This window comes from Terrabacter sp. R4-6, from assembly GCF_057529065.1.
In genome coordinates this window covers 3,111,460-3,339,339 of sequence record NZ_CP197224.1, presented here as the reverse complement: position 1 = coordinate 3,339,339, position 227,880 = coordinate 3,111,460, and the positions used below count along the sequence as shown (strand labels likewise).

The following is a 227,880-nucleotide window of genomic DNA, read 5'->3' as shown; positions in this document are numbered from 1 at the left end:
TGCGGGGGCAGCGGCCTCGGACGTCGGCGCACCCGAGACGCTGTCGGGAGCCACCTCGGGGGCGGTGATCACGGCGCGCAGCCAGCGCAGGTAGACGGCGACCCCGATCACGGCGTTGACCGCGGCGACGACCGCGAGCCAGACCCAGCCCTCGGCGACGACCGGTCGCAGGGCCGTGATCTTGCCGACGAGGCCGATGACGCCGGGCGGGAGCCCCGCGAGCGACGTCAGCGCCAGGGCCAGCGCGCCGGCGCGCCACGGGCTGCGCTGCCACAGTCCCTCGTAGGCGGCGATGGAGCGGCCCGCGCCGGGTCGGTCGCGCACGGTGACCGCGACGACGGCGAAGGCCACGAGGGTCGCGACGACGTAGGTGAGCAGGTAGGTCGCGCTGGCGCCGACCCCGAGGGCCGAGATGCTGACGAGCGGCAGCACGACCCACCCCGCCTGCGCGACCGTCGACCACGCGAGCAGGCGCACGACGTCGTCCTGGCGCAGGGCCATGACGTTGCCGAGCGTCATGCTGAGCGAGGCGAGCAGCGCGATGGACAGCAGGGCAGGCGTCCCGAGCGCGGCGACCGCCCGGAGCACGACGAGCAGCGCCGCGAGCGCCGCGATCTTGGAGACCGTCGCGAGGAAGGTCGCCACGGGCACCGACGAGCCGGCGTATGCCGTGGGCGTCCACGCGTGGAAGGGCACGAGCGAGAGCTTGAAGCCGACGCCGGCGACGACGAGGACCGTGGCCAGCGCGACGACCCCGCCCGAGACCGACGGGAAGACGACGGCCGTCGCTGCACCCGAACCGGCCGAGAAGGCACCTCCCGACGCGAGCGCGGCGTCCGGGGTCAGGAACGGGCTCCCGGTCGCGGCGAACCACAGCGCGACGCCGAGCACGAGCAGCGCGAAGGACACGAGGGACGTCACGAGCAGCTGCGTGGCGCCCGCCACGGCCGACCGACGGCCGGAGAGGGCGACGAGCGCGATGACGGGGAGGGTCGCGAGCTCGAGCGCGATGAGCCACGTGCCGACGTCGCGGCTGGCCGCCACGACGACGGTGCCGGCCAGGGCGGCGAGCAGGAGCACGGCCTCGACCGGCTCCCGGGTGCTGTCGGCCGGACGCCGTCGCCGCGTGCGGGGCCAGGCCAGAGCGATGCAGACGACCGCCGAGACGGCGGCCGCGAGCTGGAGGGTGCTGCCGAGCGCGTCGGCCTGCCACAGGCAGACCTGCGGCAGCCCGTCGACCGTGGGCGCCGCCGCGCTCGCGGCGGTCCGCCCGGTCAGGCAGAACGTCTCGCGGGTCGACCCGCCGCCGAGCGCGAGCCCCGGCACGGTGGCCACGGCGGACCCGATCGCGGCGAGACCGGCGATGGCGTAGGGCACCCGGCGCAGGCGCGGCGCGACGAGGTCGGCGACGAGCACGAGCACGAGGCCGGCGACCGGCACGATCGTCGGCAGGAGCACGGCGTAGTCGATGGCGAGGCCCTTCACGGCGACACCCCCAGGCCGGAGAGCAGGCCCGACGTCGCGGCGTCCGAGAGGCCGAGCAGCAGGTGCGGGAGCACCCCGAGCGTGACGATGACGACGACAAGGGTCACGGCGACGGCCCAGCGGGCGCCACGGGCGTCCGCCACCGGCTCGGCAGCCGGCCCCTGCGCCGCGTCGCTGCCCTCGCCCGCCCACACGATCCGGGCGACCCGGAGCGCGTAGGCCGCCGCGAGCGCGAGGCCCACGGCACCGAGCACGACGCAGACGCGCAGGAGCGCGACGGGCCGGTCGGGAGCGGGCGACCACGCGGCATACAGCGCGAGGAACTCACCCCAGAAGCTGACGAGGCCGGGCAGCCCGAGCGCGGCCGCCAGGCCGACGACGAGTGCCAGGCCGAAGCGAGGCGCCTTGTCGCGCAGGGCGGCCCGGGCGACGTGCAGGTCGGACGATCCCCACTGCTCCTTGAGGTCGCCGACGACGAAGAAGAGCAGGGCCGCGACGACTCCGTGCGCGATGTTGCCGAAGAGCGCCGCCTGCAGGCCGGTCTCGCTGCCCGACGCGATGGCGAGGGCGACGAAGCCCATGTGCGCGACGGAGCTGTAGGCGATGAGGCGCTTGAGGTCGCGCTCGACGAGGCAGGCCAGGCCTCCCCAGAGGATCCCGACGACGCCGAGGACCGCGAGGACCGGGCTCAGCTGGGCGACTCCCTCGGGCACGGTGCCGACGGCGAGCCGGACGATGCCGTAGGTCCCCATCTTGAGCAGCACCGCGGCGAGGAGCACCGACCCGGCGGTGGGGGCGATGGTGTGCGCCGACGGCAGCCACGTGTGCAGCGGCCACAGCGGCACCTTGATGCCGAGCCCGAGCAGCAGGATCGCGGCGATCGCGACCTGGAGCGGACGGGAGAGGCCCGCGCCGTGACGGTCGGCGAGAACGGTGAGGTCGCTCGTCCCCTGGTGGTGGACGAGGAAGAGGATGCCGACGAGCATCAGCGTCGAGCCGAGCACCGTGAAGAGGACGAAACGGCCCGCGGCGTCGGCGCGCGTCTCGTCGGGCACGTGGTCGTCACCGAAGCGCCGCACGAGCACCCACATCGGGACGAGCACGACCTCGAAGGCGATGAAGAAGAGGATCGCGTCGCGCGCCATGAAGGTCGCGAGCGCACCGGCCTCGACGAGCAGGATGCAGCCGAGGAAGGTCGAGCCGGTGCCCCCCTTGGGGATCGGCCCGGACAACGCGTGCGCGACGACGGCGACGGTGAGCAGGGCCGTGAGGAGCACGAGCGCCGCCGAGATGCCGTCGACGCCGAAGTGCCAGCGCACACCGAGCGAACGGATCCACGGCACGTCGACCTCGTGGCGGCCCCAGACGACGATGACGGCGAGCACCGCCGTCACGACGGTGGACCCGAGCGCGATGCCGCGCTCGACCGTCGACTCGCCCGGAGTCGCGATGAGGGCGATCGCCGCGAGCAGCGGCAGCAGGAGCATGAGGGTCAGCGCCACGCGGCCACCCCCAGGACGGCGACGACCACGACGCCGACGAGCAGGCTGAGCAGCGAGAGCGAGGGCACCGCGCGGTGGCCGCGCTCCCCCGCCCGGCCGGCGGCGCGGGCGACCACGGCCGTCGCGCGCGGGTAGGCGTCGACGACGTCGCGGTCGAGCGCCACGACGAGCCGCGCGACCGCGGTGACCGCTCGGCCGACGCCGACGTATGCCGTGTCGACGCCGAAGCCACGCACCGCGGGCTCGCGGACGCGGCCGGGGACACGGTCGGCGACGTCGAGCCGGCCGCGGTCGCTGAGGGACCACACGGCATACGCGGCGCCGGCGACGAGCAGCACGGACAGGAGCGCACTGAGGAGCCCGACGTGCACGCCGCCGCGGAGGCTGACGAGGAAGAGGGTGCCGACGACGGTGAGGGCGGCGAGCCCGGACACGACGAGCGCGGCCGGGAGCGTGATCGGTGCGTGGCCGTGGGCGTGGACCCGCTCGACCTCGGCATCGTCGGCGCTGTCGGTGGTGGTCACGACGGCGACGTCCTCCTCGGCGACGACGGCGGGGCCTGGGTCGGGCAGGCCCCTCGTCGCGGCGACCGGGGTGTCGAGCAGCAGCCAGGCCCGGGTGCAGTAGGCGGCCGTGAGCACGACGGTGACGAAGAGGGCCACGACGACGAGCCACGCGCGGAAGCCGCCACCGCCCGCCACGCCCTCGAGCGCCGCGTCGATGACGGTGTCCTTGGTGAAGAAGCCGATGAGCGGCGGCACCCCGGCCAGGGCGGCGAGGCCGATCCCCATCGACCAGCGCAGCGCACCGGTCGGGCGCAGTCGGCCGCGCAGGGCGGCGACGGCCGTGGCGCCGGCGAGCACCGAGAGCCAACCGGCCCCGAGGAAGAGCAGCGACTTGAAGAACGCGTGGCCGACGAGGTGCGCGATGCCGGCGCCGGGCCCGAGCTCGGCCGGTGCCGCGGCGAGGGCCGAGAGCATGATCGCGATCTGGCTCAGGGTCGAGTAGGCGAGCATCCGCTTGAGGTCGGTCTGCACGAGCGCGAGCAGCGCGGCGTAGACCATGGTCACCGCGGCCAGGACGGCGAGCAGCGTGCGCGCACCGTCGTGCCCGGCGTAGAGGCTGAAGAGGCGCGCGATGACGTAGGTGCCGGCCGCGACCATCGTCGCCGCGTGGATGAGGGCCGACGCCGGGGTCGGGCCCTCCATCGCGTCGGGGAGCCAGTCGTGGAACGGGACGAGGCCAGACTTGCCGGCGACGCCGATGACGACGCCGACGAGCCCGATCGTGAGCAACGTGCCGTCACCGGTGGCTGTGAGCACCGCCATGAGGTCGGTGGACCGGGCCCGCACCGAGAGCGCGACGATGCCGACGACCATGGCGATGTCGGCGACCCGGGTGACGATGAAGGCCTTGTAGGCCGCTCGCCTCGCCGCCGCGCGCTCGCTGTCGTGGCCGATGAGCAGCCACGAGCACCAGCCCATGACCTCCCAGCCGACGAGCATCAGGACGAGGTCGCCCGACTGGACGAGGAGCAGCATGCCGGCCGCGAAGAGCGAGACGGTCGCGGCGAACTGGCCGTAGCGGGGGTCGTCGCGGAGGTACCACCCGGTGAAGACCTGGATGCCGAGCACGACGAGGGCGACGACGAACGCCACGAGGCCGGAGACGCGGTCGGAGAGCAGGTGCAGCGGCACCGAGAGGTCGCCGAGCGGCAGGCTGCCGATGGAGTCGATGTCGGCGGTGCGCGACGGCGTGATCCACTGGATGAGTCCGAGCAGCGCGACGTAGGCCGACACCGCGACGGCGACGGCTGCTGCGAGGCCGCGCTGGCGCCGGGCGAGCAGCCCGACGAGGGCCGCCAGCGCCGGGAGCACGACGATCATCCGCACGATCCAGCTCATGCTGCGCCCTCCCCCGCTGCCGTCGCCGGCTCACGTCGGGTCTCCGCGTCCCGGGCGTCGTCCCGGCTGTCCCGGCTGCCCCGGTCTCTGTGCCGGCCGTCCCGGTCGTCGGCCAGCTCGTCGGGCTCGTCCGGCTCGTCGGGCCCGTCGTCGCTGAGGTCGGGGACCGCCGTGAGGTCGATGTGCCCCGTGCGGCGGAACATCACGAGGATGATCGCGAGCGCCACGGTGATCTCGGCCGCGGCGATCGTGATGACGAAGAGGGTGAGGACGGGACCGGCCGAGAGGGGTGCGCCGGGGCGCGACCCGGCCGTGACGAGCAGCAGGTTGGCGGCGTTGAGGATCAGCTCGACCCCGATGAGCACGAGGACGGCGTTGCGGCGCGCGAGGACGCCGTAGACACCGATGCCGGCCAGCAGCGCCGCGAGGGCGGCGGGCAGCGAGAGGTGGATCATCCGCGGCCGCCCTCCTGCGCGCCCGTCGTGACGGGGCTCTGCCGCCGGACGCCGTCGCCACGGACGCCGTCGCCACGGTCGCCGGCGTCGCGGTGCAGGACGAGACGCGACACGGCGAAGGCGCCGATGAGCGCGACGAGGAGCAGCACCGAGAGCAGCTCGAAGGGCCAGACCCACGTGCCGAAGACGGCCTGCGCCACCTGGGGCGTGGTCGTCGTCGGGGTGTCGAGGTCGACGCTCGCTCCGGAGAAGAGCGGGAGCAGCAACGATGCGAGCAGCGCCGTCGTCGCGGCGCCGAGGAGGGCGCCGGCCAGGCGCTGCCACCACGGGGTGTCGATCTCGGCGTGGGGGCCGATCGGCGCGCGGGTCAGCATGAGCGCGAAGAGGACGAGCACGACGATGGCGCCGACGTAGACGAGCAGCTGGACGAGTCCGACGAGCTCCTGCCCGAGCACGAGGTAGGCGCCGGCCAGCGAACCGAGGGAGACGAGGAGCCACAGCGCCGCGTGCACGACCTGCTTCGTCGTGACCGACAGCAGCGCTGACAGAGCCGTCACGGCGCCGACCGCGGTGAAGACGATGTCGCGGGTCGTCACTCGCTCCCCTCCTCGTCGGTCGACACCGTCGGCATGACCTGCGTCGAGTCCCCTTGTGCGGCAGCACGGTCCGCAGCCTGCTCGGCCTCGGCGCCGTCGGCGGGCGGGAGGACGGAGGTCTCCTCCGCGGCGGGCAGGCTCGCGGTGCGCTCGGCCGCCGGCAGCGGGGCCGTGCGCTCGGCCGAGGGCTGGGCGGCCGGCTCGACCGCGGGCATCACCCGCGTCTGCTCGGCCGAGAGCTGGGCGGCCGGCTCGACCGCGGGCATGACCCGCGTCTGCTCGACCGCGGGCTGGGCGGGCGCGGGCTGGGCGGGCGCGGGCTGGGCGGGCGCGGCGGACGGCGGCGTCGTGGTCTCGCGGCGCACCCGCGTCGGGCGGGCGGCGGCCCCGGCCCCACGCGTACCACCAGCGGCGCCTCCCGCGGACCCGCGGGCCGGCTTCGCCGCGGCCGTGACCTCGGCGGGGTCGGCGCTGCCGGGGTCGAGGGCCGGCGGCGCCGGGACGGTGGCCATCCACGCGCCGAGGCGGTCCTTCTCGTGGAGCAGGTCGCGGATGTCGGTCTCGGCGTACTCGAACTCCGGGCTCCAGTGCAGCGCGTCGAACGGGCAGACCTCGATGCAGATGCCGCAGTACATGCACAGCGAGAAGTCGATGGCGAAGCGGTCGAGCACGTTGCGCTGGCGGGCGCGGCCGCCCGGCGTCGTCGGGGGCAGCTCCTCCTTGTGCGAGTCGATGTAGATGCACCAGTCGGGGCACTCGCGCGCGCAGAGCATGCACGAGGTGCAGTTCTCCTCGGTGAGCGCGATGACCCCGCGTGACCGGGGTGGGAGCGCGGGCGAGACGTCGGGGTACTCGGCCGTGTGCGTGTGCCGGGTCAGCGACTTCGCCGTCGTCGCGAGCCCCTTGACGAGCCCCGGGATGATGCCGTCAGCCATGTCCGCTCACCTCCTCTTCCACCGTCGAAAGGCCACAATCTGTGCTCCACCGTCCCCGTGCTTGCACCGTCGAAAGGCCACAAACCGGGGCGACGGCGCCCTCCGGGGCGCTCGTGGGCCCCGGTTTGTGGCCTTTCGACGGTTGAGGGTGTGGTCGGTCATGAGGTCAGCACCACCCCGACGGCGGTGAGGGCCAGCTGGAAGAGGGCCATCGGCACGAGCCACACCCAGGCGAGGCGCTGGAGCTGGTCCTCGCGCATGCGCGGCCACGACACGCGCAGCCAGATGACGACGACCGCGACGAGGAAGCCCTTGACCACGGTCCAGAGCCAGCCGAGCCACTGCTCGAAGGGCCCGGACCAGCCGCCGAGGTAGAGCACGGCGAAGAGCAGCGACATGACGACGATGCCGGCGTACTCGGCGAGCAGGAAGAAGGCGAAGCGCAGACCGGTGTACTCGGTGAAGGCGCCGAAGACGATCTCGGAGTCGGCGAGCGGCATGTCGAAGGGCGGGCGCTGCAGCTCGGCGAGGGCCGCGACGAGGAAGACGACCGCACCGGGGAGCTGCCACAGCAGCCACCACGGGTTCCACGCCTCGGCGATGGAGACGAGCGAGAGGCTGCCCGCGGCGAGCGCGACCGAGGCGACCGCGAGCACCATCGGCAGCTCGTAGGACACGAGCTGCGCGGCGGCGCGCATCGCGCCGAGCAGGGAGTACTTGTTGGCCGAGGCCCACCCGGCCATGAGGGTGCCGATGATGCCGACCCCGATGACGGCGAGGACGAGCACGACGCTCGCGTCGACGTCGGCCCCGACGACCCGGGGCGACAGCGGGATGACCGCGAGCGCCACGAGGTAGGGGATGAGCGCGACGAACGGGGCGAGGCGGAAGACCCACCGGTCGGCCCGCGCCGGGGTGATGTCCTCCTTCTGGACGAACTTCACCCCGTCGGCGACGAGCTGCGCCCACCCGTGGAAGCCGCCGGCGTACATCGGCCCGAGCCGGCCCTGCATGTGGGCCATGACCTTGTGCTCGGTCTGGCCGACGAGCAGCGGCAGCACGAGGAAGGCCGCGAGCACCGCGACAGCGCGCAGCACGACCTCGAGCCACGGAGCGAGGTCGCTCATCGCGGCCCCCACTCCGGGCCGGGGACGCCGGGCGCCTGGACACGCCGACGGCCGGGCGCGCGGGCGGAGTCGTGGCCCTCGCCGGGCTCCTTGGCGCCGGGCCAGGCCTTGCTGGCGCGGGCCGCGAGGACGAAGGACTTGCGCAGCGGCGTGCCCTCGAAGCCGTCGGGCAGCAGGAGCGGGCGCAGGCCGAGGCCGCTGCCGTCGTCGAAGCCGTCGAAGTCGATGCCGAACATCTCGTGGGTCTCGCGCTCGTGCCACGCCGCGCCGCGGAAGATCCCCGTCAGCGACGGGACGGGCAGCCCCTCGGGGACTCGGGTGCGCAGCAGGACCGACGTCAGCGCGCCGGGCTCGCGCGTGTCGAGCAGGTGGCAGACGACGTCGAAGCCCGCGTCGTCGCCCTCGCGGTCGGTCTCGTCGACGGCCGTCAGCCAGTCGAAGTACGCGTAGCCCTCCTCACGGAGCGAGAGCACCGTGCTCGACCACTCCCCGAAGGGCACGTCGCGCACGTCGGTGACCCTCACCGGCCGTCCTCCCCCGGCTTCGCACCACGGCGCAGGAGGGGACGGCGGAGGTCACCGGCGCTGCCGACGCGCGTGCCGGCATACCTCCCCTTGAGCTTCTGCGTCGACAGTCGCTCGGTCGCGATCTGCTCCTGCAGGCGGATGATGCCGTGCAGCAGCGCCTCGGGGCGCGGCGGGCAGCCGGGGACGTAGACGTCGACGGGGACGATCTGGTCGACGCCCTTCGTCACGGAGTACGAGTCCCAGTAGGGACCACCGGAGTTGGAGCAGGCGCCGAAGGAGATGACGTACTTCGGCTCGGGCATCTGGTCGTAGAGGCGGCGGATCGCCGGGGCCATCTTGTCGGTGACGGTGCCCGAGACGACCATGAGGTCGGCCTGGCGCGGACCCGGGGCGAAGGGGATGACGCCGAGCCGGATGAAGTCGTGGCGGCCCATCGACGCGGCGATGAACTCGATGGCGCAGCAGGCGAGCCCGAAGTTGAAGACCCACAGCGAGTAGCGCCGGCCCCAGTTGAGCACGACCTTGATCGGCTTGGGAGCGTGGGCGCCGAGGACGCCCATCGACGCCGGCCCGATGGTCGGCATCGGCAGGCTGACGGGCCGGCTGGTGGGCTGGCTGGTGGGCTGGCTGGTGGGCTCCTCCATCACACCCACCTCAGCAGGCCGCGGCGGCCCGCGTGGGCCAGGCCGAGCACGATGACGCCGATGAAGATGCCCATCTCGACGAGGCTCGCGCGACCGAGGTCGGCGTCCCGGATGACGGTCGCCCACGGGAAGAGGTAGATCGCGTCGACGGCGAAGATGACGTAGAGGAAGGAGAAGACGAAGTAGCGGACCTTCGTCTGGGCCCAGCCCTCGCCGACCGGGTCGACGCCCGACTCGTACGTCGTCAGCTTGGCTGCGTGCGGGGCGCGCGGGGCGAGGAGCCGTCGCACGACCATCGCCGCCGTGACGAGCAGGACGCCCGCCCCCAGCACCGCTGCGACGGCCACGTACCCGGACATGACGGCCAGCCTATCCATGCCGGTACGCGAGTGGCGCGGTCCCCGTGACCGGCTTCCCGTGGCTAGGCTCGGGCCCCATGTCGGTCAGGGGTGATGTGACGGGGGCGGCGCGTGTCCGCCTGCCGCTGCGGGTGCTTCCCGTGTGGGCTGCCGGGGTGCTCGCGCTCCTCGCCGGCACCGCGTGGCCGTGGCTCGCCCTGACCGCGTGGGTCCAGCGGGGCGGCCCGTGGTTCTGGTGCTTCGCGCTCGGCTGCCTCGCCCCCGTCGCCGCGACCTACCTGCGCTTCGGCGACGAGCGGGCGGTGCGCGCGGTACGCGGCATCCACGTCCCCACCGAGGAGCGCGAGCAGGTGCTGCAGGCCGCGCTGGCCCGCGAGGGGCTCGGCGACGTCCTCGTCTGGGAGGGCGCCCTCGACGACGACGCGCCCATCGGCCTGGCCGGCTACGGCCGCCGCCACGTCGTCGTCCCCGTGGGCGTCGACGTCGAGCCGTCGCAGCTCGCCCGGGCCGCACGGGACGACTACGCCACCGGACGCCCGTGGGTGCGGCCGGTGGCCACCTTCTGGCGGTCGACGCTGCACGGGCCGGTCGACCTCGCCGTGGGTGTGGCCCGCCGGGCGCTGCGCCTGCGCCTCCGGGACGAGCCGCGCGCCGACGACGGCACGGGGCCGGTGCTCGACGGCAGCCGCGCCGTGGCGCCGCTCGAGTCGATCCGCGCCTTCGTCGCCGCCCCGCTCACCGGGTGCGTCGTCGCCATGGCGACGGCCGCAGCCGTCGGCGCCGACCGCTTCGGGGTCGACCCCGACGGCCCCTGGCTCACGGTGGCCGCCTACGCCATCCTCTCCGGCCTCGTCTGGCTCGCCCTGCTCGTCCAGCCCCGCACCTGGCGCGAGTTCGACGTGCCCGGCGCGGTCCCGACGCCGGACGCACCGCGGTGGAAGGGCACCGAGGACGCACGCGTGCTGCGTCGCAACCACGCGGTCGTCGCCGGGCGCCGGAGCCTCGTCGACCTCTTCGGCCCGTTCACGTCGTGGTTCGTCGCGAGCCTCTGGATCCTCTCCGTGCCGCTCGGGCTCGCCGAGCGCTTCGGCTAGGTCCGGGAAGCGACCAGGCCCTACCAGGTGACCTACGTCGTGCTCGCCGTGCCCGCGATCGCGCTCGGCATCACCGCGTTCCGGTCGGCGTGGGGCCTGCGCCGGGGCAGCCCCCATGCCGTCCTCGCCTCCGGCGCGGTCTACGTGCTGGTCACCGGCCTGACCCCGCTGCTCATGTGGATCGTCGCCCGCGCCGGCATCCTTGACGAGTCCTCCCCGGTGGCCCTCGTCGTCTGGGCCGCCGCCCTGACGACCCTGCTGGCGGTCGGCCTCGGTGGGCTCGCCCGGCACCTGCTCGGCCGGCTCGCGCGACGCACCTGACGGCACACGCCCTCGGTCGGAGGCCGTGCGGGCCCGACGGCTGGGTCCGCGTCCTGACCGCCACGCCTGTCCACGTGATGGCAACCTGCGCAAATGTGCTCGGAGGGCGACATAGCATGGAAGTTGCCCGCCGCACAGGGCCCCGGGCAGTGAATCGTATGGAAGTTCGAGGACGTCGCAGAGCATGAGCGCCAAACTGGTCCAGAAGCTCGATCGCGTGGTCATCCGATTCGCCGGGGACTCCGGTGACGGCATGCAGCTCACCGGCGACAGGTTCACGTCGCAGACGGCGCTGCTCGGCAACGACCTGTCGACGCTGCCGAACTTCCCCGCCGAGATCCGGGCGCCCCAGGGCACGCTGCCCGGGGTCTCGAGCTTCCAGCTGCACTTCGCCGACCACAACGTGCTGACACCGGGTGACGCCCCCGACGTCCTCGTCGCGATGAACCCCGCCGCCCTCAAGGCCAACCTACGCGACCTGCCGCGCGGCGCCGCGATCATCGTCAACACCGACGAGTTCACCAAGCGCAACCTCTCCAAGGTCGGCTACGTCGAGAGCCCCCTCGAGGACGGCTCCCTGGAGAGCTACGACGTGCACCCCGTCGCGCTGACGTCGATCGCCGTCGAGGCCCTGGCGTCGTTCACCGACCTGACCCGCAAGGAGAAGGAGCGCGCGAAGAACATGTTCGCGCTCGGCCTCCTCTCCTGGCTCTACACGCGTCCGATGGACGGCACCGAGGCGTTCCTCAAGAGCAAGTTCGCCGACAAGCCCGAGATCCTCGAGGCCAACCTCGCCGCCCTGCGCGCGGGCTTCAACTACGGCGAGACGACCGAGGACTTCGCCGTCGCCTACGAGGTCGCCCCGGCCACGATGCCCGCCGGCACCTACCGCAACGTCACCGGCAACGTGGCGCTGTCGCTCGGCCTCGTCGCCGCCGCGCACCGCGCGCACCTGCCGCTCTTCCTCGGCAGCTACCCCATCACTCCCGCGTCCGACATCCTCCACACCCTCGCCGGCCTCAAGCGCTACGGCGTCGCGACGATGCAGGCCGAGGACGAGATCGCCGGCGTCGGCGCCGCCCTCGGCGCGTCCTTCGGTGGGGCGCTCGGGGTCACGACGACGTCGGGTCCCGGCCTCGCGCTCAAGGCCGAGACGATCGGCCTGGCCGTGTCGCTCGAGCTGCCGCTCATCGTCTGCGACATCCAGCGCGGCGGTCCGTCGACCGGCCTGCCGACCAAGACCGAGCAGGCCGACCTCCTCCAGGCCCTCTTCGGCCGCAACGGCGAGTCGCCCGTGGCCGTCGTGGCGCCCGCGACGCCGGCCGACTGCTTCGACATCGCCGTCGAGGCCGTGCGCATCGCGACGACCTACCGGACCCCGGTCATCGTCCTGTCCGACGGCTACCTCGCCAACGGCTCCGAGCCGTGGCGGCTCCCGCGCACGGCCGAGCTGCCCGACATCGCCGTGGAGTTCGCGACCGAGCCGAACGCGGTGGACGACAAGGGCCAGCCGACCTTCCACCCGTACCTCCGCGACCCCGAGACCCTCGCGCGGCCGTGGGCGATCCCGGGCACGCCCGGCCTCGAGCACCGCGTCGGCGGCATCGAGAAGGCCGACGTCACGGGCAACATCTCCTACGACCCCGACAACCACGACCACATGACGCGCCTGCGCCAGGCCAAGATCGACGGGATCGCCGACACCATCGGCGCGCTCGAGGTCGACGACCCGTCCGGCGACGCCGACGTGCTCGTCCTCGGCTGGGGCTCGACGTTCGGCCCCGTCGCGGCGGCCGTACGCCTCGCGCGGGCCACCGGGGCCCGCGTCGCCCAGGCGCACCTGCGCCACCTCAACCCGTTCCCCGCCAACACCGGCGACGTGCTCCGCTCCTACCAGCGCGTCATCGTGCCCGAGATGAACCTCGGCCAGCTCGCGATGCTGCTGCGGGCGAAGTACCTCGTCGACATCGAGTCGCACACCTCGGTGCGCGGCCTGCCGTTCCAGGCGGGCGAGCTCGCCGACGTCATCGCCACCGCCGTGGCGTCCGTCTCGGACGTGCCCCTGAAGGAGGCCGCCAAGTGACCATCGAACTGGGTATGCCGTCCAGCGGGCCAGGCGCCCCCGGCGCCCTCGGCACCACCGGTGTCCCGCGCCTCACCGACGGCACCGCGCTGACGAAGAAGGACTTCACGTCCGACCAGGAGGTGCGCTGGTGCCCCGGGTGCGGTGACTACGCGATCCTCGCCGCCGTGCAGGGCTTCCTGCCCGAGCTCGGGCTCAAGCGCGAGAACATCGTCTTCGTCTCGGGCATCGGGTGCAGCTCGCGCTTCCCGTACTACCTCGACACCTACGGCATGCACTCGATCCACGGACGAGCGCCCGCGATCGCGACGGGGCTCGCCGCCACGCGCGAGGACCTCTCGGTGTGGGTCGTCACCGGTGACGGCGACGCGCTCTCGATCGGCGGCAACCACCTCATCCACGCGCTGCGCCGCAACGTCAACCTCAAGATCCTGCTCTTCAACAACGAGATCTACGGCCTGACCAAGGGGCAGTACTCCCCCACCTCCCACGTCGGCCAGGTGACGAAGTCGACGCCGCTCGGCTCGCTCGACACGCCCTTCAACCCGGTGTCGCTCGCGCTCGGCGCCGAGGCGAGCTTCGTGGCCCGCACCATGGACTCCGACCGTCAGCACCTGACCGGGGTGCTGCGCGCCGCGGCCGAGCACCGCGGTTCGGCGCTCGTCGAGATCTACCAGAACTGCCCGATCTTCAACGACGGCGTATTCGACGTCCTCAAGGACCGCACCGAGGCGGCCGCCCGCATCCTGCACCTCGCCGACGGTGAGGAGGTCGGGACGGCTGAGACGGTCGTCGTGCGCGACGACCGCGGTTCGCTGGCCGTCGTGCCGCGGGCCGAGGCAGACCCGGCCCGCATCGTGCGCCACGACGTCTCGGCGGCCGACCCGTCCGCGGCGTTCGCGCTCTCGCGGCTCGACAGCCCCGAGCTCGGGCACGTCCCGATGGGTGTCTTCCGCAACGTGCAGCGTCCGACCTACGACGACTCCCTGCGCGAGCAGATCGCCTCCGCCCGCACGGGTGAGGTCACCGACGCCGACATCGACGCCCTGCTCGCCGGTCGGGACACCTGGACCGTGGGGGCGTGACCGCCCGCGAGACCGCTCCGTCCGTCGCGCCCAGCGAGTCCGTCCCGCTCGGGTCGGGGTCGACGGTGCCCCACGGCGAGGTCGGGCGGGGCACCCTGCTCGGCTTCGCGGCCTACGGCCTCTGGGGGCTCTTCCCGCTCTACTTCGACGCGCTCAAGCCCGCCGGGCCGTGGGAGATCCTCGCCCACCGCATCCTCTGGACGCTGCTCTTCTGCGTCGTCGTGCTGCTCGTCGTGCGCGACCTCGGCTGGATCCGCCCGCTCCTGCGACGGCCCCGGCTGCTCGCCGGCACGGCGGTCGCGGCAGTGCTCATCGCGGTCAACTGGGTCGTCTACGTCGCGGCCGTCACCTCGGGCAACACGTCCGAGGCCGCGCTCGGCTACTTCCTCAACCCCCTCGTCACGGTGGCGCTCGGCGTCGTCGTGCTCGGTGAGCGCCTACGCGTCCTGCAGTGGGTGGCCGTCGGCATCGGCGTCGTCGCCGGCGTCTACCTCGGGGTGTCCGGCGGACGCGTGCCGTGGGTGGCGCTGACGCTCGCCGTGTCCTTCGCGCTCTACGGGCTGACGAAGAAGAAGGTCGGGGTCAGCCTCGACGCCATCCACGGGCTCACCGTCGAGACGGTCGTGCTCGCGCCGGTCGCGGTCGTGCTGCTGCTCGTCGTCGGTGCGCAGGGCGGCCTCGAGTTCGGCCTGCACGGTGGGGTGCACACCTCGCTGCTCGTCCTGTCGGGCCTCGTCACCGCCGTGCCGCTGCTGTGCTTCGCCGCCGCCGCCCGGCGCATCCCGCTCGTGTCGATCGGGCTCATCCAGTTCATCACCCCGGTCATGCAGCTGCTCTGCGCCGTCGTGCTGCTCGACGAGCACATGCCGCGCGAGCGGTGGATCGGCTTCGGCATCGTCTGGCTCGCGCTCATCGTCCTCACGGTCGACTCGCTCGTCAGCCTGCGCGGTGCGCGCGCCGCGAGACGCGACCTGCCCGTCGACGACTGCCCGCGCTGAAGCCCCGGTCGCCGCGCCTGCGGTGACAGACTGCCGGTGTGAGCGACGTCGTCCTGGCCTCCCGCACCGGCCGTTTCGTCATCGCGGCCGCCGTGCTCGGCTCGGGCATGGCCCTGCTCGACGGGACCGTGGTCAACGTCGCCCTCGTCCGGATCGGCGAGGAGCTCGGCGCGAGCCTCGCGGAGCTGCAGTGGATCACCAACGGCTACCTGCTCGCGCTCGCCTCGCTCATCCTGCTCGGCGGCTCGCTCGGTGACCGCTTCGGACGACGCCGGGTCTTCGTCATCGGGGTCGTGTGGTTCACCATCGCCTCCGCCGCGTGCGGACTCGCCCAGACACCGGTCCAGCTCATCGTCGCCCGGGTGCTCCAGGGCGTCGGTGGCGCACTGCTGACGCCGGGCAGCCTCTCGATGATCCAGGCGTCCTTCCGTCCCGACGACCGGGGCAAGGCCATCGGCACGTGGTCCGGGCTCGGTGGCATCGCGGCGGCCCTCGGCCCCTTCGTCGGCGGGTGGCTCGTGCAGTACGCCAGCTGGCGGTGGGCCTTCCTCGTCAACCTGCCGCTCGGTGCCGCGACCGTCTGGATCGCACAGCTGCACGTCCCCGAGACGCGGGACGAGCGGGCCGACCACCGGTTCGACGTGACCGGCGCGGTGCTGGCGACGCTCGCCCTCGGGACGACGACCTTCGCCCTCATCCAGCACGAGACGCTCGGACCTGCGGCGGCGGTGGGCTTGGGTCTCGTGGGCCTCGCCATCGGTGCGGTCTTCGTCGTCGTCGAGCGCCGCACCTCGCACCCGATGGTCCCGCCGGCCCTCTTCGCGTCACGCCAGTTCAGCGCGGCCAACGCGATGACCCTGCTCGTCTATGCCGCCCTGGGGGCCGTCTTCTTCTTCCTCACCCTCCAGCTCCAGACCGTGCTCGGCTACGGCCCGCTGCTCGCCGGCATGGCCTCGCTCCCGGTGACCGTGCTCATGCTCCTCTTCGCCGCACGGGGCGGGGAGCTCGCCTCGCGCATCGGGCCGCGCCTGCCGATGACCGTGGGCCCGGTCGTGTGCGGGGTCGGCGCCCTGCTGCTGTCGGGCGTGGGCACGGGCTCGACCTACTGGACCGGCGTCCTGCCCGGCATCTCCGTCTTCGGCCTCGGGCTCACCCTGCTCGTCGCGCCGCTGACGGCGACGGTCCTCGCCGCGGCGCCCGACCGCTACGCCGGTGTGGCCAGCGGCGTCAACAACGCCGTCGCCCGTGCGGGCAGTCTCCTCGCCGTCGCGGCGCTGCCGGCCGTCGTGGGGCTCAGTGGCTCGGACTACGCCGTCCCGGAAGCGTTCTCGTCGGCCTACCGGACGGCGATGCTCATCTGCGCCGGGCTGCTCGGGGCCGGCGGTGTCGTGTCGTGGCTGCTCATCCGCAACCCGACGCGTGCGCCGTCCGGCCCGGGCGCGACGGGCGCCGAGCGGGACGGCGAGGCGGTCACGGTGGGCACGGTGGGCACGACACGGCATACGCCGGCGGTGCCGGCCGGGTGGTCGTGCGCCGGCTCCGAGGGGTGTCCGGGAACGGCGCACCACCACGACGAGCCGTCCACCGCTCGCACGACCCCCTGACCCACCCCCGCCGGTTCCCGCGCCGCGGCCCCCGAACCGTCACCATCCGAGCCCTACCCCACCGGTTCCCGCGCCGCGGCCCCCGAACCGTCGCGCTGCCGCGCGGGCGGGGCTGGCGCATGATGGGGGCATGAGCGACGTGGCAGGGCAGGGCTTCCGGACCGAGCACGACTCGATGGGCGACGTGCAGGTGCCCGCCGACGCGTTGTGGGGCGCGCAGACCGCGCGGGCCGTCGAGAACTTCCCGATCAGCGGGCAGCCGGTGCCGCCGGGCGTCGTCCACGCCCTCGCCCGGCTCAAGGCCGCCGCCGCAGACGTCAACGCCGAGCTCGGCGTCCTCGACGCCGACCGGGCCCGGGCCATCTCGACCGCAGCCGGCGAGGTCGCGGACGGCGCCCACGACGACGAGTTCCCGATCGACGTCTTCCAGACCGGCTCCGGCACGTCGACCAACATGAACGTCAACGAGGTCGTGGCACGGATCGCACATCTCGCGAGCGACCTCGACGTCCACCCCAACGACCACGTCAACGCGGGCCAGTCGAGCAACGACACCTTCCCGAGCGCCCTGCGGATCGCGGCGACGACGGCCAGCGTCCTCGACCTCGTGCCGGCCCTCGAGCACCTGGCGCTCGCACTCGGTCGCAAGGAGGCCGAGTTCGCCGATGTCGTCAAGGCCGGACGCACCCATCTCATGGACGCCGTGCCCGTGACGCTCGGCCAGGAGTTCGGTGGCTACCGGCGGCAGATCGAGCTCGGGGCTAGCCGGGTGCGCACCGCCGCCGAGGCGACGAGCGAGCTGCCCCTCGGTGGCACGGCCGCGGGCACCGGCCTCAACGCGGCACCGGGCTTTGCCCGCAGGGTGATCGAGCGCGTGTCGGGCGTCACCGGCATCCCGTTCCGCGAGGCGGCGAACCACTTCGAGGCGCAGTCGGCGCAGGACGCCGTCGTCGAGCTGTCCGGGGCGCTCAAGGTCGTGGCCGTGAGCCTGACGAAGATCTGCAACGACCTGCGTTGGATGAGCTCCGGGCCCCGCACCGGCCTCGGCGAGATCCACCTGCCCGACCTGCAGCCAGGGTCGAGCATCATGCCCGGCAAGGTCAACCCGGTCGTGCCCGAGGCGACCCTCATGGCGTGCGCGCAGGTCATCGGCAACGACGTCACCATCACCACGGCCGGGGCCGCGGGCAACTTCGAGCTCAACGTCATGCTGCCGGTCATGGCCAAGAACGTCCTCGAGTCGATCGGGCTGCTCGCCTCGACGAGCCGGCTCCTCGCCGACCGGTGCATCGACGGCATCACCGCCGAGGTCGAGCACGCGCGGGCCCTCGCCGAGGGCTCACCCTCGATCGTCACCCCGCTCAACCGGTACCTCGGCTACGAGGCGGCGGCAGGCGTGGTCAAGCAGGCCGTCAAGGAGCGCCGCACGATCCGCGACGTCGTCATCGCGCAGGGTCACGTGTCCGACGGGAAGCTCACCGAGGAGCAGCTCGACGAGGCCCTCGACGTCCTCTCGATGACCCGGCCGGACACCGGAGCCTGAGGGCACCCCAGCAACCGGCGCCGAGGACGTATGCCGTCGGGCCGGGTCGCGCCGCGGGTCAACCGAGGAACTGGCTGACCGTGAAGACGGCGCCCTGCGGGTCGCGGACGACGGCGGTGCGGGTCCAGTCGCTGTCGCCGGTGCGGACCACGGACCCGCCGAGCCGCTCGACGCGCTCGGCCGCGGCGTCACGCTCGGCGACGGTGAAGGTCACGTGCCACCCGGGCTCGGCACCCGGCGCGACGGGCACGACCCAGCCGATCGCGTCGGCGAAGCCGGGCGGGACCTGGGCTCCCGCCTGACGCTCGTGGTTGCCCGGGTCGACGGTCGACGCGAGGTGGTCGCCGTAGCCGGGCACCCGGATCATCGTCGCGAAGCCGACGTCGACGAAGTCCCAGCCGAAGGCCTGTCCGTAGAACCGCTGCGCCGAGGCCGGGTCGTCGGTGTGCAGGTCGCTGAAGTTCCAGGCACCCGGGACGTTGGTCACCTGCGAGCCGAGACGGCGCCTGGCCTCCCAGAGGCGGACCTCGAGTCCCTGCGGGTCGCGCACGACGGCCGACCGGCCCCCCTCGCCCGCCGCCGTCGGCAGGTGGACGACCACTCCCCCGGCCTGCTCGATGCGCCGGACCGCCGCGTCGCCGTCGTCGACCGCGATGTAGGTGTGCCACCGCGCCGCGCCCTCAGGACCGCCGTCGCCCGTCGGTGTCTGTGGGCCACCCAGACCTCCCACGTCGCGGCCGTCGAGCTGGGCGACGAGATAGCGGAACGGGACCCCCGGCGGGGTGGCCTCGCTGAAAGTCCACCCGAACAGCCCGCTGTAGAAGTCGGCCGCGGCGTCGACGTCGTCCTGCTCGGTGTCGACCCACGACGTCACGCCCTCGGGATAGGTCCTCTGCCCGGCGTGCTCGGTCATCGCAACTCCTCGCGGTCGGTTCCGTCCTGACCCACCGTAGGCAGGTCCGCCGACAGCCGACACCGATCCCCTCGGCGCGAAGCCCTGCGTCCGCGGCCTCGCGGTCTACCGTCGCAGGATGACCCTGGACGACGTCGACGCCTACCTCCGCACGCTCGACGGGGTCCGCGCCACGCGCACCGGCGGACACCGTGCGTGGTACGTCGACGGGCTCCTCGTGGCCCGCGCCGACGCCGCCGGCACCCTGCTCGTCCGGCTCGGTGGCCGCGACCGTGAGGAGCTCGTCACCGCCCACCCCGACACCTTCGGGGTGCCGCCACGGTGGGAGGCGCACACCAAGGTGCAGGCCGACCTCGCGGGCGACGACGACGCCATCCGGCGCTCGCTGCGCCTCGCCTGGGAGCGGCAGCGCTCGGCGCGCGCCGAGCGCTGAGCGGCCACACGGCATACGCCATCGCGCCGGCGCCGCGGCGCTCAGGCGCCGAGGACCCGCTCGAGGTAGGGGTTGGCGAACCGGCGCTGCGGGTCGACGCGGTCGCGCACCGCGAGGAAGTCGTCGAACCGCGGGTAGACGCTCCGGAGGTAGTCGGCGCCGCGCGTGTGGATCTTGCCCCAGTGCGGGCGGCCGCCGTGGTTGACGGCGATGGCCTCGAAGGCGTCGAAGTAGGCGCCCCGCCCCTGACGGTGGTACCTGTGGATCGCGATGTAGCAGCTCTGGCGCTCGTAGGCCGTCGAGAGCCAGACGTCGTCCGCGGCGGCCACGCGGCACTCGACGGGGAAGGAGATCCGCTCGTCATGGGTGTCGACCCACTCGCGCAGCTCGAGCAGCACCTCGGAGAGGCTTGCCCGCGGGAAGGCCCACTCCGACTCCATGAAACGCACCTCGCGCGCCGTGACGAAGACCTTGTGCGAGCTGTCGGTGAACTGGCGCTCGCTCAGGGCGCGTGACGCGATGGCGTTGATGCTCCTCGTCGACCGCGGCACGCGGGTGGCGACGCGGTTGGTCAGCTCGAAGAAGCGGTTGCTCAGCAGGTCGTCGTCGAGCTTCTCGCGCCAGGCGGGCAGCGGCCGACGCGCCGTGCCCTCGGGCACACGGTTGTTGCGCTTGGTCAGGGCCCGGTCGGTGTGCGGGAACCAGTAGAACTCGAAGTGGTCGTTGGCCTCGGCCGAGACGTCGGCGTGGGCCAGCACGTCCGTCAGCGACTCGGGCCGCTCGACGGCATGGAGCAGGAAGGCGGGCACGACGGCGACGGTGATCTCGGTGACGATGCCGAGCGCGCCGAGCCCGAGACGGGCGGCCTGGAAGAGCTCGGGCTCGCGCGTCGGTGAGCAGTCGACGAGCGACCCGTCGGCGAGGACGATGCGCAGCGCCCGGATGCCGGCGGACAGGCCCGTGAGGCGCAGCCCCGTGCCGTGCGTCCCGGTGCCGGTGGCGCCCGCGAGGCTCTGCCGGTCGATGTCGCCGAGGTTGGGTAGGGCGTAGCCGAACGCCTCGAGCTCCTCGTTGAGGACGTGCAGCGGGGTGCCGGCGCGCACCGTGGCCTCACCGCGCGTCGAGTCGATCGAGGTGACCCCGCTCAGGGCGCCGAGGCGCAGCTGCACCCCGTCCGTCACGGCCACGCCGGTGAACGAGTGGCCGGCGCCGATCGCCTTGACCCGCAGCCCGCGGTCCGCAGCCCGCACGACCTCCTCGACGACCTCTGCCTCGCTGCGCGGAGTCGCCACGCGCGCGAGCTTCGAGGACTCGGTGCCGGCCCAGTTGGACCAGTCGATGCTGCGTACGACGCGGCGCTTCACGCCACCCACGCTGTCAGCCAAAACACTGCCCTTCCCCACGATAGGTCGCGGCCCGTCCGACGACCCGGTCGCCTCCGTCGCTGCTGACGAGCGCGAACTCCGTGAAGCGCTCGGCCAGCTCCCCCGCCTTGGCGTGCCGGAACCATATCCGATCCCCCAGTGAGAGACGGTCGGCGCCTGCTCCCTCGAGGGGCGTCTGGACCTCGCCGGCTCCCTCGCGCCGGATCAGCGCGACGTCGTGCTCGGGCAGGGGGCTCGGCACGCGGGACCATCCGGGTGGCCCGGACGCGACGTAGCCACCGCCGTATGCCGTCACCATCCCCGCGCCGGGCCGGCGCACGACCGGGGCGGCGAAGTAGGCAGCGGGCCGGAGCGAGAGCGCGTCGTAGCCGTCGAAGAGGGTCGGTGCGAAGAGGCCCGACCCCGCGGCGAGCTCGGTGAGGGACGGGTCGAGGTGCGTGACGTGCAGGCTGCCGGTGCCACCGCCGTTGACGAGCTCGAGGTCGGCGAGGGCCCGTGCGGCCGCCACGACCTCGGCCCGTCGGGTGCGCAGCTCGGCGTCGGAGACCTTCTTCATCCGGCGCACGACGGGCGAGGAGTCGGGCAGCCCGGCGATCTGGGCGTCGTAGAACATGAGGCCGGCCACGACGAGGCCGTGCTCCTGGGCGCGACGGATGACCGTCTCGACGTCGGCCGGGGTGCGGGTCGGCGACCGGCGCACCCCCATGTGGGCCGGGCCGACCCGGAGCGACGCGTCGACGTCGATGGCCACGCGCAGCCCCTCGTGGCCGGGCACCTCGCGGGCGATGAAGTCGACGTGCTCGACGCTGTCGACCATGACGATGACGGCCCGGGTCAGGGCCGGGTCGGCGGCGAGCTCGACGAGGGCCGGCACGTCGACGCTCGGGTAGGCGACGAGGAGGTTGTCGTGGCCGTCACGCGCCCACCACAGGGCCTCGCGCACGGCGTAGCACATGAGGCCCTCGAAGCCGTCGCGCCCGAGGGCCCGCTCGATGAGGGGCCGGCTGCGCAGCGACTTCGTCGCGATGCGGATCGGCACGCCGGCCGCGAGCTCCACGAGAGTCGCGGCGTTGGCGTCGAAGGCGTCGAGGTCGACGACGGCGAGGGGACCCGGCAGGTCGGCGGTCGCCGCCGAGAGGCGCGCCGCGACGGGCGGCGACAGGCGGCGATGCATGGTCTGCACCCTACCCAGCGTCACCCCGCCCCGGGACCCCCCGATCTCACTCGAGTGGTCACTCCCGCACGCGCCGCACCCGAACCGAAACGACCACTCGACGGGTGGATCGACCTGGGGGTGTGGGTGGTCGCGAGGGGAAGGTCAGCCGACGCGGTCGACGACGGACAGGGCGAGGGCCTGCAGGGCCGCTTTCGCGTCACTGTCGGGCAGCGGGTCGAGCAGGGCCTGCGCCTCGCGGGCGACGGCATACGTCTCGTCGCGCGCCAGCGCGAGGGCCGGGTGGGCCCGGAGCAGCCCGAGGGCCTCGGCCAGCGCGGCGTCGTCGGTGAGGTCTCCGTCGAGGAGCTCGAGCAGGCGCGCGTCCGAGGAATCGGCGGGGTCGGCCATGGCCCGGAAGCGCAGCACGGCCAGCGTGTCGACGCCCTCACGAAGGTCGGTGCCCGGGATCTTGCCGCTGTCGTCGGCGTCCGACGCGATGTCGATGAGGTCGTCGGCGAGCTGGAAGGCGATGCCGACCTTCTCGCCGTAGGACCGCATGATCTCGACCGTCTCGTCGGAGCCCCCGCTGAACATGACGCCGTAGCGGCCCGCCGTCGCGATGAGCACGCCCGTCTTGTCGGCGAGCACGCCGAGGTAGTAGTCGACGGGGTCGACGCCCTCGGGGCAAGCGCGGTCGTCGCGGATCTGGCCGGAGCACAGCCGGACGAACGTCTGCGCCTGGATGAGCACGGCCTCGGCCCCGAGACCCGCGACGAGCTCGGACGCCTTGCCGAAGAGGAGGTCGCCGACGAGGATCGCCGTCGAGTTGTCGTAGGCCGCGTTGACCGACGCGACGCCGCGACGCACGCTCGCCTCGTCCATGACGTCGTCGTGGTAGAGCGAGGCCAGGTGGGTCAGCTCGACGCCCGCGGCGGCACTGACGACGTCGTCGTTGATGCCGTCGCCGAGCTCGGCCGCGAGGAGGGTCAGCATCGGCCGGAACCGCTTGCCGCCTGCCTCGACGAGGTGCCCCGACGCGCCCGCGATGAACGGGTCGTCGTGGTCGACGACCCGCGTGAGCAGCGCGTCGACCCGGCCGAGCCCGTCACGCAGGCGTGCCGACAAGTCTGCGGTGGCCCCGGGGATCCCGAGGACCGGCGGGGTGGCGTGCGTCGTCATCGAACCCCGTGACCTGACGGACGAGCCTGGTGCCGAGCGCACGCCGTCATCGGACGAACTGGGAGGCGCGGTCGGCCAGGTCGAGCAGCGCCGACGGCAGGACACCGAGGGCGAGCGTGATCAGGGTGCCGATGGCGATCGAGAAGGTCGTCGACACCGACGGCGTCACGACCTCGACGGCGTCGTCCGGGGCGTCGCTGAAGAACATCAGGACGATGACCCGGGCGTAGACGAAGACGGTGATCGCGCTGCACACGACACCGACGACCGCGAGGACCGTGCCCGTCGCGCCACCCGTGCCGACGGCCGCCGAGAAGACGCCGAACTTCGAGACGAAGCCCGAGGTCAGCGGGATGCCGGCGAAGGCGAGCATGAGGAAGGCGAACGCACCGGCCACGACCGGGTAGCGCTTGCCGAGCCCGGCCCACTGCGACAGGTGCGTGGCCTCGGCGCCGTTCTGGCGCACGAGCGAGACGATGGCGAAGGCCGCGATCGTCGAGAAGCCGTAGGCGACGAGGTAGAAGAGCACCGCGCCGACGGCCTTGCGGTCGAAGGCGAGGACGCCGACGAGGATGAACCCGGCGTGCGCGATCGAGGAGTAGGCGAGCAGGCGCTTCATGTCGGTCTGCGTCACCGACAGCACCGAACCGACGACCATCGTCAGCAGCGCGACGAGGACGAGCGCGTTGGTCCACTCCCACCGGCCGGTGTCGAGGCCGACGTAGGCGAGGCGCAGGATCGCGCCGAACGCGGCGGCCTTGGTGCACGCCGCCATGAAGCCGGTGACCGGCGTCGGGGCGCCCTGGTAGACGTCGGGCGTCCACGCGTGGAACGGCACCGCACCGACCTTGAAGAGCAGGCCGACGAAGACGAGGAACGCGCCGGGCAGGAGCAGGCCGTTCATCGCGAGCGGTCCGGCGGCGATCGCCTTGGACAGGTCGCCGAAGTAGACCGAGCCGGCGTAGCCGTACAGCAGGGCCGTGCCGAAGAGGAAGAAGGCCGAGCTGAACGCACCGAGGAGGAAGTACTTCAGCGACGCCTCCTGCGAGAGCAGGCGACGGCGACGGGCCAGGCCCGAGAGGATGTAGAGCGGCAGCGAGAGCACCTCGAGGGCGACGAACATGCCGATGAGGTCGTTCGTCGTCGGGAAGAGCATCATGCCGAAGATCGCGAACATCGTCAGCGGGAAGACCTCGGACGTCAGCGCGCCCGCGCGGGCGGCTGCCGTCTCGGTGGCCGAGCCCGGCGTCGACGCACCGCTCGGGGTGAACGCATCGGGGCCGACGCCGCCGAAGCGCTCGGCCATCGTCAGGACGCCGAGAACACCCATGAGCAGGATCGTGGCCTGCATGAACAGGGCCGGGCCGTCGATGGCGAGGGCGAAGAGCTGCCGGTTGGTCGAGCCGTCCGTCAGGCCCATCGTCAGGCCCTGGTGCTTGGCCGCGAGGATGATCGACGCCGCGGCGGCGAGCAGGCCCACGACCGCGAGGGTCACCTGGATGGCGTGGCGACGCTCACGCGAGGCGAACGCCTCGACGAGGACGCCGATGAGCGCCGTGCCGAAGACGATGAGCAACGGCAGGATCGCGAGGTAGTCGACGTTCGACTGCTGGAACGCTGCGGGAAGCGTGGGCAGCGCCAGCGGAGCGACGGCGGTCACTTCGAGCTCCCTTCGGCCACGGTGCCGGCCGGGTTGAGGTTCGGAATGGCTTGCTGGACGTGCGACAGGGTCTTGTCGACGGCCGGGTTGATCACGTTGAGCGCGAGGTTCGGCAGGAAGCCGAGCACGAGGAACGCGGCGATCAGCGGCGCGGCGACGAGCTTCTCGCGCGTCGTCAGGTCACGCACGGCGGTGAGTCCGCGACGGCCTGGCTCGTCGAGCCGGTCGTGCTCGCGCTCGCCCACGAGGCCCTCGGGCTTCGGGCCGGTCATGACCTTCTTGTACATGAGCAGGATGTAGAGCGCGGCGAGGATGATGCCGGCCGTCGCGATGACGGCGGCCACCGGCTGCGTCGGGAAGCTGCCCACGAGGACGAGGAACTCCGACACGAAGCTCGACAGACCCGGCAGGGCCAGGCCCGAGAGGCCCGCGACGAGGAAGATGCCCGCGAGGGCCGGCGTGATGCGCTGCCAGCCACCGAAGTCGGGGATGCGCTTGCTCCCCCGACGGCGCACGAGCATGGCCGCGAAGAGGAAGAGCGCCGCCGTCGAGAAGCCGTGGTTGACCATGTAGAGCGTGGAGCCCGCGTGGCCGACGTTGGTGAAGGCGAAGATGCCCAGCACGATGAAGCCGAAGTGGCTCACCGAGGTGTAGGACACGAGGCGCATCATGTCGGTCTGCCCGATCGCGAGGAGCGCGCCGTAGATGACGGAGAGCACCGCGAGGGCCACGACGACGGGCGTCGCCCACGTGCTCGCCTCCGGGAAGAGCTGGAGGCAGAAGCGGATCATCCCGAACGTGCCGACCTTGTCGAGCACGCCGACGAGCAGCGTGGCCGTCGCCGGCGAGGACTCGGTGGCGGCGTCGGGCAGCCACGTGTGGAACGGCACCATCGGCGCCTTCACCGCGAAGGCGAAGAAGAAGCCGACGAAGAGCAGCCGTTCGGTGGTCGGGTCGAGCGAGAGACCGGTGAGGCGCTCGATGAGGAAGCCGTCGGTGCCGCCGGGGCCCTGGAGGTAGAGGGCGATGACGGCGACGAGCATGATGAGCCCGCCGGCCAGCGAGAAGAGGAGGAACTTCATCGCGGCGTACTGCCGGCGCGGACCGCCGAAGCGGCCGATGAGGAAGTAGACCGGGATGAGCATGGCCTCGAAGAAGACGTAGAAGAGGAACACGTCGGTGGCGGCGAACACCCCGACCATGAACGTCTCGAGCACGAGGATGAGCGCGAAGTACGTCTTGACGCGCTGGCCGCCGCGCGGGCCGGCCTCCTCGGGCACGTCGTGCCAGGCGGCGAGCAGGCAGATCGGCGTGAGCACGAGCGCCATGAGGATGAGCACGAGCGCGATGCCGTCGACGCCGAGCGCGTAGCTGACGCCGAACTGCGGGATCCACGAGTGCTGCTCACCGAGCTGGAACTGCGCGCTCGAGGCACGGTCGAACTGCGTCGCGGCGACGATGCCGACGACGAGCGTGACGAGCGAGAACCCGATCGCCATCCGCTTGGCGTTCTCGGCGCTCCCCGGCACGAAGGCGACGACGAGCGCGCCCACGAGAGGGATGAGGCCGAGGATCGTCAGCCAGGGGACGGTGGACATTGCGGTCATCAGGACATCACCCAAAGAGCACCGAGGATGGCGACGACACCAGCGAGCATCGTCAGGGCATAGGAGCGCGCGAAGCCGTTCTGCAGCTTGCGCAGGCGGGAGCTCGTCCCGCCGACGAGGGCGGCGAGGCCACCGGCCGCACCGTCCACGCCCTTGCTGTCCGCGAAGACGAGCGAGCGCGTGAGGTGGATGCCGGGTCGCATGAGGAGGGCCTCGTTGACCTGGTCCTGGTAGAGGTCCTTGCGCGCGGCCTGCGTGAGCAGCGAGCCCGCCGGGGCCTTGGTCGGCACCTCGTCACGCCAGTAGCGCAGCCACGCCAGCGCCGCACCGGCGGCGACGAGGACGAGCGTCAGGGCCATGAGGACCGGCACCGGGATGACCGGGTGCGCGCCCTCGGGCTCGGCGCCGGTGACCGGCTCGAGCCACGTGGTGAACATCCCCGTCGGGCCGATGATGAGGCCGAGGAAGGCCGAGCCGGCCGCGAGGACGATCATCGGGACGGTCATCAGCTTCGGCGACTCGTGCGGGTGCACGTCGTCGGTCCAGCGCTTCTTGCCGTGGAAGGTCATGAAGAACAGGCGCGACATGTAGAAGGCCGTGATGCCGGCACCGATGAGAGCGGTCATGCCGAAGACCCACGGACGCCAGCCCTCGCCGATGAAGGCGGCCTCGATGATCTTGTCCTTGGACCAGAAGCCGGAGAACGGGGGCACGCCGAGGATCGCGAGCCAGCCGAGCGCGAACGTCGCCCACGTGATCTTCATGGCGCCGGACAGCCCGCCGAAGCGGCGCATGTCGACCTGGTCGTTCATGCCGTGCATGACCGAGCCGGCCCCGAGGAACATCCCGGCCTTGAAGAAGCCGTGCGTCAGCAGGTGGAAGATCGCGAAGGCGTAGCCGACCGGGCCGAGGCCGGCGGCGAGCATCATGTAGCCGATCTGGCTCATCGTCGAGGCCGCGAGGGCCTTCTTGATGTCGTCCTTGGCGCAGCCGACGATCGCCCCGAAGAGCAGCGTGATCGCGCCGACGATGACGACGACGAGCTGGGCCGTGGGCGCCGCCTCGAAGATCGGCGCCGAGCGCACGACGAGGTAGACACCCGCGGTCACCATGGTCGCGGCGTGGATGAGCGCCGAGACCGGCGTCGGGCCGGCCATGGCGTCACCGAGCCAGCTCTGGAGCGGGAACTGCGCCGACTTGCCGCAGGCACCGAGCAGGAGCATGAGGCCGATCGCCGTCATGAAGCCCTGGTTGGCGTTGGTGCCGGCCTCGCCGAGCACCGTCGCGAAGTCGACGGCCCCGAAGTGGAAGAACATCACCATGATCGCGATGGACAGACCGAAGTCGCCGACGCGGTTGGCGACGAACGCCTTGTTGGCCGCGGTCGCGTAGGCCGGGTTGTAGTTCCAGAAGCCGATGAGCAGGTAGCTCGCGAGGCCCACGCCCTCCCAGCCGACGTAGAGCAGCAGGTAGGAGTTGGCGAGGACGAGCAGGAGCATCGCCGCGACGAAGAGGTTGAGGTAGGCGAAGAAGCGCCGCTTGTCGGGGTCGTGCTCCATGTACCCGATCGAGTACACGTGGATGAGCGAGCCGACGAAGGTGATGAGCAGCACGAAGACCATGGACAGCTGGTCGACGAGCAGCCCCGCGCTCACCTTGAACGAGCCGGCGGCGACCCAGTCGAAGAGGTCGATGCCGACCGCGCGGTCCTCGGCGCCACGGCCGAGCATGGCGAGGAAGACGAGCGCGCCGACGACGAACGCACCCCAGGAGAGGGCGGTCGCGAGCACGGGCCCGAACTTGTCGGTGCGGCGGCCGCCGAGGAGGAGCACGGCAGCACCGAGCAGCGGCAGCGCGACGAGCAGCCACGCGTATGCCGTCACCCCGGTGGCGGCGTGCGCCTCACCTTCGTGCGTGGCGAGGCCCGCGGCATACGTGCTCAGCGTGCTCGACGAGCTCGCGAGCGTCTGGACGAGAGTTCCCATTCTGGCCGGCGCTCCTTACAGCTTCAGTAGGTTGGCGTCGTCGACCGAGGCCGAGCGGCGGGCGCGGAAGATCGCCATGATGATGGCGAGTCCCACGACGACCTCCGCGGCTGCGACGACCATGACGAACAGGGCCATGACCTGCCCGTCGAGGGCGCCGTGCATCCGGGAGAAGGTGACGAGGGCGAGGTTCGTCGCGTTGAGCATGAGCTCGACGCCCATGAAGACGATGATCGCGTTGCGTCGCACCAGCACGGCTGCCGCGCCGATGGCGAAGAGCAGCACCGAGAGGTAGACGTAGTGCATCGGGCTCACTTGGACCGACCTTCCTCGATCTCGCGCTCCATGTGGCGCTCGACGTCCTTGAAGCCGTCGGTGGTCGCGACCTGGTCACGCGCCACGAGGACACGCGAGACGGACAGGTCGCTCGGCGTGCCGTCGGGCAGCAGCGCCGGGGTGTCGACCGCGTTGTGGCGGGCGTAGACACCGGGCGCCGGCAGGCCCGCGACGTTCTTGTTGTCGCGGACGCGCTTGGCGGCCCACTCGGCCTGCGTGATGCGCGGCGTCAGGCGCTCGCGGTGCGCGAGCACCATGGCGCCGAGGGCGGCCGTGATGAGCAGCGCGGACGTGACCTCGAAGATCCAGACGTACTGGCCGAAGATCAGCTCGGCGATCCCGGTCACGTTGCCGGTCTCGGCGTTCGTCGAGACGAGCTTGTCCATGCCGGTCTGCACGGTCTGCTCGTCCATGACCACACGGCCCAGCGAGAAGACGAGGATGCCGGCGAGCCCGACGACGAGGAGCAGGGACGCCCAGCGCTGGCCCTTGATCGTCTCGACGATCGAGTCGGAGGAGTCGACGCCGACGAGCATGAGGACGAAGAGGAAGAGCATCATCACGGCGCCGGTGTAGACGAACACCTGCACGATCCCGAGGAAGTCGGCCTTCTGCATGATGTAGAAGATCCCGAGGATCACCATGACGAGCGCCATGCCGAGGGCGGCGTGGACGGCCTTCTTGGCGAAGAGCAGCCCCAGCGCGGCGATGACCGCGATCGGGGCGAGCAGCCAGAAGCCGACGGCTTCGGCGGTGGAGGTCACGGGTTGGCCCCTTCCCTGGTCTGGGGTGCGGTCGGGTGCGTCACGTGAACGACGTCGTGCTCACCGGGCACCGCGGCCCCGACGTTGCCGGGCCCGCCGGCATACGCGTCGTCGTCGTCCGCGTCGCGGGCGTCGCGGGCCTCGACGTAAGCGCGCTGCGCGGCGGTCGGCTCGCTGACCTTGCCCTGGTAGTAGTCGCGCTCCTCGAGCCCGTCGGCCATCGGGTGGGGCGGCGGCAGCATGCCGCTCTGCAGCGGCGCCAGCAGCTGGTCCTTGGTGAAGATCAGCTTGCCGCGGTCGTTGTCGGCGAGCTCGTAGAAGTTCGTCATCGTCAGCGCGCGGGTCGGGCACGCCTCGATGCACAGGCCGCAGAAGATGCAGCGCAGGTAGTTGATCTGGTAGACGCGGCCGTAGCGCTCACCGGGGCTGAAGCGACCCTTGCCACCCTGGTCGAGCGGGGTGTCGTCGTTGTCGGCACCCTCGACGAGGATCGCGTCGGCCGGGCAGGCCCAGGCGCACAGCTCGCAGCCGATGCACTTCTCGAGGCCGTCCGGGTAGCGGTTGAGCTGGTGGCGGCCGTGGAAGCGCGGCGCCGTGGGGCGCGGCTTCTCGGGGTACTCCTCGGTCGCGACCTTGCGGAACATCGTGGAGAACGACACCCCGAAACCGGCCACGGGCGCGAAGAGCTCGGACAGGAAGCCCTTCTCGCGCTCGTCCTTGCCGGATCGCTGGTCGCGTGGCGCGCCGACCTCCGAGCCCGTGGTGCTTCCGGGGCTCTGGGGCGACACGTCCTTGCCGACGGTGTCGTCAGCCATGGTCCTCCTCCTTGACGGCGGTCGAGGTGCTCGAGGTGCCGGCGGTCGTGAGCACGGGCTCGCGCGACGCGGCCAGCCGGTGGCTCGCCCCGGTCGGCTCGTTGAGTCGCTGACCCGGCAGCGGCGGGACGGGGTAGCCGTCCTCGAAGGGGTCGATCTCCTCGGGCGGGGTCACGTCCTCGGCAGCGGCCTTGGCGGCCCGCTTGTCGTCCCAGATCCACGCCGCGGCGAGGGCGATGACGGCGACGATGCTGACGATGACGACGGTCGCGACGGACAGCTCACGGCCGGCGAAGGTCAGCTTGCTGTCACCGAGGAAGCCGAGCTGCGCGCCGCGGATGAAAGCGACGGCCACGACCCAGGCCAGGGTGATCGGGATGAGGAACTTCCAGCCGAAGCGCATGAACTGGTCGTAGCGGACGCGCGGGAGCGAGCCACGCAGCCAGACGAAGACGAACATGAACATCCACAGCTTGACGGTGAACCACAGCAGGCCCCACCAGCCGCCGCCGAACATGTTGTCGTTGATCGCCGAGATGAGCGGCGGGGCCTGCCAGCCACCGAGGAAGAGCGTGGTGGCCAGGGCCGCGACGGTGAACATGTTGACGTACTCGCCGAGGAAGAACATCGCGAAGCGCATCGAGGAGTACTCGGTGTGGAAGCCACCGGTCAGCTCGCCCTCGCCCTCGGCGAGGTCGAAGGGCAGACGGTTGGTCTCCCCGACCATGGTGATGACGTAGACGGCGAAGCTGAAGAACGCCGGGAGGATGTACCAGAGCGAGCTCTGGGCCGAGACGATCGCCGAGGTCGACATCGACCCGCTGTAGAGGAAGATCGCGACGAGCGAGAGGCCCATGGCGATCTCATAGCTGATGACCTGGGCGGTCGAGCGCAGGCCACCGAGCAGCGGGTAGGTCGAGCCGGAGCTCCACCCGGCGAGGATGATGCCGTAGACGCCGACCGACGCGACGGCGAGCACGAGCAGCACGGCGACGGGGACGTCGGTCACCTGCAGCGGCGTCTCGTGGCCGAACATCCAGACGGTGCCGCCGACCGGGATGATGGCGAACGACACGAACGCCATCGTCGCGGCGATGAGCGGCGCGAGCGTGTAGATGAGCTTCTCGGCGTTGGCCGGCGTGATGTCTTCCTTGAGCATCGACTTCATGCCGTCGGCGAGGGTCTGGAGCAGACCGAAGGGACCGTTGCGGTTCGGGCCCGGGCGCTGCTGCATGCGGCCGATGACGCGACGCTCGAACCAGATGACGAGCAGCGTCGAGATGAGCAGGTAGACGAAGATGCCGACGGCCTTGATCAGGGCCACCCACCACGGGGTGTCGCTGAAGTCGGCCGTGGGGTTCTCGGACATGGGCAGCGTTGCTGCCACCCCGTATGCGGTCAGGCCGAGGCTCATGCCGCACCACCCTTCGTGACGTGGACGCGGCCACCGGCGTCGGTGCCGAGGCCCGAACGGATCGAGCAGTCCTGGTTGGCCGAGGTGCTGGTCGAGCGCGAGTTGGTCGGGACCCAGACGACGCCGTCGACCATGCCCTCGGTGACGACCGCGGGCAGCGTGACGCTGCCGGCCGGGCCGGAGACCGTGACGTGGTCGCCCTCGGCGAGCCCGAGCCCGGCGGCCGAGGCCTCGGACAGGCGGGCCACGGCGAGCGGCGCAGTGCCGGCGAGGAACGGCTCTCCGTCCTGCATCCTGCCGGCGTCGAGGAGCGTGGCCCAGCTCGACAGGACGAAGTCGCCGCCGCCGTCGGGGGCCGTCGCGACGCGCTGGCCGTCGGGGGCGCTCGTGGCACGGGCGCCGCCCCACGGCCCGAGGGCCTCGAACTGCGCGTGGATCTCGCGCTGGGTGCGGGTCTCGAGGAAGACGCCCATCTCGCTCGCGAGCATGTCGAGGGCGCGGTGGTCGCTGACCGCGTTGGTCTCGAGGGCCTCCTCGAAGGCGCGGACGCGACCCTCCCAGTTGACGTAGGTGCCGGTCTTCTCGGACTGCGAGGCGACGGGCAGGACGACGTCGGCGACGGCCGTGACGGGCGACTCGCGCAGCTCGAGCGAGACGACGAACGCCTTCTCGAGCGCCGCGGCGGCGGCCGGGTCACCGAGGTCGGACGGGTCGACGCCACCGACGACGAGGGCACCGATGTCGCCGGCGGCAGCGGCCGCGACGATGCCGGCCGTGTCGCGGGCCGGGGTGGCCGGGACCTGGTCGACGTCCCAGACGCGGGCGACCTCGGCGCGGGCCGCGGCGTCGGCGACCGGACGTCCACCGGGCAGGAGCGCACCGAGCGCACCCGCCTCGAGGGCACCGCGCTCCCCCGCCCGGCGCGGCACCCACGCGAGGCGGGCACCGGTGGCGGCAGCGAGGTCGGCCGCGGCGCGCAGCGCACCGGGCGAGGTGGCGAGGCGCTCACCGACGAGCACGACGCCGCCGGCTCCGAGAGCCTCGCGGGCCTTCGCGCCGAGCTCGGTCGAGCCGAGGTCGGCCAGCGCCGAGGCCTCGTGGCCCGGGACGGTCGGCAGCAGCGTGCCGCCCACCTTGGTCAGGCCGCGCGTCGGGTGGGACGCGACGGCATACACCTGCGTCTGGTGCTTGCGGAACGCCTTGCGCAGGCGCAGGAAGACGATCGGGCTCTCGTCCTCGGGCTCGAAGCCCACGAGCAGGACGGCCTTGGCGGCCTCGAGGTCGGCATACGTGACGGCGCCGCCATCGGGTCCCGTGGCGGCGACGTGCTCGGCGAGGAAGGCGACCTCCTCGGCCGAGTGCGGTCGCGCACGGAAGTCGACGTCGTTGGTGCCGAGCACCACACGGGCGAACTTGCCGTAGGCGTACGCGTCCTCGGCGGACACGCGGCCACCGACGAGCACGCCGGCCTTCGTGCCGGCGAGGCCGGCCGCCGCTGCGGCGAGGGCCTCGGGCCAGCCGACGACCTGCAGCTCGCCGTCGGCGTCGCGCACCATCGGCAGCTCGACGCGGTCGGGCAGCGTGGCGTAGGTGAACGCCCAGCGGCCCTTGTCGCAGTTCCACTCCTCGTTGACGGCCTGGTCCTCGGCCGCCATCCGACGCAGCACGACGCCGCGTCGGTGGTCGGTGCGGATCGCGCAGCCGCTCGCGCAGTGCTCGCAGACCGACGGCGTCGACACGAGGTCGAACGGACGGCTGCGGAAGCGGTAGGCGGCACCGGTCAGCGCGCCGACCGGGCAGATCTGGACGGTGTTGCCCGAGAAGTAGCTCTCGAACGGCTTGTCCTCGTAGATGCCGATCTGCTGGAGCGCGCCGCGCTCGACGAGGGCGATGAACGGGTCACCGGCGACCTGGTCGGAGAAGCGGGTGCAGCGGGCACAGAGCACGCAGCGCTCGCGGTCGAGCAGGACCTGCGAGGAGATGTTGACCGGCTTGGGGTAGGTGCGCTTGACGTCCTCGAAGCGCGACACCGGACGGCCGGCGCTCATCGCCTGGTTCTGCAGGGGGCACTCGCCGCCCTTGTCGCAGACCGGGCAGTCGAGCGGGTGGTTGATGAGGAGCAGCTCCATGACGCCCTGCTGCGCCTTGTCGGCGACCTTGGACGTGGCCTGCGTGTTGACGACCATGCCCTCGGACACCGTCATCGTGCACGACGCCTGCGGCTTCGGCATGGGGCGGACGTTGCCCTCGCGGTCGGGCATCGCGACGTCGACGAGGCACTGCCGGCACGCCCCGACGGGGTCGAGCAGCGGGTGGTCGCAGAAGCGCGGGATCTCGACGCCGATCGTCTCGGCGGCGCGGATGACGAGCGTGCCCTTGGGCACGCTGACGGGCACGCCGTCGATCGTCAGGCTGACGTGGTCGGGCGCCGCGGGCGCCTTCGTCTCCGTCGTGGCGGTCATGCGGACACCATCCCGCTGGACTCCTTGGTCTGGACCTGTGGCTGGACGTCGAAGAGGACCGACTTCTCGGGCGGGAAGAGCTCGTGGGCCGGCGTGTGCATGCCGGCCTCGAACTCCTCGCGGAAGTACTGCACGGCCGAGGTGATCGGGCTCGTGGCCGCGTCACCGAGGGCGCAGAAGCTGCGGCCGAGGATGTTGTCGCAGATGTCGACGAGCTTGTCGATGTCGTCCTGCGTGCCCTGGCCCGCCTCGATGCGGTTCATGATCTGGCGCAGCCACCACGTGCCCTCGCGGCACGGCGTGCACTTGCCGCAGGACTCGTGGGCGTAGAAGTCGGTCCAGCGCGCGACGGCGCGCACGACCGAGACGGTCTCGTCGAAGACCTGCAGGGCGCGCGTGCCGAGCATCGAGCCGGCCGCGGCGACCGAGTCGAAGTCGAGCGGCACGTCGAGGTGCTCGTCGGTGAAGATCGGCGTCGAGCTGCCTCCGGGGGTCCAGAACTTCAGCTTCTTGCCGCCGCGCATGCCGCCGGCGAGGTCGATGAGCTCGCGCATCGTGATGCCGAGCGGGGCCTCGAACTGGCCCGGGTTGGCGACGTGGCCCGAGAGGCTGAAGATGCCGAAGCCCGTGGACTTCTCGGTGCCCATGCCCTTGAACCAGTCGGAGCCCTCGAGGATGATCCCGGGCACCGAGGCGATGGACTCGACGTTGTTGACCGACGTCGGGCGGGCGTAGAGTCCCGCGGCGCCGGGGAACGGCGGCTTGAGGCGCGGCTGGCCGCGACGGCCCTCGAGCGAGTCGAGCAGCGCGGTCTCCTCGCCACAGATGTAGGCGCCGGCGCCGGCGTGCACGGTGATCTCGACCTTGACGCCCTTGCCGCCGACGTTGTCGCCGAGGTAGCCCGCGGCACGGGCCTCCTCGACGGCGCGCAGGAGGCGGCGGTAGACGTGGACGACCTCACCACGGAGGTAGATGAACGCGTGCTCGCAGCCGATGGCGTACGAGGAGATGGCCACCCCCTCGATGAGCGCGTGCGGGTTGGCCATCATGAGCGGCACGTCCTTGCACGTGCCCGGCTCGGACTCGTCGGCGTTGACGACGAGGTAGCGCGGGCCTCCGTCGGGCGGCGCCATGAACGACCACTTCATGCCGGTCGGGAAGCCGGCGCCACCACGGCCACGGATGCTGGAGTCCTTGACGGCGTCGATGATCGCCTGCGGCTCCATGTCGAGCGCCTTGGTGAGGGCCTTGTAGCCGTCGTGGCGCTCGTAGGTCGCGAGGGTCCAGGACTGCGGGTCGTCCCAGAACTTCGTGAGGATCGGGGTCAGGGTGTCGGTCACTTCGATCCGTCCTTCCCGTCGGCCTGCGACGAGTGCGAGCCGTTGCTGCTGTTGGCACCAGGGGCGACCCAGCCGCGGTCGTTGGCGATCTTGAGACCGAGCAGGGACGCCGGTCCGGCGCCCACGCCCTCGTCGGCGCGGCCGTCCTCGAACCCCGCGAGGACCCGCGAGACCTCCTTGAACGTGCAGACCTTGGCGGCGCCGCGCGTCGGGGCGACGTCCTTGCCGGCGCGGAGGTCCTCGACGAGTCCGATCGTGCTCTCGGGCGTCTGGTTGTCGAAGAACTCCCAGTTGGCCATGACGACGGGTGCGTAGTCGCACGCGGCGTTGCACTCGACGCGCTCGAGGGTGATCTTGCCGTCCTCGGTCGTCTCGTCGTGACCGACGCCGAGGTGCTCGGAGAGCCGGTCGAAGATCAGGTCCCCGCCCATCACGGCGCACAGCGTGTTGGTGCAGACGCCGACGGTGTAGTCACCGTTGGGGTGGCGCTTGTACTGCGTGTAGAAGGTGGCGACACCGCTCACCTCGGCCTCGGTGAGGTCGAGCACCTCCGCGCAGAAGGTCACGCCGCGGCCGGTGACGTAGCCGTCGACCGACTGCACGAGGTGCAGCAGCGGCAGCAGCGCCGAGCGCTTCTGCGGGTAGCGCGAGATGACCTCGGCGGCGTCGACGTGCAGCCGCTCGAGCACGTCGGCGGCATACGGCGCCTTGGACTCGGGGCTGACGTGCAGGTGGCCTGAAGCGTCGTGACCGCTCAACGGTCCACACCTCCCATGACGGGGTCGATCGAGGCCACGGCGACGATGACGTCGGCGATCTGGCTGCCTTCGCACATCGCGGCCACGGCCTGCAGGTTGTTGAAGCTCGGGTCGCGGAAGTGCGCGCGGTAGGGGCGCGTGCCGCCGTCGGAGACGATGTGGCAGCCGAGCTCGCCCTTCGGCGACTCGACGGCGACGTACGCCTGGCCGGCCGGGACGCGGAAGCCCTCGGTGACGAGCTTGAAGTGGTGGATCAGCGACTCCATCGAGGTGCCCATGATCTCGCGGATGTGGTCGAGGCTGTTGCCGAGACCGTCGCTGCCCAGCGCGAGCTGCGCCGGCCAGGCGATCTTCTTGTCAGCCACCATGACCGGGCCCTCGTTCGCCTGGAGGCGGTCGGTGGCCTGCTCGATGATCTTGAGCGACTCGTACATCTCGTCGATGCGGATGCGCAGGCGGCCGTAGGCGTCCTGGCTCGTGCGGGTCTTGACCTCGAAGTCGTAGGTCTCGTAGCCGCAGTACGGGTCGAGCTTGCGCAGGTCGTGCGGCAGGCCGGTCGAGCGGAGCACCGGGCCGGTGATGCCGAGCGCCATGCAGCCGGCCAGGTTGAGCACGCCGACGTCGACCGTTCGGCCCTTGAGGATGGGGTTCTCGTTGAGCAGCGCCTCGAGCTCGCCGAGACCGCGACGCACCTCGGGAACCATCTCGCGCAGCGCGTCGATGGCGCCGGGCGGCAGGTCCTGCGCGACACCGCCGGGGCGGACGTAGGCGTTGTTCATGCGCAGGCCGGTGATCATCTCGATGACGCGGAGCAGGCGCTCGCGCTCACGGAAGGCGACGGTCATGACCGTCGTCGCGCCCATCTCCATGCCACCGGTGCCGAGGCAGATGAGGTGGCTGCTGATGCGCGTCATCTCCATCATGAGGACGCGGATGACGTTGGCGCGCTCGGGGATGTCGTCGGTGATGCCGAGCAGCTTCTCGATGGCGAGGCAGTAGGCCGCCTCCTGGAACATGGGCGTGAGGTAGTCCATGCGCGTGCAGAACGTGACGCCCTGCACCCAGGTGCGGTACTCCATGTTCTTCTCGATGCCGGTGTGGAGGTAGCCGATGCCCGCGCGGGCCTCGGTCACCGTCTCGCCGTCGATCTCGAGGATGAGGCGGAGCACGCCGTGCGTCGACGGGTGCTGCGGCCCCATGTTGACGACGATGCGCTCCTCGCCGAGCGAGGTGGCCTCGTCGACGAGGTCGTTCCAGTCGCCGCCGGCGGCGTTGAAGACGTGAGCGCCCTCGCTGGCCTGCTCGTCGGCCACGGACGTGGCGTAGACGTCGTTGGCGCCGGGCTCCGGCACCTCGGTCTGGGTGAACTCGGTGTGCGTGCTCATCAGTTGTACGACCTCCGCTGGTCCGGCGGCGGGATGGTGGCGCCCTTGTACTCGACGGGGATGCCGCCGAGGGGGTAGTCCTTCCGCTGAGGGTGGCCCGGCCAGTCGTCGGGCATGAGGATTCGGGTGAGGGCCGGGTGGCCGTCGAACTCGATGCCGAACATGTCCCACGTCTCGCGCTCGTGCCAGTCGTTGGCCGGGTAGACGGAGACGATCGACGGGATGTGGCGGTCGTCATCGGGGCACGAGACCTCGACGCGGACCCGCCGGCCGCCGTGGGTGATCGACAGGAAGTGGTAGACCGCGTGCAGCTCCTCACCGGTGCGGTTCGGGTAGTGCACGCCCGAGACGCCGGTGACGATCTCGAAGCGCAGCGACGCGTCGTCGCGCAGCACGCGGGCCACGGCCAGCAGGTGCTCGCGGCGGACGTGGATCGTCATCTCGCCCCGGTCGACGACGACGCGGTCGACGGCCTCCGCGTAGGAGGCGGTGCCCCCGACGAGGCCGCGCTCGAGGTTGTCGGCGATCTCGTCGAAGTAGCTGCCGTAGGGCCGCGCGGAGGCGCCGGCGACGAGGATCGGGCGGACGAGGCCGGAGTAGCCGGTCGTGTCGGCGCCCTGGGTCGCCCCGAACATGCCGTGGCGGACGCCGACGACCTCGGGCTCCGACGCGCCGCCCGTCTGGGCCAGCTCGATCTCACGCGGCGTCAGGCCCGAGGCCTGGTCCTTGGTCGTGTCGGCGTTCACGGCGTTCGTGTCGTCCTTCTTCTCGCCGTCGCTCATGCGAGGAGACCCTTCATCTGGTGCGTCGGCGTGGCGGAGAGGGCAGCGGCCTCGGCGGCCTTGGCCGCCTCCTCGCGGTTGACGCCGAGCGGCGAGGTCTCGATCTGGTGGTGCAGCTCGATGATCGCGTTGAGCAGCATCTGCGGGCGGGGCGGGCAGCCGGGCAGGTAGATGTCGACCGGGATGATGTGGTCGACGCCCTGGACGATCGCGTAGTTGTTGAACATGCCGCCCGAGCTGGCGCAGACACCCATCGAGATGACCCACTTGGGGTTGGGCATCTGGTCGTAGACCTGGCGCACGACGGGAGCCATCTTCTGGCTGACGCGTCCGGCCACGATCATGAGGTCGGCCTGGCGCGGGGTCGCCGAGAAGCGCTCCATGCCGAACCGGGCGATGTCGTAGTCGGGCGTGCCCACGGCCATCATCTCGATGGCGCAGCACGCGAGGCCGAAGGTGGCCGGCCAGATCGAGGCCTTGCGCATGTAGCCGGCGAGACCCTCGACGGTCGAGAGCAGGAACCCGGCTGGGAGCTTCTCTTCGAGACCCATTGCTTACTCCTTAACCTTTCCTGACGAACCCGGTGGACGCGTACCCGCTGCTGCGGGTGCTCACGTGGTCACCTGGTGTCAGTCCCACTCGAGGCCGCCGCGACGCCAGACGTAGGCGTACGCGACGAACACCGTGAGGATGAACAGGACCATCTCGACCAGCGCGAAGAGGCCGAGCTTGTTGAAGGCCACCGCGAACGGGTAGAGGAAGACGGACTCGATGTCGAAGATGATGAAGAGCATCGCCGTCAGGTAGTACTTGATCGGCACGCGGCCACCGCCGGCCGCCTGCGGCGTCGGCTGGATGCCGCACTCGTACGCCTCGAGCTTGGCGCGGTTGTAGCGCTTGGGCCCGACGACGAGCGAGGTGAAGACCGACAGCGCGGCGAACGCGAAGCCGAGCCCCAGCATGAACAGGATCGGGACGTAGGAGTTCATCCGAGGTCACGTGCCTTTCGGTCGTGCTTGACGTGCAAAGCATGGGCTGCAGGGGCGCAGGTGCGCGGCGCACCCATCCTAGGGGCGTCGGCATCGATTGTGCTCGGCGTCACAATGGCGCCGACAGGCGGGTGGCTCATGCGCTCGGAGCCAGTCGCGAGAGGGTGGTGATGAGGCGGTCGCTCGCGCCCTTGCTCGTGGGGTCGGCGAGGTTGGCCATGATCTTGAGCAGCAGCGGCATGAGCTTGGTGCGGGGCAGGCCGTACTTCGTCGCGAGCCGCATCACCTCGGGGTTGCCGATGGCGTGGGCGAACCAGCGACCGAGCGTGAAGTAGCCGCCCAGCTCGTCCTTCATGACCTTGGGGTATGCCGCCAGCACCCTCTCGCGCGCCGCGTCGCTCGGGCGCGCCATGGCCTGGGCGACGAGCTCGGCACCGAGGCGCGCGGCCTCGAGGGCGTAGTCGATGCCCTCGCCGTTGAAGGGGTTGACCATGCCGCCGGAGTCGCCGACGAGGAGCAGGCCGTCGGCGTAGAGCGGCGTGCGGTTGAAGCCCATCGGCAGCGCGGCGCCGCGGATCGGCCCGGCCGACTCGTCGTGCTCGAGCTGCCACTCGGGATTGATGTCCTCGACCCACCGACGCATGACGTCCTTGTAGTCGGTCTTCTGGAAGGCCGAGGTCGTGTCGAGGGTGCCGAGGCCGACGTTGGTGCGGCCGTCCTCGAGCGGGAAGAGCCAGCCGTAGCCGGGCATGAGAATGCGGTTGCCCGCGTCGTCACGGCTCCACAGCTCGAGGTGGCTCTCGAGGTAGTCGTCGCGCTTCGGTGTCGTGTAGTAGGCGCGGACGGCGACGCCCATGACGCGGTCCTCGCGCTTGGGCCGGCCGACGGCGGTGGCGAGGCGGCTCGAGACGCCGTCGCTGGCGACGACGACGGGGGCACGGTAGGTGACGGTCTCACCCGTGGCCCTGCCGCTGTCGTCGAGGCGCTTGGCCGTGACGCCGCTGACGCGGCCCGCGGAGTCGCGCACGGGGGCGGAGACGCTCGTGCGCTCGTGCAGGAGCGCTCCGCGGCTCTCGGCGTGCCGGGCCAGGGCCTCGTCGAGCTGGGCGCGCGTGCGGACCATGCCGTAGCCCGGGAAGGCGTCGGACTCGGGCCAGTCGAGCTGCAGCGTGTGACCGCCGCCCTTGATGCGCAGGCCCTTGGTGCGCTGCCAGCCCGTCGTGTCGACGCCGAGGGAGATGAGCTCCTTCGTCGCCCGCGGGGTCAGGCCGTCGCCGCAGATCTTGTCGCGGGGGAAGGCCGACTTCTCCAGGAGGACGACGTCGAGACCGTGGTCGGCGAGGTAGGCCGCCGTCGCGCTGCCACCCGGACCGGCGCCGACGACGATGACGTCGGCCCGCTCGACGGGTGCAGCACCAGACCCCGAGGGGCTGGGCGCGACGCTCGAACTGGTCATGTCTCCCTGCACGCTTCCGAACCGCTTGTGAAGATCTTCACGAACTAACTTCGGGAGTCTATTCCCGCGATTTCGCGCTTGTCAGATAAGGCATGCCTAACTCTCGACAACCCCACCGTCAGGAGAGCGTCAGCGCTTCGTCCCGTGGTGGAGCGCGACGACGCCGCCGGTGAGGTTGGTCCAGCCGACCTGCTGCCAGCCGGCCGCCTCGACGACGCGGGCGAGCTCGCCCTGCGGCGGCCAGGCCCGGATCGACTCGGCGAGGTAGACGTAGGAGTCGGGGTTGCTCGACGTGCGCCGGGCGACGGGCGGCAGCGCACGCATGAGGTAGTTCGAGTAGACGGTGCGGAAGACCTTGTTGACCGGCTGGCTGAACTCGCAGACGAGGAGGCGGCCGCCGGGCTTGGTGACGCGGAGGAACTCGCGCAGCGCCGTCTCGGCGTCGGCGACGTTGCGCAGCCCGAAGCTCATCGTCACGACGTCGAAGCTCTCGTCGGCGAACGGGAGGCTCATCGCGTCGGCGGCCGTGAAGGCCATGTCGGGGCGACGGCGGCGACCGACCCGCAGCATGCCGAGCGAGAAGTCGGCGGGGACGACCTCGATCTCCTGGTTGGCCCACGGCTCGCTCGAGGTGCCGGTGCCGGCCGCGATGTCGAGGATGCGCTCCCCCGGCTTGGCGTCGACGGCCTTGACGACGGCCCGGCGCCACAGCCGGTCCTGGCCGAGCGAGAGCACGTCGTTGGTCACGTCGTACTTCTCGGCGACGGTGTCGAACATCGACGCGACGTCGACCGGCTTCTTGTCCAGCTGCGCACGGGTCATGCGCTCATCCTCGCACCCACGGCAGGTGTGGGTTGGGTCGCACCGGCGACCACGCGGGCAGGGTGGCCGGGGTTCGGCCGTAGAGTTGCCACCGATGTCCACGCTTCCCGCCCCCGAAGCGCCGTCCCCCGCCGCGGGACCGACGGTCGTCGTCCGCACGGTGCCCCTCGAGGCCGCGGACCCCCTGCTGGCCTACCTTCCGGCCGACCTCCCCCACGACGAGCTGCTGTCGTGGGTGCGCCGCGGCGAGGGCCTCGTGGGCTGGGGGTCGGCGCTGACCTTCGAGGCGCACGGCGAGGACCGCTTCCGCGAGGCCGAGGCCTGGTGGCGGGAGGTCTCCCGGCACGCCGTCGTGCGCGACGAGGTCGGCCGCCCCGGCACGGGTCTCGTGTGCTTCGGCTCCTTCCCCTTCGCCTCGGACTCCGCCGAGGCGGCCCGGCTCGTCGTGCCGTCGACGATCGTCGGTCGTCGTGACGGCCAGACGTGGCTCACGACCGTCTCCCTCGACCCACAGCTCACGCTGCTCGAGAAGCCCTCTGTCGCAAGCGATCCCGAGCCCCCTCGTGACGTCGCGTTCGCCGACGGCCAGGTGTCCCCCGCCGACTACGCCCATGCGGTCGCCGACGCCGTGCAGCGCATCGGGGTGGGTGAGGTCGACAAGGTCGTCCTCGCCCGCGACCTCGTCGCGACGGCGTCCGGCCCCATCGACCCGCGCTGGCTGCTGCGTCGCCTCGCCGAGCGCTACGAGAACACGTGGGTCTTCTCCGTGGCCGGTCTCGTCGGCGCGACGCCCGAGCTGCTCGTGCGCCGCGACCAGGGACTCATCACCTCACGGGTGCTCGCCGGCACGATCCGCCGCACCGGCGACGACGCCAAGGACCTCGCGCTCGCGGCCTCGCTGGCCCGCTCGTCGAAGGACCTCGAGGAGCACGAGTACGCCGTGCGCTCGGTCGCCGAGGCCCTCGCCCCGCACTGCTCGTCGATGAACGTTCCCGAGGCGCCCTTCGTGCTGCACCTGCCCAACGTCATGCACCTCGCGACCGACGTCGCCGCCGTGAGCGCCGACGAGGCGTCGGCACTGACGCTCGCGGCCTCGCTGCACCCGTCGGCCGCCGTGGGGGGCACCCCGACGGCGCGCGCGGTCGAGCTGATCGGCGAGCTCGAGCACATGGACCGCGGTCGCTATGCCGGGCCGGTCGGCTGGATGGATGCGAGCGGTGACGGCGCGTGGGGCATCGCCCTGCGCAGCGGCGCCTTCGACGCCGGCAACCCGTCGCAGATCACGCTGTATGCCGGGTGCGGCATCGTCGCGGGGTCCGACCCCGAGTCCGAGGTGGCCGAGTCCAACGCCAAGCTCATCCCCATGCGCGACGCGCTCGCGAGCGACTGACGAGGCGACGGTGACCGGTCGGCGGAGTGCGCCGGAGCTCGCGCTGCGAGTGCTCCAGCAGCTGTGGCTCGGCGGCGTGCGCGATGTCGTGCTCGCGCCGGGGTCACGGTCGGCTCCGTTCGCCCTGGCTCTCGACGCCGCCGACCGCGACGGTGACCTGCGCCTGCACGTCCGCGTCGACGAGCGGTCCGCGGGCTTCCTCGCTCTCGGGCTCGCCACCGGCTCGAGACGTCCGGTCGCGGTCGTCACGACGTCGGGCACGGCCGTCGGCAACCTGCTGCCCGCCGTCATGGAGGCGCACCACACGGGGCGCCGCGTCGTCGTCGTCAGCGCCGACCGGCCCGACCGCCTGCGGGGCACGGGCGCCAACCAGACGACCGACCAGGCCGGCATCTTCGGCAGCTTCGCGACGAGTCACGACGTGACGGCAGCGACCGCTGACGATGATCTGGGCGGGCTTGTGGCGCAGGCGTGCTCGCGTCGCGGTCCGACCCAGCTCAACGTCCAGCTCGACGGCGACCTGCTCCCATCGGACGCCGACCCCGACACGTGGTGGCAGCGCCCCGGGGACGACGCCGCCCCGCCCTCCCTCCTGGCCTCGGCCGACCTCACCAACTCCGCCCCGGCGGACCTCCGACACGAAACCGCAGCCGAACCCCACCACAACCCCGCCCCGGCGGACCTCCGACGCGAAACCGCAGCCGAACCCCACCACAACCCCGCCCCGGCGGAGGGTGCGCGCGGGGACCGGGCCGGACGGGGCGTCGAGCCGTCGGTGTCGGTCCCGAGCGACGGCGAGGTGCTGCCCCTGGGTCCGCGGACGGTCGTCGTGGCCGGCGACGACGCGGGGCCGGCCGCGCGCCTGCTCGCCGAGTCCGCGGACTGGCCGCTCGTCGCGGAGCCCACCTCGGGGGCGAGGATCGGCCGGCAGGCCCTGCGCACCGGACGGCTGCTGCTCACGACCGACCTGCGCGGCGACGTCGAGCGTGTCGTCGTCGTCGGCCACCCGACCCTGTCCCGCCCCGTCACGAGCCTCATCAGCGACCCGGGCCTCGACGTCATCTCGGTCCGCGGCCGAGACGGCGTGGCCACCGACCCGGGCCGGGTGGCCCGCGTGCTCGACGTCGTGCCTCGGGTCGACGCACCCGACGACCCGTCCTGGTTCCACGCCTGGCGTGACGCCGACCAGCGGCTCGGCGCGCTCATCGACGCGGGACTCGTTGCGCCGGAAGGAGATCCATCACGGGCACCCGGGGACGGTGGCCTGTCACCGCTCTCCGTCGCCGCCGTCGTGGGAGCTGCCGTCGCGGCCGACACCACCCTGGTCGTCGGCTCGTCCAACCCCGTCCGGGACCTCGACGTCATGGCGACACCGTGGACGCCGCTCGAGCACCGCTTCGTCGTCGGCAACCGCGGCCTCGCCGGCATCGACGGCATGGTCTCGACGGCCGTGGGCGTCGCCCTCGGTCGTCCCCGCGCGGCACGCAGCATCGCCTACCTCGGCGACCTGACCTTCCTCCACGACACGAACGGCCTGCTCATGGGCCGGGGCCAGCGACGACCCGACCTGACGTTCGTCGTCCTCAGCGACGACGGAGGCGCGATCTTCAGCACCCTGGAGCAGGGCGACCGCCGTTACGCGAGTGCCTTCGAGCGCGTCTTCGCGACTCCGCACGGCACCGACCTCCAGGCGCTGTGCGCGGCGCACCACACGGCATACGAACGCGTCGACGACCTCGGTCGGCTGGCCGAGGCGCTGGCCGAGACCCCCTCCGGCACAAGGGTTCTCGAGGTCCCCGTCTCGCGCGCCGACCGACGGGCCGAGGCCGCCTGGCTGCGCTCCCTGGCGCAGCAGGTCGTGCCGCACCGCGACGACCGCCGCTGACCTCTACCCGCCACCAGGGCTAGCCCGGAGCGTCGGGGACGGGCCACTGGGACGGCGTGCCCGGCTCGGACCGCAGCGCCGCCGCGACGAGCTCGGCACTGTCACGCGCCTCCCGCCCGTCGGGCAGGTAGCGGGTGTCCTCGAGCCCGATGCGCACGTCGTAGCCCGCGGCCTGCGCCCAGCGCAGCACCCGCCAGGCCCACTGTCCCTCGCCGTGCACGAGGACGGGCACGGGCGACATGCCGAGCGCCGCGAGGATGCGCTCGGCCGCCCACGGCCCGTCGGAGCCCGGGGTCACGCCCGGGATGAGCTCGACGAGCACTCGCTCGACCTGCCACGGCCAGCTCGTCGCCACGAAGCGACTGGCCGCCTGTGGCGTCCAGATCCCCGCTTCGACGCCGGATCCGTTGTCGCGCAGAGCTGCCGCGATGTCCACGGCGCCTTCCTCGTGCCAGTTGACGCTTGCGCAGTCAGGGCCTCCGAGGTCGGGCGAGGGCCACTCGGACACGTGGGCGAGCTTGCGACGAGCACTGTCGACGATGCCGTCGCGCGTCGAGACGCTGACGCGCAGCCCGGGCGTCGCGGCCCGGATCGCGACGACGGCGTCGACGACGTGCCGCGTCTCGAGCGTCTCGCGGCCGGACTCGTCCCGCGGGTGCACGTGCACCATGAAGGCGCCCGCCGCCACCGCGTCGGCCGCGGCGCGAGCGAGCTCGTCGGGCGTCTGCGGCACCGTGCGGTGCTGGCCGCGGGTGCGGTCACCGTTGAGGCAGGCCTTGATCATCGGGCACCTCCGTCTGCGAGCACGGCGTGGCAGCGCACGAGCCGGTCACGCCACCACTGCTGCCGGTCCGGCGGGGCCGCGAGCTCGGCGAGCGCCTCCGGCTCGGGCACGGCACGGCCGGTCGCCAGCAGGCCGTCGGACGGGCGCCACGGCGTCGTCGACACGTCGCGCTCGAAGAGTCCCACGGTGCCGAGCCCGCACGCGTGGTCGAGCGACGGCAGCGCCGCCGCGAGCGCCACTCCCGCGGCGATGCCGACGCTCGTGTCGAGCGCGGACGACACGACGGCCGGGAGCCCGCACGCCTCGACGACGTCGAGAGCCGCCGCCACCCCGCCCAGGGGCGCGACCTTGACGACGACGAGGTCCGCAGCGCCGAGCCGCGCCACTCGGATCGGGTCCTCGGCCTTGCGGATCGACTCGTCGGCTGCGATGGGCACGTCGATCCCGTTGCGCGCCAAGGCGGTTCGCAGATCGACGAGCTCCTCGACGCTGGCACAGGGCTGCTCGGCGTACTCGAGGTCGTATGCCGTGAGCCGCCTCAGCGCCTCCGTGGCCGTCGCGACGTCCCACCCGCCGTTGGCGTCGACCCGGATCCGCGCGGACGGCCCCATCGTGGACCGTACGGCGGCGACCCGGTCGACGTCGTCGTCGAGCGTCTGGCCGCGCTCGGCGACCTTGACCTTCGCCGTCGTGCACCCGTCGAAGCGAGCCAGGACCTCCGGCACCCGGTCGGGACCGACGGCAGGGACGGTCGCGTTGACGGGCACGGCGTCGCGCACGGGGGCCGGCCACACGGCATACGCGGCCTCGAGGGCGGCAGCCAGCCAGCGCGCGGACTCGCCGTCGGCGTACTCGACGAACGGGCTGAACTCGCCCCACCCGGAGGGACCCTCGACCAGCAGCGCCTCACGGACGTCGACGCCGCGGAAGCGCACCCGCATCGGCAGCGCGACGACGTGAGCGCCGGCGAGGAGCTCGTCGGCAGGAGGCAGCGTCATGCCCCCATCATCACCGACGGCTGGCCTACGAGACGGCTGCCCCGCGAGACGACTGCCCCTTGAGGTCGTGACTACCCTGCGAGTGGACGACTGCCACGGCACACCGGAGCAGTCATCCGGGCCCGGGACGTCGGTCACCGGGCGGGGCAGTCGCGGCCCCGGACGCGAGGCCGGACTAGCGGACCGGGAAGGCCTCGTGCCGGTCCTGCGTCGGGTCGGGCCGGCCGACCGGAGCCCCGGCCGCCGGTGTCTCCTCACGGCCACGCCAGGCCCGGCCGGCGCCGCCGCAGTGGTGGCCGTGCCGGCCTGCGTGCGGCAGCACCCAGAGGAGCCCGAAGAGCCACCAGAAGCCGTGCCCCGACGCCCCGAGCGCGACGGCGATGAGCACGACTCCGGCGATCATCAGGTTGCGGGGTGAGTACACGGTGGTCTCCTCGGTCCGTGGGGCCGGTCTGCCCCGTCTCCTCGACCGTAGGCGCGCGTCCCCCCGTCGACCCCGTCCCTCTGTCAGCACCTGCCCCTGACAGATGTCACCTCCGTCGGTGGAGCGGTGGGCTCACTCGACGGAGGCAGCGCGCTCACCCGAGTGGGCGAGCGGACCGAGGACGACGTCACGCGGGTTGTCGACGGCCACGGTGATGCGCTCGCGGTGCCGCTCGGCCATGTCGGGCACGGCGTCGAGCGGGAACCACCGCGCGTCGGTCGACTCGTCGTCACCCGGCCGGGGCTCCCCCGAGACCCAGCGGCAGCGGAAGGTGTGGTCGAGGTACTGCCCCAGGTCGCCGGTGACGTGGGTCACGACGCCGCTCGCGGAGACCCACACGAGCCGTTCGACCTCGGCGACGACGCAGGCCTCCTCCTCGACCTCGCGGACCGCGGTGACGTGCGGGTCCTCGCCCGGGTCGACGATGCCGGTGACCGGCGTCCACGCACCGTTGTCCGAGCGCTTGACGAGCAGCACCTCGTCGGCGCCGTCCGCGACCTCGCGCAGCACGACGGCCGTGACCCCGGGCATCCACAGCAGCTCCCGGCCGACCATGGTGCGTAGGTGGGAGACGTAGGAAGGGATCGGCATACGGCCGACCCTAACCCCGCCGATAAGGTCGGTCCGTGAGCAGCGAGCCGAGCCAGAGCGCCTTGTCCGAGACCTTCGACCCGAGCGAGTGGGCGCCCGTCGAGGGCTTCGACCTCACCGACATCACCTACCACCGGCGGCGGCCCGTGGCCGGTCGCCCGCACGCCGAGTCGGGGGTCGTGCGCATCGCGTTCGACCGTCCCGAGGTGCTCAACGCCTTCCGCCCGCACACCGTCGACGAGCTCTACCGCGCGCTCGACCACGCGCGCATGACGCCTGACGTCGGCGTCGTCCTGCTCACCGGCAACGGCCCGAGCCCCAAGGACGGCAAATGGGCCTTCTGCTCGGGAGGCGACCAGCGCATCCGAGGCCGCTCCGGCTACCAGTACGCCGAGGGCGAGACGGCCGACACCGTCGACGCGGCGCGCACGAAGGCCCAAGGAGGCCGGCTGCACATCCTCGAGGTGCAGCGGCTCATCCGCACCATGCCCAAGGTCGTCATCGCCGTCGTGAACGGCTGGGCGGCCGGCGGCGGGCACTCGCTCCACGTCGTGTGCGACCTGACGATCGCGAGCCGCGAGCACGCCCGCTTCAAGCAGACCGACGCCGACGTGGGCTCCTTCGACGCCGGCTACGGCAGCGCCTACCTCGCCAAGATGGTCGGGCAGAAGTTCGCCCGCGAGATCTTCTTCCTCGGGCGGACCTACTCCGCCGAGGACATGCAGCGGATGGGCGCCGTCAACATCGTCGCCGACCACGTCGACCTCGAGCGAGAGGCCCTGCAGGTCGCGACCGAGGTCATGGGCAAGAGCCCGCAGGCCCAGCGGATGCTCAAGTTCGCCTTCAACCTCACCGACGACGGGCTCATGGGCCAGCAGGTCTTCGCCGGCGAGGCGACGCGCCTGGCCTACATGACCGACGAGGCCGTCGAGGGCCGTGACCAGTTCCTCGAGAAGCGCGAGCCCGACTGGTCGCCGTTCCCCTGGTACTTCTGAGCGTCAGAGGGCGTCGAGCAGCGCGATGGTGGCCGCGACGATCTGCCGTTGGGCGTCGTCCCGGGGCACCGTGGGGGTGCCGTCGCCGGGCTGCTCGCCGTAGTCCCCGAAGTAGGAGTGCACGGCCCCCTCGACGGCGGTGTATGCCGTGTCGCCGGGGAGCAGGGCCCGGCTCGCCTCGATGTCGGCTGGGGTCGTGAAGCCGTCGCGGGTACCGCTCACCGACGCGACCCGCAGGTCGGTGCGGTCGGCCAGTGAGCCCACCGGATAGGACGCCCACAGCGCGAGCCCCTGGACGAGGCCGGGATGGTCCTGCGCGAAGGTCGCGGCCACCACGCCACCGAGACTGTGGCCGCCGACCACCCACGACGTCACCTCCGGATGACGGTCGATGAAGGCGTGCGGGGCCGTCATGGCGAGAAAGCCGATGCCGAAGGGCTGCTTGACGACGAACACGATGACGCCCTGGCGGCTCACCTCCGAGAGCATCGGCACGTAGGCGCGCGGGTCGACGCGTGCGCCCGGCTGGAAGATCAGGCCGCGGGTCGGCGTGCCGCTCGTGGGGGCGATGACGATGTGGGCCGGGGCGTCCGTGACGCGCACGTCGGCGCTTCCGGACATCGAGGCCACCGCCTCGGGCGTCGCACCGAAGGGCCGCAGCCAGACGAGCGCGCCGAGCACGACGACGGTGACGAGGACCCCGGCCACCCGTCCGAGCGCCCTGAGCCACGGACGGGCGCCCGGACGTCGCGGATCGTGGTCCGAGCGCTCCCGGACGAGGAGGACGACACCGATGAGGCCGCTCGCGGCGAGCGCGATGACCTGGGCCGGGTTGCCGGCGAGCAGGACGGACCGGTCGAGGAGGAAGAGCACGAGGGGCACGACGAGCCAGAAGATCCCGAGCACGACGGTGAAGCGGGCCCTCGGGCGACGGCGAACCGCCGGACCGGCGCCCTCCACTCCCTCGTCCGGCACGGTCGTCACGCCCTGAGGGTAACCAAGCAGGAGGGCGCCGCGGCGGCGTGGCCCCCGGCAATCCGGTGCGCGGACGGACCGGCCGCGGCGAAGCCGGTGTCGGTCGCACACCGGGCAGCGGGACAAGGCAGGATGTTGGAGTGGAACCGAGCGACGACCGCCGCGCCAGCCCTGGCCGTCGTGCGCCCGCATCGCACGCCCCTCCCGACCCGCCGGCTCGCCCTCCCGTCCCGTCACCGCAGTCGCCGGAGACGCCAGACGTGCCGGAGACGCCAGACGTGCCGGAGGGTGGCCGGCCAGCGGACTTCCGCCAGCCACCGCGCACCACGGCGGCCAACGCGACGCGTGCCGTGGGACGCGGGCTCGGACGGGCCGCGACCGGCACGGCCAGGCTGACCGCGCGCTCGGGACGCTTCGCCGCCGCCAAGGCCCACGCGTTCACCCACTCCGGCGGGGCCGGCGAGAGCGGCCTGGCTCGGATCACCGAGCTGCACGCGAGCAACACGGCGGGCGACACCATCATGACGCTGGCCCTCGCGGGCACCCTCTTCTTCAACCCGCAGACCGCCCAGGCCCGTGGCGACGTCGCGACCTTCCTGCTGCTGACCATGGTCCCGTTCGTCCTCGTCGCGCCCCTCATCGGGCCGCTGCTCGACCGCTTCTCGCACGGCCGGCGCTGGGCCATCGGCACGACCCTCGCGGTGCGGGCCTTCCTCTGCTGGGTGCTCGCCGAGGCCATCACCAACGACAGCAGCTGGCTCTTCCCCGCCGCGCTCGGGTGCCTCGTCGCCTCCCGGGCCTACACCATCACGCGCGCAGCAGCGGTCCCACGGCTCCTACCGCCGGGCACGACTCTCGTGAAAGCGAACTCGCGCGTCTCGATGGCCGGGGTCGTCGGTGCCGTCATCGGGGGCGCCCTCGGCGGCGCGGCGATGCTCGCCGGGCCGGCCTGGGCCCTGCGCGTCGGCTTCGTCGTCTTCGTCGTCGCCACCGTCCAGGCGATCCGGCTGCCGGCGCAGGTCGACAGCTCGCTCGGCGAGGTCTCCATCGAGGACACGACCCCCATCCCCGTGCGCGGCGCCCACGACGACGCGAGCGCGCCCGGCGCGGGGTCCCTCCGAGGCACCCGGCGCGGCTGGGGCGACGAGCCGGCCCGGCGGCATACGCCCTCGGACGGCGACGCGCTCACGGTCGACTCGCTGGGGCCCCTCGGTCGCTTCCGGCGGCGCAAGCAGGCGATCCCGTGGCCCGTCATGCACGCCATGTGGTCGACCGGCGGCACCCGGGTGCTCACCGGCTTCCTCATCCTCTTCATGGCCTTCCTCGCCAAGGAGCACCCGATCGACGGCATCCGCGGCGAGCTCGTGCTCGCGTTCATCGCGGTCGCCATCGGCGTCGGCAACGGCATGGGCAGCGTCGTCGGCAACGTCGTGCGCGACCAGCGCCCCGAACGCATCGCCATGGTGTCGGTCCTCGCGGCGACGGTCTGCTGCGTCGCGACGGGCATCTGGTACGGCGTGTGGACCCTCGTCCTGCTCGGCTTCGTGCAGGGCATGTCGGCGCAGCTGTCCAAGCTGGGCTTCGACGCTCTCGTGCAGCGCGAGGTCCCCGAGAACGTCCGCACGTCGGTCTTCGCGTGGTCCGAGACGATGCTCCAGGTGCTGTGGGTCGTCGGCGGCACCCTCGGGATCGTGCTCCCACTCAACCCCTACGTCGGCTTCCCCGTCTGTGCGGTCGCGCTCGTCTGGACCGTCGCCATGGCTGCCCGGCAACGTCGCCGCGCCGCCCCCACCGCACCACCGAGAGCGAGACGTGCCTGATGGCCGCGCCGTCCCCCCGCCCGCTGGCGGTCCCCGCCGGACCCGCCGTCCTCGACGTGCTGCCCGCCCTCGAGGCGGCCCTGACCGGCCGCTCCCCCGTGCTGCCGTATGCCGCCGGCTCCCCGCCGCCGTCGGTGCCGTCCCACGACCCCGCCGACCTCCCCGACGGTCTTGCGGTCGCGATCGGCACGTCGGGCTCGACGGGCCGGCCCAAGCGCGCGCTGCTGACGGCCGACGCGCTCGAGCGGTCTGCGTGGGCCACCCATCAGGTGCTCGGCGGCAGCGGCGCGTGGCTGCTCGCCATGCCGGCCCACCACATCGCGGGGCTGCAGGTGCTGCTCCGGTCGCTCGCCTCGGGCGTCCCGCCGGAGGTGCTCGACCTGCGCGACGGCTTCTCGGTCGACGGCTTCGCGCGGGCCGCGTCCCTCGTGCGGCCGACGGGCGCCGCGCCCCGGCGCTACACGGCGCTCGTGCCGACGCAGCTGGCCCGGCTCGTCGACGACCCGGTGGGGCTCAGGGCGCTGGGCTCCTTCGACGGGGTGCTCGTCGGCGGCGCGGCCACGCCGTCCGCCCTCGTCGAGCGTGCCCGCGCGCTGGGAGTCGTCCTCAGCTTGACCTACGGGATGAGCGAGACGGCCGGGGGCTGCGTCTACGACGGGATCCCGCTGCCGGTCAGCAGGGTCCACGTCGACAACGACCGCCACGTCGTGCTCGGCGGCGACACCGTCGCCCACGGCTACCTCGGCGAGGCGCGCCTGAGCCGTGACGCCTTCACCGTCGACCCCGACGGCGTCCGCTGGTTCCGCACCGACGACCTCGGCCACTTCGACGACGACGGGCTGCTCGTCATCGACGGCCGCGCCGACGACGTCATCAACACCGGTGGCCTCAAGATCAACCCCGGCGTCGTCGAGGACGCCATGACCCGCCACCTCGACGATGTCCTGGACGTCGTCGTGCTGGGTCTGCCCGACCCCGAGTGGGGCGAGGCCGTCTGTGCCGCAGTGACGCTCGTCGACCCGACCGGTCACCTGACGACCCGTGCCGTGCGCGAGCGGCTGCGCGGCATCCTGCCGGACGCGGCCCTGCCGCGACGGGTCCTCGTGCTCGCCGAGATCCCTCAGCGCGGCCCCGGCAAACCCGATCGGGCCGCCATCCGACGCGTCGTGCAGGGCCTCGCCTGAGCGGTGGCAAGATGGGGGTGTCCCACCCGTCGCCGAAGGAGGTCGCCGTGCTGCGCGTCGTGCTGATCGCCCTCGTCGTCTTCGCCACGATCTACGCCCTCGTCGACTGCCTCCAGACCGACCGGCGGCTCGTGCGGGTCATGCCCAAGACCGTCTGGCTCATCGCGGTCCTCGTGCCCGTGCTCGGCCCGATCTTCTGGCTCGTCGCCGGGCGCAGCGACGCCCGGGGTGGACCCGGTCCCGCCTCTCGCGGGCCCGGTCGCCGGCCGCCCGGGCCCCGCGGCCCCATGGGCCCCGACGACGACCCCGACTTCCTCCGCAAGCTGTAGAAGGACCCACCGGAACTCCATGGCCACCCTGTCCCAGTGGATCGAGGGCGCACGCCCTCGCACGCTGCCCGCCGCCGTCTCGCCCATCCTCGTCGGCACCGGCGCCGCCTACCAGACCGGCCACGTCGTCTGGGCGTATGCCGTCCTCGCCCTCGTCGTCGCCCTGGCCCTTCAGGTCGGGGTCAACTTCGCCAACGACTACTCCGACGGCATCCGCGGCACCGACGAGGTGCGCGTCGGGCCCGTGCGGCTCGTCGGCCAGCGACTCGCGGCGCCCCGCTCGGTCAAGATCGCGGCCTTCGCGTGCTTCTTCTTCGCCGGGCTCATGGGTCTCGCGCTCGTCGGGCTCTCGGAGCTGTGGATCATGATCCCCATCGGTGCGGCCGCCATCGTCGCGGCCTGGTACTACACCGGCGGCTCGCGGCCCTACGGCTACCTCGGCCTCGGCGAGGTCTTCGTCTTCGTCTTCTTCGGGCTCGTGGCGACCCTCGGCACCATGGCCACGATGACCCCGCCCACGGCCGCCGGCTGGTGGGGCGCCATCGGCGTCGGGTCGCTCGCCTCGGCGATCCTCGTCGCCAACAACCTGCGCGACATCCCCACCGACCGCGAGCACGGCAAGCGGACGCTCGCCGTGCGGATGGGCGAGTCGGGCACGCGCGCCTTCTACGTCGCGCTCGTCGCGGTGGCCTTCGTCATGACCGGCCTCGTGTCGTTGACGTCACCGTGGGCGCTGCTCGCGATCCTCGCGGCGCCGCTCATCGTGCGGCCGATGCAGGCCGTCGTCGGTCGCGCCACGGGCCCGGGCCTCATCCCGGCCCTGGCCGGCACCGGCCAGTTCCAGCTCGCCTGGTCGCTGCTGCTCGCCGTCGGTCTCGCGCTCGGCCGCGCCTGACTCTGCTGAGCCCCCGCGGGTCGAGGTGATCCCTCGTGACCCGGCGCGACGGCATACCTCGGCATTCGGCTGACGGGGGCCACGTCCGGGTGCCACCGTGGACGGGTGTCCGAGGAGATCGACGTCGTCGTCATCGGGGCCGGGCAGGCCGGTCTCGCGACGAGCCACGAGCTCGAGCAGCGCGGCGTCGACCACGTCGTCCTCGAGGCGAGCGTGCCGGGATCGTCGTGGCTCGGCCGGTGGGACAGCTTCACGCTCGTCGGGCAGAACCACACGGTGCGCCTGCCCGGCGCCCCCTACGTCGGTGACGACCCGCAGGGCTTCATGGGACGGGCCGAGATCGCGGCCCATCTCGACGCGTGGGCGGGCCGGCTGCGCGCCCCGGTGCGCCTCGGCTGCCCCGTGCGTCGGCTCCGGACCCGCGACACCGGTGGCTTCGTGCTCGAGACCGACGACGGGGCGATCGTCAGCCGCGTCGTGGTCGTGTCGACGGGCGCGTACCAGCGGCCGCACCGGCCACCGGCCTTCGCGACGCTGCCGGGTGGCCTCCCCGTCGTCGACCTCCACGGCTACCGCAACCCGGGCGGGCTGCCCGACGGACCCGTCATGGTCGTCGGCAGCGGGCAGAGCGCGTGCCAGGTCGCCGAGGAGCTCGTGCTCGCCGGCCGCGACGTCGTCATGGCGTGCGGTCGCGCGCCGTGGTTCCCGCGGAGGGCCGGCGACCGCGACGTGTTCGAGTGGCTCCTCGACACGCCCTTCTTCGACCAGCGGGTCGAGGACCTGCCGACGCCCGCGGCCCGCTTCGGCGCGAACCCGCAGCTGAGCGGGGCCGCCGGTGGCCACGACCTCAGCTACCGCACGCTCGCCGCGCTCGGCGTCCGGCTCGGAGGTCACCTGGCTGGAGCCGACGACGGCGTCGTGCGGCTCGCCCCGGACCTCGAGGCGTCCGTCGCCGCAGGCGACGACGGCTACCGCCTCATCCGCGGGTTCGTCCTCGACCTGTGCGCGAAAGAGGGCATCGACCCGCCGGAGCTCCCCGATCCCGCGCCGTTCGCCGCGACGCCGGTCGAGACCGTGCCGGTGCGCGAGCTGGGCTGCGTGCTCGTCGCGGCCGGCTTCCGCCCCGACTACGCGTCGTGGGTCCAGGTGCCCGACCTCGTCGACGGGCTCGGCTTCCCCGTGCACGTCGACGGAGAGAGCGTCGCAGCGGCGGACCTGCACTTCGTCGGCGTCCACTTCCTGCGACGACGCAGCTCGGCCCTGCTCTTCGGTGTCGGGGCGGACGCCTCGGCCACGGCGAGCCGCATCGCCACCCGCCACGGCCTCCCCGCCTGACCCCGCCCTCCGTCCCGTCGAGTGAGCGCTCCGTCCCACTCGAGCGAGCGCTCCGTCACACGACCGTGGGACTGGCGTGACCGCATACTCACTCGAGTGGCCTCGTGACCTCAGGCGTACCAGCTCCCGCACGAGACACGAGTGACGACGGGGCCACTCGAGTGTGGTTAGGCGCTCACTCGAGTGGCCTCGTGACCTCAGGCGTACCAGTCCCCGTGTGGGGCAGGAGTGACGACGAGGCCACTCGAGTGGGGTTGGGCGCTCACTCGAGTGGCCTCGTGGCCACACGCGTACCAGCCCCCGCATGGGACACGAGTGACGACGAGGCCACTCGACTGGGGTTGGGCGCTCACTCGAGTGGCCTCGTGGCCACACGCGTACCAGCCCCCGCATGGGACACGAGTGACGACGAGGCCACTCGACTGGGGCTGGGGGCTCACTCGAGTGGCCTCGTGACCTCAGGCGTACCAATCCCCGTGTGGGACACGAGTGACGACGAGGCCACTCGACTGGGGTTGGGCGCTCACTCGAGTGGCCTCGTGACCACACGCGTACCAGCCCCCGCATGGGACACGAGTGACGACGAGGCCACTCGGCTGGGGCTGGGGGCTCACTCGAGTGGCCTTGTGACCTCAGGCGTACCAGGCCCGCACGGCACGAGTGACGACGGGGCCACTCGACTGTGCGTTGGGCTCAGCGGTCGGCGTTGCGGGGGTCCTCGGTAGCCGCGGCACCCGTGGTGTCGACGTCACGGCGCGGACGCTCGTCCTCGAGGTCCTCGGCGAACTCGTCGCTCGCCGGGTCGACCCCCTGCTTCGCCTCGAGCTTGGCCTCGTGGCGCTCGACGAGCTTGGCCGTGATCTCGTCGCGCATGCCGCGCAGCAGGATGTAGGAGGCGGCCGCAGACGCGAGCGCCGAGGCGCCGAGCAGGAGCACGGGGTTGTTGCGCAGGCCGATGAGCCAGAAGAGGAAGAGGAACCCGAAGAAGATGAGGATGCGGAGCAGGGAGTAGCGGACCACGTCAGATCACCGTCACATGCCTGAGTAGTTGTGCATGCCCACGAAGGTCGACACGAGGTTGACCAGCGTGAAGTTGATGATGACGGCGACGTAGCCGGCGAGCGCGATGTACATCGACTTGCGGTGGTCGACGCCGGCCGTCGCGCGGCCGTGCATGTAGGCGGCGTAGACCGTCCAGATGACGAAGGTCCAGACCTCCTTGGGGTCCCACTGCCAGTAGGCGCCCCAGGCCTGCTTGGCCCAGATGGCTCCCGCGATGAGCGTGAACGTCCAGAGGATGAAGGCCACCATGTTGAGGCTGTACGCCGTCCGCTCGAGCGAGGCGGACGACGGCAGCGACTCGATGAAGTTCGTCTTCGCCGGGGCCTTCTCCTCGCGGCGCAGGCGCACGAGGTAGAGCAGGCCGACCGCGAAGGCGAGCGTGAAGAAGGCGACGGCGAGGAAGGCCACCGAGACGTGGATGCCGAGCCAGTAGGACTTGAGGGCCGGCATGAGCTCACCGGCCTCGGTGTAGAGCACGGTGAGCGCGAGACCGAGCACGAGCAGGATGGGCGTGACGATGAAGACGCCGAGCCACTGCCAGTTGTTGCGCTTGGCGAGCACGCTGTAGGCGGCGCCGACGGCGGCGGCCGCAGCCGTCGCGAACTCGAACATGTTGCCCCACGGCGGCCGGCCGACGGCGAGGCCGCGCATGAGCACCGACGCGACGAGCAGCGCCGACGCGAGGTACGTGAGCATCAGGGCGATGCTGCCGCGCTGGCGGCTCTTGAGGCTCTCCTCGAATCCCGGCCCGGCGGCATACGGCGTCGTCGGGCGCCGCTCGGCCGGGGTGGGTGCCCCCGCGCCGACGAGGACGCCCTCGCGCTCGTTGGCGGCGACCTCGGTGGTCACCTTGGAGTCGGCCACCCTGGGTGCTCGCGCGGCCAGGTGCCAGGTGAAGGCGAGCATGGCGAGGGTGTAGACGATCATCGACGCGTAGAGCGCGGCGTTGGCGTTGGCTGCGAGGTTCACGAGCGGTCGGTCCGTTCTGCAAGGCGGTCGTGCACGCCGGTCGTGATCGCGGTGACGATCGCGGCGAGCCCGGGGTCGGAGTCCTTCGAGAGGCCACCGATGGTGACCACGGTAGCCGGTCGCCCGTCGGCGCCGGGAGGGCTGTCGAGGCTGCCACCCGCGGGGCCGGTGCCGGCCGGGACCGGACGCACGCGGACGAAGACGCGGCGGCGCTTGATGGTGAGGCCGAGGATCAGGCCGAGCGTCGCGAGGATGGCGCTGACGAGGCTGATCGGGGCGCCGGGGTCGGTGCGCACCGACAGGCCGGCGAAGCGCTTGACGCTGTCGAAGGTGATCGAGCCGCGGTCACCCGGGAGCTGGTAGGTCTGGCCCGGCTTGAGGCGGATGAGCGCAGGCGAGCCGTCGGCCTTGGTCACCTGCTTCATCTCGTCGGTGTTGAGCGTGTAGACCGACTGCGGCGCGCCACCGGGGAAGAGGTTGCCCTCCCACACCGAGAGCGCCACCTCGGGGTTGTTGGTGTCGGGGAAGATCGAGACCGGCCCGTTCGTGAAGGTCGGCTCGGCCGTCGGCAGGAAGAAGCCGGTGAAGCCGAGCTGCTTCGGCGAGGCCGACGGCACCTTGATGACGCCGACCGAGCGGTAGTTGCCGTCCTGCGGCAGGAACGGGGTCGCCTCTCGGTAGAGCACGGCTCCCTTGGCGTCCTTGACGGTGATGACCGGCGTGTAGCCGTTGCCGAGGAGGAAGATGTCGGCGCCGTCGACGGTGATCGGGTGGTTGACCGAGACGTTCTCGCTGCTCTTCGGTGCTCCGGGCGAGCTCTGCAGCGTCGTCTGCGCGTCGAAGAGTCGCGGTGTGCCGAACGAGCGGCCCGGCGTCTCGTTGAACTCCACGTGGAGCTTGTCGAGCGACAGGACGAAGGGCGGCAGCGTCTCCGTGTCGACCCACGGCCCGGGCGAGATGGTGTTGTAGGTGCCCGCGGACGACGCGAACTTGTCGCCCTCGGCGAGGATGATGTCGCCGCGCCAGCCGAGCAGGTGCCCGACGGCCATGCCGATGATGATGCCGGTCAGGGCGAGGTGGAAGAGCAGGTTGCCGGTCTCGCGGAGGTAGCCGGACTCGGCGGAGACGCTCGTCGCATCGTGCGAGTGCAGCCGGAACCGCTTGCGCTTCAAGACCGCCCGTGCTGCGGCGAGGGCCTCGTCCGGCGAGAGGGTCGTCGTGATCTCGGCGTGCTCGTCGAGGCGCTGGAGCCGGGCCGGGGCGCGCGGGGGTGTCGAGCGCAGCGCCGACAGGTGCACCTTCGTGCGGGGGACGATGCAGCCGACGAGGGAGATGAAGAGCAGGAGGTAGATCGCCGAGAACCACGGGGACGCGTAGACGTCGAAGAAGCCGAGCCGGTCGAGCCACGGCGAGCTCGTGGGGTTCTGGGCGATGTAGTCGGCGACCCGGCCCGCGTCGATGTTGCGCTGCGGGAAGATCGAGCCCGGGACGGCGGCGATCGAGAGCAGCAGGAGCAGGAAGAGCGCCGTGCGCATGCTCGTCAGCTGGCGCCAGCCCCACCGGAGCATCCCCACGGTGCCGAGGGTCGGCAGCGTCGGCTCCTGGCGGTCGGGCCGCATGCCCTTGCGTATGCCGTCGCTGCCCTTCGCGCGCGAGGTCGCCTTCTCGGTGGGCTCGGTGGGCTCGGTGCTCTCGGTGGCGGGGTTGGTTTCGGTGCTCATGTCAGATCGCCACCTGGAAGCCGTTGACGAGACGCACCTGGATCCAGACGATGACGTCCTCCCAGACCCCGGTCAGCATGAGCAGGCCGACGGCCACGAGGAGCAGGCCGCCGACGTTCTGCAGGGCCCGGCGGTGCCGGCGCAGCCAGTCGCTCGCGGTGCCGGCGCGCTCCCACAGGGCCGCCATGAGCACGAACGGCAGGCCCAGACCGATGGAGTAGACGGCGGCCAGCGCCAGGCCGCGACCGATCGAGCCGGACTCGGCCGAGATCGGGGCGGCCATGGCCTGGATGGCCCCGAGCGTCGGACCCATGCACGGCGACCAGCCGATGGCGAAGGCGGCGCCGAGCAACGGTGCGCCGGCGAGCCCGGCACGCGGTCGCCAGCTCACGGGGGCGGCATACGACCGGCCGAGCCCGAGGAAGAGCAGGCCCATGAGCAGGACGACGGCGCCACCCACGCGCAGCAGCGCGCTCTGGTGCTCCCGGAAGGCCAGACCGACGGCCGAGACGGCTGCAGCCGCGATGAGGAAGACGACGGTGAAGCCGAGGACGAAGAGCAGCGCCCCCACGACGAGCCTCCCGCGCGACCGCTTCTCGAGCGAGACGTCGGACAGCCCGGTGACGTAGCCGAGGAAGCCCGGCACGAGCGGCAGCACGCACGGCGAGGCGAACGAGACGAACCCGGCCACGAGGGCGACGAGCCCTGCGGCGAGGAGCGACCCGGAGGCGAGCTCGGCACTCACGGGGCTCAGGCCTTCTCGGCGAGGACGTCGTCGATGAGGCCGAGCAGGGTCGTCGTGGAGACGGGGCCGGAGACGCGGGCCGCGATGCGGGCCTCGTGGTCGAGCACGAGGGTGGTCGGGGTGGCCGAGGCCTTGCCCTGGAGGGCGAGGATCGGGACGCCGCCGTCGTAGGCGAGCGAGGGGTAGGTGACCTTGTTGGCGGTCTGGAAGGCGAGGCCGGTCTCGGGGCCCTCGAGCTTGTCGAGGCCGATGAACTCGACCTTCTTGCCCTTGGCCTGCACGGTCTCCCACGCCTTCTGCAGCGCGGGCGTCTCCTCGATGCACGGCGGGCACCACGAGCCCCAGACGTTGACGACGAGCACCGTGCCGGCGCGGTCGGCGCTGCTCCACGGCTTGCCCTCGAGGGTCGTGCCGTCGAGGGTGACGGGCTCACCGCGGTCGGTGGCGGGCAGCTGCTCGATGGAGCCGTCACCCGCGACGTAGCCCTTGCGGTCGCCCGAGCGGGCTTGGTCGGCGACGGAGTTCGGGTCGGCCGAGCAGGCCGCCGCGAACGTCGCGAGGCCTCCGGCCATGGCGACGGCGCCCCACCGCAGTGCGGTGCGTCGGTCGAGGTGGTCCATCAGGCGCCCACGCTCTTGCTCGCCCTCGGGAGCAGCTCGGCGGCCGGCTCGGAGTACGAGATCGAGGCGAGCTCGTCGCCGTGGTAGGTCAGCGACGTCAGCGAGGCGAGCGTGCATTCGCGCTTGCGCGGGTCGTGCCAGAGGCGGCGTCCCTCGAGCTTGTTGCGCACGGTCCAGACCGGCAGCTGGTGGCTGACGACGACGGCCTCGTGCCCGCGCGCGGCGTCGCGTGCGTCGGCGACGGCCGCGAGCATCCGGGCCGCGATGTCTTCGTAGGGCTCGCCCCACGAGGGCTTCGTGATGTCGCGGAAGAGGTGCCAGTTGCGCGGGTGGAGCAGGTCTGCGGGGCTGACCGAGCGGCCCTCGAACTGGTTCTCGGACTCGATGACGCGCGCGTCGGTGGCGATCTCGACCTCGTGGTCGGCGGCGATCGGGGCCGCGGTCTCCTGGGCCCGCTCGAGCGGCGAGGCGACGACGTAGGTGATGTCGTTGGCCTCGAGGTGGGCCGCGACGAGGCGCGCCATCTCCTGGCCGAGGTCGGAGAGGTGGAATCCGTCGAGACGGCCGTAGAGCACGCCGCCGGGGTTGTGGACCTCACCGTGTCGCATGAGGTGCACGACCGTGAGGTCGTCGGCGCCCGGCGCCACCCCGCTCGTGCTCTCACCCATGGGCGACAGTCTCTCAAACGTCGTGCTCAGGACCGAATCCGCATCCGAGCCTGTGCACCCCCTGTGACGTGCAGCGACGCCGACGCGCGCCCGCTGACGCGGCCCCACGCGTACGCCGTCGGTGGCGGTCCCCGGCACCCGTGGCCGAGGTCACGCCGTCCGTGGGACGACCGGCGCCACGGACGGGGGTCGACCTACACTCCGTGACGTGTCGTGGTCACTCTGGCTGACGCTCGTGGCGACGGGCGCGCTCATCTCCTTCACCCCCGGGGCCGGCGCCATCAACACGATGGCCAATTCGCTCGGGTCCGGCTGGACCCGCTCGATCTGGGGCATCCTCGGCCAGCAGGTCGCGCTGCTCGCCCACATCGTCGTCGTGGCTGCCGGCGTCGGCGTCCTGGTCGCGAGCTCACCGGTGCTCTTCGACGCCATCCGGTACGCCGGCGCCGCCTACCTCGTCTACCTCGGCGTGCGGCAGTTCCGCTCGCGGGCGGCGGCGGCGCGGGTCGATGGGGTGCAGCGGGAGCCGGCGTGGTCGATGTTCCGCCGCGGTCTGCTCGTCAACCTGACCAACCCGAAGGCCGTCGTCTTCTTCCTCGCGTTCACGCCGCAGTTCATCCGGCCGGAGCAACCGTTGCTGCCGCAGTACGCCGTGCTCGCCGCGACGGTGATCACCATCGACGTCGTCGTCATGTGGTTCTTCTTCGCCGCGGCGGCACGCGGGCTGGGGCGGCTGACCCAGCGCGAGTCGGGTCAGCGCGCCCTCAACCGCGTCTTCGGCGGGCTGTTCGTCGGCGTCGGGGTGCTCCTCGCCGCCGTCCACTAGGCCCGGGGTCGACCGGGCGTCAGACGAGCTCGGGCACGTCGAGGTGCGCGATGGCGAGTGAGAACTCGCCGATCTGGGTGATCCTCATGCCGGTCTCCTGCACGAGGTCGGCCCGCAGGCCCATCGCTGCGTTCCGGGTCGCCATCATCGCCTGCGGCGAGTCGTACGTCGCGGTGACGCACGCCCGCCCGGAGGGCCGGTCCACGAAGAGGCTGGCACTGCAGAAGCCGTCGAGCTGCTCGACCCGAGGCATGATGCTCATCCGGAATGCGTCGATGACCCGGTCGACCGTGGCCGGGTCGGCGTCGGTCCACGTCACGCGCGCGCTACAGCCGTCGGACACACGGTGGTCCCGGTGCAGGTAGGCGATCTCCCACTCCTCGACGGTGGCCTCACCGCCGAGCAGGTCGGCCGCCTGCCGTCGCAGCGGGACGACGGTGTCGGCGGTGGCGCGCATCGCGGCCTCGTCACGCCAGGCCGTCGTCACGATGCACTGGCCGCTGACACGGTCGGCGACCATGGACAGTCCGAGGCAGCCGTCCATCGCCCTGACCTGCGGCATCACCACGTCCTGCACGTGCGCGATACCGGTCTCGATCATGCCGGGACGGCCCAGGACCGTCGTGGAGCGTGCGTGCACGACCCCACCTCCCTCGGTCGGGGCGGCACCCCGACGGCGCCGCCGTCACCGACCAGCGTCCTCCTCGTCGGTCGGGCCCACAATCCCCGCGGGCGTATGCCGTGTGGTGGCGCCCGGGGCCGCGTCCGCGTCGCCACCCCACCGGGATCGCACGGATGCCGCCCACCGACGTGGACGGCATACGTGGTCTGTCGCGGGGGCCCGGGTCAGTCGGTGGTCGCCGCGGCGCGGGCCGCGGCCGGCAGGGCCGCGAGCACGTGGTCGACGGCCTCGTCGTCGTGGGAGGCCGAGACGAACCACGACTCGAAAGCGCTCGGCGGCAGGTGCACGCCCTGGCTGAGCATCGAGTGGAAGAAGCGGCGGAAGGCGTCGGTGTCCTGGTCCTTGGCGTCGTCGTAGTTCGCCACCGCCCCGTCGCGGAAGAAGACGGAGAACATCGAGCCGGCCCACTGGATGATGTGCGGCACCGAGGCCGCGGACAGCTCGGCGGCGACGGCGTCGGCGATCGTGCGCGAGACGACGTCGAGGCGCTCGTAGACCGCGGGCGTGCAGCCCTGGAGCGTGGCGAGGCCCGCGGCGGAGGCGACGGGGTTACCGGAGAGCGTGCCGGCCTGGTAGACGGGGCCCTGCGGGGCGAGGAGCGCCATGACGTCGGCACGGCCACCGAAGGCCGCGGTCGGGAAGCCGCCGCCCATCACCTTGCCGAACGTGAAGAGGTCGGGCGCGCCTGCGGCATAAGGGCCCTCGAGGCCGTAGAAGCCCGAGGCGCTGCACCGGAAGCCGGTCATCACCTCGTCGGAGACGAGCAGTGCGCCGTGCGCCTTCGTGACGCGCAGCAGCGCCTCCGTGAAGCCGGGCGCGGGCGGGACGACGCCCATGTTGCCGGCCGCGGCCTCGGTGATGACCGCGGCGATCTCGGGCCCGCGCTCGGCGAACGCGGCCTCGAGCGCGGGGACGTCGTTGTAGGGCAGGACGATCGTCTCGCCGGCGCTCGAGCGCGGCACGCCGGCGGAGTCCGGGAGCGCGAAGGTCGCGACACCCGAGCCCGCCGAGGCCAGCAGGGCGTCGACGTGGCCGTGGTAGCAGCCGGCGAACTTGACGATGACGTCGCGGCCGGTGAAACCGCGGGCGAGGCGGATGGCCGACATCGTCGCCTCGGTGCCGGAGTTGACGAGACGGACCTGCTCGACGGGCTCGACCCGCCGGACGATCTCCTCGGCGAGACGCACCTCGTTCTCGCTGGGCGTGCCGAAGGAGAAGCCGCGCGCGGCGGCCTCGGTCACGGCCGCGAGGACGTCGGGGTGGGCGTGGCCGAGGATCATCGGGCCCCAGGAGCAGATGAGGTCGACGTAGCGCTTGCCGTCGGCGTCCGTCAGCCACGGTCCCGCGCCACTCGCCATGAAGCGGGGCGTGCCCCCCACCGCGCGGAAGGCACGCACCGGCGAGTTCACACCGCCCGGGATCACCTCGCTGGCCCGCGCGAGGAGGGCGGCGGACGCCGGGGCGTCGGTGGTGGTCTGGACGGTGACGGGCTGCGAGCTCATGCCCCCAGTCTCTCAACCGATGCTGGGTACGTGCCTCGCCGGGTCATCGGCGGCTCGAGCCGGCACGTACCGGGCACGTCCCGGGCACGTACCGCCCCACCGGAGCCCCCCGCGCTCCACACTCGTGCTCATGAGCGCTGCGAACGCCGAGGTCTCCGTCGTGCCGGCCAACGAGGCCACCTGGGAGGAGCTGAGGACGATCCTCGGGACCAGGGGGCCGGCCTCGCGCTGCCAGTGCCAGCGCTTCAAGCTGGCCAGGGGTGAGTCCTTCGGGTCCTTCCCCGTCGAGGAGCGCGCGCACCGCCTCCGTGACCAGACCTCCTGCGGTGACCCGGGCGCCCGGCACACCAGCGGCCTCGTCGCCCGACTGGGCGACGAGCCCGTCGGGTGGTGCGCCGTCGAGCCGCGACCCGCGTACGACGGCCTCGTGCGCAACTCGAGCCGGGCGGCCTGGGTCGGGCGCGACGAGGACCGCTCCGACCCCTCCGTCTGGGCGGTCACGTGCGTCTTCACCCGCGCCGGCTACCGACGCCGCGGGATCAGCCGCGCCCTCGTCCTGGCGGCCGTGGACGTCGCCCGCCGTGGCGGCGCCCGCGCGCTGGAGGGCTACCCGATGACGACGACGTCGGGCGCCATCCTCGAGGAGCTGCACGTCGGCACGCTCTCGACCTTCCTCGACGCCGGCTTCACCGAGGTGCTGCGTCCCAGCCTGCGGCGCGCCGTCGTGCGCATCGCCTTCTGACGCCCCGACCCTCGGGTCCTGCGGTGGCCCCGGAGCCCGGCCCCGGTGCTCAGTGGCCGCTCGTGCCGTTCGGGTCGAGGTGGTCACGCACGATGGCCATGGCGTCGCCGATCGCCGTGAACTGCGCCGGGGTCATGATGTCGACGAGGTTGGCGCGCACGCTCTGCACGTGGACCCGCGAGATGTCGCGGACGGCGGCCAGGCCACCGGTGGTGAGGACGAGCTCGACGCCGCGCTTGTCGTCGGAGCACTGCTCGCGCGTCACCCAGCCGCGGTCCTCGAGCCGTTTCGCGGTGTGCGTCAGCCGACTGCGCGACTGGACGACCATGGCGGCGAGCTCGGACATGCGGAGCCGGTGGTTCGGGCTCTCGGAGAGCATCGAGATGATCTCGTACTCGCTCAGCTGCAACCCGGCGTCGCCGAGCGCGTCGTCGAGCGCGCGCTCGAGCAGCCTCGTGCCGCGCAGGATGGCCCGCCACGACGCCTGTTCGGCATCACTGAGCCACCGCACGCCGTCATCCCCTGTACCTGACATGTCAACCTCCTGCGATTGCACAGATGGTAGTGGTGTCAGGCGGTCCATTCGGTCACGTCGAGCGCGAAGTACGTCAGCACGACCTGTGCACCGGCTCGGCGGATCGAGGTCAGCGACTCGATCGCGGCTGCTCGGAGGTCGATCCAGCCGTTCGCGGCGGCCGCGTGGATCATGGAGTACTCGCCCGACACCTGGTAGGCCACGACCGGCACCGACGCGCGTTCGGCGGCGGCCGCGACGACGTCGAGGTAGGACATCGCGGGCTTGACCATGACCATGTCGGCGCCCTCGGCGATGTCGAGGTCGATCTCGCGGAGCGACTCCACGATGTTGGCCGGGTCCTGCTGGTAGGTGCGGCGGTCGCCCTGCAGGCTCGACTGGACGGCCTCGCGGAAGGGGCCGAAGAACGCCGAGGCGTACTTGGCGGAGTAGGCGAGGATCACGGTGTCGGTGAGGCCCTCCGCGTCGAGCGCCTCACGGATGACGGCGACCTGGCCGTCCATCATCCCGGAGGGGGCGACGACGTGGGCGCCGGCACGAGCCTGCGCGACGGCCATCTCGGCGTAGAGGAGGTTGGTGGCGTCGTTGTCGACGCGGCCGTGCTCGTCGAGCACGCCGCAGTGGCCGTGGTCGGTGAACTCGTCGAGGCAGGTGTCGGCCATGACGACGAGGTCGTCACCGACGGCGTCCCGGACGGCGCGCAACGCGACGTTGAGGATGCCGTCGGGGTCGATGGCGCCCGAGCCGGTCGCGTCCTTCTCCTGCGGCACCCCGAAGAGCATGATCCCGCCGAGGCCGGCCGCGACGCAGCGGTGGGCGACCTCGACCACGCTCTCGAGCGTGTGCTGGTCGACCCCCGGCATGCTCGTGATCGGGCGCGGCTCCGTCAGCCCCTCGCCGACGAAGACCGGCAGCACGAGGTCACGCGGGTGCAGCCGGGTCTCGGCGACGAGGGACCGCAGGACGGGGTTCTGGCGCAGGCGACGGGGACGCTCGATCATCGGGGTCTCGCCTCAGCGGGCGCGGCGGCGCGAGGCCGGGCGCTTGTCGCTGGGACGCTGGACCGACTGGCCCGCCTCGGCCGCGGCGACGGCGAGACCGACGCCGTGGCCGGCGAGAGCATCGACGAGGCTGGTGGCCGAGGCCTCCGGCGCGAGGACGTCGACGCGAAGGCCGTGCTCCTGCGCCGTCTTGGCCGTGGCCGGTCCGATGCAGGCGACGACCGTTGCGGCGTGGGGCTTTCCGGCGATGCCGACGAGGTTGCGCACCGTCGAGCTCGACGTGAAGAGCACGGCGTCGTAGTCGCCACCCTTGATGGCGTCGCGGATCGACGCGGCCGGCGGGGCCGCGCGCACCGTCCGGTAGGCGGTGACGTCGTCCACCTCCCAGCCCATGTCGCGCAGGCCGGCGACGAGCGTCTCGGTCGCGATGTCGGCACGAGGCAGCAGCACGCGGTTGATCGGGTCGAGGACCTCGTCGAACTCGGGCCACGACTCGAGCAGGCCGGCCGCCGACTGCTCTCCGGCGGGCACGAGGTCGGGGTTGATGCCCCACTCGCGCAGCGCGGCGGCGGTGACGCCACCGACGGCGGCGACCTTGAGGCCCGCGAAGGCCCGGGCGTCGAGGCCGAACTCCTCGAAGCGCTCGCGCACGGCGCGCACGGCGTTGACCGACGTGAAGCCGATCCACTCGTAGCGTCCGGTGACGAGGCCCTTGACGGCCTTCTCCATCTGCTGCGGCGTGCGCGGCGGCTCGACCGAGATGGTCGGCACGACGTCGGCCGTCGCGCCGTAGCCGGCGAGGCGGTCGACCATGGAGCCGGCCTGAGCCTGGGTGCGCGGCACGAGGACCTTCCAGCCGAAGAGCGGCTTGGACTCGAACCACGAGAACTCGTCACGGAGGCCGACGTTCGGCGACACGACGGCGAGCGACACCCGGAGCGGCTCCTTGCCGCCGAAGACCGCGTCGGCGTCGCCGAGGGTCGTCGCGACGGACGACTGCCGCACGGTGGTGCCGTATGCCGTCAGCGCCACGAGGGCGTCCGCGGGGCGTCCCGCAGCGCGCAGCGCGGCGAGGGCGGCCCGGATGCCCTCGGTGCCGCCGAGCAGCACGAGGGTGTCGGTGTCGGCCGCGTAGGCGGACCAGTCGACGCCGGAGCGGTCGACGCCGACGACGTGGACGGCTCCGGTCGACTTCGACGTCAGGGGCACGCCGGCATACGTCGGCCCGGCCGTGAGCGCCGACACACCCGGCACGACGTCGTACGTGATGCCGGCCTTGCGGCAGGCGCGCACCTCCTCGACGAGGCCGTTGAAGGTCGCGGGGTCACCGTCCATGAGGCGCACGACCAGGCCGCCGGGGGCCACCGACTTCGCGGCCTTGACGACGAGCTTGGCGCGCACCGCATGGGTGAGCTCCTGGCCCTGCTCGCCGTGGCCGGCGTCGATGATCTCGACGTCGGGGCGGGTGTGCTCGAGCACGACGTCGTCGCGGGCGATCCGGTCGAGGACCACGATGTCGGCGGCGGCGAGCAGGTCGCGGCCGCGCAGCGTCATGAGACCGGGGTCGCCCGGTCCGGAGCCGACGAAGGCGACACACGCCGGCGTGGTCGCGTGGGTGGGAGTCGAGTCCGTCTGCTCTGACGGCTGGCGGGAAGGAGTCACGAAACTTGCTCCGGTTGGTGTGGGGCGTGGTCTGGGGCAGGTCCAGCTGACGTGGCGACCTGGAGGTCGGCGGCGCCGTCCTCCAGCAGGATCCGGGCGAGACGCGAGCCGAGGACCTCCGGCTCGTCGTAGGGCCCGACGAGCGAGCGGCGCAGCTCCACGGAGCCGTCCTCGGTGCCGGCGAAGGCACGCAGCGACAGCTCGAGGCCGTCGTCACCCTCGACGACCTCGGCGAGGGCCCCGACAGGGGCGGTGCAGCCGGCCTCGAGCGTCGCGAGCAGCGAGCGCTCGGCGTCGACGCAGGCTCGCGTGTCGGGATCGTCGAGCACGGAGACGGCGGCCACGACGTCGTCGCGGTCGGAGCGGCACTCGACGGCGAGGGCGCCCTGACCGGGTGCCGGCAGCACCTGGATCGGGTCGATGACCTCGGTGGCCTCGTCGAGACGGCCGAGCCGGGCGAGTCCGGCGCGGGCGAGGACGACGGCGTCGAGCGCACCCGACGAGACGAATCCGATTCGGGTGTCGACGTTTCCGCGGATCGGGCGGATCTCGATGCCGAGCCCGAGCGCTGCGATCTGTGCCGTGCGGCGCGGCGAGCCGGTGCCGACGACGGAGCCCGCGGGCAGCTCGCCGAGCGTCAGGCCGTCGCGGGCCACGAGGACGTCGCGGCTGTCCTCGCGCACCGGCACGGCAGCGACGACGAGCCCGGGCTCCGGGGCCGTCGGGAGGTCCTTGAGCGAGTGCACGGCGACGTCGATGCGACCGTCGAGCAGGGCCCGTCGGATCGCCGCGGCGAACACGCCGGTGCCACCGATCGCGGTGAGCAGCTCGCCCGACACGTCGCCCTCGGTCGTGATCTCGACGAGCTCGACCTCGTGACCGGCCTCACGCAGCCGGTCGGCCACCCACCCGGACTGGGTCGTGGCGAGGGCGGAGCGGCGCGTGCCGAGACGCAGGGCGGTCATGGCTGGGCCCGCTTCGGCGGGGTGGACACGTTGGCGACGTCCTTGGGCTCGAGGTCGAAGAGCTCGCGCAGGGCCGCGGCGTAGTCGTCGCCGCTGCCCTCCATCGCGAACTCCTTGACCCGCATGGTCGGCGTGTGGAGCAGCTTCTCGACGATGCGGTGCACCGCGAGGCCGACCTCGGCGCGGGTCGTCTCGTCGAGGCCGGGCAGCCGCTGGTCGAGCCGGTCCATCTCGGTCGCCACGAGCGCGGCGGCGCGGGCGCGCAGGGCGGCGACCGTGGGCGCCACGGACTTCTCCATGCGGCGCGTGAGGTAGTCGGCGACCTCACCGGTGACGAGCTCGCGCACCCGGACGACCTGGGTCGTGTCGGCGCGGCCCTCGAGGAGCAGGCCCAGCGACTGGAGGTCGACGAGCGAGACGCCCGGCACGGCGTGCGGCCAGGAGACGACGGGCTCGACGTCACGCGGCAGCGCGAGGTCGACGACGACCTGGGGTCGACCCCCGCGGCGGGTCGCGCTCGCGGCGAGCATCTCGGCCGTGATGACGTGGCCGACCGCTCCGGTGCAGGTGATGACGAGGTCGCTCTCGGCGAGCACGTCGGCCAGCTCGGCCCAGGGGCGGGCCACGCCGGACGTCGCGGCCGCGAGGCGCTCGGCGCGCTCGGGAGTCCGGTTGACGATGGTGAGCGACCCGACGCCCTGGCGGCGTGCGGTCGCGGCGGCGAGGCCGCTCATGCCACCGGCGCCGACCACGGCGGCCGAGACGCGCTCGAGCGGCCCGAGGACCGCGGCCGCCTCCTCGAGCGCGATCTGCACGAGCGAGACGCTGTGCTGGTCGATGTCGGTCTCGGTGTGGGCGCGCTTGCCGACGCGCAGGGCGCCCTGGAAGAGCGCGTTGAGCGACTCCCCCACCTGGCCGCGCGTCTGGGCTCCGGCGAGCGAGTCGCGCATCTGGCCGAGGATCTGGGCCTCGCCCACGGCCATGGAGTCGAGCCCGCAGGCCACGGTGAAGGCGTGGGCCACGGCGGCGTCGTCGTAGCGGACGTAGAGGTGGTCGGCGAGCGCCTCGGCGCGGGCGGCCAGGGCGTCGGCCGGGTCGCCCGGCGGCAGGTCGGCGACGCGGCGGGCCCCCTCGGGTGCCTCGATGCCCGCGGCGAGTGCGAGCGCCTCGCCGATCGCGGCGACGGCGGGGTGGAAGGCCGGCACCGAGGCGTAGACCTCGAGGCGGTTGCACGTGGAGAGCACGACGGCCTCGGTGGCCGTGGCCGAGCTGAGCACGGACGCGGCGATGGCCTCGGCGCGGTCAGGGCGCTCGGACAGGGCCTCGAGCACCGACAGCGGGGCGGTGTGGTGGGACAGGCCGATGACGAGGAGGCTCACGGGGCGGCCACCGCCGACCGGAGGTCGCCCGCGGCCAGCGACTTGCGCTGAGCGTGGAAGGCGAGGATCTGCAGCTCCGTCGAGAGGTCGACACGGCGTACGTCCACGCCGCTCGGCACGGAGAGCACCGCGGGCGCGAAGTTGAGGATCGAGCTGATGCCGGCGCCGACGAGCGCGTCGCAGACGGCCTGCGCGGCGGGCGCCGGTGTCGCGATGACACCGATGGCGATCGGGTCGACGGCGTGGTGCTCGGTGAGCTCGGCGAGCGGGCGGATCGCCACCCCGACGATCTTCTCGTCGGCGAGGGCGGGGTCGTCGTCGTAGAGACCGACGATGCGGAAGCCCTTGGTGACGAAGCCGGAGTAGGAGGCGAGGGCGTGCCCGAGGTTGCCCATCCCGACGATGGCGACGGGCCAGTCCTCGGTCAGGCCGAGCGCGCGGGAGATCTCGAGGGCGAGCGTCTCGACGTCGTAGCCGACGCCGCGCACACCGTAGGAACCGAGGTGGCTGAGGTCCTTGCGCAGCTGCGCGGAGCGCACTCCGACCTCGGCCGCGAGCTCTTCCGAGGAGACCGACAGGACGCCGTCCTCAGCGAGGCGCGAGAGCGTTCGGAGGTACTCGGGGAGCCGCGCGACGGTTGCGTCGGGGATCTCGCGACGCAGTGCTGGGTCGGCGGACACTCTTGCTCACCGGCTCCTCTCGAACGAGGCGTTCTCCCACACGCGGAGCACGTGGGGACCCGATCAGGCTAGACGTTTGTGAACCCATGCACAAAGTTGACTTCGACGGCCTACCACGGCATGGGATGCCGCGGTGAGGCAGGTCACCGCAGGGCGGCGCGCAGGCGTGCCTCGTCGACCCGCCAGAAGTCGTGGCGTCGCCCGTCGACGAAGGTCACGGGGATCTGCTCGGCATAGCGCCGCCGCAGCTCCGGGTCGTCGTCGACGGACTGCTCCTGCCAGGCCACCCCGAGCTCGCCCGTCACGCGCTCGACGACGGCGCGCGCCTCGTCGCACAGGTGGCAGCCCGCGCGGCCGAGGAGGACGACGCGCGGCGCAGCGCCGGGAGCATCCGGGGGCTTCTCGCTCGTCATGCCGACCACTGTAGGCACGCTCGCGGCACCACACGTCGGGTGCACCACAAAACGTCATCGGGGTCCCATGCGGGGGCGCATTCCGACAGACTGTCCACAATGCGCGCGAACAGGACGTCGGCCCGCCGGCCCCCACCTGTCCTCGCACCGGGAAGGGCCCCGGGGCGGGTGTCGATGACCCCTGCCCGCCCGGCACCCGCCGGCGCCCTCCCGGCGCTCCTCGACCCCCCGGCATACGCCCTGCCGACGTGGCGCTCCGCGCTCGACGCGCTCTGGGCCGCCCTCGCCGACGAGGGGACCGACAGGACCGCGCTGACCCGGCCCGGACCGGGCGCTCGGCGCCACGCCGAGCGCGACGCGGACGAGCAGGCCCGCATCGCGGCGCTCGTCGAGCTCGCCCAGCGCGGTGACAAGGAGGCCTTCGCACAGCTCTACGACATCTATGTCGACACCGTCTTCCGCTACGTCCTCGTCCGCGTCGCCAACCGGGCGCTCGCCGAGGACCTCACGTCCGAGACCTTCCTGCGCGCGATGCGCCGGATCGACTCGTTCACGTGGCAGGGCAAGGACATCGCGGCGTGGTTCGTCACCATCGCGCGCAACCTCATCGCCGACCACGTGAAGTCGGCGAAGTTCCGCTTCGAGGTCGCGACCGCCGACATGCGCGACGCCGACGAGCGCGTCGACGCCCCCGACACCGAGGTGCTGACCCGGCTGCGCGACGAGCGTCTCGTGTCGGCGATCAAGCAGCTGGGTTCCGACCAGGCCGAGTGCATCACCCTGCGCTTCCTCCAGGGACTCAGCCTGGCCGACACGGCCAGGGTGCTCGACAAGTCCGAGGGGGCCGTGAAGCAGCTCCAGCTGCGCGCGACCCGGGCCCTGCGCAAGGCGCTCGAAGGAGTCGAGCTGTGACCCGCGTAACCCGACCGGCCCCCTCGTCGTTCTCATGGCGTAGGGACGGTGCGTGTGGGCCCGGACCGACACTCGGCGCGCTGACCGGCGCGACCGTGGAACGTGTGAACGCAGGTGGCGGGGTGGCAGCGACGACGGTGCTCCGGCCCCTGACGAACGACCCGCACCACCCACCCCTCGCCACACGACTTGTCGTATGCCGTGCCGTGCCGTCCCAGCCGGGGCTGCCGGGTCGGGCGAGGGGCTCCGGCACGCCCTGACGGCACGACCAGCTCGACCGACCAGCTCGACCAGCAGACCAGCACGACCGACCAGCACGACAGACCGACGGACTCGAGAGACGGAGGAGGGACATGGACCTCGGTGCCAACGCCGACGGCGAGCTCCTCCAGCGCGCCCTCGAGGGCGAGGCGGTGTCCGAGCCCGGGATCCTCGAGCTCGTCGCCGTGCTGCACGCCGTGCAGGCCGTCGACCAGGCCGGGCTCGCGCCCCGGGCCGAGTTCGTCTCGGACCTGCGTGCCCGGCTGCTCGCCGACGACGCCACCGCAATGGTGCCCCTCGCTCCCCTCTCTCCCCTCGCGCCCGGCGAGGCGGACGGTGCCGGTGACGGTCCCGGCGAGGGCGGCACGGTCTCGATCCTCCGCGTCGCGGCCAGGCCCCTGAAGTTCATCGCAGCGGCGGCCGCGAGCATCCTCGTCATCGGTGGCGCCCTCGGGTTCGCGTCGCGATCGGCCGTCCCCGGCGACGCCCTCTACGGCGTCAAGCAGCTGCTCGACCGGGCCGCCGTCCAGCTCGCGGGCTCGCGCTACGACGAGGGTGTGACCTACCTCGCGCAGGCGCAGGAGCACATCGCCGACGCCCGCGACCTCATCGACGGCGGCTCGCCGTCGACGCACGACCTCGACACGGCCTACGACGCGGCGACCGACGCGACCGGTCGCGCCCAGACCATCCTCATGGAGGTCTACCGCACGGAGCAGCGCGCCGACGCGCTGACCGAGCTGGCCGACTTCTACACGCGGGCCATTCCCCAGGTCGACGCGATGCGACCGCGGGTGCCCGAAGGCTCGCTCGCGTCCTGGCAGCGTCTGCGCGACCTGCTCGGCGCGGGCCAGGTGGCGACCCTGAGGGAGCTGGCCGCCTGCGGCGTGTGCGGCGACCGAGCCACCGCGGCGAGGCAGGCCCTGGCACGACTGCCCGGCGCGGTCCGCCCCAGCAGCCCGGTGAGCGGCACGTCCGCCCCGGGCACCGTGCCGTCCCGGCCCGGTGCCACGACGACCCCCCGGTCAACGAGTTCGGCTCCCCGGCCGCCGGTGGTCTCGGCGACCGTCCCCGGCGGCGTGTCGGTGCCCGGCATCACCGTCACGGGCGGCGTCACCCTGCCCGGCGGCACCATCAACCTGCCCGGAGTCGGGGTCACGAGCTCGTCGGTCGCCGTCGGCGGTGGCGGGGTCACGCTCCCCGGCGCGACGGTCAGCCTGCCGGGTGTGGGCGTCACCTCCTCGACGATCGGGGTCGGCGGCGGTGGCGTCACCCTGCCCGGCGCGACGATCCCGCTGCCGTCGGTGACCCTCGGCGTCCCCACGGTGCCGTTGCCGCTGCCGACGAAGATCCTGCCCTGACCTGAGGCCGGGACGTCGTCCCACTCCGGCCGGACGACTGCGCATCGGCCGCACCACGACCCACGGCCGGCGGGCGCGTGCGTGGTCGTCGGTCAGAGGAAGACGGACTTGCGCTGCATGAGCAGGCTGTAGAGCGTCTGCTGGATCGTCTCGCGCACCTGGTCGGTGAGGTCGAAGACGAGCATGGGGTCATCGGCGGCGTCGGGGCCGAAGCTCGTCGTCTCGATCGGCGGCCCGAACTCGATGAGCCACTTGCTCGGCAGCGGCACCATGCCGAGGGGGCCGAGCAGCGGGAAGGTCGGCGTGATCGGGGCGTAGGGCAGCCCGAGCAGCCGCGCGACCGCGGGCATGTTGCCGAGGATGGGATAGATCTCCTCGGCCCCGACGATCGACACCGGCACGATCGGCACGCCGGCGCGCAGCGCAGCAGAGACGAACCCGCCCCGGCCGAAGCGCTGCAGCTTGTAGCGCTCGCTGAAGGGCTTGCCGACGCCCTTGAAGCCCTCGGGCCAGACACCGACGAGGGCGCCGCCGCTGAGGAGCCGCTCGGCGTCGGAGTTGGCCGCGAGGGTCGTGCCGGAGCGCCGGGCCATGGTGCCGATGAACGGCATCTGGAAGACGAGGTCGGCCCCCAGCATCCGCAGGTGCCGGTTGCGCGGGTGCTCGTCGTAGACGGCCACCTGCGTCATGAGCGAGTCCATCGCGACGGTGCCGGAGTGGTTGCCCACGACGAGGGCTCCCCCGACGTCGGGGATGTTCTCGATGCCGCGCACCTCGACCCGGAACCACTTCCGGTAGAGCGGACGCAGCAGCGGGAGGTGGACGTTGACGGTGTAGTCCTCGTCGAAGCCGAACTCGTCGACGACGTAGTCGCCCGTGAGGCGGCGCCGGAGGTAGGCGAGGGTCTCGGCGACCTGGCGTTCGACCTCCTCTGCGGGCACGCCGGCCGAGGTCGCGGCGGCGCGCAGCACGTTGACGGCGAGCTCGACGAGCTCGGCCGGGCCGGGCCGCGACTCGGAGGTGAGCTCGGCTCCGTCGAGCACCGCGCCGACGAGCTTCTCGGCCCGCGACTGCAGCCCCGATGTCAGCGCGTGCTCCCAGCCACCACCGTCGCCCGCCGGCGTATGCCGTGTGTCCGGCTCGGCCTCGGAGCGGGCGCTGCGGGCGTGGGTGTCCTCGACCGGCGGGACGGCGCGCAGGCGGGCCGGCTCTCCCGGGGCCGCGCGACGGGGCGAGCGCATCGACGCGCGGCTCGGCCTGGTCCGCGGCGGGGTCGGCTCGGCGGGGAGGGTGTCGGCGGGGTCTCCGGGCTCGGTGATGTCGGCGACCTCGACCGGCTCGTCGGTGTCGGCGGCGCCGGTCTCCCGGGTCGGGGCCTCGTCCCGCGCGGGCCGGGCCTTCGGCGCGCGCGCTGGAGGGGACTCCGGCTCGGTCGGGCCCTCGGTGACGGCTGCCTCGATGAGGTCGTCGGCCACGGAGTCGGAACCCGCTCCGGTCGCGAGCCGGCGCGCGGCGCTGACCTCGACGGGCGCGGTGGGGATGAGGGGCGTGCCGCTGCGTCGACGACGCTCACCGGAGGCGCGGGCCGCACCGGCTGCGAACGCGCCACGGGCCGGCCGGGTCGAGGTCGTGGAGGCGGCCTTCGCCTCCGTGCCCGACGTCGTCGCGGTGGACGCCGTCCTCGGCGTCGTCGTCCTCGCCGTCCTCGGCGTCGCGGTGGACGTCGTCGTCGCCTTCTTCGGCTGTGCCGTCGAGGTCTTCGCGCTCTTCGCCTTTGCCGGCTTGGCCTTCCCCGGCTTCGGCTTCGCCGTCCTGGCGCTCGCGGACGTCGACGGTGCGGACGTGCCCTTCGACGCCGCGGCGTCGGCGGGCTCCGTCGTGTCGGCGGCCTTGCTCGGGTCGGCGCTCACGGCTGGATCCTGTCGAAGACGCGGGAGAGGGCTGCGGCGGTGCCGCCGGCGGCGTCGCTGACGACCTCGCCGACGCCTTCGACGCCGGGCACGGCGGGACGCAGGTGTCGTGCGTAGTCCTCGAACGCCTCGCGCGTGGTGAAGTGCGGCTCGAACTCGAGGACGGAGCGCATCCGGGTCGTGTCGAGCCCGCGGCCGAAGGCGAGGAAGGTCAGCTGGTCGGACGAGAAGTCGGCGAACCCGCTGCGCTTGACGATGTTGCCGATGAGGCCGGCAGCCGACAGGGGCACGGGGACGACCGCGCGACGGGCGATCGCGGTGCACTGCGTCACGGTGAGGAAGCCGTCGCCGGCGACGTTGACGATCCCGGCCGGCGGCCCGGTGGTCGCGAGGATCATGGCGGCCGTCGCGTCGTCCTCGTGGATGAACTGGAACCGGGCGTCGTAGCCGAGCGGGATCGGCACGAGCGGCAGCGCGAAGTAGTCGGTGATGGCGGTGTGGATGCTCGGTCCCACGACGTTGGCCAGGCGCAGCATCGTGATCTCGACGTCGGGCCGACGCCGCGAGAAGCCGCGGACGTAGCCCTCGACCTCGACGGAGTCCTTGCCGAAGCCGGTGCGCGGCAGGGTCTTGGGGTTCATGTCCTCGCTGAACATCGCGGGGTCGCGGGGCGAGGAGCCGTAGACGGCGGCGGAGGACTTCACGACGAGCCGTGAGACCGACTCGGACTTCTGGCACGCGGCGAGCAGCTGCATCGTGCCGATGACGTTGATCTCCTTCTGCGTCACCCGACCGCCGGAGTCCTTGGGCGTCGCGATGACGTTCATGTGCACGACCGTGTCGACCTCGGCCTGCGCCATGATGCGCCCGATCATCGGGTTGCGGATGTCGGCGCGCACGAACTCGGCCCGTCCGATGGAGTGCTTCGGCGGCACGACGTCGACGCCGAGGATGCGCTCGATCGAGGGGTCCGTCGAGAGCCGGCGGGCGTAGAGGCCGCCGAGATAGCGGGACACGCCCGTGACGAGGACGACCTTGGCCATCGGCTCCTCCTGTCGTCGGTCGGTGCGGACGTCGTGCACGTGCGCTGCTCGGGCTGCTCGACGGGTGCGCACGCTGCGGAGGAGTTCTCGCTCCCCCGCCCTCGCAGCCTACCGAGAGCCTGCTCGATCCGTACCCGGCAGGGCGCCGGATGGTCGGATGTGTCGAGGCTCTCGATGGGCCCTCGGTGGCTGTCGGCCCCCGGGAACGCGAACGACCCCCACCGGAGGTGAGGGTCGAGAGCGTGCGGGGCGATGCCGCCGATACACCTGAGCTGGTCAGGTCACTTCTTGTTACGACGCTGGTGGCGCGTCTTGCGCAGCAGCTTGCGGTGCTTCTTCTTCGCCATCCGCTTGCGGCGCTTCTTGATGACAGAACCCATGTTTGTCCTTGTCGTGAGACGTGTCCTCGAACTGAGCTGGTGCCGACCTGCGTCGACACCCCTCGGAGAAGGGTAGGTCGAACTTCACGAGCCGAACAGGCTCACAGGGTAGCGCGTGCGGGCTCCCTACCCCAAAAGCACGTCGACGAGCCCACCTGCGCGAATGCCGAGGGGGCGGCCGGACCGGGTGGTCGCGGCCACCCCCTCGGGTGCGTGGTGACGCTGCTGTCACGCGGTGTCGATGTATGACGTCTGGAGGTACTTGTGCACCGCATCCTCCGGAACCCGGAAGGAGCGGCCGACGCGTACGGCCGGAAGGTCTCCGCCGTGGACGAGTCGGTAGACGGTCATCTTCGACACACGCATGATCGAGGCGACCTCGGCGACGGTCAGAAACCGCACCTCGGCGAGCTGGCGCTCATTCGACATGTGTTACCCCGATCTTCGGTGGGTTTGCACCCGCGCGTCGACGGCTTCCCCTCCGGCGAAACTGCACGCAGGTGCAAGAAGCAACATTAGGGGCAGATGTGACTGGAGGGGAAGCGAACGGAAGAACGAATCGATCACGCGCAACTCGACACGCCGTTGGGACCGCTGTGGATCTCCCGGCCGGTCATGGCTCCAGACGGTGCAGGTCACGCGGGAAGAGCGTCACCTCGCGGATGTTCTCGGCACCCGTCAGCCGCCCGACCCAGCGTTCCAGACCGATGGCGAAGCCGCCGTGCGGAGGCATGCCGTGGGCGAAGGCGTCGAGGTAGCCGGCGAGGACCGACGGGTCGGTGCCGGTGCGCTCGAGGGCCGCGGCGTAGTCCGACGGGCGATGGAGGCGCTGCCCGCCGGTCGTCAGCTCGAGGCCCCGGAAGAGCAGGTCGAAGCTGTTGCTCCACCTCTCGTCGCCCGGCTGCGGGTGCGTGTAGAACGGCCGCTTGCCCATCGGGTAGCCCTCCACGGCAAGGAAGTCCGAGCCGTATGCCGTCTTGGCCCACTCGCTGAGCGCGCGCTCGTGCGCGGGGCTGAGGTCGGGCTCGTCCGGGTCGGCGCCGACCTTCGCGAGGGCGTCGCTGAAGTGGATGACGGGGAACTGCTCCGGCACCTGCGGCAGCTCGACGCCCAGGAGCGCAGCGGCGTCGGCGGCATACTCCCGGATGCCTTCGACCATGCCGGCGATCGCCTCGCGCAGCACCGCGAGCACGTCGTGGTGGTCCCGGATGAAGCCGAGCTCGGCGTCGAGCGAGGTGTACTGCGCGAGGTGGCGCACGGTGTCGTGCGGCTCGGCGCGGAAGACGGGCCCGACCTCGAAGACGCGCTCGAAGACCCCGACGAGCATCTGCTTGTAGAGCTGCGGGCTCTGCGCGAGGTAGGCGGTGCGGCCGAAGTAGTCGACGGTGAAGACGTTGGCTCCCGACTCGGTGGCGGTGCCGACGAGCTTCGGGGTCGCGATCTCGGTGAACTCGAGGCCGCCCAGGGCCGCCCGGAAGCCGCGCATCGACGCGCTCGCGAGCTGCCACGCCGCCCGGTGCCGCGGGTGGCGCAGGGTCACCGCCGCGTGGTCGAGGTGCGTCGGCAGGCCGGCCCCGAAGGTCGGGCGCCACAGCTCGGTCGGCGGCGCGAGCGCCGGCTCGGTGAGCGGGGTGACCACGGGCTCGACGAGCTCGGCACCGCCGGGCGCCGACTCGTTGGTCGAGACGGTCCCGGTCACCTCGACGACGGTCTCCTCGGGCAGACCCGAGAGCTGCTCGACGGTCTCGCGGTCCTTGACGACGACCTGGGCGAGGCCCGAGCGGTCGCGCAGCACGAGGAACGTGACGCTCGCGAGGACGCGGCGCCGGTGGACCCACCCGGCGAGCGTGGCGCGCTCGCCGGAGGGCAGGGACCCGAGGTCCCGCGCGAGCACGCGCGGAGCAGTGGTCGTTGGGGTTGGTTGCATTCCGTTCACCTCCAGAGGGTTGGTGCCCCGGAGGTGTGGGCGATGGGGAATGTCGCTGTGCCACCACACCTTCGCCGCCGCGGATCGCGGACGGCCTCTGGTCGTGCTCGGCTCAGGATCGTCAGGCCCGTCGTCGCCGTGCCGTCATGGTAGGCGCCCCAGCGCCGCAGGACCAACCGGATTGCGATGAGGAACTCGGCACATCCGGCCGAGGCGCCGACGTTGCCTGGACGCAGCGAAGCGAGCGAGGAACGAGCGAGCGAAGCGGAGGAAGGCAACGCCTGACGGGCGCCGAGGCACGCGCCGCAGCGAAGCGAGGCGCAGAAGACTCAGTCGAAGTGGACGTCGAGCCCGTGCAGCGGGAAGACGGCCGTGCGCGTCGCCATGACGGCGCGGTCGACCTCGCTCGCCGGGTCGTAGCCCATCTCCCACGAGCGCCACCAGAGCGGCCCGTCCTCGGCCGTGAGGTCGCCCATGCGATGTGGGCCGGGGCGGCCGAAGACCTGCTCGACGTGCGCGCGCCAGTCCTCGGGGACGGGGGTGCTCGTCGGGATCGGGGCGTGGGCGGCGATGGCGGTGAGGTGCGTCCACGTGCGGGGTACGACGCCGATGACCTCGTAGCCGCCGCCACCGAGGGCCACCCAGCGGCCCTCGCACACCTCGTGCGAGAGGCGGTGGAGCGCGTCGGCCGCGGCCCGCTGGGCGTCGACCGTGACGGCGAAGTGCGCGAGGGGGTCCTCTGCGTGGGTGTCGCACCCGTGCTGGGTGACGAGCACGTCGGGCTTGAAGGCGCGGATGAGCGGCATGGCGACGGCGTGCAGGGCGCGCAGCCAGCCGGCGTCGCTGAGGCCGGGCGGCAGGGCGACGTTGACGGCGGTGCCCTCGGCGTCGGGGCCGCCGATGTCAGTGGGCCAGCCGGTGCCGGGGAAGAGCGCCCGGCCCGTCTCGTGGACCGAGATCGTCAGCACCCGGGGGTCGTCCCAGAAGATCCGCTCGACCCCGTCGCCGTGGTGCACGTCGACGTCGACGTAGGCCACCCGCTCGGCGCCGTGGTCGAGCAGCCACTGGATGCCGACGGCGATGTCGTTGTAGACGCAGAAGCCGCTCGCCTTGCCGCGCATCGCGTGGTGGAGGCCACCCGTGAAGTTCACGGCGTGCTCGGCCTCGCCCTCCCAGACGGCGCGGCAGCTGTCGACCGTGCCCGACACGACCCGGGCGCTCGCGTCGTGCATGTCCCGGAAGGCCGGGTCGTCCTCGGTGCCGAGGCCGTACGCGTCGTCGGCGCCGGAGGGGTCGGTCGAAGCGGCCTTGACCGCGGCGACGTAGTCGTCGTCGTGGACGGTGGCCAGCAGCTCGTCGGCGGCCACCTCGGCACCGACCACCTCGACGCCGTCGACGTCGAAGACCCCGAGGGCGTCGCAGAGCCGGGCCGTGAGGTCCAGGCGCGCGGGCGCCATCGGGTGCGTGGGACCGAAGTCGTACCTCGTGAAGGAGGAGTCCCAGACGACCCGGGCCTGAGTTGGCATGATTGAGACGCTATCGCGGAAACGCGCCACGGACGACGGAGGTAACACCCATGGGCCGCAACCGGCTCTTCGACGACGACGTCATCGTCATCGGGCTGGGACGCTTCGGCTCGGCCGTCGCTCTCGAGCTCACCAAGCTGGGCCACCGGGTCATCGCCGTCGAGCGTGACAACGCCCTCGCCGAGAGCTACGTCAACAAGGTGGCCAAGGTGGTGCACGCCGACATGGCGCAGTCGACGGCGCTCGACATGATCCGCCAGGCGGAGCCGCGGATCGCGATCGTCGGCATCGGCTCGTCCGTCGAGTCGTCGGTCCTCGCGGCAGCCAATCTCGTCGACGCCGGGGTCCCCTCCATCTGGGCCAAGGCCCTCTCGCCCGAGCACAAGCGCATCCTCGACCGCATCGGGGTGCACCACGTCATCTCGCCCGAGGCCGACTCCGGCCGTCGCGTGGCCCACCTCGTCAACGGCAAGATGCTCGACTACATCGAGTTCGACGACGGCTTCGCCATCGTCAAGCTCAAGCCGCCGGCCGAGACGATCGGCTTCACGCTCGAGCAGAGCCAGATCCGGCGCAAGTACGGCGTCACCGTCGTCGGCGTCAAGGCCCCGGGCGAGGACTTCACGTATGCCGTGCCGCAGACGAAGATCTCGGCGCACCACATGCTCATCGTCAGCGGCCCGGTCGAGCTCATCGAGCGGTTCGCCGCCCGCCCCTGACCCGGGAACGACTGCGGCACAGACGAACCCACCGTCCCGAGCGAAGGGGCGGTGGGTTCGTGTCACACATGGCGGCCGGAGCGCGCCGAAGGGTCAGAGGCGCAGCGAGGGTCCGTTGTCGGCGCCGAGCGGCAGGACCATGGCGATCTCCTCCTCGCCGTCCTCCTCGCTGACGACACCCATCGGTCGGCGGTAGTCGGTGGGGCGGAAGCCCATGCCGCTCGCGAAGGCGACGGCGCGGCCGTTCTCGGTGCCGACCCAGTAGACGAGGTGGGAGTGGCCACGCTCGGCGGCGAGCGTGGCACCGTCCTTGACGAGGTGGGTCGCGACGCCGGAGCCCCGGGCCTCCGGACGCACCCACAGGCCGAAGAGCTCGCCGGCGGTGCCGTCGCTCTCCTTGGCGGTGCCGACGCTGACCACGCCGACGGCGACGCCGTCACGCTCGGCCACGAGCCGCGCGGAGCGCTGCATGCGTTCACGCCAGAAGTCCTCGTCGTAGGACGCTTCGTCGTCGACCGAAGCCACGAACGCCTCGGGCGATTCACGCAGTGCGGCGAGGCGGACGGAACGGTAGTCCTCCCAGTCGTCCTCGCCGAGGGGACGCACGGTGATGTCGCTCATGGGTCCACCTTCGCACGACAGGTAGCCGGACCGCACCCGAGGGGCGGTGAACGTTCGGGGGCACGACGGGACCGACTGCCCGACAGGGCGACTCAGAAGCGGTGGACCATCTCGATCTCTCGCAGGTCCGGCCGACGCGGGTGGTCGTGGACCGCGCCGGTGCGCACGAACCCGCACCGCGCGTACAGGGCCTCCGCCGCCGCGTTGGAGCTCGTCACCTCGAGGACTACCTCGGACTTGCCGAGTCGCCTCGCGTGCTCGAGCACGGCCCGGACCAGGGCCTCACCGACGCCGCGACCGCGGGCCTCCGGGGCGACGTACATGCCGAACAGCGTTGCGGTCGTGGCCCGCTCGGGCTCCCAGTGGGAGCCGAGGCCGGCGCTGCCGAGGACGCCCGACGCGTCCCGGGCCTGCACGAGCCAGGCGCCTTCGATCCGCTCGCGCCAGTCGGCCTCGTCGTAGGCGGCCTCGTCGGCATAGGTGAACCAGAAGGCGTCGGGCGCGTCCTGGAGCATCGCCAGGCGGACGTCCCGGTGCGACTCCCAGTCGTCGGGCGAGACGGGGTGCAGGTGCAGGCGCTGGTCGTGGGTGTGCGGCTCGGCCATCACCCCACGATGCCCTCAGACCTGCCCGGACGCCAGCTGTTTCGAGCGGGCCGCCGCGGCCTCGATGGCCGTGACGAAGGCGGCCCGGACCTTGTGGTCGTCGAGCTGGCGCAGCGCCGCCACGGTCGTGCCGCCGGGCGAGCTGACCTGCTCGCGCAGCACCGTCGGGTGCTCCCGGGTCTCCTTGAGCATCGTGGCCGCGCCGTAGAGCGTCTGGACGACGAGCTCGGTGGCCGTGGCGCGCGGCAGCCCGAGCACGACGCCGGCCTCGATCATCGCCTCGACGACGTAGAAGATGTAGGCCGGGCCGCTGCCGGAGATGGCCGTGACGGCGTCGAGGTGCTTCTCGGCGAGCCGGACGACCCGGCCGCACGAGCTGAGCAGCGCCTCGGCCTCGGCAAGATGGTCGTCGGTGCAGTGGCTGCCGGGCGAGATGCCGGCCATGCCCTGGTCGACGAGCGCCGGGGTGTTGGGCATGACGCGGATGACCGACGTGCCCTCGGGCAGGCGGGACTCGAGGAACTCCGTCGTGATGCCGGCGGCCAGCGAGACGACGGCGTTGCCGGGGACCACGTGGTCGTGGATCTCGTCGAGGAGCGCGGCCATGTCCTGCGGCTTGACGCACAGCACGAGCGTGTCGGCGACGTCGGCCGCCTCGGCGTTGGCCAGGACGCGCACGCCGTAGCGCTCGGCGAGCGCGTTGACCTTGTCGGGGGTGCGCCCGGTGACGACGAGGTCGTCGGGCGTGCGCCCCGACCGGATGAGGCCGGAGACGAGGGTCTCGCCCATGACCCCGGCGCCGAAGATGGCCGTCGTCGTCATCGTCCGCCTCCGCTCAGCTCTTGGTCGCGACGCCGCGCAGGAAGAACATGACGTTCGCCGGCTTCTCGGCCATCCGGCGCATGAGGTAGCCGTACCACTCCTGGCCGTACGGGATGTAGACGCGCATCTGGTCGCCGCGGTCGGAGATCCGCTTCTGCTCCTCGGGGCGGATGCCGTAGAGCATCTGGTACTCGAACGACCTGGGGTCGCGACCGGCCTGCCCCGCGAGCGCCCCGGCGATCTCGATGAGCCTGGGGTCGTGCGAGGCCACCATCGGGTAGCCCTCGCCCTGCATGAGGATCTTGAGGCAGCGCACGTAGGACTTGTCGACGTCGGCGCCCGACTGGAAGGCGACCGACTCGGGCTCCTTGTAGGCGCCCTTGCAGAGGCGGACGCGGGAGCCCGCGTGGGCGAGGTCCCGACAGTCGGCCTCGGTGCGGTAGAGGTAGGCCTGGAGCACGGCGCCGACGGTCGGGAAGTCCACACGCAGCTCGCGCAGGGCGTCGAGCGTCAGGTCAGTCGTCGTGTGGTCCTCCATGTCGAGGGTCACGGTCGTGCCGCCCTGCTTGGCCAGCTCGCAGATCTCGCGGGCGTGGTCGAGCGCGATCGCGTTGCCGTCGCCCGGCAGCGCCTGCCCGAGCGCGCTCAGCTTGAGCGAGACCTCGACGGCGCCGCCCTCGGTGAGCCCCTGGTCGCGCAGGGCGGTCAGAAGGGAGAGATAGGCGTCGCGCGTGTGCCGGGCCTGCGCGAGGTCGGTCGTGTCCTCGCCGAGGTAGTCGATCGTCGAGAGGCGGCCGGACGCCGCGATCTCGGAGGCGGCTCCGACGACGTCGGCGCGCTCGGCACCGGGCACGAAGCGCTTGACGACCGAGCGCGACACGGGCGCCTTCTCGATGACGTCTCGGATCTTCTCCTGCTTGGACAGCTGCAGGAGCGAGTTGCGCAGCAGGTCGCTGGCGTCCACGGGGGCCTCCGGGTGGTGCTCGGGATGTCGCTCGGGTGACGGTGGCGGGCGGTGGTGACCGTCCCGCCGGGCAAATCTACCGCCGTCGGGATCCCGCGCCCGCCCGTCCCCTCCGCGGGCCGCCCCCGTGCCGCACGCCGGCTCGTGCGGGGCCATGGGGCAGACTCGCAGCCATGGCTCGACCGACCGCCGCCCGCCGACCCGTGCCCGCCGTCCTCGCGGCCGCTGCCGTGCCGCTCGCGCTCGCCGCGTGCTCCCAGCCGGCCTCGACGTCGCCCACCACCACCCGGGCCGCCGCAGCGACCTCCTCCGACGTCCCGTCGAGCCGGACCACGACCGACGCGCCCCTGACGCCGCCGTCGAGCGTCGCGCCGCCCCGCGTGCACGCCGCGACGGCGGTCGCCTCCTACCTCGGTGACCACGACCTCACCGGGCTGACCCGCACGGACGGCGAGTCGGTGACGGAGGCCGTGCTCACGTCGTGCCCCGGCGGGCCCACCGTGGCCCGGGACGTCGGCCCGACGGCATACGCCCGCGCCTGGGAGGGACCGGGCGGCGTCCGCGCCGACGTCGCCGCGATCACCTACCCCGACCTCCCGGCGGCCGCGAAGGCGGTCGGGCCGCTGCTCGACGCGGCGGCCACCTGCCGGGCGCCCCGGCCGGCCAAGGGCGTCACGACGACCGTCGCCAACCAGCGCCGCGACGTGGCGGAGGGTATGCCGCTGGGCCGGGTCGACGTGACGCGGACGTCCCCGGACGAGACGCGCCACGACTACGTCGGCGTCGTCCAGGTGGGCAACGTGCTCGTGCGGCTCACCTACTCGTCCGTCGACGCGAAGGTCGCGAACGAGAAGGGGTCGACGGCGCTCGCGCTGCTGGCCCGGGACGTCCAGAGGCTCTGATGACCACGACCGACGACGCCGCCCTCTCCGTGCCCGGACCGCTCGGCGTCTCGCTCGACGACCTCGGCGAGGCCCTCGGGGCCGCCGCGACGGTGCTGCGCGCCAACGCGATGGCCGCCGGGCTCGACGCACCCGTCCCGACGTGCCCGGAGTGGACGGTGCTCGACCTCGTCGTCCACCAGGGCATGGTCCACCGCTGGGCCGCTAGCCACCTGCGCGGTGCGCCGGTCGAGCCGGAGCCGCTCGAGCGCGAGGGGCGCGAGTCCGCCGACGTGCTCGGCTGGTTCGACGACGGCGCGACGGCGCTTCTCCAGGCCATCGTCGACGCGCCGGACGACCTCGACGCGGCCGTGTTCCTCAGGGCGGCGCCCGCCCCCCGACTCTTCTGGACGCGCCGGCAGTGCCACGAGACGACGGTCCACGCCGTCGACGCGCTCGGAGCGCGGCTCGGGCGGCCGGCCCGCGCCGACGAGACGTGGATCCGGCCCGCGGTCGCCCTCGACGGCATCGACGAGCTGCTCGTCGGCTTCGTCACCCGCCGGAAGGAGGGCGCGTCGCCCGGCGCGCCGACCCGCCTGCTCGTGCGCCCCGACGACGCCGACGTCGCCTGGCTCGTCGACCTCGACACGGGTCGGCCGGTCCGGACCCGACGGGTCCGGCCGGTGTCCCTCGAGTCCGCCGAGTCCGCAGCGTCCCAGGCCGACCACACCCTGGCCGGAGATCCCGTCGACCTCTACCTGCGCCTCTGGAGCCGCAGCGGCGCGGAGCCGGTCGACGAGCTCGAGCGCTGGTGGCGCGAGACCATCTCGATCGGCTGGTAGCGCCTCCTCCCACGGTCGGCGGCCGGTCTCACTGTCCGCCTTTGACCCCATTGGTCGGACCTTTCCGATGCTTTCAGGAAAAGACCGCCTCGCCCTCTGACGGCCATTTCGTGAAAGCAATTCATGGCCGGAATCCTGCATTCTCCATTGCACGCACGGGCGCGCTCCTACGCTTTTCCTGACCGCGTACGGGGCACGGCCCTCGGGGAACCCACATGGGGGCTGCGAGCTGTCGATCCCTTCCAGGCGAGACGAATTCGCGGCATTCCTCCCATCAGCCAGCTCCAGGCTCTGGACGGCGACGCGGCGGGGGCTCCACGGCGAACGATGTCCGGCGCGCACGGCTGGCGACCTCGACCGGAAATCTGCCGATTTCCCCGCCTTGCTGGAGGAAAGATGAGCATTCATGCATGGGGCGCGTCGGGGCGCGCTCGGAGAACGCGAAGGTCCGTGGTCTCCTTCTTCGCCACGCTCGCCGTCGTCGCGACGAGCTCGCTGGCCGTGACGGTCACGGCCGGCACCGCTCAGGCCGCGTCACCCGGTGACGGCACCGGCTACACGCTCGAAGGCTGCCGCAACAACGGCGGCATCACGCTGCCCAACTCCGGCGGACAGTTCATCTGTCCGGACGCCGCCTACACGACCGGCAACCTCGGCAAGGGCTGGAACGAGCTCGACCTCGTGCCCGGACGGGTGACTCTGTCGGCGGGCAACGCCGCACCGAGCAGCCAGACGATCACCTTCGCGATCGTCGTCGACCGCGAGGACGCCCTGCGGCCGGGCTACGACGTGCTCAGCGCGCCGACCCTCAACACCACTCTCTCGTCGTCCACCGGCTGCTCGGCCTTCAGCTCGACGGCCGAGACCCTCGCCGTGCCGGGCCTGGGGAGCGCCGACAAGTCTCTCTACCGACTTGTCACCGTGAGCAACCTTCCCGACAACACCGACTGCGTCTTCGACTTCTACGCACGGCTCGCACTCGGGTCGCACCTGTACCCCGGCGCCTCGCTCCACTTCAACCTCGGCAACGAACAGCTCGGGACCGCCGGCATCGGCGCCAAGGAGGTCTCGATCCCGGTCAACGAGATCAAGCCGCAGGAGCTGTCGAAGGACATGTCCGCGACCCAGGGCAGCGACCACGTGTGGGACATCGTGAAGTCCCCGACCCCGACCACGGTGCGCTTCACCGACACCTGCACCGGTTCACCGCGCTACGGCCTGCCCGCCTCGGTCACGGTCACCTGGACCAAGCACGCGGCCGCCCCGAGCGGTGACATCACCGTGGTGACCCACGTGTACGCCGAGAACCCGGCCTCCCGGGTCATCACGGTGAACGTCAGCGACCAGATCCGGTCCGGCACCACCGCCATCGGCGCACCGACGACCTCCGGCCCCGTCGACGTACCGGCCAATACGACACAGCTCGTGCTCACGCACCAGACGACGGTCCCGGCCGGCACGACGGACCTCAACGACGTCGCCTCGGCCAGCTACACCGACAAGGTGACGGGTGTCGCGGTCCCGGGGACGACGACCGCGACGGCGAGTGCGACGGTGCAGCTCTCCGGACCGGAGCTCAACCAGAGCGCCGTCATCACCGACGTGGAGTCGATCACCGGTGCCGGGCTCAGCTTCTCGACCGACTCGTTCAGCGGCGCCACCGGATCGTTCGACGGCGGCTACGTCGCCGGCACCCCGACGACCGGCCCCGTGTCGTGGACGTCGGCCGTGCAGAGCGGCTCAGGGTCGGTGACGTTCAGCAAGACGATCTACTCGACGTCCGCCAGCGTCAGCTCCGGCACCCTCTCCGACGTCGCGAGCCTCACCGGCTCGGACGGGTTCACGACGACGGCGAACGCCTCCGTCGACGTCTCGACGCAGGCGAGCGGGCGGATCACGGTCTCCAAGACCGCGAGCCTGTCCATCGCCCAGGCGCTGACGTTCACCTTCCACCTGCTCAAGGGCGGCGTGGGCACCGGTGACACGGCGACGGTGAGCCTTCCGGCCGGCTCGACGGGACCGGTCAGCTCCAACACGATCTCCAACCTCGCCGTGACCGGCTCGTACGCGTTCCACGAGGACGCCACGGCGCCGTATGCGGCACAGGACACCGCAGCGCAGTCGTTCGCGCTCGTCGCCGGTGACCCCAGCACGTGCGCGCTGACCTTCACGGTCACCAACCGTGCCCCGGGTGCCTCGGCGCGGGTCAAGAAGGACACCGTGCCCGCCAGCGGCGGCAGCTGGACATTCACGCTCACGGGTCCGGGCGGCTTCAGCGAGACGCTGACGAACGTCGCAGCCGGCAGTGGCTACGCGGCATTCTCCAGCCCCCTCACCACCGACGGTGGGACGTACACGATTACCGAGACGCAGCAGGCGGGCTACGACCTCACCGGCCTGACGGGCGACTTCGGCGGCTCCGCCGCGAGGGTAACGACGGACAAGCCGGCGCGGACGTGCTCGTTCACGCTCGACCTGACCACCGACAGCGGCAAGGTGCTGTCGTGTGCGTACGTCAACACGCTACGAGGGCGCATCGTGATCAAGAAGCTGACCGACCCGTCCGGGTCGACCCAGTCCTTCCCGTTCACGACGTCCTACAGCGCGGGCTTCTCGCTCACCGACGGGCAGAGCAACACCTCCGCCCTGCTCGTCCCGGGGACCTACTCCGCGACCGAGATCACGCCCGCGGGCTGGGACCTCACCGGAGCCTCGTGCGACGACGGCAGCACGGTCGGCGCCATCGGGCTGCAGGCCGGCGAGACGGTCACCTGCACCTTCACGAACACGCAGCGCGGCCGGATCATCATCGTCAAGCAGACCGACCCCGACGGGTCGACCCAGCAGTTCACGTTCGACCCGAGCTACGCAGCCGACTTCCAGCTGCGTGACGGCGAGAGCAACGACTCCGCGTTCCTCCAGCCGGGTGACTACTCCGTCGGCGAGACCGAGCCCAACGGGTGGGACCTGACGAGCGCGACCTGCAGCGACGGCAGCACCGTGGACGCCATCCACCTGCAGTCCGGCGAGGTCGTGACGTGCACATTCACGAACCGGCAGCGCGGCAGCATCATCGTCCAGAAGGTCACCCAGCCGAGCTCGTCGGTACAGCAGTTCACCTTCACCGGTGACGCAGCCGGCACGATCGGCAACGGCGGGACGATCACGACGTTCAACCTCGTGCCGGGGACGTACACGTCGACCGAGTCGGTCGTGACCGGCTGGGACCTGATCAGCATCAGCTGTGACGACGCGGCGAGTGCGACGGTGAGCTCCGGCAGCCTCTCGCTGGCCAGGGCGACCTTCAGGCTCGACGCGGGCGAGACCGTCAAGTGCACGTTCACCAACCGCGAGCGCGGCCACGTGAGGCTCGTCAAGACGGTCGACGGCGCTGCGCCGTCGGGCAGCCAGGCGTTCACCTTCCAGCTGCGCCAAGGCGCCTCGGCGGTGGCCGTCGGCACCACCCTGGAGTCCGGTGTGGCCAACGCGGCCAACGGCGGCAACGTCTCGTTCGCGACGAACCTCGTCCCGGGCCAGACCTACCAGTTCTGCGAGATCGTCATGCCGGGCTGGACGTCGACCCTGGGCACGTTCGTGCCGGACAGCTTCATCCCGCCGGACGGCGCCACACCGAACCCGAACGTCGACAACAGCATCGTCTGCGTCAACTTCTCGGTGAGCGCCGGCGAGACGAAGACCTTCACGGTCGTCAACTCGCCTCCGCCGGGTGGGCGTGCCCTCACCATCGGGTTCTGGAAGAACTGGGCATCGTGCGCGTCGTCGAAGGGCGGCCAGAAGCCGGTCCTCGACCAGGTGCTCGCGACCTTCCCGATCGCCACGGGCCAGTCGACCCACGGCGTCTTCATGGGCAAGCTCTACGTCGACACGTGCTCCGAGGCCGTGGCACTGCTCAACAAGAGCACGTTGACGGGCAAGAAGATGTCGAGCGACCCGCTGTTCAACATGGCTGCGCAGCTGATGGCCGCCGTGCTGAACTTCCAGGCGGGCTCCGGCAAGTGCGCGGCAGCCATCACCGCCGTGAACCAGGCCCAGGCCCTGCTCGACAAGTACGGCTTCACCGGCAACGGCTACGCGCCGAAGCTGCTCAGCGCGGACGCCTCGCTGGCCAACCAGCTGGCGACGACGCTTGACCGCTACAACAACAACCTCCTCTGCTGACCTGACCCGTCGAGAGGACAGGAGGGCCGGGCACCACCCGGCCCTCCCGCTGTCCCTCGCCACCCGCCTGCGGCAGACTGCGTCGACGACACCGGGCCTCGACGGGGGCCCACGTCCTCCGACGAAGGAGCCGGTATGCCGCAGGAGCCGTTCGGGCGCCTCGCACAGTCAGCCATCTACCGGGCCGGCGCCTTCGGCCGCCGACCGTCGGTCCCCACCAACGGCACGCAGCTCGAGGCGGCGGCCCGGAAGGTCATGTCGAGGCGTGGGTTCGCCTACGTCGCAGGGTCGGCCGGCTCCGAGGCGAGCGCCGACGCCAACGTCGCGGCCTTCGCCCGGTGGCGCGTCGTGCCCCGGATGCTCGTTGACACGACCGAGCGTGACACCTCCGTCGAGCTCTTCGGCCGACGGCACGAGAGCCCCTTCCTCGTCGCGCCGGTCGGGGTGCTGTCGGTGGCCGACGACGAGGCCGACCTCGCCGTCGCTCGCGGCGCCCGGGAGCAGCACGTCACCCAGATCCTGAGCACGCAGGCGTCGGTGCCGATGGAGGACGTCGCCCGTGCCCTCGCCGGCTCCGGGCACTGGTACCAGCTCTACTGGAGCAGCGACGACGATCTCGTCGAGAGCCTCGTCGCCCGTGCCGAGTCGTGCGGCAGCGACGCACTCGTCGTGACCCTCGACACGGCATACCTCGGGTGGCGTCCCCGCGACCTCGACCTCGGGCACCTGCCGTTCGCCCGCGGCGAGGGCATCGCGCAGTACACGTCGGACCCCGTCTTCCAGCGGCTCGTCCGAGAGCGGGTTGCGGCCGCCGGGCCGACGGTCCGGCAGCGGCCCACCCCCGCGGCCGTCGCGACGCTCGTGTCGATGAGCCGCAACCACCCCGGCGACACCCGCCACAACCTCACGGCACCCGAGCCGCGCGCGGCCGTCGAGACGTTCCTCGACGTCTTCAGCCGACCCTCGCTGACGTGGGACGACCTGCCGAGACTGCGGGCCATGACGAGCCTGCCGATCGTGCTCAAGGGGATCCTGCACCCTGACGACGCCCGACGCGCCGTCGACGCCGGGGTCGACGGCGTCTACGTCTCCAACCACGGCGGTCGCCAGGTCGACCGGTCGGTGGCCGCCCTCGACGCCCTCCCCGGCGTCGTCGGGGCCGTGCGCGGTGCGGGATCGGATGCGCCGGTGATCTTCGACAGCGGGATCCGTTGCGGCGCAGACGCGTTCGTCGCGCTCGCCCTGGGCGCGACGACCGTCGGCATCGGGCGACCACACGTCTACGGTCTGGCCCTCGCCGGCGCCGACGGGGTGTCGGAGGTGCTGCGCAACCTGCGCGCCGAGCTCGACCTCCAGCTGGCGCTCACGGGATGCACGTCGCTCGCCGACCTCACCCCCGATCGGCTGGCGCCCGCCCCCTGACACCGTCGAGAGGCCATGTGTTGGCGCCGGGCGATCATCGAGAGGCCACTTCTCGCCGCCTGGAACCGGGTCGACGCCGTCGGGGTTCTTCCCGGAGGATCGGGTCATGCCAGCCCTCGACCATCTGACCCGCGACGCCTACCCGAAGTCGAACGGCTACGACGCGAAGTGGCTCGTCGACCTCGACATGGGCCCGCACCCGCTGTGGCTGCTCGAGGACCTCGCCGCCGACCTCGACCTGCGCCCGGGCATGCGCGTGCTCGACCTCGGCTCGGGACTCGGGGCGACATCGGTCTTCCTCGCCAGGGAGTACGGCGTCAGCGTCGTGGCCGCCGACCTGTGGGTCGACCCGACCGAGGCCGCCGCGGTCTTCCGCAAGGAAGGCGTCGACGACCGCGTCCTCGCGGTGCGGGTCGACGCGCACGCGCTCCCCTTCGGCCGCGGCTCCTTCGACGCCATTGTCAGCATCGACGCGTGGGAGTACTTCGGTACCGGCGACCACTACCCGCCTTACCTCGCGACGTTCCTCAGGCCGGGCGGCCAGCTCGGTGTCGCGACACCCGCCCTCACGACCGAGGTGCGCGAGCTCGGCGAGATCCCCGAGCACATCGACCGCGTCGTCGGCGCCGAGTCCGCCGCGTGGCACACCGCCGACTGGCTTCGCAGCCAGTGGGAGTTCAGCCGCGCCTTCGCGGCCGTCACGGCCCGCAACCAGCCGGACGCGTGCGCGAACTGGCTGCTGTGGGAACGTGCTGTCATGGAGCTCAAGGGTCAGGCCACCTCGCCGGTGCAGGGGATGCTCGAGGCCGACGGCGGCGCGTTCGTCACGTTCGCGCTCGTCACCGGGAGGGTCGCATGAGCCTCGATGCCACCGACCTCGTGCACCTGCGTCGAGCCGTCGAGCTCGCCCGTCTGGCCCTGGAGCGGGGGGACGAGCCGTTCGGCTCCGTCCTCGTGTCGGGCGAGGGCAAGGTGCTCTTCGAGGACCACAACCACGTCGTCGCGCTCGAGGCCACCCAGCACCCCGAGTTCGCCATCGCCCGCTGGGCAGGCGCCCACCTGACCGCGCCGGAGCGGGCCGCCGCCACCGTCTACACCTCCGGCGAGCACTGCCCCATGTGCTCGGCCGCGCACGCCTGGGTCGGCCTCGGCCGGATCGCGTATGCCGTGAGCTCGGCACAGCTGACCGCGTGGCGGTCGTCGTGGGGCTCGGCCCCGTCACCGGTAGCTGCACTGTCGATCCACGACGTCGTGCCGGGCGCGGTCGTCGACGGTCCGGCCCCCGAGCTCGAGGCCGAGGTCCGCGACCTCCACGACCGCTTCGCCCACCGTCACCCCTGACCCAGCCACCCGGCATACGCCGGGATGCACCAACCCAAACCACCCCGCCCGCCCCAACCCGCCCGCACTTTCGGGGGCCGCGGCCCTCAAACCGTCGGGTTAGGGCCCGAAACCCGCACTTTCGGGGGCCGCGGCCCTCAAACCGTCGGGATAGGACCCAAGACCCGCACCTTCAGGGGCCGCGGCCCTCAAACCGTTGGGGCTGTGGAGAGCGCGAGCAGGGGCCCCGGCTCCTGGGAGATGGTCGGGCCATGACCCTGAACGAGGGACGGCCGTTTCTCCGGTCCGAGGCGAGGCACCTGACGGACGGCCGGCTGCGCCGCGACTACCGCCCGCTCTTCCACGGGGTCTACGTCAGGCGCCGGAGCCCGGTCGGGGACATCGAGCTGGCCGAGGCCGCCCTGAAGGTGGCCGAGCCGGGCAGCTATGTCTCACACCAAACGGCTGCCCGGCTGCTCGGTGCCGTGGTGCCCGACGATCCCGACGTCCACGTCACCTCCCGGCGTCACCGGGTCAGGGGGGAAGGCCTCGCCGGCCACCGGGCGAAGGTGGTGCAGCAGGTCGTGCCGTGGCGCGGGATCCGGATGACGTCACCAGTGCAGACCTTCCTCGACCTCGCCCACTGCCTGGCGCTCGTCGACCTCGTCGTCCTCGGGGACTCGCTCGTGCGACGGAAGCGCACGTCACCCGAGCAGCTCGTGTCGGCGACCCGCGACCATCGGGGCCCGTTCTCCCGTTTGGCCCGTCGTGCAGCGGCGCTCGTCCGGGCGGGCGTCGACTCGCCGATGGAGACCCGACTGCGGCTGCTCATCGTCCTCGCCGGACTTCCCGAGCCAGAGGTGGACCACCGGGTGCACGACGAGGCCGGCACGCTGCTGCGGCGCTACGACCTCGCCTACCTGCCGTTCCCGCTCATCATCGAGTACGACGGCCGACAGCACGCCGAGTCGGACGAGCAGTGGCTCGGTGACATCGGTCGCGACGAGACCCTCGACGACGAGCGGATCCGCCGGCTCGTCATCGTGTCGCGCGACCTCTACTCGACACCGGCCGCGACGCTCGCGCGCATCACCAAGGCCATGCGCGCGGCCGGGATGGCCGTGCCGCGGATGCGCGACGACTGGCGCCGACACTTCCCGAGCAGACCCGGCGACCTCGCCGTCCCGGCCTGACCCGGCCTGACCCGGCCTCGGGGACCCGCCCGACACGGGTGCGAAACGCGCCCGCAACAGTGCGGGCGGACACTGGACGGGTACGACACGGCATACGCAAGGACCACGACACGCCTCACGGCATCTGTCCGCTCACGGCGAACAGCGGCCGAACCTGAGCCGATCACGCTCAGGATGGGGAACAGGAGGGACACCGCCGGCGTTGGTCGGGGTGTGCTCGTCCACAGCGGGCACGGATAGCATCGAGATGTCTCTCGATCAGTCAGGAGAAGAACATGTTCGAACGGTTCACCGACAGGGCCCGAAGGGTGGTTGTCCTCGCGCAGGAGGAAGCTCGCCTGCTCAACCACAACTACATCGGGACCGAGCACATCCTCCTGGGTCTGATCCACGAAGGCGAAGGCGTCGCCGCGAAGGCCCTCGAATCGCTCGACATCTCGCTCGAAGCGGTCCGGGCCCAGGTCCAGGAGATCATCGGCCAGGGGCAGCAGGCCCCGACCGGCCACATCCCCTTCACGCCCCGCGCGAAGAAGGTCCTCGAGTACTCGCTCCGCGAGGCTCTCCAGCTCGGCCACAGCTACATCGGCACCGAGCACATCCTGCTCGGCCTGATCCGCGAGGGTGAGGGCGTCGCCGCCCAGGTCCTCGTCAAGCTCGGCGCGGAGCTCAACAAGGTCCGTCAGCAGGTCATCCAGCTGCTCTCCGGCTACCAGGGCGGGCAGAGCGGCGAGAAGGCCGGCGCCGGTGTCGGCCAGAGCCAGGCCGAGGGGACGCCCGCGGGCTCCCTCGTGCTCGACCAGTTCGGTCGCAACCTCACGCAGGCTGCCCGCGAGGGCAAGCTCGACCCGGTCATCGGACGTGAGAAGGAGATCGAGCGGGTCATGCAGGTGCTGAGCCGCCGCACCAAGAACAACCCCGTCCTCATCGGCGAGCCCGGCGTCGGCAAGACCGCCGTCGTCGAGGGTCTCGCCCAGGACATCGTCAAGGGCGAGGTGCCCGAGACGCTCAAGGACAAGCAGCTCTACACCCTCGACCTCGGCTCGCTCGTGGCCGGCAGCCGCTACCGCGGTGACTTCGAGGAGCGGCTCAAGAAGGTCCTCAAGGAGATCCGCACCCGCGGCGACATCATCATCTTCATCGACGAGATCCACACGCTCGTCGGTGCGGGTGCCGCCGAGGGCGCCATCGACGCCGCGTCGATCCTCAAGCCGATGCTCGCCCGTGGCGAGCTGCAGACGATCGGTGCGACGACGCTCGACGAGTACCGCAAGCACATCGAGAAGGACTCGGCCCTCGAGCGGCGCTTCCAGCCGATCCAGGTGCAGGAGCCGACGCTGCCGCACGCCATCGAGATCCTCAAGGGTCTGCGTGACCGCTACGAGGCCCACCACCGCGTGACGATCACCGACGGCGCGCTCGTCGCGGCCGCCAACATGGCCGACCGCTACGTCAACGACCGCTTCCTGCCCGACAAGGCCATCGACCTCATCGACGAGGCCGGCGCGCGACTGCGCATCCGCCGGATGACGGCTCCGCCGGACCTGCGTGAGTTCGACGAGAAGATCGCCGCGCTCGTGCGCGAGAAGGAGTCGGCCATCGACGGCCAGGACTTCGAGCGTGCGGCCCGCGTCCGCGACGACGAGAAGCGCCTGCGCCAGGAGAAGGCCGCCCGTGAGGCCCAGTGGAAGTCGGGCGACATGGACGTCGTGGCCGAGGTCGACGAGGAGCTCATCGCCGAGGTCCTGGCTGCGAGCACCGGCATCCCGGTGTTCAAGCTGACCGAGGAGGAGTCCAGCCGCCTGCTCCACATGGAGGACGAGCTGCACAAGCGCATCGTCGGCATGGACGACGCCGTCAAGGCGCTGTCCCAGGCGATCCGCCGCACCCGTGCAGGCCTCAAGGACCCGCGCCGCCCCGGTGGCTCGTTCATCTTCGCCGGCCCCACCGGTGTCGGTAAGACCGAGCTCGCCAAGACGCTCGCCGAGTTCCTCTTCGGCAGCGAGGACGCGCTGATCCAGCTCGACATGTCCGAGTACTCCGAGAAGCACACGGTGAGCCGTCTCTTCGGTTCGCCCCCCGGCTACGTCGGTTACGAGGAGGGCGGCCAGCTCACCGAGAAGGTGCGCCGCAAGCCGTTCTCCGTCGTGCTCTTCGACGAGGTCGAGAAGGCCCACCCGGAGATCTTCAACTCGCTGCTGCAGGTGCTCGAGGACGGCCGCCTCACCGACTCGCAGGGTCGGATGGTCGACTTCAAGAACACCGTCATCATCATGACGACCAACCTCGGCACGAGGGACATCTCCAAGGCCAACATGGGCTTCTCGGCCGGACCCGACAGCCGTTCGGACTACGAGCGGATGAAGGCGAAGGTCACCGACGAGCTCAAGCAGCACTTCCGGCCCGAGTTCCTCAACCGTGTCGACGACACCATCGTGTTCCCGCACCTCAACCGCGCAGAGATCACGCAGATCGTCGACCTCGAGATCGCCAAGCTCGACAAGCGGCTCAAGGACAAGGACATGGGCATCGAGCTCACGCCCGCGGCCAAGGACCTGCTCGCCAAGAAGGGCTACGACCCCGTGCTCGGTGCGCGCCCGCTGCGCCGCACCATCCAGCGCGAGATCGAGGACGCCCTGTCCGAGAAGATCCTCTTCGCCGAGTTCGGCTCCGGCCAGTACATCCGGATCGACACGGAGGGCGAGGGCAAGGAGGAGAAGTTCACCTTCTCCGACATGGCCCACCCGGACGCCGCACGCCGCCCGGCCGACGACCTCCCGGAGCTTCCCGAGGGCGCGGCCCTCGACGAGGCGCTCGGGGTCAACATCACGGCCGGACCGCCCGTGCCCGACGACCAGGTCTACCCCGACGCGGGGCTGACCGGCACGGAGCGCTGACCCCAGCGATCCACCAGCACGGCCGAAGGGGCCGGGGACATCACGTCCCCGGCCCCTTCGTCGTACACCCTCGTCCCCGGCGTCATACCGGGGTCGTATGCCGTCCACCCCGGGAGGCGACCACGGCCCGATGTGGGACCCGGCCCGCCGCGGCGAGGGTGGGTCCATGAGCTACTACGACCCAGCCCGTATGCCGGCCGGCGCGCCTGAGCGCCGCGCCTCCCCCGCCTCCCCCGCCGCGCCCGTCGCCCCGGTTGCCGCCGGCGCTCCCACGCGTCCGCCGCGTGCGGCGTCGGCCGACCCGGCGCGCGACCTCGTCGCCCGGGACCTCGTCATGACCTACGGCCGCTCCGGGGCGTCCGCCGGGCCTCCCGCCCTCGGCGGCGTCGACCTGACGATCCGCGGCGGCGAGAGCCTCGCCGTCATGGGCCCGTCGGGCTCGGGCAAGACGACGCTGCTGCACGTCCTCGCCGGCATCCTGCGACCCACCGGCGGCCAGGTGCTGTGGCGCGGCCGGGACATCGCGCGGATGTCGGACCGCGAGCGCACCGTGCTGCGTCGTGAGGACTTCGGCTTCGTCTTCCAGCAGGGCATGCTGCTGCCGGAGCTGCCGGCCATCGAGAACGTCGCCCTGCCGCTCATGCTCGGGGGCGTCAGGCGCTCGGAGGCGACGGCTCGGGCAGCCACGCTCTTCCCCCCGCTCGGCCTGTCGGGGCTGGAGAAGCGCCGTCCCGGTGAGCTCTCGGGCGGCCAGGCGCAGCGCGTCGCCATCGCCCGCGCGCTCGTGGCCCGCCCCGGTGTCGTCTTCGCCGACGAGCCGACCGGTGCGCTCGACCAGACGACGAGCGCCGAGGTGATGCACCACCTCACGCAGCTCGCGGCCCACACCGGCGCCTCGCTCGTCGTCGTGACCCACGACGAGAACGTCGCCCGGTGGTGCCACGGCATCGTCCGGGTCCGCGACGGCCGGATCGCGGCCGGCGCCGACGCCGTCGCCGACGTCGGCGCCGAAGCCGACGCCGCGGCCGACCAGCGCCACGCCGGCCCGGTGCAGGCACCCACGGCGGTGGTCCGGTGAGGTCCGCGACGGAGCTGTGGTGGCGCCTGCGTCGCGCGGGCGCCGCGGACAACCGGGTGCCCGGGATCCTCGCGGTCGTCTCGTTCGCCGTGGCGACGGCGGCGCTGCTCGTCTGCGTCGGCGGGCTGCGCGCGTTCGAGGCACGCAACCCGCTGCCGCCCGGAGGGCTCGAGGGTCGGCTGACCGAAGAAGCGGCGCTCGGCAACCTCTACGTGACGCTCGCCTGGATCGCGACGACCTGCATGGTCATCCCGATCCTCACCCTCGGCGGGGTCGCGGCGCGTCTCGCCATCGCGCGGCGCGACCAGCGTCTGGCCGCGCTGCGGCTCGCCGGGGCCACGTCGGGGCAGGTCACCCTCATGACCCTGGCCGAGGCGGCGGCCCAGGCCGTCGTCGGCGCGCTGACCGGTGTCGTCGTCTACCTCGCGGCGCTGCCCCTCGTGGCCCGGCTCAGCTTCCAGGGCCGCCCGTTCGAGCTGAGCGAGCTCGTGCTCCCGCTGTGGCAGACGCTCGCCGTGGTAAGCGCCGTCGTCGTCGTGGCGGTCGTGTCCGGGGCGTCGAGCCTCGCGCGGGTGGCGATCAGCCCGCTCGGTGTCGCGGCCCGCACGAGCCCGAAGCGCCTCAGCGTCCTGCGGGTGCTCGTCGCGCTGGCCGCCGGCGCCGCGTGGGTCCTCGTCATCACCCCGATGAAGGAGCCGCAGCGGATGACGATCGTGCTCGTGCTCGGCGCCATGATCCTCGCCGTCAACGCGGTCGGGCCCTGGGTCGTCATGGTCGCCGGCCGCGTCGCGGCCCGGCTGGCCCCGACCGCCGCGACGCTGCTGGCGGCTCGGCGCATCGCCGACGACCCGAAGAGCACGTGGCGAGCGGTGGGCGCCCTCGGCCTGGCCGTCGTCGTCGTGGGCTTCACGAGCCTCGCGCAGGTCGAGGACCCGACGACCCCGCTCGAGCGCTACCTCGCCGACGACCTCGGCACGGGCGCCCTCGTCACCCTCCTCATCATCACCATCGTGGGCGCGACGTCGACCGGTGTCGTCCAGGCCGCTCGGGTGCTCGACCAGCGGGAGCAGTACCGCTCCCTGGCCCTCGCGGGCACGAGCGAGCGGTCGCTGCACCGGGCCCGCGCGCTCGAGGTGGCCTTGCCGCTGACGATGACGATCGCCCTGGCTGCGGGCTTCGTCCTCGTGCTCATGCTGCCGTTCACGAGCGCCCTCGACAGCGGCCTCGTCGTGCGATTCGTCGTCACGTCGGCCGTCGCCGGCGCCGTCGTGCTCGCCTCGGTGCTCGCCTCGCGGTCCCTCGTCCGGACGGCGGCCCGGGTGTCGTCCTGACCCTGGACGCGGCCGTTGCAGGAAGGTGCAGAACCGAGCAGGAGCGAGACCGCATCGAACATGCTGCCGTCGTAGCGCTGCTCGGTCACCTCGGGCACGCGCGGCCGGCACCACGCCGGCCACTCACACAGATAGGGGAACTTTGTGAAGAAGATGCTCATCTCGCTGGCCTGCGCCGGCGTCGCCGCGGCCGGACTCGCGGTCGCCACTCCGACGAGCGCCTCCGCCGGCGACTGCGTCGTCGTCCAGGGCGGCAACTCCGTCACCGTCCACTGCTACCCGAGCGCCCCGGGCACCCAGTACCGCATCGTCGTGGCCTGCCCCGACGGACTGCGCTGGTCGCGCTGGGAGGACCAGGCGCCCTGGTACGTCGATAAGTCCATCACCATGCAGTGCACGAACATCCGCCTGCACGACATCCAGTACCGCTGACGCGGGCGGGCGACCTGCCCGGCCCGTGGACGACGAGCAGCCCCGACGCGCGAGCGTCGGGGCTGCTCTGCTGCGCCACCCGGACCACCTGCCGGGCGTCCGGTTGGCCGCACGACCGGTCCTCTAGGGTTGCAGCGTGATCCTCGGCAGCCCGCGCACCCGCTCCGCCACGGCCGCAGTGCTCGTGGTGGCGGCCCTCGGTGCCTGCACGTCCGAGGCACCGACGCCGTCCGGCTCGCCGTCGGGTTCAGCCACCTCCGGCAGTGCTGGATCGGTCTCCCCGACGGACGGGGTCCGGGTCACGGGGGCGCCGGCACCGCTCGCCGCGCTCGTCGGGACGGTGTATGCCGGAGGCGACCTCACGCAGACGTCCTCCCCCTCCGCCGCGGCTGCGCTCCAGGCGCGCACCAAGGCGGCGGGACCCGTCGACGCCACGGCGAAGGTCGGGTCGTGGATGGGCACGCCCGTCGCCGTCGTCACCGCAGGCGACGACGTGACGCTCGCCGTCGGGCCGACGTGGAAGGTCGTGGGTGGCTGGTGGCCGTCGCTCGGCGTCGCGAAACCGAGCCTCGGCGGTGGCCCGCGCTGGGTCCTCGCCATCGGGTCGGACGCCCGCAAGGGACAGCCCCTCGAGGGCACCCGCGCCGACGTGCTCCAGGTCATCGGCATCGACGGGTCGGGTGGCGGCGGCGTCATGGGCATGGCCCGCGACCTGTGGGTCCCGCTGTCGACCGGCGGCAAGGGCAAGATCAACTCCGCCATGGTGTTCGGCGGCCCCCGCGCCCAGGTGAGCACCGTCAGGTCCGTGACCGGGTTGCCCGTCGAGGGCTATGTCGTGCTCGGGTTCAGCGGTTTCAAGAAGATCGTCGACGACCAGGGCGGGATCCCCATCGTCATCCCCAAGACCGTCGTCGCCTCGCACGCCAAGAACCTCGTCATCAAGGCCGGCGCCCAGACCCTGTCCGGTGCCGAGGCCCTCGCCTACGCCCGGGAGCGCAAGACCCTGCCCGACGGTGACTTCGGCAGGTCACGCCACCAGGGCGAGGTCATCCTCGCCGCCGCGATCAAGGCCAAGCTCGCCGGGCCGATCGCCATCCCGTCGGCGCTGTCGAGCTTCAGCAAGGTCGGTCGGAGCAACCTCTCAGCCGAGCAGATCCTCACCTTCACCGCGGGCCTGCACCAGCTGAGCCCGCTCAAGGTCGGCCGGGGTGTCGCCCAGGGGGCGTTCGGCTGGGCGGGCCAGCAGTCGATCGTCGTCCTCGGCAGGCAGGCCCGTGGCCTCTTCGCCGAGTTCCGCGACGGGAACCTCTCGTGAGCGGCGGGACGCCCGTCATCCGGCGGGCGCGCACCTCCGACGTCCGCGCCATCCGGGCCCTCGTGGCGCCGCTGGCCGAGCGGCGGGTGCTCGTCAGCAAGGAGGCGGTGACCTACTTCGAGAGCCTCCAGGAGTTCCGCGTCGCCGACCTCGACGGACGCGTCGTCGGCTGCGGCGCCCTCCACGTCATGTGGGAGGACCTCGCCGAGATCCGCACCCTCGCCGTGGCGCCCGACCAGCTCGGGACCGGCCTCGGAGGGCGCCTGCTCGAGGCGCTCGTCGAGGACGCGCGCGAGATCGGCGTCGAGCGGCTCTTCTGCCTGACCTTCGAGACGGACTTCTTCGTCCGGCACGGCTTCGAGGTCATCGAGGGCCAGGCCGTCCCGATGGACGTCTACGCCGAGCTGCTGCGCTCCTACGACGAGGGCGTCGCCGAGTTCCTCGACCTCGAGCGCGTCAAGCCCAACACCCTCGGCAACACCCGGATGCTCCGCACCCTCTGACCCCGCCCCCTGAACCGTCGAAAGGCCACGAACCGGGTCCCGGTTCGTGGCCTTTCGACGGTCGGAGCGGCGCTCGAGCACCCTGCCGGGACGCGACCACCTCACTCGAGTGGCCACCCCGCCCCACCCGTCACACGAAGGACGTGGAACCTGAGGTCACGGGGCCACTCGACGAGCAGGGACCGCATACGGCCGGGTGACTCGTGAGGTCACGGGGCCACTCGACGGGGGGGACGGCATACGCCCTGGGGCGCGTGAGGTCACGGGGCCACTCGACGGCGGAGGGAGTGGGCGCGTCAGGCTCGGCCGGAGGCGGCGTAGATGCGCCGCACGACGTGCTCGATGTCGGGCTCCTCGATCGTCAGGTCGCGCACCTCGTGGCGCGACGAGACGTGGGCGAGCACGGCCGCGACCGTCGTCGCCTCGGCGTCGAAGGAGAGCCGCTGGCGCAGGCCCTCGGACTCGCTCTCGACGAGGGTCGCTCCCGGGACGCCGCTGAGGTCGGGCGTCGGCTGCGCGAGGTCGATGACGAGGATGCGCTGCGCGCCGACCGTGCCGGCGAGACCGATGAGCGTGCCGTCGAAGGCGAGCCGGCCGTGGTCGACGACGAGGACCCGGTCGCAGAGCCGCTCGATGTCGCCCATGTCGTGCGTCGTGAGGAGCAGCGTCGTGCCCTGCTCGCGACGCTCGGCGACGAGGAACTCCCGCAGCCGCTGCTTCGAGAGGACGTCGAGGCCGATCGTCGGCTCGTCGAGCACGAGCAGCTCCGGCGAGTGCAGCAGCGCCGCGGCGATCTCGGCGCGCATCCGCTGGCCGAGCGACAGCGACCGCACCGCCGTGCCGAGCTGCGGACCCATCTCGAGCTGCTCGACGAGCAGCTCGGTGCGCGCCCTCGTCGCCGCCTCGTCCATCCGGTGGATCGCCCCGAGGATCGCGAAGGAGTCGCGGAGCGGCAGGTCCCACCACAGCTGCGAGCGCTGGCCGAAGACGACGCCGACGCGGCGTGCGACCTCGACCCGCTGGCGCATCGGGTCTAGCCCGCACGTGCGCACGTGACCGGAGGTCGGCTTGAGGATGCCGGTCAGCATCTTGATCGTCGTCGACTTGCCGGCGCCGTTGGCCCCGATGTAGCCGACCGCCTCGCCGGGCTCGACCGAGAAGGTCATCCGGTCGACGGCCCGCGTCTTCTTGAAGTCGCGCACGAGGTCGCGCGTCTCGATGATGCTCATCCGCCTGCTCCTTGGTAGTGACGGGTGCCGAGTCGCCAGCACGTCGCGGCGATGCCCCAGGCCAGCAGCCCGGCCACGGGGGTGAGCCACGCGAGCCAGGTGGGTGCGAGGGGGTCCTTCAGGTCGAGGATCGCGACGGCCGGGATGTAGGCGACGAAGGCCGTCGGCACGACGAACGTCCAGAAGATCCGGAGCGGGTCGGGGAAGACCTGCTGGCTCTGCTGGGCGCTGTAGGACCCGCCATAGGTGAAGGCGTTGGTGAACTCCGCACCGTCGACGAGGAAGAACTGGAGGCCGCCCGCGGCCGTGAACAGGGCCGAGAAGATCGCGGTGCCGCTCACCACGGTCAGCACGATGAGCGCCACGGTCGCCGGTGACCACGCGATGTCGGCGGTCGTCAGGGCGACGCCGAGGGCGACCAGTGCCACGGACAGCCGACCGACCCTCCGCAGGGACAGGTCGCTCGTCATGAGCTGGGCGAGCAGCGGCAGCGGACGCACGTAGAACGCGTCGACCTGGCCGGCCCGGATGTAGCGCGGCAGCTGGTCGAGGTGACCGACGAACATGTCGGCGAGCGAGAACGCGAGGTTGGACAGGGCGAAGACGAGCAGCGCGGCCGTGAAGTCGAGACCGCCGAGCACGTCGACGTTGTGGAAGATCACCCACACCTCGGCGAACTCCGCGAGACCGACGCCGACCGTGCCGAGGATGTCGGTGACGAAGGATGCGCGGTACTGCATCTGGGCCCGGGCTCTGGACGCGAGCAGCACCCGGTAGGGGCGCAGCCGCTGGGCGAGGGTCACGTCAGCCACCCTGCACCTCCAGACGACGGCGGCCGGCGCGCAGCACGACCTGGCCGAGGACGAGCAGCGCAGCGGCCCAGAAGACCTGCACCCCGACGGCCGACGCGATGTCGGCACCGACGACGCGTCCGGCGAGGATGTCGATGGGGTTCTGCAGCATCGACGGGAAGGGCGACCAGTTGGCGATGGTCCGCAGCCAGTCCGGGAACCACGGCACGGGCAGGTAGAGACCGCAGAGCAGGCCGCCGGTGATCATCCACAGCAGCGTGATGCCCCGGATCTCGACGAGCCAGAACGCGAGCAGGTTGATGACGAAGTTCCCGGAGAAGGCGACGACCACGGCGAGGACGACCGACACGGCCCCCGCAGCCCAGCTGAGGGGCGAGGGCGGCCACGCCATGTCGAAGAGGAGGGCACCGAGCAGCAGCGCGGGGACCCCGCGGCCGACGAGGTTGATGCCTGCGCGCCCGAGATCGCCTGCGAGATAGGCAAGCTGCGGGTCGACCGGCCTCAGGAAGTCGACCGCGATGTCACCGGTGCGCACTCGGTCCTTGACCTCGGCGAAGCCCCAGAGGTTGACCGTGCCGAGCAGCGCCTGGCCCCACCAGACGAACGCGATGGTCGTCGGGGCGTCGTAGCCGCCGATGGCCGTGCCGGCCGACGCCAGCGCCGCTAGCAGGATCGAGGCGCGGATGAAGCCGAAGACGGAGTTCGTCGTCATCCCCGCGAGAAGGGCCAACCGGTACGTCGAGTGCCTCCTGAAGCCGGCTCGGACGAGCAGCCAGAAGGTCTTCACGACGCACGGACGAGGGCAGGCACAAGGGGTCACGCTACCGACGAGCCGGCCCACGATCAACGGGATGCGTGGCGACATGCCGGGCTCTCGTAGTCTGTCGCAGGTGGCTACCCTTCCCCGCGACCTCTCGCCCGAGGCCCTCGAGTTCATGTCGGTGCGTCACCTCGCGACGTTGACGACGCTCCGACCCGACGGCTCGCCCCACGTCGTGCCGGTCGGCTTCACGTGGGACCCGGCGACGTCGGTCGCGCGCGTCATCACGAGCCGCGGCAGCCGCAAGGCCCGCAACGCGCTCGCCGGGTGCGCGGCCGTGCTGTGCCAGGTCGACGGGCGCCACTGGCTCTCGCTCCAGGGCACCGCCCGCGTCCTCGACGACCCGGCCTCGGTCGCCGACGCCGAGCAGAGGTATGCCGCCCGCTACCGCGAGCCTCGCCCCAACCCCGAGCGCGTGGTGATCGCCATCGACGTGCGATCCGTCCTCGGCAACGTCTGACCCAAGCGCGCCCCGCCCCACACGAGCGAGCGCCCCACCCCAGTCCAGTGAGCGCCCCGTGCCGTTCGAGTGGCCGCTGGGTCACACACGTCACATCCGTGCCGGGGACACGGGGCCACTCGACGATGGGAAGGCATCGACGGGTGGGGCCCGTGGGACGGAGGGACCACTCGAGTGGGGTTGCGCGCTCACGCGAGTGGGGTTGCGCGCTCACTCGACGGGGACGGGGACGGTGGTCAGGCGGGGACGGTGGTCAGGCGGGGAGGCGGAACCGCTTGCGCGACAAGGGCTCCACGAGTCCGTCGGCGACGAGCGAGTCGAGGCACCGCATGACCTGGTCCCGGTCGTCTGCGGAGTCCTCGAGACGCGTGAGCGGCAGTGCCGCGTGGGCCTCGCGCAGCCGGCGGAGGAGCTCACCGCGGACCTGACGGTCGGTGCCGTGCCAGGACTGGCCCCGCCGTGGCGGTCCGTCGTAGGCGGGCCGACCGGCCAGGTTCCAGGCGCACAGGTCGGCGACCGGGCACTCGTCGCAGCGCGGACCCCGGGCGACGCAGACGAGGGCTCCGAGCTCCATGACGGCGACGTTCCACGTGTTCGCCGTCGCCTCGTCGGTCGGCATCGAGTCGGCGGCGAGCCGAGCCTCGGCCCGGTTGAGCGTGAGGTTCGGGGAGGCCTTGCCCTCGACGGTGCGGGCCAGCACGCGCCGGACGTTGGTGTCGACGACGACCTCGGGGATGCCGAAGGCGAAGCACGACACCGCCGCAGCCGTGTAGGCGCCGACCCCCGGCAGCGCCAGCAGCCCCCCGGGGGTGTCCGGCACCTCGCCGCCGTGACGCTCGACCATGACGCGTGCCGCCTCGTGCAGCCGCAGCGCCCGCCGGGGGTAGCCGAGCCGTCCCCAGGCGCGCACCGCGTCTCCCGGTGCAGCGGCCGCGAGGTCGGCCGGGGTCGGCCACCGCTCCATCCACTCGCGCCAGATCGGCTCGACCCGGGCCAGCGGGGTCTGCTGCGACATCACCTCGGAGAGGAAGACACCCCAGGGGCTGGCGTCGGGTGCCCGCCACGGCAGCTCCTTGCGCCCGGCCTCGGCGTACCAGGCGTTGACGCGCTCGTGGAGCAGCGACAGCGGGACCTCGGCAGACGGCATACGGCAGGAGACGGCGGCGGAGCCGGTCAGACGTAGCGCTCGAGGATGCTCGACTCGGCGAGCCGCGACAGGCCCTCGCGCACGGCGCGGGCGCGACCCTCGCCGACGCCCTCGACGAGCATGAGGTCCTCGATGCCGGCGGCGAGCAGGCGCTGGAGCGACTCGAAGTGCGACACGAGGCGGTCGACGATCGCGGTGGGCAGTCGCGGCACCTTGGTCAGGAGGCGGTAGCCCTGCGGAGACACGGGGGCATCGAGACTGTCGCCGACGACCGAGAAGCCGACGGCGCGGGCACCCGCGGCGAGGTCGAGCAGCTCGACGGAGTTGAGGGCCTGGAGGTTGGCGAGCGCGTCACCGAGGGTGAGCCCCGACTTCGTCGCCGGGAGGTAGTCCCGGATCACGAGCTCGCGGTCGTTGCCGAGGCCGCCGACGAGCTCCTCGAGCTGAAGGCTCAGGAGGCGGCCGTCGGTGCCGAGCTCGACGACGTAGTCCTGGATCTCGGCCGAGATGCGCCGCACCATCTCGAGGCGCTGAAGAACCGCCGTGACGTCGCGGATGGTGACGAGGTCCTCGATCTCGAGCGCGGACAGGGTGCCGGTGACCTCGTCGAGGCGGGCCTTGTAGCGCTCGAGGGTCTGCAGGGCCTGGTCGGCGCGCGAGAGGGTCGTGGGCGAGCCCTCGATGACGTGCCGGAGGTCGCCGACGTAGAGCGCGACGACGCCCATCGACTGGCTGACGGAGATGACCGGGAAGCCGGTCTGCTTGGCGACCCGCTCGGCCGTGCGGTGGCGGGTGCCGGACTCGGTGGTCTCGATGCGGGAGTCGGGCACGAGCTGGGTCGCGGCGCGCAGGATGCGGGTGCCCTCACGGTCGAGCACGACGGCGCCGTCCATCTTGCAGAGCTCGCGCACGCGCGTCGCCGAGAACTCCATGTCGAGCACGAAGCCGCCGGTGCAGATCGAGTCGACGACGCGGTCGAAGCCGAGCACGATGAGGGCTCCGGTGCGTCCACGGAGGATGCGTTCGAGGCTGTCGCGCAGCTCCGTTCCGGGTGCCACGGCGGCGAGGGCCGCACGCAGCAGCAGCTCGTCGTTCCGGTCCATCACTTCCCTGTTCGCAATGGGGGCGCCGAGCGCGTCCACCCCGGTCGATCGCAGTCTAGACGGTGCCGACGGCCGGGGCGCTCGTTGACCGTCCACCGGCGAGGCGTCCCATCGCCTCGATGGCCCGCGGGACGTCGGCGACCTCGACGGCGCGGATCCCGGCGGGCACGGAGGAGTCGGAGACGCTGCCCGCAGGCACGAGGGCATGGCGGAAACCGAGCCGGGCCGCCTCGGCGAGACGGCGGTCGAGACCGGTGACGCGTCGCACCTCGCCGGCCAGCCCGACCTCTCCGAAGGCGACGACGTCGCTGGCGAGCGGCTTGTCGATGACGGACGACGCGACGGCGCAGACGATGGCGAGGTCGGCGGCGGGCTCGGTGATGCGCACCCCTCCGACGGTGGCCGCGAAGATGTCGCGTGACCCGACCGGCGCCCCGGCCCGCTTGTCGAGGACGGCGATGATCATCGCGAGCCGCGAGGCGTCGAGACCGCTCGACGTGCGTCGCGGCGACGGCAGCGTGGACGGTGCGACAAGCGCCTGCACCTCGGCGACGAGCGGCCGTCGGCCCTCGAGCGTCACGGTGACGCAGGTGCCCGCCACCGCGTGGTCGCGCGTCGACAGGAAGAGCCCGCTCGGGTCGGCCAGCCCGGTGATGCCGACGTCGGACAGGTCGAAGCAGCCGACCTCGTCGGTGGGGCCGAAGCGGTTCTTGACGGCGCGCACGAGACGCAAGCGCGAGTGCCGGTCGCCCTCGAACTGGATGACGACGTCGACGAGGTGCTCGAGGACGCGGGGCCCGGCGATCGAGCCGTCCTTGGTCACGTGGCCGACGAGGAGCACGGCGATGCCGCGCGCCTTGGCCGCCGCGATGAGGGCGCCGGCCACCTCGCGGACCTGCGAGACGTTGCCGGCCTGGCCCTCGACGTCGGCACTCGCGATGGTCTGGACCGAGTCGACGACGAGCAGACCGGGCGAGCGCGCCTCGACGTGGCCGAGCACGGTCGCGAGGTCGGTCTCGGCGGCGAGGTAGAGCGTGTCGGCCATCGCCGAGATGCGCTCGGCGCGGGTGCGCACCTGCGCGGCCGACTCCTCGCCGCTGATGTAGAGGACCTCGGACCCCGACCGGGCCGCGCGGGCGGCGACGTCGAGCAGCAGGGTCGACTTGCCGACGCCGGGCTCACCCGCGACGAGGACGACGCCACCGGGCACGAGACCGCCGCCGAGGACGCGGTCGAACTCCGCCACGCCGGTCGGTCGGGCGGCCGCACGAGTCACGTCGACGTCGGCGATGCGCAGCGCGGGGGTGACGACGGAGGCCGCGGTGGTGCGGGCAGCCGTGGGCGCGCCCGTCTCGGCCACCGTGCCCCACGCCTGGCACTCGCCGCAGCGTCCGACCCACTTCGCGGTGGTCCACCCGCACTCACCGCAGCGGAAGCCGGGCGTGCGCCGGGTCGTCGTCCTCGTAGCCATGGCACGACCGTACGGCCGGGGTGCGACAGCACTCGTGAGGGGTGGCCGTGGCGCCGTGAGAAAATGTCGGCATGGAATCGGTCATGCCCTATGTGCTCGCCATCGTCCCGACGATCGGCGTGGGCGCGCTCTTCTACTTCGTCATCAAGAGCATCCTCGAGGGAGACCGTCGCGAGCGCCTCGCCCAGGCGCGGTGGGAGGCCGAGCACGACCGCCGCGAGGCTGCCGCGACGGACACGTCGCATGCGGCGGCGCCGAGCGCCGACGCCGCTCCGACGAAAGAGCGCTGAGCGCCTGCAGGCCGAGCGTCGACAAAGGGCCCGCCAGGGCAAATACTTGGCATTTTCCGTCATTCCCGGACGCGAGGGCACATCGCTTTCAGGACTCGAGCGGAGCCATTGTTTTGGATGGAAATGCATGTGCGGCGTCTTCGCGCTAAATTGATCCTGCCCGCGAGTCGCGTATTCGCGGAATCCCCTCCGAATATCTAACAAACTTCAGATGGAGAAACATGGCTCAGCGTGTCGAAGTGGTGTTGATCGATGACGTCGACGGTGGAAAGGCTGCCGAGACGGTGACCTTCGCCCTCGATGGCGTCACCTACGAGATCGACCTGTCCGACAAGAACGCCCGCAAGCTTCGCGACGACCTCGCGACGTGGACCGGTCACGCACGTCGGGCGGGTTCGGCCAAGGCCGCCTCGCGTCGTCGTGCGGGTGCCGGCTCGGCCAAGCGGGGCGACCTCGGCGCGGTCCGCGAGTGGGCCCGCGCCAACGGCCACACCGTCTCGGACCGGGGCCGTATCTCGGCCGACGTCCAGGCGGCCTACGACAAGGCCCACTGACCGCGGTCAGTGGCGCAGCCAGAGGGCCCGGCACTCCACGTGCCGGGCCCTCTCGCGCGCCATGGGGACGTATGCCGTCGCGTCCTCGTGCGGCGACACCGCCCCACCCCTCGCCTCAGCGCCGCACCGCAGCTCCCTCACCGCAACGCTCAGCCGGTGATCTCCGCGGCCAGGTCACCGTCGCGCGCCACCCGGTCGAGCACCTCGTCGGCCGTCAGCTGCACGAGCTCGCCTCCCTCGGCACCCGACTCGATCTCGTCCCACGAGCGCGGTGCCGCGACCGTCGGACGGTCGCGCCCGCGCAGCGAGTAGGGGCAGACCGTCGTCTTGGCGGCGACGTTCTGGCTCCAGTCGAGGAAGATCTTGCCCGGCCGCAGCTCCTTGGCCATCTTCCACACGATGAGGTCCGGGTGGGCCTTGGTCAGCTCCTGCGCGAGCTGCTGGACGGTGTCGCGGATCTCGTCGCTCGTGTGCGCGCCGGGCAGGACGGCATACAGCTGGAGTCCCTTGCTGCCACTGGTCACCGGGACCGTGTCGAGCCCGATGCGGCCGAGGCGTTCGCGCACGACGAGCGCGACGCGGGCGCACTCGGGCAGCCCGGTGCCGGGACCGGGGTCGAGGTCGATGACGAGCCGGTCGGGATTCAGCGGCACGGCGTCGCGCCCCTCCCCCTCGTAGCGCCACTGGTGCACGTGCAGCTCGAGCGAGTTGAGGTTGGCGAAGAAGGTCAGCCCGGCGAGGTCGTCGATGAGCGGGAAGACGGGGTCGCGTCCCGCCCGCCGGATCCACGACGGCGTGCCCGCGGGGATGTTCTTCTCGAAGAACTGCATGTCACCGACACCGTGGGGGAAGCGAATCCGCGTCACGGCGCGATCGCGCAGGTGCGGGAGGATCACGGGCGCGATGCGCGCGTAGTAGTCGATGACCTGGGCCTTGGTCGTGCCGGCCTTCGGGTACATCACCTTCTCGAGGCTCGACAGCTTCATCCGGCGGCCGTCGACCTCGACCGTGACCTTGGTCGGTTGGTAGGCCATCACTCACCGTCCCCGTGGCCGTCGACGTCACCGGGCGTGAGGTCGCTGCGCAGGCCCTTGTATGCCGGCTGGCGCAGTCTGCCCTGACCGCTGAGTCCCAGCGACTGCACGTCGGCGACGAGGACCGGGTGCACCCACGTCGCGCCGTTCGCGTCCTCGGCGGGAACCTCTGTGGCAAAAGGCGACTCGGCTGACGTGAGGGTCTGCAGGTCTCGCATCAGGGCCTGCCCGGTCTTGCCGGCGAGGCCGGAGCCGACGCGCCCCAGGTAGCGCAGGCCGCCCGGCCCGGGGACGCCGACGAGGACAGCACCGAGGCGGCTGGAGACGGTGCCCGAGGCCTCCGGCCGCCACCCGCCGATGACGACGGAGACGGTCCCGCGGTGGGGCGACTTGAGCCAGTAGGGCGAACGGAGCCCGGGGACGTAGACGGAGTCGACGCGCTTGGAGACGATGCCCTCGAGGCCCTGCTCCTTCGTGGCGGCGTGGAGCGTCACCCCGTCGGCGAACGTCGGCGGCGTCTGCCAGCGCGCGGCCGAGAGCTCGAGGCGCTCGAGCGTGGCGCGCCGGTCGGTCCACGTGCGCGGCATGAGGTCGACGCCGTAGAGCCGCAGCAGGTCGAAGGTCATCAACGTGACGGGGGCCGCCTCGGCGAGCATCGCCGCGCGGCGGCCGTCGGTGACGTGGAAGCGCTCGGCCATCGCGGCGAACGACGGCACGCCGTCGCGCATCGAGACGATCTCGCCGTCGAGGAGCATGTCGGCGTACTCGTCGGCGAGCCCGCGCAGCTCAGGAAAGGCCACGGTGACGTCGCGTTCCGTGCGGGAGAAGAGGCGCATCTCGCCGTCCACGACGTCGGCCAGGACCCGCATGCCGTCCCACTTCACCTCGTGCTGCCAGCGGTCGCCGACCGGAATGGTCGTCGTGGGCGTCGCGAGCATGGGGCGCATGGGTGCATTCTTGTTCTCATGCGAGCCATCTGGAAAGGCGCCGTGTCGTTCGGCCTGGTCAATGTGCCGGTCCGACTCTTTTCGGCGACGGAGAACCACGACGTGCAGTTCCGGCAGGTCCACGAGAAGGACGGCGGCCGCATCAAGTACCAACGCGTCTGCTCGATCGACGGCGAGGAGGTGCCCTACTCCGACATCGCCAAGGGCTACGAGGCCGCCGACGGACAGATGGTCGTGCTCACCGACGAGGACCTCAAGAGCCTCCCGACGAGGTCGACGAAGGAGATCTCGATCGAGAAGTTCGTGCCGTCGGAGCAGATCGACCCGCTGCTCTTCGACAAGAGCTACTACCTCGAGCCCGACAAGACCGGCCTCAAGCCCTACGTGCTGCTCCGCGACGCGCTCGAGAAGGCCGACCGGATGGCGCTCGTCACCGTCTCGGTGCGCACCCGGATGACCCTCGCGGTGCTCCGCGTGCGCGACGGCGTCATCGTGCTCCAGACCCTGCTGTGGGCCGACGAGGTCCGGGCTCCCGAGTTCGAGTCGCTCTCGGAGGAGACGCACGCGACGGCCAAGGAGCTCGCCATGGCGTCCTCGCTCGTCGACTCGCTCTCGGGCGACTACGAGCCCGACGAGTTCGAGGACGACTACGCCGAGGCCGTGACGCAGCTCGTCGCGACGAAGATCGAGGGCGGCGACATCACCGAGACGCCCGAGGCCAAGGGCGAGGAGACCGAGGTCGTCGACCTGCTCGCGGCCCTGCAGCGCAGCGTCGACAAGGCCAAGGCCGCCAAGACCGGCGGCGCGGGCGCCTCCGACGCCGGCTCCGACGCCGACGCCGAGAAGCCCGCGAAGAAGACCGCTGCGAAGACCACGACGCAGAAGAGCGCGGCCAAGAAGACCACGGCCAAGAAGACGACCGCGAAGAATGCCGCAGCCAAGAGCACGACGAAGAAGGCAGCCACCAAGAAGGCCAGCTGACCCGCCGGCCCCGCACCGTCGTCGCCCCGGCCCCGCCCTGCGCGGATGGTCGGGGCGACGTTCGTCACGCCGGACGGCATACGCCCTCGCCACGGCGCGCGCTGCGCGAGGATGAAGGGGTGCGGACGGCGACGATCGACGAGCTCACCCAGCGGCTTCGAACGCTCCCGGAGAACCCTCGTGTCGTCGTCAGCGGCAACATGGCGGTCCCGTGGGAGGCGGTCCGGGCGCTCGACGCGGCGCAGCCGACCTACGTGCTCCACGCGCTCAACGCGCCCGCCGGGCTGCCCGCCCGTGAGGGCGTGACCGTCGAGACGTGCTTCGTCGGCCCCGGTATGCGTCGGCACCCCCGCCTGCGCTACGTGCCGTCGCGCCTGTCGCTCGTGCCGCTGCTCTACGGCCGGGCTCTCCCGCCGGACGCCGTGCTGCTCCACTGCGCGCCGCCGCGCAACGGCCAGGTGAGCATGGGCCTCGAGGTCAACGTCCTGCCCGCCGCCCTCGAGGCGTGCCGCGCTCGTGGCGGCCTCGTCGTGGCCGTCGTCAACCCGCAGATGCCCTACACGTTCGGCGATGCGCAGGTGCCTCTCGAGCACGTGGACCTGCTCGTCGAGGTCGACGCGCCCATGCCCTCGCACGCCGCGACGGAGCCCGACCCCGAGAGTCGTCTCATCGGCGAGCGCGTCGCCGCCATGGTCAAGGACGGCGCGACGATGCAGCTCGGCATCGGCGCGGTGCCCGACGCGACGCTCTCGGCGCTCACCTCGCGCCGCGGGATCCGGATGTGGACGGAGATGTTCTCCGACGGGGTGCTCGCCCTCGACGAGGCCGGCGCCCTCGACCAGGACCACCCGCTCGTCACGTCGTTCAGCTTCGGCTCGACCGACCTCTACGCCTGGCTCGACGGGAACCCGCGGGTCCGGATGATGCGCACCGAGAAGACGAACGACCCCGGGCTCATCGCCTCGCAGCGACAGATGACGTCGGTCAACACGGCCCTCGAGGTCGACCTGTTCGGCCAGGCCAACGCCTCGCGGATCAACGCCCGGATCCACTCCGGCTTCGGCGGGCAGACCGACTTCATCGTCGGCGCCCTGCACTCCCCCGGCGGCCAGTCGTTCATCGCGCTGCGCTCGTGGCACCCCCGCGCCGACGTGTCGACGATCGTGCCGCTGCTCGACGAGCCGGTGACGAGCTTCCAGCAGAGCGCCATCGTCACCGAGCTGGGGGTCGCGCCGCTGTGGGGCCGCAGCGAGAAGGACCAGTGCCACGACATCATCGAGAACTGCGCCCACCCGCGCGTCCGCGACGACCTCTGGGAGGAGGCGCAGGCCCTGGGCCTCGCCTGACCCCGCGCGCGCCCAAGGACGGCGTATGCCGCCCTCCCGCCCCCCGCGACGCACCAGACTCCCCGTCGAGTGGCCCCGTCGTCCCACATCCGCGGCATCCCACCCCGTCGAGTGGCCCCGTGGTCACGCCCCCGCCCAACCCCTCGAGTGAGCGCCCCACCACAGTCGGGCGTGGGGCTCGTAGGGTGGCGGGATGAGCTCTGCGCCCACGTCCGACACCCCCGCATCCAACCTGGACGGGCGGCCGATCGCCGTCGTCACGGGCGGCACGCGGGGCATCGGGCTCGCCCTGGCGCGGAACCTCTCCGACACGCACCACCTCGTCGTCGGCGGGCGCAGCGCCGACTCGGTCGCCGACGTCGTCGCGTCGCTCCCGTCGGCCGAGGGGCTCGTCGCCGACCTCGCCGACTGCTCGCCCGGAGGGTCGCTCGAGACCGCCCTCGAGGCCCTCGTCCCCCGCCTGTCCCGCGTCGACGTGCTCGTCCACTCGGCCGGGGTCCTGCGCAACGGGACCGTCACCGACGCTCCCGTCGAGGACTGGGTCGACTCGATGACGGTCAACGTCGTCGCCGTCGCAGCGATCACGCGAGCCCTGCTGCCCGCGCTCCGCAGCGCCCACGGCCTCGTCATCACGGTCAACTCGGGCTCGGGCCTGACGGCGACCCCGGCCTCAGGCGCCTACTGCGCCTCGAAGTTCGCCCTGCGTGCCTTCAGCGACGTGCTGCGCCAGGAGGAGCGCGAGCACGGCGTCCGCGTCACCTCGCTGCACCCCGGTCGCGTCGACACCGACATGCAGCGCGAGCTCGTCGAGTTCGAGGGCGCGGAGTACGACTCGGGCTCCTACCTCGACGTCGCCTCGGTCGTCCGGGCCGCACGCCTGGCCATCGACGCCGGACCCGACGCGAGCGTCGACATGGTCTCGGTGCGCCCCCGCGGCTGGCGTCCCACGACCGCCTGAGCCGTCCACACCACCCCACCACTGCGAGGCAACACACCGAGCAGGTCACGACCCACCGCGATCCGATGCCGGTGAGCTGCGACCTGCTCGGTGTGTTGCGGCTCGAGGGCCGTCAGATGCGGCTGGCGCCTCGGGTCGGGACGAGCGCGAGCCGGGCGAAGGCCAGCGCCTCGGCGAGGTCGACCTCGCGCTGGTCGCGACCCACCTTGCGCGTCGAGACCTCGACGACGACGTCGCCGCCCCATCCGCTGTCGGCGAGGTGCTCGAGCACGTCGCTGCACGGCTCGGCCCCGCGCCCCGGGACGAGGTGCTCGTCGAGGAAGGAGCCGAGGCCGTCGGCGAGGTGCAGGTGCGCGAGCCGGGAGCCGAGCGACTGCGCCATGAGGAGCGCGTCGGAGCCCGCGGTCGCGGTGTGCGAGAGGTCGAGCGTCACGTTGTCGTAGGGCTGGCCGACCGGGTCCCAGTGCGGGAGGTAGGCCATGACCTCGCGGCGGGCCGTGCGCCAGGGGTACATGTTCTCCACGGCGAGCCTGATCCCCGACTCGTGCTCGCGCCGCGCCACCCCGTCGACGAACCCGGCGGCATACTCCCGCTGCCAGCGGAAGGGAGGGTGCAGGACGACGGTGCCGGCGCCGACCTCGAGCGCGAGGTCGATGGAGCGGTCGACCTTGCCCCAGGGGTCGGTGCCCCACACGCGCTGGGTCAGCAGCAGCGTCGGCGCGTGCACGGAGACGATGGGCAGCTCGTGCAGCTCCGACAGCGCCCGCAGCGCCCCGGCCTCCTGCGTGACCGGGTCGGTCCAGACCATGACCTCGATCGCGTCGTAGCCGAGCCGCGCGGCGGTCGCGAAGGCGGTCGCGGCGTTGTCGGGGTAGAGCGAGGCGGTCGACAGGCCGACCCGGATGGTCATGCGGCCATTCTGCGCCACGCACCCGGGGCGGGCCCGGGCCGGTCCGTGCGTGCGCCGTCGATCTGCCGCATCACGACGTGAGGTGGTCGAGGCGACGGAGGATGAGGCCCTCGCGCAGGGCCCACGGGCAGATGTCGAGCTGCTCGACCTGGAGCAGGTCGAGCGCGGCCTCGGCGACGAGCGCCCCGGCGTAGAGCTGACGGGCCCGCCCTTGGGAGACGCCAGGCAGCTGCGAGCGCGCGGCCGTGTCGAGGCGCCCGACGCGGGCGACGATCGCGCGGAGGTCGTCGCGCGAGAGGGTCCGGGGCACGAACGGGCCGTCGGCGCGCGGCGCGGCACCGGCGATGCGCGCCAGTGAGCGCATCGTCTTGGAGGTGCCGACCGCGCGGTCGGGGCTGCCGGACGTCAGCAGCGGGCGCACCTGCTCGGCCAGGCTGGACCGGACGTGCGAGCGGAGCTCGCGAGCGGCCGCCTCCGTGGGCGGGTCGCCGGGCAGCCGCTCACGGGTCAGGCGTCCGGCGCCGAGGGGCAGGCTGAGGGCCACGTCGGGCTCCTCGTCGAGACCGCTCGCCAGCTCGAGCGAGCCGCCGCCGATGTCGACGACGAGCAGCCGCCCGCTCGACCAGCCGAACCAGCGACGCACGGCGAGGAAGGTCATCCGCGCCTCGTCCGCACCGCTCAGCGCCTCGAGCTCGACGCCGGTCTCGGTGCGCACGCGCTCGATGATCGCCTCGCCGTTCGGCGACTCGCGCAGCGCCGACGTCGCGAAGGCGAAGAGGTCGCTGACGCCCTGGTCCTCCGCGACGTCGAGGCACTCGCGGATGAAGGCGACGAGCCGGTCGGCCGTCGCGTCGCTGACCCGGCCGTCGGCCTCGAGGCTCTCCGAGAGGCGCAGCTCGGTCTTGTGCGAGAAGGCAGGCAGCGGCTGCGCGCCGGGGTGTGCGTCGACGACGAGGAGGTGGACCGTGTTGGACCCGATGTCGATGACGCCCAGGCGCATGCCCCAACCCTAGTGCCGGGCAGGGCCCGCGCCCGGGGCCCGCACCCTTCCCACCGAACGCGGCGTTCGACGGCGAACGCGCTGGCAGACCACTGAGTTCGCGACCGAACGCTGCGTTCGGTGGGCGGGGCGAGAGGGCGTATGCCGTCAGGCGGAGCGGCGGCTCAGCGTGAGCGAGGCGAGGGCGAGGGCTCCCGCGATGAAGGCCGCGACGATGCCGAGGTCACCGAGCACCGCGGTCACGGGGTCGCCGTTGCTCGCGATCTCCTTCATCGCGTCGACGGCGTAGGACAGCGGCAGGACGTTGCTGACCCACTCCAGCACGGTGGGCAGCTGGTCGCGCGGGATGAGCAGCCCGCAGAGCAGGAACTGCGGCAGGATGAACGCCGGCATGAACTGCACGGCCTGGAACTCGGTGCGCGCGAAGCCGCTCGCGAGCAGTCCGAGCGCAGTGCCGAGGACCGCGTCGAAGACGGCCACGACGACGAGCAGCCACAGCGGTCCGGCGACGTCGAGACGGCACACCCACACGGCGAATCCCGTTGCGATCACGGCCTGCACGACGGCGAGCGCACCGAAGGCGACGGCATACCCGAGCATGAAGTCGCCCTTGCCCATGGGCGTGGTGAGCAGTCGCTCGAGGGTGCCCGACTGGCGTTCACGCAAGGTCGCGACCGAGGTCACGATGAACATGACGATCATCGGGAAGACGCCGAGCAGGGCCGGCCCGATGGCGTCGAAGACGGGCGTGCCGTCGTAGATCCACGCGAGCAGGCCGAGCAGGACGCAGGGCACGACGATGATGAGCGCGATGGTGCGGTGGTCGGTGCGCACCTGGCGCAGGACGCGGCCGGAGGTGGCGGCGGTGAGACCGGCGTTCACGACGCGCTCCTCTCTCCGGACCGTGCGGTCTCGGCGTCGATGAGGGCGAGGAAGGCGGCGTCGGCATCGACGGCGCCCGTCTGCTGGAGCAGCTCGGCGGGCGTGACGTCGGCGAGGACGCGACCCTCGCGCAGCAGGACGAGCCGGTCGCAGCGTGTCGCCTCGTCCATGACGTGGCTCGACACGACGAGCGAGTGGCCGCGCTCGGCGAGGTGGCGGAAGAGGTCCCAGAGGTCACGGCGCAGCACGGGGTCGAGACCGACGGTCGGCTCGTCGAGCACGAGCAGGCTGGGTCGACCGACGAGGGCGGCGGCGAGGGAGACGCGGGACTCCTGGCCGCCGGAGAGGTCCTGGACGAGCTGGTCGGCGTAGGACACGAGGTCGACCTCGGTGAGGGTGCGGTCGACGGCCTCGCGCAGCTCGGTGCCGCGCAGACCGATGGCCCGACCGAAGTAGGTGACGTTGTCGCGGACGCTGAGGTCGGCGTAGACGCTGGGGCTCTGCGTGACGTAGCCGACGCGGTCGCGCAGCACGGGCGAGCCTGCGGGGTGGCCGAGCACCGTGACGGTGCCCGACTCGACGATCTGCACGCCGACGATGCAGCGCATGAGCGTGGACTTGCCCGAGCCGGACGGGCCGAGCAGGCCGACGACCTGGCCGCCGGGGATCTCGAGGTCAAGGCCCGGGATGACGCGACGTTTCCCGCGCACGACCTTGAGGCCGCTCACGGCGACCGCCGGACCACTGTTATTCATCATGTGATGAAATCTACTCCCGCTCGGGCTCCCTGTCCACGAGATGGTGCTGGAGCACCGGGCCGATGCGCTCGACGAGCTCCTCGCGCGTCGCGTCGGCCAGCGCCGGCACCCGGATGACGTAGCGCGCCACGACGAGCCCGATCATCTGCGACGCGGCCAGGGCACCGCGCAGCTGAGGGTCGGCAGCCCCCGTGCTCGCGGCGATCCGCCCGAAGACCTCGCGCCCGAGGAACTCGCGCAGCATGCGCGCGGCCTCCTCGCTCGTCATGCTCGACCGGACGAGGGCCACGAGGGCGTCGCGGCGCTCCGGCGGCTCCCAGACCGTCAGGAAGGTCTCGACGATCCGCCAGCCGAGCCGGTCGACGTCGCCCGCGGTGATGCGAGCGATGAGCTCGGCCGGGTCGACCGGCACGTCGAGCGTGGCCGCGAAGAGCCCCGCCTTGCCCTCGAAGTAGTGGTGCACGAGCGCAGGGTCGACGCCGGCCTCACGGGCGATCCCCCGCATGCTCGCCTTGTCGTAACCCTTTGCCGCGAAAGACTTTCGCGCTGCATCGACGATCGCCGCACGCGTGTCAGTGCCTCCGGGGCGGCGGCCCCGGCCCTTCGGTGTCGCCTCGCTGCCGGCCCTCGTCGTCATGTGCTCACGCTAGCCCCGCCTGCCGGTGGCGCTGTCGTGTGCCGGCCGACGGGGTCGCGTCGTCACGTGTCGTCTGCGTCGGGGCGCCCGGCGGCGGGACCGGCGCGCCGGTCCCGCCGGCCTCGGATGAGCCGGGCCACGTCGTCGTGGCGGGCCCACTCCGCCCAGCCCGCCGGCGTCGAGCCGTGGGCGTCGTCCTCCGCCAGGGGGTCGGCACCGGCGGCCAGCAGCGCCTCGACGAGCTCGACGTCCCCGAGGAACGCCGCCTGGTGCAGGGCCGTGCGCCCGTCGTGGCGGGCCTCGACGTCCGCCCCCGAGACCACGGCCGACCGGACGGCGTCGGGGGTGGGGGCCCGGTGGATCGGCGGGAGCTCGGTGCGCGACCCGTCCTGGGCGCCGGGCTCACGCTCCCCCCCGTCGAGGCCGTAGCGGGCGAGCAGGTCGAGCCGGGCGTCGAACCCGTGCGACACGGCCCAGCGCAGCTGACGGTCGATCATCTCGTCGACGGTCTCTCCCGCAGTGCCGGTGCGACGGGTCCAGACCTCGGAGGCAGGACGGCCGAGGCCGCGCTCGAGGAGCAGCTCGAGGTGGCTGTCGTCGCGGTTGAACATCCGGTTGTAGAGCGTCTGGCGGTCGTTGGGGTCGGCGCCCCGGTCGAGCAGCAGCTCGGCGAGCTCGTGCCAGTCAGGGTGCCTCGGCTGGCGGCCGCGCCCGCTCTCGCCCTCGCCGAAGACGCCGGTGAGCGCGGTGAAGGGCGTCGCGAGGCCGTGCCAGAGGTAGCCGCTGTCGGGGTCGGCACCGGCGTCGAGCAGCGTCCGTGCCGCGCCGAGCGGGTCCCGCTGCCGGATGCGGGAGTAGACGACGTAGAGCAGCGCTGGCCAACGGAACGGGCCCACGTCGCGCGTGGCCGCTCCGGGGTCGGCCGCGAGGTGGGCCCGCAGCGCGTCGTCGTCGCCGGCGACCGCTGCGACGGCGACGTCGCGCGCGACGAGGCCGGGCTCCTCGGTGAGCAGCTGCTCGGCACGCGCCCACCGGGCGGGCTCATCGCGCGCGGTGTACGTCAGGCAGGCCAAGGCCGGCACCAGTGACACCGGATCAGCCTGTGCTGCAGCGGATTCGGCTCGTGCAGCGACGTCGAGGGCCTCCATGTCGCGCGTCAGGTCCTGCGACGTGCGGAGGTGGGCGAGCAGCTTCGTCCAGCTCGGGAAGCCGTACGTCCGTGCGACGACGAGCTGGGCGTCCGAGAGCGCGAAGGCCGCCGGGTCCTCGGGAGGTCCTTCGGGGTGGTACCGCGCCACTCGCTCGAGCGCTCCGGGTTCGCCGGACCGGACGGCGCGCTGGAGCCGACGCGCATCGCGGCGCAGGTGCTCGAGGTCGGGGTTGGCGGGCAGGGACAGGGCCATGACGGCCTCCTCTCGTCGTGCCCGCGTGCGCTCGTCGGGCCGAAAGGAGGTCGGACCGCGTACGAAAGTGCCCCAGGGAGGCTGAGCCCCTTCCCGCGCACCGGAGGCGACCTGGACGCCACCGCCAGCGTACGCCCACGCTCCCTCGCGAGGGAGCACACGGCATACGCAGTCAGTCGCCCGACGCAACGCACCATCCAGGGGGTGGGCGTCCTCGGCACGGTGGAAACGTCGGCGGCATAGGGTGAGCCGGTGGCTGAAGCACCTCTGGACCTCCCCCGCGTCTGGGTCGAGTTCACCGACCCCGCCGACACGAACCAGCGCTACCGCTGTGACCTGACGTGGCTCACGAGCAGCTGGACGTGCATCTTCGGCAGCGGCTGCCAGGGCATCTACGCCGGCCGGCCCGACGACGGGTGCTGCACCCTCGGCGCCCACTTCACCGAGAAGGACGACTGGAAGCGCGTCGCCAAGGCCGTCGAGGACCTCGGCGAGGACGAGTGGGAGTACCACTCCGTCGGGCGCGCCACGGGCAGCAAGGACGACTGGACCGAGAAGGAGGACGGCGCGCGCAAGACGAAGGTCGTCGACGGCGCGTGCATCTTCCTCAACCGACCCGGCTTCCCCGCGGGCGCCGGGTGCGCGCTGCACCAGCACGCGGTCCTCACCGGGGTCGAGCCGCACACCCTCAAGCCCGACGTGTGCTGGCAGCTGCCGATCCGGCGCACCTTCCGCACCGTCGAGCTGCCCGACGACACGAGCTACCTCGAGGTGACGATCACCGAGTACGACCGCCGCGGCTGGGGGCCCGGCGGCCACGACCTCGACTGGTACTGCTCCGGCAACCCCGAGGCGCACGTCGGCCGCGAGCCGGTCTACCGCTCCAACGCGCCCGAGCTGACCGAGCTCATGGGGCCGCTCGCCTACGCCGAGCTCGCCATCCGGGCCGAGGCGCACCTCGCCCAGGTCAAGGCCGTCCGCGCGCGAGGCGTGCGCAAGCTGCTGCCGCTGCTCGTGCACCCCGCCACGATCGAGGCGCAGCGGAACACATGAGCGACGAGTCCGGAATCATCCCCTCCCCCAACATCTGGGAGACGCCCGACGTCTACGAGGTCGAGAATCGCGGCGTCGACCGCGCCCACGTCATCGAGGACGCGATGCGCGCCGTGCTCGACTGGTCGGGTCTCGACGTCGTCGACATCGGGTGCGGCACGGGCTACCACCTGCCGTTCTTCGCCCGCGACGCGCGTTCGGTCGTCGGCGTCGAGCCGCACCCGCCGCTCGCTTCCCTTGCCGCACAACGCATCTCGGGTATGCCGTCCGTCTCGGTCCGCGAGGAGGGCGCCGCCGCCATCGGGGTGCCCGACGGGTCGTTCGACGTGGCGCACGCGCGCTGGGCGTACTTCTTCGGGCCGGGGTGCGAGCCGGGGCTCGATGAGCTCGACCGCGTCATGCGGCCGGGCGGTGCGGCGTTCGTCGTCGACAACGACGCGACCCGCTCGACCTTCGGCCAGTGGTTCCGCCGGGCGCTGCCGGGCTACGACCCGCGCGCCGTCGAGCGCTTCTGGGAGCGCCGGGGCTGGCAGCGCGAGCGCCTCGACATCCGCTGGGACTTCGACACCCGCGAGGACTTCGAGGCCGTCGTCGGCATCGAGTTCGCGCCCGAGCACGCCGACCTCATCCTCGCCGAGCACCCCGACGCGACCGGCGTCGACTACGCCGTCAACCTCTGGCACCGCCGCTACTGACCCTCGGCGGGTGTGCGCTCGCTCCCTCCGCTGGCTGCTGCTCCCTCCGGCCGGCCGCGCGCTCGACCAGTACCCCGCCGAGGGGCCGCCGTGGTCATTTCTGCCCACGCCCGTCCCCGCGGATGGGCATCGCGGCCGACGCGGCGACCGGCCCGCCCTTCCTACCGTCGAGACATCGACCACCGGGAGGACACCATGGAGACCATCGAGACCGTCATCATCGGCGCGGGGCAGGCGGGGCTCGCCACGGCGCACGAGCTCGTCGGGCGCGGACACGAGTGCGTGCTCCTCGAGCGCAACGAGACCGTCGGGGACGGCTGGCGCCAGCAGTACGACTCGCTCCGGCTCTACTCCTCGGTCCGGCACGACTCCCTGCCCGGGATGCCGTTCCCGGGTGACCCGCGGTCGTTCCCCGGCAAGGACGAGGTCGCGGCCTACCTCCAGTCGTATGCCGCCCACTTCCGTCTGCCCGTCCGGCTCGGCGTGCGCGTGGAGCGGCTCGCGGGCGCACCCGAGGGTGACGGCTTCGTCGTCACGACCGACCGTGGCAGCATCGCCTGTCGCAACGTCGTCGTCGCGACGGGGACCTTCGGCCGGGCTCCGCACGTGCCGTCCTTCGCGGCCGACCTCGACCCGTCGATCCTCCAGCTGCACTCGAGCCAGTACCGCCGGCCCAGCCAGCTGCGCGACGGGGCCGTGCTCGTCGTCGGGGCCTCGCACTCGGGCTGCGACATCGCCCACGAGCTCGCCGAGGGTCGGCGCACCGTGCTGGCGGGGCGCGACTGCGGCCAGATCCCGGTGCGCTGGGACACGCCGGCGGTGCACGTGGCCTTCCCCTTCCTGCTCTTCGCGTGGCGTCACGTGCTGACGCGCCGCACACCGGTCGGCCGACGGATGATGTCCGAGATCCGCCACCACGGCGGACCGATGCTCCGGGTCAAGCGCGAGGACCTCGCGGCGCGCGGTGTCGAGCGACACGTGCAGCGCGTCGCCGGCGTGACCGGCGGCCGCCCGACCCTCGACGACGGGACCGTCCTCGACGTCGCCAACATCGTCTGGGCCACCGGGTTCGAGCAGCGCTTCGACTGGATCGACCTCCCGGTGATCGGTGACGACGGCTGGCCGCGAGAGTACCGCGGCGTGTCGACCGACGTGCCCGGCCTCTTCTTCTGCGGCCTCGCCTTCCAGTACGCGTTCGCCTCGATGGTGCTGCCCGGCGTCGGCCGCGACGCCGCACACGTCGCGAGCCACATCGCGAAGCGGTCGGCTGGTGCATCCGCGACGCGGTCCGAGGCGGAGGCGACCGCCGGCTGAACCGCGCGGGGAGGGACGGTGCCGGACCTGTCGTGCGTCTCGACCGGTCCGGCACCTCGCGGTTGGGCGCGGTCAGGGCTGACGGCGTACGAGATCGTGCTCGAAGGCGAAAGCCGCTGCGGCCGTGCGGCTTCCGACGCCGAGCTTGGTGAAGATGTTGCTCAGGTGACGGGCCACGGTTCGGTCGCTCAGCACGAGTGCCGCCGCGATCTGGGCGTTGCTCCGGCCCTCGGCGACGAGGCCGAGCACCTCGACCTCTCGCTCCGTGAGGCCCGCGGGGCGCGTTCCGGGTGAGCCCAGCCGGTCGAGGGCGTCGACGTCCGGCCGGGCCCCGAGCGACACGAGCACCTCGCGTGCCGACGCCAGCGACCGCCGGGCCGACTCGCCGTCGCCGAGCGCGAGCAGGGCCCGACCGCTGGCGGCTTGGGCCAGCGCCGCCTCGTGGGGCACGTCGAGGCGCACCCAGGCCTGGTGCGCCTTGCGCAGGTAGGGCAGGGCACCCGCCGGGTCGCCGGCAGCCAGCTCGACCCGGCCCCACGCCGTGGCCGCCGTCGCGGTGAGCACCTCGGACCCGAAGGACTCCGCGAGGCTCTCGAGCTCGCGCGCGCACTGGCGCGCCGCGTCGACGTCGTTCGCCGCGAGCAGCACCTCGACGGCGGCCGGCAGGACCCGGCTGCGTCGCACCGCCGGCCCCGGCTCGCCGAGCAGCCGGTGCACCGCCGCCCCGGCGGCAGCCGTCCGCCCCCGGGCCAGCCAGAGCAGGGCCGATCCCGGCTGGGGGTCGTAGCCGTGCTCCGCGCTCAGCTGGTAGGCCTCCTCTGCTCCCTCGAGGTCGCCACGCAGGCGGAGCACGTCGCCGCGCTCGCAGGCGGCCTGGCCGACGGCGTCGGTGGCGCTCGCGAGCCGGTAGCGCTCGATGGCAGCCGTGAGCTCGTCGAGCGCGGCGTCCCACACGCCGTGGGCCCGCATCACCTGGGCGCGGTGCAGGCTGCACTGGCCGGTGAAGGTCACGAGGCCGGGCTGGTCGGTGCACCAGCGGTGCAGCAGCTGCGTCCACTCGACGACGCGGCGCAGGTCGGAGACCTCCTGACAGCCCTCGATGGCGGTGCAGTAGACGTGCCCGAGCATGACCGGCGCCAGGGTCCGGGTCGTCGCCTCGAGCATCGACTCGTCGAGGAGGGAGAGCCCGTCGGTGACGCGGTCGCCGTAGATGGCCATCCGTCCCTGCGCGCACAGCCCGGTCGACAGCAGGCCGGCGTCGTCATGGCGACGGCCGGCCTCGGTCGCCTCGACCGCGCACGCGTGGGCCTCCCCGAAGCGCCCCGCACCGAGGTGGGTGAACATCCGCGCGAACGCGACGTAGCCGGACTCCAGGCTGCCGTCGGGCAGGGCCTCGACGAGGCGCTCGCCGCGACCGAGCCACGCGCCGGCCGCGGAGTGGTCGCCGCTCGTGCGGCCGATCATCGACAGGTGGAAGGCGCAGCGGGCCGCACCGGCGGTGTCGTCCTCGGCCAGGCGCGCGTCGAAGGCGCGCCGGTAGCGGTCGACGGCGTCAGCCATCCGGCCGAGCAGGTGGGCTGCGGCGGCAGCGGACTCGAGGTCGGCAGCCGGGAGCCGGTCGACGTCGACGGCAGACCAGCGGTCCAGGGCCGCGGACCACTCACCGCGCTCGAACTCGGCTCTGGCGCGGACCAGCTCGTCGACGACACCCACGGCACCCTCCTGCCTCGCAGGCTACGCCCGCCGCCCCCGTCCCCGCCCCGCACCTCACACCGTCGAAAGGCCACAAACCGGGCCCGGTTTGTGGCCTTTCGACGGTTGGGGGGCCCGGTTTGTGGCCTTTCGACGGTTCAGTCGGTGAGGTCGAGGGCGATGTCGACGATGGGCGAGCTGTGGGTCAGGCCGCCGACCGACACGAAGTCGACGCCGGTCGCGGCGTACTCCCCCACGACCTCGAGCGTCAGCCCGCCGGTCGCCTCGATCTCGACGGGCTCGCCGGCACCGCGGAGCAGCTCGACGGTCTCGCGCAGCACGTCGACCGTCATGTTGTCGCACATGATGAAGCGCGCCCCGGCGTCGTAGGCCTCCTGCGCCTCGGCCGGCGTCGTCACCTCGACCTGCACGTCGACCTCGGGGAAGCGGTCGCGCACGAGCGCGTACGCCGCCGCCACCGAGCCGGCCGCGAGCTTGTGGTTGTCCTTGATCATCGCGACGTCGTAGAGGCCCATGCGCTTGTTGGTGCCGCCGCCGCAGCGCACGGCGTACTTCTCGAGCCAGCGCATGCCCGGCGTCGTCTTGCGCGTGTCGAGCACCATGGTCGACGTGCCCTCGAGCGCGTCGGCCCACCGGCGCGTGTGCGTGGCCACGCCGGACAGCCGGCTCATGATGTTGAGGATGGTCCGCTCGGCCACGAGGATCACCTGGGTCGGTCCGGTCAGCCGGGCGATGACGTCGCCGCGCTCGAGCCGCGACCCGTCGTCGCCCACGACCTCGACCGTCGGCACCTCGCCGCCGACCTTCTCGGCGACCGCCGCCAGCACGAGCCCGATGACCGGCACGCCGGCGACGACACCGGGTCCGCGAGCGACGATCTCGGCGGTGCGCGTCTGGTCCGCGGGGATCGTCGCCAGCGTCGTCACGTCGACGCCCTCGGGACCGAGGTCCTCACGCAGCGCGACCGTGACGAGCTCTCGCGCCCACTCGTGCGGGAACCCGCTCAGCCCGTCGCCACTCACTGCGTCTCCTTCGTCTCAGCCGATCCCGTATGCCGCACAGCCGCTTTCGCGGTCACCGCACCGTCCGCGCGGTCCTCGTCGAGCACGTCGAGCGGCACCGAGCCGTCGAGGTCGAGACCGTCGAGGTTGGCGCGCGGGACCGGCACGACCGTCGCCTCGAGCACACCGGAGCCGGAGCGCCGGAGGTGCACGTGGTGCAGGAAGTGCGCGTCGTCGCGGGCCGGGAAGTCCTCGCGCACGTGGCCGCCACGGGTCTCGTCACGCAGCGCGGCGGCATACGTGAGCGCTCGTCCGAGGTGGAGCAGGTTGGTCGTCTCCCAGCTCTTGGGTCCACCCTGCTTGTCGGCGTCGTCGGTGACGGCACGGCTCGCGAGCGTGGCCAGGGTCTCCTGCGTGGCCGCGAGCGAGGCTGCCGAGCGCACCGTCCCGGACCCTGCGGTCATGGCGCGCTGCACGTCGAGGCGGCGCTTGCCGCGGATCAGCTCCGGCTCACCGCCCGGTGCGACGGGCGTCGTCTCGAGGAGCTCGCCGGCGCCGAGCCGGGCCGTGAGGTCGTCGGCGATGCGGCGGGCGAAGACGAGCCCCTCGAGGAGCGAGTTGCTCGCGAGCCGGTTGGCGCCGTGGACGCCGGTGCACGAGGTCTCGCCGCACGCGTAGAGGCCCTCGAGCGTGGAGCGTCCACGCAGGTCGGTGCGCACGCCCCCGCTCGCGTAGTGCTGCGCCGGGGCGACGGGGAGCAGCTGCGTCGCCGGGTCGAAGCCGAGCTCGCGGCAGCGCTGGACGATGGACGGGAAGCGCTGCTCGAGGAACTCGGCGCCGAGGTGGCGGCAGTCGAGGTAGACGTGGTCGGTGCCGGTCTCGCGCATCCGGGCGATGATGGCGCGGGCCACGACGTCGCGGGGCGCGAGGTCGGCGAGCGGGTGCTGGCCCTGCATGAAGCGCTCGCCCGCCTCGTCGACGAGGAAGGCACCCTCGCCGCGCACGGCCTCGGAGATGAGCGGCTGCTGTCCGCGCGAGCCCTCGCCGAGCCAGAGCACCGTCGGGTGGAACTGGACGAACTCGAGGTCGGCGAGCACGGCACCGGCCCGCAGCGCGGCGGCCATGCCGTCGCCGGTCGCCACGGACGGGTTCGTCGTCGAGGCGTAGATCTGGCCGAGGCCGCCGGTCGCGAGCACGACGGCTCGCGCGTGCGCGGCGCCGACACCGTCGACCTGACCCTCGCCGATGACGTGGAGCGTGACCCCGCAGACGCGCTCGTCCGCATCGGTGAGCAGGTCGACGACGAGCGCGTGCTCGATGACCTCGATGCCGGGGTCGTCACGGACCCGGTCGAGCGCGGCGATGAGGGCCCGGCTGATCTCGCGGCCCGTCGCGTCGCCGCCGGCGTGGAGGATGCGGTCGCGGTGGTGGCCACCCTCGCGGGTCAGCGAGAGCCCACCGGTGTCGCCGCGGTCGAACTCCGCCCCGAGCGCGATGAGGTCCCAGACGGCGTCGGTGCCCTCGTGCACGAGCGCCTCCACGGCGTCGACGTCACAGAGGCCGACACCCGCGACGAGGGTGTCGTGGATGTGCTCGGCGGCGCTGTCCTCCGGCGACATGACGGCGGCGATGCCGCCCTGCGCCCACGCCGTCGAGCCCTCGTCGAGGACCGTCTTCGTCACGAGGAGCACGCGGTCGACCCTGCGCCGCAGCCGGAGGGCCGTCGTGAGGCCGGCGACGCCGGAGCCGACGACGATGACGTCGGCGGTGGCCGTCCAGCCGGGCGCGGGCGCGCGCAGCCGCCGGGGGACGGTCACGTCGGGGAGCCCGCTCTGCGGCATACGGCTGGCCTCTCAGTCCTGGTACTCGTGGTGGCGCCCGGTGACGGCGGAGGTCATGAGACCGAAGCCGTCGGGCACGTCACCTGCATCGTGCCCCACCTCGACGACGCGGTTGTGGTCGTCGACGAAGACGACCTGCGGCTCGAAGGTGCGTGCCTCGGCATCGTCCATCGCGGCGTAGGCGATGATGATGACCGTGTCACCGGGCGAGATGAGCCGGGCTGCCGCGCCGTTGATGCAGACGATGCCCGTGCCGCGCTCGCCCTCGATCGCGTACGTCGTGAGGCGGTTGCCGTTGTCGACGTCGACGACGTCGACCTGCTGACCCGGCCACAGGTCGGCGGCGTCGAGCAGGTCGCGGTCGATGGTCAGGGAGCCGACGTAGTGCAGGTCGGCCTGCGTCACCGTCGCTCGGTGGATCTTCGAGTGGAGCATGAAACGCTGCACGACAATGTCCTCGAAATAGTCTGTGGTGGAGGGGAGCTCAGGGCTGGGAGAAGGTCTCGAGCGCGCCGCCGCCGGGGCCGACGAGCACCGGCAGGTTGTCGATGAGACGGGTCGTACCCACTCGGCCCGCCACGGCGAGCAGCGCCTCGCCGCGGTACCACTCCGGCACGTCCTCGAGCGTGTCCGGGTGGACGAGCACGAGGTAGTCGACGAGGGCGAGAGGCTCGCGCACGAGCACGGCGCGGGCGGCCCGCCGGACGGCCGACGGCCCCTCGGGTGCGGCATCGGCACCGGCCCTGAGCGCGGCCGAGAGGCACAGGGCCGTCTCGCGGTCGGAGTCGGTGAGGTAGGTGTTGCGGCTCGACATCGCGAGGCCGTCGGGCTCGCGGACGGTCGGCACCGCCACGACGCGCACCGGGAAGTCGAGGTCGCGGCACATCCGTCGGATGAGGAGCAGCTGCTGGGCGTCCTTCTGCCCGAAGTAGGCCGCGCTGCACCGGGTCAGGTGCATGAGCTTGCCGACGACGGTGAGCATGCCGTCGAAGTGGCCGGGTCGGGCCTGGCCCTCGAGGACGTCGCCGAGCGGCCCGGCGGAGACGCGCACCCCGGGGTCGCCGTCGGGGTAGATGACGTCGGGGGTCGGGGCGAAGACGAGGTCGACGCCCGCGGCCGTGCAGATCTCGAGGTCGGCGTCGAAGGTGCGCGGGTAGCGCGAGAGGTCCTCCTTCGGCCCGAACTGGAGCGGGTTGAGGAAGATCGTCACGACGACGTGGCGGTGGCTCTTGCGCGCCTGGTGGATGAGGGTCGCGTGCCCCTCGTGCAGGGCGCCCATCGTCATGACGACGGCGACGTCGCCGTCGTCGAGGGCCGCCCGGGCCTCGCGCAGCTCGTCCCTCGTGCGCGCCACGACGGGCGTCGTGGCGCGTGCGCCGGCGGTCGTGCCGGCGGCGGTGGTGTCAGTCACGGTCGGTCCTCCTCGTGCGCGAGCAGCTCGAGCAGCGGGCCGGCGTCGGAGGCGCGGAGGCGGCCGCTGAGCAGGGCCCGCTGCGCCGTCGCGCGGGCCAGGGCGAGGTAGGTCGGGCGGATGTCCGGGGCGACCTTGCGCAGCATCGCGACGTGCCCGGCCACGGTACCGGCATCGCCGCGCGCCACCGGACCGGTGAGGGCTGCGTCACCCCGGCGGAGGGTGTTGGACAGCGCGGCCGCCAGGAGCGGCTCGAGGACGCGCGCCGGGTCGTCGACGCCGGCCTCGCCGAGCAGCTGCATCGACTGGGCCACGAGCGTCACGAGGTGGTTCGAGCCGTGCGCGAGGGCCGCGTGGTAGGTGACGCGGTCCTCCTCGGCGATCCACACCGGGTCGCCGCCCATCTCGATGACGAGCGCCTCACCGAGGGGCCGCGCGAGGTCGAGCGTCGTCACGCCGAAGCAGCAGTCGTGGAGCCGGTCGAGGTCGAGCTCGGTGCCGGTGAACGTCATGGCCGGGTGGATCGCCAGGGGCACGATGTCGCTGTCGGCCGCCGCCTCGAAGACCGAGATGCCGTGTGCCCCCGACGTGTGCATGACGAGCTGCCCGGGCGTGAAGGTGTCGGTGGCGCTGAGCCCGGCGACGAGGTCGGCGAGCGCGTCGTCGGGCACGGCGAGGACGACGAGGTGCGCGCCGGAGACGACCTCGGGGATCGGCTTGACCGGCACCCCCGGCAGCAGGGTGGCCGCACGCTCGAGGCTCTCCTCGCTGACGGCCGAGACGCCGCTGACGACGTGTCCGGCCCGGGCGAGGGCGGCTCCGAGGACGGCCCCGACGCGACCGGCGCCCACGATGCCGACGTCGAAGCGCGCGGGACGCTCGTGCGGGGTGCTCACCCACGGCACGCTATCGCCTACAGTCGGCAGGCGTGGATCCCCTTCCCTGGCGCGAGGCGTGGCACGAGGCGTTGTATGCCGCCGGGCGGGGTTTCTACGTGGCGCGCGGTGGGCCGGCAGCCCACTTCACGACGGCCGCGCACGGGCCGACCGGACGCGTGCTCGCGGAGGCCCTGCTGGCGCTGTGGGCCGCCGAGCACGGCCCGGCGCTCCCCTCGGCCGTGGTCGACGTCGGCGCGGGCCGCGGCGAGCTCGCGACGCACCTCGTCGCCGCCCTCGAACTCCTCGGGTCGAGGTGTGCCGTCGCGCCGGGTCGCGCTGCATCACCCCCACCGCGGGTGGTGGCGGTGGACGTCGTCGACCGGCCGGAGGGGCTCGACGACCGGGTGGAGTGGCTCCGTTCCCCCGGTGGCGCAGCCCTGCCTCCGGAGCTCACCGGCCTGCGCGACGCCCTCGTCATCGCCCACGAGTGGCTCGACGTCGTGCCGTGCACGGTCGCCGAGGTCGACGCCGGCGGCACGGCGTGCGAGGTGCTCGTCGACCCCGGGACGGGCGTCGAGTCGCTCGGCCGCCCGCTCGGCGAGGCCGACCGGCTCTGGGCCGACGCCCACTGGCCCACGAGCACACCCGGTGACCGCCTCGAGATCGGCCTCGCCCGCGACGAGGCCTGGGCCGACCTCGTCTCACGCGTCGACGACGGCATGCTGCTCGCCGTGGACTACGGCCACACGGCGACGGCGCGTCCGTCCGGGGGGACGCTCACGGCATACGCGAGCGGCCACCTGACGACGCCCGTGCCCGACGGCTCGTGCGACGTGACGGCCCACGTCGCCATGGACACCCTCGACGCCGACGAGGTGCTCACCCAGCGGGAGGCGCTGCAGGCGCTCGGGCTGACGGGCGCCACGCCGCCGCACACGCTCGCGACCACCGACCCGCTCGGCTACCTCGCTGCCCTGGAACGGACGAGCACCGAGGCGCGGCTGCTCGCCCGGGACGGTTTCGGCGGCTTCCGGTGGGCGCTGAAGCGCGTCCCGGGGCACGACGTAACCTGAACGGCATGCGTCGTCTCGCCTCCACGCTGCTCGCCCTCGGACTCCTCGTCGCGCTGCCGAGCACGGCCTTCGCGCACGACGTCCTCGAGCGCACCAACCCGGCCGACGGGACGAGCGTCACGCAGCTGCCGGGCGCGGTTGTCCTCACCTTCTCCGAGGCCCCGCTCGCGATCGGCACCCAGGTCGTCGTCACCGGGCCGTCGGGACCCGTGTCGTCCGGCAGCCCGACGATCGAGGGCCGCGACGTCACGCAGGCCCTCGCGCCGAACGCACCCGGTGGCGACTACACCGTCTCCTACCGGGTCACCTCCGACGACGGCCACCCCGTCACGGGCACCTTCTCCTTCCACGCGACGATCGGGCTCGACGGGTCGACCGCGACGGCGGGCGCGACGGTGCACGTCAAGCCCGCCGCCGGCGCCGACGACGCACAGGGCTCGCTCCTCGTGCCGATCCTGCTCACCATCGTCGGCACCGTCGTGCTCCTCGCGGTGGGCGGCTTTCTCGTCCTGCGTGGGCGCGGGGCCGACCGCGCCTGACGCCTTCCGGCGAGCGGCTCAGTCGGGCTCCGGACCCGGCTCCGGCACGGGCTCGGGGAGCGGCTGGTTGAGGAACCAACGGTGCCCGAAGGGGTCGTGGAAGACGGCGAGACGGCCGATCGGCGGGTTGTCCTCTGGAGCCCGGTCGAGGGTCCCGCCCCCGTCCTGCACGCGGCGGCACAGGTCGTCGACGTCCGGCACGGTGAGGTGCAGCGTCACGGCGTTGCCGCGGGCGGGGTCCGGCGGGGCGACCCCGGCGGACTCGAACGCGTCGGACATCATCCACCGGGCGCCGCCGACGGCCAGCTCGCAGTGCCCGACGTGCCCGTCGTCCATGACGATCGGCTCGACGGTCACCTCCGCCCCGAGGTGCTCGCGGTACCACTCGATCGCAGCCCTCGAGTCGGCCACGCAGATGTAGGGCGTCAGCTCACCCATGTCGTTCTCCCGTCAGTCGGTGATCCGGTCAGGTCGTGCGCTCGGTGCGAGGACGAGCCGCTCGTAGCCCCGCAGCACGAACGTCGGTCGCCGCACCGCCTCGACGACCTCGAGCGGTCCCAGCCGCTCGAGCAGTGCGCGGGTCGAGATCTGCAGCTCCATCCGGGCCAGCGGCGCCCCGAGGCAGAAGTGGATGCCGGCGCCGAAGGCGAGGTGCGGGTTGGGCTCCCGCGACGCGTCGAAGCGGTCGGGCTCGGCGAAGACGGCAGGGTCGCGGTTGGCGGCGCCGAGCAGGGCCGCGACCTTCTGGCCCTGCCGGACCGTCACGCCGTGCAGCTCGACGTCGGCGGTGGCGGTGCGCTCGAAGAGGTGCAGCGGTGAGTCGTGCCGGAGCATCTCCTCGACGAGGCGCTCGACGGCAGCCGGGTCGTCGAGGCGGGCGACCACCGCGTCGCACTGTCCGGCATCGGCGAGGAGCGAGGCGAGACCGTTGCCGAAGCCGTTGACGCTCGCCTCGTGCCCGGCGTTGAGCAGCAGCACGACGGTGGCGACGAGCTCGCGCGGCGAGAGGCGGTCGCCACCGTCCCGCTCCTGGACCAGAGAGGTCAGCAGGTCGTCGCCGGGGGCGGAGGCGCGCTCGGTCGCGAGCTCCTCGACGTAGGAGGCGAACTCCTCGCACGCGCGCTGGGCGTCGCGCTGGGCCTCGTCGTCCGGGTCGACCTCGTACATCCGGACGATGGCCTGCGACCAGTCGCGCAGCCGCTTCCAGTCCGAGGTCGGCGCGCCGAGCAGCTCGCAGATGACGAGGACCGGCAGCGGTTCGGCGTAGGTGGCGATGACGTCGACGCGGCCGTCGCGGTCGAGACTGCGCACGACGTCGTCGAGCAGGCCGGCCGCGATCTCCTCGACCCGTGGACGCAGCCGCGCCACGTGACCACGCCCGAAGGCTCCGGCGACGAGTCGGCGCAGGCGCGTGTGCTTCGGCGGCTCCGAGTCGAGGATCGAGTCGGCGTGCAACCAGTCGAACGTCGTCCACGCGTCGTCACCCTCGGAGCGCGGACGGAGGATCCGCCCGAGCCGCCGGTCGCGCAGGACGTCGTTGGCAGCCGCGTGGGTCGTCGTGACCCACAGGCCCAGGCCCTCGTGCCACAGGACGGGCGCCTGCTCACGGGCAGCGGTCAGCGCCCCGTAGGGCTCGGCCACGAAGGCGGGGTCGCGCAGGTCGAACACGTCGGTCACCCCCACACTCTGCCCGACCGGGCGTGCCCCCGGGAGGGCCACACGGCATACGACCATGGCGTGGGCCGTAGGCTCGGGCCCATGACGGAGACCACCGCCTCGTCGCCGAGCCAGCGTCAGGCCCTGACCGTCGGCATCGGCGCGGGCGGCCTCGCGACCGCCGACATGGTGCTCAACATCGGGCCGCAGCACCCCGCGACGCACGGCGTCCTCCGGCTGCGCATCGTCGTCGACGGCGAGCGGATCATCAGTGCCGAGCCGATCGTCGGCTACATGCACCGTGGCGCCGAGAAGCTCTTCGAGGTCCGCGACTACCGCCAGATCATCGTCCTCGCCAACCGGCACGACTGGCTGAGCGCCTTCTCCAACGAGCTCGGCGTCGTGCTCGGCGTCGAGCAGATGCTCGGCATGGAGGTGCCCGAGCGGGCCGTCTGGGCGCGCACCGCCCTCGCCGAGCTCAACCGGGTGCTCAACCACCTGATGTTCCTCGGCTCCTACCCGCTCGAGCTCGGCGCCATCACGCCGGTCTTCCACGCGTTCCGCGAGCGCGAGGAGCTCCAGGCGGTCATGGAGGAGGTCTCGGGCGGGCGCATGCACTACATGTTCAACCGCGTCGGAGGCCTCAAGGAGGACCTCCCGGCCGGCTGGATGGGCCGCGTCGACAAGGCGATCGCCAACGTGCGCAAGCGGCTCCCCGATCTCGAGCGGCTCATCGTCGGCAACGAGATCCTCGAGGCCCGCACGCGCGGGGTCGGGGTGCTGCCGCTGTCGACCGTCCAGGCGTACGGCGTCTCCGGCCCCATCGCGCGCGCCAGCGGGCTCGACGTCGACCTGCGCCGCGACGCGCCCTACCTCGCCTACGGGGAGCTCTTCGGCGACAAGGGCCCCGGTCGCGTCGTGACCCGGACGGCCGGCGACTGCCTGTCGCGCCTCGAGGTGCTCCTCGAGCAGGCGCACGTGTCCCTCGACCTCGCCCAGGCCTGCCTCGACCGCCTCGTCCAGCTGCCGCAGGGGCCGATCAACGTCAAGCTCCCCAAGGTGCTCAAGGTGCCCGAGGGAGAGATCTACTGCGCGACCGAGAACCCCCTCGGCTTCAACGGCTACTACCTCGTCTCCCGCGGCGAGAAGACCCCGTGGCGGCTCAAGCTCCGGTCGGCGTCGTTCAACAACGTCAGCGTGCTGAGCGAGATGCTGCCCGGCCAGCTCATCGCCGACATGGTCGCGATCCTCGGCTCGATGTTCTTCGTCGTCGGGGACGTCGACAAGTGAGGGGTCGTATGCCGTCCGCCCGGGTCTCGCGCGCCACCGTCCTGCGTGCCGTCGCCGTCACCGTCATCACCGCGACGGTCACGCTCGCGGCAGCCTGCTCCGACGAGGACACCGTCGACACGATCCCGCCGCCCTGGCCCACGCGCACGACGACGCCGGACGGGCCGCCCCAGCCGCCGTCGGTCGACACCACGCCGGCGCCCACCTCGACGATCACCGTCGCCGGCACCACCTGACGCCGGCGACGATCAGCCCGGCGGCTGGTCGTCGTCCTCGTCGTCGCGGGGGCGCAGTCGGCACCAGCTCTGCACGAGCATGCCGGTCACCGCGAGGAGCAGCGCCACGACGGCGTGCAGCACGAACGGCAGGATGCGCCCGCGCTGGGAGTCGACGTCGGCGTCGGGCAGCAGGACGAGCGCGTTGGCGAGGTACCAGCCGACGAGGACCGACCCGGTCAGGGCCCCGGCCTGGCCGAGCACGAGCGTGCGGGCGGCGCGGAGCGGCGTGATGGCGGGGTTGGGCGAGCCGTCGCGGACCTTGCGCACCTGCCAGCCGGCGAGGACCAGCCCGCCGGTGAGGAAGAGCATCGCGGCGGCGCCGACCCATCCCGGCTCGGGCACGGCGCTGCCGCCGGACATCATCCAGCGCAGCGCGAGCCACGCGACCACGGTCATGGCGAGTCCCGCGAGCACGAGGGTCGTGACGCGGATACCGGAGTGGGGTCTCACTGCTGCTCCCATCGGGGACCGGGACGAACGCCCGATCGGTCGAGGTCGGCCAGGAGGTCGGCCACCGGTCGTATGCCGTCACGGCCCTCGGAGACGCGCAGCGTGGCGCGCGGGTCGGCGTCCAGCCACGGCACGAGGACGAACGCGCGCTCGTGGGCGCGCGGATGGGGCAGGGTCAGCTGCGGGTCGTCACTGACGACCTCGCGGAGTCCACCGGGAAGGCCGTACTGAACGAGGTCGAGATCGAGCGTCCTTGCGCCCCAGCGAATCTCGCGGGTGCGCCCATGCAGGGACTCGATGCGGTGGAGCTCGACGAGCAGGTCGCGCGGATGCAGCAGCGACCGGGCGGTGATGACGGCGTTGAGGTACTCGGGCTGCTCGGGACCACCGACGGGGTCGGTGGCGACGATGTCGGAGACCGAGGTCACGGTGAGCCCCGGCAACGCCGTGAGAGCGGCGACCGCGTCGGTCAGCGTCTGTCCGCGGTCGCCGAGGTTGGTGCCCAGGGCTATGACGACGTGGGCGGCGTTCCTCCGCTCGACGCAGACCTGGACATCGGTGAACGGGTGACCGACCGGCGCCTCGGGCTTGTGCACGACGACCTCGACGGACTCGACGAGGTCGTAGCGCAGGACGTCGTCCGCGATGACCTCGGCGAGGCGCTCGATGAGGTCGAAGGACGGCCCCGTGATCCGGGCGACGACGTCGTCGGCCACCTCTGCGTAGTTGACGGTGGCTCCGAGGGCGTCGGTGCGCCCGGCCGGCGCGAGGTCGCAGACCATCGAGACGTCGACGAGGAAGGTCTGTCCGTCGCGCTTCTCGACGTCGAGGACGCCGTGGTTGCCGCGGGCCGAGACGCCCTGCAGCACGATGCGGTCGGTCATCGGTCGAGGCCCTCGCTCAGGTCGTCGGTCAGGTCGTCGGTCGGGTCGTCGGGGACGTGCTCGAGCGCGGCCTGGACGACGGTGAGTGCACGCACCGTCGAGGCGACGTCGTGGACGCGGACGCACCAGAGCCCGGCCATCGCGGCCATGACCGACGTGGCGGTCGTCTCGACGTCACGCTCGGCGGCAGGCCGGGGGGCCTCGCCCTCGTCGCGTCCCAGGCGCCCGAGGAAGGTCTTGCGCGAGGCGCCGAGCAGGATCGGCTGGCCGAGGTCGTGGAGGGCGGGCAGCGCCGCCATGAGGGCCCAGTTGTGGTCGGCGTTCTTGGCGAAGCCGAGACCGGGGTCGAGGACGAGGCGCTCCTCGTCGATGCCACCCGCGAGGAGGGAGTCGCGCCGCTCCCCCAGCTCGCGCAGGACGTCCTTGACGACGTCGTCGTAGACGGCCCGCGACTGCATCTCGGTGCTGTGTCCGCGCCAGTGCATCGCGATGTAGGGCAGCCGGTTGGCGGCCACCCAGGGGACCATCTCGGGGTCGGCCAGACCACCTGAGACGTCGTTGACGATCGAGGCGCCGGCGTCGACGGCGGCCCGCGCGACCGACGCACGCATCGTGTCGACGGAGACCACGGCCCCCTCGGCGGCCAGGGTCGTCACGACGGGGACGACGCGGCGCAGCTCCTCCTCGACCGACGGGCGCTCGGCCCCCGGACGGGTGGACTCGCCGCCCACGTCGACGATGTCGGCGCCGGCGGCGTGCACGTCACGCCCGTGCGCGATGGCGGCGTCCTGCTCGAACCACTCCCCGCCGTCGGAGAAGGAGTCGGGCGTGACGTTGACGACCCCCATGACGAGCGTGCGGTCGCGCACGCCGAGCAGGGACGTCGCGTCGAGGTCGGGGCGGCGCGCGGTCATGGGCGCCATTGTGTCGTGGCTGGTGGTGCGGGTGTCGGGCCGTCGGTCACTTGTTGCCCTCGAGCATGAGCGCCATGGCCTCTGCTCGAGTGGCCGGGTCGCGCAGCTGGCCGCGCACCGCCGAGGTGATGGTGCTCGCGCCGGGCTTGCGGATGCCTCGCATCGACATGCAGAGGTGCTCGGCCTGGACCACGACGATGACGCCCTGCACGTCGAGGTGCTCGACGAGCGCGTCGGCGATCTGAGACGTGAGCCGCTCCTGCACCTGGGGACGGCGGGCGAAGACCTCGACGAGCCGGGCGAGCTTGGACAGCCCGGTGACCCGGCCGTCCTTGCTCGGGATGTAGCCGACGTGCGCCACCCCGTGGAAGGGCACGAGGTGGTGCTCACACGTGCTGTAGAGCTCGATGTCCCGCACGATGACGAGCTCCTGGTGGTCGATCTCGAACGTCGTGCCGAGCACGTCGGCCGCCGTCATGTCGAGCCCGGCGTAGATCTCGGAGAACGAGCGGGCCACCCGGCCCGGGGTGTCGAGCAGACCCTCACGGTCGGGGTCCTCACCGATGGCGAGGAGCAGCTCCCGCACGGCCGCCTCGGCGCGCGGCTGGTCGATCGCCACGCCTCAGCCCTTCTCGTCGGGGTTGACCGGACGGTCGTCCGGCACCTCGATGACACGCTCCGCGGGGTGCTCCTCGGCGAGGGGGTGCGCCCCGACGGCGGCAGCCTCGTCGATCTTGTCCTCGATGACCTTGTCGGCCGGCACCGGCGGCGGCAGGTGGCCGTTCTGGCCGGAGCCGTTCTGGGCGGCGATCTCGGCCGGTGTCAGGACCGGCGGGCGGTCGCTGAGCTGACGGGTCTGGGACGAGAGCCAGGTCGGGCGGGCCGGCTGCTTGACGACCGGCTTGAAGAGCTCGGCGAGCTCGTGGACGTTGAGCGTCTCCTTCTCGAGCAGCTCGAGGACGAGGTGGTCGAGCAGGTCGCGGTTGGCGTTGAGCGCGGCGTAGGCCTCGTCGTGGGCCGTGTCGATGAGCGAGCGGACCTCCTCGTCGACGATGCGGGCGACGTCCTCGGAGTAGTCGCGCTGGTGGCCCATGTCGCGACCGAGGAAGACCTCACCGGTGCTCTGGCCGAGCTTGATGGCTCCGACGCGCTCGGACATGCCGAACTCGGTGACCATCTTGCGGGCCATGCCCGTGGCCTTCTCGATGTCGTTGCTCGCGCCCGTCGTCGGCTCGTGGAAGACGATCTCCTCGGCGACGCGCCCGCCGAGGGCGTACGCGAGCTGGTCGAGGATCTCGTTGCGGGTCGTGGAGTACTTGTCGTCGAGCGGCATGACCATCGTGTAGCCGAGGGCACGACCACGCGGGAGGATCGTCACCTTCGTGACGGGGTCGGTGTGGTTGAGCGCCGCGGCGACGAGGGCGTGACCACCCTCGTGGTAGGCCGTGATCTTGCGCTCCTTGGCCGACATGATGCGGGTGCGCTTCTGCGGTCCGGCGATGACGCGGTCGATGGCCTCGTCGAGGGCCTCGTTGTCGATGACCTTCTTGTCGCTGCGGGCGGTCAGCAGCGCGGCCTCGTTGAGCACGTTGGCGAGGTCGGCACCGGTGAAGCCGGGCGTGCGGCGGGCCACGGCCAGCAGGTCGACGTCGGCCGTGACGGGCTTGCCCTGGGCGTGCACCTCGAGGATGCGGTGGCGGCCGATCATGTCGGGCGCGTCGACGGCGATCTGGCGGTCGAAGCGGCCCGGACGCAGCAGCGCCGGGTCGAGGATGTCCGGACGGTTGGTCGCCGCGATGAGGATGACGTTGGTCTTGACGTCGAAGCCGTCCATCTCGACGAGGAGCTGGTTGAGGGTCTGCTCGCGCTCGTCGTGGCCGCCGCCCATGCCGGCCCCACGGTGGCGTCCGACGGCGTCGATCTCGTCGACGAAGACGATGGCCGGGGCGTTGGCCTTGGCCTGCTCGAAGAGGTCGCGGACGCGGCTCGCGCCGACACCGACGAACATCTCGACGAAGTCGGAGCCGGAGATCGAGTAGAACGGCACGCCCGCCTCACCCGCGACGGCGCGGGCCAGCAGCGTCTTGCCGGTACCGGGCTGCCCGTAGAGCAGCACGCCCTTGGGGATCTTGGCGCCGACGGCGAGGAACTTCGCGGGCTCCTGGAGGAACTCCTTGATCTCCTCGAGCTCCTCGATGGCCTCGTCGCAGCCGGCGACGTCGGCGAAGGTGACCTTCGGGGTGTCCTTGGTGGCGAGCTTGGCGCGTGACTTGCCGAACTGCATGACGCGGTTGCCGCCGCCCTGCATCTGGCCCATGAGGAACCAGAAGAGGCCGAGGATGATGATGATCGGCAGGATCGAGAAGAGGAGCGAGCCGAACCAGCTGGGCTCGTCGATCTGGTCGTCGACGCCCTTCGTCGGCGGCTTGGCGTTGAGCGCCTCGACGACGTCGGTGCCGCGGGCATCGACGTAGTAGGCGTAGACCGACTTCGCGTCCTTCACGGTGCCGTCGGGCGAGGTGTAGGGCGTCTTGAGGGTCAGCTCCATGCGCTCGTTGTTGAGCAGCTTGGCCGACTCGACGTTGCCGTCGGTGATCTGCTTCATGGCAGCCGAGGTGTCGATCCGGGGCGGGCCGGACTCGGAGAACATCATGCCGAAGACGAGCGCGCTGATGAGGACCAAGATCCACAACAGTGGTGTGCGCAGAATCCGCTTAGCGTCCATGTACGTGCGAGGCCTGTGGGGCCCCGGTCCTCCTGCTCGTCCGGTGAGTTTGTCCACCGGCACAACGTCCGGCGAACTACCAGTGTTCCGCATGCAGCGGACCCATGACCAACCAGCCCACGCAGGGTTCGACGTCCCGCCCGTGGACGGACGCACCGCGTGCGTATGCCGCGTGCCGGGCTCCCGGCCCAAAACCGGTTGCCGCTCGCTCCCCCGCGTTGCTGCACTGGGGACGTCGACGGTCCCGTCGACGTCAGGCACGGCCGAGGAGAGAGGGCACCGGGATGCGCCGCAGCTTCATGTCACCCGAGCAGGTCACCCACACCTACGCACAGGACATGGAGCACCGTGGGCACCCCACCCACCCCACCCGTGCGTCCCGGACGCACCCTCGGTCTCGGGATCCTCGCGCCCGTTGACGCGGGCAAGACGAGCCTGACCGAGCGCCTGCTGCTGCACGCCGGCGTCATCGCCGAGCTCGGCAGCGTCGACGAGGGCAGCACGCAGACCGACACCCTCGCGCTCGAGCGCGCCCGCGGGATCACGATCAAGGCCGCCGTGGTCTCCTTCGAGCTCGGCGAGCCGGACGACCCGGTCACCGTCAACCTCGTCGACACCCCTGGTCACTCGGACTTCATCGCGGAGGTCGAGCGCTCGCTCGCCGCCGCTCGTGCTCATGGAGGCGCTGCGCCTCGCGGGCACCGCGGTCGAGGAGCCGGTGCACCGCTTCGACCTCGAGCTGCCGAGCGACGTGCTCGGCGCGGCCCTGACGATGCTCGGGCACGTGCGGGCGACGCCGCGCGAGACGACGGTGCTCGGACCGGTGACGCGGCTGCGGGGCGAGGTGCCGGCGGAGCGCCTGCACGAGCTGCAGCAGCGCGTGCCCGGCCTCACGAGCGGGCTCGGCGACCTCGTGACGGCGTTCGACGGCTACCGACCCGTCGTGGGGCCGCCGCCGACGCGGTCACGCACCGACCTCGACCCGCTGCACCGCCGCGAGTACCTCCTCCGCCTGGCCGGCAAGCTCTGAGCCCCGACCTCCCCACCGAACGCCGCGTTCGGTGCCGAACTCGCTGTTCTGACGGTGCGTTCGAGATCGAACGCGGCGTTCGGTCGCGCAGCGTGGGTCAGTCGGTGGCGGTGCGGAGGGCCACGAGGACCCGGCGGTCGATGCCGTCGGGGCTGAGGCGCGCCTCGTAGTTCGCGTTGCCCGCCCAGTCGGCGAGAGCCGTCGCGACGTCGGCGTCGGTGAACCCGGCCCGAGCCAGCCGCCCGCGCACCTCGTCGGCGAGCTCGCCCTCGAGCGGCGCGACGTCCTCGGGCTTGCCGAAGTACATCTCCCAGTCCGAGAGCAGGCGCCCCAGCTCGGTCACCGGGTCGGCGTGGTCGTCGACGCGCAGGTCGGCGAGCACCCCGCACGCGTCGTAGCCGGAACCCGGCTCGACGGCATACATGGCTGCGCTCTGGCGACCGCGCGAGTCGCCACCGGCGGCGTCGCCGGCCACGAGCGCGGCGAGCAGGCGGCGCGCGAGCGGCTCCCCCGCCGTGTCGTGCCACGCGCGCTCCATGGCCTCGACGACCTCTGGCCCGGTGAGGATGTTGCCCTGGATGGCGTATGCCGTGTCGCCGTCGTCGCGTGCGACGCCGCCGGCCCAGTCGTTGCACTCCGAGCCCGTGAAGGTCGCGGCCGAGGCGAGCCCGACGACGCCGACCTGGCGGGTCTCGCGACCCTCGTCGAGCGCCGTCGCCGCGGAGAGCGCCTCGTCGGCGGGCTCGCCGTCAGCGAGGCGCCCGAGCAGCTCGTCGAGGTAGGCGACGCGGGCGAAGGACTGCGTCGCGACCGCGCCCACGCCGAGACGGGCGGCCGGGACGACCGCCCCGACGGCGAGGAACTTGCTCGCGACGGCGATGCCGTGCGCGTCACCCTGCCGGGCGACGATCGAGAAGGTCACCGGTGGCCCTCGCCCTCAGGCGTAGACGTGCGGGGCCAGGGTGCCGACGCAGCGCAGGTTGCGGTACTTCTCGGCGTAGTCGAGGCCGTAGCCGACGACGAACTCGTTGGGGATGTCGAAGCCGACGTACTTGACCGGGATGTCGACCTTGACGACGTCGGGCTTGCGCAGCAGCGTGCAGATCTCGACCGAGGCGGGCTTGCGCGACTCGAGGTTGGACTTGATCCACGAGAGCGTCAGGCCGGAGTCGATGATGTCCTCGACGATGAGCACGTGACGGCCGCTGATGTCGGTGTCGAGGTCCTTGAGGATGCGCACGACGCCGGACGACTTGGTGCCGGAGCCGTAGGACGAGACCGCCATCCAGTCCATCGGCGCGGTGCCGGGCAGGGCTCGCATGAGGTCGGCCATGACGACGACGGCACCCTTGAGGACTCCGACGAGGAGGAACTCCTTGCCCTCGTAGTCCCTCCAGATGTCGGCGGCGAGCTCGGAGAGGCGGGTCTGGATCTGCTCCTCGGTGAGCAGGACCTTGGCCAGGTCATCTCCCATGTGCTCGTGGTCCACGAAGGCTCCTCAGTGCGTTGCGGGGGTGGTGCGGGGTCGTGCGGGGCGGGTCCATTCAACCGCACGCGGGCGGGTGCCGTCCCCGCCGGGGAGGCGGGCCGCGCCGGCTCAGCCGAGCAGCCGCCCGAGCCACTCCTCCAGGCGGGCGTATGCCGTCTGCTCCGTCACGACGACGCCGCGGTCGCGCACGCCACGGCCCCCAAACCGTCGGGCGGTGGGGCGTCCGGACCCACTTTCGCGCGCCACGGCCCTCAAAGCGTCGGGTCGTGGGGCGTCCGGACCCACTTTCGCGCGCCACGGCCCCCAAACCGTCGGATCGTGACGTGGGGGCCCTCTGGCTCGGACCCCGCTCAGGCGTTGGCGGTCTGCCGCAGCGGGCTGAAGACGATGGCCCCACCGGTGCGCGCGACCGCGATGCCGCCCGGCACGTGGAGCGGGCCCTGGCCGTGCCACGAGGTGAGGAGCGCGTCGAGCGACTCGACGTGGGCGGCGCTGACGTCGGCGAGCGGTGCGCCGGCCTCGGCGGCCAGCAGCCGCCAGACGCGCGTGCGGATCGCCCGCGGGAGGGCGGCGAGCGCGTCGAGGTCGACGCCCTCACCGCCGGGACCGGTCGGCAGGTCGGCGCGGGCCCGGACGGCCAGGCCCTCGAGGTAGTCGGCGTCCTCGCGCAGCAGGTCGGCGCTGCGGGCGAGCGCTGCCCCGAAGCCGGGACCGAGGTCCGACTCGAGGGTCGCGAGCAGGCGGCGGGCACGGACCCGGCGGAACGAGTCGTCGCTGTTGTGGGGGTCGTCCCACGGGCTGATGCCGTAGGCCGCGCAGGCGGCGAGCGTCGTGGCGCGCGGCAGGGCGAGGAGGGGACGGACGAAGCGGTCGCGGCGCACCGGCATACCGCTGAGCGACCGCGCACCCGACCCGCGCGACAGCCCGAGCAGCACCTGCTCGGCCTGGTCGTCTCGGGTGTGACCGATGAGCACCATGGTGGCGCCGACGCGGTCGGCGGCCGCCTCGATGGCGGCGTAGCGGGCCGACCGGGCGTCGGCCTCGAGGCCGGCGCCGCTCGTGCGCACGTCGGCACGGACGACCTCGACGGGGTCGAGGCCGATCTCGCGGCACAGCGCGGCAGCCTCCTCGGCGACCTCGGCGGAGCGCTCCTGGAGGCGGTGGTCGACGACGACGGCGCCGGCGCGCACGCCGGAGCGCGGTGCCTCGAAGGCCAGCGCGGCGGCGAGTGCCACGGAGTCGGGACCGCCCGAGCAGGCCACGAGGACGACACCGCCCTCGGGGACGTCGGCGAGGTGCTCACGCACGGCGAGCCGGGTGGCGGCGACGGCGGGGTCGGGACCGGGCATGTCTGCGGGACCTCGCATCGCTCAGCCGTGGACCCGACGCACCCAGGCGTCCGGATCGACGATCTCGGCCGCTCGCGGGAGCGTCTCGGGTGAGGTCCACACGGCGTTGAATCCGTCGCGGCCCACCTGGTCGGTGACGGCCCGCACGAAGACGGCACCGTCGCGGTACTGGCGCATCTTGGCCTCGAGGCCGAGGAGCTTGCGCAGCAGGCGGTCGATGCCGACCGACCCGCTGCGGCGCTCGTCGAACTTGCGGCGGATCTCGCTGACGCTCGGGATCACCTGGGGCCCGACGGCGTCCATGACGACGTCGGCGTGGCCCTCGAGCAGGGACATGACGGCGGTGAGCTCGGCGATGCGAGCCTTCTGCTCGGGGGTCGCGAAGAGCTGGCCGATGCCCTCGCCGGAGCTGAACACCTCGGGGAGGTTCTTCGTCAGCTGCTCGAAGCGCTTGGAGAGGTCCTCGGGAGTCGGCGCGAGGTCGACGGCGAGAGCCTGGGTGCGGGAGACCATGTGGTCGCGCAGCCAGGGCACCGCGGTGAACTGCACCCGGTGCGTCTCCTCGTGCATCGCGACCCAGCGCCGGAAGTCGGTGGGGTCGACCTCGAGACGTCGCTCGGTGGCGACGATGTTGGGGGCGACGAGGAGCAGCCGGGGCGTGCCGCCGGGGGCGAGGTCGTACTGCCCGAGCACCTTGCTCGACAGGAAGGCGAGCAGCCCGCCCATCTCGGCGCCGGTGACCTTGCCGCCGATCGCCGCGGCGGTCGCGCTCGTCGACGACTTCTTCGTCGCGTTGAGCTTGTCGACGACGGGGTCGAGCATCGACCTGAACGAGTCGACGTTGGCGCTGATCCAGCCGGCGCGGTCGACGACGAGGGGTGCCGGCGCGTCGGCGGGCGCCGTCAGCGCACTCGTCTCGGCGACCGGCGCCACGGCGGACGCGGCGGCCGCACGCAGGTCGGCGACGATGGCCGCGGCCTCGTCGCTCGAGACCTGGGGACCCGGGTTCACGATCGCCCGTCCGGTCCGCTTGGCGAACTCGTAGTCGACGGACGCGGCCGGTGCACCACCCCCCGAGCCATCGGGACGTCCGGCGTCCACGGGGGTCGGGAGGGTCGTGTCGGTCATGCCAGCCCTTTCGGTGCCGTGACGGTGTCGACGTCGCGCGAGGTGTCTGGGAGGCCCAGCCGGCCACACGGAGAGGTCACGACCACCGTCGTGCACCAGGACCCCGAGCGGCCCACCGGCCCGTCAGCGGCACCCGCACGAGGCGATCGCCGCTACAAAACGGTCCAACGCCGCTCGCGCGTCGTTGGTTCCCACTCCGGCGACCATACCCACGAAGACGAGGAGCCGACCGTCGTCGTCGACGACGCTCCCGGCGAGCGCGTTGGCGCCGGTCAGGGTGCCCGTCTTGGCCCGGGCACGGCCTGCCGCGTCGTGCTGGGCGCCGGTGAACCGGTCCGCCAGGGTGCCGGTGAGCCCACCGATCGGGAGGCCGTCGAGGGCCCGCCGCAGCACGGCGTGCTTCCCGTCGTAGCCGAGCACGAGCACGTCGGACAGGAGCGAGGCTCGGACGCGGTTCTCGCGGGAGAGACCGCTCGCGTCCGAGAGGGTCACGCCGGTCGTGTCGAGGCCGAGGGCCGCCACCTGCGAGACGACCCACGCGCCGACCCCGGCGAAGTCGGTGCCGGCGCCCGAGCGGTAGGCCGCCTGTCGGGCGAGGATCTCGGTGAGCGCGTTGTCGCTGTCGGTGAGGGCCAGGGCCAGCTGCTCGCGCACCGGTGCGGACTCGACGCTGCCCAGGACCGAACCCGGGCCGCTCGCCGGCGCGGTCGGCGTGCCGGCCGCGGCGGTCGGTGCCTGCGCGCCGTCGGCGGCCGTCGCCCCGTCCGACGCCGTCGCCCCTTCGGACGCCGTCGCCCCTTCGGACGCCGTCGCCCCCTCGGACGAGGTGGCGGACGGCCCGCCGGTGGTGCCAGGCGTCGGCATCGGCGAGCCGGGGACCCCCGGAGCCTGACCGCGCGCGGCCAGCGTCACGTCGACCCCGCGCGCCTCGAGCTGCCGGGCGAAGGCCGCCCGGGTGGAGGCGACGGGGTCGGCCGGGCCGGGCGCCCCGCCGCGAGCCCGCTGCGTCGACAGCCCGAGCATCGCCACGGCGCCGGTGATGCCGGAGCTGCGGAAGGTCGAGGCCCACGTCGGCGCCGTCGTCGGCCCGGCGGCATACGTCTCGTCGACGTAGAGCGTGACGTCGGTGGTGCCGCCGGCCTTGAGGGCCGTGGCGACCTGGTCGGCGAGGTCACGCAGGCCGGCGCGGCCGGCCACCGCGTCGGGGTCGCCCTTGCCGGGGCCCAGCAGAGAGTCGCCGCCGGCGACGAGGACGATCTCGTCGGGTGTGTCACCCTCGCGCACGACGGTGCGCAGCGTCTCGTCGGGCGCGAAGGTCTGGCCGATGGCCGCGGCGGAGAGCAGCTTGGTCGTCGAGGCCGGGATGCGCAGCTCGTCGCCGCCCTGGTCGAGCAGGACCTCCCCGGTCTGCCCGTCGCGCACGACGAGGGCCGAGTCGCGCAGCGCCGGCAGGGCGCGCACCGAGGCGAGGGCCTGCTCGATGCCCGCGGCCGTGGGGGCGGCGGTGTCGCCGGCCAGCGAGGGCAGCGGCGGCGCGACCGAGGTCGACAGGGTCGGCTGCGGGACCGAGGGCAGCGTCCGCGTCGCGACCGTCTCGGTGGGCGGGGGCGGCGGCAGCGGCTGGACCGTCAGCGCGCCGGGCGCGGCGTCGGCGACGTCGAGGACGGCATACCCGAGCAGGATCGCGACGACCGACCACGCCGCGGCCATGCCGTAGGTGAGGCGGGGACCGCGTCGCCCCGGCTGCGTCTCGTGCGCCATGGCGCGTCACCCCCTGTCCGTCGTCCGTCGCTGTTTCGCGCTGTTTCGCGCAGAGACCGCCCTTGCTGACACACTGTCGCGGACGATTCTGTCAGCCGCCGGCGGGTGCTCCTGCACCCGAGCCGCACCCGAGACAGCACCCGAAGACCGTGAAGAAGGGGAAGACGTGGAGTTCGACGTCACCATCGAGATCCCGCGCGGACAGCGCAACAAGTACGAGGTCGACCACGAGACCGGTCGGATCCGTCTCGACCGCTACCTCTTCACGCCGATGGCCTACCCCGCCGACTACGGCTACATCGAGGACTCGCTCGGCGAGGACGGCGACCCCCTGGACGCTCTCGTGCTGCTGCCCGAGCCGGTCTTCCCCGGCGTCGTCGTCGAGGCCCGCCCGATCGGTGTCTTCCACATGACCGACGAGGCCGGCGGCGACGACAAGGTGCTCTGCGTGCCCGTCGACCCGCGCAACGTCGACGTCCAGGACATCAGCGACGTCAACGAGTTCACGCTCAAGGAGATCCAGCACTTCTTCGAGCGCTACAAGGACCTCGAGCCCGGCAAGCACGTCGAGGGCTCCGACTGGGGCAACCGGGAGGCCGCCGAGAAGATCATCGGCGAGGCCTTCGAGCGCGCCAAGGAACAGGGCACCTCGACCGCCCGCTGGGCGATGCCGCAGGGCCACTGAGCCTGCCGCTCCCCTCGGCTTCGCGCCGGCGTATGCCGTGTGCCCGACCCCCGCAGCCCAGCCGGGCCGCGGGGGTCGCGTCGTCTTCCGGCAGCGCCCGCGGTCCGTCGGGGCGTGGCTGCGGGCTCGACGGGCCTCCCGCTCGATGAGGCCGCAGATGGTGCTGCGTCCGGTGGGGTGATGACCCCGCCGGACGCAGCACCATGCGCCGTTTCACGCCGAGCGGGCCGTCAGCTCGCCTCGGCACCCTCCGCCGGGGCCGCGGCGGGCATGGCGGCCGTCTCGCGCGAGGGCTCGGCCGGTGCCGCCACGGCCTGCGCCGGGCGGGGACGAAGCACGAACGCCGCGACGAGCAGCGCCACGAGGGTGAAGGTCGCCGACGTGAGGAACGCTGGCTCGACGCCGGGCACGAACTGGCCGGGGACCGCCTGCGACGCGTAGACGCTGACGATCGCGGCGAGGCCCACGGCGCCACCGAGCTGCTGCGCGGTCTGGAGCAGCCCGGAGACCGTGCCGGCCTGGGCGCGGTCGACGCCGCCGAGGACGACGACCGTGACCGGCATGAAGACGAGAGCGGCGGAGACGCCGTTGAGCACGAGCGCACCGAGGAGGTGGGCGGCATACGTGCTCGTCGTCGACATGGTGCTCAGCCACACGAAGCTCGCCGTGAGCCCCAGCGTGCCCACGAGGAGCATCGGCCGCGGCCCGACCTTGGCGACGAGGCGGGCGCTGACCCGCGACGTCGCGAAGATCGCGAGGCTGAGCGGGAGGAACGCGGCGCCGGTCGCGACCGGGCTGAAGCCGAGGACGAGCTGGAGGTACTGCGTCACGAGGAAGAACGTCGAGAACTGCGCGCCGACGACGAGCGCCATGAGCACGAGGGCTCCGCCGCGCGTGCGGTTGCGGACGAGGGCGAGCGGCAGCAGGGGCGAGCCGACCCGGCTCTCGGTGCGCACGAAGAGCGCGAGCAGGGCGAGTCCCACGACGAACGACGCGAGCGTCAGCGGCGCCGTCCACCCACGGTCGGCGGCGCTGATGAATCCGTGGACGACCGAGACCGAGCCGAGCGTGGCGGTGACCGCTCCGACGACGTCGAAGCGCCCGCGGACTCGGGGCGTCTCGGTGACGAAGCGGCGGGCGAGCACGAGCACGACGGCGCCGATGGGCACGTTGACGAAGAGGGTCCAGTGCCAGCTGACGAAGTCGGTGAGGATGCCGCCGAGGAGCAGGCCGATGGACGCGCCGGCCGACGAGACGGCCGTGAAGAGGGCGAGTCCGCGGTTGCGGGCTGCCTCGTTCGGGGCGCTCGTCGTCACGAGGGCGAGGACGCTCGGTGCGGCGAGCGCGGCGCCGACGCCCTGGAGGGTGCGCGCGGCGATGAGCCAGGCGGGCGACGTGGCGAGGCCACCGAGGAGGCTCGCGACGGTGAAGATCGCGAGGCCGATCTCGAAGCTGCGCAGTCGGCCGAAGACGTCGCCTAGACGGCCGCCGAGGAGCAGCAGACCGCCGAAGGCGAGGGTGTAGGCGTTGAGCACCCAGGAGAGGCCGGCGGGGGTGAACCCGAGGTCGGTCTGGATGTGCGGGAGCGCGACGTTCACGACGGTGGCGTCGAGCACGAGCATCAGCTGGGCGACGAGGACGACGCCGAGGCCGATGGCGCCGCGACGGGCGGCACGCTCGGCCGTGGAGCGCTGGGATTGTCGGGTGACGGATGGTGCGGTGGTGGTGGTCGACATCTCTGACCTCAGGATTCGTGGTGCGAGGACGGGTGGCGCGAGCTCTCGTCGGTGACGTCGCGGGCCATGGGGGTGAAGGAGGTGGCGCGGGTGCGGCGGCGCTCGCCGGCGTCGGCACCCTGCGTGCCGTGGGAGCCCTCGGCTCCGTGGGTGCCCCGGGGCACGAGCGGCGCGCGGTGCGTGGTGGCGAGGTGCGACAGGTGGACGCGACGGGCCTGTCGGGTGGGCTGGATCGTGGTGGTCATGGGTGCCGGACTCCTCTGTGACGACGATCGGCGCTACGATTAGCGGAGAACCACTCCGGTTCTGCTTTGATCACCATACGGAGACTGTCTCCGTTTGTGCAAGGAGGATTTCTCGTGACGCCTGCCGGAACCGGCAAGGCGACGCTCGATCCGTCGCCGGAAATCGTTGGCAGCCAAGGGAACCCAGCCGACGCACCCGCTCAGGAGAGCGACGGGAAATCACCCCGCCCGATGCGTGCCGACGCGAGGCGCAACTACGACAAGATCCTCGCGACCGCCCGGATCGTCTTCACCGAGCGCGGCACCGACTCCTCGCTCGACGAGATCGCCAAGCGGGCCGGGGTCGGCCCGGGCACGCTCTACCGCCACTTCCCCACCCGTGAGGCGCTCGTCGACGCGCTCATGCAGGACTGGACCGACCGCGTGTCCGCCGACGCCGATGCCGCCATCGCCACCGGCCTACCTGCACGGGAGATGCTCCTCGGCTGGTTCGAGCACTTCATCGACCACATCACGCTGCACCGCGGCGCGGCCAGCAAGATCTGCGCCGCCATGGACGACCCCGCGTCCCCGATGTACCGCAAGTGCCGCGTCATGGGCGACGCCAACCGCCGCGTCATCGAACACCTCGCCGAGGATGGCGACCTGCGCCCGGGCGTCGACGCCGCCAACGTCATGCGCCTCGTCAGCGGCGTCGCGAGCGTCGCCGACACGAGCCACACCGACCTCGACGTGCGGCCCATGCTCGAGGTCGTCGTCGACGGGATTGTTCGCGGCTGACGCGTCGTTGCAGGGGCATGACCGTCGACCTGCACCTCTTCACCGAGCCCCAACAGGGCGCCACCTACGACGACCTGCTCGCCGTCGCCCGCGCCGCCGAGGACCTCGGTTTCAGCGGCTTCTTCCGCTCCGACCACTACCTCGCCATGGGCGGGGACGGGGGAGCCGGACCGACCGACGCCTGGACCACGCTCGCCGGCTTGGCGCGTGAGACCTCGACGATCCGCCTCGGCACGCTCGTCACGTCCGCGACCTTCCGACTGCCCGGCCCGCTCGCGATCCAGGTCGCCGGCGTCGACCAGATGAGTGGTGGACGGGTCGAGCTGGGACTCGGCGCGGGCTGGTTCGAGGCCGAGCACACGGCATACGGCATCCCCTTCCCGCCGCTCGGCGAGCGCTTCGACCGCCTCGAGGAGCAGCTCGCGGTCATCACCGGACTCTGGACCACCGAGGCCGGGAAGACCTTCAGCCACAAGGGAACCCACTACCCCGTCGTCGACTCCCCCGCCCTCGCCAAGCCGGTGCAGGCCGGTGGCGTGCCGATCATCATCGGTGGCGGCGGCAAGCGGCGCACGCCGGCGCTCGCGGTGAGGTATGCCGCCGAGTTCAACGCGCCGTTCGTGTCGGCCACCGACGCGGGCCGGCTCTTCGAGCGGGTCCGTGGAGTGGCTCGCGAGGCGGGTCGGGAGCCCGGCTCGCTGAGGTGCTCGGCGGCGCAGGTCGTCTGCGTGGGCCGTGACGACGCGACGCTGCGACGCCGGGCCGACGCCATCGGTCGCGACCTCGACGAGCTGCGCGACAACGGCCTCGCCGGCTCCCCCGACGAGGTCGTCGAGAAGCTCGCGGCGTTCGAGGCGGTCGGGGCCGAGCGGGTCTACCTCCAGGTCCTCGACCTGTCCGACCTCGACCACCTGTCCGACGTCGCGGACGGCGTGCTGCGCCAGCTCGTCTGAACGACCCGGTCCTGCGCCACCCGGCGCCCGCCCTCTCGCCCGCGCCGAGAGCGCACCCCCACTCGGGTGAGCACCCCGCCACATGGCGATGACGTCTGGACTTGATATGCATAGGTTGTCTATGTAAATTGGAGCGAGTGACCGAACCGACCACCTTGGGCAACGACCTGCTCCGCTCGGCCGCGCGACTCTCGCGCTGGGCCAGCCGGCACGCCTCCTTCGACGTGCCCTTCGCGCAGGCCCGACTGCTCGCCCTGCTGGACGAGCTGGGGCCCTCCCGCGTCAGCGCCCTCGCGGCGGCCGATCACAGCAGCCAGCCGACGATCACGACCCAGCTCCAGCGCCTCGAGGCGTCCGGCTGGGTGCACCGCGCGTCCGACCCGGACGACGCGCGCGCCACGGTGATCTCCCTCAGCGACGAGGGCCACGCCACTGTCGAGAGCCTGCGCCGGGCCCGGCTAGCCGTTCTCTCGCCCGCCCTCGAACAGCTCGACGGACCCGCGCTCGACCGGGTCCGCGTCGCCATCGACGTCATGGACGAGCTGCTCGCCCTTGCGGCGGACGCGCCTGTCCCCCACCCCACCCGAAAGGACGGATGACCACCACCATGTGGCGCCAACCCAAGACCGTCTGGTCGATCGCCTTCGCCTGCGTGATCTCCTTCATGGGCATCGGCCTCGTCGACCCCATCCTCAAGCCGATCGCCGACGAGCTCGGCGCCGGACCGTCGCAGGTCTCGCTCCTGTTCACGAGCTACCTCGCCGTCATGGGCGTCGCGATGCTCGGCACCGGCTGGGTCAGCAGCCGCGTCGGCGCCAAGCGCACCCTGCTGCTCGGCCTCGCGCTCATCATCGTCGGAGCGGCCTTCGCCGGGAGCCAGGACACCGTCGGCGGCATCGTGGCCTTCCGCGCCCTGTGGGGCCTCGGCAACGCCCTCTTCATCGCGACGGCCCTCGCGACGATCGTCAATGCGGCCTCCGGCTCGGTCAAGCAGGCGATCATCCTCTACGAGGCCGCCCTCGGTGTCGGCATCGCGACCGGCCCGCTGCTCGGCGGCTGGCTCGGCGGCATCTCGTGGCGCTGGCCGTTCTACGGCGTCGCCGTCCTCATGGCCGTCGCCTTCATCGCGACCCTGACGACGCTGCCGAAGACCCCGCCGGCCGAGAGCCCGACGACGATCACGGCCCCCCTGCGTGCCCTGAGCCACCGCGGCCTGCTCACCGTGGGAATCACGGCGCTGCTCTACAACTTCGGCTTCTTCACGCTGCTCGCGTTCACGCCGTTCCCACTCGCCATGGGCGCGCACGAGGTCGGCTTCATCTTCTTCGGCTGGGGTGTCCTGCTCGCCATCACGTCGGTCTTCGTCGCTCCGATGATCCAGCGCCGCTTCGGCACGATGGCCGGCATCGTGGGCGCACTGCTCGGCTTCGCCGTCATCCTCGCGGCCATGGCGATCTGGACCGAGAACAAGACCGTCCTCGTCGTCGGCGTCATCCTCGCCGGCGCCTTCCTCGGCGTGAACAACACCCTGATCACCGAGACGGTCATGAAGGTCTCCCCCGCCCCGCGCGGGGTGGCTTCGGCGGCATACTCCTTCGTCCGCTTCAGCGGCGGAGCGGTCGCCCCGTGGCTCGCCGGCAACCTCGGCGAGAAGTCGATCCACCTGCCCTTCTGGGTCGGCTCGGCCGCCGTCGTCCTGGCCGTCCTCGTGCTCCTCACGGCTCGCCGGATCATCAGCGCTCTCGACGAGGCACCCGGGCACGGCGCCGAGGAGGTCACGTCGCGGACCGAGGCCGAGGCCCTCACCGTCGGCGACGCCTGACCCCGACCGCTTCCACCCGTCGAAAGGCCACGAACCGGGCCGCCCCGCAGGGCGAGACCCCGGTTCGTGGCCTTTCGACGGTTCAGCGAAGGAGGTCGGTGAGGTCGGTGTCACCGCGCCGACGGCGACCGCCGCGGATGTCGTAGGACTCGAGCAGCAGCTCGGCCAGCTCCCGTCGGTCGAGGCGGTCGAGACGCGCCCACATCGTGACGCGGTAGCGGAAGCTGTCGACCCGCACGAACGTGTCGCGCCGGTCGGCGAGCGCCTGCTCGGTGTCCATCTCCCCGGTCCACACCTGGACGAGCTCGCGCCCGTCGTCGTCCCAGCGCAGACGAGCGAACGTATGCCGTCCGGCGTGCCAGGCGGGCGAGCCCTCGTGGGCGACCCCGAGCACCGCGCCCGGCAGCCGCCCGGCCAGGGTGTCCACGTCCGCCCACGTCGCCATCGCTCCTCCTCCCGAGCAGGCTAGACCGATCAGCGTGGCCACTCGACGGGTCAGCGCCCACAGAACGTGGCCTCTCGACGATTGGAGGCGCGGAGCGGTGGGGTCAGTGGAAGGTGACGGAGCGGCCGGCCTGCATGGCGGCGTACGCGTCGGGGTCGGCCTCGAGCGCGGCCCGCCTCGCCTTGTGCCGGTAGCGCAGGATCTGCACGATCCCGAGCGCCCACACGGGGTACTGCACCGTCATCGCGACCCGGAAGGCGTCGACGTCCCACGTCGAGGGTCCGGCGGGTGCCACCCGGTCGAGGACGACACCGACGAGCGCCACCGCCGTCAGCGTCGCGATGAACCCACCGGTGTTGACGATCCCCGACGCGCTGCCGATGCGGGTCGGCGGGTTGAAGGTGCGGGCCAGGTCGAAGCCGATCATCGAGCCGGGGCCGCCGATGGCGATGAGCACGACGAGGACGACGAGCATCCAGACCGGCGCCCGTCCCGGCCAGAGCAGCACGACGGTCCACGCGACGATCGCGGCGGCGACGATCCACAGCACGAGGGTGCTGCGCGAGAACGGGTAGCGCATCGTCAGCGTGCCGATGACGGGGCTCGACACGACCGTCGTGACGACCATGAGCATGAGCAGCACGCTGGCCGTCGACGCCGAGACTCCTTGTCCGGCGACGAGGAACGGGAAGCCCCAGAGCATCGTGAACATGTTGGCGGCGAACTGCGACGTGAAGTGCGACCACAGCCCGAGCCGGGTCCCGGGCACGAGCCATGCGGCGCGCAGGGTGCGCGCGATGGCCCTCAGCCTCAGCTCGTCGCGGTGGTGGTCGACGTAGGGGCTGTCCTTGACGACGACGACGAGCGCGACCCCGGTGAGCACGCCGACCGACGCCGCGACGGCATACGACGGGGTCCAGCCGAAGTGGTCGAGCGCGGCCGCGAGCGGCCCGGCGGCGGCGAAGGCCCCGAGCTGGCCGAGCACACCGGTCAGCTGCGTCACCATCGGCGTGCGCCGGGGCGAGAACCACAGGGCGACGAGCCGCAGCACCGAGATGAAGACCATGGCGTCGCCCATGCCGAGCAGCACCCGGCAGAGCAGCGCGGCCGGGAAGGCGTGGACGAACGCGAAGCCGAACTGGGCCAGCGTCAGCAGGGTGAGCCCGACCCCGAGCATCCGCTTGCTGCCGTAGCGGTCGAGCAGCGCCCCGACCGGCAGCTGCATCGCCGCGTAGACGAAGACCTGGACGATCGTGAAGGTCGACAGCTGCGAGCTGCTGATGCCGAAGCGGTCGGCGGCCTCGAGCCCGGCGACCCCGAGCGAGGTGCGGTGGAAGACGGCGAGGACGTAGACCGAGATGGCGGCCGCCCACACCGCCCAGGCGCGGCGGCCGTCGAGCGGGTACCGCTGTCCGGGATGGGTCGAGCTCGTCATCCGGTGTGCTGGCTCCTCAGTTGGCGCCGGTCATCGGGATGCTCTTCGCGGGGGCCTTGGGCACGCAGTCGACGATCGCCTTGGCGACGGTCTTGCTCATGTCCGGCTGGAAGACGCTCGGGATGATGTAGTTCGGGTTGAGCTGCTCGTCGGTGACGACCGAGGCGATGGCGTCGGCGGCCTTGATGAGCATCTCGGTCGTCACGTCGGTCGCGCGGGCGTCGAGCAGGCCGCGGAAGACGCCGGGGAACGCGAGCACGTTGTTGATCTGGTTCGGGTAGTCGCTGCGGCCCGAGGCGACGACGGTGGCGCGCTGCGTCGCCTCGTAGATGTCGACCTCGGGGTCGGGGTTGGCGAGCGCGAAGACGATGCGCTGGTCGGCCATCTCGTCGATCCACTCCGGGTGGAGGATGCGCGGTGCGCTGACGCCGATGAAGACGTCGGCGCCCTGGAGGCCGTCGCGCAGGGTGCCGGTGAGGCCGCGCGGGTTCGTCTTGCCGGCGAGCTCGCGCCACGCCGGGGTCAGCGACTCGTCGTCCTTGTTGAGCAGGCCCGGCCGGTCGGAGACGGTGACGTCGACCGCGCCGGCCGCGAGCAGCAGCTGGACGATCGCGGAACCGGCCGCGCCGCCACCGGAGACGACGATGCGGGCGTCGGGCAGCTTCTTGTCGATGCAGCGCAGCGCGTTCTTGAGGGCGGCGAGCACGACGATGGCCGTGCCGTGCTGGTCGTCGTGGAAGACGGGGATCGAGAGACGCTCGCGCAGCTTGGCCTCGACCTCGAAGCAGCGCGGCGCGGCGATGTCCTCGAGGTTGATCCCGCCGAAGCCGGGGGCGATGAGCTCGACGGTGCGCACGATCTCGTCGACGTCGGTCGTGTCGATGCAGATCGGCCACGCGTCGATGTCGGCGAAGCGCTTGAAGAGCGCCGCCTTGCCCTCCATGACGGGCAGCGCCGCCATCGGGCCGATGTTGCCGAGGCCGAGCACGGCCGAGCCGTCCGTGACGACGGCGACGGAGTTGCCCTTGATCGTCAGGCGCGGCACGTCCTCGGGGTGCTCGAAGAGCGCCTGGCTCACGCGACCGACGCCGGGTGTGTAGGCCATGGCGAGGTCCTGGCGGTTGCGGAGGTTGACCTTGGACTCGACGGAGATCTTGCCGCCGAGGTGCATGAGGAAGACGCGGTCGGACACCTTGTGGACGCGGACGCCCTCGAGCGTCTCCACGGCGTCGACGACCTCTGTCGAGTGCTCGGCGTTGCTGGCGGAGCAGGTGAGGTCGATGACGAGACGGTCGGGGTGCGAGTCGACGATGTCGAGGGCCGTCGTGATGCCGCCGCTCTCGGCGACCTTGACGGCCAGCGCTCCGATGACGGCCGGGTCGGTGCCGGCGTGGATCCGCATCGTGATCGAGTAGGAGGCAGTGGTGGCGCGGGCACGTTGGATCGACTCAGTCACGCCCCACATCGTCCCACGATCCGAGAAGCGCCCCGGACGGCGTCCGAGGACCGATCAGTAACTTTTGTCCGCCCCAGGCCGCCCAGCGCGCTCCCCCCCACGGCGTATGCCGTCCGGCCCGGTCCCGACGTCGTGGCGCGCGAGCGCGCGTCCCACCTCGAACTCGCGCATCCGCATACGACAATGAGCCGGTGACGACACACGGGGCGACGGACGGCACGACACCCGGTGGGGCGACCCTGACGCGGGCCGACGGCCTGACGAGCGCCGAGGTGGCAGAACGCGTCTCGCGGGGCGCCGTCAACGAGCTGACCGAGCGGACGTCGCGCTCCATCGGAGAGATCGTGCGCGCCAACGTGCTGACGCGCTTCAACGCGATCCTCGGTGCGCTCTTCGTCCTCGTCATGGTGGCGGGCTCGTTCGCCGACGGGCTCTTCGGGATCGTCCTCGTCGTCAACTCGGCCATCGGCATCGTCCAGGAGTACCTCGCGAAGCGGAAGCTCGACCGGCTCGCCCTGCTCAACGCGCCGACCACGCGCGTCGTGCGGGACGGCGAGGTGCGGGTCGTCCCGACGACCGAGGTGGTGCAGGACGACCTCATCGAGCTGCGCACGGGCGACGAGGTCCCTGCCGACGGCACGCTCATCGCGAGCGCCGGGCTCGAGCTCAACGAGGCCAACCTCACCGGCGAGTCCGACCCCGTCCCGCACGGCGAGGGCGACGACATCATGTCGGGCACGAGCGTCGTCGCCGGGTCGGGCCGTTTCCACGCGAGCCAGATCGGGGCCGACGCCTACGTCAACCGGATCGCCGCTGACGCAAGGAAGTTCACGCGCACCCGCTCGGAGATCCAGGACTCGATCAACACCCTGCTGACCTACATCACGTGGGTCATCGTCGGCGCCCTGCCCATCGCCATCTGGTCGCAGTGGCGCACCGTCGGCGACCAGGGCTGGCGCGAGGTCGTCATCCGGTCGGCGGCCGGCGTCGTCGGTCTCGTTCCCGAGGGTCTCGTGCTCCTCACGTCGGTCGCGTTTCTCCTGTCGGCGGTGCAGCTGACGCGTCGCAACGTGCTCGTGCAGCAGCTCCCGGCCGTCGAGGGCCTGGCGCGTGTCGACGTCGTGTGCCTCGACAAGACGGGGACGCTCACGGCGGGCGAGATCGTCTTCGAGGACGCCCACACCCTCGACGGCCAGGACTCCGACGAGATCCGCTGCGCACTGGGCGCGCTCGCCGACGACCCGAACGCCAACGGCACGCTGACGGCCGTGGCCGCCGTCGTCGAGGCGCCGGGCTGGGAGCGCACGCAGACGATCCCGTTCAGCTCCTCGCGCAAGTGGAGCGCGGCGTGCTTCGCCGATCGCTCGACGTGGGTGCTCGGCGCGCCGGAGGTGCTGCTCGCCGCCGACCCGCAGCCGTCGCCGCCGGAGGTCATCGAGGCGATCCGGGCGCAGGTCGCCGTGCTCGCCGACTCGGGGCGGCGCGTCGTGCTGCTCGCCCGGAGCGAGGAGCACCTCACGGACCCCGCGCTGCCGGCCGACATCACCCCGGCCGCCCTCGTGACGCTCACCGAGCAGGTGCGCCCCGACGCGAAGGCGACCCTCGACTACTTCGCCGAGCAGGGCGTCGCCATCAAGGTCATCTCGGGCGACAACCCCGTCACCGTCGCCGCCGTGGCCCGCACCGTCGGGCTCGACGTCGGCGAGCCCGTCGACGCGCGCACGCTTCCCGACGACGAGGACGCCCTGCGCGCGGCCCTCGCGACGCACACGGTCTTCGGTCGCGTCACCCCTGAGCAGAAGCGGGCCTTCGTCCACGCGCTCCAGGCCGACGGCCACGTCGTCGCGATGACCGGCGACGGCGTCAACGACGCGCTCGCCCTCAAGGACGCCGACATCGGCGTGGCCATGGGCAACGGCGCGCAGGCCACCAAGGCCGTCGCCGAGCTCGTCCTCCTCGACGGGAGGTTCTCGCACCTGCCCGACGTGCTCGCCGAGGGACGCCGCGTCATCGGCAACGTCGAGCGCGTCGCCAACCTCTTCCTCGCCAAGAACGCGATGAGCCTCGTCGCGATCCTCGCCGCCGCCGTCATCGCCGTGCCGTTCCCCTTCCTGCCGCGGCACCTGACGCTCGTGTCGGCGGTGACCATCGGCATCCCGGCGTTCTTCCTGGCCCTCGGCCCGAACAAGCGCCGCTACCTCTCCGGCTTCCTCGGACGCATCCTGCGCTTCGCCGTGCCGTCCGGCGCCGTCGCGGGCGTCGCCGTCATCACGTCCTACCTGCTCGCCGGCAGCGGCTACGGCGTGCCGCCGGACGAGTTCTCGAGCCGGTGCGCCGTCGAGGCCGGCACCAAGACGGTGGCCGACGTCGCGTGCTGGCAGCCGGGCAGCGGCGCGACGATCACGCTGCTCACGGTCTTCTTCTGGATCCTCATCGTGCTGGCCCGTCCCTTCCGCCTGTGGAAGGCCGTCCTCGTCGCCGCGATGGTCGGGCTCGCCGTCACGGCGTTCGTCTGGCCGTTCGCCGCCACCTTCTTCAACCTCGACGCGCCGCTGCCGCTCGTGTGGCAGTCGCTCGCGGTCGGTGCCGTCGGCGCGGGCGTCGTCGAGGCGATCTACCGTCTCTCGCCGTCGGTGCGCCAGGCCCACCACATGCGCGACTGAGGCAACCAGGTGTCCGTGCCCGGTCGCTCGCGGTGAGCAGCGACCGGGCCACCGCTCACGACGCCCTACACTCGAGGTGCACAGGGATCTGGCGTGACCTGTTGGGCGGGTAGGCACGCACCCGTTGTCGCGCACCCCGCGACCAGATCCGGAGCTGCACTCGTGTCACCCATCGACTCCTACCGCCACCTGTTCGGCCTCACGGGCCGCACCTACATCGTCGTCGCGTTCCTGGCCCGTCTGCCGCTCGCGATGAGCCAGCTGGGCACCCTCCTGCTCGTGTCGTCCGCCACCGGCAGCTACGGCGCGGGCGGCTTCTGCGCCGGCGCCCTCGCCGTGGCCAACGCCGTCGGAGCGCCCTTCTGGGGGGCCCGCGCCGACCGGCTCGGCCAGCGCCGGGTCGTCGCCATCCAGTCGCTCGCCGGGGCAGCCGGCCTCGTCGGCATCCTCCTCGTCGTCGACGCCGGACTCCCCTGGGGCGTGGCCACCGTCGCGAGCGCGGTCGCGGGTCTGCTGCTGCCGCAGATCGGTCCGCTCGCGCGTGTGCGCTGGCGCCCGATCACGGCCGAGACCGGGCCGCGCCAGCACCGACTCGTCGACGCCGCCTTCTCCTACGAGGGCGCGGCCGACGAGGCCTCCTTCGTCCTCGGCCCGGCGCTCGTCGGCCTCGGCGTCTCGGTGGCGAGCCCGACGGCGGCGCTCGCGCTCGCCGCCGCGGGCCTCGCGGTCTTCGGCACGTGGTTCGCCCTGCACGAGACCGCGGCGGTCACGCATGCGGCGACGGCGCGGACGACCGGCCCCGTCGGACGACTGATGACCCCTGCAGTCATCGTGCTGTGTGCCGCGCAGCTGCTCGTCGGCACCGTCTTCGGGTCGGTCCAGACCGGCACGTCCGTCCTCGCGACGGCCGCGGGCTCCCCCGGCCTGACGGGCTACTTCCACGCCCTGCTCGGCGTCGGCAGCGTCATCGCCGGTCTCGCCGTCGCGGGGCTGCCCGCCCGGTTCGCGCTGCCGGCGCGGCTGCGGTGGTTCGCCGTCGGCTTGCTCGTCCTCTCCGCGCCGCTGCTCCTCGTCGGGTCGCTGCCCGCTCTCGTCCCCGTCCTGCTCGTGCTCGGCCTCACCGTCGCGCCGTACATGATCACGACGTTCACCCTGGGCGAGCGCGTCACGCCGCCGTCCCGCACCGGAGCCGCGATGACGGCGCTCGCCGCGGCCACCGGGCTCGGCTACGCCCTCGGTGCCGCCCTCGCCGGACGCCTCGCCGACTGGGGCGGACACACGCCCGCGTATGCCGTCACGGTCGGTGCCGGCGCCGCTGCCGTCCTCGTGTCGTGGGGTTGCCGACGGGTCCTCGAGCACGCCCGGCCCCACGAGCCGGCCGAGCCCGCGCCGACGTCCTGAGCGGAGGACGGGCGTGCACGGTCGCACCTCGAGTGCGCACCCCCACCACCTCGGCGCCATGGCCCCGAAACCGACGCGACCAGCCCCCGAACACGAGCATTCCGGCGCCGCGCCCCCAGGACGCCGGGAGCGTCAGCGGTCGAGGCGGAGGCGCATCGCGGGCCACGCGGTCCGCGTGAAGCCGAGCTCCTCGTAGAGCCGCGACCCCTCCCCCGTCGCGAAGAGCTCGACGACCGTGGCGTCCGTCTCGTCGCGCAGCCAGTCGAGCACGCCGACGACGCACGCACGGGCCAGCCCCTGTCGCCGCGCCTCGGCCCTGGTCGCGACGTTGTTGACGAGGCCCCAGACGCCGTTCGGGTTCACCGGCGACGGGGTCTCGAAGCGCAGCCCGGCCATCGCGCCCGCGACGACCTCGCCGTCGGCGTCCTCGGCGACGACGACGCAGGCGCGGCCGCCCCCGAGCTCGCGCTCGAACCATGCCGTGGCCGCTTCCTGCCAGCCCGGGTCGTCGACGCCTGGCACGCCCATCGCGGAGAACATCAGGGCCCGCAGCCCCACGACATCCGCGGCATCGGCGGCGGTCGCCCGCCGGGTCGTCCACGCGCTCATCGGAACCCGCCACCCGTGAACGCGGGGGCGAGCGGCACGTCGGCGGCGGCATACGTCGTCTCCACGGCGCGGGACAGCGCCAGCGCGACGTCGGCGAGCTCGGGCAGCGCACGCCCGGCCGCCGCGGTGCGCAGGAAGCGGAGCACGCGATCGGGCATGCGGGGCATCGGCTTGACCGGGTTGACGCGCTGCGGCGCCCCGTCGACGAGGCCCGCGAGGCACCAGCTGCCGGCCAGCCAGGCCCACGCCTCCGTGGCGAGCTCGAGGTCGTGGTCGAAGTCGACCCCGAGCACGTCGGGCCACGACACGGCCACCTCGTCCCGCCACCGAGCGAGCGCCACCTCCGCCGCGCCGGCGTCGAGCGACCACGCGCACCAGCACGTCGGCCACGGCACCCTGAGGTAGGCCGCGTCCCACGCGATCGGCCGCCAGAGCGCGAACTCGAAGTCGAGCAGGACGAGGTCGCCGTCGCGGACGAGGTTGTTGTCGGGGCACATGTCCGCCGCGGAGAGGCTGAGCGCGTCGACCCGGAAGCGGTCGGGCACCGTCGCAAGCACGTCGAACGTGCCGTCGGGCACCGCGACGTCGAGCGCCGCGGCGAGCCGCCCCCACGTCGCGACGGAGTCCGTCAGCTGACCCGGGAGGTGGTCGAGGTCGATCGGACCCGTCGACCGCGCCAGCACCCCGGCCTCGAAGGCATCGCGCACGTCGTGCCCGGCCCGGTGCAGCCCGGCCACGGCCGTGGCCCAGCCGGACAGCGTGGCCGCGGCCAGGTCGGCGTCACCACCGAGCAGCGCGTCGGCCAGGTGCGTGCCCTCGCCGAGGTCGTCCATGACGACGAGGCGCGGCTCGGCGCACTCCGCCACGAGCGTCGGCGTCTGCGCGACGCCCGCCAGCGCCTCGAGCGCGGACGCCTCCCGGGCGTACGCCTCCCGTCCCTCCTCGCTGAGGTAGCGCTTGACCACGAACGATCGGCCCGACGCGTCGGCGGCTCGCACGACGAGGGTGCGGCGGCTGCCGGGGAAGGGCTCGCCCACGGCTCGCAACGGGCCGCCGACAAGACCGGCAGCGACCACGAGGGTCTCGGTCAGGAGGTCCCGGTCCATGTCCGTCGGGGTCGCGCTCACCGGGTCACTGTGCCAGATCGCCCGTGGCCACGGGCCCGGCGGGCGAGCGCGGCCGGTCCCGCACCGACATGCTCCGCAAAAGCCCCATGCACCATCATTCCGAACTTTCTCGGCACAAAATCCTCGAAAACTCGTACATGCGGCCACAGCTTCATTACTGTCACATCTGTAACACCCCCACGGCTGGCACGCACCCCCCCCCCATCCGCACCAGCCTCGAAGGAGCCCGTCCTGCGCGCGCAGGTGGGCTCCTTCGTCATTTCCGGGAGTATGCCGTCACGCGGGTTCCGGGGTCGGCGCGCCGTCGGGCGTCGGGACACGGAGAAGGCCCCGTCTCCTGCGACGAACGCAGGTGACGGGGCCTTGAGCCGAGCCGCTTATCGGAATCGAACCGATGACCTATTCATTACGAGTGAATCGCTCTGGCCGACTGAGCTAAAGCGGCTGGTCGTGAGGCCGCGACGAGCGCGACCGGACACGGAGGTTGAGTATACGCACGACCCCTCCCGGAGAAAAATCGTGTCCCGGCCACGGCTCCGGCCCGACGTCACCCCCCGTATCGGGCCCCTCCCGCCGGTCGGGAATGCCACGCCGCGTCCTTCGCCTTGACCTTGGGGAGACCGTGAACCCACCGGCGAGGACCCCCAGGAGGACCCCCAGATGACCGACTCGAACGCCTCGACCCCGACGATGCGCGCCATGACCTACGACACCTACGGCGGACCCGAGGTGCTCGCCCTCACCGAGCGGCCGCGGCCCAAGGTCGGGCCGGGTGAGGTGCTCGTCCGGGTGCGTTCGGCATCGGTCAACCCGGTCGACTGGAAGCTCATGTCCGGCGGCCTCGACGCGGTCATGGACGTGCGGTTCCCCGTCGTCCCGGGCTGGGACGTGGCCGGGGTCGTCGAGGCGGTGGGCTTCGACACCCCCGAGTTCTCCCCCGGCGACGAGGTGCTGGCCTACGCCCGCAAGGACTACGTCCACGGCGGCACCTTCGCCGAGCTCGTCAGCGTGCCGGTGCGCGCCGTCGCCGCCAAGCCCGCGTCGATGTCGTGGGACGAGGCGGCCGGCCTGCCGCTCGCGGGACTCACCGCCCTGCGCCTGCTCACGCGCCTCGAGGTCGGCGCGGGCGACACCGTGCTCGTGCACGCCGCCGCCGGAGGCGTCGGCTCCCTGGCCGTGCAGATCGCCCGCTCGCTCGGCGCCCGGGTCATCGGGACGGCGTCGGAGCGCAACCACGACCGCCTGCGCGAGCTCGGCGCGGAGCCCGTGACCTACGGCGAAGGCGTCGTCGAGCGGGTCCGCGCCCTCGCCCCGGACGGCGTCGACGTCGTCGCGGACTTCGTCGGTGGCGTGCTCGACGTCACGACGGCGGTGCTCGCCGACGGCGGTCGGCACGCCTCGATCGCCGACGGGTCGGTCGCCGAGTCCGGCGGTCACTACATCTGGGTGCGACCGGACGGCGCCGAGCTGGCCGCCCTGACCGCGCTGCACGAGCGCGGCGAGCTGACGGTGCCGGTCGCGCGCAGCTTCGCGCTGGAGGAGCTTGCGGACGCGTTCCGGCTCAACCAGGAGGGTCACACCGCCGGCAAGATCGTCGTCCGGGTCTCGACCGACTGACCGGGGCCCCTCAGACCCGGCCGACCGAGCCGACCGGCATACGCCATCACGACGTCGAGTGGGCACCTTCTCCACGCGGAGGGTGCCCACTCGACGTGTGTCGGGGCGTCAGGCGTCGCAGAGCTCGCCGTTGCGGGGCGCGAGTCCCCGCGCGAGGTAGTCGTCGACGATCGCGTCGGCACAGTCGTTGCCGTTGGCGTAGACCCCGTGACCGTCCGCGTCGACGAGCACGAAGCGGGACCCGAAGATGCCGCGACCCATCTCGCGCGTGCCGTCCGGCGGGGTGGTCAGGTCGCGCTCGTTGGCCAGGACGAGCACCGGCGAGGTGGCGTCGACCGTGAGGATGAGATTGGTCCGCTGCGTGCCCACCCATCCCTCGCACGAGTCCGTCGCCACGCCGTAGAGGTGCGCGTAGACGGGGTGGTCGTCGAGCACGGCGGGACTCGGCTCCGTCTGCGACGTCGCGTCCAGCGGCCAGTCCGCGCAGTGGATCGGCAGGTGGCTCGCCTCGTAGCCACCGACGTACGAGCCGTCGTCGTCGCGCATGACGGAGTCCATCGCGGTCCACACGAGGTCCGTGCCGTCCCCGTCCTCGAGCGCGACGTGGAGCGCGTCCTCGACGTCCTCCCAGGAGTCCGGGTAGAGGAGCACCGCGTTGATCGCCGTCACGGCCCAGCCCTCGGTGAGGCGCGGAATGCCCTCGGCGTCGCTCGGCAGTGGCTTACGGTCGAGCCGGTCGAGGAACGCGAGGAGCCGGGTGCGAGCGGTGTCGACGTCGTCCCCGAGGGCGCACTGACCCTGGTCGACGCAGTCCTCGAGGAAGGCGTCGAGCCCGTCCTCGACCGTCGTCGCCTCCTCCCCGGCCCAGGCGTCGACGTCGTCCTGCGACGCCGAGTCCGACGCGAAGTAGTCGGGTGAGACGGCCGAGTCGATGACCATGAGCCCGATCCGGTCGGGGAACTGTGCGCCGTAGAGCGCCCCGATGAGGGTGCCGTAGCTGATGCCGTAGTAGTTCAGGTGGGCGTCACCGACGGCGTCGCGCATGATGTCGAGGTCACGGGCCACCTGCTCGGAGCCCATGTTGCGGGCGAGCGCGCCTCCCCGGGCCAGACACCCCTTGAGCCGCGCCGTCCGCGTCGACACGGCTGCGGCCTTCTCGGCCTTGGTGTCCGGGGTGGGGTCGGCGGCATACATCGCGTCGAGGTCCGTGCCGCGCAGGCACGCGAAGCCACCCGAGGCGCCGATGCCGCGGGGGTCGAAGCCGACGACGTCCCACACCTCGCGCACGTCGTCGGAGAAGAAGTCGCGGGCCTCCATCGCGAACTCGAGGCCCGAGGCTCCGGGCCCGCCCGGGTTGATGAAGAGCGTGCCCTTGCGCCCCGTGGGGTTGCCCGCAGGCACCTTGCGCAGGGCGATCTCGACCACCTCCCCGCGCGGGGCGAGGTAGTCGACGGGGACGCGCACCGTGCCGCACCGGTCGGCATCGGAGCCCTGGCCGTCGCCGGTGTCGTCGCACGGCCCCCAGCTGATCGTCTGGTCGTAGAAGACGTCGAGACCCTGAGCGGGCTTCGACGTCGGCGTGCCGAGCTCGACCCGGTCACGCGGCGACCCGTCGTCGTCCGCCCCTGCGGCGCGGTCGGGGTCCGGGCTCGACGAACCGGCAGCCGGTGAGCCCGACGTGCCGGCGCCCGTGGCACCAGGGCCCCCGGAACCGGTCCCGTGGGACGGGGACGCGGCGAGCAGAACGAGTGTCGCGAGGACCGCGACGGAGACGAAGGGCGCGAGCAGCCGGCTCAGCAGGTCGTGCCGTCGGCCGGCGCCGTTCCCCTGAGCAGGTACCCGTCCACGGCGGAGTCCACGCACGAGTTGCCAGCGTAGTAGGTGCCGTGCCCGTCGTGGTCCGAAGTGAGCAGAATGCCCGAGGCGAGGTCCTTGGCGAGCTGCTTCGTGCCGCCGATGGGCGTCGCGGGGTCGCGCTCGTTGCCGATGACGAGGATGGGGTCGGCGCCGACCGCGAGGGTCGTGCCCTTGGGCGTGCGCCCCGCCGTCGGCCACGTGCGGCAGTTGTCGTAGAGCTCGCCCGTCATCCGGGCCCACAGCGGGTGGGCGGCCTGGGCCTTCTTCTGCTCCGCCGCCAGGCTCGGGTCGGCGCTCGAGCGCGGCCAGTCCGCGCAGCGGACGGGGATCATCGCCTGCAGGTAGGTGCTCGGGGCGTAGTCGCCGGTGATGCCGCGCTCGACGACCGACATGCCCTTGGCTAGGAGGATGTCGCCCTTGCCGGTGAACGCCTGGGCGAGGCCCTTGTTCAGCGTCGGCCACGACGTGTCGGAGTAGAGGCACATGAAGATCGAGAAGCCGACCCAGCCCTCGCCGATCCGGGTCAGACCCGGCTTGGTCGTCGTCAGGCCGTTCTTCTCGACGCTGTCGAGCAGGTCGACGATCTTCCGTCGGGCACCCGCCTTGTCGCTGCCGAGCGCGCAGTCGGGCCGGGCGACGCACCAGTCGATGAAGGCGTCGATGGAGGACTCGAAGCCCTGGATGTCGTAGGTCATCTCCTGCTGCTCGGACTGGTTCGGCGACATCGCCGAGTCGAGCACCATCCGGCCGACCTTCTTCGGGAACGTGTCGGCGTAGACGGCGCCGAGGAACGTGCCGTAGGAGCCGCCGAAGAAGTTGAGCTTCTCGTCGCCGAGGAGCACGCGCATGACGTCCATGTCGCGCGCGACCTCGGCCGTGCTCATGTGCCTCGCCCGGTCGCCGCCGCGCGCCGCGCAGCGCTTCGTCACGCCGTCGACGTCGGCGAGCAGGGTCGAGCGCTCGGCCGCCGAGTCGGGCGTCGGGTCGGCGCTGAAGAGGTCGTCCATGTCGGAGTCCGTCAGGCACCGCACGGGGCTGGACGCCCCGATCCCCCGCGGGTCGAAGCCCACGACGTCGTATGCCGCTCGCACCGCGGGCGAGAAGACGAACGACGCGTACTGGGCGTACTCCACCCCGGACCCGCCGGGGCCGCCGGGGTTGATGACGAGCGAGCCGAGCCGCTCGGACGGCCTGGTCGCCGGGGCCTTGCGCAGCGCGAGGGTGAAGCGGTCGCCGGTCGGCTTGGCGTAGTCGACGGGCACCTCCATCGTGGCGCACTGGTGCTTGGCGTTGTCGGCGCACGGCGACCAGTCGAGCTTCTGGGTGTAGTAGTCGGCGAGAGCCGCCGGGTAGTCCTGGGTCAGCGTCCGGCTGGGCGACGGGGTCGCGGGAGCCGGGCCCGTCGCGCTCGGGGTCGGCGCGCCGGACGCGGTGACCCGCGGCTGCGCGACGGTCGGCGGGTTGCCGATGCGCCAGGCGGCGAGGACGACGGCCGCGACCACGGCGACCACGGCGACGGCCGCGAGCACCGTGCGCAGTGACGACCGCGGGGGCCTGCCGACTCCGGACCCTCCGGGCGCCCCGGACGCACCGAATCCCCCGGACCCACCGGACCCACCGGACCCGACCGGCTCACGGCTCCCGGCACCCGGCGCGGGCGCCGGGTAGGAGGGCGGCAGGGCGGCATAGCCCGTCGGTGCGTCGGGAAGGTCGTCGGGACGCGGGTCCTCGTTCAGCACTTCAGTCCGTCCTTGGGGACGCGCCCCTGCACGTAGAAGGCGTCGATGGCGCTGTCGACGCAGGTGTTGCTCCGACCGTAGGCGGTGTGGCCGTCGCCGTCGTACGACACGAGCACGGCGTTGTCGAGCTGGTCGCGCAGGCGCTTCGACCACTCGTAGATGGTCGCGGGGTCACGGGTCGTGCCGACGACGACGATGGGGTCGCTGCCGGGCGCGCTGATCGGGTGCGGGCCGACGGCGGACGTCACCGGCCAGACGCCGCACGGCAGGGCGCCCCAGGCGAGGTTGGCCCCCCAGGTCGGCGCCTTGGCGGAGAAGTCCTTCGCGTACGTCTCGTAGTCCGACAGGTCGGGGCTGTCGGGCCGGTCGAGGCAGTTGACGGCGTAGATCGACTCCATGAGGTTGCCGTCGTAGCCACCCCCGGGGCGCCGGTCGGCATAGGCGTCGGCGAGCTGCATGAGGCTCTGGCCGTTGCCGGCCTTCGCCTCCTTGAGGGCCTCGGTGAGGATGCTCCACGCGCCCTGGTCGTAGAGCGCGACGGCGACACCGAGCCGGGCCCAGCCCTCGGTGAGGAGCGGCGCGCTGGGGTCGCCCGTCGGCAGCGGCTGGCGGTCGACCTCGCGGAAGAAGTCGTCGAGGCCCTGGAGCGCGGCCTCGGGCGTCGCGCCGAGGGGGCAGTCCTCGGTGACGCAGTCCTCGACGTAGGCCTGCGTCGCGATCTGGAAGCCGCGGGCCTGGCCTTCGCCGAGCTCGGCACTCGTCAGGTCGGGCGGCACGACCCCGTCGAGGACGACGCGACCGACGCGCTGCGGGAAGAGGTCGGCGTACGTGGAGCCGAGGAAGGTGCCGTAGGACTTGCCGAGGTAGTTCAGCTGCGGGTCGCCGACCGCGGCCCGGAGGATGTCCATGTCGCGCGCGGCGTCGGCGGTCGAGAGGTGCTTGACGAGGTCGGGGTTGTCCTTCTGGCAGCCGTCGGCCATGGCCTTGGCCTGGGTCAGGAGCGCCTGCTCCTCGGCCGCGTCGTCGGGCGTCGGGTCGGCCGAGAGGAAGCGGTCGAGGGCCTTGTCGTCGAGGCAGTCGATCGGGTCGGAGCTCGCGACACCGCGCGGGTCGAAGCCGACGAGGTCGTAGTAGCGGCGCACCTCGGGTCCGCCGATCGTCTCGGCACCACCGCGGACGTAGTCGATCCCGGACGCGCCGGGACCGCCCGGGTTGACGAGGAGCGAGCCGAGGCGCTTGGCCTGGTCGCGAGCCTTGACCCGGGCGACCTTGATCGTCAGGTCCTTCGCCGGGACGGGGGCGGCGTGGTCGAGCGGGACCCGCAGGTCGGCGCACTCGAGGCTTCCGCACTTCTTCCAGTCGAGCTTCTGGGCGTAGTAGGGGGCGAGCGCCTCGGAGGGCGCCGCCGTGGCGGCCGGGAGCCCCGCCTTCGAGCCGGGTCCGACCGGTGGCTCGCTCGTCGTCGTGCAGGCCGCCGCAGCCAGCACCAGCGCCAGGGTCGCCGCCGTGGCGGTGAGGGCGCGGGAGATGGCGGCAGGGCGTGTCGTCATGCCCGAAACCGTAACCGGTCGACCTGTAGACGGCCGCCTCGGAGGACCGGTCGTGACCGCATCGAGGCCGTAGGCCGTGTCGGCCGGACCGTCAGCGGCGCTGGCTCCCGCACGGCCCACCGTCACGACGCACCGAACGAGTCCGAAGGGGCCCGGACGACGCATGAAGAACCTCACACGCCCCCGGCCCCGTGTCAGATGCCGAGGTCGCGCGGGACGCGGAGCTGCAGGGCCATCGCCTCGAGCGCGAGCAGCGGCGACACGTTGGCGTTGATGCGGTCGCGGGCCTCGTTGATGGCGTCCATGGCGGCGAGCAGCTGCTCGGGACCGAAGACCCCGGCGAGCGCCCGCACCTTGTCGACGGCGTCGGGGTTGACGAGGTCGACGTCGGAGCGCAGGCGCAGCACGAGGGCGTCGCGGTAGATCGATGTGAGGTCGATGAGGGCGCGGTCGACGACGTCACGGGCCGAGCGGGTGGCGCGCGTCTTCTGCTCGCGCTCGAGGGCGGCGAGCTGCGAGCGGATGTGCGGTGGCTGGGTGCGCGCGCTCGGGTCGGCGCCGAGCGTCTCCATGAGGTGCGCGCGCTCGGCGGCGTCGCGCTCGGCGCTCGAGGCGGTCGACTCCTCGTCGGCGATCTGGGCGAGGTCGGCGGCCGCGCCGATGGCGTCGCCGACGCCGAGGATCTTCGTCGCCATGGCGATGACGTCACGGCGGCGGATGCGGGCCTGCTCGTCGCGGGCCAGGCGGCGCGCGAGGCCGACGTGCGACTGGGCGGCGCGGGCGGCATACAACGCCATGGCGGGGTCGACCCCGTCGCGGCGCTGGAGCAGCTCGGCGACGGCCTCGACGGGGGGTGTGCGCAGCCGCACGTGCCGCGAGCGCGAGCGGATCGTGACGATGACGTCCTCGAGGCTCGGGGCGCAGAGCATCCAGACGGTGCGCGGCGTCGGCTCCTCGAGGGCCTTGAGCAGCGCGTCGGCCGGCGCGTCGGTGTAGGCGGTGAGGCGGTCGGCGTCCTCGATGATGATGATGCGCCAGCGGCCGACCGACGGGCGCAGCGCGGCCTCCTGGACGAGCGCCCGGGCCTCGGCGACCTTGATCGAGAGTCCCTCGGTGGCGACGACCTTGACGTCGGCGTGGCTGCCGTCGAGTGCCGTGCGGCACTCACGGCACTGGCCGCAGCCGCCGTCGGGGCACTGGAGGGCCGCGGCGAACGCCCGGGCGGCCGTCGAGCGGCCCGAGCCGGGCGGACCGGTGAAGAGCCACGCGTGCGTCATGGCCGACTCGTCGCTCACGGCGCGCGACAGCGTCTCGATGGTGGGCTCCTGGCCGACGAGGTCGGCCCAGACGGTCACCGCCCGGCCGCCGTGACGCGGTCGACGCCGTCGACGACGCCGGCCTGGATCCGCTCGACCGTCTGGCTCGCGTCGAGGACGAGGTAGCGCTCGGGGTCGGCGGAGGCGAGCTCGAGGTAGCCGCGGCGGACCGCGGCGTGGAAGGCGTCGGCCTCGGACTCGAGCCGGTCGTGCACGTCGCCACGGCGGGCGCGCCCCACCTCGGGCGAGACGTCGAGGACGATCGTCAGGTCCGGCAGCAGGCCGCCGACGGCCCAGTGCTGCAGGGCGGTGATCTCGTCGCGGCCGAGCTCGCGACCGGCGCCCTGGTAGGTGATCGAGCTGTCGACGTAGCGGTCGGTGATGACGACGGCGCCGCGCGCCAGCGCCGGCTTGATGAGCTGCTCGACGTGGTGGGCCTTGTCGGCCGCGAAGAGCAGCGCCTCGGCCCGCGCCGCGACGTGGTCACCGTGCAGCACGAGCTCGCGGATCTGCGCGCCGAGCGGCGTGCCACCGGGCTGGCGGGTCACGACGACCTCGTGCCCCCGCTGCTCGAGCGCCTCGGTGAGCAGGCGCACCTGGGTCGACTTGCCCGCGCCGTCGCCGCCCTCGAAGCACACGAAGAGCCCGGGGGCGGTGCCCACTCGATGGGTCGCGGCCGCGAGGTTCTCCGTCACCCTCCGACCCTATGCGACCGTGCGGACAGTCGCGCCCACGACCTCGGGAGCCTCCTCCCCTCATGCGCCGAACGCCGCGTTCGGTCTCGAACGCCGTGTCAGAACACTGAGTTCGAGACCGAACGCGGCGTTCGGTCGAGGGAGTGGGGGGTCGCCGGCGATCACGCCTCAGCGACGGGCGATGAGCTCCTCGGCGATCTGGACCGCGTTGAGGGCCGCGCCCTTGCGGAGGTTGTCGCCGACGACGAAGAGCACGAGGCCCTTGCCCTCGGGCGCCGCCTGGTCGGCGCGCACCCGTCCGACGAAGACCTCGTCGCGGCCGGCGGCCTCGAGCGGGTTGGGCACGTCGGTGACGATGACGCCGGGGGCGTTCTTGAGCAGGTCGAGCGCCTCCTCCGGCGAGATGTCCTCGGCGAACTCGGCGTGGATCGCGAGGCTGTGCCCGGTGAAGACCGGCACGCGCACGCACGTGCCCGACACCCGCAGGTCGGGGGCGTGCAGGATCTTGCGCGACTCGTTGCGCAGCTTCTGCTCCTCGTCGGTCTCGAGGGAGCCGTCGTCGACGACCGACCCCGCGAGGGGCACGACGTTGAAGCCGACGGGGACGGCATACAGCTGGGCCTCGGGGACGGCCACCGCGCGCCCGTCGAGGGCGAGCCCGGTGGGGTCGCCCGCGGCATACGCGCCCTTGAGCTGGCGGTCGAGCTCCCGGACGCCGACGCCGCCGGAGCCGCTGACGGCCTGGTAGCTCGACACGTGCAGGCGCACGAGGCCCGCCTTGTCGTGGAGCGGCTTGAGCACCGGCATCGCGGCCATCGTCGTGCAGTTGGGGTTGGCGACGATGCCCTTGGGGATGTCGTCGAGGTCGGCGGCGTTGACCTCGGAGACGACGAGCGGGACCTCGGGGTCCTTGCGCCACGCGCTCGAGTTGTCGACGACGGTGGCGCCGGCCGCGGCGACCTGGGGCGCGAGCTCGCGGCTCGCGGCGCCGCCGTTGGAGAAGAGGGCGATGTCGATGCCGGAGAAGTCGGCCGTCGCCGAGTCCTCGACCGTGACGTCCTCGCCCTTGAAGGGCAGCGTCGTGCCGGCCGAGCGCGCGGACGCGAAGAACCGCACCTGCGTGACCGGGAAGTCCCGCTCCTCGAGAAGGGCACGCATGACGCCGCCCACCTGACCCGTTGCACCGAAGACACCAACTCGCATGGGCCAAGGTTACGGCGGGGGAGGTCGCCCTCCCCCGCCGCGTTCACCTGTCGGTCAGGCGTGACCCGTGCTCAGTCGCGGTCCGCGTGGCGGTCGGCGTTGGCGTGGATCGCGTCGTGGACGTATGCCGCGAGGCCGGGTGCGATGTCCTCGTACGTCTTCGTGAACCGCGGGTCGGCGACGTACATGTCGGCGAGGCCCCGGTGGAAGGCGTGGTCGAGGTCGTAGAAGCGGTCGTGGATGTGCCGGCGGTGCTGCTCGGCGGCGTTCATCGCCACCTCGCTCGTCGCCGGCTCGCCGGACTGCAGGGCCGCGACGAAGGCCGCGTTGACGGCGTCGGCCTCCTGCTTGACCTGCTCCCAGTCGGCCTTGGTGTAGCGCTTGGTGCGCGACCGCGACTGCTTCCAGGCGTCCGTCTCGCCCCAGCGGTCCTCGGCCTCCTGCTCGTACTCGTCGGTGAAGCCGTCGCCGAAGAGCTCCTTGAGGTCCTCGGTCGTGGCGGGCTGGTCGTTCATCTCTCTCTCCAGTGCTCGGTCGATGGCCGACACGAGCTCGCGCAGCTCGTCCAGCCGGGTCATGACCGTCGCGCGCTGACGGCGCAGGTGGTCGGCCGCGTCCTCACCGCCGTCCAGCAGGGTCGCGATCTCGTCGAGCGGCAGCTCGAGCCGCCGGTAGACCACGACCTGCTGGAGCCGCGTGAGGTCCTCGTCGGTGTAGAGCCGGTAGCCCGCCCGCGAGCGCTCGCTCGGGACGAGCAGGCCGATCTCGTCGTAGTGGTGCAGCGTGCGCACCGTCACGTCGAAGAGGTCGGCGACCTGCCCCACCGTCCAGGTGGTCATCTCCTGCGTCCTTCCGGTCATGGGATCGAGCGTGGCGCCTCACGTGACGTGAGGGTCAAGCCCATTGAAGCGCCGACGGGCGCCGGGGTGCGCCGAGAGGGGCCGAGAGGGGCCGAGTGGGCCCCTGGCGGATGCCGGGGGCCGGCGGTGCCGGGAGCCCGGACGTCCCGGGTGGCGCCGTCGGGCGTGCGGCCTACGCTCGGTACGTGGAGCTCGAGGTCCGTCACCTGCGTGTCGTCGCAGTGGTCGCGCAGCAGGGCAGCATCCCCGCCGCCGCGGCCGCCCTCGGGGTGTCTGCGGCGACGCTGGGCTCTGAGGTGGGCCGCATCGAGCGCGCCCTCGGGTGCACCCTGTTCCGCCCGAGCGGCGACGGGGTCGTGTGCACGGCGATCGGCGAGCGCGTCGTGTCGCGGGCCCGCACCGTCATCGACGAGGTGGCGGCGCTGCGCGAGGACGTGCGCACCCACCGGGCGAGCGATGCGCCGCTGCGCATCACGTCGGACTCGATGCGCTACTTCACCTCGTTCGTCAGCCACGCCTACGCGACCGACATGCGGAGGCCGCTCATGCCCGTGCCCCCGCTGGCCGGCGGGACCACGACCGAAGCGATCAGCGACGGTCGGGTCGACGTCGCGGTGGTCATCGCGCTCGTGGCCGACCGGCGCGAGGAGCGGGCGCGGTCGATGATCGGCGAGCGCGTCATCGTCGAGCGCGAGCCGCTGCTCGTCGCGCTGTCGGCGTCGCACCCGCTGGCCGCGCAGCGGTGCGTCGACATCCGGGAGCTGGCCGGTGAGGACTGGATCCTGCCGCCGACCGAGGTCGACCCCGGGTCCGAGGCGACGAGCACCGTCCTCGCGCGTCTCGGCGTGACCCTCCGGTCGTCCTACGGGCCGCACGACCTCGGTCCGCTGTGGCCTGCGGTCGTCGCCGGCCGAGCCGTGTCCCTCGCCGTGCCCACGGCGTCCGCGCCCCCGGGCGGCGTGCTGCGGCCGCTCTGCGACCAGCCGATCACGGCGCGTCGGCTCCTGCGCTGGCGGCTCGGGGCGCTCGACGACGAGGATGTCGAGCGGTGCGTGCGCGCGGCCGGCTCGGCCTACCGGGAGCAGCTGACCCACACGGCGCAGACCCAGGGCTGGTGGCCGACGGCGCGCTCCGACGAGAAGCCGATCCTCGCGCCCTGACGGGTTCGTGCGGCCGCCGGCCGGTGGGCGCGGCGCCCCTAGAGTGAGCGCGTGCACCGTCGCCTCGCGCTCGTCCGCCGACCCTCCCCCCGACTCGCGGACGGGATCGTGACGCACATCGAGCGCTCGGGATCGGTCGACGCCGAGCTGGCACTGCGCCAGTGGCAGGAGTACGTCGACGTGCTCCGCCGGCGCGGCTGGTCGGTCGTCGAGGCGCCGCCGGTCGACGACTGCCCCGACGGCGTCTTCATCGAGGACCAGGTCGTCGTCCACGGCGACGTCGCGGTGCTGTGCCGGTCGGGCGCCCCCGAGCGACGCGGCGAGCGCGCCGGCGTGCGCGAGGCCGTCGAGGCCCACGGCTACCGGGTGGTCGAGGTCGAGGAGCCCGGCACGCTCGACGGCGGGGACGTGCTCAAGCACGGGCACGTCGTGTGGGTCGGCGTCGGTGGCCGCACGAACCTCGCCGGTGTCGAGCAGCTGCGGCGTGCGTGGGACGGACATCGCGTCGAGGTGGTCCCCGTGCCCGTGTCGAAGGTGCTGCACCTCAAGTCCGCCGTCACCGCCCTGCCCGACGGGACCGTCCTGGGCTACCCGTCGCTCGTCGACGACCTCAGCGCGTGGCCCCGGTTCCTCGCCGTCCCGGAGGAGTCCGGCGCCCACGTGGTGCTGCTCGGTGGCATGTCGGTGCTCATGTCGGCGTCCGCGCCGCGCACCGCGCAGCTGCTCGCCGCCCGCGGGCACGACGTGACGACCGTCGACATCTCCGAGTTCGAGAAGCTCGAGGGCTGCGTCACCTGCCTGTCGGTGCGCCTGCGCGGATAGACCGGGGGCCGCGCCACTCTGTTAGGGTCGCTAACCGGATGAGCAATCTCCCGAGCGACTGAGGTGATCGACATGCCCGGATCCACCACCCCGCCGGCGGCCGCCCTGACCAGCAGCGACCAGGTGCGTCGCGTGGCCGTCATCGCCGCCGAGGTCTTCTGCGTCGTCGGCACGCTCTTCGGCATCGGCGTCCTCGGCACCCGCGTCGAGGAGTCCTCGGGAGGAGCCCTCGCCGCGACCGCGACCCTCATCGCGCCCGCCGGCCCGGCCTTCTCGATCTGGACCCCGATCTACCTCGGCCTCCTCGCGTATGCCGTGTGGCAGGCCCTGCCTGCCAACGCCGTTCGCGAGCGGGTGCGCAGCACCGGGTGGCTCGCCGCCGCGTCGATGGTGCTCAACGCGACGTGGCTCCTCGTGACGCAGCAGGGCTGGATCTGGGCGAGCGTCGTCGTCATCGTCGCGCTCGCGCTGACCCTCGGCGTCCTCCTGCGCCGCCTGACCCGTGAGCCCGCCAGGTCGACATGGGAGCAGGTCGTCCTCGACGGCACGTTCGGCCTCTACCTCGGCTGGGTCGCCGTTGCGACGTGCGCCAACATCACTGCGGCACTGGTGGACTCGGGCGTGGACCTCGGCGGCACCGCCAACCAGGCGGCGGCGGTGGTCGTCCTGGCCGTCGCGGCCGGACTCGGCATCGTCTTCGCCCGTCGCCTCGGTGGCCGCTGGTCGGTCGCCGCCGCGATGGCCTGGGGGCTCGCCTGGATCGCCGTCGGCCGCCTCGGGGACGAGCCGAGCTCCGTCGTGACGGGCATAGCGGCGGTCGTCGCCGCCGTGGTCGTCGTCGTCGCCGCCGGGCGCTGGCACACCCGACGGCCGGCGACTCCGGAGACGTCGCGACGGCTGCGCACGGCCTGACGGGCCTCGGCGCCGCGCCGTCGTAACGGCGTGTCGCGACGGTCCGGCGGCGCGTCGCGAACCGGTCGGGAGCCCGCCTCGGATACGGCCCTCGCAGCCACCCCGCGACCGACCCGCGAGGTCTACGCTGCGACGGGGGCCGGACTCGAGCAGTGGGGTGATCCTTTCGTGGACGCTGACGTCGTCATCGTCGGGGCAGGGCTGGCAGGGCTGCGGTGCGCGCGGCGACTCACCGAGCTCGGTCATGAGGTCGTCGTCCTCGAGTCGAGCGACGGGGTCGGCGGGCGCATCCGCACCGACGTCGTCGACGGCTTCCGGTGCGACCGCGGCTTCCAGGTGCTCAACCCCGCCTACCCGGCGGTGCGGCGGTGGGTCGACGTGTCGACGCTCGACCTCAAGCCCTTCGGGTCCGGTGTGCTGGTGCGGCGCACGAACGGCCTCCAGGTGCTCGCCGACCCGATGCGCGAGCCGCGGCTGCTCGCCCAGACGATGCGCAGCGGCTACCTCCACCCGCGCGAGCTGGCAGGCGTCACGCGGTGGACCGCTCGCGTCATTGCCGACCCGAAGACCGTTCTGGCACAGAAGGACTCGACCCTCGCCGACTCACTCGACGAGGCCGGTGTCACGGGTCGACTCCGCCGTGAGGTGCTCGACCCCTTCCTCGCCGGCGTCCTCGTCGACAGCCACGGCGGCTCGTGCGCCAACTTCACGAAGCTGCTCGTGCGGATGTTCGCCCTGGGCCGGCCGGCGGTCCCGGCGACGGGCATGCAGGCCCTGCCCGAGCAGGTGGCCGGACCCCTCGGTGACCGCGTCCGCCTCAACAGCCACGTCGAGTCCATCACTCCGACGCACGGCGGCGTGGACGTCCGGGTCGACGGCCATAGCCTGCGGGCCCGCAGCGCCGTCGTCGCCACCGACCCGATCGGCGCGGCCACCCTCACCACCCTGCCCGAGCCGCCGACCAAGGGCCTCGTGACGTGGTGGTTCGAGGCGCCGGAGCCGCCCCACTCGCTCCCCCTCGTGGCCGTCGACGGGCGCCGCCACGACTCCGCCCCACCCGGCCCGGTGTGGAACACCGCCGTCATGACGGCCGCGGCCCCGAGCTACGCCCCGCCGACGAAGCACCTCGTCGAGGCGACGTGCCTGCTCGACCGTCCCGACGGCGACGCGTCCGAGGGCGACGTCCTGCGCCACGTCGGCGAGATCTACGGCTGCGACACGACGGACTGGCGCGTCGTCACGCGACACCGCGTCGACGCGGCGCTGCCCGCCATGACACCTCCGCTCGAGGTGCGGTCACCGGTCACGCTCGGCGACGGCGTCTTCGTCTGCGGCGATCACCGCGACACCGCGTCGATCCAGGGCGCGCTCGTCTCCGGCCAGCGCGCGGCCGAGGCGGTCAACGCGCACCTCTGACGCGGCACGCACCCACCGCGAGAAGAAAGTTCGCGGCAGGTGCATCCCTGCACGGCACGTCCTCGGAAGTAGGGGCAGACGGCACACGACGCCGTCGCTCCCGAAGAGAGGACAGACCGTGAAGAAGCGCCATCTCGTCCCCGTCGTCGCGGCCCTGGCCGGCGCCCTCGCCGTCCCTGCCGCTGTCGCAGCCCCTGCTGCACCGAGCGCATCGAGGGCACCGAGCGCATCGCGCACCCAGGCATCGGTGGTCGCCGCGGCCACCCCGACCGGAACCACGAGCCTCGCCGACGTGCTGCTCGCGGACGGCAACCAGTTCGACGGCAACTGGTACGACTACGACATCGTCACCGAGGCGGTCCTCGCCGTCCTCGCGGCCAAGCCCGACAGCCCGGTGGGCCTGCTGACGCAGGGTGACGTCCCGCTGACGGCCTTCATCCCCAACGACCGGGCCTTCCAGGTCCTCGCCGCCGACCTGACGGGTCGCTGGTACGGCTCCGAGGCGAAGGTCTTCGACGCGCTCGCCGGCGCCGTCGGCATCGACGCCCTGGAGCAGGTCCTGCTCTATCACGTCGTCCCCGGCGGCCCCGTCACCTCGTCGCAGGCCCTCAGGTCCGACGGCGCGATGCTGGCGACGGCGCTCCCCGGCAAGAGCATCAAGGTCGACGTGCTGTCGCGCTGGCTCAAGCTCGTCCGCCTCGTCGACGGCGACCGCAACGATGCCGACCCGCTGCTCAACCCGCGGGCGCGCGACATCAACAAGGGCAACCGGCAGATCGCGCACGGAATCGTCCTCGTCCTGCGACCCGCCGACCTCTGACGCCCTCCGCGCGACCCCCGAGGTCCGCACCGCACACCACCGATTCCCCTCCCGGATCCACCTCCACCCGAGCGCGGCCCCGTCGCACTCGAGCACTCACCCCTCTGGAAAGGAACGACCATGAAGTCGCTTCGCATCGCCGCCGCCACGACCCTCGCCCTCGCCCCGGCCGCCTTCCTCGCGGCCCCGGCCCACGCGGCCGACGCCACGGTCTCGATCCTCCACGCCGTGCCCGGCGCGACGGTCGACGTCTACGCCAACGGCAAGGCCCTCCTGACGGACTTCAAGCCGGGCACGCTGACCGATCCGCTGATGCTCCCCGAGGGCACCTACGACCTCAAGGTCACGCAGGCCGGCGCGGGCGCCGGTGGCGCAGCCGTCATCGAGGCCAACGACGTCAAGGTGCCGGGCGGCGCCAACGTCACCGTCGTCGCGCACCTGTCCGAGGCCGGCAAGCCGGTCCTCACGCCCTTCGTCAACGACACGTCCAAGATCGATGCCGGCAAGGCGCGGATCACCGTGCGCCACACGGCCGCCGCCCCCGCGGTCGACGTCCGGGCCAACGGCACGGCGGTCTTCAAGAACCTCACCAACCCGAACGAGGCCAAGGCCGACCTGCCGGCCGGCACGATCTCGGCCGACGTCGTCCTCGCGGGGACCGACACCGTCGCGATCGGCCCGGCCGACCTCGACCTCAAGGAGGGCACCAACACGATCGTGTACGCGTGGGGCAGCGCCGCCGACAAGAACCTCGAGCTCGCCGTCCAGACCCTCTCCGGCATGCACTCGGCCCCGGGTGGCGTCCCGGCCGGCGCTGGGGGCCAGGCCGCTGCGGCCCGGGAGTCCTCGGAGGTGGCTCGCTACGCGGCCGTCATCGGTGCCGCTGCCGCCGCGGGCGGGCTCGTCCTCGTGTCGCGCCGCCGCGCCGCCGGGGTCCGCTGACCCGCTACGCGCCCGTCGCGAACGACCGAGATGAACCGCACCGTCGACCCCGGACCGGGTCGCTCCCGGGCCCGGGCGTCGAGCCCGTCCAGGGGGGTGGCCGCCGCGCTCGCGGCCGCCCTCCTGGCGGGCGTGGGCGTGGCGTGGCTGACGCGTGACTCGGACGCCGCCCTCCCAGCGGCGTCCGGGGCGGGCGTCACCAGCACCGCCGCACCCGCCGCCGGCGACCCCACGCCCCCTGCCCCGCAACCGGGGGCGGCGGGGTCGCCGGGGTCGCCGGCCGCGACGGACGGCTCGGCCGGTCCGACACGACCGGGGGTCCGCCCGGCGACGCAGCAGGCGGGTCCGACCGCGGCGCCCCCCGACCGCCTGACGATCCGCCGTCTCGGCATCGACATGCGGGTCGTGCCGGTGGGCGTCGCCCGTGACGGCGAGATGGCGCTCCCGGAGACGCCGGCGCAGGTCGGCTGGTACCGCTACGGCCCGCAGCCCGGCGACGACGCCGGGTCGACGGTCCTCGCGGCGCACCTCGACATGCCGGGCTACGGGATCGGCCCCATCGCTGCCGTCGAGGAGCTGCGCACGGGCGACGTCATCACGGTGCGGTCGGGCGAGGTGAGCAGGAGGTATGCCGTGACGTCGGTGACCCAGGTCCGCAAGACGACGCTCGACCTCGCCGCGCTCTTCGCCCGCGACGGACCTGCGCTGCTCCACGTCGTGACCTGCGGGGGCGACTTCGACCGCGAGCGGCGCCGCTACGACGAGAACGTCGTCGTGACCGCCGAGCCGCTCGCGTGAGCCGGACGTGGTTAGGTGGGTCCGTGCAGTTGCACGACGACCCTGACGTCGAGTCCGCCGAGCTCGCCGTCCGGTTGGTCGGCGGGGACCGCGAGGCCCTCGCCGAGATGTACCGCCGCTGGTCCCCCCTCGTGCACACCATCGCCCTGCGCGCCCTCGGCACCAAGGAGGACGCCGAGGACGTCGTCCAGCAGGTGTTCGTCGCCGCCTGGCGGGGACGCGCCACCCTTCGACCCGACCGTGGGTCGCCGGCGGCGTGGCTCGTGGGCATCACGAAGCACCGCGTCGCCGACGTGCGCGCGCAGCGCTACCGCAACCACCGCAACCTGCAGGCGCTCGCGTCCGAGGTGGTCACCGAGCCGACGACCACGCACGACTCCGACTGGGCCGAACGACTGCTCCTCGTCCACGAGCTGGAGCGCATGGGCAATCCGCGAGCGACCGTGCTCCGAATGGCTTTCATCGAGGACCGCACGCACGATGACATCGCCCGCACGCTGGAGATGCCCCTCGGCACCGTGAAGAGCCACGTCAGGCGGGGACTGCTCGAGCTGAGAGACCGACTCAAGGAGGTGGAACGTGTCGCATCCGACTGACGACGAGCTCGTCGACCTCGCCCTGGGCGAGACCGTCGACGCGAGTCGTTCTGCCCACGTCGAGGAGTGCACCGTGTGCTCCGCGTCGGTGGAGCAGCTGCGCCGCACCCTGCGCCTCGCCTCAGGACCGCTGGCGTATGCCGGCTGGCAGGCTCCCGACGACGCCGTCTGGGCGCGCGTGACCGCCGAGATCGACGCCGAGCCCGACGCCCCGGTCGATGCCGGGCCGGCCCCCGCGACCATGGCGGGTCCCGACGCCGGACCTGACGCCGGACCTGACGCCGGACCCGCGCCCACTCCTCCGGAGACCTCCCGGCCTCGCGACGAGCGTCCGTCCGGGACGGACGCCGCCGACCGACCTGACCGACCCGACCGACCTGACCGACCCGCGAACCCGACCGTTCCCGCGGCGACGGCGGGGACGGCATACGCTCCCGAACCCGTCCCCGCGGACGCGACGGTCACGCCGATCACGGCGGGTGCCGCTCGTGCGACGCGCCGACGTGCCGCGGCATGGGGTGCCGCTCTCGTGGCGGCCAGCCTCGTCGTGGGACTGCTCGCGGGGCGGGCCATCTGGGCCCCGGACGACAGCGGGCGGGTCTCGCAGGTCGCCCTGGAGACCCTCGACACGCGCCAGCGGGAGGGCGAGGCCTCGGTCGTGCGCGCCGGGGACGGGCTCGACCTCAGCGTCGTGACCGACCGTCCGCTCGATGCCGGCGACGGCTACCTCGAGGTCTGGCTCCTCAACACCGACGGCAAGCGGATGGTCTCCGTCGGCGTGCTGCGTCCCGGCGAGTCGGGCACCTTCCCGATCAGCCAGGACCTCATCGACCAGGGCTACGTCGTCGTCGACGTCTCCAAGGAGCAGTTCGACGACAAGCCGGCGCACTCGGGCGACAGCCTGCTGAGGGGGCAGCTGCCGGCCTGAGCCTCAGGTCGTGAGGCTCTTCATCGCGGCGGTCGCGCCCCGCAGGTAGCGCTCGACGACGACACGGTCGTGGTCGGTCAGGGTCGCGTCGAGCGCGGCGAGGCTCTCGAACATCGGGGTCATCCGGGCGAGCACCTCGGCGCGCCCGCTGTCGGTGATGACGACCTCGGTGCGGCGGCCGTCGCCGGGGTGCGAGCGACGCTCGGCGTGCCCGTGGCCGACGAGGCGGTCGACGACGCCCGACGAGGCGGCCGACGTCACCCCGAGCACCTTGGCGAGGTCGACGGGACCGATGGGGCCGCGCATGAGGTGGCGGAGCGAGTGCAGCTCGGACGTGCTGAGTCCCGCCTTGCGGGCGACGACGGCAGGGACGGTCTCGGACACCTCGACGAGCTCCTGCAGGGCCGTGAGGGTGCCCGTCGTGCGCCACTCGGGCACACCGGGGACGAGCCCGACCTCGGGGCGCCCGTCTGTCCCGACGGGCTGCACCTCGTCGACAGCCGAGCCCCGCGCTGCACGGGCACGCTTCGGGGCCGGCTGTTTGCCGACGGTCTGTTTGCTGCTAATGTCACTCACCAACTTAGTAATCTTCTGAGTAACCCGTTGAACCATCTTATCTGGAGGTGTGGCGTGCGTTCGGTGACCGACAGGATCACGCGCAAGTGGTGGGCCGTGGCGATCGTCATCCTGGCCCTGGCCGGGGCGATGGGCGTCGTGAGCGCCGTGGGCGAGGCGCAGCGCACCTCGGCCTCGACCGACGCCCTGCCGATCGGGTCCGACAGCGCGGCGGCGCTCGAGCTGCGGGACCGGCTGCCGGAGGCCGAGGGCTCCACGGCCGTCGTCCTCTTCAGCAAGGAGTCGGGGACGTTGACCCCCGCCGACGTGACCGCCATCGAGGGACGCATGTCCGAGGTCCCCGGGGCGGGTCGGGCACCGCTCCAGCGCAGCGAGGACGGCACGGCCGCGCTCGCCGTCGTGCCCGTCGACGCCACGGACGCGACCGCCACGGCAGCCCTCGTGGGTGACATCCGCGAGGTCGTCAAGGCCGACCTGCCCGAGGGCGTCACGGCCCAGGTGACCGGGCCGGCCGCGGTCCAGGCCGACCTCGCCGCGGTCTTCGAGGGCGCCAACACGCGTCTGCTCATCGCCACCGCCTCCGTCGTCGCCCTGCTGCTCGTGCTGACCTACCGCAGCCCGATCCTCTGGATCTTCCCGCTCATCGTCGTCGGCGTCGCGGACCGACTCGCGGCCGTCGTCGCGACACACACGCTCGCGGCATTCTCCATCGTCTGGGACGAGTCGACCATCGGCATCCTCTCGGTCCTCGTCTTCGGCGCCGGCACCGACTACGCCCTGCTGCTCATCTCGCGCTACCGGGACGAGCTGCGCAGCCACGCCGACCGGCGCGAGGCCATGTCCGTGGCCCTGCGCCGCACGTCCGAGGCCGTCCTGTCGAGCGCCGTCACCGTCGTCATCGGCCTGCTGACCCTCCTGCTCTCGCTCTTCCCGGCGACGCGTGGTCTCGGTCTCGCGTGTGCCGTCGGCGTCGTCGTCGCCGCGGCCTTCGTCCTGCTCGTCCTCCCGGCTGCCCTCGTCCTCTTCGACCGCTGGATCTTCTGGCCCAAGGTGCCCCGCGAGGGCGAGGCGGCCCTGGCCGACGGCCACTCGCTGTGGCGCCGCGTCGGCGACCGCGTCGCCGCCCACCCGAAGCGCATCATCAGCGTCACGCTCGTCGTGCTCGCCGTCATGGCGGCCGGCATCGCCGCGATCGACACCGGGCTCAAGCCCGCCGACCAGTTCCTCAGCAAGCCGGAGGCGATCGCCGCGAGCGAGCGCCTGGCCCAGTCCTTCCCGGCCGGCAGTGCCGACCCCGTCATCGTCGTCACGACGGCCGACCCGGAGGCCGTGACGGCCGCGGTGCAGGCCGTCACCGGCATCGCCGGCGCCCGCACCGTCAAGCAGGCGGACGGGGTGGCAGAGGTCGACGCCGTCATCGCGGCGGCGCCCGGATCGGACGAGGCGGCCGACACCGTGCGGGCCCTGCGCGCAGCCCTCACGTCGCTCCCGGAGAGCCACGTCGCCGGCACCGAGGCCGTGGCCCTCGACCAGGCGGAGGCGTCGTCGCGCGACCGGCTCGTCATCTTCCCGATCGTGCTCGCCCTCGTGCTGCTGGCCCTGGGCCTGCTGCTCCGCTCGGTCGTCGCACCGCTCGTCCTCGTCGCGACCGTCGTCGCCACCTTCCTCGCGAGCGTCGGGGCGTCGTGGTGGATCTTCACGAAGGTCTTCGGCTTCTCGGGCCTCGACGACAGCGCCCCGCTCTTCGCCTTCGTCTTCCTCGTGGCGCTCGGCGTCGACTACAACATCTTCCTCGTGACGAGGGCGCGCGAGGAGTCGCGCCTGCACGGGTCGCGCCAGGGGATGCTGCGTGGCCTGGCCGCCACGGGCGGCGTCATCACGAGCGCGGGCATCCTGCTCGCCGCGGTCTTCGCGGTGCTCGGCGTCCTGCCGCTCGTCGTGCTGGCCCAGATCGGGGTCATCATCTGCGTCGGCGTCCTGCTCGACACCCTCGTCGTGCGCACGCTCCTCGTCCCGGCCATCGCGGTCGTCCTCGGTGACCGGTTCTGGTGGCCGCGCCGAACGCACCCGACCCCGTCGGGCCCGTCGAGCCCGTCGAGCCCGTCGACGACCGAGAACGCCGGCTCCGCCGCCGACGCGGACGTCTTCGCGAAAGTTGCGACGAACTCTTGACAGCGGGTGGAAGCGGCCGTTCAATCAGAGTGTCAAACATTTGACAAACCTTGGACATTCGGGGCGACCAAGGCCGTGACGCAGGGGACGGACGCAAGGAGTCGACCCATGACGACGTCCCCGACCGAGGCCGGCCGCACCGCACCCGACGCGGCCGCGACCTCCGACACGGGGCCCTCACCCCGGGCCCGACAGCGCCGTCACCCACCTGCCGTCACCCACCTACCCTGACCCGCTCCCGCCACCGCTGACCCCTCGACAGCTCGTGCGGCCGCGATCGACTCCCTCCCCGTCGATCGCGGCAGACCGTGGGCCACGCGCCGGACTCCCTTCCGGCGCGTGGCCCACACCTGCACGTCAGGGGGTCACCGCGACCGGAGCGTCCGAACGGACTCGAGGGGCACGGCCGTCACCCCGGTCACGGCAGGTGCGTCGGCGGCGGGTGCGCCCGGCCGGTGCCGCGGGAGCGCGGCGAGCGCGACGACCGCACCGACGAGAAGCACGCCTGCCGCGACGACGTCGCTGACGTGCATCCCGTCGACGTATGCCGTCCGGGCAGCCTCGAGGACCGCCCGACCCGGCGCTCCGCCGAGCCGCTCGGAGACGACCCCCGCCTCGCCCAGCGTCTGCAGCGCTGCGTCGTGGGCTGCGGGCGGCAGTCCCGCGGGCAGCAGGACATCGAGCCGCGCGGCATACACGGCGCCGAGGATGCTGCCGAGGACCGCCATCCCCAGGGCTCCACCGAGCTCGCCCGCCGTCTCGACGAGGGCCGACACCGAGCCGGCGCGCTCGGCCGGTGCCACGCCGATCGCGTACTCCGTCACGAGCGTGGCGACGGACACGAGTCCCATGGCCACGAGCGAGGCACAGACCAGGGCGACCCAGATGGACGACTCGACCCCGGCCGACCTCATGGCGGCGAACCCGGCTGCGGCCACGACGAAGCCGCCCGCCATGACGACCGGGCGTCCGACCCTGAGCGACAGCGCGGCTGCCGTGGGCGCCGCCACCCCGACGGCGAGGGAGGGCAGCAGGCTCCACAGCGCGGCCGAGAGCGGGCTGTAGCCGAGGACCGACTGGAGGTACTGCGTCATGAGCACGGCGTTGCCCATGACCCCGAACATCGCGACCACCTGCACGGCGATCGAGCCCCCGAAGCCGCGGTGGGCGAAGAGGCGCGGGTCGACCATCGGCACGTCGATGCGGGACTGGCGGCGCACGAAGATCACGCCCGCGCCCAGCCCGACGACGGCATACGGCAGCAGGGCCGGGGCCCACCCGTCCGCGACGAGCTGCTTGAGCACGTGGATGACGGGGAGGATCGCGAGGAGGGAGAGCACCGCACTGACGACGTCGACCCGGCTCGTCACCGAACGGGACTCGGGCAGCAGGAGCGGCGCCGCCACGAGCAGCGCGACCATGACGGGCACGTTGACGAGGAAGACCGAGCCCCACCAGAAGTGCTCGAGCAGCACCCCCGAGACGACGGGGCCGATGCCGACACCACCGGCCATGACCGCGGACCACACCCCGACCGCCTTCGCGCGTTCGCCGTCGTCGGCGAAGAGGGAGCGGATGATCGCGAGGGTGCTCGGCATGAGCATCGCCCCGCCCACCCCGAGCAGGGCGCGGGCGGCGATGAGCCAGCCCGCGCTCGGGGCGTAGGCCGCGAGGACCGACGCGGCGCCGAACGCGAGCGCACCGACGAGCAGGAGCCGACGCCGGCCGAAGCGGTCGGCCACGCCGCCCATCGTCAGCAGCAGGCCGGCGAGCACGAAGCCGTAGACGTCGAACATCCAGAGCAGCTGGGTCGCGCTGGGCGACAGCGACTCCGCGATGTGCGGCACGGCGAAGAAGAGGACGGAGACGTCCATCGAGACGATGAGCAGAGGCAGGCAGAGGACGGCGAGCGCGGTCCACTCGCGGCGACCCGCTCGCGGGGACGTGCTGACGGACGAGGACACGGGGGACCCTCACAATCTGCGTATGTCGCATAGTGTTTACGTGGCACACAGAAAGTTACGCCGCATCTGCGTATGCCGCAAGCAGTTGGCTAGGATGGCTGCGTGACCGATCTCCCCCGCTACCTCCAGCTCGTCTGGGGACGCGAGCCCGAGGGCCGCCGCGGCCCGAAGCCGGGTCGGAGCATCGCCGAGATCGGCGCCGCCGCGGTCGCCATCGCCGACGCGGAGGGCCTCGACGCCATCTCGATGAAGAGCGTCGCCCAGGCCGTCGGCTTCACGACGATGTCCCTCTACCGCTACGTCGACAGCAAGGACGAGCTGTGCGCCGTCATGGTCGACGTCGCCTACGGTGCGCCGGAGCTGCGGTACGCCGCCGACGAGGGATGGCGCGGACGGATCACCCGGTGGGCCACGAAGATCAGCGCCTGCCGCCTCGCCCACCCGTGGACCACCGAGGTCCGTCAGGTCGCACCACCGTTGACCCCCAACATGATCGGGTGGATGGAGTCAGGTCTCGAGGCTCTCGAGAGCCTGCCCCTGACGAGCCAGCAGCGGCTGTCCGCCCTGCTCGCCATCGACGGCTGGGGCCAGAACCACGTGCGCCAGACGATCCAGATGGGACTCACCGGCCCCGTCGACCCGGACAGCCCCCAGGGGGCCTACCTCGAGCTCATCGGGGCCCTCATCGACCCGGAGGCCTTCCCCCGGCTGGCGGCGGCCGGCCCCGAGGCCCTGGGTGACGACGACGACGACTTCTTCGACGAGGAGTTCGCCTACGGCCTGGGACTGCTCCTCGACGGCATCGAGGCGCTGGTCGCCCGGTCGCGCGGCACGACCTGACGCGCCATCCCACCGAACACCGCGCTCGGTGTCGGACTTCAGTGGTGCACCAGCGCGTTCGTCACCGAACGCCGCGTTCGGTGACGGGTCGGTCGCGGAGGGCATACGCCAGGAGCGGCGCAGCCCTCCGCTCAGACCGGCCACTCCTCGCGGAGCAGGGCCCACGTGTTGTCGTCGAGCCAGGTGCCGTCCTTGCCCAGCGACTTCCCCCGGAACGTGGCCTCGTGCCGCATCCCGATGCGGCGCAGGACGCGGTTCGAGGCGATGTTGTCGGCGTAGGCGTCTGCGGTGATCCGGCGCAGCCCCAGGTCCTGGAAGCCGATGACGAGCAGCTCGGAGGCCGCCTCGGCCGCCAGCCCACGACCCTGCGCGTCCGGGTGCAGCGCGTAGCCGATCGTCCCCTCCCACTCCCGGGACGGCGCGCGGCCGATGCTGTGGCACGGCTCGAGCCGGAGCATGACGTCACCGACGACACGCCCCGTGCGGCGCTCCTCGACGGCCAGCCCGAGCAGCGGCTCGTCGGCCCCCGGCCGGCCCCGCTCCATGCGCTGCGCGATCCGCTCGCGCACCTGCTCGCGCGTCAGGACGTCGTGGCTGAGGTGGACGACGACCTCGGGCAGGCGGCGGTAGGCGTGCACGGCGTCGACGTCGTCGAGCGTCAGTGGACGGAGCAGGAGGCGCTCGGTGGGACGCGGCCACACGAGCCGCGAGAGGTCGGGCGACGCAGGCACTAGCGCCAGCCGTCCTCGTCGACCCCGCCGGGCACGTCGGCGCTCGGGTCGTAGGGCGTACGCGTGAAGCGGAACGACGCGAGGTCGAGGTGCGAGGGCGTGCCGTCGGCGGCGCGCACGACCCGGAGCGGCTCGCCCGTGTAGTAGCCGTCGAGGCCCACCCAGGCGTCGGGCCCGTCGGCGGCGAAGCGTGAGCCACGGGCCTGGCCCGGCTCGCCGAGCACGAGGTGCTCGCCGACGACCTTCGCCGTCGACACCGACGGGCCCCAGTGCCACGTGCCGACGAGCTCGAGCGCCGACGGGTCGCCGGCCGCGTGCCACGGCTCCGGCGACCGCGGTTCGCGCTCGACGAACGCCGAGAGCAGCTCGGGGGCGACGAGGCCCATGCCGCTCGTCGTGTTGGTGAGAATGACGACCCCGTCCCCGCTCTCGACGTCGACGCGCAGGCCCGCGAGGAAGCCGGGCATCGAACCGCCGTGGCCGGCATACCGCGTGCCCTCGACGTTCCACACCTGCCAGCCGAGCCCGTGTGCGGTGGTCCACGGCTGTCCGGGGTGGTCGTTGATCGTGTGCGGCTCGTACATCTCGGCGAGGGTGTCGGGCGAGAGGAGCTCACCCGTGTCACCGCCGGCGAAGGCGGCCCAGCGCGCGAGGTCGGACACCGTGGACCACAGCTGTCCGGCAGGGGCCATCGCGCCGGCGTCGTGCTCTGGCTCGGGCAGCAGGACGTCGGCGAAGGGGTGCACCGCGAGCCCCTGCGCGGCCCGGCCGCTGGGGCGCGTCGTCGTGCGGGACATGCCGAGCGGGTCGAGCAGGTCACGCCGGACCACGTCGAACCAGTCGGTGCCGTGCGCCCGTGCCACGAGCTCGCCGAGCGCCGCGAAGCCGACGTTCGTGTAGTGGAAGCGTCGACCGGCTCGGAAGCGCTGTCCCACAGGCGATCCCGCGACCGACCCTGCGAGCGACTCCCAGTCGCCACCCGGGGTGCGCTCCCACCACGGGCCGTTCGTCTCGGCCTGCACCCCGGCGCCGTGCGAGAGCAGCTGGGCGATCGTGGCTCCGCCGAACCGCGACCCGGGCACGTGGTCCTCGAACCGATCGAGCAGGTCGAGCCGGCCCGCGTCGCGCAAGCGCATCACGGCGACGGCGACGAAGGTCTTCGTGATGGAGCCCATCCGGTACTGCGTGTCGGTGTCGGCCGGCTCACCACCGAGCCGCCCGTCGAGCGTCCCGATGGCGTCGGACCACACGAGCGCGCTGTCGCGCACGATGCCGGCGGCGACGGACGGCAGCCGGCCGCGACGCTGCTCGGTGGCGAGCAGGTGGTGGAGGTGGCGGGCGGTCGCCGGCTCGATCGGACCGGCGTCGATCCGGTCGGTCGAGCCGTCGGTGGTCGGGGCGTCGGCGTCGCTGCGCGGGTCGGTGCTCACCCGCTCCAGCCTAGGCCGGGGGTCTCTGGCGTGGCGCAGGCCACCCCGGCAGGATGGGACGGCGGCCCCATGGTCGCCCCGCATCGGATATCTTGACATCAAGATTTATTCGGGGATCCTCGAAGACCGGATCTCGGCACGAACAGCAACCCGAACGGAGCACCCGCGTTGGACTCGACAATCATCTACACGCACACGGACGAGGCACCCGCACTGGCCACGGCCTCGCTGCTGCCCATCGTCTCGGCCTTCGCCCACCAGGCCGGCGTCGAGGTCGAGACGCGTGACATCTCGCTCTCGGGTCGCATCATCGCCGCGTTCCCCGACGCCCTGACGCCCGAGCAGCGCACCGGCGACGCGCTCGCCGAGCTCGGCGCGCTCGCCAAGACGCCCGAGGCCAACATCATCAAGCTGCCCAACATCTCCGCGTCGATCCCACAGCTCAAGGCCGCGGTCGCCGAGCTCCAGGCCGCGGGCTACGCCCTGCCCGACTACCCCGACAACCCGTCCACGGACGAGGAGAAGGCGGCCCGGGCGGCATACGACAAGATCAAGGGATCGGCGGTCAACCCCGTCCTGCGCGAAGGCAACTCGGACCGCCGCGCGCCCGCGTCGGTGAAGAACTACGCCCGCAAGCACCCCCACTCGATGGGTGCCTGGAGCGCTGACTCCAAGACCAACGTCGCGACGATGGGTGCCGACGACTTCCGCCACAACGAGACGTCCGTCGTCCTGCCGGCCGACGACACGCTGCGCGTCGAGCTCGTTGGCGCCGACGGGTCCACGACCGTGCTCAAGGAGTCGATCCCCGTCCTCGCCGGCGAGGTCGTCGACGCGACGTTCATGGACGTCGCGAAGCTGCGCGACTTCCTCTCCGAGCAGCTCCAGCGGGCCAAGGCGGAGGGCGTCCTCTTCTCGGTGCACCTCAAGGCCACGATGATGAAGGTCTCCGACCCGATCATCTTCGGCCACGTCGTGCGCGCCTTCTTCCCCGACGTCTTCGAGACGTATGCCGGCTCGCTCGCTTCCGTCGGCGCGTCCCCCAACGACGGGCTCGGCGCCGTGCTCAAGGCCGTCGAGGGCCTGCCCGCCGACGAGCGCGCCGAGGTCGAGGCCGCCGTGAAGCAGGGCTTCGAGGACGGTCCGGCGATCGCCATGGTCGACTCGAACAAGGGCATCACCAACCTCCACGTGCCGAGCGACGTCATCGTCGACGCGTCGATGCCTGCGATGATCCGCACGTCGGGCCACATGTGGAACCGCGAGGGCGGCGAGCAGGACACGCTCGCCGTGCTGCCCGACAGCTCGTACGCCGGCATCTACCAGGTCGTCCTCGACGACTGCCGCGTCAACGGCGCCTACGACCCGTCCACGATGGGCTCGGTCTCCAACGTCGGGCTCATGGCGCAGGCGGCCGAGGAGTACGGCAGCCACGACAAGACGTTCGAGATCCCGGCCGACGGCACCGTGCGCATCGTCGACTCCTCGGGTGCCACGCTGCTTGAGCACGCCGTCTCGGCGGGCGACATCTGGCGCGCCTGCCAGACCAAGGACGTGCCGATCCGCGACTGGGTCAAGCTCGCCGTCACCCGCGCCCGCGCCACGGGCACGCCGGCGATCTTCTGGCTCGACGCCGACCGCGCCCACGACGCGAACCTCATCACGAAGGTGAACGAGTACCTCACCGAGCACGACACCGACGGCCTCACGATCGAGATCATGAAGCCGACCGACGCGATCGCCTACTCCCTCGGGCGCATCCGCAAGGGCGAGGACACGATCTCGGTCACCGGCAACGTGCTGCGTGACTACCTCACCGACCTCTTCCCGATCCTCGAGCTCGGCACCTCGGCCAAGATGCTGTCCATCGTCCCGCTCATCAACGGCGGCGGCCTCTTCGAGACCGGCGCCGGCGGCTCGGCCCCCAAGCACGTGCAGCAGCTCGTCCAGGAGAACTACCTGCGCTGGGACAGCCTCGGCGAGTTCCTCGCCCTGGCCGTCAGCTTCGAGCATCTCGCCGACGTCACCGACAACGCCCGCGCCCGGGTGCTCGGCACGACCCTCGACCGCGCGACCGGGACCCTGCTCGACGAGAACAAGGGCCCGGCCCGCAAGGTCGGCCAGATCGACAACCGCGGCAGCCACGTGTGGCTCGCGCTCTACTGGGCCCAGGAGCTCGCCAAGCAGACCGACGACGCCGCACTGGCCGAGACGTTCGGCCCGGTGGCCCAGACCCTCGCGGACAACATCGGCACGATCTCCCAGGAGCTCGTCGACGCCCAGGGCCACCCGGTCGACATCGGCGGCTACTACCGCCCCGACGCGGCCAAGGTCGCCTCGGTCATGCGTCCGTCGAAGACCTTCAACGAGATCATCGACGCCCTCGCCTGACCGCGTCGGGCGGCCCGGCGCCGTACGGAAGTGCCCACTCGACTCACGGAGTCGAGTGGGCACTTCCGTACGCCCCGCACCCTCTCGAGTGGTCAGTTCCGTACGCCGGAGCGGGCATGTCGGAAGACGTACGCGTGCAGGACGCTAGGCGTCCGTCTCGCGCAGGGCGTCGCTGGCCTCGGTGATGATGGCCTGCATCGCCGCCGCCGCGGCGGCGCCGTCGCCTGACTGGACCGCCTCGGCGACGTCACCGTGCAGCCGCACCGCGAGGGGGTTGGGCGTGGCCGGCATGAGGTCGTGGTGCGTGCGACCGGCGAGCACCTCGCCGACGACGTCGGACAGCGCGGCGAGCATCTCGTTGCCGGAGGCGGCGAGCAGCGTCGAGTGGAAGAGCTGGTCGGCCACGAGGTAGGCCTCGAGGTCGCCGGACTTGGCGTGCACGGCCATCTGCATGACCGCGCCCATGAGGGCCCCGCACTGGTCGGGGGTGGCCCTGGCGGCAGCGAGCTCGGCCGCGACGGGCTCGACGCCGCGGCGCACGTCGCCGAGGGAGAGCAGCTGCTCCTCACGCCCCGGCCCGTCGAGGCGCCAGCGGATGACCCGCGGGTCGAAGACGTTCCACGAGGTGCTCGGCAGGACGCGGACGCCGACGCGCTTGCGGGCCTCGACCAGGCCCATCGAGTCGAGCACCCGGACGGCCTCGCGCACGACGGACCGGGACACCCCGTAGCGCTCGTCGAGCTGGTCGATGCGCAGGACCGTGCCCGGAGGGAGCTCACCGGTGGCGACCTGGCGGCCGAGGTCGTCGAGCACGCTCGCGTGCAGCGCGGGGCGACGTTCGGTGGGCACGGGGTCAGCCTGTCACACGGCGGTCCTGCTCGAGTGCGCGCTCCGTTAAAACTGTTTTATTCGAAACTAGGGCTTGATAAGACGCTCTTGTTGCTGCACCCTAGGGGCCAGCGACTCGACGAAGACGTCGTTCGAGCCGGACGAAGGAGTCACGGAGACATGCAGCACCACCCACCGCCCCTGGTCGTCGTCATGGGGGTGTCCGGCTCGGGCAAGACCACCGTCGGCGCGGCCCTCGCACAGCGCCTGCGCGTCCCCTTCGCGGACGCCGACGACTTCCACCCCGCGGCCAACATCGCCAAGATGTCCGCCGGCGTGCCCCTCACCGACGACGACCGCGGGCCGTGGCTCGCGACGATCGCGACCTGGCTGGCCGACCACGCGGCAGGCGGTGGCGTGGCGAGCTGCTCGGCGCTCCGGCGCTCCTACCGCGACGTCCTCGCCGCGGCGGCGCCCCATGTCTTCTTCGTGCACCTGCACGGCGACCCTGACGTCATCGCCACCCGCGTCGCCGGCCGGCCAGGGCACTTCATGCCCGCCGCCCTCGTCGAGTCGCAGTTCGCGACCCTCGAGCCCCTCGAGCCCGACGAGCGCGGGGCCGTCCTCGACGTCGACCAGGGCGTCGACGACCTCGTCACGCAGTCCCTCACCCTCCTCGATCCTCGCGACCCGGAAGCGACCCGCTCATGACCACCGACCTGCTCTCGCTCCTGCCCGTGTCGGCGCTCGCCGCCGACGACCTCCCAGCCATCCCGGCCGGCCGGCTGGTCCCCGCGGCCCTGCTCGGCATCGCCGTCCTCGTGGTGCTCATCGTGCGGTTCAAGCTGCACCCGTTCCTGTCCCTGACGTTGGGCTCGCTCACCGTCGGCGCCGTCGCCGGTGTCCCGATGGCCGACGTGCTCGACAGCTTCACCAAGGGCTTCGGCAGCACGGCTGCGGGTGTCGGCATCCTCATCGCCCTCGGCGCGATGTTCGGCAAGCTGCTCGCCGACTCCGGGGGCGCGGACGAGATCGTCGACACGATCATCGGGCGTAGCGGCCCACGGACCCTGCCGTGGGCGATGGCCGGCGTCGGCGCCATCATCGGCCTGCCGATGTTCTTCGAGATCGGCCTCGTCCTGCTGATGCCCGTCATCTTCCTCGTGGCGCGCCGCTCGGGGCTGTCGCTCATCCGTGTCGGCATCCCGGCACTCGCCGGACTCTCGGCCATGCACGGCCTCGTGCCGCCCCACCCCGGCCCGCTCGTCGCCATCGACGCCCTCAAGGCCGACCTCGGCGTGACCCTGGGCCTCGGCATCCTCGTCGCCATCCCGACGATCGCCGTGGCCGGCCCGTGGTTCGCACGCGTCGCGGCCCGCTGGGTCGACGTCCCCGCGCCCGAGCTCTTCGAGTCGCGTGAGTCCGAGACCGGACCGCGCCCGTCGTTCGCCATCACGCTCCTGACGGTCCTGACGCCGGTCGTCCTCATGATGGGCAAGGCGCTCGCCGACATCCTCTCCGCCGAGGGCACGGCCGCGCGCACCGTCCTCGACTTCCTCGGCACGCCCCTCATCGCGCTGCTCATCGCCGTCATCCTCGCGATGTTCACGCTCGGGCGCGGTGCCGGCATGGGCCTCAAGGAGGTCGGGTCGTCCCTCGAGGCCTCGCTCGGCCCGATCGCCGGCATCCTGCTCATCGTCGCCGCCGGTGGCGGTTTCAAGCAGACCCTCGTCGACACCGGCATCGGGCAGCTCGTCGCCGACTGGATCGCGCAGAGCGGCCTCTCGGTGCTGCTGCTCGCCTGGCTCGTCGCCGTGCTCATCCGCCTCGCGACGGGCTCCGCGACGGTCGCGACCGTCACGGCGTCCGGCATCCTGGCCCCGCTCGCGGCCGGGATGCCCACGACGCAGGTCTCGCTCATGGTGCTCGCCATCGGCGCCGGCTCGGTCTTCTTCTCGCACGTCAACGACGCGGGCTTCTGGCTCGTCAAGGAGTACTTCGGCCTCAAGGTCGGCGAGACGATCAAGTCCTGGTCGGTCATGGAGACGATCCTGTCGGTGACCGGCCTCGTCCTCGTGCTGCTCCTCGACCTCGTCGTCTAGCCACCGCACCCCGACCGTCGAGAGGCCACGTCCGGCCCCTCGGCACCGGTCGAAAGGCCAGCTCTCCTCGCGGGGGCTGGCCTTTCGACCGGTCGGGAGCGGCCGCGGATGGCCTCTCGACGGGTGGGGTCAGCGGATGCGGACGCCGCTGATGGCGCGCGCGATGACGAGGCGCTGGATCTCGGACGTGCCCTCGAAGATCGTGTAGATCTTCGCGTCGCGCGACCACCGCTCGACGGGGTGGTCGGTGACGTAGCCGGCCCCGCCGAGGATCTGCACGGCCTTGTCGGTGACGGCGTCCGCGACCTCGCCGGCCTTGAGCTTGCTCATCGAGCCCTCGGCCGCCGTGAACGGCTGGTTGGTGCGGCCCATCCACGACGCGCGCCACACGAGCAGCCGGGCCGCGTCGATCTCGGTGCGCATGTCGGCGAGCGCGAACGCGATCGCCTGGTTCTCGATGATGGGCCGGCCGAAGGCGACGCGGTCCTTGGCGTAGTCGAGGGCGTACTCGTATGCCGCCCTGGCGATCCCGAGCGCCTGCGCCCCCACCGTGGGGCGGGAGATCTCGAACGTCCTCATCGCCGCCTGGCCGCTCGAGGACGTGCCCTCGCGGGCACGGGCGAGCCGCTCGTCGAGCTTGTCCTTGCCGCCGAGCAGGCACGAGCCGGGCACGCGGACGTCGTCGAGGAAGACGTCGGCCGTGTGCGAGGCGCGCAGGCCGAGCTTGCGCAGCTTCTTGGCACCCTCGAGTCCCTTCGTGCCGGGAGGGACGACGAAGGCCGCCTGCCCGCGCGACCCGAGCTCGGGGTCGACGACGGCCGTGACGACGTGGACGTTGGCGATGCCGCCGTTCGTGATGTAGGCCTTCTGGCCGTCCAGCAGCCACTCGTCGGTGGCCTCGTCATAGCGGGCCCGGGTGCGCATGGCGCCGACGTCGGACCCGGCCTGGGGCTCGGTCGTCGCGAACGCCCCGAGCTTCGGGTCGTCGGCGTCGCCGTAGCACTGGGGCAGCCACTCGACCATCTGGTCGGGGGTGCCGGAGCCGTAGATCGCGGCGACGGCGAGGGTCGTGCCGAAGATCGACATGCCGATGCCGGCGTCACCCCAGAAGAGCTCCTCGTTGGCGAGGTTGATCGAGATGCCGGTCGGGTCGGACCAGCACTGGGCGAGGAACTCGAAGCCGTAGAGGCCGTTCCTCGCGGCCTCCTGGATGACCGGCCACGGCGTCTCCTCCCGCGCGTCCCACTCGGCCGCCGCGGGCCGCACGACGTCGGCGGCGAAGCCGTGCACCCAGTCGCGCAGCTCGGTCTGGTCGTCGCTCAGGGCGAGCGAGAACTCCACCACCGCGAGCCCTCAGACCTTGGGGATGTCGAAGAAGTTCGCGATGTTGGCCGCGAGCCCGAGGTCGCCCTTGGCCTTGATCTTGCCGGTCATGAACATCATCACCGGGTTGCCGCTCTTGGTGATGACCTTGGCGAAGTCGACGGGCGACATGGCGAGCGACAGCGTCGAGTCGCCGTCGTGGCCGGGCACCGTCGTGCACGTGCCGTCGGCGAAGCGCACGGTCCACTCGTCGGCGCCGCCGTCGGGGCGGCCGGTGATGCTCCAGTGAGTGGTCGCCGTCGTCGAGCCGGCGCGGTCGGGGCGGAAGAGCTCGGGCATGCGCCGGAAGATCGCGTCGACGATCGGGCCGCGGTTGCCGCTCTCCATCACCTCCTTGACGTCCTTGTCGGACATCTCCTTGACGATGCGGATGAACTCGCCGGGCTCGACGGCGGCGATCTGCTCGGCGGTGGCGGTCGTGAAGTCGATCTCGGGCATCGGGAGGTCCCTCCGGAGGAAACGGCATTGTTACCGCGAGTAGGTTACCGGACGGTCACCCGTCGAGGAACCACCCGGCCACCATCCCGTCGGGACGGCCGGGCTCGATGTAGTGCTCCCACGCGAAGGCCACGGCGAACATCTCCGCGGGCATCTGGAGCATCCCCTGCGCGTCGGACTGGCTCGCGTGCGCCTTGAGCGCCGAGCGCTTGACCTCGAGGAACTCGCTGACGTCGCACGCCCAGTGCAGCTCGCTCTCGAGGCTGCCGAGAGGGTTGCCGTCGTCCATCGGCTGGCTCGGGTCCCACTCGCCCACGTCGAGACCCGCGGCGATCGCCGCCTCGTGCGAGCGGATCATCGCGTCGCGGTTCATCGACACCTCGAGGTAGCGGGGCGTGCCGGCGATCTCGGCCGCACGCCTCGTGACCGCGTGCACCTTGACGTGGTCGGGGTGGCCGTAGCCGCCGTGCCAGTCGTAGCCGACGACGACGTCGGCCTCCTCCTCGCGCAGGACCGCGGCAAGGCGCTGCGCCGCCTCCTCGGTGTCGGCCCGGGCGAAGCTCTCCTCGTGGTCGTTCTGCGCCCACCCGGACATTCCGGAGTCGGCGTAGCCGAGGAACTCGACGCGGTGGGTGCCGATGACGGCGTTGGACGCTGCAGCCTCGGTCCGGCGCCGCTGCACGACGGTCTCGCCGTCGGCGAGGTCGCCGGGCGCGTCGCCGTGGTCACCGTTGGTGGCGACGACGAGCACGACGCGGTGGCCCTCGCTGACGGCGCGCGCCATCGAGCCGGCGGACTGAGAGGCCTCGTCGTCGGGGTGGGCGTGGACGAAGACAACGGTTGACATGCCGTCAGCCTCTCACCGCGGACCGACGCTGCTGCCGGGAGCCCTCACCGGCAGCGTGTAGACGACGTAGCCCTCGAACGTCGCGACCTCGTCGTAGAGCCGTCGGGCGACGGCGTTGGACTCGTGGGTCTGCCAGTAGACGCTGACGCAGCCCTGCTCGCGGGCCCAGTCGCACACGGCACCGATGAGGGCGCTCGCGACGCCGCGACCGCGCCCCGCGGGGTCGGTGAAGAGGTCCTCGAGATAGCACAGGTCGGGCTCGCTCGAGCTGGGGTGCACGAGGAAGTGGGTGATCCCGACGAGCTCGCCGTCGAGCCACGCGCCGAGGCCGTGCAGCCTTGTCCCAGAGGAGATCTCACGCCATGCCCTGTCGTATGCCGCCTGGTCGAGCTCGCGCTCGTAGAAGCTGATGTAGGCGCGGAAGAGTTCCTCCCACCGCTCCCGGTCGGCGGGCTCCGGACGTCGGGTCTCGATCACGACCCGACGCTAGCGCGACGGCACCGTCCGCGGGGCTGCCACGTCACGGCATACGCAGTGAGCCACTCGACGAGGTGGGGACACCCGGTCACGTGACGAAGCGGCCACTCGACGAGGTGCGGGCACTCGGTCAGGTGACGACGGGGCCACTCGACCAGGGGGTGGCCACCTGACGTGTGACGGGGCGGCCACTCGATGGTCGAGTGGCCGCCCCGTCACAGCGGTCGGGCGGATCAGGCCTTCTTGGCGGCGGCCTTCTTCGTCGTGCGCGAGGTGGTCTTCTTCGCGGTCTTCTTCGCCGTCTTCTTCACGGCGCGCTTGCGGGTCGTCGGGCCCTTGGCGCGCTTCTCGGCGAGGAGCTCGTAGCCGCGCTCGGGGGTGATCGCTTCCGGGTCGTCGTCCTTGCGCAGGGTCGCGTTGGTCTCGCCGTCGGTGACGTAGGGACCGAAGCGGCCGTCCTTGACGACGACGGGCTTGCCGCTGACGGGGTCGGCGCCGAGCTCCTTGAGCGGCGGGGCGGCCGCGGCACGCCCGCGCTGCTTGGGCTGGGCGTAGATCGCGAGCGCCTCGTCGAGGGTGATGTCGAAGAGCTGCTGCTCGGTCGTCAGCGACCGCGAGTCGGTGCCCTTCTTGAGGTACGGGCCGTAGCGACCGTTCTGCGCGGTGATCTCGACACCCTCGGCGTCGACGCCGACGACGCGCGGCAGCGAGAGCAGCTTGAGCGCCGACTCGAGGTCGAGCGTCGCGAGCTCCATGTCCTTGAAGAGCGAGGCCGTGCGCGGCTTGACCTTGGCGGCCTTCTTGGCCTTGGGCTTGTCGGCGCCGGTCGCCGCGGCGTCGTCGTCCTCGATGACCTCGGTGACGTAGGGCCCGTAGCGGCCGGCGCGCGCGATGATGTCGCGTCCGGTCTCGGGGTCCTTGCCGAGCACCTTGCCGTCGTCGGCGGCGACCTCGAGCAGCTCGCGCGCCTTCTCGGGGGTCATCTCGTCGGGCGCGATGTCGTCGGTGATCGTCGCGCGGCGCGGCGTCGCCGGCACCTCGGCGCCCTCGGCCACCTCGCCCGTCGCGAGGTCGACGCCGGCGGGCACGAGCTCCTCGACGTAGGGGCCGTAGCGGCCGACCCGCACGACCATGCCGTCGCCGATGGGGATCGTGCTGATCTCCTTGGCGTCGATCTCGCCGAGGTCCTCGACGAGGCTGCGCAGGCCCGCGGCCGAGCTGGCCTCCTCGCCGAAGTAGAAGCGCCCCAGCCACTCGACGCGGCCCTCGTCGCCGTTGGCGATGCGGTCGAGGTCCTCCTCCATCGAGGCGGTGAACTCGTAGTCGACGAGGTTGCCGAAGTGCTCCTCGAGCAGGCGCGTCACGGCGAAGGCGAGCCACGTCGGCACGAGGGCCTGGCCCTTGGTGAAGACGTAGCCGCGGTCCTGGATGGTGCCGATCGTCGAGGCGTACGTCGAGGGTCGGCCGATGCCGCGCTCCTCCATCGCCTTGACGAGCGTGGCCTCGGTGAAGCGCGCGGGCGGGCTCGTCTCGTGGCCGTCGGCCTCGGCGCGCACGACCTCGAGCGGGACCCCGGCGCTCAGCTTGGGCAGGCGGCGCTCCTCGGCGGCGGCGTCGGCGCGGGCGGCGGACTCGTCGTCACGGCCCTCCTCGTAGGCGGCGAGGAAGCCCTTGAAGGTGATGACGGTGCCGCTGGCGCTGAACTCGACGGACTGCGCGCCCTCGAGCCCCGTGTCGACGGCGAGCTTGACGGTGGCGGTCGACCCGCGGGCGTCGGCCATCTGCGAGGCGACGGTGCGCTTCCAGATCAGCTCGTAGAGCGCGAACTCCTCGCCGCGGAGCGAGCCCGCGACCTGGGCCGGCGAGCGGAAGCGGTCGCCGGCGGGGCGGATGGCCTCGTGGGCCTCCTGGGCGTTCTTGACCTTCTTCTCGTAGCGGCGCGGGCTGTCCGGGACGTACTCGGCGCCGTACATGTCACGGGCCTGGCTGCGCGCGGCGGTCATCGCGGCGTCCGACAGCGTCGTGCTGTCGGTACGCATGTAGGTGATGTAGCCGTTCTCGTAGAGCCGCTGCGCCACGCGCATCGCGTTCTTGCTGCTCATCCGCAGCTTGCGCGAGGCCTCCTGCTGGAGGGTCGATGTCGTGAACGGCGCCGACGGGCGGCGGGTGTAGGGCTTCTCCTGGACGTCGGTGACGCGCGCGGTGAGCGGCAGGCAGGCCTCGGCGATGCGGGTCGCGAGCGCCTCGTCGAGGTGGACGACACCCTTGCCGGTCAGGCGGCCGTCGTCGGCGAAGTCGCGACCGGTGGCGACGCGGACGCCGTCGACGGACGAGAGGCGCGCCGTGAACTGCTGGCTCGCGCTGTCGGGCGTGAAGTCGCCCTCGACGTCCCAGTAGGAGGAGCGGACGAACGCCATGCGCTCGCGCTCGCGCTCGACGACCATGCGGGTCGCGACGGACTGGACGCGGCCGGCCGAGAGGCCCTGGCGGACCTTGCGCCACAGGACCGGGCTGACCTCGTAGCCGTAGAGGCGGTCGAGGATGCGGCGGGTCTCCTGCGCGTCGACCATCGCGGTGTCGATCTCGCGGGTGTCGTTGACGGCGCGCTGGATCGCCTCGCGGGTGATCTCGTGGAACACCATGCGCTTGACGGGGACCCGCGGCTTGAGCGCCTCGAGCAGGTGCCACGCGATGGCCTCGCCCTCGCGGTCCTCATCGGTGGCGAGGTAGAGCTCGCTGGCGTCCTTGAGGAGGCGCTTGAGCTCGGCGACCTTCTTCTTCTTGTCCGGGTCGACGACGTAGTACGGCTCGAAGCCGTTCTCGACGTCGACGGCGAACTTGCCGAACGGGCCCTTCTTCATGTCGGCCGGCAGCTCGGACGGGTTGGGCAGGTCACGGATGTGACCGACCGACGCCTCGACCTCGAAGTCGCCCCCGAGGTAGCCGGCGATGGTCTTCGCCTTGGCGGGCGACTCGACGATGACGAGCTTGCGGCCCTTGCCTGCGGCCATGGTGCACCTTCAACTTCCCGCATCTCACGTGCAGCGGATTCGTCGCTGCCCCGACGTGGACGCGGACCGACCGTAACAGCCCACGGCGAGTGCGGTCTCCCGGCATCCGCCGGAGAGGGCGTATGCCGTCCGCTCCCGTCCGCTCCCCACCCACCTCCCCGACGGGCTCGTGCCGTCCCCCGCGTGGACCGGGAAGCGACGCGCGGTCAGGCCACGGCCCAGTGGATGACGGTGCGCCAGGTGGCCGGGTCGGGCTGGCGTTCGGGGTCGGTGGGGTAGCTCTCCCAGACGTCCGGACCCGGTCGCAGCCCGTGCTCCCCCATCCACCGCTGGAGCTCGCCGTAGGTCTCACCCATCGTGTCGAACGGACCGACGTGGACCACCTCGACGGCCCGGCCCGCGGGCAGCGTGCCGGGCTCGACGTCACCGGCCGCCGTGATCCGTGAGGCGACGGGGAAGCCGGCCTCCACGTCGACGGTGTCTCCGGGCATCCCGTGGTAGAGCCCGAAGGGTGGTCCGCTCGGCGGCACGCCCTGCGCCGACAGGGCGGCTGCGGTCGCTGCGAACGTGCGCGCGAAGAAGGCGGGCAGGTCGTCCATGGGCACCTGACCCCGGATGACGGCAGTGTCCTGCTCGGGGGTCTCGACGGTCTCGATCTGGTTCATGCCTCCAGCCTTCGACGGAGACGGCCCCGGCGACAGGGCCGAAAGGCTCTCCCCCGATAACCCGGCGGACGGCATACGCCCTCGGGAATGATGACGAGCCGACGCTCGTTGCGCATGGTAGTTTAGACTTCAACAACTTCGGAAGGAACCCCATGTCCGCCCCCGTGCTCTACCTCAGCCACGGCGCACCGCCGCTCGCCGACGACGAGCGCTGGACGGCCGAGCTGGCCGGGTGGTCCGCCGACCTGCCGAAGCCGACGAACGTGCTCATGGTCTCCGCCCACTGGGAGGACGCGCCGACGACCCTCGGCTCGACGACCGGGGCCCCGCTCACCTATGACTTCTGGGGCTTCCCGCAGAAGTACTACGACGTGACCTACGACGCCCCCGCCGCGCCCACCCTCGCCGACGACGTGACGAAGCTGCTCACGTGGCCCGGTCACGAGGTGCACCGCGACGAGGACCGCGGCCTCGACCACGGCGCCTACGTCCCGCTCAAGGAGATGTTCCCGGACGCCGACGTGCCGGTGCTCCAGATGTCGATGCCGACCCTCGACCCGCGCGGCCTCTTCGAGATCGGCCGCCGACTCGCACCGCTGCGCGACCAGGGCACGATGATCGTCGGCTCGGGCTTCACCACCCACAACCTGCGCTGGTTCAACCCGCACGCCGGCGCCGACGGCCTGCCCCCGCGAGCCAGCGCGGAGTTCGACCACTGGGCCCAGGAGGCCATGAAGGCCCAGGACGTCGACAGCCTGCTCGACTTCCTCGACAAGGCCCCCGCCGCCCACGAGGCCCACCCGCGCACCGAGCACTTCGCACCGCTCTTCGTCACCCTCGGTGCCGCCTACGAGTCCGGCGGCCTCGACAACAAGAGCGTCATCGACGGCTTCTGGTTCGGGTTGAGCAAGCGCTCCTGGCAGTTCGACTGAGCACCGGCGCGGGGGCGCCGCTCTCGCGGGAACCGGCGGGTAACCCCGTCCGTTCAACTGGGTGTGGGTCCCCCACGCACGCGGCCGCGGCTCGTAACCTCCCCTGACTCCGAGCCGCGGCCGCTCCCTCTCCGGAGGGGGTCTCCGCGCGACGGAACCCACGCGTTCGCCCACCCGTCGCAGCCGCACGGCACGTAGAGTGGCCGTACGCCCGAGGAGCGCGCCGCAGGCGTGTGTCGTGCGCCGTCCGCGGTGCCGACGGGCGAGGGACTTCGGTCGCGTCGCCGACGTGGCCGGCACGCGAGGGAAGGACCCGCTCCACATGACTGACCAGCCCGCCGCCCAGGCAGCCGCGCCCGCCCAGGTCGCCCCTCTCGAGCCGCCGCCCGGTGACGCGTTCATCCTCACCGCACCCGCGCCGACGGCTGCCGTCGCCGAGACCGCCGCGCCCAAGATGGCGCCGGCCGTCCCCGAGGCGGCCCTGCCCGGGCTCGACGCCAAGGTCGACACCTACCTCGACTCCCTGACCAAGGCCGCGGCCCGCTCGCCGGAGTGGGAGACCAAGGCCGCCGACGTGCGCACCATGGGCAACGACGAGGTCAAGTTCGCCGCCGAGTCGTCCAACCGGATGCTCCAGATGCCGGTCAAGGCGCTCAACGAGGGCGGCCTGTCCGGCAACTCCAAGGTCGGCAAGACCCTGCTCGACCTGCGGCGCACCGTCGAGGACCTCGATCCGGGCCAGGCCGCCGGCGCCAAGAAGTTCCTCGGCATGATCCCCTTCGGCGACAAGGTGACCGACTACTTCCGCAAGTACCAGTCGGCGCAGAGCCACCTCAACGGGATCCTCCACTCGCTCCAGTCCGGCCAGGACGAGCTCGTCAAGGACAACGTCGCCCTCAACCTCGAGAAGAAGAACCTCTGGGAGTCGATGGGCCGGCTCAACCAGTACGTCTACGTCGCCGAGCGGCTCGACGCCAAGCTCGCCGCCCAGGTCGCGACCCTCGAGACGACCGACCCCGAGCGCGCCAAGGCGCTGCGCGAGGACGTCCTCTTCTACGTCCGCCAGAAGCACCAGGACCTGCTGACCCAGCTCGCGGTCTCGATCCAGAACTACCTCGCGATCGACATCATCATCAAGAACAACATCGAGCTCATCAAGGGCGTCGACCGCGCGACGACGACGACCGTCTCGGCGCTGCGCACCGCCGTCATCGTGGCCCAGGCGCTCAACAACCAGCAGCTCGTGCTCGACCAGATCACGGCCCTCAACACGACGACCTCCGGCATCATCGAGCGCACGTCGGAGGCGCTCAAGCAGAACTCGGCCCGCATCCAGGAGCAGTCGGCGAGCTCGACGCTCTCCATCGAGTCGCTGCAGAAGGCCTTCGCCAACATCTACGAGACCATGGACACCATCGACCAGTTCAAGGTGCGGGCGCTCGACAACATGGCCGCGACGATCGGCACCCTCGAGACCGAGGTCGCCAAGTCGCGCACCTACCTCGACCGCGTCTCCAAGCAGGACGCGCGCCGCGCCGAGAACTCCGCGCCCGGGCTGCTCGACCTCGGCTCCGGCCGGTGAGGTGGTTGCAGATGGCAAGCCCGGCCGGACGTCGGTGAGGGGCCCGCGACGCGGGTGAGGTGAGGCGAGGTCGCCGTGGCGCGACCCGTGGAGCAGGATGTGCGTGGCCGGTCGACGGTCGACGCGCGCGACACACCAGAGGGGACAACGCAGTGGGGATCCGGTCGTGGTTCGGGTTGGACAGGCCCGAGGCACCCGAGCCCGTGCGCTCGGGGCCACCGACCACCGAGCAGCTCCTCGGGGCGCTCGACGCCATCGAGACCCAGGCCCGCGAGGGCAAGGTGCCCGGCGTCGTGCTCTCGCGCCTGTTGCGCGTCACCCGCATCGTGCGTCAGACCCTGCCGCGCCTCGACAACCTCGGCCTCGGCAGCAGCCAGGGCTTCAGCGTCATGGCAACCGCCACCGACTACCTGCCCGTCGCCATCGGCAACTACCTGCGCCTCCCGCGCGACTGGGCCGACACCCGCCCCATCGCCGCGGGCAAGAGCTCGGTCATGCTCCTCGTCGACCAGCTCGACCTGCTCGGCGCGACGATGGACAAGGTCTACGACGCCGTCTGCCGTGCCGACGCCGAGGCGATCATCGTGCACGGGGCCTTCCTCGAGCAGAAGTTCGGCCAGGCGTCAGGCGGTGGCGTCCTGGGCCTCGGGCCGGACCCCGTGCGGGTCGCCCCGCCGCCCGGGACGGGCGATGCCGCGGACCCGGGAACCGCAGGCCCCTCCGGTGCCGTCAGCACGTCACCGTCCCCCCACCCGCTGGCCCCGCCGGAGTGATGCATGAACGCCGACCGCGAACGACGACCGAGCCGACCCGGGTGTGGACCATGACCACTGACGAGTCGCGCCTCGCCGAGAGCCTGGAGCAGCTGAGCGACGTGGCCGCGGAGGCCGGTCTCGACCCGGCCGCCGCCCGTGACGAGGGCCTGCGGGTCGCGGCAGCGCTGGCCGAGTCCGTGCCCGGTGCCGCGCCCGCGTGGGCCGAGGTCGCACACCCCGGCCTGACCGACATCGCCCGCATCAACGAGGCGTTCTTCGACGCTGCCTCGTCCGGACGCCGCTGGCGCGGCGCCCCGACCGACCTGCTCGAGGCCCTCGTCGCCTCCCGGCACATCCTCGCCGCCGAGTACGCCGAGGCGCTGACCGAGGTGGCCTCGTCCGCCGTCATGCTCGGCACCGCGCCGATCTGGGTCATCGCCAACGCGTCGGCGGCCTCCGGTGCCTACCTCGCCGCCGCACGGCTCCCCTCGCAGCGCGTGCCCACGTTCCCGGGGGTCGACTCCGGCGCAGACCGCCGGCTCCACGTCGGCCTGCCCGGCATGGGTCTCGGCTCCCCCGACACGATGCGTCCGACCATCCCCGGCCCGATCGACCCCCGCCTGCTCGACCTCGGGCGGCCGGGCCAGCCTGCGGCGCCGGGCGACCCGGCCGGCGTGCCCGACCCCGGCGCGACCGCCACGGCCACACCGCCCGACCCGCCGGCCGAGCCGGCGAAGCCCGCCGAGCCCGAGAAGTCGGTGGAGGAGCTCCTCGCCGAGCTCGACGCCATGATCGGCCTCGAGCGGGTCAAGAAGGAGATCCACCGGCAGGTCGCCCTGCTCACCGTCGAGAAGATGCGCACCCAGGCCGGGCTCAAGGCTCCGAAGATGAGCCGTCACCTCATCTTCGTCGGCAACCCCGGCACCGGGAAGACGACGGTGGCGCGGCTCGTCGGCGGCATCTACAAGGCGCTCGGCCTGCTGCCCAGCGGCCAGCTCGTCGAGGTCGACCGCAGCGAGCTCGTGGCCGGATACGTCGGGCAGACCGCGATGAAGACCGCCGAGGTCTGCGCCAAGGCCACGGGCGGGGTGCTCTTCATCGACGAGGCCTACGCCCTGACCGGCGACCAGTACGCCCAGGAGGCCGTCAACACCCTCGTCAAGGAGATGGAGGACCACCGCGAGGACCTCGTCGTCATCGTGGCGGGCTACCCCGACCCGATGGTCGGCTTCATCGCCCAGAACCCGGGCCTGGCCAGCCGGTTCACGACGACGATCGAGTTCGACGACTACTCCGACGACGAGCTGCTCGCGATCCTCGACTCCATCGCCGGAGGCAGCGACTACGAGCTGACCGACGACGCCCGGACCCGCGTCCGGCACCAGCTCGAGGCCACGCCGCGCACGCCCGCGTTCGGCAACGGGCGCTTCTCGCGCAACGTCTTCGAGCACGCCGTGGGTCGCCACGCGTGGCGCCTCAAGGACGCGACGGAGCCGACGCGCGACGACCTGCGTCTACTCACCGCAGACGACTTCACCGATAAGCCCGACGGGCCGGCCGAGTCTCCGGCCGACGAACCGGCTGAGGCCCCGGCCGACGCACCGGTCACGGCCGACGCTCCACCGCAGGATCCGGCGGAGCTCAGGGCAGACCCTGATGGTCCGGCGGACACCGATGATGCAGTCTCGGAGCAGCAGGACGAGCACGGCGAGCAGGACGAGCCCGACGACACCAGCGCGAACGAGCACGAGGACACCGCATGAGCGCACCGACGACGAACATCCCCGTCGCCATCCCGGCGGGTGCGTCATCCGGCGCGCCCACGGGCCAGGCGCCGCGCACCATCGCCGGCAGCCTCTCGGGCGGCGTCCCCGGTGCCCGCGGCATCGCGAGCCGGCTGCTCCACGGCACGCCCGGCCGGATGCGGCTGTTCGGACTGCTCGGCGTCCTCGCCGCCGTCCTGCTGGGCGCCGTGAGCGCCAACGCGCTCCTCGCCTCGCAGTCCGCGGTCGAGCGCGCCGCCAACAACAGTGCGCAGGTGGTCCGGGCCCAGTCGATCCACGTCGACCTCCTGCGCGCCGACGCCGTCGCCACCAACGCCTTCCTCGTCGGCGGCCTCGAGTCGCCCGAGTCGCGTGCCAGCTACGAGGGCGCGATGGGTCGGGTGGCGTCGGGGATCGCCGAGGCCGCGGCTGCCCAGCCCGCCGACGGCAACGCCCTCGGGGTCCTGTCCCAGCGCGTGCAGACGTATGCCGCCCTCGTCGAGCAGGCCCGCTCCAACAACCGGCTCGGCCTGCCGGTCGGAGCGCAGTACCTCACCCAGGCGAGCGCGGGTCTGCGCGCCGATGCCATCCCGATCGTGACGCAGGTCGTCAAGGCCAACGAGGACCGCGCGAAGAAGGAGTTCGACCGCAGCAACTCGAGCCTCCAGCTGCTCGTGGGCGTCCTGTCGCTCATTGGGCTCGTCGCGCTCGCGGTCTGGCTCGCCAAGCGCACGCACCGCTACCTCAACCCGTCCCTGACGGGCGCCATCGCGCTGCTCCTCGTCGCGCTCTTCGTCACGGCGACCGTCATCACCGGCGTCGGCAGTGCGACCCGCGACGTCTCCAACGGCAGCTACCAGCGAGCCGTCGCCCTCGCGAACGTGACGACGGCGGCCAACGACGCCCGCGCCAACGAGAGCCTGACCCTGATCCGCCGGGGTTCGGGAGCCTCCAACGAACAGGCCTGGGTCGCCGACCGCAAGACCGTCGACGCGACCCTCGCCACGCTCGAGGACAGCGCCACCCTGCAGGAGCAGTGGACCGACTACGTCGACGCGCACGTCAAGGTGCGCTCCCTCGACAACGGCGGCCGCTGGGACGACGCGGTCAAGCTGTCGACGAGCACGGCCGACGGAGGCGCCGCGAAGACCTTCGGCACCTTCGACGTGAGCGTGACGCAGGCCCGAGACAGTGCCGGCAAGGCGACCGTCGCGACCCTGGAGAAGCTCGGGGGCAGCGCGCCCCTCATCGCCGTCGTCGTGGCCCTGGTGGCCCTCGTCGCGTCGTGGCTCATCATCCGAGGAGTCGGCCAGCGGATCGAGGAGTACCGATGACCACGATCAGCGCGGCGCTGCGGCGTCGCCTCTCCAGCCTCGTCGCCGTGGTCGGCCTCGGCGCCCTAGCGGGCTGCTCCGGCGTGACGTACGCCGAGACGCAGCTGCCGACGAGCGCCGCGCCTAAGCCTTCGAGCAGCGCGCCCGCCGTGGTTGCGCCGACGTGCACCAACGCGACCCAGTCCTACGACCCGCTGCCTAACCTGCCGAGCCGGGGCGACATCACCGACGGCACGATGCGCAAGATCCTCGACAAGGGCTTCATCACGGTTGGGATCTCGGCTGACACCTACCTCTTCGGTGCGCGCAACGCCTTCACCGGCGGCATCGAGGGCTTTGACATCGACATGGCCCGGGCCGTCGCCAAGGCGATCTTCGGCGACCCGAACAAGGTGCAGCTGCGCGTCATCACGGCCGGCGACCGGATCCCGCTCCTCAAGGACCGCGAGATCGACATGGTCGCGCGCAACATGTCGATGACGTGCGGGCGCTGGAACGACATCGGCTTCTCCGCCGAGTACTACCGCTCCGGTCAGAAGGTCCTCGTCAGCAAGGCCCTGCCCGGTGCCAAGGACCTCGGCCTCGCCGACCTCAAGGGCAAGCGGGTCTGCGCCCCGACCGGCACGACGTCGCTGACCAAGCTCGAGCAGGTCGAGGGGCCGATCGTCGTGACGGCGGGCACGCACACCGGCTGCCTCGTGCTGCTCCAGCAGGGCAAGGCCGACGCCATCACGGGTGACGACACCGTGCTCGCCGGCCTCGCGGCCCAGGACCCCAACACCGTCATCACGAGCGCCAAGGCGATCACCGTCGAGCCCTACGGCCTGGGCGTCAACAAGTCCGACGTCTACCTCGCGCGCTACGTCAACCGCGTCATCGCCGACCTCGAGGCCGACGGCGAGTGGAAGGCCATCTACAACCGTTGGCTCGCCGCACCGCTCGGCCCGGCGCCCGCACCCCCGACCCCGGTCTACGGACGATGAGCGCAGTGCCGCACAGCCACCCCGACCCGGGCACGGTCGCTCCGACGGCGCCCGGTCGGCTCGGCGTGCCCGTCCAGGCCGGCGAGGCCCAGACGTACCTCAACGCGTTGCGCGAGTGGGTCGCCCAGCGTCGCGCCGACCTCGGCGAGGTCGATCGCGCCGTCCTCAAGCTCTCACAGGCCGAGCAGGTCGCGATCACCACCGACCTCACCGTCGCGCTGACCTTCTGGAAGGCCGTCAGCGACCGCCTCACCCTGCTCGAGACGACCTTCGACGGTGGCCGCGTCGGACCGGTGGAGGCCGAGCGGCTCTCGACCCTGATCCACGGACGGCTCGACTCCAACACGACCGAGCACCTCTCGCTGCCGTCGAGCGGCTCGCTGGCCGTGAGCCTGCCCGAGGCGTGCCGGCTGCTCGACTCGCTGACCCGCACCCTCCAGGCCCGCGCCTCCCTCGCACCGGGGGCCGCGGAGGCGACCCAGCGGATCACCCTGGTGCGCGCCGGGATCGAGCGCACGCGCGACCAGATCCCCCTCGTCCCGGCCGGCACGCAGCGTGACGAGGCCACCGCGAAGCTCGCGCGCCTGGACCGCAGGATGGGCGACCTCGTCGAGCGCGCCCGTCGGGGTGCCGACGTCGGCGGCATCATCGGCCCGCTCGAGATCGACGTGGCCGTGCTCGAGCGCGACCTCATCGTGGCGGCCGCCGAGCGAGCCTCCGCGGCCCGCAGCCGGGTGCGCACCCAGCAGCAGGTCGAGGAGCTCGACGCGCGCGCCGCCGCCATCCGCGCCCTCGAACGCGCCTGCCTCCAGGCGATCACGCCGGCCCCGCACCTCGCGATCCCCAACGTCCGTGCGCTGGGACCCGTGCCGCAGGCGGCAGCCGAGCTCACGGCATACCGCGACAAGCTCGAGCGGGTCTCGCGCGCGCTGGACCTGGCCCACGAGACGTATGCCGCCGGGCTGGCCGAGCGCGACGAGGTCGTCGGGCTCGTGGGAGCCGTCGGCGCCATGGCCGCGGCGGCGACCCTGACTCCCGAGGCGGGGGCCGACGTCGCCGAGCTGCGCCGACGGCTCGACGAGACGCTCGCGTCGCGGCCACTGCCGATCGCCCGTGCCCGTGCCCTCGCGGCCGCCTTCTCGGCCTACGTCGACGCGGCGACCCGCCCGCAGCCCCGTGCCGGTCGCGCCGCCCCCCGTCCGTCCGCACCCCGACCCCAGAGGCCCCGCCCATGAACTGCACGCAGCCGGGCTGCACCGGAACGATCGTCGACGGCTACTGCGACGTGTGCGGCATGGCCGCCGGGTCCACCCCGGCACCCGCCGTCGGTGCGCCGGCCCGAGTCGGCAGCGCGTCTGCCCCGGCTGCCGCGGCCGCGGCTGCGCCGTCCGGTCCGTCCATCCCCGAGGGTGGCGCCTGCCAGCAGCCCGGGTGCACCGGCACGATCGACGCGGGCTACTGCAACGTCTGCGGCACACCCGCCGACCAGCTCGGGGTGGCCGGGTATGCCGCCCCCTCGTCGGCGGCCGCGGCCGACCCGACCGGCGCGACCGCCGCCTCAGCAGCCACCGGAGGCGTCGGCCCCGAGATCTCCACGCGCTCGGCCGCCTCGAGCAACCTCGCGTCGGCAGCCTTGGGCTCCAAGCGCGCCCGCGAGTCCGGTTCCATCGCGACGCGTCGCACCGGCGGCTCGCAGCGGCTGCGCTCGGCCCGTCTCGGCGGCGGCATCACCTCGGTGCGTCCGGCGCCCGAGATCGACGCCGAGAAGGCGCTGCTCACCAACCCCTCCGTGCCCGAGAACAAGCGCTTCTGCCCGAAGTGCGGCGAGCCCGTCGGCCGGGGTCGCGACGGCAAGCCCGGCCGCACGACCGGCTTCTGCGCCAACTGCCGACACCCGTTCTCCTTCGACCCCAAGCTCAAGGCCGGCGACCTCGTCGCCGGCCAGTACGAGGTGGCCGGCTGCCTCGCCCACGGTGGCCTCGGCTGGATCTACCTCGCCCGCGACAAGAACGTGTCCGACCGGTGGGTCGTGCTCAAGGGCCTGCTCAACTCGGCCGACCCCGACGCCCTCGCGGCGGCGATCGCGGAGCAGCGCTTCCTCGCGCAGGTGTCGCACCCGAGCATCGTCGAGATCTACAACTTCGTCACGCACGACGACGCCGGCTACATCGTCATGGAGTACGTCGGCGGCACGTCGCTCAAGTCCATCCTCAAGCAGCGTCTCCAGGCCGCCGGGAAGTACGACCCGCTGCCCGTCGACCAGGCTCTCGCCTACATCCTCGAGATCCTGCCGTCGTTCCAGTACCTCCACGACCTCGGGCTCGTCTACTGCGACTTCAAGCCCGACAACATCATCCAGGTCGGCGACGAGGTCAAGCTCATCGACCTCGGTGGCGTGCGCCGTGCCGACGACGACGACTCGGCGATCTTCGGCACCGTCGGCTACCAGGCCCCCGAGGTCGCCGAGCTCGGCGTCTCCGCCGCCTCCGACATCTACACGATCGGACGCACGCTCGTCGTGCTGACGATGGAGTTCCGCGGCTACCAGACGACCTACCTCAACACCCTGCCGGCCCAGGACACCGTCCCGGTCTTCCAGCGCTACGACTCCTTCTACCGGCTCGTCGCCAAGGCGTGCGCGCCCAACCGCGACGACCGCTTCGTCTCCGCCGACGAGCTGCGCTCGCAGATGGTCGGGGTGCTCCGCGAGGTCGTCGCCCTCGACCGCGGGTCCGGCGCCGCCGCGACCACGGTCAGCTCGCTCCTCTTCGACGTGCCGACGCCGGGCGTCGAGCCCGACGACTGGCGCAACCTCCCGGCCCTGCGCCGCGACCCGCACGACCCGCAGACCGGCTGGCTCACCACGGTGTCCGGCTCGCCGGAGGAGCGCCTCGCGACGCTCAAGCGGGCCGCCGTGCGCACGACGGAGGTGCTCCTCGAGCAGGCCCGCACCGCCCTCGACGCCGGCCAGCCCGACGTCGCCGAGTCGACCGCCGGCGAGCTGCTGAGCGCCGACCCGTGGGAGTGGCGGGCCGTGTGGATCCAGGGCCTCGCCGCCCTCGAGCGGGGCGACTCGCGGGCCGCGCAGGCCGCGTTCAACGCCGTCTACGGCCAGGTGCCCGGAGAGCTCGCGCCAAAGCTCGCGCTCGCCCAGGCATCGGAGCAGGCCGGGGACGACGCCGTCGCCGAGAACCTCTACGTCGCGTGCGCGCGCACCGACGCGACCTACGTCCCCATGGCTGCCTTCGGCCTCGCCCGCATCCGGGCCGCGCGGTCCGACGTCGAGGGGGCCGTGGCGGCATACCGCCTCGTCCCGGTCCAGTCGAGCGCCTACCGCACGGCGCGGGCGGGCCTCGCCGAGCTGCTCACCAAGGCCAACCGGGGACTGCCCGATCTCGCCGAGGCACTGCGCACGCTCGACGACACCTCGCTGTCGGCGCGGCGCCGGGCCGAGCTCACGACGCTGATCTACCGTGAGGCGCTCGTCACCGTGGAGAAGAGCGGCAACAAGGCCGATGTCCGCCTCGGCGAGCACAAGGGCACCCCCAACGGCCTGCGTCTCGGGCTGGAGGAGGCCCTGCGCGAGCTGGCCAAGCGCACCCCCGACCTGTCCGAGCGCGTGCCCCTCGTGGACGAGGCCAACGCCATCCGACCCTGGAGCCTCTGGTGACCGACATCCCGACCACGGGAGCACCCCAACCCGCTCCTGCGCCGACCGGCTCGCGGGACTGCCCCGCCTGCGGCACGGCCAACCCGGCCGAGTCGACCTTCTGCGAGGCGTGCGGAGCCGACCTCGTCGTCGCGGTCCGGGCCTCGAACGGAACGCAGCCCGCGGCCGACGTCTCCGACGGCACCGTGCTCGCCTCGGCGACGCCACAGACGGCGCCCGCCGGTGAGGAGTCCCCGCTCGACGTCGGCTGGACCGGGGCCGTGCCCTCCGCGGCCGTCGCCCCCGTCGCCGACGAGCTCACGTGCCACGCCTGCGGCGAGGGGCGCATCGTCGACGGCTACTGCGACCACTGCGGGACCCCACCGCCCAACCCGCGCGACCACCTCGTCGAGTCGCCGACGTCGTGGGTCGGCGGCGTCTGCGACATCGGCAAGCGCCACGCCCGCAACGAGGACGCCATGTCGCTCAGCGCCGGCGAGCCGGCGGGGTCGCGGGCCGTCCTCGTCGTCTGCGACGGCGTCTCGATGGCCACCGACTCGCACATCGCCTCGCTCGCTGCCGCGAAGGCCGCTCGGGCGGTCCTCGACCAGCCCTTCCCCAAGGGCGTCGGCACCCCGGACGCCTGGGCCGCCGGCGCCGGGCGCGCGCTCACGAGCGCCGTGACCCGCGCCAACGAGGCGGTCGCCGCCTCCGTCGTCGAGGACGTCCCCAACCCGCCGTCGTGCACCTTCGCGGCCGCCGTCGTCGAGGACGACGTCATCGTCGCGGGCAACGTCGGCGACAGCCGGGTCTACTGGCTGCCCGACGACGCGGCGGAGCCGGCACGCCAGCTCGGCCGCGACGACTCCTTCGCCCAGGAGCAGATGACCGCGGGCGTCCCCAGGCTCGAGGCCGAGACCGGGCCGCACGCGCACTCGATCACGCGCTGGCTCGGCAAGGACGCACCCGACGACCTCACGCCGCACCTGACGACGATGACGGCGACGCCCGGCTGGCTCATGGTCTGCTCCGACGGGCTGTGGAACTACTGCTCCGAGGCCGAGGCGCTGCGCAGCCTGCTCACCGACGCGGCCGCACGGATCGAGGACCCGTCGCCCACCACGGTGGCGCAGGCCCTCGTCGACTTCGCCAACGAGCAGGGTGGACGCGACAACATCACGGTTGCCCTCGCCAGACTGGCTGGGCGAGGATCGAGCACGACGACGACCGAGGCGACCGCAGCGGCGCCGGTGGAAGGGGACCCGACCGATGGCTGACTTCACGGCAGAGGTGTTCCAGAACGAGTTCCTGCCCGACGGGGGCACCGACGTGCACGCGATCGTCCGCGTGACCTCGACCGGCGCCTCCGCGGGGGCATCGGCAGGAACCTCGGCCGGGCTCGCCGACCCCGGCTCGGCGGCCGAGGTCATCCTCATCGACACGTCCGGCTCGATGGGCCGGCGCGGTGTCCAGGCCGCCGGTGAGGCCGCCAAGGCCGCCCTCGCCGAGATCGTCGACGGCACGCTCTTCTCCATCGTGTCCGGCAACGGCACCGCACAGATCGTCTACCCCTACAGCCACCAGGGCGCGCTCGTGCCGATGTCGGCGCACACCCGCGGTGAGGCCAACCGGGCCATCGACGGCCTGCGCGCCAACGGCGGCACGGCGATGGGCACGTGGCTCTCGCTCGCCCGGCAGATCTTCGAGACCGTCCCGCACGTGACCAAGCGTCACGCGATCCTGCTCACCGACGGCGTCAACGAGGGCGAGACGCCCCAGTCGCTGCAGGCCGCGGTCCGCAGCTGCGTCGGTGCCTTCCAGTGCGACTGCCGCGGTGTCGGCGACCAGTGGCGCGTCGACGAGGTGCGCGGCATCGCCTCGGCGCTGCTCGGCACCGTCGACCTCATCCCGGCCCCCGAGGAGATGGCGGCCGAGTTCGAGGCCATGATGCGCACCTCGATGTCGCGCGGCGTCGCCAACTCCGAGCTGCGCGTGTGGGTCCCCCAGGGAGCCGAGCTGCTCTTCGTCAAGCAGGTGTCGCCCACGCTCGAGGACCTCACGTCGCGTCGCACGGTCGTCAACCCGCTCACCGGCGCCTACCCGACCGGTGCCTGGTCCGACGAGAGCCGCGACTACCACGTGGCGGTCCGGCTCCCGGCTCGCACGCTCGGCCAGGAGCAGCTCGCGGCGCGGGTGCAGTTCTCGCTCGGCGGAGACCCCGTCGCGCAGGCCCTCGTCAAGGCCAAGTGGAGCAACGACGACTCGCTGACGACGCGCATCGACCCGGCGGTCGCCGCCTACACCGGGCAGGCCGAGCTCGCCACCGTCATCCAGGAGGGCCTCGCCGCCAAGGCCGCCGGCCAGGACGACGTCGCGACCTCGAAGCTCGGCCGGGCCGTTCAGCTCGCCGACCAGACCGGCAACGAGGAGATGACCTCGCGCCTCCGGAAGGTCGTCGAGATCGACGACGCCGACACGGGGACCGTCCGCCTCAAGAAGGGTGCGTCGAAGATCGACGAGATGTCGCTCGACACGGCGTCCACGAAGACGAGCAGGGTGCGCCGGTGAGCGCTGTCTGCCCCAACGGGCACACGTCCGAGGCCGAGGACTACTGCGACACCTGCGGCTCCCCCATCGACGCGAGCGCCCAGCCGGCCTCGGGCGGCGGCGTCGGGGGCGGTGCCACGGGCACCGCGAACGGCACCGCGGCCGGCCCGGCGACCGGCCCGGCGTCCGGCGTCGCGCCCTCGTCCGGCTCCTCGCTCGACCTCGACCCGCCGGCTCCTGCCGCCCCCGCCGCCTCGACACCCGCCTCGACACCCGCCTCGACACCCGGCACGGCGGACCCGGCCGCACCGGCGGCCCTGGTGTGCCCCAACTGCCAGACCGAGAACCCTGACGGCGCACTCTTCTGCGAGGCCTGCGGCTACGACTTCACGACCGGCGCGATGCCGCGCGACCCCTCTGCCGGCCCCGGCGACCTCACCGACACCGAGCCCGACGGCGAGGCCGTCGGTCCCGCGTCCGCGGGCTCCGGCGCTGCCGCTGCCGTTGCCGTTGCCGCCGACGGCCCGGCCGGGGAGGCCACGACGTCCTTCGAGTGGCTGGCCGAGGTCTGGGTCGACCCGGACTGGTACCAGACCCAGGAGGCGGAGGACCCCTGCCCGTCACCGGGTCTGCCGACGATCATGCCGCTGCGCCACCGGAGCGTCCTGCTCGGCCGTGTGTCCACGAGCAAGAACACCAACCCCGAGATCGACCTGTCGTCCGACCCCGGGGTCAGCCGCCGCCACGCGCAGCTGACCACCGACGGCTCGCGCTGGTTCGTCGAGGACCTCGGCAGCTCCAACGGCACCTTCGTCGGCCCCGCGTCGGGACCGCTCCCCCAGCGCTCCATCGCGGTCGGTCCCAAGACCGAGCTCGGCGACGACGACCGCCTCTACGTCGGCGCGTGGACCCGCGTCGTCGTGCGTCGTGCCACACCCGACGAGGTCGAGGCCTACGCCTGACGCCCCGTCGGGCCTACGCCTGACGCCCGTCTCAACCGCCCGCCACCCCGCCGCCCCCGGCACTCGAGTGGCCACCCCGTCCCAGTCGTCCCAGTCGTCCCACGGCCCGTGCGGGCCGGCCGGGACGACGGGGCCACCCGACGGGTGGTGCGCACCGGCTGTGGGACGACGGGGCCACTCGACGGGGTGATGGCACCCGCCCTGGGACGGCGGGGCCACTCGACGGGGTGATGGGCACCCGCCCTGGCACGACGGGGCCACTCGACACCGTGGGTGGCACCCGCCCTGGGACGACGGGGCCACTCGACACCGTGGGTGGCACCGGCTGTGGGACGACGGGGCCACCCGACGGGTGGTGCGCACCGGCTGTGGGACGACGGGGCCACTCGACGGGGTGATGGGCACCCGCCCTGGGACGACGGGGCCACTCGACGGGACGTGACGGCATACGGGATCGGTGTCAGGCGGCGGAGGACTGCGGACGCTACTTGAACGTCACATGAACTCTGACGACTTTTCACTCCCGGGCGCCTAGGGTGGTGCGGTGTGAGCGACCGGCCCCTCCACACCGCCGTCGACATCCCGCAGGTCATCGTCGTCACCGGCGTCATGGCTGCGGGCAAGTCGACCGTCTCCCAGCTCCTCGCGGAGCGCTTCTCCCACGCGGTGCACCTGCGCGGTGACGAGTTCCGCCGCGTCGTCGTGCGCGGTCGCGTCGACATGTCGCCGCACGGTGACCCCGAGGCGGAGAGACAGCTCGCCCTGCGCCACGCCATCGCCGCGCACTCCGCGAACGAGTACGCCGCGGCCGGCTTCACCGTCGTCGTCCAGGACCTCTTCGTCGGCACGACCCTCCGGCCGTTCCTCGACCAGCTGACCGCGCGACCGCTCAGCCTCGTCATGCTCGCGCCCGACGTGGGCACCGTCATGCAGCGCGAGTCCGAACGCGTCAAGGTCGGCTACGGCGACCTCTGGTCGATCCGCGACTTCGACCACAAGGTGCGCACCGAGACGCCGCACATCGGGCTGTGGCTCGACAGCTCGCAGCAGACGCCGGACGAGACCGTCGAGGAGATCCTCGCGCGCCTGGCCGAGGCGAGGATCGCCTAGATGTCGGGCCTGACCATCGGGCAGGTCGCCGAGCGCACCGGAGCGGCCACCTCCGCGCTGCGCTACTGGGAGGACCTCGGGCTCATCACCTCGGTCCGCACGACGGGCAACCAGCGGCGCTACGAGCGGGCCACGATCCGGCGGGTGTCGTTCATCCGGGCGGCCCAGCGGGTCGGGCTGTCGCTCGAGGAGATCGGAGCGGCCCTGTCCACGCTCCCGGACGCACGCACCCCCACCGCCACCGACTGGGCCCGCCTCTCGCGCGCCTGGCGCGGCCGGCTCGACGAGCAGATCCGCCGCATCGAGAAGCTGCGCGACCAGCTCGACTCCTGCATCGGCTGCGGCTGCCTCAGCCTGCGCACGTGCGCGCTCAACAACCCCTCCGACGTGCTGGCCGAGCACGGCCCGGGTGCCGTCCTCCTCGAGCCCTGAGAACGGATGCGCGCCAAGCGGTTCCGCTGAGTCGCGGTCGGGCCGAGGGGTCCCTCGGCCCGACCGCGGCGACAGTCGTCCGTCGGGTCAGCGGCCGTCGCCCGGGCGGGCGATGCTCACGTGGACGTGGTCGCAGTGGCCCCCGACGACGCCGGAGCCGCCGGTGTAGGTGCGCCAGCCCTCACTGCGGCGCGGCCAGGTCCAGATCTGGCCGTTCCAGATGACCTGCTGGACCTTGAGCGGACCGGCGTTGGCGACGGCGAAGTTGGCGGCCCGCTGGAGCTGGTCCTTGTCGATCGGACCGGGGTACTGGCCCGGGGTGTTGCCGGCATAGCAGTCACCGGCGTTGCCGCTGTAGTGGTAACTGTCCGAGGTGTGCCCCGAGTCGGTGGCGAAGTTGCCGTGGTTGCACGACGTGAGCATCGGGCGGTTCTCGCGCAGCACGTCGATCGTCCAGCGCGCCCGTTGGGTGTAGCCGATCTCGACCGAGTCGGCGGGGTACGGGTTGGTCGCAACGGCGACGAGCGCGCTCGACGGGGCGTCGACAGCCGACGCCGCCTGCGGCGAGGCGGCCGGGACTGCCACGGCGGCGATGGCCGTGGCCGTGAGCGCGAACGTGAGACCGCGCAGCTTCCAGGTGTTCATGGGTGAGCTCTCCTTCTCCTTGGAACGGCGTACCCGCAGGTATGCCGTCCGTGTCGTCCCGGGACGTTCGGCTGGCCCAGGTGGGCGGTCCGAGCGTCTCCCGAGCCGCTAACCCATCGCTAACCGTCGCCCAGCCGACGCGCAGTCAGCGCCCAGCAAGCATTCAGGCAGGCCACCCGGGGGCGCGTGTGCCGTCCGGTTAGCGAGTGGTTAGCGACGCTCCCCACGATGGGCTGACCACCAACCAGGACCCCCAGACCAGGAGGCTCACATGATCCGCAGGACCACCGTCGCCAGCGGCCTCGCCGCTGTCGTGCTCTCCCTCACCGGCGCCATGATCGGCGCGGCCCCCGCCTCAGCCGACGACGGCACCGTCTCGGCCACCTCCCCCGACGGCCGCGCGTACGGCTCGGCCTACCTCGACTTCCGCAACGCGCTCCGCGTCAACATCAACGACCTCTACGTCAACGACCGCTGCCCCGGCGACGGTGTCGCGGCCACGATCAACCTGTACGTCGGCCACGGCGGCACCATCCAGGACATGATCTGGATCAAGGTCGGCGAGCGCACGGACTCGGGAGGCTGTGGCTCGGACCCGATCCGGACGAGCACGTACTACCAGAGCGGCTACGAAGAGGTCGATGCCTTCGCGGTCCGCGTCTGCGGCTCGGGCGGCTGCTCCGGCTACGACTGGCGGATGAACCCCTACGCCCACTGAGCGAACCTCGCGCATCCCCCGACAAGCCACCCCCCTCAAGAGGAGCCGACCATGTCGTCACCCGCACCCATGGACCTGACATCACCGACCCCGTCCGCCGACCCGCTCGTGCACGACCTCGGCGCGGCCGACGACCACGTCGTCGGCCGCCGCGCCGCCCTGCACCGCGGTGCTGTCGCCCTGGGCGTGGCCGCCGTCGCGGCAGTCGCAGCCCCGTCGGCCGCCCGTGCCGCAGACGGTGCACAGCCCGAGCGAGCAGCCCGCCCCCGCACCCCCGAGTGCCTCGCCGACCTGACGGAGGGCTGAGCCGTGGCCCGCATCCTCTGGCTCGCCGACTCCCTCCGCAGCGCCGGCCTCACCGTACGCGAGACGAACGGGTGGGAGACCCGTGAGCGGCCGGCCTCGACGGGCGGCTTCGCGCCCGAGGGTGTCCTGCTCCACCACACGGCCGGCTACGCGACGGCCGACAACCCGCACCCGTCGCTCAACACCGTCATCGAGGGACGCGGCGGTGCCGACCCGTTGCCGGGACCGCTGTGCCACGTGCTCATCGACCGCAACTCCGTGTGCTGGGTCATCGCCGCGGGCCGTGCCAACCACGCCGGCGCCGCCGTCGCGAGCGGTCCCATGCCGGCCGGTGACGGCAACGAGATGTACGTCGGCATCGAGGTCGAGTACGCCGCGACCAACCACTCCCCGACCCAGTACGCCACCAGCTCCCAGAAGTCGACGGCCATCGTCGCGGCGGCCCGCATCGTCAGCAGGCTCGGCCACGGGTACCGCTACGTACGAGCGCACAAGGAGACGAGCACCACCGGGAAGATCGACCCCTACAACTGGAACATGACCGACGTTCGCGACTCCGTCCGCCAGTGCCTCGAGCGGACAGGATGGTAGGCAGGAGCGGTCCCACCGACCGCGCTGCAAGTGGCGGCCGGCGTGCCCACACGGTCCGGGTCGCCGTGTCGGCGGCGCTCGCCGTCACGGGACTCGTCGCGACGGCGGCCACCAGCCACGCGGCTTCCTACACGCCCGCGCCCTACCGGCTCGTCGCCCAGTGTCCCGGCAACCTCGTGAGCGGCTGGCCCAAGCAGGTCATGAACGACTCGCTCGAGAAGCGCGGCCGCGTCGAGCTGCGCTACTCGCCCGACAACGGTGGCACCAACTGCGTCCAGCTCTACGACGTCGCGGCCGGCGGGCACTACATGCAGGTCAGGCTGCACCGAAACGGTCTCTCGGAGACCGCGTACGACCGGGGCACCTACGACCTCTACGCGGGCGGCCTGCTGGTGACCGGGACGAACGGGCGCTGCGTGGACGTCCAGGCGACGGTCGACTACGGCGGCATCCCCTGGTTCGGCACCTGGAACGACGTGGCCTGCGGCTGACTCCCCGACGTGGCGGGGCGCCTCCCTTCCTCCTGGGACGGCGCCCCGCCCGACCTCGGACCCCGCACTCGTGAACCCGGGGTTGCGCAGGCACGTGTGGACCACAGCAGAATGCACCTGTGCAGTTCGGGGTGCTGGGGCCCGTCGAGGTCCGCGACGACGACGGCACCGCCATACCCCTCGGCGGCGGACGCGAGCGCCTCGTGCTCGCGCACCTGCTCATCGCGAGCGACCGGCTGCTGCGCAGCGAGGCGATCATCGACCTGCTCTGGGACGACCCTCCGCCCACGGCCAAGCAGCAGGTCCAGAACGTCATCTCGACCCTGCGGCGACGCCTCGGCACCGACGGCCGCGACCTCATCACCTCGCACCGCACCGGCTACGAGCTGCGCCTGCGGCCACCCCACACCCTGGACCTGCTCGAGTTCCGGTCTCTCGTGGACCACGCCAAGAACGACCCGTCGGCGACACCTGACCAGCAGGTCGAGTGGCTCGGCCGAGCCGTTGCGCTCTGGCGGGGTCGTCCCCTCGGTGATCTGGCCGGGGCAGTGGTCGGAGAGGGCACCACTGGGGTCGTACACCGGCTCGACGACGAGCGGATCGCCGCCGTCGACCTCTACGTCGCGGCCCTGTCCGAACTGGGCCGCAACGACGAGGTGCTCGCCGTCACGGCGTCGAACCTCGAGGGCGACGCCTGGAACGAGAGCCTGCACGAGCACCGTCTGCGTGCCTTGGCGTCGGCCGGCCGACGCACGGATGCGGCCACCGCCTATCGTCTTCTCCGCCAGCGCTTCGTCGACGAGCTCGGCGTCCCCCCGGGTCCTCGCCTCGCCGCGCTCAACTCCCTCATCCTGCGGGGTGACTCGGTCGAGCCCGAGGTCACGCACCGCCTGCCGCGCGAGCTCCCGGCGCCGACGTGGACCCTCGTCGGCCGCGATGCCCTGCTCGGGGCGGTGCTCGCGCGGCTCGGGGGCCTCACCCAGGACCGACCCGGTCGCTCCACGCCTGCCTCCGCCCAGGCCGCGGCCCCCCGCGCCCGCACCGCGGCACCTCCGGCCGTCGTCGTCCTCGTCGGCGTCGGTGGCGTCGGCAAGACGGCCCTGGCCGTCACGGCCGGTCACGCCCTGAGCAGCGCCTATCCGGACGGCACGCTGTATGCCGCATTGGGCGACGACCCGTCCGGCGCTGCGGATCCCCACCACATCGTCGGACGCTTCCTGCGGGCGCTCGGCGTCGAGAGCGGCGCCATCCCGGGCAGCCTCGACGAGCGGCTCGCGCTCTTCCGCAGCTGCACGGCGGGGCGGCGGGTCCTCATGGTGCTCGACGGTGCGGTCGCCGAGTCACAGGTGCGGCCGCTGCTCCCGACCACCCCGGGCGCAGGCGCCATCGTCACCTCGCGCAGCAAGCTCGCCGGCCTCGTCGGGGTCCGGCGACACATCGTCCCGCCCCTCTCGGTGAGCGACGGGGCCTCGCTCATCGCCGAGCTGGCGAGCCCCGAGTCCGAGGCCGTCCACGACGTCGAGCTGCTGAGCCAGGTGAGCTCGCTCTGCGGACACCTGCCGCTCGCGCTGTGCGTCGCAGGGTCCAAGCTCGCCACCAACTCCTCGCTCACGGTGGAGGAGCTCGTTGCACGCCTGACTCGTGAGCACGCTCGCCTCGACGAGCTGTCCGCCGGTGACATCGACGTCCGGGCCAGCATCGCCGCCTCGCTCGCCGACCTCGCGGCTCCTGCCCGAGCCCTGTTCCGGCGACTGTCCCTGGCTCCCGCCGGGGACTGGCCGGCGTGGCTCGCCCGGTTCCTCCTGCACGGGACCACGAGAGAGATCGAGGCCCACCGGGCGCTCGACGAGCTCGTCGACCGGCACCTCGTCGAACCCGTCGGCCGCGACGGCGCGAACCAGCCTCGCTACAGGGTCCACAGCCTCGTCAGCCAGCTCGCGGCCGAGCGGTTGGCTGCCGAGGAGCCTGCCGATGCCCGGTCGAACCTCACCCGCGAGCTGGCGACACGGTGGCTCGGGCTGGCCCGCGTCGCGGGTGAGTCGCTCCAGGAGAGCCGTGGACGCGCCGACACCGCCGCGACGGGACCGACCGCGGAGGTCGACACCGGCCCGCTCGACGGGGCGGCGGAGGCCGTGGCCACGCCTCGTGAGTGGTTCGAGGCCGAACGCGGGAGTCTCGTCTCCGCCGTCGTCACGACCAGCCGAGAGGGCGACCCGGATCTGGCCGGAGCGCTGGCCCTCGCCGTCCGCGACTTCCTGGCGATGCGTGCCTACGACGACGACCGCGAGCGGGTGCTCCGGGTCGCCCTCGAGGCCCATACCGAGCGACCGGACGTCATGTCGGCGCCGCGGCAGCGGTTGGAGCTGCTCAGCTCACTCTTCGCGGTCCTGGCCCAGCGCCAACAGTCCGACCTGCTCCCTGACGTCGCGGCGCAGGCGCTCGAGGTCGCCCGGCAGCTCGACGACCCGCAGGCCCAGCAGCGCACCCTCTCGATGTCCGGGTGGGCCGCGATGATGGCCGACCACTTCGGCGAGGCCATGACGTCGTTCGACGCGGCCGCAGCCCTCGCCTCCAGGCTCGGCGACGAGGCCGGACGCCTGCGGGCCGAGGCGCAGCGAGGTGTCGTGCTGCGCAACGTCGGGCGCGCCGCCGAGGCGGATCCGCTGCTCGCCGCGCGCGTCGAGCAGTCCCGCACCACGGAACCGCGGCGCTCGACGAGCATCTGGCTCACGACGCGGGCCGAGGGCCTGCTCGACCTCCAGCGGTGGGACGAGGCGCAGTCACTCCTCGCCGAGGCACTCGACCTGGCCCAGGCGATCCAGGACGACCTCGGCACGGCGCACTGCCGGCTCGCCCTGGCCCGCGTGCACTGCGGGCTCGGAGACCTCGACCGCGCCGAGGCCGAGCTCGCGGCTGCCCGCGCCGAGCTCGACCCGCGGGCCCGATCCGGGGAGGACCCAGACGTCCTGCGCCTGCACGTCGACCTGCTCGCGGCCCGGGCCGACTGGCCGGCGGCAGACCAGCAGGTCCGCAGACTCGTCGCGCTGCGGCGTCGCCTCGGCCAACCGTTGGAGCTCGCGGCGGACCTCGCCCGTCGCGTGGCCATCGCACGCCGGTGCGCGCTGCACCCCGACCCGGAGCGGACCGAGTGCGAGCGTCTGCTCCAGGACCTCGGCCTGACCGACGCCGCGCTGCGGCTCCCCACACCGCCTTACCCTGCTCACGCGAGTTAGCGAGGAGTTAGGGGCGCCCGCATAGGCTGCGACCGTCATCTCGGGCTCCGACCCGGAACCCGCCACTCCACCTGTCAGGGGACCACGTTGAAGATCGTCACTCGGGCCGCCGCCGTCCTCGTCACGGCAGCCGTCCTGGCCGTCGCAGGCCACACCACCGCGAACGCCTCGGGAGACGGGGACGCCGCCGTCTGGTGTGCCAAGCAGGGTGGCCAGAGCACCAACGGCACGTGCCCGGTGCAGCCGCCCACGACCATCTGAGGCTCACCGTCAGGAGGGCCCGAACGGGTGCGCCGGGGAGGACCACCTCCCCGACGCACCCGTTCTGCATTCCACGCGTCGGCAGCACCCGCCGACGCGCGCGGCGCGCGGGTCAGCCCTTGTGCCAGTAGTACGCGGTGCCGCCGTTGGCCTGGGCGTGCGTCGTGGGGTTGTAGGTGTGCTCGCCGACCTTGTCGGGAGCGACGAAGTTGGAGTCGATGACCCGGATCTCGGGGCCGTCCGGGTCGCCCGTGACGATGGCCGTGTGGATGCCGCGGTCATGGGCGGCGTTCGTCTCCTGGATGATGTCGCCCGGCACGACGTTGGCCTTGGACACCTGGTGGTAGCCGGCGTTGATGTAGGCGCTGTAGTAGCCGGGGCCGAGCGTGTTGGCGTGGGTCTCGGCGTAGATCTTCTGGACGAAGACCTTGCACTGGCCCTGGTAGGTGCCGAGGTAGTTGCGGGCGTGGGCCACCATCGGGTGCAGTGCACTCGCCGTGGACGCGCTCGTGAGCGGCACGGCGCCGGAGGCCGCGACCGTGAGGGCGACGGCGGCCAGGACCGTGCGGGCGGAGGTCTTGCGGGCGCTGGTGAACATCTTCTGCTCCTTGGTTCGAGGTGCCGGCCAGAGACCCCTGAGCCGGCGCGTCCAGCCCGGCGGGTGCGGGTGAGGGCGTGCCACCAGACTCGTGACAGCCGCTAACCCACGGCTAACCGTCCCCGCTGACCTGCGCCGACGCCGTGCGACCGGCGCCGCCGAACGATTCCGGCGCCTCCGCACGGCACGCGTGAGCGGCCCGCCGTCCCGGTGGGAACGGCGGGCCGCGTGGGGTCCTCCCAGCTCAGTCGCCCTGGGGATCCGCGGGGACCGCGCTGTCCGGCGCAGGGACACCGGGCCCGCCTGCCGGGCCGGGCGCCCCGGCCCCGACGGACGCCATCTCGGGTATGCCGTCCGGCGCGCCGGCAGCGCCCGCCGACTCGTCGAGGTCGGCCGCGGCACCCGCGAACTGGGCGGCATACAACGTGGCGTAGGCGCCGCCGGTCGCGAGCAGCTCGGCGTGCGTGCCCTTCTCGACGATGCGCCCCTCCTCCATGACGAGGATGAGGTCGGCGTCGCGGATCGTCGAGAGGCGGTGCGCGATGACGAAGCTCGTGCGGTCGGAGCGCAGCGCGGCCATGGCGTGCTGGACGAGCAGCTCCGTGCGCGTGTCGACCGAGCTCGTCGCCTCGTCGAGGATGAGCAGCGCCGGGTCGGAGAGGAACGCGCGCGCGATCGTGACGAGCTGCTTCTCGCCGGCCGAGATGTTGGACGCCTCGTCGTCGAGCACCGTGTCGTAGCCGTCGGGCAGCGAGTGCACGAACCGGTCGACGTAGGTGGCCTTGGCGGCCGCGACGACCTCCTCGTCCGTGGCACCGGGGCGACCGTAGGCGATGTTGTCGCGGATCGTGCCGCCGAAGAGCCACGTGTCCTGCAGCACCATCCCGATGCGCGCGCGCAGGTCGTGGCGCGTCAGGTCGCGGATGTCGACGCCGTCGAGCGTGATGCGTCCGCCGTCGAGCTCGTAGAACCTCATGATGAGGTTGACGAGCGTCGTCTTGCCGGCGCCGGTCGGTCCGACGATGGCCACGGTCTGCCCGGGGCGGACCGACAGGTCGAGGTCCTCGATGAGCGGCTTGTCGGGCGTGTACGAGAAGGCGACCGACTCGAACGCCACGGCACCGTGCGGGTCGTCGATGCGCGCCGGCGTGGCGGCGTCGGGCTCCTGCTCGTCGGCGTCGAGCACCTCGAAGACGCGCTCGGCGGAGGCGACCCCCGACTGGAGCACGTTGGCCATCGACGCGACCTGTGTCAGCGGCTGCGTGAACTGCCGGGAGTACTGGATGAAGGCCTGGACGTCACCGAGGCTCATCGTGCCCGACGCGACGCGGAGGCCGCCGACGACGGCGATGGCGACGTAGTTGAGGTTCCCGACGAACATCATGACCGGCATGATGATGCCGCTGATGAACTGGGCGCCGAACGAGGCCTCGAAGAGCTCGTCGTTCTTCTGCTTGAAGTTGGCCTGGGTCTCCTTCTGGCGGCCGTAGACCTTGACGAGCCCGTGTCCGGTGAAGGTCTCCTCGACGATGCCGTTGAGCTCACCGGTGTTGCGCCACTGCTGGATGAAGAGCTTCTGCGAGCGCTTGGCGATGAGGCCCGTGACGACGATCGAGATCGGGATGGAGACGAGCGCGATGAGCGCGAGCTCCCACGAGATCCAGAACATGATGCCGAGCACGGCGACGACCGTGAGGAGCGAGTTGAGCAGCTGGGACATCGTCTGCTGCAGGGACTGGCCGACGTTGTCGATGTCGTTGGTGACGCGGCTCAGCAGCTCACCGCGGGGCTGGTTGTCGAAGTAGGGCAGCGGCAGGCGGTTGAGCTTGGCCTCGACCTCCTGGCGCAGGTCGTACATCGTGCGCTGGAGGACGCCCTGGAGGATCCAGCCCTGGATCCACATGAGCAGCGACGCGACGACGAAGAGCGCGACGACGAGCAGCAGCACGCGGGCGACGGCGTCGAAGTCGATGCCCGCGCCCGGGATGAAGTCGACGTTGCTGAGCAGGTCGGCATACGTCGTCTGGCCCTGGGCGCGCAGGGTCTCGATGACCTGCTCCTTGGTGGTGCCGGGCGGCGCGTCGATCGTGCCACCGATGACGCCCGCGAAGATGAGGTCGGTGGCGCGGCCGAGGATCTTCGGCCCGATCGAGCTGAGCGCGACGCTCGCGACCGACAGCACGAGGACGACGATCACCTTGACGCGGTGCGGTCGCAGCCGGCCGAGCAGGCGCTTGGCCGACGGGCCGAAGTTGAGCGACTTCTCGCCCGGCTGACCCATCTGCATGTGGGGCGGACCGCCCCGTCGGGCCGGCCCGCGGCGGACCTCTGCGGCCTTCTCCTCGGCCGTCTTGACTCCCTCGGCCATCAGGCCGCCTCCTCCGCGCTGCGCTGGGACTCGACGATCTCCTGGTAGGTCGCGCAGGAGTCGACGAGCTGGTCGTGCGTGCCCTGGCCGACGATGCGGCCGTCCTCGAGCACGATGATGTGGTCGGCGTCGACGATGGTCGAGACGCGCTGGGCCACGATGACGACGGTGCTGCCCAGCGTGGCCGGCCGCAGGGCCCGACGCAGGCGTGCGTCGGTCGAGAGGTCGAGGGCCGAGAACGAGTCGTCGAACAGGTAGATGTCGGGGCGCTTGACGATGGCCCGGGCGATGGCGAGGCGCTGGCGCTGGCCACCCGAGACGTTGGTGCCGCCCTGCGCGATGGCCGAGTCGAGCCCGCCCATCGCCTCGACGAAGTCCTGGCCCTGGGCGATCCGCAGGGCGTCCCACAGCTCCTCGTCGGTGGCGTCCGGGTTGCCGTAGCGCAGGTTGGTCGCGACGGTCCCGCTGAAGAGGTAGGGCTTCTGCGGGACGAGCCCGATCTTGCTCCACAGGTCGTCGAGCTCGAGGTCGCGCACGTCGACGCCACCGACCCGCACCTTGCCCGCGGAGGCGTCGAAGAGGCGCGGGACCAGCCCGAGGAGCGTCGTCTTGCCGGCGCCGGTGGACCCGATGATGGCCGTCGTGCGTCCCGGGTCGGCCCGGAAGCTGACGTCGTGGAGCACGGCCGCCTCGGCGCCCGGGTAGTGGAAGTCGACGCCGACGAGCTCGAGGCCCGCAGCGGCAGGAGGCATCCTCAGCGGCTGCACGGACTCCACGACGGA

211 protein-coding genes, 1 tRNA gene and 1 pseudogene (2 of these 213 cut by a window edge) are annotated in these 227,880 nt (G+C 72.4%); 90 read left to right on the top strand and 123 right to left on the bottom strand.

Annotated elements, in window-relative coordinates:
* From ACSSS0_RS15625 to ACSSS0_RS15580, 10 genes are all read right to left on the bottom strand, one after another.
* Nucleotides 1-1,485, bottom strand: the 5' portion of a protein-coding gene (locus tag ACSSS0_RS15625; protein ID WP_487228706.1) for a proton-conducting transporter transmembrane domain-containing protein. It extends 114 nt beyond the left edge of the window; 1,485 of the gene's 1,599 nt are visible here — the first part of the coding sequence; it begins with the start codon at nt 1,483-1,485; the stop codon falls past the left edge of the window.
* Nucleotides 1,482-2,987: a complex I subunit 4 family protein gene (locus ACSSS0_RS15620; protein ID WP_487228705.1), complete on the bottom strand. Its 1,506-nt coding sequence runs from the start codon at nt 2,985-2,987 to the stop codon at nt 1,482-1,484. The genes ACSSS0_RS15625 and ACSSS0_RS15620 overlap by 4 nt, the downstream gene beginning before the upstream one ends.
* Complete coding sequence (locus tag ACSSS0_RS15615; RefSeq protein WP_487228704.1) at nt 2,978-4,891, bottom strand: NADH-quinone oxidoreductase subunit 5 family protein; 1,914 nt, start codon at nt 4,889-4,891, stop codon at nt 2,978-2,980. Before ACSSS0_RS15615 ends, ACSSS0_RS15620 begins: the two co-directional genes overlap by 10 nt.
* Nucleotides 4,888-5,346 (bottom strand): NADH-quinone oxidoreductase subunit NuoK, encoded by a 459-nt coding sequence (nuoK, locus tag ACSSS0_RS15610; RefSeq protein WP_487228703.1) that lies wholly within the window; start codon nt 5,344-5,346, stop codon nt 4,888-4,890. The genes ACSSS0_RS15615 and nuoK (ACSSS0_RS15610) overlap by 4 nt, the downstream gene beginning before the upstream one ends.
* Complete coding sequence (locus ACSSS0_RS15605; RefSeq protein WP_487228702.1) at nt 5,343-5,942, bottom strand: NADH-quinone oxidoreductase subunit J family protein; 600 nt, start codon at nt 5,940-5,942, stop codon at nt 5,343-5,345. Before ACSSS0_RS15605 ends, nuoK (ACSSS0_RS15610) begins: the two co-directional genes overlap by 4 nt.
* Nucleotides 5,939-6,877 (bottom strand): NuoI/complex I 23 kDa subunit family protein, encoded by a 939-nt coding sequence (locus tag ACSSS0_RS15600; protein ID WP_487228701.1) that lies wholly within the window; start codon nt 6,875-6,877, stop codon nt 5,939-5,941. The genes ACSSS0_RS15605 and ACSSS0_RS15600 overlap by 4 nt, the downstream gene beginning before the upstream one ends.
* 158 nt (nt 6,878-7,035) lie before the next feature.
* Nucleotides 7,036-8,004, bottom strand: coding sequence for an NADH-quinone oxidoreductase subunit NuoH (gene nuoH / locus ACSSS0_RS15595; RefSeq protein WP_487228700.1), 969 nt, complete (start codon nt 8,002-8,004; stop codon nt 7,036-7,038).
* Nucleotides 8,001-8,528 (bottom strand): NADH-quinone oxidoreductase subunit C, encoded by a 528-nt coding sequence (locus ACSSS0_RS15590; protein ID WP_435987031.1) that lies wholly within the window; start codon nt 8,526-8,528, stop codon nt 8,001-8,003. The genes nuoH (ACSSS0_RS15595) and ACSSS0_RS15590 overlap by 4 nt, the downstream gene beginning before the upstream one ends.
* Nucleotides 8,525-9,175 (bottom strand): NADH-quinone oxidoreductase subunit B, encoded by a 651-nt coding sequence (locus ACSSS0_RS15585; RefSeq protein ID WP_487228699.1) that lies wholly within the window; start codon nt 9,173-9,175, stop codon nt 8,525-8,527. Before ACSSS0_RS15585 ends, ACSSS0_RS15590 begins: the two co-directional genes overlap by 4 nt.
* Nucleotides 9,175-9,534, bottom strand: coding sequence for an NADH-quinone oxidoreductase subunit A (locus ACSSS0_RS15580; protein WP_056759823.1), 360 nt, complete (start codon nt 9,532-9,534; stop codon nt 9,175-9,177). The genes ACSSS0_RS15585 and ACSSS0_RS15580 overlap by 1 nt, the downstream gene beginning before the upstream one ends.
* Nucleotides 9,535-9,611: 77 nt before the next feature.
* Between ACSSS0_RS15580 and ACSSS0_RS15575 the strand changes: the two genes are divergently transcribed.
* From ACSSS0_RS15575 to ACSSS0_RS15545, 7 genes are all read left to right on the top strand, one after another.
* On the top strand, nt 9,612-10,628 hold the full coding sequence (locus ACSSS0_RS15575) for a hypothetical protein (protein WP_487228698.1): 1,017 nt from the start codon (nt 9,612-9,614) through the stop codon (nt 10,626-10,628).
* A gap of 27 nt (nt 10,629-10,655) precedes the next feature.
* Complete coding sequence (locus tag ACSSS0_RS15570; protein ID WP_487228697.1) at nt 10,656-10,949, top strand: hypothetical protein; 294 nt, start codon at nt 10,656-10,658, stop codon at nt 10,947-10,949.
* Nucleotides 10,950-11,133: 184 nt separating this feature from the next.
* On the top strand, nt 11,134-13,032 hold the full coding sequence (locus tag ACSSS0_RS15565) for a 2-oxoacid:acceptor oxidoreductase subunit alpha (protein ID WP_487228696.1): 1,899 nt from the start codon (nt 11,134-11,136) through the stop codon (nt 13,030-13,032).
* Nucleotides 13,029-14,117, top strand: coding sequence for a 2-oxoacid:ferredoxin oxidoreductase subunit beta (locus ACSSS0_RS15560; RefSeq protein ID WP_435987035.1), 1,089 nt, complete (start codon nt 13,029-13,031; stop codon nt 14,115-14,117). Before ACSSS0_RS15565 ends, ACSSS0_RS15560 begins: the two co-directional genes overlap by 4 nt.
* Nucleotides 14,114-15,115, top strand: coding sequence for an EamA family transporter RarD (rarD, locus tag ACSSS0_RS15555; RefSeq protein WP_487228695.1), 1,002 nt, complete (start codon nt 14,114-14,116; stop codon nt 15,113-15,115). The genes ACSSS0_RS15560 and rarD overlap by 4 nt, the downstream gene beginning before the upstream one ends.
* A 38-nt stretch (nt 15,116-15,153) precedes the next feature.
* Complete coding sequence (locus ACSSS0_RS15550) at nt 15,154-16,719, top strand: MFS transporter (RefSeq protein WP_487228694.1); 1,566 nt, start codon at nt 15,154-15,156, stop codon at nt 16,717-16,719.
* A 130-nt stretch (nt 16,720-16,849) separates the two neighbouring features.
* Nucleotides 16,850-18,262 carry a class II fumarate hydratase gene (locus ACSSS0_RS15545; RefSeq protein WP_435987038.1) on the top strand — a complete coding sequence of 471 codons (1,413 nt, stop codon included), beginning with the start codon at nt 16,850-16,852 and terminating at the stop codon, nt 18,260-18,262.
* 58 nt (nt 18,263-18,320) lie between these two features.
* Here ACSSS0_RS15545 and ACSSS0_RS15540 read toward each other — a convergent pair whose 3' ends face one another.
* Nucleotides 18,321-19,175 carry a VOC family protein gene (locus ACSSS0_RS15540; RefSeq protein WP_487228693.1) on the bottom strand — a complete coding sequence of 285 codons (855 nt, stop codon included), beginning with the start codon at nt 19,173-19,175 and terminating at the stop codon, nt 18,321-18,323.
* 118 nt (nt 19,176-19,293) lie between these two features.
* On the opposite strand from ACSSS0_RS15540, the gene ACSSS0_RS15535 reads away from it, so the two are divergent.
* The gene (locus tag ACSSS0_RS15535; protein ID WP_487228692.1) at nt 19,294-19,608 is read left to right on the top strand and encodes a hypothetical protein; all 315 of its coding nucleotides are present in this window, start codon (nt 19,294-19,296) and stop codon (nt 19,606-19,608) included.
* A 41-nt stretch (nt 19,609-19,649) separates the two neighbouring features.
* Here the strand turns inward: ACSSS0_RS15535 and ACSSS0_RS15530 are convergent, their stop codons facing one another.
* The 19 genes from ACSSS0_RS15530 to ACSSS0_RS15440 form a co-directional block, all read right to left on the bottom strand.
* A complete protein-coding gene (locus ACSSS0_RS15530) occupies nt 19,650-20,981 on the bottom strand; it encodes a D-arabinono-1,4-lactone oxidase (protein WP_487228691.1) in 1,332 nt (443 codons plus the stop codon).
* Between the two features lie 4 nt (nt 20,982-20,985).
* Nucleotides 20,986-22,167, bottom strand: a complete 1,182-nt coding sequence (locus ACSSS0_RS15525; RefSeq protein WP_435987042.1) for an alanine racemase — start codon at nt 22,165-22,167, stop codon at nt 20,986-20,988.
* A 144-nt stretch (nt 22,168-22,311) separates the two neighbouring features.
* Nucleotides 22,312-23,328, bottom strand: a complete 1,017-nt coding sequence (locus ACSSS0_RS15520) for a polyprenyl synthetase family protein (protein ID WP_487228690.1) — start codon at nt 23,326-23,328, stop codon at nt 22,312-22,314.
* A 46-nt stretch (nt 23,329-23,374) separates the two neighbouring features.
* The gene (gene nuoN / locus ACSSS0_RS15515) at nt 23,375-24,988 is read right to left on the bottom strand and encodes an NADH-quinone oxidoreductase subunit NuoN (protein WP_487228689.1); all 1,614 of its coding nucleotides are present in this window, start codon (nt 24,986-24,988) and stop codon (nt 23,375-23,377) included.
* Nucleotides 24,985-26,586, bottom strand: coding sequence for an NADH-quinone oxidoreductase subunit M (locus tag ACSSS0_RS15510; RefSeq protein ID WP_435987870.1), 1,602 nt, complete (start codon nt 26,584-26,586; stop codon nt 24,985-24,987). The genes nuoN and ACSSS0_RS15510 overlap by 4 nt, the downstream gene beginning before the upstream one ends.
* Nucleotides 26,587-26,594: 8 nt before the next feature.
* Nucleotides 26,595-28,580: an NADH-quinone oxidoreductase subunit L gene (gene nuoL, locus ACSSS0_RS15505; RefSeq protein ID WP_487228688.1), complete on the bottom strand. Its 1,986-nt coding sequence runs from the start codon at nt 28,578-28,580 to the stop codon at nt 26,595-26,597.
* 15 nt (nt 28,581-28,595) lie between these two features.
* On the bottom strand, nt 28,596-28,895 hold the full coding sequence (nuoK, locus tag ACSSS0_RS15500) for an NADH-quinone oxidoreductase subunit NuoK (protein ID WP_020145008.1): 300 nt from the start codon (nt 28,893-28,895) through the stop codon (nt 28,596-28,598).
* On the bottom strand, nt 28,892-29,680 hold the full coding sequence (locus ACSSS0_RS15495; protein WP_435987046.1) for an NADH-quinone oxidoreductase subunit J: 789 nt from the start codon (nt 29,678-29,680) through the stop codon (nt 28,892-28,894). Before ACSSS0_RS15495 ends, nuoK (ACSSS0_RS15500) begins: the two co-directional genes overlap by 4 nt.
* Nucleotides 29,677-30,495 (bottom strand): NADH-quinone oxidoreductase subunit NuoI, encoded by an 819-nt coding sequence (gene nuoI / locus ACSSS0_RS15490; protein ID WP_435987047.1) that lies wholly within the window; start codon nt 30,493-30,495, stop codon nt 29,677-29,679. The genes ACSSS0_RS15495 and nuoI overlap by 4 nt, the downstream gene beginning before the upstream one ends.
* On the bottom strand, nt 30,488-31,909 hold the full coding sequence (gene nuoH, locus ACSSS0_RS15485; RefSeq protein WP_487228687.1) for an NADH-quinone oxidoreductase subunit NuoH: 1,422 nt from the start codon (nt 31,907-31,909) through the stop codon (nt 30,488-30,490). Before nuoH (ACSSS0_RS15485) ends, nuoI begins: the two co-directional genes overlap by 8 nt.
* Nucleotides 31,906-34,371: an NADH-quinone oxidoreductase subunit G gene (locus ACSSS0_RS15480; RefSeq protein ID WP_487228686.1), complete on the bottom strand. Its 2,466-nt coding sequence runs from the start codon at nt 34,369-34,371 to the stop codon at nt 31,906-31,908. Before ACSSS0_RS15480 ends, nuoH (ACSSS0_RS15485) begins: the two co-directional genes overlap by 4 nt.
* On the bottom strand, nt 34,368-35,711 hold the full coding sequence (gene nuoF / locus ACSSS0_RS15475) for an NADH-quinone oxidoreductase subunit NuoF (RefSeq protein ID WP_435987050.1): 1,344 nt from the start codon (nt 35,709-35,711) through the stop codon (nt 34,368-34,370). Before nuoF ends, ACSSS0_RS15480 begins: the two co-directional genes overlap by 4 nt.
* Nucleotides 35,708-36,469 carry an NADH-quinone oxidoreductase subunit NuoE gene (gene nuoE, locus ACSSS0_RS15470; RefSeq protein WP_435987051.1) on the bottom strand — a complete coding sequence of 254 codons (762 nt, stop codon included), beginning with the start codon at nt 36,467-36,469 and terminating at the stop codon, nt 35,708-35,710. Before nuoE ends, nuoF begins: the two co-directional genes overlap by 4 nt.
* Entirely contained in the window at nt 36,466-37,854 is a 1,389-nt protein-coding gene (locus ACSSS0_RS15465) for an NADH-quinone oxidoreductase subunit D (protein ID WP_435987052.1), read from the bottom strand. Before ACSSS0_RS15465 ends, nuoE begins: the two co-directional genes overlap by 4 nt.
* Nucleotides 37,854-38,636, bottom strand: a complete 783-nt coding sequence (locus tag ACSSS0_RS15460) for an NADH-quinone oxidoreductase subunit C (RefSeq protein WP_487228685.1) — start codon at nt 38,634-38,636, stop codon at nt 37,854-37,856. The genes ACSSS0_RS15465 and ACSSS0_RS15460 overlap by 1 nt, the downstream gene beginning before the upstream one ends.
* On the bottom strand, nt 38,633-39,187 hold the full coding sequence (locus ACSSS0_RS15455) for a NuoB/complex I 20 kDa subunit family protein (RefSeq protein WP_020145017.1): 555 nt from the start codon (nt 39,185-39,187) through the stop codon (nt 38,633-38,635). Before ACSSS0_RS15455 ends, ACSSS0_RS15460 begins: the two co-directional genes overlap by 4 nt.
* Before the next feature lie 78 nt (nt 39,188-39,265).
* Nucleotides 39,266-39,625 (bottom strand): NADH-quinone oxidoreductase subunit A, encoded by a 360-nt coding sequence (locus ACSSS0_RS15450; RefSeq protein WP_020145018.1) that lies wholly within the window; start codon nt 39,623-39,625, stop codon nt 39,266-39,268.
* Between the two features lie 136 nt (nt 39,626-39,761).
* On the bottom strand, nt 39,762-41,081 hold the full coding sequence (locus tag ACSSS0_RS15445) for a geranylgeranyl reductase family protein (RefSeq protein ID WP_435987054.1): 1,320 nt from the start codon (nt 41,079-41,081) through the stop codon (nt 39,762-39,764).
* A 129-nt stretch (nt 41,082-41,210) separates the two neighbouring features.
* Complete coding sequence (locus tag ACSSS0_RS15440) at nt 41,211-41,903, bottom strand: demethylmenaquinone methyltransferase (protein WP_435987055.1); 693 nt, start codon at nt 41,901-41,903, stop codon at nt 41,211-41,213.
* A gap of 94 nt (nt 41,904-41,997) precedes the next feature.
* Here ACSSS0_RS15440 and ACSSS0_RS15435 point away from each other — a divergent pair, with 94 nt between their 5' ends.
* A complete protein-coding gene (locus ACSSS0_RS15435; RefSeq protein WP_487228684.1) occupies nt 41,998-43,293 on the top strand; it encodes an isochorismate synthase in 1,296 nt (431 codons plus the stop codon).
* A 10-nt stretch (nt 43,294-43,303) separates the two neighbouring features.
* Complete coding sequence (gene menD / locus ACSSS0_RS15430) at nt 43,304-45,178, top strand: 2-succinyl-5-enolpyruvyl-6-hydroxy-3-cyclohexene-1-carboxylic-acid synthase (RefSeq protein ID WP_487228683.1); 1,875 nt, start codon at nt 43,304-43,306, stop codon at nt 45,176-45,178.
* A 19-nt stretch (nt 45,179-45,197) separates the two neighbouring features.
* Here the strand turns inward: menD and ACSSS0_RS15425 are convergent, their stop codons facing one another.
* The 4 genes from ACSSS0_RS15425 to ACSSS0_RS15410 form a co-directional block, all read right to left on the bottom strand.
* The gene (locus ACSSS0_RS15425) at nt 45,198-45,962 is read right to left on the bottom strand and encodes a 3-keto-5-aminohexanoate cleavage protein (RefSeq protein ID WP_435987058.1); all 765 of its coding nucleotides are present in this window, start codon (nt 45,960-45,962) and stop codon (nt 45,198-45,200) included.
* Nucleotides 45,959-46,960, bottom strand: coding sequence for an o-succinylbenzoate synthase (locus ACSSS0_RS15420; RefSeq protein ID WP_487228682.1), 1,002 nt, complete (start codon nt 46,958-46,960; stop codon nt 45,959-45,961). The genes ACSSS0_RS15425 and ACSSS0_RS15420 overlap by 4 nt, the downstream gene beginning before the upstream one ends.
* Before the next feature lie 175 nt (nt 46,961-47,135).
* Nucleotides 47,136-47,384 carry a hypothetical protein gene (locus ACSSS0_RS15415; protein WP_487228681.1) on the bottom strand — a complete coding sequence of 83 codons (249 nt, stop codon included), beginning with the start codon at nt 47,382-47,384 and terminating at the stop codon, nt 47,136-47,138.
* A 132-nt stretch (nt 47,385-47,516) separates the two neighbouring features.
* Nucleotides 47,517-48,035, bottom strand: coding sequence for an NUDIX hydrolase (locus ACSSS0_RS15410; RefSeq protein ID WP_487228680.1), 519 nt, complete (start codon nt 48,033-48,035; stop codon nt 47,517-47,519).
* Nucleotides 48,036-48,070: 35 nt separating this feature from the next.
* Between ACSSS0_RS15410 and ACSSS0_RS15405 the strand changes: the two genes are divergently transcribed.
* The gene (locus tag ACSSS0_RS15405; protein WP_487228679.1) at nt 48,071-49,030 is read left to right on the top strand and encodes a 1,4-dihydroxy-2-naphthoyl-CoA synthase; all 960 of its coding nucleotides are present in this window, start codon (nt 48,071-48,073) and stop codon (nt 49,028-49,030) included.
* Nucleotides 49,031-49,033: 3 nt separating this feature from the next.
* Here the strand turns inward: ACSSS0_RS15405 and ACSSS0_RS15400 are convergent, their stop codons facing one another.
* Nucleotides 49,034-50,014 (bottom strand): alpha/beta hydrolase, encoded by a 981-nt coding sequence (locus ACSSS0_RS15400; RefSeq protein WP_435987067.1) that lies wholly within the window; start codon nt 50,012-50,014, stop codon nt 49,034-49,036.
* A 251-nt stretch (nt 50,015-50,265) separates the two neighbouring features.
* On the opposite strand from ACSSS0_RS15400, the gene ACSSS0_RS15395 reads away from it, so the two are divergent.
* The 5 genes from ACSSS0_RS15395 to ACSSS0_RS15375 all read left to right on the top strand — a co-directional run bounded on the left by ACSSS0_RS15395 (nt 50,266) and on the right by ACSSS0_RS15375 (nt 55,568).
* Nucleotides 50,266-51,825, top strand: a complete 1,560-nt coding sequence (locus ACSSS0_RS15395) for an MFS transporter (protein WP_435987068.1) — start codon at nt 50,266-50,268, stop codon at nt 51,823-51,825.
* Nucleotides 51,825-53,009 carry an o-succinylbenzoate--CoA ligase gene (gene menE, locus ACSSS0_RS15390; protein ID WP_487228678.1) on the top strand — a complete coding sequence of 395 codons (1,185 nt, stop codon included), beginning with the start codon at nt 51,825-51,827 and terminating at the stop codon, nt 53,007-53,009. The genes ACSSS0_RS15395 and menE overlap by 1 nt, the downstream gene beginning before the upstream one ends.
* A gap of 47 nt (nt 53,010-53,056) precedes the next feature.
* Nucleotides 53,057-53,338: a PLD nuclease N-terminal domain-containing protein gene (locus ACSSS0_RS15385; RefSeq protein WP_435987070.1), complete on the top strand. Its 282-nt coding sequence runs from the start codon at nt 53,057-53,059 to the stop codon at nt 53,336-53,338.
* Nucleotides 53,339-53,357: 19 nt separating this feature from the next.
* Complete coding sequence (locus tag ACSSS0_RS15380) at nt 53,358-54,233, top strand: 1,4-dihydroxy-2-naphthoate polyprenyltransferase (protein ID WP_487228677.1); 876 nt, start codon at nt 53,358-53,360, stop codon at nt 54,231-54,233.
* Between the two features lie 105 nt (nt 54,234-54,338).
* On the top strand, nt 54,339-55,568 hold the full coding sequence (locus ACSSS0_RS15375) for a flavin-containing monooxygenase (protein WP_487228676.1): 1,230 nt from the start codon (nt 54,339-54,341) through the stop codon (nt 55,566-55,568).
* 693 nt (nt 55,569-56,261) lie between these two features.
* Here the strand turns inward: ACSSS0_RS15375 and ACSSS0_RS15370 are convergent.
* The 6 genes from ACSSS0_RS15370 to ACSSS0_RS15345 are packed head-to-tail and all read right to left on the bottom strand — an operon-like array spanning nt 56,262 to nt 61,353.
* The gene (locus ACSSS0_RS15370; protein WP_487228675.1) at nt 56,262-56,588 is read right to left on the bottom strand and encodes a DUF4229 domain-containing protein; all 327 of its coding nucleotides are present in this window, start codon (nt 56,586-56,588) and stop codon (nt 56,262-56,264) included.
* Nucleotides 56,589-56,600: 12 nt separating this feature from the next.
* A complete protein-coding gene (gene ccsB / locus ACSSS0_RS15365) occupies nt 56,601-57,599 on the bottom strand; it encodes a c-type cytochrome biogenesis protein CcsB (RefSeq protein WP_487228674.1) in 999 nt (332 codons plus the stop codon).
* Entirely contained in the window at nt 57,596-59,320 is a 1,725-nt protein-coding gene (resB, locus tag ACSSS0_RS15360) for a cytochrome c biogenesis protein ResB (protein ID WP_487228673.1), read from the bottom strand. Before resB ends, ccsB begins: the two co-directional genes overlap by 4 nt.
* A 1-nt stretch (nt 59,321) precedes the next feature.
* Entirely contained in the window at nt 59,322-60,065 is a 744-nt protein-coding gene (locus ACSSS0_RS15355; RefSeq protein WP_487228672.1) for a cytochrome c biogenesis CcdA family protein, read from the bottom strand.
* A 5-nt stretch (nt 60,066-60,070) separates the two neighbouring features.
* Nucleotides 60,071-60,685, bottom strand: coding sequence for a TlpA family protein disulfide reductase (locus tag ACSSS0_RS15350; RefSeq protein ID WP_487228671.1), 615 nt, complete (start codon nt 60,683-60,685; stop codon nt 60,071-60,073).
* Nucleotides 60,685-61,353, bottom strand: a complete 669-nt coding sequence (locus tag ACSSS0_RS15345) for a histidine phosphatase family protein (RefSeq protein ID WP_435987078.1) — start codon at nt 61,351-61,353, stop codon at nt 60,685-60,687. The genes ACSSS0_RS15350 and ACSSS0_RS15345 overlap by 1 nt, the downstream gene beginning before the upstream one ends.
* A 208-nt stretch (nt 61,354-61,561) precedes the next feature.
* Between ACSSS0_RS15345 and ACSSS0_RS15340 the strand changes: the two genes are divergently transcribed.
* The gene (locus tag ACSSS0_RS15340) at nt 61,562-62,179 is read left to right on the top strand and encodes a LysE family transporter (RefSeq protein WP_487228670.1); all 618 of its coding nucleotides are present in this window, start codon (nt 61,562-61,564) and stop codon (nt 62,177-62,179) included.
* Between the two features lie 19 nt (nt 62,180-62,198).
* Here ACSSS0_RS15340 and ACSSS0_RS15335 read toward each other — a convergent pair whose 3' ends face one another.
* Nucleotides 62,199-62,819, bottom strand: coding sequence for a putative quinol monooxygenase (locus ACSSS0_RS15335; protein ID WP_487228669.1), 621 nt, complete (start codon nt 62,817-62,819; stop codon nt 62,199-62,201).
* Between the two features lie 206 nt (nt 62,820-63,025).
* A complete protein-coding gene (gene hemL / locus ACSSS0_RS15330; protein WP_487228668.1) occupies nt 63,026-64,363 on the bottom strand; it encodes a glutamate-1-semialdehyde 2,1-aminomutase in 1,338 nt (445 codons plus the stop codon).
* Between the two features lie 130 nt (nt 64,364-64,493).
* Between hemL and ACSSS0_RS15325 the strand changes: the two genes are divergently transcribed.
* Nucleotides 64,494-65,105, top strand: a complete 612-nt coding sequence (locus tag ACSSS0_RS15325; RefSeq protein ID WP_487228667.1) for a GNAT family N-acetyltransferase — start codon at nt 64,494-64,496, stop codon at nt 65,103-65,105.
* 49 nt (nt 65,106-65,154) lie between these two features.
* On the opposite strand, the gene ACSSS0_RS15320 is transcribed toward ACSSS0_RS15325, so the two are convergent.
* The 7 genes from ACSSS0_RS15320 to ACSSS0_RS15290 all read right to left on the bottom strand — a co-directional run bounded on the left by ACSSS0_RS15320 (nt 65,155) and on the right by ACSSS0_RS15290 (nt 71,740).
* Nucleotides 65,155-65,640, bottom strand: a complete 486-nt coding sequence (locus ACSSS0_RS15320; protein ID WP_487228666.1) for a MarR family winged helix-turn-helix transcriptional regulator — start codon at nt 65,638-65,640, stop codon at nt 65,155-65,157.
* Nucleotides 65,641-65,675: 35 nt separating this feature from the next.
* A complete protein-coding gene (gene hemB, locus ACSSS0_RS15315) occupies nt 65,676-66,641 on the bottom strand; it encodes a porphobilinogen synthase (RefSeq protein WP_435987084.1) in 966 nt (321 codons plus the stop codon).
* 12 nt (nt 66,642-66,653) lie between these two features.
* On the bottom strand, nt 66,654-68,303 hold the full coding sequence (locus ACSSS0_RS15310) for a bifunctional uroporphyrinogen-III C-methyltransferase/uroporphyrinogen-III synthase (RefSeq protein WP_435987085.1): 1,650 nt from the start codon (nt 68,301-68,303) through the stop codon (nt 66,654-66,656).
* Nucleotides 68,300-69,268, bottom strand: a complete 969-nt coding sequence (gene hemC / locus ACSSS0_RS15305) for a hydroxymethylbilane synthase (RefSeq protein ID WP_435987086.1) — start codon at nt 69,266-69,268, stop codon at nt 68,300-68,302. Before hemC ends, ACSSS0_RS15310 begins: the two co-directional genes overlap by 4 nt.
* Nucleotides 69,265-70,647: a glutamyl-tRNA reductase gene (gene hemA, locus ACSSS0_RS15300; RefSeq protein ID WP_487228665.1), complete on the bottom strand. Its 1,383-nt coding sequence runs from the start codon at nt 70,645-70,647 to the stop codon at nt 69,265-69,267. The genes hemC and hemA overlap by 4 nt, the downstream gene beginning before the upstream one ends.
* Entirely contained in the window at nt 70,644-71,327 is a 684-nt protein-coding gene (locus ACSSS0_RS15295) for a redox-sensing transcriptional repressor Rex (protein ID WP_020145048.1), read from the bottom strand. Before ACSSS0_RS15295 ends, hemA begins: the two co-directional genes overlap by 4 nt.
* A 143-nt stretch (nt 71,328-71,470) precedes the next feature.
* Nucleotides 71,471-71,740 carry a glutaredoxin family protein gene (locus ACSSS0_RS15290; protein ID WP_487228664.1) on the bottom strand — a complete coding sequence of 90 codons (270 nt, stop codon included), beginning with the start codon at nt 71,738-71,740 and terminating at the stop codon, nt 71,471-71,473.
* Between the two features lie 174 nt (nt 71,741-71,914).
* Between ACSSS0_RS15290 and ACSSS0_RS15285 the strand changes: the two genes are divergently transcribed.
* Nucleotides 71,915-72,652 (top strand): RNA polymerase sigma factor, encoded by a 738-nt coding sequence (locus tag ACSSS0_RS15285; protein ID WP_487228663.1) that lies wholly within the window; start codon nt 71,915-71,917, stop codon nt 72,650-72,652.
* A gap of 353 nt (nt 72,653-73,005) precedes the next feature.
* The gene (locus ACSSS0_RS15280) at nt 73,006-74,274 is read left to right on the top strand and encodes a hypothetical protein (RefSeq protein WP_487228662.1); all 1,269 of its coding nucleotides are present in this window, start codon (nt 73,006-73,008) and stop codon (nt 74,272-74,274) included.
* A 92-nt stretch (nt 74,275-74,366) separates the two neighbouring features.
* Here the strand turns inward: ACSSS0_RS15280 and ACSSS0_RS15275 are convergent, their stop codons facing one another.
* The 6 genes from ACSSS0_RS15275 to ACSSS0_RS15250 all read right to left on the bottom strand — a co-directional run bounded on the left by ACSSS0_RS15275 (nt 74,367) and on the right by ACSSS0_RS15250 (nt 81,060).
* Complete coding sequence (locus tag ACSSS0_RS15275) at nt 74,367-76,184, bottom strand: lysophospholipid acyltransferase family protein (protein ID WP_487228661.1); 1,818 nt, start codon at nt 76,182-76,184, stop codon at nt 74,367-74,369.
* A complete protein-coding gene (locus ACSSS0_RS15270) occupies nt 76,181-77,227 on the bottom strand; it encodes an NAD-dependent epimerase/dehydratase family protein (RefSeq protein ID WP_487228660.1) in 1,047 nt (348 codons plus the stop codon). Before ACSSS0_RS15270 ends, ACSSS0_RS15275 begins: the two co-directional genes overlap by 4 nt.
* A gap of 281 nt (nt 77,228-77,508) precedes the next feature.
* A complete protein-coding gene (locus tag ACSSS0_RS15265; protein ID WP_003792170.1) occupies nt 77,509-77,607 on the bottom strand; it encodes a 30S ribosomal protein bS22 in 99 nt (32 codons plus the stop codon).
* Between the two features lie 228 nt (nt 77,608-77,835).
* A complete protein-coding gene (locus ACSSS0_RS15260; protein ID WP_020145054.1) occupies nt 77,836-78,036 on the bottom strand; it encodes a helix-turn-helix domain-containing protein in 201 nt (66 codons plus the stop codon).
* 184 nt (nt 78,037-78,220) lie between these two features.
* Nucleotides 78,221-79,534: an aspartate--tRNA(Asn) ligase gene (gene aspS / locus ACSSS0_RS15255; protein ID WP_487228659.1), complete on the bottom strand. Its 1,314-nt coding sequence runs from the start codon at nt 79,532-79,534 to the stop codon at nt 78,221-78,223.
* 329 nt (nt 79,535-79,863) lie between these two features.
* Complete coding sequence (locus ACSSS0_RS15250) at nt 79,864-81,060, bottom strand: acetoin utilization protein AcuC (protein WP_435987094.1); 1,197 nt, start codon at nt 81,058-81,060, stop codon at nt 79,864-79,866.
* A gap of 50 nt (nt 81,061-81,110) precedes the next feature.
* Between ACSSS0_RS15250 and ACSSS0_RS15245 the strand changes: the two genes are divergently transcribed.
* Nucleotides 81,111-81,779 carry a potassium channel family protein gene (locus ACSSS0_RS15245; protein WP_487228658.1) on the top strand — a complete coding sequence of 223 codons (669 nt, stop codon included), beginning with the start codon at nt 81,111-81,113 and terminating at the stop codon, nt 81,777-81,779.
* A 93-nt stretch (nt 81,780-81,872) separates the two neighbouring features.
* On the opposite strand, the gene ACSSS0_RS15240 is transcribed toward ACSSS0_RS15245, so the two are convergent.
* The 4 genes from ACSSS0_RS15240 to ACSSS0_RS15225 form a co-directional block, all read right to left on the bottom strand.
* Complete coding sequence (locus ACSSS0_RS15240; protein WP_435987096.1) at nt 81,873-82,400, bottom strand: GNAT family N-acetyltransferase; 528 nt, start codon at nt 82,398-82,400, stop codon at nt 81,873-81,875.
* A 92-nt stretch (nt 82,401-82,492) separates the two neighbouring features.
* Nucleotides 82,493-83,005, bottom strand: a complete 513-nt coding sequence (locus tag ACSSS0_RS15235) for a GNAT family N-acetyltransferase (protein ID WP_435987097.1) — start codon at nt 83,003-83,005, stop codon at nt 82,493-82,495.
* A 15-nt stretch (nt 83,006-83,020) separates the two neighbouring features.
* The gene (gene proC, locus ACSSS0_RS15230; RefSeq protein ID WP_435987098.1) at nt 83,021-83,827 is read right to left on the bottom strand and encodes a pyrroline-5-carboxylate reductase; all 807 of its coding nucleotides are present in this window, start codon (nt 83,825-83,827) and stop codon (nt 83,021-83,023) included.
* Between the two features lie 13 nt (nt 83,828-83,840).
* Nucleotides 83,841-84,791: a proline dehydrogenase family protein gene (locus ACSSS0_RS15225; RefSeq protein ID WP_435987099.1), complete on the bottom strand. Its 951-nt coding sequence runs from the start codon at nt 84,789-84,791 to the stop codon at nt 83,841-83,843.
* Nucleotides 84,792-84,964: 173 nt separating this feature from the next.
* On the opposite strand from ACSSS0_RS15225, the gene ACSSS0_RS15220 reads away from it, so the two are divergent.
* From ACSSS0_RS15220 to ACSSS0_RS15160, 13 genes are all read left to right on the top strand, one after another.
* A complete protein-coding gene (locus ACSSS0_RS15220) occupies nt 84,965-85,693 on the top strand; it encodes a hypothetical protein (protein WP_487228657.1) in 729 nt (242 codons plus the stop codon).
* A complete protein-coding gene (locus ACSSS0_RS15215; RefSeq protein ID WP_487228656.1) occupies nt 85,693-86,514 on the top strand; it encodes a maleylpyruvate isomerase N-terminal domain-containing protein in 822 nt (273 codons plus the stop codon). The genes ACSSS0_RS15220 and ACSSS0_RS15215 overlap by 1 nt, the downstream gene beginning before the upstream one ends.
* 450 nt (nt 86,515-86,964) lie before the next feature.
* Complete coding sequence (locus tag ACSSS0_RS15210) at nt 86,965-90,693, top strand: prealbumin-like fold domain-containing protein (RefSeq protein WP_487228655.1); 3,729 nt, start codon at nt 86,965-86,967, stop codon at nt 90,691-90,693.
* A gap of 135 nt (nt 90,694-90,828) precedes the next feature.
* Complete coding sequence (locus ACSSS0_RS15205) at nt 90,829-92,115, top strand: lactate 2-monooxygenase (RefSeq protein ID WP_487228654.1); 1,287 nt, start codon at nt 90,829-90,831, stop codon at nt 92,113-92,115.
* Nucleotides 92,116-92,221: 106 nt separating this feature from the next.
* Nucleotides 92,222-92,974 carry an SAM-dependent methyltransferase gene (locus ACSSS0_RS15200; protein WP_487228653.1) on the top strand — a complete coding sequence of 251 codons (753 nt, stop codon included), beginning with the start codon at nt 92,222-92,224 and terminating at the stop codon, nt 92,972-92,974.
* On the top strand, nt 92,971-93,456 hold the full coding sequence (locus ACSSS0_RS15195; RefSeq protein ID WP_487228652.1) for a nucleoside deaminase: 486 nt from the start codon (nt 92,971-92,973) through the stop codon (nt 93,454-93,456). The genes ACSSS0_RS15200 and ACSSS0_RS15195 overlap by 4 nt, the downstream gene beginning before the upstream one ends.
* Nucleotides 93,457-93,707: 251 nt before the next feature.
* Nucleotides 93,708-94,628, top strand: a complete 921-nt coding sequence (locus tag ACSSS0_RS15190) for a hypothetical protein (protein WP_487228651.1) — start codon at nt 93,708-93,710, stop codon at nt 94,626-94,628.
* A gap of 275 nt (nt 94,629-94,903) precedes the next feature.
* Nucleotides 94,904-97,522 (top strand): ATP-dependent Clp protease ATP-binding subunit, encoded by a 2,619-nt coding sequence (locus ACSSS0_RS15185; RefSeq protein WP_435987106.1) that lies wholly within the window; start codon nt 94,904-94,906, stop codon nt 97,520-97,522.
* A gap of 166 nt (nt 97,523-97,688) precedes the next feature.
* On the top strand, nt 97,689-98,600 hold the full coding sequence (locus tag ACSSS0_RS15180; protein ID WP_487228650.1) for an ABC transporter ATP-binding protein: 912 nt from the start codon (nt 97,689-97,691) through the stop codon (nt 98,598-98,600).
* On the top strand, nt 98,597-99,931 hold the full coding sequence (locus ACSSS0_RS15175) for an FtsX-like permease family protein (protein WP_487228649.1): 1,335 nt from the start codon (nt 98,597-98,599) through the stop codon (nt 99,929-99,931). Before ACSSS0_RS15180 ends, ACSSS0_RS15175 begins: the two co-directional genes overlap by 4 nt.
* Nucleotides 99,932-100,075: 144 nt before the next feature.
* Nucleotides 100,076-100,363, top strand: a complete 288-nt coding sequence (locus ACSSS0_RS15170) for a hypothetical protein (protein WP_435987109.1) — start codon at nt 100,076-100,078, stop codon at nt 100,361-100,363.
* Nucleotides 100,364-100,499: 136 nt separating this feature from the next.
* Complete coding sequence (locus ACSSS0_RS15165) at nt 100,500-101,678, top strand: LCP family protein (RefSeq protein WP_487228648.1); 1,179 nt, start codon at nt 100,500-100,502, stop codon at nt 101,676-101,678.
* Entirely contained in the window at nt 101,675-102,181 is a 507-nt protein-coding gene (locus ACSSS0_RS15160; RefSeq protein WP_435987111.1) for an amino-acid N-acetyltransferase, read from the top strand. The genes ACSSS0_RS15165 and ACSSS0_RS15160 overlap by 4 nt, the downstream gene beginning before the upstream one ends.
* 296 nt (nt 102,182-102,477) lie before the next feature.
* Here the strand turns inward: ACSSS0_RS15160 and ACSSS0_RS15155 are convergent, their stop codons facing one another.
* The 3 genes from ACSSS0_RS15155 to ACSSS0_RS15145 are packed head-to-tail and all read right to left on the bottom strand — an operon-like array spanning nt 102,478 to nt 104,934.
* Nucleotides 102,478-103,410: an ABC transporter ATP-binding protein gene (locus ACSSS0_RS15155; protein WP_487228647.1), complete on the bottom strand. Its 933-nt coding sequence runs from the start codon at nt 103,408-103,410 to the stop codon at nt 102,478-102,480.
* Nucleotides 103,407-104,222 (bottom strand): ABC transporter permease, encoded by an 816-nt coding sequence (locus ACSSS0_RS15150; protein ID WP_435987113.1) that lies wholly within the window; start codon nt 104,220-104,222, stop codon nt 103,407-103,409. Before ACSSS0_RS15150 ends, ACSSS0_RS15155 begins: the two co-directional genes overlap by 4 nt.
* Nucleotides 104,215-104,934 carry an ABC transporter permease gene (locus ACSSS0_RS15145; protein ID WP_487228646.1) on the bottom strand — a complete coding sequence of 240 codons (720 nt, stop codon included), beginning with the start codon at nt 104,932-104,934 and terminating at the stop codon, nt 104,215-104,217. Before ACSSS0_RS15145 ends, ACSSS0_RS15150 begins: the two co-directional genes overlap by 8 nt.
* A 178-nt stretch (nt 104,935-105,112) precedes the next feature.
* Here ACSSS0_RS15145 and ACSSS0_RS15140 point away from each other — a divergent pair, with 178 nt between their 5' ends.
* Nucleotides 105,113-105,502 carry a pyridoxamine 5'-phosphate oxidase family protein gene (locus tag ACSSS0_RS15140; RefSeq protein ID WP_487228645.1) on the top strand — a complete coding sequence of 130 codons (390 nt, stop codon included), beginning with the start codon at nt 105,113-105,115 and terminating at the stop codon, nt 105,500-105,502.
* A gap of 253 nt (nt 105,503-105,755) precedes the next feature.
* Here ACSSS0_RS15140 and ACSSS0_RS15135 read toward each other — a convergent pair whose 3' ends face one another.
* Genes ACSSS0_RS15135 through radA form a run of 3 tightly spaced genes read right to left on the bottom strand, consistent with a single transcriptional unit; the run spans nt 105,756 to nt 109,223 of the window.
* The gene (locus tag ACSSS0_RS15135) at nt 105,756-106,649 is read right to left on the bottom strand and encodes an HhH-GPD family protein (RefSeq protein ID WP_487228644.1); all 894 of its coding nucleotides are present in this window, start codon (nt 106,647-106,649) and stop codon (nt 105,756-105,758) included.
* Nucleotides 106,650-106,675: 26 nt separating this feature from the next.
* Nucleotides 106,676-107,752 (bottom strand): DNA integrity scanning diadenylate cyclase DisA, encoded by a 1,077-nt coding sequence (disA, locus tag ACSSS0_RS15130; protein ID WP_256793399.1) that lies wholly within the window; start codon nt 107,750-107,752, stop codon nt 106,676-106,678.
* Nucleotides 107,753-107,807: 55 nt separating this feature from the next.
* Nucleotides 107,808-109,223: a DNA repair protein RadA gene (radA, locus tag ACSSS0_RS15125; protein ID WP_487228643.1), complete on the bottom strand. Its 1,416-nt coding sequence runs from the start codon at nt 109,221-109,223 to the stop codon at nt 107,808-107,810.
* An 83-nt stretch (nt 109,224-109,306) separates the two neighbouring features.
* Between radA and ACSSS0_RS15120 the strand changes: the two genes are divergently transcribed.
* Nucleotides 109,307-109,513: a hypothetical protein gene (locus ACSSS0_RS15120; protein WP_487228642.1), complete on the top strand. Its 207-nt coding sequence runs from the start codon at nt 109,307-109,309 to the stop codon at nt 109,511-109,513.
* 221 nt (nt 109,514-109,734) lie between these two features.
* Nucleotides 109,735-110,067 (top strand): histone-like nucleoid-structuring protein Lsr2, encoded by a 333-nt coding sequence (locus ACSSS0_RS15115; protein ID WP_487228641.1) that lies wholly within the window; start codon nt 109,735-109,737, stop codon nt 110,065-110,067.
* A gap of 149 nt (nt 110,068-110,216) precedes the next feature.
* On the opposite strand, the gene ligD (ACSSS0_RS15110) is transcribed toward ACSSS0_RS15115, so the two are convergent.
* Together ligD (ACSSS0_RS15110) and ligD (ACSSS0_RS15105) are read right to left on the bottom strand one after the other, a co-directional pair.
* Nucleotides 110,217-111,101, bottom strand: a complete 885-nt coding sequence (gene ligD / locus ACSSS0_RS15110; RefSeq protein WP_487228640.1) for a non-homologous end-joining DNA ligase — start codon at nt 111,099-111,101, stop codon at nt 110,217-110,219.
* Entirely contained in the window at nt 111,101-112,048 is a 948-nt protein-coding gene (ligD, locus tag ACSSS0_RS15105) for a non-homologous end-joining DNA ligase (RefSeq protein WP_487228639.1), read from the bottom strand. Before ligD (ACSSS0_RS15105) ends, ligD (ACSSS0_RS15110) begins: the two co-directional genes overlap by 1 nt.
* 18 nt (nt 112,049-112,066) lie before the next feature.
* On the opposite strand from ligD (ACSSS0_RS15105), the gene ku reads away from it, so the two are divergent.
* The 3 genes from ku to ACSSS0_RS15090 all read left to right on the top strand — a co-directional run bounded on the left by ku (nt 112,067) and on the right by ACSSS0_RS15090 (nt 115,333).
* A complete protein-coding gene (gene ku, locus ACSSS0_RS15100; protein ID WP_487228638.1) occupies nt 112,067-113,029 on the top strand; it encodes a non-homologous end joining protein Ku in 963 nt (320 codons plus the stop codon).
* 119 nt (nt 113,030-113,148) lie between these two features.
* A complete protein-coding gene (locus ACSSS0_RS15095) occupies nt 113,149-114,375 on the top strand; it encodes an acetyl-CoA hydrolase/transferase family protein (protein ID WP_487228637.1) in 1,227 nt (408 codons plus the stop codon).
* 193 nt (nt 114,376-114,568) lie between these two features.
* Nucleotides 114,569-115,333, top strand: coding sequence for an SDR family oxidoreductase (locus tag ACSSS0_RS15090; RefSeq protein WP_487228636.1), 765 nt, complete (start codon nt 114,569-114,571; stop codon nt 115,331-115,333).
* 112 nt (nt 115,334-115,445) lie between these two features.
* On the opposite strand, the gene ACSSS0_RS15085 is transcribed toward ACSSS0_RS15090, so the two are convergent.
* The 6 genes from ACSSS0_RS15085 to ACSSS0_RS15060 all read right to left on the bottom strand — a co-directional run bounded on the left by ACSSS0_RS15085 (nt 115,446) and on the right by ACSSS0_RS15060 (nt 120,923).
* A complete protein-coding gene (locus tag ACSSS0_RS15085) occupies nt 115,446-116,243 on the bottom strand; it encodes a sugar phosphate isomerase/epimerase family protein (RefSeq protein ID WP_487228635.1) in 798 nt (265 codons plus the stop codon).
* A 70-nt stretch (nt 116,244-116,313) separates the two neighbouring features.
* A complete protein-coding gene (locus ACSSS0_RS15080) occupies nt 116,314-117,243 on the bottom strand; it encodes a Ppx/GppA phosphatase family protein (RefSeq protein WP_487228634.1) in 930 nt (309 codons plus the stop codon).
* Nucleotides 117,244-117,390: 147 nt separating this feature from the next.
* A complete protein-coding gene (locus ACSSS0_RS15075) occupies nt 117,391-118,125 on the bottom strand; it encodes an ABC transporter permease (protein WP_487228633.1) in 735 nt (244 codons plus the stop codon).
* Nucleotides 118,122-118,883, bottom strand: coding sequence for an ABC transporter ATP-binding protein (locus ACSSS0_RS15070; RefSeq protein ID WP_487228632.1), 762 nt, complete (start codon nt 118,881-118,883; stop codon nt 118,122-118,124). Before ACSSS0_RS15070 ends, ACSSS0_RS15075 begins: the two co-directional genes overlap by 4 nt.
* Before the next feature lie 10 nt (nt 118,884-118,893).
* Nucleotides 118,894-119,520 carry a TetR/AcrR family transcriptional regulator gene (locus tag ACSSS0_RS15065; protein WP_487228631.1) on the bottom strand — a complete coding sequence of 209 codons (627 nt, stop codon included), beginning with the start codon at nt 119,518-119,520 and terminating at the stop codon, nt 118,894-118,896.
* 62 nt (nt 119,521-119,582) lie between these two features.
* A complete protein-coding gene (locus ACSSS0_RS15060) occupies nt 119,583-120,923 on the bottom strand; it encodes an ankyrin repeat domain-containing protein (RefSeq protein WP_487228630.1) in 1,341 nt (446 codons plus the stop codon).
* A 252-nt stretch (nt 120,924-121,175) separates the two neighbouring features.
* Between ACSSS0_RS15060 and ACSSS0_RS15055 the strand changes: the two genes are divergently transcribed.
* The 3 genes from ACSSS0_RS15055 (at nt 121,176) to ACSSS0_RS15045 (ending at nt 123,985) form a co-directional block, all read left to right on the top strand.
* Nucleotides 121,176-121,976 carry a DUF3109 family protein gene (locus ACSSS0_RS15055; protein WP_435987131.1) on the top strand — a complete coding sequence of 267 codons (801 nt, stop codon included), beginning with the start codon at nt 121,176-121,178 and terminating at the stop codon, nt 121,974-121,976.
* On the top strand, nt 121,973-122,671 hold the full coding sequence (locus tag ACSSS0_RS15050; protein WP_435987132.1) for a class I SAM-dependent methyltransferase: 699 nt from the start codon (nt 121,973-121,975) through the stop codon (nt 122,669-122,671). Before ACSSS0_RS15055 ends, ACSSS0_RS15050 begins: the two co-directional genes overlap by 4 nt.
* A 195-nt stretch (nt 122,672-122,866) precedes the next feature.
* Nucleotides 122,867-123,985: a flavin-containing monooxygenase gene (locus ACSSS0_RS15045; protein WP_487228629.1), complete on the top strand. Its 1,119-nt coding sequence runs from the start codon at nt 122,867-122,869 to the stop codon at nt 123,983-123,985.
* Nucleotides 123,986-124,057: 72 nt separating this feature from the next.
* On the opposite strand, the gene ACSSS0_RS15040 is transcribed toward ACSSS0_RS15045, so the two are convergent.
* From ACSSS0_RS15040 to ACSSS0_RS15015, 6 genes are all read right to left on the bottom strand, one after another.
* Nucleotides 124,058-125,698 (bottom strand): LuxR C-terminal-related transcriptional regulator, encoded by a 1,641-nt coding sequence (locus ACSSS0_RS15040; RefSeq protein ID WP_487228628.1) that lies wholly within the window; start codon nt 125,696-125,698, stop codon nt 124,058-124,060.
* 137 nt (nt 125,699-125,835) lie between these two features.
* On the bottom strand, nt 125,836-126,720 hold the full coding sequence (gene nadC / locus ACSSS0_RS15035) for a carboxylating nicotinate-nucleotide diphosphorylase (RefSeq protein WP_487228627.1): 885 nt from the start codon (nt 126,718-126,720) through the stop codon (nt 125,836-125,838).
* The gene (locus ACSSS0_RS15030; protein WP_487228626.1) at nt 126,717-128,540 is read right to left on the bottom strand and encodes an L-aspartate oxidase; all 1,824 of its coding nucleotides are present in this window, start codon (nt 128,538-128,540) and stop codon (nt 126,717-126,719) included. Before ACSSS0_RS15030 ends, nadC begins: the two co-directional genes overlap by 4 nt.
* Before the next feature lie 12 nt (nt 128,541-128,552).
* A complete protein-coding gene (panD, locus tag ACSSS0_RS15025; RefSeq protein ID WP_435987137.1) occupies nt 128,553-128,987 on the bottom strand; it encodes an aspartate 1-decarboxylase in 435 nt (144 codons plus the stop codon).
* A 37-nt stretch (nt 128,988-129,024) separates the two neighbouring features.
* Nucleotides 129,025-129,951 carry a pantoate--beta-alanine ligase gene (gene panC, locus ACSSS0_RS15020; protein ID WP_487228625.1) on the bottom strand — a complete coding sequence of 309 codons (927 nt, stop codon included), beginning with the start codon at nt 129,949-129,951 and terminating at the stop codon, nt 129,025-129,027.
* Nucleotides 129,948-130,856 carry a Rossmann-like and DUF2520 domain-containing protein gene (locus tag ACSSS0_RS15015; RefSeq protein ID WP_487228624.1) on the bottom strand — a complete coding sequence of 303 codons (909 nt, stop codon included), beginning with the start codon at nt 130,854-130,856 and terminating at the stop codon, nt 129,948-129,950. The genes panC and ACSSS0_RS15015 overlap by 4 nt, the downstream gene beginning before the upstream one ends.
* 23 nt (nt 130,857-130,879) lie before the next feature.
* Here ACSSS0_RS15015 and ACSSS0_RS15010 point away from each other — a divergent pair, with 23 nt between their 5' ends.
* Together ACSSS0_RS15010 and ACSSS0_RS15005 are read left to right on the top strand one after the other, a co-directional pair.
* The gene (locus tag ACSSS0_RS15010; RefSeq protein WP_487228623.1) at nt 130,880-131,902 is read left to right on the top strand and encodes an SAM-dependent methyltransferase; all 1,023 of its coding nucleotides are present in this window, start codon (nt 130,880-130,882) and stop codon (nt 131,900-131,902) included.
* A gap of 5 nt (nt 131,903-131,907) precedes the next feature.
* Nucleotides 131,908-132,441: a copper resistance CopC family protein gene (locus ACSSS0_RS15005; RefSeq protein WP_487228622.1), complete on the top strand. Its 534-nt coding sequence runs from the start codon at nt 131,908-131,910 to the stop codon at nt 132,439-132,441.
* An 18-nt stretch (nt 132,442-132,459) separates the two neighbouring features.
* Here the strand turns inward: ACSSS0_RS15005 and ACSSS0_RS15000 are convergent, their stop codons facing one another.
* Together ACSSS0_RS15000 and ACSSS0_RS14995 are read right to left on the bottom strand one after the other, a co-directional pair.
* Nucleotides 132,460-132,879 carry a VOC family protein gene (locus ACSSS0_RS15000; RefSeq protein WP_487228621.1) on the bottom strand — a complete coding sequence of 140 codons (420 nt, stop codon included), beginning with the start codon at nt 132,877-132,879 and terminating at the stop codon, nt 132,460-132,462.
* A 12-nt stretch (nt 132,880-132,891) separates the two neighbouring features.
* Entirely contained in the window at nt 132,892-134,118 is a 1,227-nt protein-coding gene (locus tag ACSSS0_RS14995; RefSeq protein ID WP_487228620.1) for a cytochrome P450, read from the bottom strand.
* A gap of 81 nt (nt 134,119-134,199) precedes the next feature.
* On the opposite strand from ACSSS0_RS14995, the gene ACSSS0_RS14990 reads away from it, so the two are divergent.
* Both ACSSS0_RS14990 and ACSSS0_RS14985 read left to right on the top strand, forming a co-directional pair.
* Nucleotides 134,200-135,387 carry an NADH-quinone oxidoreductase subunit D gene (locus ACSSS0_RS14990; RefSeq protein ID WP_487228619.1) on the top strand — a complete coding sequence of 396 codons (1,188 nt, stop codon included), beginning with the start codon at nt 134,200-134,202 and terminating at the stop codon, nt 135,385-135,387.
* 8 nt (nt 135,388-135,395) lie between these two features.
* On the top strand, nt 135,396-135,623 hold the full coding sequence (locus ACSSS0_RS14985; RefSeq protein ID WP_435987145.1) for a hypothetical protein: 228 nt from the start codon (nt 135,396-135,398) through the stop codon (nt 135,621-135,623).
* 12 nt (nt 135,624-135,635) lie between these two features.
* Here ACSSS0_RS14985 and ACSSS0_RS14980 read toward each other — a convergent pair whose 3' ends face one another.
* Genes ACSSS0_RS14980 through ftsH form a run of 5 tightly spaced genes read right to left on the bottom strand, consistent with a single transcriptional unit; the run spans nt 135,636 to nt 140,638 of the window.
* Nucleotides 135,636-136,115, bottom strand: coding sequence for a DUF3180 domain-containing protein (locus ACSSS0_RS14980; RefSeq protein ID WP_487228618.1), 480 nt, complete (start codon nt 136,113-136,115; stop codon nt 135,636-135,638).
* Entirely contained in the window at nt 136,112-136,999 is an 888-nt protein-coding gene (gene folK, locus ACSSS0_RS14975; RefSeq protein ID WP_487228617.1) for a 2-amino-4-hydroxy-6-hydroxymethyldihydropteridine diphosphokinase, read from the bottom strand. The genes ACSSS0_RS14980 and folK overlap by 4 nt, the downstream gene beginning before the upstream one ends.
* The gene (gene folP / locus ACSSS0_RS14970; protein ID WP_487228616.1) at nt 136,996-137,913 is read right to left on the bottom strand and encodes a dihydropteroate synthase; all 918 of its coding nucleotides are present in this window, start codon (nt 137,911-137,913) and stop codon (nt 136,996-136,998) included. Before folP ends, folK begins: the two co-directional genes overlap by 4 nt.
* 46 nt (nt 137,914-137,959) lie before the next feature.
* Nucleotides 137,960-138,532: a GTP cyclohydrolase I FolE gene (gene folE / locus ACSSS0_RS14965; protein WP_435987149.1), complete on the bottom strand. Its 573-nt coding sequence runs from the start codon at nt 138,530-138,532 to the stop codon at nt 137,960-137,962.
* A 3-nt stretch (nt 138,533-138,535) separates the two neighbouring features.
* Nucleotides 138,536-140,638 carry an ATP-dependent zinc metalloprotease FtsH gene (gene ftsH / locus ACSSS0_RS14960; protein ID WP_487228615.1) on the bottom strand — a complete coding sequence of 701 codons (2,103 nt, stop codon included), beginning with the start codon at nt 140,636-140,638 and terminating at the stop codon, nt 138,536-138,538.
* A gap of 372 nt (nt 140,639-141,010) precedes the next feature.
* Between ftsH and ACSSS0_RS14955 the strand changes: the two are divergent.
* A pseudogene (locus ACSSS0_RS14955) lies at nt 141,011-141,304 on the top strand (GTP-binding protein); the annotation flags it as partial.
* A 10-nt stretch (nt 141,305-141,314) separates the two neighbouring features.
* Entirely contained in the window at nt 141,315-141,668 is a 354-nt protein-coding gene (locus ACSSS0_RS14950; RefSeq protein ID WP_487228614.1) for a hypothetical protein, read from the top strand.
* 97 nt (nt 141,669-141,765) lie between these two features.
* On the opposite strand, the gene ACSSS0_RS14945 is transcribed toward ACSSS0_RS14950, so the two are convergent.
* The 6 genes from ACSSS0_RS14945 to ACSSS0_RS14920 form a co-directional block, all read right to left on the bottom strand.
* The gene (locus tag ACSSS0_RS14945) at nt 141,766-142,590 is read right to left on the bottom strand and encodes a DUF1028 domain-containing protein (RefSeq protein ID WP_487228613.1); all 825 of its coding nucleotides are present in this window, start codon (nt 142,588-142,590) and stop codon (nt 141,766-141,768) included.
* A gap of 15 nt (nt 142,591-142,605) precedes the next feature.
* Nucleotides 142,606-143,157, bottom strand: a complete 552-nt coding sequence (hpt, locus tag ACSSS0_RS14940) for a hypoxanthine phosphoribosyltransferase (RefSeq protein ID WP_020145118.1) — start codon at nt 143,155-143,157, stop codon at nt 142,606-142,608.
* A gap of 108 nt (nt 143,158-143,265) precedes the next feature.
* On the bottom strand, nt 143,266-143,403 hold the full coding sequence (locus ACSSS0_RS14935) for a hypothetical protein (RefSeq protein ID WP_487228612.1): 138 nt from the start codon (nt 143,401-143,403) through the stop codon (nt 143,266-143,268).
* A gap of 104 nt (nt 143,404-143,507) precedes the next feature.
* A complete protein-coding gene (tilS, locus tag ACSSS0_RS14930) occupies nt 143,508-144,506 on the bottom strand; it encodes a tRNA lysidine(34) synthetase TilS (RefSeq protein ID WP_487228611.1) in 999 nt (332 codons plus the stop codon).
* A 21-nt stretch (nt 144,507-144,527) separates the two neighbouring features.
* Entirely contained in the window at nt 144,528-145,634 is a 1,107-nt protein-coding gene (locus ACSSS0_RS14925; protein ID WP_435987153.1) for a zinc-dependent metalloprotease, read from the bottom strand.
* 123 nt (nt 145,635-145,757) lie between these two features.
* On the bottom strand, nt 145,758-147,395 hold the full coding sequence (locus ACSSS0_RS14920) for a D-alanyl-D-alanine carboxypeptidase/D-alanyl-D-alanine-endopeptidase (protein ID WP_487228610.1): 1,638 nt from the start codon (nt 147,393-147,395) through the stop codon (nt 145,758-145,760).
* 166 nt (nt 147,396-147,561) lie between these two features.
* Between ACSSS0_RS14920 and ACSSS0_RS14915 the strand changes: the two genes are divergently transcribed.
* Nucleotides 147,562-148,080, top strand: coding sequence for an inorganic diphosphatase (locus tag ACSSS0_RS14915; RefSeq protein WP_435987155.1), 519 nt, complete (start codon nt 147,562-147,564; stop codon nt 148,078-148,080).
* A 230-nt stretch (nt 148,081-148,310) separates the two neighbouring features.
* Here ACSSS0_RS14915 and ACSSS0_RS14910 read toward each other — a convergent pair whose 3' ends face one another.
* Together ACSSS0_RS14910 and ACSSS0_RS14905 are read right to left on the bottom strand one after the other, a co-directional pair.
* Nucleotides 148,311-149,816, bottom strand: a complete 1,506-nt coding sequence (locus tag ACSSS0_RS14910; RefSeq protein WP_487228609.1) for an MFS transporter — start codon at nt 149,814-149,816, stop codon at nt 148,311-148,313.
* An 8-nt stretch (nt 149,817-149,824) separates the two neighbouring features.
* Nucleotides 149,825-150,061, bottom strand: coding sequence for a hypothetical protein (locus tag ACSSS0_RS14905; protein WP_487228608.1), 237 nt, complete (start codon nt 150,059-150,061; stop codon nt 149,825-149,827).
* A 231-nt stretch (nt 150,062-150,292) separates the two neighbouring features.
* On the opposite strand from ACSSS0_RS14905, the gene ACSSS0_RS14900 reads away from it, so the two are divergent.
* The 4 genes from ACSSS0_RS14900 (at nt 150,293) to ACSSS0_RS14885 (ending at nt 153,616) form a co-directional block, all read left to right on the top strand.
* Nucleotides 150,293-150,841, top strand: a complete 549-nt coding sequence (locus ACSSS0_RS14900; protein WP_487228607.1) for a TetR/AcrR family transcriptional regulator — start codon at nt 150,293-150,295, stop codon at nt 150,839-150,841.
* Nucleotides 150,842-150,858: 17 nt separating this feature from the next.
* Nucleotides 150,859-151,794, top strand: a complete 936-nt coding sequence (locus tag ACSSS0_RS14895) for an LLM class F420-dependent oxidoreductase (RefSeq protein ID WP_487228606.1) — start codon at nt 150,859-150,861, stop codon at nt 151,792-151,794.
* Between the two features lie 137 nt (nt 151,795-151,931).
* On the top strand, nt 151,932-152,393 hold the full coding sequence (locus ACSSS0_RS14890) for a MarR family winged helix-turn-helix transcriptional regulator (RefSeq protein WP_487228605.1): 462 nt from the start codon (nt 151,932-151,934) through the stop codon (nt 152,391-152,393).
* The gene (locus tag ACSSS0_RS14885) at nt 152,390-153,616 is read left to right on the top strand and encodes an MFS transporter (RefSeq protein WP_487228604.1); all 1,227 of its coding nucleotides are present in this window, start codon (nt 152,390-152,392) and stop codon (nt 153,614-153,616) included. Before ACSSS0_RS14890 ends, ACSSS0_RS14885 begins: the two co-directional genes overlap by 4 nt.
* Before the next feature lie 82 nt (nt 153,617-153,698).
* On the opposite strand, the gene ACSSS0_RS14880 is transcribed toward ACSSS0_RS14885, so the two are convergent.
* The 3 genes from ACSSS0_RS14880 to ACSSS0_RS14870 all read right to left on the bottom strand — a co-directional run bounded on the left by ACSSS0_RS14880 (nt 153,699) and on the right by ACSSS0_RS14870 (nt 156,961).
* On the bottom strand, nt 153,699-154,061 hold the full coding sequence (locus tag ACSSS0_RS14880) for an MmcQ/YjbR family DNA-binding protein (RefSeq protein ID WP_487228603.1): 363 nt from the start codon (nt 154,059-154,061) through the stop codon (nt 153,699-153,701).
* A 103-nt stretch (nt 154,062-154,164) separates the two neighbouring features.
* Nucleotides 154,165-155,496, bottom strand: a complete 1,332-nt coding sequence (locus ACSSS0_RS14875; RefSeq protein WP_435987163.1) for an MFS transporter — start codon at nt 155,494-155,496, stop codon at nt 154,165-154,167.
* 16 nt (nt 155,497-155,512) lie between these two features.
* Nucleotides 155,513-156,961 carry an NAD-dependent malic enzyme gene (locus ACSSS0_RS14870; protein WP_435987164.1) on the bottom strand — a complete coding sequence of 483 codons (1,449 nt, stop codon included), beginning with the start codon at nt 156,959-156,961 and terminating at the stop codon, nt 155,513-155,515.
* Between the two features lie 182 nt (nt 156,962-157,143).
* Here ACSSS0_RS14870 and ACSSS0_RS14865 point away from each other — a divergent pair, with 182 nt between their 5' ends.
* Together ACSSS0_RS14865 and ACSSS0_RS14860 are read left to right on the top strand one after the other, a co-directional pair.
* Nucleotides 157,144-159,615 (top strand): HAD-IC family P-type ATPase, encoded by a 2,472-nt coding sequence (locus tag ACSSS0_RS14865; RefSeq protein WP_487228602.1) that lies wholly within the window; start codon nt 157,144-157,146, stop codon nt 159,613-159,615.
* Between the two features lie 162 nt (nt 159,616-159,777).
* Entirely contained in the window at nt 159,778-161,016 is a 1,239-nt protein-coding gene (locus tag ACSSS0_RS14860; protein WP_487228601.1) for an MFS transporter, read from the top strand.
* Nucleotides 161,017-161,148: 132 nt separating this feature from the next.
* Here the strand turns inward: ACSSS0_RS14860 and ACSSS0_RS14855 are convergent, their stop codons facing one another.
* From ACSSS0_RS14855 to ACSSS0_RS14845, 3 genes are all read right to left on the bottom strand, one after another.
* The gene (locus ACSSS0_RS14855; protein WP_487228600.1) at nt 161,149-161,625 is read right to left on the bottom strand and encodes a GNAT family N-acetyltransferase; all 477 of its coding nucleotides are present in this window, start codon (nt 161,623-161,625) and stop codon (nt 161,149-161,151) included.
* On the bottom strand, nt 161,622-162,752 hold the full coding sequence (locus ACSSS0_RS14850) for a phosphotransferase family protein (protein WP_487228599.1): 1,131 nt from the start codon (nt 162,750-162,752) through the stop codon (nt 161,622-161,624). The genes ACSSS0_RS14855 and ACSSS0_RS14850 overlap by 4 nt, the downstream gene beginning before the upstream one ends.
* Nucleotides 162,753-163,123: 371 nt before the next feature.
* Nucleotides 163,124-163,197: transfer RNA gene (locus tag ACSSS0_RS14845), tRNA-Thr, on the bottom strand.
* Nucleotides 163,198-163,442: 245 nt separating this feature from the next.
* Here ACSSS0_RS14845 and ACSSS0_RS14840 point away from each other — a divergent pair.
* On the top strand, nt 163,443-164,369 hold the full coding sequence (locus tag ACSSS0_RS14840) for an NADP-dependent oxidoreductase (protein WP_487231214.1): 927 nt from the start codon (nt 163,443-163,445) through the stop codon (nt 164,367-164,369).
* 108 nt (nt 164,370-164,477) lie between these two features.
* On the opposite strand, the gene ACSSS0_RS14835 is transcribed toward ACSSS0_RS14840, so the two are convergent.
* The 7 genes from ACSSS0_RS14835 to ACSSS0_RS14805 form a co-directional block, all read right to left on the bottom strand.
* Entirely contained in the window at nt 164,478-166,232 is a 1,755-nt protein-coding gene (locus ACSSS0_RS14835) for an alpha/beta hydrolase (protein ID WP_487228598.1), read from the bottom strand.
* Nucleotides 166,163-167,965 carry an alpha/beta hydrolase gene (locus ACSSS0_RS14830; RefSeq protein WP_487228597.1) on the bottom strand — a complete coding sequence of 601 codons (1,803 nt, stop codon included), beginning with the start codon at nt 167,963-167,965 and terminating at the stop codon, nt 166,163-166,165. The genes ACSSS0_RS14835 and ACSSS0_RS14830 overlap by 70 nt, the downstream gene beginning before the upstream one ends.
* Entirely contained in the window at nt 167,959-169,515 is a 1,557-nt protein-coding gene (locus ACSSS0_RS14825; RefSeq protein ID WP_487228596.1) for an alpha/beta hydrolase, read from the bottom strand. Before ACSSS0_RS14825 ends, ACSSS0_RS14830 begins: the two co-directional genes overlap by 7 nt.
* A 194-nt stretch (nt 169,516-169,709) precedes the next feature.
* Nucleotides 169,710-170,870, bottom strand: a complete 1,161-nt coding sequence (locus tag ACSSS0_RS14820) for a DNA polymerase III subunit delta' (protein ID WP_487228595.1) — start codon at nt 170,868-170,870, stop codon at nt 169,710-169,712.
* Nucleotides 170,867-171,526 carry a dTMP kinase gene (gene tmk, locus ACSSS0_RS14815; protein WP_487228594.1) on the bottom strand — a complete coding sequence of 220 codons (660 nt, stop codon included), beginning with the start codon at nt 171,524-171,526 and terminating at the stop codon, nt 170,867-170,869. Before tmk ends, ACSSS0_RS14820 begins: the two co-directional genes overlap by 4 nt.
* Before the next feature lie 168 nt (nt 171,527-171,694).
* On the bottom strand, nt 171,695-172,729 hold the full coding sequence (locus ACSSS0_RS14810; RefSeq protein ID WP_487228593.1) for an aspartate-semialdehyde dehydrogenase: 1,035 nt from the start codon (nt 172,727-172,729) through the stop codon (nt 171,695-171,697).
* Nucleotides 172,730-172,800: 71 nt separating this feature from the next.
* Complete coding sequence (locus ACSSS0_RS14805; RefSeq protein ID WP_487228592.1) at nt 172,801-173,589, bottom strand: MerR family transcriptional regulator; 789 nt, start codon at nt 173,587-173,589, stop codon at nt 172,801-172,803.
* Nucleotides 173,590-173,774: 185 nt separating this feature from the next.
* Between ACSSS0_RS14805 and ACSSS0_RS14800 the strand changes: the two genes are divergently transcribed.
* The 9 genes from ACSSS0_RS14800 (at nt 173,775) to ACSSS0_RS14760 (ending at nt 181,983) form a co-directional block, all read left to right on the top strand.
* Nucleotides 173,775-174,749 carry a LysR family transcriptional regulator gene (locus ACSSS0_RS14800; RefSeq protein WP_487228591.1) on the top strand — a complete coding sequence of 325 codons (975 nt, stop codon included), beginning with the start codon at nt 173,775-173,777 and terminating at the stop codon, nt 174,747-174,749.
* Nucleotides 174,750-174,800: 51 nt separating this feature from the next.
* Nucleotides 174,801-175,571, top strand: coding sequence for a dimethylargininase (gene ddaH, locus ACSSS0_RS14795; RefSeq protein WP_435987177.1), 771 nt, complete (start codon nt 174,801-174,803; stop codon nt 175,569-175,571).
* Between the two features lie 72 nt (nt 175,572-175,643).
* Nucleotides 175,644-176,483, top strand: coding sequence for a TspO/MBR family protein (locus ACSSS0_RS14790; protein ID WP_487228590.1), 840 nt, complete (start codon nt 175,644-175,646; stop codon nt 176,481-176,483).
* A 168-nt stretch (nt 176,484-176,651) separates the two neighbouring features.
* On the top strand, nt 176,652-177,899 hold the full coding sequence (locus tag ACSSS0_RS14785) for an NAD(P)/FAD-dependent oxidoreductase (RefSeq protein WP_487228589.1): 1,248 nt from the start codon (nt 176,652-176,654) through the stop codon (nt 177,897-177,899).
* A 118-nt stretch (nt 177,900-178,017) separates the two neighbouring features.
* Entirely contained in the window at nt 178,018-178,719 is a 702-nt protein-coding gene (locus ACSSS0_RS14780; protein WP_487228588.1) for a fasciclin domain-containing protein, read from the top strand.
* Between the two features lie 120 nt (nt 178,720-178,839).
* On the top strand, nt 178,840-179,661 hold the full coding sequence (locus ACSSS0_RS14775) for a DUF4397 domain-containing protein (protein WP_487228587.1): 822 nt from the start codon (nt 178,840-178,842) through the stop codon (nt 179,659-179,661).
* Nucleotides 179,662-179,691: 30 nt separating this feature from the next.
* The gene (locus tag ACSSS0_RS14770; protein WP_487228586.1) at nt 179,692-180,459 is read left to right on the top strand and encodes a class F sortase; all 768 of its coding nucleotides are present in this window, start codon (nt 179,692-179,694) and stop codon (nt 180,457-180,459) included.
* A gap of 23 nt (nt 180,460-180,482) precedes the next feature.
* A complete protein-coding gene (locus ACSSS0_RS14765; protein WP_487228585.1) occupies nt 180,483-181,055 on the top strand; it encodes an RNA polymerase sigma factor in 573 nt (190 codons plus the stop codon).
* On the top strand, nt 181,039-181,983 hold the full coding sequence (locus tag ACSSS0_RS14760) for an anti-sigma factor (protein WP_487228584.1): 945 nt from the start codon (nt 181,039-181,041) through the stop codon (nt 181,981-181,983). Before ACSSS0_RS14765 ends, ACSSS0_RS14760 begins: the two co-directional genes overlap by 17 nt.
* A gap of 3 nt (nt 181,984-181,986) precedes the next feature.
* Here the strand turns inward: ACSSS0_RS14760 and ACSSS0_RS14755 are convergent, their stop codons facing one another.
* Complete coding sequence (locus ACSSS0_RS14755; protein WP_487228583.1) at nt 181,987-182,559, bottom strand: MarR family winged helix-turn-helix transcriptional regulator; 573 nt, start codon at nt 182,557-182,559, stop codon at nt 181,987-181,989.
* A 63-nt stretch (nt 182,560-182,622) separates the two neighbouring features.
* Here ACSSS0_RS14755 and ACSSS0_RS14750 point away from each other — a divergent pair, with 63 nt between their 5' ends.
* Nucleotides 182,623-184,731 (top strand): MMPL family transporter, encoded by a 2,109-nt coding sequence (locus ACSSS0_RS14750; protein ID WP_487228582.1) that lies wholly within the window; start codon nt 182,623-182,625, stop codon nt 184,729-184,731.
* 365 nt (nt 184,732-185,096) lie between these two features.
* Here the strand turns inward: ACSSS0_RS14750 and ACSSS0_RS14745 are convergent, their stop codons facing one another.
* Nucleotides 185,097-186,695 (bottom strand): MFS transporter, encoded by a 1,599-nt coding sequence (locus tag ACSSS0_RS14745; protein ID WP_487228581.1) that lies wholly within the window; start codon nt 186,693-186,695, stop codon nt 185,097-185,099.
* Between the two features lie 102 nt (nt 186,696-186,797).
* Between ACSSS0_RS14745 and ACSSS0_RS14740 the strand changes: the two genes are divergently transcribed.
* Nucleotides 186,798-187,535 (top strand): TetR/AcrR family transcriptional regulator, encoded by a 738-nt coding sequence (locus ACSSS0_RS14740; protein ID WP_487228580.1) that lies wholly within the window; start codon nt 186,798-186,800, stop codon nt 187,533-187,535.
* A gap of 131 nt (nt 187,536-187,666) precedes the next feature.
* Here ACSSS0_RS14740 and ACSSS0_RS14735 read toward each other — a convergent pair whose 3' ends face one another.
* Nucleotides 187,667-188,266 (bottom strand): GNAT family N-acetyltransferase, encoded by a 600-nt coding sequence (locus ACSSS0_RS14735; protein ID WP_487228579.1) that lies wholly within the window; start codon nt 188,264-188,266, stop codon nt 187,667-187,669.
* Nucleotides 188,266-189,696, bottom strand: coding sequence for a serine hydrolase domain-containing protein (locus ACSSS0_RS14730; RefSeq protein WP_487228578.1), 1,431 nt, complete (start codon nt 189,694-189,696; stop codon nt 188,266-188,268). Before ACSSS0_RS14730 ends, ACSSS0_RS14735 begins: the two co-directional genes overlap by 1 nt.
* A gap of 168 nt (nt 189,697-189,864) precedes the next feature.
* Here ACSSS0_RS14730 and ACSSS0_RS14725 point away from each other — a divergent pair, with 168 nt between their 5' ends.
* On the top strand, nt 189,865-192,087 hold the full coding sequence (locus tag ACSSS0_RS14725; protein ID WP_487228577.1) for an NADP-dependent isocitrate dehydrogenase: 2,223 nt from the start codon (nt 189,865-189,867) through the stop codon (nt 192,085-192,087).
* A gap of 144 nt (nt 192,088-192,231) precedes the next feature.
* Here ACSSS0_RS14725 and ACSSS0_RS14720 read toward each other — a convergent pair whose 3' ends face one another.
* Nucleotides 192,232-192,936, bottom strand: a complete 705-nt coding sequence (locus ACSSS0_RS14720) for a FadR/GntR family transcriptional regulator (RefSeq protein WP_435987193.1) — start codon at nt 192,934-192,936, stop codon at nt 192,232-192,234.
* 159 nt (nt 192,937-193,095) lie between these two features.
* Between ACSSS0_RS14720 and ACSSS0_RS14715 the strand changes: the two genes are divergently transcribed.
* Nucleotides 193,096-193,626, top strand: coding sequence for a gluconokinase (locus tag ACSSS0_RS14715; protein ID WP_487228576.1), 531 nt, complete (start codon nt 193,096-193,098; stop codon nt 193,624-193,626).
* Nucleotides 193,623-195,017, top strand: coding sequence for a GntP family permease (locus ACSSS0_RS14710; protein WP_487228575.1), 1,395 nt, complete (start codon nt 193,623-193,625; stop codon nt 195,015-195,017). The genes ACSSS0_RS14715 and ACSSS0_RS14710 overlap by 4 nt, the downstream gene beginning before the upstream one ends.
* A 129-nt stretch (nt 195,018-195,146) precedes the next feature.
* Here the strand turns inward: ACSSS0_RS14710 and ACSSS0_RS14705 are convergent, their stop codons facing one another.
* From ACSSS0_RS14705 to ACSSS0_RS14680, 6 genes are all read right to left on the bottom strand, one after another.
* Complete coding sequence (locus ACSSS0_RS14705; protein ID WP_487228574.1) at nt 195,147-196,358, bottom strand: acyl-CoA dehydrogenase family protein; 1,212 nt, start codon at nt 196,356-196,358, stop codon at nt 195,147-195,149.
* Nucleotides 196,359-196,370: 12 nt separating this feature from the next.
* Nucleotides 196,371-196,838, bottom strand: a complete 468-nt coding sequence (locus ACSSS0_RS14700) for an SCP2 sterol-binding domain-containing protein (protein ID WP_435987197.1) — start codon at nt 196,836-196,838, stop codon at nt 196,371-196,373.
* Nucleotides 196,839-196,893: 55 nt separating this feature from the next.
* Nucleotides 196,894-197,685, bottom strand: a complete 792-nt coding sequence (locus ACSSS0_RS14695; protein ID WP_487228573.1) for a PIG-L deacetylase family protein — start codon at nt 197,683-197,685, stop codon at nt 196,894-196,896.
* Nucleotides 197,686-197,697: 12 nt separating this feature from the next.
* The gene (locus ACSSS0_RS14690) at nt 197,698-198,162 is read right to left on the bottom strand and encodes a GNAT family N-acetyltransferase (protein WP_487228572.1); all 465 of its coding nucleotides are present in this window, start codon (nt 198,160-198,162) and stop codon (nt 197,698-197,700) included.
* Between the two features lie 233 nt (nt 198,163-198,395).
* Nucleotides 198,396-201,173 carry a type I DNA topoisomerase gene (gene topA, locus ACSSS0_RS14685; protein WP_487228571.1) on the bottom strand — a complete coding sequence of 926 codons (2,778 nt, stop codon included), beginning with the start codon at nt 201,171-201,173 and terminating at the stop codon, nt 198,396-198,398.
* 206 nt (nt 201,174-201,379) lie between these two features.
* Nucleotides 201,380-201,838, bottom strand: a complete 459-nt coding sequence (locus ACSSS0_RS14680) for a GyrI-like domain-containing protein (protein WP_487228570.1) — start codon at nt 201,836-201,838, stop codon at nt 201,380-201,382.
* A gap of 152 nt (nt 201,839-201,990) precedes the next feature.
* Here ACSSS0_RS14680 and ACSSS0_RS14675 point away from each other — a divergent pair, with 152 nt between their 5' ends.
* From ACSSS0_RS14675 to soxR, 13 genes are all read left to right on the top strand, one after another.
* On the top strand, nt 201,991-202,770 hold the full coding sequence (locus tag ACSSS0_RS14675; RefSeq protein ID WP_487228569.1) for a dioxygenase family protein: 780 nt from the start codon (nt 201,991-201,993) through the stop codon (nt 202,768-202,770).
* 322 nt (nt 202,771-203,092) lie between these two features.
* A complete protein-coding gene (locus ACSSS0_RS14670; RefSeq protein ID WP_435987203.1) occupies nt 203,093-204,352 on the top strand; it encodes a toxic anion resistance protein in 1,260 nt (419 codons plus the stop codon).
* A 203-nt stretch (nt 204,353-204,555) separates the two neighbouring features.
* Nucleotides 204,556-205,125 carry a hypothetical protein gene (locus ACSSS0_RS14665; protein ID WP_487228568.1) on the top strand — a complete coding sequence of 190 codons (570 nt, stop codon included), beginning with the start codon at nt 204,556-204,558 and terminating at the stop codon, nt 205,123-205,125.
* A gap of 50 nt (nt 205,126-205,175) precedes the next feature.
* A complete protein-coding gene (locus ACSSS0_RS14660; protein ID WP_487228567.1) occupies nt 205,176-206,870 on the top strand; it encodes an AAA family ATPase in 1,695 nt (564 codons plus the stop codon).
* On the top strand, nt 206,867-208,204 hold the full coding sequence (locus tag ACSSS0_RS14655; RefSeq protein WP_487228566.1) for a hypothetical protein: 1,338 nt from the start codon (nt 206,867-206,869) through the stop codon (nt 208,202-208,204). The genes ACSSS0_RS14660 and ACSSS0_RS14655 overlap by 4 nt, the downstream gene beginning before the upstream one ends.
* Nucleotides 208,201-209,187: a glutamate ABC transporter substrate-binding protein gene (locus ACSSS0_RS14650; protein WP_487228565.1), complete on the top strand. Its 987-nt coding sequence runs from the start codon at nt 208,201-208,203 to the stop codon at nt 209,185-209,187. The genes ACSSS0_RS14655 and ACSSS0_RS14650 overlap by 4 nt, the downstream gene beginning before the upstream one ends.
* Nucleotides 209,184-210,422 (top strand): hypothetical protein, encoded by a 1,239-nt coding sequence (locus ACSSS0_RS14645; protein ID WP_487228564.1) that lies wholly within the window; start codon nt 209,184-209,186, stop codon nt 210,420-210,422. The genes ACSSS0_RS14650 and ACSSS0_RS14645 overlap by 4 nt, the downstream gene beginning before the upstream one ends.
* Nucleotides 210,419-212,857 (top strand): serine/threonine-protein kinase, encoded by a 2,439-nt coding sequence (locus ACSSS0_RS14640; protein WP_487228563.1) that lies wholly within the window; start codon nt 210,419-210,421, stop codon nt 212,855-212,857. The genes ACSSS0_RS14645 and ACSSS0_RS14640 overlap by 4 nt, the downstream gene beginning before the upstream one ends.
* Nucleotides 212,854-214,113 carry a protein phosphatase 2C domain-containing protein gene (locus ACSSS0_RS14635; protein WP_487228562.1) on the top strand — a complete coding sequence of 420 codons (1,260 nt, stop codon included), beginning with the start codon at nt 212,854-212,856 and terminating at the stop codon, nt 214,111-214,113. The genes ACSSS0_RS14640 and ACSSS0_RS14635 overlap by 4 nt, the downstream gene beginning before the upstream one ends.
* On the top strand, nt 214,106-215,404 hold the full coding sequence (locus tag ACSSS0_RS14630) for a VWA domain-containing protein (RefSeq protein ID WP_435987211.1): 1,299 nt from the start codon (nt 214,106-214,108) through the stop codon (nt 215,402-215,404). The genes ACSSS0_RS14635 and ACSSS0_RS14630 overlap by 8 nt, the downstream gene beginning before the upstream one ends.
* Nucleotides 215,401-216,345, top strand: a complete 945-nt coding sequence (locus tag ACSSS0_RS14625; RefSeq protein WP_487228561.1) for an FHA domain-containing protein — start codon at nt 215,401-215,403, stop codon at nt 216,343-216,345. The genes ACSSS0_RS14630 and ACSSS0_RS14625 overlap by 4 nt, the downstream gene beginning before the upstream one ends.
* A gap of 546 nt (nt 216,346-216,891) precedes the next feature.
* Entirely contained in the window at nt 216,892-217,455 is a 564-nt protein-coding gene (locus tag ACSSS0_RS14620) for an AAA family ATPase (RefSeq protein WP_435987213.1), read from the top strand.
* Entirely contained in the window at nt 217,456-217,887 is a 432-nt protein-coding gene (gene soxR, locus ACSSS0_RS14615) for a redox-sensitive transcriptional activator SoxR (protein WP_435987214.1), read from the top strand. It begins immediately after the preceding gene.
* 87 nt (nt 217,888-217,974) lie between these two features.
* Here soxR and ACSSS0_RS14610 read toward each other — a convergent pair whose 3' ends face one another.
* The gene (locus ACSSS0_RS14610) at nt 217,975-218,532 is read right to left on the bottom strand and encodes a VldE C-terminal domain-containing protein (RefSeq protein ID WP_487228560.1); all 558 of its coding nucleotides are present in this window, start codon (nt 218,530-218,532) and stop codon (nt 217,975-217,977) included.
* A 271-nt stretch (nt 218,533-218,803) separates the two neighbouring features.
* Here ACSSS0_RS14610 and ACSSS0_RS14605 point away from each other — a divergent pair, with 271 nt between their 5' ends.
* The 6 genes from ACSSS0_RS14605 to ACSSS0_RS14580 all read left to right on the top strand — a co-directional run bounded on the left by ACSSS0_RS14605 (nt 218,804) and on the right by ACSSS0_RS14580 (nt 224,132).
* Nucleotides 218,804-219,250, top strand: coding sequence for a hypothetical protein (locus tag ACSSS0_RS14605; RefSeq protein WP_487228559.1), 447 nt, complete (start codon nt 218,804-218,806; stop codon nt 219,248-219,250).
* A gap of 51 nt (nt 219,251-219,301) precedes the next feature.
* Nucleotides 219,302-219,556 (top strand): hypothetical protein, encoded by a 255-nt coding sequence (locus ACSSS0_RS14600; RefSeq protein ID WP_487228558.1) that lies wholly within the window; start codon nt 219,302-219,304, stop codon nt 219,554-219,556.
* 3 nt (nt 219,557-219,559) lie between these two features.
* Nucleotides 219,560-220,147 (top strand): peptidoglycan recognition protein family protein, encoded by a 588-nt coding sequence (locus ACSSS0_RS14595; RefSeq protein ID WP_487228557.1) that lies wholly within the window; start codon nt 219,560-219,562, stop codon nt 220,145-220,147.
* A gap of 65 nt (nt 220,148-220,212) precedes the next feature.
* Nucleotides 220,213-220,638 (top strand): hypothetical protein, encoded by a 426-nt coding sequence (locus ACSSS0_RS14590; protein WP_487228556.1) that lies wholly within the window; start codon nt 220,213-220,215, stop codon nt 220,636-220,638.
* Between the two features lie 119 nt (nt 220,639-220,757).
* Nucleotides 220,758-223,871, top strand: coding sequence for an AfsR/SARP family transcriptional regulator (locus ACSSS0_RS14585; RefSeq protein WP_487228555.1), 3,114 nt, complete (start codon nt 220,758-220,760; stop codon nt 223,869-223,871).
* An 87-nt stretch (nt 223,872-223,958) separates the two neighbouring features.
* The gene (locus ACSSS0_RS14580; protein WP_435987221.1) at nt 223,959-224,132 is read left to right on the top strand and encodes a hypothetical protein; all 174 of its coding nucleotides are present in this window, start codon (nt 223,959-223,961) and stop codon (nt 224,130-224,132) included.
* 112 nt (nt 224,133-224,244) lie between these two features.
* Here ACSSS0_RS14580 and ACSSS0_RS14575 read toward each other — a convergent pair whose 3' ends face one another.
* The 3 genes from ACSSS0_RS14575 to ACSSS0_RS14565 all read right to left on the bottom strand — a co-directional run.
* A complete protein-coding gene (locus ACSSS0_RS14575; protein WP_487228554.1) occupies nt 224,245-224,730 on the bottom strand; it encodes a CHAP domain-containing protein in 486 nt (161 codons plus the stop codon).
* 244 nt (nt 224,731-224,974) lie between these two features.
* Nucleotides 224,975-227,098, bottom strand: coding sequence for an ABC transporter ATP-binding protein (locus ACSSS0_RS14570; RefSeq protein ID WP_487228553.1), 2,124 nt, complete (start codon nt 227,096-227,098; stop codon nt 224,975-224,977).
* Nucleotides 227,098-227,880: the 3' portion of an ABC transporter ATP-binding protein gene (locus tag ACSSS0_RS14565; protein ID WP_487228552.1), read on the bottom strand. Its footprint extends 948 nt past the window's final position; 783 of the gene's 1,731 nt are visible here — the last part of the coding sequence; its start codon lies beyond the right edge, outside the window; the stop codon is at nt 227,098-227,100. The genes ACSSS0_RS14570 and ACSSS0_RS14565 overlap by 1 nt, the downstream gene beginning before the upstream one ends.

Excerpts from the sequence above, each read along its gene's own strand:
- ACSSS0_RS15615 (WP_487228704.1), bottom strand. The coding sequence starts at position 4,891 with ATGAGCTGGATCGTGCGGATGATCGTCGTGCTCCCGGCGCTGGCGGCC.
- nuoK (WP_487228703.1), bottom strand. The coding sequence starts at position 5,346 with ATGATCCACCTCTCGCTGCCCGCCGCCCTCGCGGCGCTGCTGGCCGGC.
- ACSSS0_RS15600 (WP_487228701.1), bottom strand. The coding sequence starts at position 6,877 with ATGGCTGACGGCATCATCCCGGGGCTCGTCAAGGGGCTCGCGACGACG.
- nuoH (WP_487228700.1), bottom strand. The coding sequence starts at position 8,004 with ATGAGCGACCTCGCTCCGTGGCTCGAGGTCGTGCTGCGCGCTGTCGCG.
- ACSSS0_RS15585 (WP_487228699.1), bottom strand. The coding sequence starts at position 9,175 with ATGGAGGAGCCCACCAGCCAGCCCACCAGCCAGCCCACCAGCCGGCCC.
- ACSSS0_RS15580 (WP_056759823.1), bottom strand. The coding sequence starts at position 9,534 with ATGTCCGGGTACGTGGCCGTCGCAGCGGTGCTGGGGGCGGGCGTCCTG.
- ACSSS0_RS15575 (WP_487228698.1), top strand. The coding sequence starts at position 9,612 with ATGTCGGTCAGGGGTGATGTGACGGGGGCGGCGCGTGTCCGCCTGCCG.
- ACSSS0_RS15565 (WP_487228696.1), top strand. The coding sequence starts at position 11,134 with ATGAGCGCCAAACTGGTCCAGAAGCTCGATCGCGTGGTCATCCGATTC.
- ACSSS0_RS15545 (WP_435987038.1), top strand. The coding sequence starts at position 16,850 with ATGAGCGACGTGGCAGGGCAGGGCTTCCGGACCGAGCACGACTCGATG.
- ACSSS0_RS15540 (WP_487228693.1), bottom strand. The coding sequence starts at position 19,175 with ATGACCGAGCACGCCGGGCAGAGGACCTATCCCGAGGGCGTGACGTCG.
- ACSSS0_RS15535 (WP_487228692.1), top strand. The coding sequence starts at position 19,294 with ATGACCCTGGACGACGTCGACGCCTACCTCCGCACGCTCGACGGGGTC.
- ACSSS0_RS15525 (WP_435987042.1), bottom strand. The coding sequence starts at position 22,167 with ATGCATCGCCGCCTGTCGCCGCCCGTCGCGGCGCGCCTCTCGGCGGCG.
- ACSSS0_RS15520 (WP_487228690.1), bottom strand. The coding sequence starts at position 23,328 with ATGACGACGCACGCCACCCCGCCGGTCCTCGGGATCCCCGGGGCCACC.
- ACSSS0_RS15510 (WP_435987870.1), bottom strand. The coding sequence starts at position 26,586 with ATGTCCACCGTCCCCTGGCTGACGATCCTCGGCCTCATCCCTCTCGTG.
- nuoL (WP_487228688.1), bottom strand. The coding sequence starts at position 28,580 with ATGGGAACTCTCGTCCAGACGCTCGCGAGCTCGTCGAGCACGCTGAGC.
- nuoI (WP_435987047.1), bottom strand. The coding sequence starts at position 30,495 with ATGGCTGACGACACCGTCGGCAAGGACGTGTCGCCCCAGAGCCCCGGA.
- nuoH (WP_487228687.1), bottom strand. The coding sequence starts at position 31,909 with ATGAGCCTCGGCCTGACCGCATACGGGGTGGCAGCAACGCTGCCCATG.
- ACSSS0_RS15480 (WP_487228686.1), bottom strand. The coding sequence starts at position 34,371 with ATGACCGCCACGACGGAGACGAAGGCGCCCGCGGCGCCCGACCACGTC.
- ACSSS0_RS15465 (WP_435987052.1), bottom strand. The coding sequence starts at position 37,854 with ATGAGCACGCACACCGAGTTCACCCAGACCGAGGTGCCGGAGCCCGGC.
- ACSSS0_RS15460 (WP_487228685.1), bottom strand. The coding sequence starts at position 38,636 with ATGAGCGACGGCGAGAAGAAGGACGACACGAACGCCGTGAACGCCGAC.
- ACSSS0_RS15455 (WP_020145017.1), bottom strand. The coding sequence starts at position 39,187 with ATGGGTCTCGAAGAGAAGCTCCCAGCCGGGTTCCTGCTCTCGACCGTC.
- ACSSS0_RS15450 (WP_020145018.1), bottom strand. The coding sequence starts at position 39,625 with ATGAACTCCTACGTCCCGATCCTGTTCATGCTGGGGCTCGGCTTCGCG.
- ACSSS0_RS15445 (WP_435987054.1), bottom strand. The coding sequence starts at position 41,081 with ATGACCAGTTCGAGCGTCGCGCCCAGCCCCTCGGGGTCTGGTGCTGCA.
- ACSSS0_RS15440 (WP_435987055.1), bottom strand. The coding sequence starts at position 41,903 with ATGACCCGTGCGCAGCTGGACAAGAAGCCGGTCGACGTCGCGTCGATG.
- ACSSS0_RS15435 (WP_487228684.1), top strand. The coding sequence starts at position 41,998 with ATGTCCACGCTTCCCGCCCCCGAAGCGCCGTCCCCCGCCGCGGGACCG.
- ACSSS0_RS15425 (WP_435987058.1), bottom strand. The coding sequence starts at position 45,962 with ATGATCAAGGCCTGCCTCAACGGTGACCGCACCCGCGGCCAGCACCGC.
- ACSSS0_RS15420 (WP_487228682.1), bottom strand. The coding sequence starts at position 46,960 with ATGACGCTGCCTCCTGCCGACGAGCTCCTCGCCGGCGCTCACGTCGTC.
- ACSSS0_RS15410 (WP_487228680.1), bottom strand. The coding sequence starts at position 48,035 with ATGCCGATCCCTTCCTACGTCTCCCACCTACGCACCATGGTCGGCCGG.
- menE (WP_487228678.1), top strand. The coding sequence starts at position 51,825 with ATGGCCGCGCCGTCCCCCCGCCCGCTGGCGGTCCCCGCCGGACCCGCC.
- ACSSS0_RS15380 (WP_487228677.1), top strand. The coding sequence starts at position 53,358 with ATGGCCACCCTGTCCCAGTGGATCGAGGGCGCACGCCCTCGCACGCTG.
- resB (WP_487228673.1), bottom strand. The coding sequence starts at position 59,320 with ATGAGCACCGAAACCAACCCCGCCACCGAGAGCACCGAGCCCACCGAG.
- ACSSS0_RS15350 (WP_487228671.1), bottom strand. The coding sequence starts at position 60,685 with ATGGACCACCTCGACCGACGCACCGCACTGCGGTGGGGCGCCGTCGCC.
- ACSSS0_RS15345 (WP_435987078.1), bottom strand. The coding sequence starts at position 61,353 with ATGGGTGAGAGCACGAGCGGGGTGGCGCCGGGCGCCGACGACCTCACG.
- hemL (WP_487228668.1), bottom strand. The coding sequence starts at position 64,363 with ATGAGCTCGCAGCCCGTCACCGTCCAGACCACCACCGACGCCCCGGCG.
- ACSSS0_RS15325 (WP_487228667.1), top strand. The coding sequence starts at position 64,494 with ATGAGCGCTGCGAACGCCGAGGTCTCCGTCGTGCCGGCCAACGAGGCC.
- ACSSS0_RS15320 (WP_487228666.1), bottom strand. The coding sequence starts at position 65,640 with ATGTCAGGTACAGGGGATGACGGCGTGCGGTGGCTCAGTGATGCCGAA.
- hemB (WP_435987084.1), bottom strand. The coding sequence starts at position 66,641 with ATGATCGAGCGTCCCCGTCGCCTGCGCCAGAACCCCGTCCTGCGGTCC.
- hemC (WP_435987086.1), bottom strand. The coding sequence starts at position 69,268 with ATGACCGCCCTGCGTCTCGGCACGCGCCGCTCCGCCCTCGCCACGACC.
- ACSSS0_RS15290 (WP_487228664.1), bottom strand. The coding sequence starts at position 71,740 with ATGACGAGCGAGAAGCCCCCGGATGCTCCCGGCGCTGCGCCGCGCGTC.
- ACSSS0_RS15285 (WP_487228663.1), top strand. The coding sequence starts at position 71,915 with ATGACCCCTGCCCGCCCGGCACCCGCCGGCGCCCTCCCGGCGCTCCTC.
- ACSSS0_RS15280 (WP_487228662.1), top strand. The coding sequence starts at position 73,006 with ATGGACCTCGGTGCCAACGCCGACGGCGAGCTCCTCCAGCGCGCCCTC.
- ACSSS0_RS15270 (WP_487228660.1), bottom strand. The coding sequence starts at position 77,227 with ATGGCCAAGGTCGTCCTCGTCACGGGCGTGTCCCGCTATCTCGGCGGC.
- ACSSS0_RS15265 (WP_003792170.1), bottom strand. The coding sequence starts at position 77,607 with ATGGGTTCTGTCATCAAGAAGCGCCGCAAGCGGATGGCGAAGAAGAAG.
- ACSSS0_RS15260 (WP_020145054.1), bottom strand. The coding sequence starts at position 78,036 with ATGTCGAATGAGCGCCAGCTCGCCGAGGTGCGGTTTCTGACCGTCGCC.
- aspS (WP_487228659.1), bottom strand. The coding sequence starts at position 79,534 with ATGCAACCAACCCCAACGACCACTGCTCCGCGCGTGCTCGCGCGGGAC.
- ACSSS0_RS15250 (WP_435987094.1), bottom strand. The coding sequence starts at position 81,060 with ATGCCAACTCAGGCCCGGGTCGTCTGGGACTCCTCCTTCACGAGGTAC.
- ACSSS0_RS15245 (WP_487228658.1), top strand. The coding sequence starts at position 81,111 with ATGGGCCGCAACCGGCTCTTCGACGACGACGTCATCGTCATCGGGCTG.
- ACSSS0_RS15240 (WP_435987096.1), bottom strand. The coding sequence starts at position 82,400 with ATGAGCGACATCACCGTGCGTCCCCTCGGCGAGGACGACTGGGAGGAC.
- ACSSS0_RS15235 (WP_435987097.1), bottom strand. The coding sequence starts at position 83,005 with ATGGCCGAGCCGCACACCCACGACCAGCGCCTGCACCTGCACCCCGTC.
- proC (WP_435987098.1), bottom strand. The coding sequence starts at position 83,827 with ATGACGACGACGGCCATCTTCGGCGCCGGGGTCATGGGCGAGACCCTC.
- ACSSS0_RS15220 (WP_487228657.1), top strand. The coding sequence starts at position 84,965 with ATGGCTCGACCGACCGCCGCCCGCCGACCCGTGCCCGCCGTCCTCGCG.
- ACSSS0_RS15215 (WP_487228656.1), top strand. The coding sequence starts at position 85,693 with ATGACCACGACCGACGACGCCGCCCTCTCCGTGCCCGGACCGCTCGGC.
- ACSSS0_RS15205 (WP_487228654.1), top strand. The coding sequence starts at position 90,829 with ATGCCGCAGGAGCCGTTCGGGCGCCTCGCACAGTCAGCCATCTACCGG.
- ACSSS0_RS15200 (WP_487228653.1), top strand. The coding sequence starts at position 92,222 with ATGCCAGCCCTCGACCATCTGACCCGCGACGCCTACCCGAAGTCGAAC.
- ACSSS0_RS15195 (WP_487228652.1), top strand. The coding sequence starts at position 92,971 with ATGAGCCTCGATGCCACCGACCTCGTGCACCTGCGTCGAGCCGTCGAG.
- ACSSS0_RS15190 (WP_487228651.1), top strand. The coding sequence starts at position 93,708 with ATGACCCTGAACGAGGGACGGCCGTTTCTCCGGTCCGAGGCGAGGCAC.
- ACSSS0_RS15185 (WP_435987106.1), top strand. The coding sequence starts at position 94,904 with ATGTTCGAACGGTTCACCGACAGGGCCCGAAGGGTGGTTGTCCTCGCG.
- ACSSS0_RS15180 (WP_487228650.1), top strand. The coding sequence starts at position 97,689 with ATGAGCTACTACGACCCAGCCCGTATGCCGGCCGGCGCGCCTGAGCGC.
- ACSSS0_RS15155 (WP_487228647.1), bottom strand. The coding sequence starts at position 103,410 with ATGAGCATCATCGAGACGCGCGACCTCGTGCGCGACTTCAAGAAGACG.
- ACSSS0_RS15145 (WP_487228646.1), bottom strand. The coding sequence starts at position 104,934 with ATGACGACGAACTCCGTCTTCGGCTTCATCCGCGCCTCGATCCTGCTA.
- ACSSS0_RS15135 (WP_487228644.1), bottom strand. The coding sequence starts at position 106,649 with ATGCCGTCTGCCGAGGTCCCGCTGTCGCTGCTCCACGAGCGCGTCAAC.
- disA (WP_256793399.1), bottom strand. The coding sequence starts at position 107,752 with ATGGACCGGAACGACGAGCTGCTGCTGCGTGCGGCCCTCGCCGCCGTG.
- radA (WP_487228643.1), bottom strand. The coding sequence starts at position 109,223 with ATGGCTACGAGGACGACGACCCGGCGCACGCCCGGCTTCCGCTGCGGT.
- ACSSS0_RS15120 (WP_487228642.1), top strand. The coding sequence starts at position 109,307 with ATGCCCTATGTGCTCGCCATCGTCCCGACGATCGGCGTGGGCGCGCTC.
- ACSSS0_RS15115 (WP_487228641.1), top strand. The coding sequence starts at position 109,735 with ATGGCTCAGCGTGTCGAAGTGGTGTTGATCGATGACGTCGACGGTGGA.
- ligD (WP_487228640.1), bottom strand. The coding sequence starts at position 111,101 with ATGGCCTACCAACCGACCAAGGTCACGGTCGAGGTCGACGGCCGCCGG.
- ligD (WP_487228639.1), bottom strand. The coding sequence starts at position 112,048 with ATGCGCCCCATGCTCGCGACGCCCACGACGACCATTCCGGTCGGCGAC.
- ku (WP_487228638.1), top strand. The coding sequence starts at position 112,067 with ATGCGAGCCATCTGGAAAGGCGCCGTGTCGTTCGGCCTGGTCAATGTG.
- ACSSS0_RS15090 (WP_487228636.1), top strand. The coding sequence starts at position 114,569 with ATGAGCTCTGCGCCCACGTCCGACACCCCCGCATCCAACCTGGACGGG.
- ACSSS0_RS15085 (WP_487228635.1), bottom strand. The coding sequence starts at position 116,243 with ATGACCATCCGGGTCGGCCTGTCGACCGCCTCGCTCTACCCCGACAAC.
- ACSSS0_RS15080 (WP_487228634.1), bottom strand. The coding sequence starts at position 117,243 with ATGCGCCTGGGCGTCATCGACATCGGGTCCAACACGGTCCACCTCCTC.
- ACSSS0_RS15070 (WP_487228632.1), bottom strand. The coding sequence starts at position 118,883 with ATGATGAATAACAGTGGTCCGGCGGTCGCCGTGAGCGGCCTCAAGGTC.
- ACSSS0_RS15065 (WP_487228631.1), bottom strand. The coding sequence starts at position 119,520 with ATGACGACGAGGGCCGGCAGCGAGGCGACACCGAAGGGCCGGGGCCGC.
- ACSSS0_RS15060 (WP_487228630.1), bottom strand. The coding sequence starts at position 120,923 with ATGGCCCTGTCCCTGCCCGCCAACCCCGACCTCGAGCACCTGCGCCGC.
- ACSSS0_RS15050 (WP_435987132.1), top strand. The coding sequence starts at position 121,973 with ATGAGCGACGAGTCCGGAATCATCCCCTCCCCCAACATCTGGGAGACG.
- ACSSS0_RS15045 (WP_487228629.1), top strand. The coding sequence starts at position 122,867 with ATGGAGACCATCGAGACCGTCATCATCGGCGCGGGGCAGGCGGGGCTC.
- ACSSS0_RS15030 (WP_487228626.1), bottom strand. The coding sequence starts at position 128,540 with ATGCCGCAGAGCGGGCTCCCCGACGTGACCGTCCCCCGGCGGCTGCGC.
- ACSSS0_RS15005 (WP_487228622.1), top strand. The coding sequence starts at position 131,908 with ATGCGTCGTCTCGCCTCCACGCTGCTCGCCCTCGGACTCCTCGTCGCG.
- ACSSS0_RS15000 (WP_487228621.1), bottom strand. The coding sequence starts at position 132,879 with ATGGGTGAGCTGACGCCCTACATCTGCGTGGCCGACTCGAGGGCTGCG.
- ACSSS0_RS14990 (WP_487228619.1), top strand. The coding sequence starts at position 134,200 with ATGACGGAGACCACCGCCTCGTCGCCGAGCCAGCGTCAGGCCCTGACC.
- ACSSS0_RS14985 (WP_435987145.1), top strand. The coding sequence starts at position 135,396 with ATGCCGTCCGCCCGGGTCTCGCGCGCCACCGTCCTGCGTGCCGTCGCC.
- folK (WP_487228617.1), bottom strand. The coding sequence starts at position 136,999 with ATGACCGACCGCATCGTGCTGCAGGGCGTCTCGGCCCGCGGCAACCAC.
- folP (WP_487228616.1), bottom strand. The coding sequence starts at position 137,913 with ATGACCGCGCGCCGCCCCGACCTCGACGCGACGTCCCTGCTCGGCGTG.
- ftsH (WP_487228615.1), bottom strand. The coding sequence starts at position 140,638 with ATGGACGCTAAGCGGATTCTGCGCACACCACTGTTGTGGATCTTGGTC.
- ACSSS0_RS14950 (WP_487228614.1), top strand. The coding sequence starts at position 141,315 with ATGGAGGCGCTGCGCCTCGCGGGCACCGCGGTCGAGGAGCCGGTGCAC.
- tilS (WP_487228611.1), bottom strand. The coding sequence starts at position 144,506 with ATGCCCGGTCCCGACCCCGCCGTCGCCGCCACCCGGCTCGCCGTGCGT.
- ACSSS0_RS14925 (WP_435987153.1), bottom strand. The coding sequence starts at position 145,634 with ATGACCGACACGACCCTCCCGACCCCCGTGGACGCCGGACGTCCCGAT.
- ACSSS0_RS14920 (WP_487228610.1), bottom strand. The coding sequence starts at position 147,395 with ATGGCGCACGAGACGCAGCCGGGGCGACGCGGTCCCCGCCTCACCTAC.
- ACSSS0_RS14910 (WP_487228609.1), bottom strand. The coding sequence starts at position 149,816 with ATGTCGACCACCACCACCGCACCATCCGTCACCCGACAATCCCAGCGC.
- ACSSS0_RS14905 (WP_487228608.1), bottom strand. The coding sequence starts at position 150,061 with ATGACCACCACGATCCAGCCCACCCGACAGGCCCGTCGCGTCCACCTG.
- ACSSS0_RS14900 (WP_487228607.1), top strand. The coding sequence starts at position 150,293 with ATGCGTGCCGACGCGAGGCGCAACTACGACAAGATCCTCGCGACCGCC.
- ACSSS0_RS14895 (WP_487228606.1), top strand. The coding sequence starts at position 150,859 with ATGACCGTCGACCTGCACCTCTTCACCGAGCCCCAACAGGGCGCCACC.
- ACSSS0_RS14885 (WP_487228604.1), top strand. The coding sequence starts at position 152,390 with ATGACCACCACCATGTGGCGCCAACCCAAGACCGTCTGGTCGATCGCC.
- ACSSS0_RS14880 (WP_487228603.1), bottom strand. The coding sequence starts at position 154,061 with ATGGCGACGTGGGCGGACGTGGACACCCTGGCCGGGCGGCTGCCGGGC.
- ACSSS0_RS14875 (WP_435987163.1), bottom strand. The coding sequence starts at position 155,496 with ATGACGAGCTCGACCCATCCCGGACAGCGGTACCCGCTCGACGGCCGC.
- ACSSS0_RS14870 (WP_435987164.1), bottom strand. The coding sequence starts at position 156,961 with ATGTGGGGCGTGACTGAGTCGATCCAACGTGCCCGCGCCACCACTGCC.
- ACSSS0_RS14855 (WP_487228600.1), bottom strand. The coding sequence starts at position 161,625 with ATGAGCGCGTGGACGACCCGGCGGGCGACCGCCGCCGATGCCGCGGAT.
- ACSSS0_RS14840 (WP_487231214.1), top strand. The coding sequence starts at position 163,443 with ATGCGCGCCATGACCTACGACACCTACGGCGGACCCGAGGTGCTCGCC.
- ACSSS0_RS14825 (WP_487228596.1), bottom strand. The coding sequence starts at position 169,515 with ATGACGACACGCCCTGCCGCCATCTCCCGCGCCCTCACCGCCACGGCG.
- ACSSS0_RS14810 (WP_487228593.1), bottom strand. The coding sequence starts at position 172,729 with ATGCGAGTTGGTGTCTTCGGTGCAACGGGTCAGGTGGGCGGCGTCATG.
- ACSSS0_RS14805 (WP_487228592.1), bottom strand. The coding sequence starts at position 173,589 with ATGACCGGAAGGACGCAGGAGATGACCACCTGGACGGTGGGGCAGGTC.
- ACSSS0_RS14790 (WP_487228590.1), top strand. The coding sequence starts at position 175,644 with ATGCCCGGATCCACCACCCCGCCGGCGGCCGCCCTGACCAGCAGCGAC.
- ACSSS0_RS14775 (WP_487228587.1), top strand. The coding sequence starts at position 178,840 with ATGAAGTCGCTTCGCATCGCCGCCGCCACGACCCTCGCCCTCGCCCCG.
- ACSSS0_RS14770 (WP_487228586.1), top strand. The coding sequence starts at position 179,692 with ATGAACCGCACCGTCGACCCCGGACCGGGTCGCTCCCGGGCCCGGGCG.
- ACSSS0_RS14715 (WP_487228576.1), top strand. The coding sequence starts at position 193,096 with ATGCAGCACCACCCACCGCCCCTGGTCGTCGTCATGGGGGTGTCCGGC.
- ACSSS0_RS14710 (WP_487228575.1), top strand. The coding sequence starts at position 193,623 with ATGACCACCGACCTGCTCTCGCTCCTGCCCGTGTCGGCGCTCGCCGCC.
- ACSSS0_RS14700 (WP_435987197.1), bottom strand. The coding sequence starts at position 196,838 with ATGCCCGAGATCGACTTCACGACCGCCACCGCCGAGCAGATCGCCGCC.
- ACSSS0_RS14695 (WP_487228573.1), bottom strand. The coding sequence starts at position 197,685 with ATGTCAACCGTTGTCTTCGTCCACGCCCACCCCGACGACGAGGCCTCT.
- topA (WP_487228571.1), bottom strand. The coding sequence starts at position 201,173 with ATGGCCGCAGGCAAGGGCCGCAAGCTCGTCATCGTCGAGTCGCCCGCC.
- ACSSS0_RS14680 (WP_487228570.1), bottom strand. The coding sequence starts at position 201,838 with ATGAACCAGATCGAGACCGTCGAGACCCCCGAGCAGGACACTGCCGTC.
- ACSSS0_RS14675 (WP_487228569.1), top strand. The coding sequence starts at position 201,991 with ATGTCCGCCCCCGTGCTCTACCTCAGCCACGGCGCACCGCCGCTCGCC.
- ACSSS0_RS14670 (WP_435987203.1), top strand. The coding sequence starts at position 203,093 with ATGACTGACCAGCCCGCCGCCCAGGCAGCCGCGCCCGCCCAGGTCGCC.
- ACSSS0_RS14660 (WP_487228567.1), top strand. The coding sequence starts at position 205,176 with ATGACCACTGACGAGTCGCGCCTCGCCGAGAGCCTGGAGCAGCTGAGC.
- ACSSS0_RS14655 (WP_487228566.1), top strand. The coding sequence starts at position 206,867 with ATGAGCGCACCGACGACGAACATCCCCGTCGCCATCCCGGCGGGTGCG.
- ACSSS0_RS14650 (WP_487228565.1), top strand. The coding sequence starts at position 208,201 with ATGACCACGATCAGCGCGGCGCTGCGGCGTCGCCTCTCCAGCCTCGTC.
- ACSSS0_RS14645 (WP_487228564.1), top strand. The coding sequence starts at position 209,184 with ATGAGCGCAGTGCCGCACAGCCACCCCGACCCGGGCACGGTCGCTCCG.
- ACSSS0_RS14640 (WP_487228563.1), top strand. The coding sequence starts at position 210,419 with ATGAACTGCACGCAGCCGGGCTGCACCGGAACGATCGTCGACGGCTAC.
- ACSSS0_RS14630 (WP_435987211.1), top strand. The coding sequence starts at position 214,106 with ATGGCTGACTTCACGGCAGAGGTGTTCCAGAACGAGTTCCTGCCCGAC.
- soxR (WP_435987214.1), top strand. The coding sequence starts at position 217,456 with ATGTCGGGCCTGACCATCGGGCAGGTCGCCGAGCGCACCGGAGCGGCC.
- ACSSS0_RS14610 (WP_487228560.1), bottom strand. The coding sequence starts at position 218,532 with ATGAACACCTGGAAGCTGCGCGGTCTCACGTTCGCGCTCACGGCCACG.
- ACSSS0_RS14605 (WP_487228559.1), top strand. The coding sequence starts at position 218,804 with ATGATCCGCAGGACCACCGTCGCCAGCGGCCTCGCCGCTGTCGTGCTC.
- ACSSS0_RS14600 (WP_487228558.1), top strand. The coding sequence starts at position 219,302 with ATGTCGTCACCCGCACCCATGGACCTGACATCACCGACCCCGTCCGCC.
- ACSSS0_RS14575 (WP_487228554.1), bottom strand. The coding sequence starts at position 224,730 with ATGTTCACCAGCGCCCGCAAGACCTCCGCCCGCACGGTCCTGGCCGCC.
- ACSSS0_RS14570 (WP_487228553.1), bottom strand. The coding sequence starts at position 227,098 with ATGGCCGAGGGAGTCAAGACGGCCGAGGAGAAGGCCGCAGAGGTCCGC.